The sequence below is a fragment of the Streptomyces sp. ISL-10 genome, from assembly GCF_018614575.1.
Classification (GTDB): Bacteria; Actinomycetota; Actinomycetes; order Streptomycetales; family Streptomycetaceae; genus Streptomyces.
Genome location: NZ_JAGGOJ010000008.1, coordinates 112,762 through 342,836 on the forward strand (window position 1 = coordinate 112,762; position 230,075 = coordinate 342,836).

Sequence of the window (230,075 nt, forward strand, 5' to 3'; positions counted from 1 at the left end):
TGCGGCGACGCCGGCCACGTGCGGGGAGGCCATCGACGTGCCGTTCATGTTGCCGTACTTGCCGCCCGGCAGCGTGGAGTAGACCCCGTACGCTCCGTCGCCGCCCGGGGCGGCGACGTCGATGACGCCGTTGCCGAAGTTGGAGTACGAGGCCTTGACATCGCCCCTGCCCATGGCGGCGACCGTGACGACGCCGGGCAGCTCTGTCGGGATGTCGATGCAGGCGTTCGTGATGGTGCGGGTGACCGGGGTCGAGTCGTTGGGGCTCTCGCTGTCGGTCGTCTTGTTCGCCAGGTCGTAGTTCGAGTTGCCCGCTGCGGCGACCTGGAGCGAGCCCTTGCTCTCGGCGTACTCCTGCGCGCGCCGGACGCCCTCGATGATGGCTGCCTGGTCCGCGTTGTCCGGGCAGTTGAACTGCCACGGGTCCGTGTAATAGCTGTTGTTGGTGACCTTGAACCCGTGGTCACCGGCCCACATGAAGCCGCAGATGGTGTTCTCCGCGAAGAACAGGCTGCTGGTCGGCTCCGCGATGCGTACCGAGGATATCTTCACGCCCGGAGCGACGCCGATGACGCCCTTGCCGTTCCTGGCCGCCGCTATCGTGCCGGCGACGTGCGTGCCGTGGGTGCCGACGTCCCGCCAGGCGCCCGCGCGGGTGTCGGCCTTGCCGTAGGCGCAGGAGACCGAGTCGGCCGCGTTGAAGTTGGGCGCGATGTCCTGGTGCTGGTCGTCCACGCCGGTGTCCAGGACGCCGACCTTGACCGTGGCCGATCCGGTGGTCACCGCCCAGGCCTGGTCGGCCTTGATCTGCGTCATGTCCCAGCGGCTGGACTCCGTCAGCGTGGTCGTCGACTGGGCGGGATTCGCGGGGAGCTTGGGGTTGTACGCGTCGGCCGGCACGTCCGACGTACGGGTCGCGCCGACCTGCTGGACGCCGGCGACGGCGCGCATCGCCGAGGCGAAGGAGCCGGACGCAGAGTGCGCCACGATCACGCCGATCGCGTCGTAGGACGCGAAGACCGTACCGCCGTTGGCCGTTACGGCGTTGCGGGCGGCCGTGGTGTCACCGGGCGCGGTGATCACCAGGTAGGCGCGGGTGCCCGCGGCCCAGGAGGCGGTCGCGGCCGAGGCCGCTTCGGGCGCCGCCGGGGCGGCGTGGGCGGTCTGGACGGGTCCCGCGAGGGCCGCGGCTGCTCCGACGGCGACGGCAGCGGCGGCGACGGCCGAGCGTCTCAGCCGGGTGGACATGTGGGAAAACAATGCGTCCTCCGAAGGCCCGGAGGCGCTGGTGGCGCCTGCCCCGGGCCGAGTGATGTGTGGGGTGGACGCAAGATCTCAGACTCTTGTTATGGAGGAAAGCCTTCCGTTCGACGAACCGGCGTGCGATCGCGCGCCGTTGCAGGCTGCCGCGGATCAGCCCTGTCTGCGGTACGGTCCCGGGCCATCCGGTACTCGCGCTTGAACGCCTTGGCGAACGCGAACTCCGAGGTACATCCCGTGCGCTGGGCGGCCTGCGCAGAGGGGAGTCGTCGGCCCGCAGCAGGGAACCCGCCGCCTTCATGCGCCACCACGCCGGAACGGCCGGCGGAGGCCGGCCGACCACCGCGGTGAAACGGCGGGCGAACGCGGCACGGGGCAACCCCGCGCGGGTGCCCAGCTCCTCCACCGTCCAGGCCCGGGCCGGCTCGCCGTGGACGGCCTGGAGGGCGGCGGTGACGGCTGGGTCGCGCAGGGCCGCGGCCCAGCCCCTCGGTGTTCTGCCGCTCGCCGAGCCACCAATTGCGCTGCAGGTACAACAGCAGCGTGTTCAGCAGCGCGGGGACGAGCGCGTCGGAGCCCGGCTGCGGTGACTCCAGCCCCTCCCCAGCGGATCGATTGCCGTCCGCAAAGAGGCGTACGTTCCGATGCGCGCCGGGATGTGGATGACATCCGGCAGGTCGCTGAGTAGCGGATGCGACCGCGCCCTGCTCAATTGACAGGCGCCGCACAGCAGGAGGCTCGCCGGCCGTCCGTTCGCCGGGCCGGGGCCGGGGCCGGGGCCGGGGACGGTGTCGGGCGGCCAGGTCGTCGTAGACGCGCGTCCCGGCCGCGCCGCCGGCTGACATGCAGGCAGCCGTCGTGGAGTTCGAGGTCGTCGAAGCCGAACCTCGCCCGCTCCGGCCAGACGGGCGACTACCCCGCACACGTGGTCCGGTAGCCCGCCTCCCGGAAGGCCCCGGCCGGCGTGGTGCGGTACGACGTCCACGGCACGCCGTCCTCGTACCCCGACGCGACCGTGCCGGGTCTGCCGGAGCCCGGTGTGCAGCGCCGCCCGCGCGGGCACGCACGTGGGGATCGCCGAGTACGCGCCTCTGAACCGGACGCCCTGTCCGGCGAGCTCGTCGAGGTGGGGCGTACGGACCATGGGGTGCCCGCCCTGCGGACAGGCAGTCCCCGCGCCACTGGTCGACGCAGACGAGCACGATGTCGCTGTGCGCACACGGTCACTTCCGTCCGCCGCTCTCGCAGGATCGGACCGGCTCACGAACCTCGCGATTCCGTCCGTCGCCGACCCCGGTCGAGGCGCCTGCACACAAGCCCACCGGCTCATGCGCTCCGTCCCGAGGGACCGAGGGACCGAGTGACCGAGTGACCGAGTGACCGCGGGACGGGGGACCGGGGGACGGGCGGCCTGGGACCGGCCTCGGCCCAGGCCGGCGGAGCGCCCTGAGCTGCATATCGCGGGGCACGGGGGCTACCCGTAGCGGGATGGACGAAACGGTAGATGGAGGGAGAGGGTGGCGGTGGTCTCGGAAGCGGTTTCGGAAGCGGTTGCGATTCCTGCCGACGGATCGGTGATCGCCGGTGACCTGGTGATTCCCCCGCACGCCCGGGGGATGGTGCTCTTCGCGCACGGCAGCGGCAGCTCCCGGCACAGCCCGCGCAACAGAGCCGTGGCCGCCTCCCTGCGGAACGCCGGCCTGGGGACCTTGCTGATGGACCTGCTCACCGAGGACGAGGAGCGGGTGGACGCGGTGACGGCCGAGCACCGCTTCGACATCGGCCTGCTGGCACGGCGTCTGGAGGCGGCGGTCGACTGGCTCGGCGCGCACCCGGCCGCCGCCGAGCTGCCGGTGGGTCTGTTCGGCGCCAGCACAGGGGCGGCTGCGGCGCTCGTCGCGGCGGCGGAACGGCCCGTGCGTGTGCAGTCCGTGGTCTCCCGCGGAGGCCGCCCCGACCTGGCCGGCGACGTGCTGGGCCGGGTGCAGGCACCCGTGCTGCTGATCGTGGGCGGTGATGACAGGGAGGTGCTGCGGATGAACCATGATGCGGCCGCACAACTGCGTACGCCGCACCGGCTGCATGTGGTGCCCGGGGCCACGCACCTCTTCGAGGAGCCCGGCGCACTGGAGGAAGTGGCCGATGTGTCGTGCGACTGGTTCCTCCGGCCGGGGGCCGCCGCACCCGAGGACGCGGGGCGGTGAGCCCGGGCGCGCCCGGCGGCCCGCGCGCCGGGTCCGGTCAATCCACTCGGACAGGTGCCCCGCGTGTCTGCCGTCGTGTGTCGCCAGGTGCACGAACTGATCCACGTACTCCAGAAGTCCCCGTCGCCACGCGGCGACCTGAACGGCCGGTAGTCGCCCGTCGAGGACACCCGAAGCACGCCCCGCCCCGGCGCGGAGGTCGAGGAGACTTCGCTGGTGCTTCGGCGCCTTTGTGACGGCGCTCGGTGCCACGGGGGCCGACGGGGCCGGGGCCGTCACGGCGGCTGGCAGACCGGGTGGCGGCGCCCCGGGCGTCAGGTGGCGGTGGTGCGGCGCTGTTCGTCGCTGTTCCGGCGGAGCCGGTCGGTCTGACGGGTGATCCCGTCGATCCGGGCGGCGAGGTCGGGGTGGTTGTGGCGCAGATGCGGGCGGGCGTCGGCCAGCGGTCCGACCAGGCTGGCGGCGTCATCGTCCGCCAGAGCGCTGACGAGCAGCGAGAGCGGCGTGCGTGCCTGGCGGGGGAGGTCGGTGAGGGCGGTGATCTGCCCGGCGAGCTGGCGCAGGTCCGCCGCGTTGTCCCGGGCCCAGGCGGTGACGCTGCGGTTGGCGGCGCGCCGGTCGCGGGTGGCCTTCACGCGCTCTTCGCCGGTGCTGCCCGCGGCACCGGGACGCAGACGCAGATAGCGGCGCTCGGCCGCCTGCCGGCTCGTGACGCCGAGGGGCTCGGCGAGATCGGCCCAGCTCGCGCCCGCTCGGCGGGCCGCCTCGATGAGCGCCGGTTCCCAGCCGGCGAGCCGATTGCGGACCTCGCGCAGGAGCAACAGCGTGGCGAGGGCCTGCTCCGCGCTCGTCGCGGTGGTGTCCGACGCGTCCCGGCCGTCGCCGTCCGGGGCGGCGTGGGCGGCGCGGACGGCCTGATCGATGACGCCGAGCGCGGATGCGGCGGCAAGGAAGGAAGCGGGGGCGGGCCTGTTCGGCCGGTCGACTGCTGGCACGGGGCTCTCCTCCGAGTTGTCACCCTTTCGATGACTTCTTTCTTGTCATCCTTTGGATGACATGTTACAACAGGAGAGAGGTGAAGCGCATTGGCACATTTGCCCGTCACGACTGGAGGTGTTCCACCATGTTGATGCGCACCGATCCCTTCCGTGAGCTCGACCGTCTCAGCCAGCAGCTCCTCGGCACACCCGGCACCTGGTCCAGGCCGTCGGCGATGCCCATGGACGCTTTCCGGGAGGGTGACGAGTACGTCATCGCCTTCGATCTGCCCGGTCTCTCGTCCGACGCGATCGACATCGACGTCGAGCGGCACATGCTGACGGTCAGGGCCGAGCGGCGCCCGGTCCAGAAGGCGGAGGACGTGCAGATGGAGCTGTCCGAGCGCCCGCTGGGCATCTTCTCCCGGCAGGTCATGCTCGCCGACACGCTCGACACCGAGCACATCAAGGCGGACTACGACGCCGGTGTGCTGACGCTGCGCATCCCGATCGCCGAGCGGGCCAAGCCCCGCAAGATCGCCATCGGCGGCGCGAGCGCCGACGTCAAGCAGATCAGCGACTGACGCACGCCCGTCGGCAGAGCGCGGAGGACGGGGCAAGCGATCTCCCCCTCCCCGGCCCCGCCCTCCGCTCCGCATGACGCCGCGCCGGAAAGGGGACAGCGGTGGTGCACATGCGTTGGGAGGCGTTCCTGGAATCGGTTCAGGAGCGCGGAGAATATCCTTCGAGGTCCGAGGCCGAACGGGCTGCCCGCGTGGTCCTCGCCCTGCTGGGCGCTCATCTGGTGGGCGAGGAGCGGTCCGAGCTGGCCGCCTGCCTGCCGGAGACATACGCCCTGATCCTGCTCAATCCGCTGCGGGCCGCCGAACCGCTCGATCCCGACCGGTTCGTCCGGGCCACGGCGGCATGGATCGACGGAGCCACCGAGGAGACCGCCAAGTGGGATGCCAGTGCTGTCCTCAGCGTGGTGGCAGACGCCGCCGGTGACGAGCTCATGGGCAGGTTGCTGCTCCAGCTCCCGCCGGGCTACGACCTGCTCTTCGGCCGCCCCCAGCCCACCTGAGGGCGCCGCGCAAAGGTGCGGGCCGGATCGGTCGGATCGATGGCCGAGAGGACGGCCGGACTGGAGAGACCGGCCGGCACGCGGCCCTGGAGAGGACGGGAAGAGTCATACCCGGAACGAAGGACACCGCCATGACGCACATCGTTCCCCTGCATGCGATCGTCATCGCGGACGGCACACGGACCACCGTGTCCGTGACCGGAGAGCTCGACATCGACACCGCCCCCGAGCTGCGGCAGGCCCTGGACGCGGCGCTGTCCGACGGCGCGACGCGCATCGAGGTGGACTTCAGTGGGGTGGAGTTCTGCGACTGCTCCGGCCTGAGCGTCCTCATCCAGGCACGGCGGCGGTCCCGGGAGCAGGGATGCGCTTTCCGGATCGTGGAGGTGAGGTCACCCCTGGTCCGCAGGCTTTTCCTGACCACGGGAACGCTTGCGACGCTCACCGGATCCGCCACCGGATGACCCCACTGCCGGGGCCTTTGCCGTACGCGCCGGGGCTTTGCCGTACGCGCCGGTGCGGGGTCGGCCGGCGCACCGGCGCGCACAGCGGCCTCTCGTGCGCTGAGCGCCGCCCGCGCGGACTCCGCGCGTCATCGCGCGTGCACGGACACGGCCGGAGCACGCCCGATCGGCGGGCTGACATCGCTCTTCGGTGCCGGCGGCGCCATGAGCACCGCGGTGAGGATCAGCCCGAGGAGAGCCACCGCCGCGAACACCAGCGCGGCCACCCACCGCCAGTCACGCTGCCGGGGCTCGTCCTGCGTCTCGCTTCTCACCTCGCCGAACTGCCCGTTCAGCGCGTCCATGCGCGAGACGAGCTCCGGATCGTCCTGGGCGAGCCAGCGCTCGATCTCCGCGAAGGCGCGGCGGTCGTCCATCGACGGATTCATTCCGACCACCTGGTTCTCGGGAACGGGTAGTGGGAAGACCGGCTGTGAGTCCTTCGGCCCGGTGTCCGGACCTGGACAACGGATGGTGCTCCGAATCCCGAGACTACCCGCGACAGGGCCCGCGCGCCCGCGCCGGGAGCGCCCCGACTCGGCCAGGACGGACCGGGCGACGGGCGGGAGGGACGCCTATGCTCCCGCCATGCAGCAGAGCGAGGTACTCCGGCATGTGATCGGCATTCTCACCCAGGCCTGTGAATGGCAGCGGCTGCTGGAGGAGGACGTGGCACGCGATGACATCGACAAGGAGGCGGACGTCGTCACCGCCCTCCTGAACGAGACGCTGCCCAGCGTCCGCGTGCCCTCGGATGCGAACGCCGTCGAGATCGCCCAGATCATCGGGCAGGAGCTCGGAGACGCGATCCAGCAGCTCGCCGGAGCGTTCACCGTCGCCTTCGTGACCTTGGCCGAGGTGCACGACGCGGGCCGGCAGGATGTCACCTCCGCCGACGTCCTGCGCGAGCTCGCACTGCGGGCCGAAGGGTTCGACGACACGGACGACGCATGAGACCTGGGTGCCAGGAGCCTGTCTGGGCGAGGCTGTCACCAGGCACGGCGGACGGCGCGGGCGGTGCGGCACCGCTGTGCGGACCGGCACGCCGGGACGGGCATCAGGTGCGTTTTTGAGGGCAAAGGGATTACACCGGATACGCCGCGACGAGTGCGGCGCGGCCTGGTGCCGCTCCCGGGAGGCGGGCCGAACTGCCCCGCCTGCCAGAAGGGCAGTGATCGTGCGCAGTGTCGGAGTGGAGGAGGAACTCCTGCTCGTGGACGTCGCCTCCGGTGAACCGCGAGCGCTGTCCCACGCCGTACTGGCCGCTTCACACGCGGCCGGAGGCGAGAAGGACGCCTTCATGGCGGAGCTGCAGCGTCAGCAGCTGGAATTCGCCACCCGGCCGCAGACGGACATGGGCGAACTGGCGAAGGACATCATCCGCTGGCGGGCCGAGGCCATGCGCCGCGCGGAGAACCTGGGTGCAGGCGTGGCCGCGCTGGCGACCTCCCCGCTCCCCGTCGATCCGGTCATCGCGGGCGGCGAGCGGTACCAGTGGATGGAGGAGCAGTACGGACTCACCACCCAGGAACAGCTCACCTGCGGCTGCCACGTCCATGTGTCGGTGGAGTCCGACGAGGAAGGCGTCGCCGTTCTCGACCGGATCCGTCCTTGGCTGTCCATCCTGCTCGCGCTGAGTGCCAACTCCCCGTTCTGGCAAGGGCGGGACAGCCGCTACCACAGCTATCGCAGCCGGGTCTGGGGACGGTGGCCGTCGGCCGGACCGGTGGAGATCTTCGGTTCCGCGGACCGGTACCACGAGCAGGTGCGGTCCATGATCAGCACAGGGGTGCTCCGCGACGAGGGGATGATCTACTTCGACGCGCGGCTCTCGCGCAACTACCCCACGGTCGAGGTCCGCGTCGCGGACGTCTGCCTGGACCCGGCCACGACGGTCCTCCTCGCCACGCTCGTGCGGGGCCTGGTGGAGACCGCCGCCCGCCAGTGGCGGGCCGGTGAGCCCCCTTCGTGCCACAGCGTGGGCATGCTGCGGCTGGCCGCGTGGCGCGCGGGCCGCTCCGGTCTGGAGGACCAGCTCGTCCACCCGGCCACCATGCGGCCCGCACCGGCCGAAGTGGTGGTCCGGGCACTGTTCGAGCATGTACGCGACGCCCTGGAGGACACCGGTGACCTGCCGCACGCGAAGGCGGCTCTGGCCGACGTGCTCAGGCACGGTACGGGCTCACGCGCCCAGCGGCAGATGCTGGCCCGCACGGGAAGCCTGCGGACGATGGTCGCCGAATGCGTACGCCTGACCTGTGCGTGAGGTGGCCGTCGCGGCGCGGCCCGTGACGTCACCGAAAACGGCATGGTCCGGTGGGGTGGGGGCGTCGCCCGTGCGGCGGTCCGGTGATGTCACCGTAGGGCGTGGTCCGCTGACGTGCGGGCGTCGCCGCGCGGTGTGCTCGGGCGTCACCGCACCGCACGGTTCGCGCTTTCGCCGCCGTCCACCGTCGGGACGAACGGCTGCAGGAAGTCCGAGCCCCCGCGCACCAGGCCGTAACTCGACTCGGGGACCTCGTTCCACGCGCCGGGCAGGCCGCTGAGCGGCTCGGACACCACAAGTCGTGTCTCGTCGGACATCCCCTCCAGGAACGTCAGATCGGGGTGCAGCGCCCGCAGGGTCTCCACCTCGGCGCTGTAGTACAGCGACCGTGACCGGCGCTCGCTGGAGTAGCGGAAGGCCCACAGCCGATCTCCGTCGGTCACCGCGATGGTCATCTGGAGCGGGTAGTCCACGCCGATCCGGCGGCCCAGGCTCTCCACATGCCCCGCCATCCGCGCGATGGCGGCCGGCGGGTCCTGGTCGAGGCCGAAGGTCAGCGCCAGGAAGAACATGACCTCGGAGTCGGTCGACCCCTCGATGTCGGCGAACAGCTTCGGGTCGATGAGCAGGCACAGGTCCCGTCGCAGCCGGTGGAAGTCGGTGATCGCGCCGTTGTGCATCCACAGCCAGCGCCCGTGGCGGAAGGGGTGGCAGTTCGTCTGCTGGATGGCCGAACCGGTCGACGCGCGTATGTGCGCGAAGAACAGATGGGAGCGGACGTGGGCCGATATCTCGCGCAGATTGCGGTTGTTCCACGCCGGCCCGGTTTCCCTGACGACGGCCGGGGTGTCGATGCCGGGCGTGTACCAGCCGATGCCGAAACCGTCGCCGTTGGTCGTCTCGACGCCCATCTTGGAGTGCAGGCTCTGGTCGATGAGCGAGTGCGCGGGGCGGTACAGAACGGAGTCGAGGAGCACCGGGGTTCCCGAGTAGGCAAGCCATCGGCACATCTGGGCCCTTCCCCTCTCCGCCCGCGCCGGACGCGGGACGCGCATCGCTCCGGGCGTCCGGTCCTTCGGGCAGCCGGAGTGCCGTTGCACACGCAGGTTCCATCATCACGCGTCGTCATCGGTGATCGCCATGCGGGACCGCGGCGGCACAGGCCGTGCTCAGGAGGGCCGGACCGTGACCGAGCCGTCCGGCTCGGCATGCATACGGACGCCCAGGCCGTGGCTGATCCGGCTCAGCACCTCGTGCACGGTGTGGCAGTCGGCGGCGGACGCATGCCCCAGCCGCATCCGCCGCGCCTGCAGGGGCGTGACCCGCAGCTCGTGAAGAGCGCCGGTGGCGGGATCCACCGAGGCGATGGGGAGCAGACGCAGGTCGTCCCGGTAGCGCTCGTAGCCGCCGATGCCCTCGTAGTCGTTGATCAGGTCACCGCAGCCGTAGAGGACGAGCTTGCCGCGGTACACCTCCACGGGCCGGGGATGGTGCGAGGAGTGCCCGTGCACGATGTCCGCACCGCCGTCGACGAGTGCGCGGGCGAAGCGCACCTGGTCACGGGGGAGCCGGTAGCCCCAGTTGGACCCCATGTGGAGGGACACCACCGTCACGTCGCCCGGCCGTTTCGCCTCGCACAGCCGAGCCGTCACCTCCGCCGCCACCGCGGGCGACGGCTCGGCCGCGAAGTGGACCCCGCTGCGCCGTGCGGTGGCGGCCCAGTCCGACGGGACACCGCTGGACTCCATGCCGAGGGAGACCACGAGCACCCGGCGGCCGCGGGGGAGAGGGACGCTCGCGCACCGCCGGGCGACGTCCAGGTCCCGTCCGGCGCCCGCCGTGCGCAGGCCGGCGTCCGCCAGGGCCGCGAGCGTCTCCTCCAGTCCTCGCCTGCCGTAGTCCAGGACATGGTTGTTGGCCAGGACGCAGACATCGGGGCGGGCGGCCGTCAGACAGGGCAGATTGGCCGGATGCATCCGGTACAGGACCTCCTTGCCGGACGCCTCGTCGTCGCTCACGGTGATGGAGGTCTCGACGTTCAGCAGCCGCACATCGGGTGCGGCGGCGTCGAGCACCGGCAGCGCGTCGCCCCAGGGCCAGGAGAACGGGACCGGCCGGGGGATCGTTCCGTTCACCGCTTCCGCCAGCTTCACGTAGGCGCGCGCGTCCTTGATGTACGGCTCGGACAGTGCCGGATCGCCCGGGTGCGGAAGGATCTGGTCGACACCGCGGCCGAGCATCACATCACCGCTGAGGAACAGTGTGACGAGGTCACCGCCCATGACCTCCACCGTATCGCTGCCGCCCGCCGCGGTGGCATACCGGGCGTCCCTCCTCTGCCCGGATCCGGGCAGAGGAGCCCCCAGCGGTGGATCCGGGACAGTCGGAGGCCGCCCAGGGGTGGATCCCGGCAGGCAGAGGCCGCCCAGCGGCGGTGACGCGTGGCCGGGACGAGAATGGCAAGGGGGTCGGCCGGGGCCGGACAAGGAGACCGATCGTGTTCTTCGTGGATCGTCGCGACGCCGGACGCCAACTGGCCGCCCGGCTGAAGGAGTTCGAACGGGACGAGCCGGTGGTGCTGGGCCTGCCCAGAGGCGGGATACCGGTCGCGGCGGAGGTCGCCCGGGCGCTGAATGCGCCACTGGACGTGTGCCTGGTGCGCAAGCTCGGAGTGCCGTACCAGCCGGAACTCGGCATGGGCGCGATCGGTGAGGGCGGTGTACGGGTCATCAACGATGACGTGGTGCGCGGCGCCCGGGTCGCTCCCGAGGACCTGGCGCAGGTCGAGGCGCGCGAGCAGGTGGTGCTCGAGGAGCGGGCCCGGCGCTATCGGGGGCAACGGCAACCGGTGCCGGTCGAGGGCCGCACCGTCGTGCTGGTCGACGACGGGATCGCCACGGGATCGACCGCGCGCGCCGCGTGCCGGATCGCCCGCGCCAGGGGACCGGCACGGCTGGTGGTGGCCGTCCCCGTGGCGCCGCAGGACTGGACCTCGCGGCTCGGCAAGGAGGCGGACGACCTGGTCTGCCTGGGCACCCCGCGGGAGTTCTTCGCGATCGGCCAGTTCTACGCCGACTTCGCGCAGACCGACGACAGCGAGGTCGTGGAGTGCCTTGAGCAGGCGGCACAGCGCATGACCGGCTAGGGGCTACTGCGCGACGTGCCACCGGGCGTACACGCCCGCCCGTCGCCTCAGTCCGTCCCCGGGGCCGCCGCGCGGTCCAGGGCGTCGAGCAGTTCGCGTTCGCGTGCGGCGCCGAGACCGGCGCGCCTGGTGCGGTTCAGCCCCTGCGTGCGTTCCCAGGCGAGGGTGTCGGCGAGCAGATCCCTGCGGTCGCGGTGACGCAGCCCCGCGGCCCGGGCGGCGCCGCCGCTGCGGGCCGACCACCCTTCCCAGCCCGGTTCGTCCAGCCACATCGCCAGCGACTCGGGCCCCATGTACTGGGCCACTTCCCGTGCGCGCAGCCATCCCGGAGAGGCGGCGACCACCGGTCCGGTGTGCCCGCCGACGGCACGGGACAGCTCCAGCCACCCCCCGAACGGCACGACAGGACCCACGGCGTCATACGTTCCGGTGGTCCCCGCCTCCGCCGTGTCCAGGAGCCACGACGCGAGGTCCCGCACGTCGACCACCTGCGTCGCGGACGCCGGGTCGTCGGGTACGAGCATGGGGCCCTCGGGGTCCCGCGCGGCGCGGGCCACCCAGTAGCCGGAGCGGCCGCTGGCATCGCCCGGCCCGCCGATCAGACCGGCTCGTGCGATCAGCAGCCGGTCGCCCACGGCGGTCAGCGAAGCCTGTTCGCAGGCGACCTTCGCTTCTCCGTACTGCTCACGGCCCGCCCGGCTCCCGTCCGCCGCGGCCAGCAGCTCCGTCGACTCGTCGGCGTCCCGCACGGCGTGGGACGCGTAGGCGCTGACCGACGAGACGTACGTCCAGTGACCGGCCCGGTCCCCCAGGGCCGACAGCGCCTCGCGCACGAAGCCCGGCTGCCAGGACACCTCGACGACGGCGTCCCATGCGCGGTCGCGCAGCGCTTCGTACGCCTCCGGGCCCTCGCGGTCGGCGGCGACGAGGGTCGCGCCGGGAGCCACGGGGCCGCTCTCCCCGCGGGCGAGGCACGTCACCCGGTGCCCTCGCGCCACAGCCTGCCGCGAGATCTCCCGTCCCAGCCATGCCGTACCGCCCAGAATCAAGATCTCCATTCGGCCACCCAAGCACTGCCGTCGGCCATGGGTCCTTGGAATCTGCTCACAGCAGACAGCGGCCCGGGGAGCGAGTGAGCCGAAGGGGCGCGCGAGTGTTGAGAGGGAGAACGCGCGGAGGCTGCGAGGAACGTGGGGGCACCCGCGGACGAAGTCTGGGGGAAGCCGAGCACGATCGACCGTCGACCCACGCTGAGAACGCACCGTTGGGCTGCCCCCGGCGAAGCCAGGGGGAGAACCGAGCTTCAACCGCCCGCGCGTCATGCGGGGCTGTCCGCGATCGCCGACGCCAGGGCCGCGATGGGCGGCCACGACCACTGGCCGGCGCGCGCGAGGAGGAAACTGCGGCGCAGACCCGCCACCGGGTCGAGCGGACGGAAGGCGACGTCCGTACGGTGCCGTTCGATTCCCGACCGAGCCAGCAGCGCCACCCCGAGCCCGGCTCCCACGAGAGAGTTGACCAGGCTGAGACTGTCCACGCGGTGGGCGATGCGCGGAACGAACCCGGCGATGGCGCACACGCGTTGCACCAGTTCGTCGTCGTCCGTTCCGCGGGAGTTGGCGATCCAGCCCACGGCCGCGAACTCCGCCAGTTCCGACACGGCGACCGGCCGGTCCGCGTCGGGGTGCCCGGCGGGGACGGCGAGGTACAGAGGCTGTTCCTCGAACTGCCGGACACTCAGCTCCGCCGGCACCACCCGCGGCACCAGGCTGTAGTCGTACACCACCCCCAGGTCGACGCCCCCCGAGCGCAGCAGGTGTGCCGTGTGTTCCGGCTCGTGCTCGTACACCTCCACCACGACCCGCGGATACAGCGCCCGCAGGCGGGCCAGCGCCGGCAGGACCACCGGCTCGACCGCCGTGAAGAAGCTCGCCAGGCGCACCCGGCCCACCGGGTCCGCCGTACCGCGCAGCTCGGACTGGGCCTCCTCCACGGCGGCGAGAATGCCGACGGCGTGTTCGACCAGGCGTTCACCGGCCGGTGTGAGCCGGACACGGCGGCCGTCCGGGGTCAGCAGCCGCACACCGACCTCCTGTTCCAGCACCGCCAGGTGCTTGGAGACGGCCGAGGTGCCGTAGCCGGTACCGGCCGCGACGGCGGCCATGGTGCCGAGACGGTGCAGCTCGACCAGAAGCTTCAGCCGCCCGAGGTCGGGGAGGCGCGAGGGGTCTTCCGCGGTCATCCCGCGATTGTCCACTGATCGTGGCCGTTCGGTCCACCTTCGGCCCGTGGACAGAAACAGATGGCTCCCGGTGCAATGTCCCGGTGACCGCCTCCACCGATCCCGCCTCCACCGCCACGCTCGTCGCCGACGGCACCGCTCCCGCCGCGACGGGCCCGGTGCCGGCGCCCGGCCGCCTGATGTCCGGCCCGGCCCTCGTCCTCGTCGCCATGCTGCTGCTCCACACCGGCAGCGCTCTGGCGACCGAGCTGTTCCCCTCACTCGGCCCGGCGGGCACCACCTGGCTGCGTCTCACCTTCGCGGCCGTGCTCCTGATCGCGTTCACCGGCGGGTCCCTGCGGCGCAGGCTGCGCACGATTCCCCGACGCGATCTGCTGGCCACCTGCCTCCTCGGGGTCGTCAGCGCCGGGATGATGCTCCTGTTCTCGGAGGCCGCCGCGCGCCTGCCGCTCGGCACCGCCACCGCACTGGAGTTCCTCGGCCCGCTGACCGTGGCCGTCTTCGCGTCCCACCGCACCAGGGAGCTGGCCTGGCTGGGGCTCGCCGCGGCCGGCGTCGTGCTGCTCACCTCGCCCTGGACCGGTACCACCAGTTTGATCGGCGTCCTGTTCGGCCTCGGCTCGGCCACCTGCTGGGCGCTCTACGTCGTCGGCACCGCGCACGTCGGCAGCCGCCTGTCCGCACCGCACGCGCTCGCCGTCTCGCTCGCGGTCGCCTCGGTCGCCGCGGCACCGTTCGGCGCCCCGGGCGCGCTCGGCGCACTGACCTGGCAGACGGCCGCCGCCGCGGCCGGCATCGCGGTGCTCATGCCCCTCCTGCCCTTCCTGCTGGAGATGAAGGCGCTCCAGCGGATCGGCAAGGCCACGTACGGCACGCTGGCCGGCCTGGAACCCGCCGTCAGCCTGCTGGCCGCCATGGTCCTCATCGCGCAGACTCCCGCTGTCCTGCAGATCGCCGGCACGGCACTGGTCGTCGCCGCGGGCATCGGCGCCACACGGGCCGAGTCCCGTCGCTGAACGGTCGGGCCGCGGGACCGCGCCGGCGGCACGGCGCTTCTGCGCCTCCAGCCGGTACTGCCGGGTTACGGCGGTCCGGATCGTAGGCACAGGTTGATACGGGCCGCTGGGGGGTCGGAGCGATTCGACCGCCGGGCCGCCCGGAACCGCCCCGGCCTTTGAGCATCTGTCTGACCGGGGCTGTCGAGCGTCTGACATTTGTCTGTGGTGCGGTCCGACGAGCCCTCCTACGTTCGGGAGACACACCGGACGACGCGTCAGGGCGACCCCCGCGCTCATCCTCCGCCTTGTGGCGCCTCTATCGGAGGTCGCGGCCGGCCCCGGCTCCCGGGGCCGCCCCCTCGGCGTACCGCCGCAACGCGGTCCGACGGGCCCTGCGGCGCTCTCCCCAGCGACCCGACCGGACCCATGACTTCAGCCACCGATTTCGAACCCTCCCGCACCGGCGACCGCGCGGAGGGACGCACACACCGCACGGCCGGGTCTCCGCTTCCCGAGAGCGGTGCACCCGGCCGACGCTTCGTCGTGATCGGCGGCGACGTGGCACGCAAGGTGTGCGGTTCCCTCCAAGCGGCCGGGCACGCCGTCCACCACGTCACCCAGCCCACCGACGAAGACCTCCGACTGGCCCTCGACGAGGAAGTGGCCGGTGTCGCCGTCCTGCTCGACGACGACGCCGAGTCCCTGCGCTACGCACTCGCCGTCGAACACATCCGTCCGCACGTCAAGCTGGTGGTCACCCTCTTCGACCGGACCGTCGCCGAACAGCTCGTTCGCGTGGTCCCCAACTGCGAGGTCACCTCACCGGCCGACGTCGCCGCACCGGTCCTGCTGGCCGCCTGCCTGCAGCCCGACCTGCTGGCCCTCACCCACACGGCATCGGGCCACGCCGGCGCGCGCTGGACGGGGGAGGGCGTACGCCTGGAGCCCTACCGGCCGCCGCGGTCCCTCAGACGCAGGGCCGTGCTCGGAAAGGTCCGGGGTCAACTGAGGCCTCACGACGGCAGTTCACGCATCATGCTGACCGGTCTCACCGGCCTGCTCGCCGTCCTGCTGTCGGACTGGGCCTGGCTGGTGGCGCTGCACCACCGGCCACCGGTCGAGGCGCTCTTCGAGGCGACGCGCACGGTGTCCACCGTCGGGCCCGTGTCCCTGCACGGCCCGGACGTCGGGTATGCCGTGTTCTCGATCGCCGCGATGCTCGTCACCCTGGTCTTCGCCGCCGTCTTCACCGCGGGCATGATCGACCGACTGCTCGCCCCGCGCTCCGTCGGCATCGTCGGGCCACGGGCCCTGCCCCGGGCGGGCCATGTGGTCGTCGTGGGTCTCGGACAGGTGGGGCTGCGGCTGTGCACCCGGCTGCAGGCCCTAGGGGTCGGCGTGGTCGCGGTCGAGCGGAACCCGCAGGCCCCCCACCTGCGTCTGGCCAGGGCGCTCGGGGTGCCCGTCGTCGTCGCCGACGCGAAGGACAGGTTCGTCCTGCGCCGGCTCGGCCTGCTCAAGGCACAGGCGCTGGCAGCGGTGGCCTCGGACGACCTGGACAACATCGCGGTGAGCGTGGCCGCGTTGGCGGTCGCGCCCGAACTGCGCGTCGTCATGCGGGCGGGCGACCACGAGGCGATCGCGGAGACCCGCTCGCTGTTCAAGATCGGCATCGTGCACGACCTGGGCGGCCTGAGTGCCGCGTACACGACCGCCGCCCTGACCGGGCTCCGTCCGCGATGAGTTCTCGCACACGACAAGCGGCTCCTGGTGGAACGCGGCGACGGCAGCTTCACACCATGGCCGCACGCGGACCGGTGCGACCGCCCGCAGGGCCACCGGGCCCAGTGCGCCGCCGACGACGGGCCGGAGCCGGCGCCGCAGCGCACGGGCGACGCCCAGGACTGAGCCGGGCTCGCGGCCGGGCTGCCGGTCGCGAGTGCGGACGTTCTGCCGCGCCGCCGGCAGGGAGCGCCTGAGCGCGCACATCACGCCCGTTCCCGCGCCGCACTGACCCAGTGTCACGGCGCGTCCTCCCGTGCGCCGAGGGCACCGCCGGCCACCACGGACCCGGCTGTTCACCGGTCGCCCGGCTGGATCGCCGTTTTCTGGACACCTGAACGCCACAGCGTGGCGGGTAGCCAGCCGTGACCGCATCCGGCAACCGGTCACGCACACCAGGGAGGACCAGGAGAAGGGACGCTTCGTCGCGTATGCCTTCACGCACCGTAATTCATCCGAATGCCTCGCCGTCGTGCCTCGGGCGGCGGCACCCGGCATGGTGATCGCAGGTTTCACGACCGGCCACGCGGCCGGCCCGGAACCCCCGCGCCATGGCGCTCAGCGCGCCCGGGCACGGCGACGGCCCCGGCCGCCGCCACCCATGGACACCCATGGACAGAGGAGACGGACATGGCCAACGCCTTCCCGCACACCTGGGAGCACGCCGTCGTCACGGGCGGTGCCGGGTTCGTCGGTTCGCATCTGTGCACCGGGCTGCTGGCAGCGGGCACCGCCGTCACCTGCGTGGACGACTTCAGCACCGGTCGGCCCGAGAACATATCCGAGCTTCGGGGCCGGCCCGGATTCACCCTGGTGGAGGCGAACGTCTCCGAGCCGCTCTCCGTCGACCGGCCGCCCGACCTGGTGCTGCACTTCGCGTCGCCCGCGTCCCCGGCCGACTATCTCCGACTGCCGCTGCACACGCTGGAGGCCGGCAGCCTCGGTACGCGCAACGCCCTCGCTCTCGCCCGCCGTGCCGGGGCCCGCTTCGTACTCGCCTCCACCTCCGAGGTCTACGGCGACCCTCAGCAGCACCCGCAGAACGAGCGGTACTGGGGCAACGTCAACCCGGTCGGCCCCCGCAGCGTGTACGACGAGGCCAAGCGCTTCGGCGAGGCCCTGACCACCGCCGAGAACGACGCCCACGGGATCGACACGGCGATCGTGCGGCTCTTCAACACCTACGGGCCCCGGATGCGCGGCTACGACGGGCGCGCCGTCCCGACCTTCGTCCGGCAGGCACTCACCGGCCGGCCCCTCACCGTGACCGGTGACGGACTCCAGACCCGTTCGCTGTGCTACGTCGACGACACCGTGCGAGGCATTCTGGCGGCGGCCGCCCATGGCATGCGCGGCCCGGTCAACATCGGCAACCCCGACGAGATCACCATGCTGGAACTGGCCCGCCTGGTCATCGAGCTCACGGAATCGTCCTCGGAGATCCGCTTCATCGAACGGCCGACGGACGATCCCGCCGTGCGCTGCCCCGACATCACCCTGGCCCGCGACAAGCTCCAGTGGGAGCCGCGTGTCGCCGCGGAAGAAGGTCTGCGGCGCACCATCGCCTGGTTCCGCGCCCACACGGACAGCTGATCCGGCCGAGTCCTTCCGACCGCCCCGAACAGCACGGCCGGCTCCGCCCAGATCCGCCGAAAGGCCTGGCCCACCATGCGCATTCTTGGCATCAACGCTCTCTTCCACGACCCCGCCGCCGCCCTGGTCATCGACGGCCGATGCGTGGCCGCCGCAGAGGAGGAACGGTTCTCCCGGCGCAAGCACGGCAAGCGACCCGTGCCGTTCTCGGCCTGGGAACTGCCCGAGAAGGCAGCCGCCTGGTGCCTCAAGCGGGCCGGACTGCGCCCCCAGGACCTCGACGCCGTGGCGTACTCCTTCGACCCCGCCCTCACGCGCCCCGCGGACGCCATGGGCCTGAACGACCCGTGGGACCACCTCAGGCTGACATACGCCCGCCAGGCACCGGGGTTCCTCGCGGCGGCGCTGCCCGGCCTCGACCCGCAGGCGGTGCGCTTCGTACCGCACCACATGGCACACGCCGCGTCGAGCGCCTTCGCCGCGCCCGATGCCGAGGCCTCGTCGGTCCTGGTCCTCGACGGCCGGGGCGAGCGGGCCTCCCACCTCGCCGCCCATCGGGTGGGCGACCGGCTGGAGGCCCTCCACGCGCAGGAACTGCCGCACTCGCTCGGCCTGGTCTACGAGGAGCTCACCGAGCACCTCGGATTCCTGCGTTCCTCCGACGAGTTCAAGGTGATGGCACTCGCCTCGCACGGCACTCCCCGCATGCTCGCCGAACTGCGCAAGCACGTGCACCCCACCGGCGACGGCGGGTTTCGCGCCACGGCCGTCCCCTGGTCCGAACTGTGCGCGCCGCGCGGGGCGGACGAGCCCTGGACCCAGGACCACGCGGACGTGGCGGCAAGCGCGCAGGCCGTACTGGAGGAGACCCTGCTGGACCTCGTGCGCTGGCTGCACGGAAGGACCCACGACAGCGTGCTCACCCTCGCCGGCGGCGTCGCCCTCAACTGCGTGGCGAACTCCCGCATCGCCCGCGAGGGCCCCTTCTCCCGCGTATGGGTGCAACCCGCCGCGGGGGACGCGGGCACCGCGCTGGGCAGCGCCCTGCTGCTCGCGGCCGGTGAGGGGGACGACCCGCAGCCCATGACCGGCGCGGACCTCGGCAGGGACTGGTCGGACGCGGAACTCGGCGCCTGGCTGAAGACGGCGGCCGTCCCCTTCGAACGTCCCGCGGACATCGCCGCGACCGTCGCCCAGGCCCTCGCCGACAACGCCGTCGTCGCCTGGTTCCAGGGGCGTTCGGAATACGGTCCCAGGGCTCTCGGTCACCGCTCCCTGCTGGCCCACCCCGGCCACGCGGGCAACCTGGAGCGGCTCAACGACGTCAAGGGCAGGGAGCAGTTCAGGCCGGTCGCTCCCATGGTGCTCGCCGACCGCGCCGCGGACATCTTCGACGGACCGCTGCCCAGCCCCTACATGCTCTTCGTCCACGACGTCGCGGACGCCTGGAAGGACCGGATCCCGGCCGTCGTGCACGTCGACGGCACGGCCCGCATCCAGACCGTCGACCCGGCGAGCGAACCGCTCGTCGCCCGCATGCTCGGCGAGTTCGAGAGGCTCACCGGCCTGCCCGTGGTCGTCAACACCAGTCTGAACACGGCCGGCAGGCCGATGGCCGACGACCCGCGCGACGCGCTGGAGTGCTTCGGCTCCTCCCCGGTCGACCTGCTGGCGATCGGACCGTACGCCGTCCGGCGCTCCGGACTCTTCCAGGCCTTCGACGAAGGGACCATGCGATGACCGTATTCGGGCAGTGGTCCCCCGCGACCGCCTACGCCGTTGTCGTACCGACCCTCGGACGCGCCAGCCTGAACGTGTGTCTGCAGGCGCTGGCGGACGCCGCCGGACCGAAGCCGGCACGGGTGGTCCTCGTCGACGACCGCCCCGAGGCCGGCCGTACCCCTCTCCCGGTCGAGGTCCCGGCCGCTCTGCAGCCGGTGACCACCATCGTGCCCGGCCGCGCCCGCGGCCCCGCCGCGGCCCGCAACACGGGACGTCAGGCGGCCGGTCCGGCACCCTGGATCGTCTTCCTCGACGACGATGTGGTGCCGGGCCCCACCTGGGGCGAGGACCTCACGCACGACCTCGCGGCAACGACGTACCGGACCGCGGGCGTCACGGCCCGCATCACCGTGCCGCTCCCGGCGGACCGCCGGCCCACGGACTGGGAGCGCAACACCGCGGGGCTCGCCACCGCACGGTGGATCACCGCCGACATGGCGTACCGCCGGGAGGCGCTGGAAGCCGTCGGCGGGTTCGACGAGCGGTTCCCGCGCGCCTTCCGGGAGGACGCGGATCTGGCCCTGCGGGTGCTCGGCGCCGGCTGGACGCTGACCACCGGCACGCGCAGAACCATGCACCCCGTCCGCCCGGCCGACCGCTGGATCTCCGTACGCCTCCAGGCGGGAAACGCGGACGACGTGCTGATGAACCGGCTGCACGGCCCGGACTGGTGGACCCGTGCGCACGCGCCGCGCGGGCGCCTGCCGCGCCACCTCGCCGTGACGGCGTCGGCCGTGGCCGCCCTCACGTGTGCGGTACTCGGGCGGCCCGCCGCGGCAGTGGGGTTCGCCGCCGCCTGGCTGACCGGCACCGCCGAGCTCGCCGCCGCGCGCATCGTGCCGGGCCCGCGGACGCGGGACGAGGTCGTCTCCATGGCGCTGACCAGCGTGCTCATTCCCCCCGCCGCGACATGGCACTGGCTGCGCGGCCAGTTCAGGCACCGCGGTACAGCGCCGTTCGACCCGGTGGCCACGACAAGGCCGCCACGCGCTCCGAGCGAGGCGGTCCAGCAGCGGGTGCTGCCATGACCCGTCCCTCCACGGTGGGCCATCGGCCGCCCGCGACCGGTCCCTGGCTCTTCGACGGGCCGAGGGGCACCCGCCCGGACGCCCGCCCGGCACGACAGGGCGCGGACGGCGCTCTTCCGCAGGCCGTCCTGTTCGACCGGGACGGCACGCTCGTCACCGATGTGCCCTACAACGGCGACCCGGCCCGGGTGGCACCCATGCCGTCCGCGCCGGAAGCCGTCGCCGCCGTACGCCTTCTGGGCATACCGGTGGGTGTGGTCAGCAACCAGTCGGGCGTCGCCCGGGGTCTGCTGACCCGGCATCAGGTCGAGTCCGTGCAAGACCGGATGGACGCGCTCTTCGGCCCTTTCGAGGTGTGGGCGGTCTGCCCCCACGGACGGGAGGACGGCTGCGGCTGCCGCAAACCGGCGCCGGGCCTGGTGCTCGCCGCCTGTGAGCGGCTCGGTGCCTCGCCCGAACGCACCGTCGTCATCGGCGACATCGGCTCGGACGTCGCGGCCGCCCGCGCCGCCGGGGCCCGCGGTGTACTGGTGCCGACCTCGGCGACGCGGCCCGAGGAGGTCGCGGCGGCCGACGAGACGGCCGCCGATCTGCTCCAGGCCGTGCGCCTGGTGCTCGGACTGACGCAAACGGTGGCAGCCGGGACGGTCACCGGCTGGACTGCCGCCGAGGGAGCCGCGACCGATCGAGTCCTGGAAGGCCCCGCCCGCACCGAGGGGGCCGCAACCGAGGGGGCCCTCGGGAGCCCGGCCGCCACCGGGAGAGCCCTCGGCGGCCCGGCTCCCACCGACCCGGCGGCCACGACGCCCCGTTCACCGGGAGGCCGGCGATGACGGCCCCCCGGACCCTCGTCGTCCGCCTCGACAGCGCCGGTGACGTCCTCCTCGCAGGACCGGCCGTGCGGGCCGTGGCAGCGGGCTCGTCGCACACCGCCGTGCTCTGCGGACCGCTGGGCGAGCAGGCCGCGCGGCTGCTGCCGGGCGTGGACGAGGTACTGGTGTACGACGCGCCGTGGGTCGGTCTCGAACCGGCGCCCGTCTCGGGGGAGGAGACCCGCAAGCTGCTGGCGGCGCTGTCCTGCGGCCGCTTCGACCGCGCCCTCGTCCTCGTCTCCTACCACCAGAGCCCGCTGCCCGTCGCCCTGCTGCTCAAGCTCGGTGGTGTCCGCTGGACCGCGGCCGACAGCGAGGACTACCCCGGCGCCCTGCTGGACCTGCGACACCACCGGCTCCCGGGCCGCCACGAGGCCGAGGCCGCGCTCGACCTGGCACGGGACGCCGGCTTCCCCCTGCCCCCGGCCGACCCCGGGGCACTGCGCATCTGCGACCCGCCCGTCACCACCCATCTGACCGGACCGGACCCGTACGTCGTGCTCCACCCCGGGGCGGCGGTACCGGCCCGCACCTGGAGCGCCGAGCGGGCGGCCCGGGCCGTGGCCGCCCTCACCGCCGAGGGACACCGCGTCGTCGTCACCGGCGGCGCGGGGGAGAAGGAGCTCACCGCGCGCGTCGCCGGCGAGCACGCCCTCGACCTCGGCGGCGCCACCGATCTGCACCACCTCGCGGGGGTCCTCGCCAGGGCCCGCGTCGCCGTGGTCGGCAACACCGGCCCCGCGCACCTCGCCGCCGCCGTGGGGACGCCCGTGGCCTGCCTGTTCGCGCCGGTGGTGCCGGCCGAGCGCTGGCGCCCGTACGGCGTCCCGCACGTGCTGCTCGGCGACCAGCACGCGCCGTGTGCGGGGAGCAGAGCCCGCCGCTGCCCGGTCCCGGGTCATCCCTGCCTCGACGCGGTGACCGACAGCGCGGTGCTCGCCGCCGTCGCCGCACTGGGCGGCGGCACGGACACCGAGGCGGCTCCGGCCGGGGCGGGCAGCGCGCCCGTGCTGGGCCGGGCATCGGGAACAGAACGAGGAGCGAGCGTATGAACATCCTGCTGTGGCACGTTCACGGGTCCTGGACGACCGCGTTCGTCCAGGGGCCCCACACGTACCTCGTTCCCGTCACACCACGCCGCGACGCCGACGGCCTCGGCCGCGCCCGTACCTTCTCCTGGCCGGACTCGGTCCGGGAGGTGACCCCGGAGGAGCTGAGGCGGACACCGGTCGACCTCGTCGTCCTCCAGCGCCCGCACGAACTCGGCCTGGCCGAACGCTGGCTGGGCGGGCGTCGCCCCGGCCACGATGTGCCCGCCGTCTACCTGGAGCACAACGCCCCGGACGGCGGCGTCCCCGAAACGCGGCATCCCATCGCCGACCGCGACGACCTGACCCTCGTCCATGTCACCCATTTCAACCGGCTGTTCTGGGACAACGGCTCCACCCGCACCGAGGTCATCGAACACGGCATCGTCGATCCAGGGCACCGGTACACCGGCCGGCTGGCCCGGGCGGCGGTTGTCGTCAACGAGCCGGTCCGGCGCGGCCGTTACACCGGAACGGACCTGCTGCCGGCCCTGTCGCAGGCGGCGCCGCTCGACGTCTTCGGCATGCGAACCGAGGGCCTCGCCGCACATCTCGGTCTGGCCGAGGACAGGTGCCGCACGGCCGATCTGCCGCAGCGGGACCTGCACACGGCCCTTGCGGAGCGCCGGCTGTACCTGCATCCGGTGCGCTGGACCTCCCTGGGACTGTCCCTGCTGGAGGCCATGCACCTGGGCATGCCCGTCGTGGCGCTCGCCACCACCGAGGCGGTGGAGGCGGTCCCGCCGGGCACCGGCACGCTGTCGACCCGGCCCGAGGTACTCGCCCGGGCCGCCCGCCGCTATCTGGCCGAACCGGAAGCCGCGGCCGAGGACGGCGCGCGTGCCCGCCAGGCGGCCCTCGAACGCTACGGGCTCAAACGCTTCCTGACCGACTGGGAGCGACTGATCACGGAGGTGCGCTCATGACATCCCTCGGCCCTGTCCCCGTCGGGACCCTGTCGATCGCGCTCGTCTCCGAACACGCCAGCCCCCTCGCCACGCTGGGCGGCGTCGACGCGGGCGGACAGAACGTGCATGTCGCGCGCCTCGCGGGCGCACTCGCCGACCGGGGCCACATGGTCACGGTCTACACCCGCAAGGACGCGCCCGACCTCCCACAACGCGTCAGGCTGCGCGACGGCGTCGAAGTGCACCATGTGCCCGCGGGACCGCAAGAGAGCATCCCCAAGGACGAACTCCTGCCCCATGTGCTCGCGTTCGGCCGCTACCTGGCCCGCGAGTGGCAGGCGTGCCCGCCCGACCTGGTGCACGCGCACTTCTGGATGTCCGGCCTCGCCTCCTTGGAAGCGATGGCCGAACTACGTCTGCCGCTGCTGCAGACGTTTCACGCACTCGGCACGGTCAAGCGACGCCATCAGAGGCAGGCCGACACGAGCCCGCCGGCGCGCATCGCCTGCGAGAAGGAAGTCGGCCTGGGATGCGACCGGGTCATCGCCACCTGCCGCGACGAAGTCGTCGAGCTGGGCAGGATGGGCATCCCGGCCCATCGCATCAGCGTCGTGCCGTGCGGCGTCGACACCGAGCATTTCACCCCGACCGGGCCGGTCGCCGAGCGGGGCCCGTACCGCTACCGGCTGCTGCACCTGGGCCGCCTCGTCCCCCGCAAGGGCGCGGCGGTCTCCCTCACCGCCCTGACCATGCTGCCCGACGCCGAACTCGTGGTGGTCGGCGGCCCGGCGGCGGACCGGCTCGACGACGACCCGGAGGTCCGCCGGCTGCGGCACCTCGCGGACTCGGCCGGAGTCGCCGACCGGCTCCGTTTCACCGGGGGCGTCCCTTCGCAGGACATCCCACCGCTGATACGGAGCGCCGACGTGGTGCTGTGCCCCGCGGACTACGAACCGTTCGGCATCGTGCCCCTGGAGGCGATGGCCTGCGGCAAGCCGGTCGTCGCCAGCGCGGTCGGCGGCCAGCTCGACACCGTGGCCGACCCGGCGACGGGCAGGCTGGTGCCCCCCGGCTCACCGGAGGCCCTCGCTCGAGCCGTCGCCGATCTGCTCGCCGACCCGGCGCTGCGCGAGGCGTGCGGGGCGGCCGGCCGGCGCCGCGTCCTCAGTCGCTACGGCTGGCCCAGAGTCGCCGCGGCCACCGAGACGGTGTACAGCGCGGTGCTCACCGCCCAGTACGCCGTGACAGGAGCGACCTAGCGATCTGAGACGAACGCCGTCCGAACCATCGCGCAGCACCGATGCCCGAAGGAGGTGCGGGCCCGGCCGTCACCCGTCAGACGCGCCGCTCCCGACCACGATGAGCGAACACCTTGCACTCCAGGACGCGCACAGGCACTGCCAGTCGCTGCAGGACGCGCTGGGCCGCTTCCGCCGGCACGGCATCCACCGGATCGCGGACTGGGCCGGGCACCTCGCCGAGGTCCTCCCCGCCGGCGGCCGTCTGCTGGCCGCGGGCAACGGCGGCAGCGCCGCCCAGGCCCAGCACCTGACCGCCGAGCTCGTGGGACGCTACCGGCACGAACGCCCCGCCTTCTCGGCCATCTCCCTGCACGCCGAGACGTCCAGCGTGACCGCCATCGGCAACGACTACGGGTTCGAGCAGGTCTACTCCCGGCAGGTGTCCGCGCACGGGCGCCGCGGGGACGTCCTCGTCCTGCTGTCGACATCGGGGCGCAGCGCCAACCTGATCTCCGCCGCCGTGACTGGCCGGGCGGCTGGACTGCGGGTCTGGGCGATGACCGGGCCCGGACCCAACCCGCTGGCCGAGGCCGCCCACGACGCGCTGTGCATCGACGCGTCCTCCACGGCGACCGTGCAGGAGGCCCACCTGGTCGCCGTGCACCTGCTCTGCGAATGCTTCGACGCGGCGGCGTCCGTCGCCGCGACGGTCATCGAACGGCCCGTAGCGGTGCACCGGAGCATGCCGTGACGGGGCCAAGGCCGCTCGTGGTCGTCGGAGACGTCGTGCTGGACGAGGACATCGACGGCGTCGCCACCCGACTGTCCCCGGACGCCCCCGCCCCTGTCGTCGACGTCACCGCCGACCGGCAACGGCCCGGCGGCGCGGGGCTGGCCGCCGCGCTGGCCGCCCGAGGCGGGCGCGACGTGACGCTGGTGACCGCGCTCGGCGACGATCCGGCCAGCGATGTCGTACGAAGCGCTCTGCGGGAGCGCGTCCGGCTCGTGGAACTCCCGCTGGACGGCTCCCTTCCCGTGAAGACCCGGGTTCTGGCGAGCGGTCGCCCTCTGGTGCGCATCGACCGCGGCGGCGGCACGCCCGGTGCGCCGGACGCCGCCGTACGCGAGGTGCTGGAGCAGGCCCACGCCGTTCTCGTCGCCGACTACGGACGGCACACGGTGCGTGCCCTGCGGACGGAACTGGCGGCGGCGGCGGCCCGCCGCGTGCCGCTGGTGTGGGACCCGCATCCACGCGGCGAGGCGCCGGTGCCCGGAGCGCGGATCGTCACACCCAACGCCGCGGAGACACGCGCACTCGGCGGCGACGGCGCGGGCGACTCGCTGCGTGCGCACGCCAAACGCGGATCGGACCTGGCGGACCGGTGGCGGGCCGCGGCCGTCGCCGTGACCCTGGGCGAGCGCGGCGTCATGCTGACCCTGCCGGGCGGAGGCACCCCGATGCTCGTCCCGGCCCCCTACCGGGCCGACGGCGACCCCTGCGGCGCGGGCGACTGCTTCGCCGCGACGACAGCGGCGGCACTCGCCGACGGCGCCCTGCCGGAGGAGGCCGTGCAGCGCGCCGTGGCCGAGTCCGCCGCGTTCGTGGCGGCGGGCGGTGCCGGCAATCCGGCCCTGTGGCGCACCCCGCCCCCGGCCCGGCCCGCGCGAACCCGTGAAACGGACCCTTTCTCCCTGGCCCGCGAGGTGCGTGCCCGGGGCGGCACCGTCGTCGCCACAGGCGGCTGTTTCGACCTCCTGCACGCGGGACACGTCGGGCTGCTGGAGAGCGCCCGGCGGATCGGCGACTGTCTCATCGTGTGCGTCAACTCCGACGCGTCCCTCGCCCGGCGCAAGGGCCCCGGGCGGCCGCTCAACCACCTGGCGGACCGCGTCCGGGTCCTGGCCGCCCTCGGCAGTGTGGACGCGGTCGCGGTCTTCGACGAGGACACCCCGGCGGCGCTGCTGAGCACACTGCGCCCCGATGTGTGGGTCAAGGGCGGCGACTACGCGGTCGAGGACCTGCCCGAGGCGGAGGTCCTGCGGGCCTGGGGCGGCCAGGCGGTCGTCCTGCCCTATCTCGACGGCCGGTCGACCACCCTGCTGGCCCGCCGCGCGGCGGAGGCCGCCGTACGGTCCGGCCCGTCGCCTGCCTGACGTTCCCCGTCAGCGCCTTCGCCGACCTGAGAGAGGTGTCCGTGCCGTGAGCACATCCGCCCGTACCGCCCCCCACAGCGACGGCGACGGCACGGCGGCGCCCCGGCCGCGCCTGCTGGTGCTGCGCGCACTCGGCCTCGGCGATCTGCTGACGGCGGTGCCCGCGCTGCGAGCGCTGCGCCGGCACCTGCCCGGCCACGACCTCGTTCTCGCCGCCCCCGGGAGGCTGTCGGCGGCGGCCGCCGCCACCGGCCTGGTGGACCGCTTGCTGCCGACCACGGCGGCCGGACGGGAGGTGCCCGGCGAACTGGCCTGGAGCGGACCGGAACCCGACGTCGCCGCCGACCTGCACGGCAACGGCCCACCGAGCCACCTGCTGCTCCAGCGGCTGCGCCCCGGCCGCCTGTTCGCCTACGCACACCCCGAAACGCCCGGCATCCAGGGCCCGGTGTGGCGGGAGGACGAGCACGAGCGGGCCCGGTGGTGCCGCCTGCTCGCCTGGTACGGCATCGCCGCGGACCCGGACGACGTGGCGATCCCGCCCGTCGCGGTCCCTTCCCCGGCCCCCGGCGCCGTCGTGGTGCACCCCGGTGCCGACGCGGGCGCCCGCCGCTGGCCGCCCGAGCGGTTCGCGGCGGTGGCGGGAGCGCTGCACCGCTCGGGTCATGATGTCGTGGTGACCGCGGGGGCGGGCGAGGGGCCGCTGGCACGGCGGGTGGCGTCGGAGGCGGGCCTGCCGACCGGCGCGGTGCTCGGCGGCAGGGAGGACGTCCCGTTCGAGCGGCTCGCCGCGCTCGTGGGGCAGGCGCGGTGCGTGGTGGTGGGCGACACCGGGCTCGCCCACCTCGCGACGGCGCTCGGCACGCCGTCCGTCGTCCTGTTCGGCCCGGTCTCACCCAGGCTGTGGGGGCCGCCGCCCGTGGCCCGGCACCGGGTGCTGTGGCATCCCGGCGGCGACGACTCACCCCGTCCGGGGGACGCGCACGGACCGATGCCGGACGAACGGCTGCTGAGGATCGCCGTCGACGAGGTCGTCGACGCGGTCCGCACCCTTCCGCAGCCAGCCCCGGCCCGCCCGCGCGTCCGGCCCGCCGGTTCCCGCAGGAGATGATGCGTACGGCGGACCGGAGTTGGATGGATCACCCGGTCCTTTTCCTGCGGTCAGGGGTCCACGCGATACGTCACGTAGTAGAACGAGCCTTCGACATCCGACGAGGCGACTTGGGCGACGTGCCCCCGGCCCGTGTCGTCCTTCTCGATCCTGATCGTGCCCAGCGGATCGTCGTCGTTCAGGAATGAGTCTCTCTCCCAGAGGGTCAGCGACATGGAGAAGTCGAAGGGGATCGCGATGGAGGGGTGCGCCACCTGGCCCTTGTTCAAGTCGCGAGTCTCTCCGTTGCCCGGCCACACCGAGTTGGCCAGACCGCTCGAGTCGTTGACGGTGAGGTAGACGTTGTCCGGGTCCGCCTGGACCTCGTCCAGGGCCTGCACCAGCCCGGGAATGGCCTTGACGGTTGCTGCCACCGCCTGGCCGGCCTCGTCGATGAAGATCTTCTCGAAGCCTGAGAGCAGACCTTTCACGTGCGGGGTGAGATGGCCGAAGTCCGTACCGGTGGCCGGCTTCAAGCACCAGAGCTCAACTACGTTGGTGGTGGGCATGTTGCTTCTCCTTAGTTCCCCAGGTCGTCGACAACTTCGGCGAACACCGGAGCTGTTCCTGGGTGTCGTGTCCGGACTTCGGACTGACCCTGGTCACGTACGCTGCCGCCGGTCAGACACCCAGCGCCGTGAAGCCCGACTCGGTGAGCCGAGGGCTCAACGCAGCGAGGGTGCCCGGGTCGTTGGAGGATCCGTTCTGGTCGAGTCCGTTGTCCCCTTGGAACTTGCGGACCGCGTTCTGGGTGCGCGGCCCGTCCGCGCCGTCCTGTGGTCCTGTGTCGTAACCGAGGGCGAGCAACGCGCCCTGCAGACCGAACACATCTGACAGATCGAGTGCCAATCGGTCGGCAGGAAGGCCCTGGTCCTGGACGGTCTGGGCCAGCAGGAAATGTGCCCGGTCGAGTTTGTTCCGGATCTTGATGGTTCCCTCGTCCGGAGTGAAATGGCATTCTTCGGCCGCACCGTTCCAGTTCCGAACCGACACGTGACCTTGGAGTTTCGGGAACTTGAACGCCGGTCCCAGCGCCCAGCACATGCTCAAGGTCGCGAGCTGTGCATTGGCCGGCCAGGAGGCGAAGTCGGCGAATTCAGGGCGATCCGTGAGGAACGACTCCATCTGATCCAGCTTGGCGAACACATGGCGGTTGATCTCGTCGTCCGTCAAGTGCAGCGAGGTGAAGGGAGGTCTGAAGGCGGTGTGCCCCTGACGGGCGAGATCGAGGTGCGCCTTGACCTTGTCCCACTCAGAGGCGATGAGTTCCGCCGATGCCCGGGAACCGCTGCTGTCCAGCCATCCCAACTCGTTGGCCAGGGCCAGAGAGGCGGACCGCTCTGCCGGGCTCGGAGGCGAGTTGGCCGCGGCGGTCTGATCGATCTTGTTGCCGATCCCCGTGCTCACCCATCCCTTCTGGTCGAGGTACATGAAAGTGACTCGGCCTTCGAGGGGGTCGTTGAACGCAATCCATTGGTCGCGAACGATCTGATGCATTGTCGGCCTCTCTGTACCGCAATACCTCTCTGTACCGCAATATGGGGACACCGGTGCGGCTCGAACGCCAGGCATGTGACACAGCTCCATGCGGCGACGCCATGTGAAAGAACCGGATTCCTCAACCCAACGGGCTTGGCGGTGGACATGCGCGCTTGTCCTCCCAATCAGCGTCTGGCCGTCCCGGTCGATCTGCAACTCGGGGCCGATGCCTGACTCGCAGCGGGCGGAGCCCGTGAATCAACTCCACGGCGACACGGTCAGCCGGATCTTTCGCGTCCTCGCCGAGAAGCGGCCAAGCACTCCGCGGAAGGGGGATGCCGGCCACCCCCACACGGTGGTGGTCGTATCCCTCGTCGAGGTGGAGCCGAGCAGAGGGCCTTTCGAACCGGTGGAAGCCGGGGTTGTTGTCCTCGTCACTCGCACGTGGGTGGACCTTTCGTTGAAACCGTGAAGAGGGTCCTCGACGACGCTGTTGATCCCGAAGCATCTCCGGCGAATCCACGGACGTACACGATGGGAAGCTTTCTTGTCTGGGATGTGACGGTCATGAGCTTCTCCGTGGCGCATTGCCAAGCGGTCACCGTGATTCAGTGATCCGGTGTCACGCGCGCGTTCGGATCCGGTCGACCGGGACTCTTGCCCGCAGCATGGCGGGGAGCAGGCCCCCGCGGCACGAGGACCGTCGTCCGCGAGCCGCGAACGAAAAAGCCGGCTCCACCGCGTCCGGGCGAGCAATACTCCGGTTGCATCCAACGGGAAGGAAGAACCCCGGTGCCGGGGGCTTGAGCCCGCGGCCGGGCTGCGGCGGGGATGGTGACACGGGCCTGCCGCGGTGCCGCCGCGGTGCCGCCGCGGGGACCGGGCGGATGCTGGGGCTGGGGCTGAGGCAGGCGGCCGCGTGGCCCGGGTCCCTGGGACGAGGCCGCCGCGGGCGGCAGCCGCATGGGCGGCGGGCAGCGCGGGGGCAGCGCGGTGATCAGGGGCGGCCGCTTTCCGGCCGTGGCCGGGACTGAAGCACCGGGTCGGGGCCTGCGGCGCGCCAAGGGCCCCCAGATGGGAGAGAGCCGAAGCACTGGCAGCTACCCCGGCCTCGGGGAACAGTGGTACAGCCGTTAACGCTAAGCCGGTGATCATGGGCGGTTAGCGCAGGTGATCGATCTGGCGCTGGGGTTCGGCGGAAGATCGTTGAGCGGCTGGGGGCGTCGTTAGCGTCAGGTCCATGCCAGTGGAGTTCTTGACCGACGAGCAGGCGGCTTCGTACGGGAAGTTCAACGAGGAGCCGACCCGGCCGGAGCTGGAGCGGTTCTTCTTCCTCGACGACGAGGACCGCAAGCTGATCGCGAAGCGGCGCGGTGATCACAACCGGCTCGGGTTCGCCCTTCAGATGTGCACCGTGCGCTACATCGGCCGGTTCCTGCCGGACGACCCGCTGGACGTTCCGTGGGCGGTGGTGGAGTACCTCGGGGAGCAGCTCGGCATTGAGGACGTCAGCTGCGTGAAGCATTACACCGAGCGCAAGCCGACGGCGTACGAGCACGCGTGGGAGATACGGGACGCGTACGAGTATCACGAGTACGACGATGCGGAGTGGGGGCGGAAGTTCCGTACGTTCCTGCACGGGCGGGCGTGGACGCACGCCGAGGGGCCGGTGGCGCTGTTCAACCAGGCGGTGGGCTGGTTGCGCCGGCACCGGGTGCTGCTGCCTGGGGTGTCGGTGCTGGCCCGGAAGGTGTCGGAGGTCCGGGCGGTCGCGGAGAAGCGGCTGCACACCACGGTCGCGCGAGCGGCCCGCCGCGCGGATGCGGCGCTGCCCGGGGACCTGGTGGCCATGCTGGTGACGCCGGAGGGCGCGCGGTTCTCGGAGCTGGAGCGGCTGCGCCGGCCGCCGACGCGGACGACGGGCACGGCGTTCGCCCGGTCGCTGGAGCGGGTCGATGAGATCGGGGCGTTCGGGCTGGGCCGGGTGCGGCTGTCGCAGGTCCCGCCGAACCGGCTGGCCTCGCTGGCCCGGTACGGGCTCGGGTCGAAGGCGGCGAGCCTGGAGCGCGCCGAGGAACCCAAGCGGACCGCGATGCTCACCGCGGTGATGCGCCACCTTGAGGCGAAGGCCATCGACGAGGCCCTGGACCTCTTCCAGGTCCTGATGGCAACCCGGCTGATCAGCACGGCGAAGCGGGCCACGGAGAGGGAACGCCTGTCGACGTTGCCGCAGCTGGAGAAGGCGTCACGCACGCTCAGTTTTACCTGCGTGCCGACACGATCGCCGCGGCGAACGCGATGCTCATCTAGGCGCAGTCCGAGGTGCCGATCGTGGCGTACTGGGGCGACGGGCTGCTGGCCTCGGTGGACGGGCTGCGGTTCGTGGTCCCGGTCCGCACGATCAGCGCGGCGCCCTCGCCGAAGTACTTCGGGTTCAAGCGGGGCATCACCTGGCTGAACGCCGTCAACGACCAGGTCGCGGGCATCGGGCAGATGGTCGTGCCTGGCACGCCGCGCGACTCCCTGCACATCCTGGACGCGCTGCTGAACCTGGACGGCGGCGTGAGGCCGGAGATGGTGGCCACCGACAACGCCTCGTACTCCGACATCGTGTTCGGGATCTTCAAGATCCTGGGCTACAACTTCAGTCCCCGCTTCAAGGACCTGGACGACCAGCGGTTCTGGCGGGCGGCGATGCCCGGGGTGGAGACGGGGACGTACGAAGTGCTGGAGCCGCTGGCGCGGAACCGAGTGAACCTGGAGAAGATCGAGACGTGGTGGCCGGACATGCTCCGGGTCGCGGGCTCCCTGGTCACCAACCAGGTCCGCGCCTACGACCTGCTACGGATGTTCGGCCGCGAGGGCCACCCGACCCCGCTGGGGCAGGCGTTCGCCGAGTACGGGCGGATCGGAAAGACCGAACACCTGATGCGGATGGTCGACCCCGTCGACGACACCTACCGCCGGCAGATGAACCGCCAGCTCACCGTGCAGGAGTCCCGCCACAAGCTCGCCCGGGACGTGTGCCACGGCAAGCGCGGCACCATCCATCAGGCGTACCGCGACGGCATGGAGGACCAGCTCGGCACGCTCGGTCTGGTCCTGAACGCCATCGTGCTCTGGACGACGAAGTACATCGACGCCGCCGTCGCCCAGCTCCGCGCCGAGGGCCACGAGATCCGGGACGAGGACATCGCCCGGCTCTCCCGCTCAAGCACCGCAATCTCAACGTGCTCGGCCGCTACAGCTTCACCGCCTCCACACCGGCCGGCGGCGGCCTGCGTCCGTTGCGCGACCCGGACGCGGTTGCACTCGACGACGAGGACGGCTCAGACGACTGACCAACGGTGGGTCCGGCAGACGTGCAGGCGCCGTCCTCGCTGAGGCGGTGGACGGCGTCTGTTGGCGTCGGGTAGAGGGGTGTTCAGTCCACATCCTTGAGGACGTGCTCGATGAGCCAATCGGACATTTGTTTCAGGTCCCCTTCTTGGTGGATTCGCCGCGGTCGGCGCTGTCCGTCAGTGACTCGGATGCGGTCGCCAGTGTTTGCGGTGTGAGGCACAGTGCGAACGGCATTACTTCGTAGAACTTCATCGCCTTGCCGTCGTCTGACACTTCGATGTGGCCAGAGACCAGCCCAACCGTCTGCAGCCGTTTGAGGTGCACTTGGAGCAGTGCCCTGCTGATGCCCAGGTCTCGGGCCAGTTGGCTGACATAGGTGGGGCCCGTCGCCAGAGCAGCGAGTACACGCATTGTCAACCTCGATGCCTCACAAACGGTCATTGTGAGAGGCCAGAACCAAGATCCTTCTCGGCGCCAACCGCTGCCCCGCTGTTCCCCAAGCCCGTCGTCAGGCCGCAGCAACGAAGCCGCATGCGCACCAGGCGGATGCGGCGGAGGAGTCCGCTGACGAGCCAGGCCGAGTCGGCTCTCCTGTCGATAGCCGTCTGACGACCCCGGTGTGTTCCAGCCGTCTGAACGCGATCTGGACCTCTTCGCGTTCAACCGTTTGGCCGCCCCGGTCCTGTAGTGGGCACAAAGCGTGGCGGCGAGTGCCCCGCATGCGAGTGAGGAGCAGGGCAGCATGACGGTTGAGCTGATGGGAATCCTGGCGCCCGCCGTAGTCGCCGTCGTCGGTCTGATGGTCCGATGCCGTCACGGGAGCTCCAGCCACTGGGATGTTCTGCACGAACTGGCCCGTGGCCGGGTCCGTGCGGGGCTGGAGCGTGAACGCCGGGCAACACTGCGGGTGATCCTTGACCGGATGCCTGACAGCACGCCGACAATGAGGGAAGGTGACCGGCAAGGCGAGGCAGATGCGGGCACCGGGGCGGGGGGAGGAAGTGGGCACTGGTGAGGACCTTTTCGGACGGTTCTTCGCCCGCTGGGAGCCCCAGGTGCGCAGGTATCTCATCTGGCTTGAGGGCGACGCGTCCGTGATCGACGATGCCGCTCAGGAGACCATGATCAGTGCCCATCGGTACTGGACGACGGTCTGCGGCCTCGAAAATCCCCGCGCCTGGCTGTTCAAGGTCGCAGGCCAACGCCTTGGTGATGCGCAGGCGGCGCGTCGTAAACTCGGTTTGAGTACGGATCCGCACCTGCTTCCCGACCATTCACGATTCGTGCAGCCCAGGGATCAGTTCGCAGTATGCGATGCCCGCACGGACATCCTGGAATCGGTACGCAAGCTTCCCGCGCAGCAGGCCAGGGCTGTCGCGCTCCAGGCACAGTATGACCTGCCACTTGATGAGATCGCCGCCATCATGGGCATCTCGACCGGGTCGGTGAAGACTCACCTGCACCACGCTCGCAAGGCACTCAGAGTGCTGCTCGGCGAGGACGAGGGAGGTTGATCCATGGGTATCGACGACCGACTCCGTGATGCTGCGCGTGCAGTCGACGAGATGTGGAGCGACCCCGAAGGCACCGCCGCGCGCTGCGAGCAAATGAGGGAGAGGATCAGTAATTCCCAGTACTCGTCGGGTGACTCAGCCTCTTCCGCGAGTCGTGCCACGCGTCTGATCGCCACCTGCCGTCATGCCCTGGCGCAGAGCCCGTCGACGGAGAACATCTTGACGGAGGCGTTGGAGGCGCAAGCGCTTGTCCAGGCAATCGGTGGGGCGCTGGCGGTCACCGGCCCGGCTGACCTGCGAGGCGGGGCACGTGGCCTTGCCGAGGCCGGGAGCAGGGGGTGTGGCGTCATCGACCGGGACGCGGCCGTGTGGGCCACCCGCGTACCGAGGGCTGCGATGCTAACCGGGGTCTCGGATCTTGCGCGCACTCTGGAAGCACTGGCTGGACTGCTCGGTGACGTCGGCATCGCACTCGTCGGAGTTGCGATGGTCACCGACGACGAATCCGTCTACTGGCAGTGCATCGAGGCCATCGATGCGGCCGACGAGTCTTCCGGCCTCGTGCGCGGGCTGTTGCGCAGGCTCGCGGACCTGGACCGTGAATCACTGACGTGGGGGGCTGGCGGAAGTTGAACCCCGTGAGTGACGAGGCGGCGGCGTTCGGCTTCGGCCGCTGTTCGGCCGTGGGCGGGGCCTGCGCCACTCGGCCGGGCCTGCCGCGCGGGCACAGGCCGGGCCGGCACACAGCCGCGGCCGGTGGATCAGGCCACCGCGATCAGGTCCGGCCGCTTGGCCGCCGCGACCGGTTCCTCCGTGCGCAGCACCACGGCCGGTGCCGTACGGCGGCGGTGCAGCACGAAGCCCGCTCCGATCGCGCCCGCGATGAGCAGTCCACCGCTGACCAGGGCGCCCCGCGCTCCGGCCAGTTCCATGAGCAGCCCGAGTGCCGGGGGTCCCGCCAGACCCCACAGCGTGCGGATGCTGCCCCAGACGCCGAGGACGCGGCCCCGCAGATGTGCCGGCGGGTCCGTCTGGAGGACCGTCGTGCCGGCGGTGTCGGACACCGACTCGACCACGGCCATGGGCAGGACGAGGACCAGCAGCACCGCGAGCGACGGAGACAGTCCCGCCACCACCTGGAGCAGGGCGCCCGCGGCCGCCAGTGTGCCGACGAGCCGTACGGAGGGCCGGCGCAGCCGGGCACCGAGCACGGCGCCGAGAATGCCTCCCACCGCCAGAACCGTGGAGACCGTGCCGAAGGCACCGGCTCCGCCGGCCAGCGGACCCGTGACGAGGACGGCCAGCGTCAGGCCGTAGTTGCGCCCGAACACGGCGCTGATGCCGCTGATGCCGGCGAGGGCGACCAGGCGCGGCCGGCGCAGGAAGAACGCCATGCCCTGACGCATCGTCATGTCGTCCTTGGGCTTCGCGCCTCGGGTGCCCCCGGTGTCCAGCGGCGTGCGCGCCGGGCCGCGTTGTCCACGCGGCTGTGTGATCGCCTCGTGCACCGGACGGAGGAAGGGAATGACACCGGTGACGAACAGGAACGACAGCCCGTTGGCGGCATAGGCGGCGGCCGTGCCCAGGAACGCGACCGTCACACCGGCGAGGGCGGCGCCCGCGAGCCGGCCGGCGTTGTGCACCAGCGAGCCCACGCCGATGGCGGAGGGCACGTCGTCGGTGCGGACGAGGTCGTTGCCCAGCAGCGCACACGCGGGCCCGTCGACCGTGGCGATCATGCCGGTGACGGCGGCCAGCGCCATCAGGATGCCGAGGTTGAGCTGGTCGACGGCCACGAGGACGGCCGTCAGGAACGCCACCGCGCCCAGCAGCGCCTGGCTGACGGCCGCGGTCAGCTTGCGGGGCCAGCGGTCGACGGCGGCGCCGCCCGCGAGGCCCATCAGGAGGCCGGGCGCCGCCTGCACGGACATGGACAGACCGGTCGCCGCCGCCGATCCCGTGATCTGCAGGACCAGGAGATTCTGCACCGTCAGCTGCATCCATGTGCCGGCGTTGGAGACGAAGTTCGCCACGGACCACCAGCGCATGCTGCGGTACCTGAGGGAACGCCAGGGCGAGCGGTCGTCGGGAGCGGGCGTGGGCGCGGCGGAGCGGACGGCGGAGGAGGAAGACACAGTGAGGTACCCGGAGGAGAGCCCGGAGGCTGGTGCGGCAAACGGCGGACTTCGACGGCCGGCTGCTCTGCGCGGCTGCTCCACCGGATCTGTCTGGTGCCGTGGTACCCGGGACGAATCACTCCGGGCAACGGCGTCGACCATCGTGGCAGACCGAGACCGGAAGCGACGGTCGCGGCGCCGCGCGCCGACACGGCCCAGCCCCAAATCCCTTGTGCCGCTTGGGAACGCGTACTTCTGGTGTGCTTGCTCACAGTGACGGCCGCGGCGCGGGTTTCCGCCTGACGAACGTGACGGCGGCCACTCCCGGACGCTTCGTCGGCGGCGCACCACGGCGTGCCGGAGGCGGCCGGCCGGGTCACAGTGAGAGACGGAGTGGTTTCCCGGCGCACACGGCGGTACCCGGGACGGCGCAGTCAAGGAAAGGCAGGGACATGGGCAGCGCGGTACAGGTCGATCTTCGAGGCAAGCAGGCACTGGTGACCGGTGGAGCCCGCGGACTGGGGGCTGCCATCTCGCGGAGGCTCGCCGGGGCGGGAGCGTCGGTCCTCGTGGCGGACGTGCGCAAGGAGACGGCACGCGAGCTCTGCGAGGACCTGAGCCGGTCCGGGCAGGAGGCCCGCTTCGTGGAGATGGACGTCTGCGACGCCGCGATGGTCGCGGACGTCTTCCGGGATCTGGACGCCGATGGCCAGGCCGTGGACATCCTGGTCAACAACGCCGCGGTGGACGTCTCCAAGCCGATCGAGCATCTGACGTCGGACGAGGTGACCCGCGTGGTGACCACCAATCTCCTGGGCCCGATGTATCTGTGCCTGGAGGCCTACCGCCGCATGATCGCGCGGGGCGGCGGCCACATCGTGAACATCCTCTCGACGGCGGCGAACCGCACCTGGACCGAGGCCGGCCCGTACTCGGCGGGCAAGTCCGGGCTGCGCGCGTTCACGCACACCCTTTTCAAGGAGGCCCAGCGGGACTGCCAGGGGATCGGCGTCACCGGGATCATCGCCGGGGGCATGGAGACCCCGTTCATCCTCGAACGCTTCCCGGACGCCGACGTCTCCATGCTGCAGAGCCCCGACATCGTGGCCGACACCCTGGTGTACGCCCTCTCCGTGCCGCCCGGCAGCGCCGTCTCCGAACTGGTCGTCGTGCCCCGCAGGGAACCGTCCTGGCCCTGAGCCGCCTCACCCCCCGCTCCAGTACGGATCGCGAGGGCGTGCCCTCTGCCGGATGTCCGGTTCGTATGGGTTCGTCGTGCCCGGGTACCCGGCCCCCAGCAGGCCCCCGGCCCCCAGCAGGCCCCCGGCCCCGCAGCAGGCCCCCGGGCCCGCGGAGGAAGAAGGAGGCGCCCAGGACATGAACAGCATGGAGCGAGGCAGCAACCAGGTGAGCCCGCGCGAGGACGACGAACTGAAGCACGAGCTGGAGGGCTACCTCCGGTCCGGGCAGCACACCCACGTGGAGGAGGTCCACGATCCGGAGCCCGCCGCGGACGACGACATCGCGGTGCGCCCCGGCGGACCGGTACCACCACCAGGCGAGGCCCGCGATCAGGCCGAGGCGAAGGCAGAGGCCGACGCTCTGCGCCTGGAGTTCGCACGGCACCTCGACCGTACGGCGTTCCCGGCGGACCGCAGTGCCCTGGTACGGGCCCTGGAGGAGAAGCACGCGCCCGGACCGCTGCTGGCGGAGGCGCAGAAGCTCCCCAAGGGCGGCACCTACCACAACGCGGACGAGATCGTCAGGGCCCTGGGCCGCCGGCCCACCAACTGAGGAACCACACGGGGCTGTGCCGCCCGGCGGCTGCGCCGGGCGGGCTCACCCCGAACGGGCACCCGGCCGGTCCACCCGGGTGCCCGCCCCCGCATCCGCCGACGATCGGCCGGTCGCCGGGGCCGGGGCCGCCGTTCCACGGCACGCCGCAGAATCCGGCGCAGCCCAGGTGAGCGCCGCGCCCGACGAGCGCGTGCCGGACGGCCCCGGCACGCGCCGCCGCTGCTCAGGAAAGACCGTCGGCCCCGCGCTGGGCCGGGGACGGCCGGCCTACGGGGTCCTCACCGGCGGACGATGGGCGACGGCCCGGCGGCCGGGCTGTCCCGGGTGCTCTGGTCCGCCTGGGGGCGCGACTGGACCGCCTCGTCCACTCACGGGAGGGTGCTCGCGGACGTCACGAGGACGCTGCGCGGGAGTGCGACCGTCCTTCTCCACGTCACCACGTGTAACAGCGCGGCCGGGTTCTGGCGTGTGATCCTGGCCGCGCTGCCCCTGGTGGTGGAGGCGTGCCGCTCGCGCGGGCTGACAGTCGGGCGGCTCAGCCGGCCACGCGTCGGCTGAGCCGCCGCCCCGAGAGGCTGCCCCCTAACGGCCGTCCTGCCCTGTGACTGCCGCACGGCCCGCTCACCGGGACCGGGCTTCACGTGTCTTCGAGCGGTTCTCCTTGCGAATGGCCTCCAGCAGCTCGGACCTGCTCATCCGGGACCGGCCCTCGATGTCCAGACGCTGGGCCAGGTCGTACAGGTGCTGCTTGGTGGCCTTCTCGTCGACGCCTTCACCGCTGCGGGCGGGAGCCTGCCGCGGCGTCGCCGCCCGCGGGTCCGAGGGGCCCTTGCGCCCCTGCTCCTTCCGCTCCCAGTGGTCGGCGACCTTCTCGTACTTGTGCTTGAGTGCGCTGAAGGCGACCCGGTGGGCCCGCTCGCCTTCGCCGTACTGCTCCACAGCCGAATCGTGGGCCTTGATCCACGTGCGCTGCGCGTCCTTGGGTGAACGCTCCAGCGTCGAAGGAAGCTCTTCGCGTCCCGGCATGGTTCACCTCCGTGGGATGCAGAGCGTGTGCCCCCTGTGTCCGGCACAAAACGGACCTGGCGCGGCAGCACGCCCGCTCAGCGGCGCCGCGGCGTCCCCCGGTGGCGGAGGTCGGTGGCGGAGGTCGGCCCCGCTCGGTCCCGTCCGCGTCGACGAGAGACCTCTCCCGGTGGGCACCTGCGCCCGGCCGCGCAGTCAAGGGACCGGCCGGCAGCCTGCGGGACAGTGATGCGGCGACGTCGCCGTACGACTCCGGCCGGTGCGATCGGGTCCGCCGCGGCGCCCGACAGGCCGTGATCCGCTGGGCGGGACGGTGCGCGCCGGGCCGCGCCCCGCCGCACGCGTGACACTCGCGTCGGGACGTCAGCCCAGGCAGAGAACGAGCAGGCACACCTCGGTGGGTGAGGTGGTCGCCGTCTGCGACGGGGTCGCCTCCGGCTGCCGGTCATCGACCGGTGTGTTCGAGCCACTCGTGCTCTCAGCGGTGTCGGATGCGCCCGACGGCTGCTCGGTCGAGGCGGCGGTGGGCCGCGGGGCCAGTACGTCGGACCGCTGCGTCTCCGGCTGCTGGGCCGGCTGTGACGCGGTGCGCGCCGGCGGGGGCGTGGCGGCGGTGCGGGCCATGGTGACGGCCGTGGTCCGCTGCCCCGGTACGGCGGTGGGGGAGGGGCGTGTGTCCGGCTGTCGCGTGGCGGGCCTGCTCGGCTCCGCGGACGCCGTGGCGGGTGCGTTCATCCGGCCCGCGTCCGGGGTGACGGGGTCCGGCGCCGAGACCGCGTTCGCCTTGCCCTTGGACGACTCCGAAGGAAGCGCGGCGACGGTCAGACTGCCGCCGACGAGTGCGATCGCCGTTCCGGCCACGGCCCGCCGCCGGTTCTTCTTCCAGCGGGCGAGCTGCCGCCGCCGGGCTGCACGGCCCGGGGTGCGGCTTGTCTCCGGCCCGCCGGACGGGCTGCCGTCCGCGTCCGCCGCGGCGCCGTTCGATATGGCCGCGCCCGGCGCGTACCGCGCGGACGCGGATGCCTGCGGGGCGGCGTCGCCGGGCGACGACCGGCGGGCGGGTGACCTATCCGCGAGGAACGGCTCCCGTGCCGCCTCCTCGCCACGGTGCATGGGCGGGGCGATGTCGGGCGCGTACGCGCCGCAGCCCGGGCACACCAGAGCGCCGTTGAGGTGCCGACGACAAGAGGAGCAGTAGTCCATCTGCAATCTTTCTGTGCTGCCGGAGCTGCCGGAGTCATCGGCGCCTTGTGCGCTTTCGCGCGTGGGTTCGGTCGGCCAGCAACGCTAACGGCGGTCTCCGAAGGGCCTGGGCAGTATCTGTGATGCTTTTGCAAAGATCGGCCGTCGTCCGTGACCTCACGGTCTTCTCGCCCGTCCCCGTCCCCGTCCGTGGTCCCGCTCCCGGCCGTGGTCGGTCACGTGGCATGAGTGCCATCAGCCGCAGGGGCGGCGCCCGGCCGGCTCAGTCGGTCGTGGTGGCAAGTCCCAGGAGGTGAACGTCGTCCAGCCGGGCCCCACCGACGGACATCAACCCCGCCGACGCCGCAGGCGGGCCGATGCAGCGCGATCTCGCGGCTCCCGGTGACGAACTCCGCCGCCGGTACAGCCTGGTCCGAGGCGGAGAAGTGCATGCGATCGGCGCACGAAGTAACGTACGGTCGGTCGTATTCTTTTCGCAGGGGTGTGACAGGAGGAGCGCGTGAACGAGTCGGGGAATCGCTCGGACGCCGACGCGGGGACCACCGACCGGCGCCTGCTGCGCGGCGCGCGGGCGCGCCGGGGGATCGCTCGCCACGCCGCCGACGTGGCCTCTCTGGAGGGGCTGAACGGGCTGAGTATCGGCCGCCTCGCAACCGACCTCGGGCTCAGCAAGAGCGGGATCCAGACCCTGTTCGGCACGAAGGAGAAACTGCAGACCGCCGCTGTCGAGTCCGCACGCGAGGCGTTCCTCGACGCGGTCGTCCGCCCGGCGTCGTCCGCCCCTCGGGGCGTCGCCCGGTTCCGCGCACTCACCGAGCACTGGGTGGCCTACGCCGAGGCGCCGCTGTTTCCCGGCGGCTGCTTCTGGACGGCGAACCTCGCCGACTTCGACAGCCGGCCCGGCGCGGTCCGCGACGCGCTGTTCGGCCACCACCAGGACTGGCTCGCCGCCCTCGCCGGTGAACTGCGAGAAGCCGTGCGCAACGGAGAGATCGCCGACCTGGACGCCGACCTGGCCGCCTTCCAGATCGACGCGGTTCTGGGCTCCGCGAACATCGCCCTGCGCATCGGCGACAACGAGGCGGTGCACAAGGCCCGGCGCGTGATCGACGGATTTCTCACGCCGCCGGGTCACGCGGGCGAAGATCCGGACCGAGCGGCATCCGTGCGGCAGGAATTGGCGTAGCCGTCGAAAACGGACCTGGTTCGATCTCTGTGTAACGCTTCATCCGTGGATGGCGCAGTTCCGGACAGGGGCGCGAAAGCGCCCCCTCAGGCGGTCACGGCCGGGATTTCTCCACCGCGGTGAATTCCCTCTGGGCTGTGACCGCGTTTCCGTACCGTCGAGGCGGTGTACGCGCCAGATTGGGACTCAAGTGAGCAACACCGAACCCCTGCCGGACCAGCGGCAATACGACCTCAACCAGGGCGGCGGCCACCGCTCCGCACACGACGGGGACGGGTCCGGCGCGCGTCGGGCGGCCCTGATCATCCACACGGTCGCCGACATCGCCGCCGTGTTCCTCGGGCTGTGGATCCTGCTCTACCTGCTCGAGGCGAACCAGTCGAACGTCTTCGTCGAGTTCGTGGAAGGCATGGCGGACTGGCTGGCGTGGTGGTCACAGGATATTTTCACGATGGACACGGACGGCCTTCGTGTTCTCCTCAATTACGGGCTGCCCGCGGTGATTTATCTGCTGATCGGGCACGGTGTCGCCTCACGTGTGCGCCGCCTCTGAAAGAATTCACGAGCCGTTCAGGTCTGTGAAGAAACAGCAATTGTGCGGCGGAGGGTGTGAAACCATTTCTGCCCCATTCCCGCGGCCGGGCGTAAGAGCCCGATGACGCCCGGACCGATCAGACGGGGCCGTGCCGTGCCGGGCCTCACGGCTTGCGGAGGATCCCGCCGTACTCGTAGATGCCCTTGTTGGTGTCCGAGGCACCGAGGTACGGGGCCAGTGACGCATGCACTGGAGCGAGCGGCGGCTGGGCCGGATCGGGGCGCCAGTCGACGAGGTCGACCATTCCCGGATCCAGCGGCTCCAGCCCGTCCAGGAAGCTGTCGACCTCGGCCGGGGTGCGCGTCTGCCACGGGATGCCGCCGCCCGAGATGTGCGCGGTCATCTCTGCGCCCCTGACCGGGTCGTCGGAGACGACCTGGGACAGGCCCAGGTAACTGCCCGGCGCTGCCTGGTCGATGACCGTGCGAAGGATCCGCCGGGGATCGTCGGCGTCGGTGAGGTGATGGACCACCGACAGGAACAGCACGGCCACCGGCTCGCTGAAGTCGATCAGCCGGCGCACGTCGGGATGGTCGAGGACCGATTGCTGGTCCCGCATGTCAGCGGTGATGACGGTGGTCGAGGCGTCGTCGGCCAGCAGTGCGCGGCCGTGTGCCAGCACGATCGGGTCGATGTCGACGTAGACGACCCGGGTGTCCGGGGCGAAGAGCTGGGCGACCTGGTGCACATTGTTGTCGGTCGGCAGGCCGCAGCCCATGTCGATGATCTGGCGGATGCCCTCTTCCCGTGTCAGGTGGCGCACGGCCCGGAAGAGGAACTGACGGTTCTGCCGGGCGATGTCCACGCACTCGGGGAAGTGCGGCAGCGTGGAGAGGAGAAAGGCGCGGTCGACGTCGTAGTTGTCCTTGCCTCCCAGCATCCACCCGTAGGCACGCGCCGAGGTCGGCACGTCGAAGGGTATCGAGGTCGTCTCCGACCGGCTGTCCTTGACCACAGTGCGCTCTCCGCCTCTCCCCGCACCCCTACGGTGCCCGCCTGGATCCTTCGCGGCGAGACTACTCTGCGCTCCGCCGCTCCGCCGCTCCGCCCTACGATGCGGTGCCCCAAGTCCCTTGCGCCGGAAGAAGTTTGACACCAGCCTCCGTCGACGGCACACACCTGAGCGGCCCGCCTGGGGGGCCGCTCGTGCGAGCCTCTGGGCCTGTGACAGCCGCGGTCGACGCCTCCCCGGAGCTGGGTCATCAGGCCGGCCTTCGGCGGCAACCCGACCGGAGTGTGGAATCAGCGCGAGACGATGAGGGCGGGACAGCCGGATCTCACCGGGGGAGCCACCCGAACCGTGTTCACCCACCCGACCGACCCTCCGGGGCACCTTCGGCATGACCCCGCAACCGCCCTGCTCACTGGTGACCGCGACCGGGTCGACGTGAGGATCCCACTTGGTCGACGTGAGGCTCCCGTCGCGGGCCGCCTGGCCTCTCTTCGCTGCCGGCGACATCAGGGTCTCGACGGGACCGTGCGGATGTCGACGCGGGTCAGGAAACCCGCCCGATGGCGGGCGATGTCCGGGGGGTGTTCGTCCGTTCTGGCAGTCAGCACCACGAGCCGCAGCGGTGGGCGGGTGGTGGGGCCGTCGGGCCGAGGCGTCTGCGGTGGCTGTGTGTGCGCGTAGGCGAGGAGAAGGGAGGGGTCGGCGAGCGCGTTCATGCTCAGGATGAGATCGGCCTCGGTCCCGCCGATGTCCGGGTCGATCAGATGGGAGGGGACGGGCACGAATCCGAGGCGCGACTTGAAGCCGAACAGCCCCGGATCCGCGATATGCCCGTACAGGGTGGGGTCGTTGCCCAGCGACATGCGCGACAGCCCCAGATCCCGGGCCGCCTGGAACGCGTCCATGTAGACCGCCCGCTGAAGCCTCCCTCCCCGAGCGGAGGGTTCCGCAGCGGCAAAGCGCAACTGCAACATCGCCTGGTCCGCGCGGATCTGGCACAGGCAGCCGCCGACCATGCGGGCGTTGTGGTACGCGAAGACCCCGACGTAGCAGTCGCGGTCCCGCAGGATGTCCTTCTGCTGGCGACGGGCGTAGGGGATGCCGTTGCGCATTGCGGTGATCTGCGCGTCGTACATCTCCAGGAAGGCCTCGAGAGAGGTGGCGGAAGGCCCTCGTTCCACGACTGCCTTGATGCCGTGCTCGGCGGCAAAACGCCTGCCCAGGCGAATGTTTCTGCGCTCGGAGCCGGAGAGAGCGGCGAGGAAGGCGTCCTCGGAATCGCGCAGCTCCGCTTGCCAGTTGACCCAGCCCGGCTTGGTGATGAACCCCGCCTCTTCGAGAGCGGGCCACACTTCGGGGGCGGGGTTCTCGACGCGGATGACGTCCGCGGGGGGCTCCCCCTGCCACGCCCATTCCCACCAGTTTCGGTCCAGCGCCTCGCCGACGTCGACACTGGCGATGCGCAGTCCCTCGTGTTCCCATCGCTTCACGTGTGCGCCTCTGCGGAGGTCTTGCCGGGCGGTGTCGTGCGCCAGTCGCCGATGATGCCGCGGAACAGGCCGTCCACCCCCGATTCCAGGTCTCCCCGGCGCTGCACGGTCACCGGCACCTCGGCAGGCCGGAGCGTCCCCACCTCGGCATGCGGGTCGGCCGCGGCCGCCGCCAGCAGACCGAAGAAGTCGGTGCCGAGGCGGACCGCGGTGTCCTGGGCGACGAGACGGGGGCGGTTCTCCAGTTCCAGGGCGAACTCCCCGTTGCGCCACCCCAGCGAGAAGGTGATGTCGTAACGTGCCGAGCCGGTGACCAGCTTGTTGGTGCGCAGGGACGCGTTGTCCAGGCTCCGCTGCGGCGCGGGGGTGTTCTGCAGGATGAACATGGTCTGGAAGTAGGGGGTGCGCTCGGGCTCGGTCGGCGGGTCGAACGTGTCCAGGAGAATGCCGTAGGGGACGTCCTGGTTCTCGTGGCCGCGCATCACCTTCTCGTGCGTCTCGCGGACCAGCTCGGCGACCGTCTGCTCGGGCCGGAAGCGGTAGGGCATGACGAGGGTGTTCACGAAGAAGCCGACAACGTCGTTCCACCGAGGCGAAGTGCGGCCCGCGAAGGGCGTGCCGACGGCGAAGTGGGGCGCGCCGGTCAGCCGGTGCAGCGCGAGCTGGTAGACCGCCAGACCGAGCGCGAACAGCGAGGTGCCGTGCTCGCGCGCGGTCCGCTGCGCCGCGCCCACCACGTCCTGCGGCACACCCAGCCACGCCATGTCCCCGGCCCACCACGGCGCATCGGCGTCCCGGCCCTCCTGCGGCCAGGGCAGGGACGGCGGTACGGGGGTCAGCGCAGCGCGCCAGTAGTCGACCTGGGCACCGTGGTCACCGCGTGCTCGGTACTGCCAGCGGGCGAAGTCGATGTACCGGTCGGCAGGGGCCGGTCGGGGCGTCGTGCCATGCCGTAGCGCGCGGTACTGCTCGTCCAGGTCCGCGAAGAAGACCGGGGAAGACCAGCCGTCGAAGGCGATGTGATGGAAATTGACGATCAGCACGGTCTCGGTGGCCGCCATGCACACGAAGTGCGCCCGTAGGACGGGTTCCGCCGCCAGGTCGAAGGGCCGCGCCGCCTCGGCGGCGCCGATCTCGCGCAGGCGGTCGATGCGTTGCGTCTCCGGCAGCCGGCGCAGGTCGTGCCGGTGCACGGGAATCCGCTCAGGGCCGCACAGCAGCGTCTCGAGCCCCCGGGTGTCCTCCCGGAATGAGGCACGCAAGGACTCGTGCCGCGCGGTGACGGCGCGCAGTGCCCGCTCCAGGGTGTCGAGGTCCAACTCGCCGCGCAGCAGCACCGCGACGGGGATGTTGAACGACGCCGACCGGGGGAACCTCCGCTGGTAGGCCCAATGGCGCTGCTGCCCGGGGGAGGCCCGCCAGATGGAGCCGGCACCGTGCACGAGCGTGCCGGACGCCACCTCTGCCGGGGTACTCATCCTCGCCTCACTGTCCGTTGTCACATCCCTGCTCATCGGCCCGCCCTGGCACTGATCAGCGCGCCCAGCGCCGTGGGCGCGGGCGCATCGAAGAGGTCGGCGACGCTCATCGCCACCCCGAACCGGTCCTGCAGCCTGGAGATCAGCTGCACGGCCGTCAGGGAGTCGCCGCCGATGTCGAAGAAGTCGTCGGAGGCCTGGACGGACGGCAGCCCGAGGGCCTCCGCGTAGAGCCGGGAGACTTCCGTGGTGGCATCGCCGGCCGTGGTGACGGCCGGGGCCGGGGCGGTGTCCCCGGCAGGGGTCGTGCCGGTTCCCGTGCCGCCGTCGCCGTTGCCCGCGGCTGTGAGGAGGGCGGACGGCGGTGTCGTCGGCGGCACGGTCGCCGTCGCCGTCCGGCCGACAACCGTCGGGTCACCTGCCGTTGGGGCGGTGGTCCACTCCTGTGCCGGGACGACCGCAACCTGCGCCGGCACCGCTGCCGTCAGCAGTCGCATCAGCGCGGCGGTGCCCTCGGCGGGCGTGACGCCCGTGGTCAGGCCGATCGCGGGCGCATCCCCCGCCACACGGCCGTCCACCGCCACCGGAACCGCTGCGGTCGCGTTGTCGCCGAACGTCTCTGCCTCACGCAGCGCGACCTTGGTGTAGTCGCTGACGGTGAGAACGGCTCGGCCCAGCATGTCGTAGAGCTCGGCGTCGACCGTGGAGTTGGCCTGGCGCTCGGGCCGCAGCACCATCCGGCACATCAGCGCGCCGGGGAGCTCTCCATACACGACGATGCGACGGCAGTGGAAGGGCACCCGGTCGCCGTTCACCCTCAGGGCGAGAGCCCGGTCGAGCAAGGCCGGATGCACCCGGTGAACGTCGATGTCGGCGCGCTGCGCGTCGGACAGTTCGAGTCGGCCGACGGTGGTGTCGCCCTCCCGGCGCGTCTCGCGTACACAGCCGAAGCGCGGCCCGAAGGCGAACCTGGTGGCAGCGTCCTGCACCTGCCGTTGCTCGATGACGCTCCCCATCGAGCCCAGCACCGCCAGATCCGCGTGCGGCCGTGCGGGGGCCGCCTCGGCACCGGCCGTGACGCGTGCCCGGGCGTACGTCACCGGCACCGAAGGTGCGCCGCCGCGGCCCGGCTCCTTAGGCCCCTCGTGCGTCCCTTCGCTCACTGGGGCGGCGTGCACCACCGCGTCCCAGCCGCCCCCGTCTGCCGGAGTGAGCTCCACACTCACCTCGGTCGGTGCGGTGACGAACATCGGCTTGGAGAGCGTCAGTTCCTCGATCACCACCGGCTCGAGCGGGTCGGCGTCAGCCGCTTCGCAGACGGCGCGCACCAGCAGGTCGACATAGGCGGTGGCGGGCAACAGCGCACGCCCGTCGAGGCGGTGCTCGTCGACGACCCAGTCCTCGGGCCGTATCGTCGTGCTCCAGCGCACCGCCCCCGTGGCGGTGGCCGCGCCGGCCGCAGCGTCCAGTGCGTCTTCGTTCGGCACGGCCTGCGACCGTTCCGGGGCAAGGGCGGCCATGCCGACCTCGTGCCAGGCGGGCCAGTTGACGCTGACCGTGACCGCGGGGCCCGGCGGCGCGGTGAGCGCGCACGCGTCCATGAAGGCGTTCGCCGCCGCATAGTCGGCGCTGCCCAGCAGCCCGTTGAGGGCGGCACGGCTGGACATCAGCATCAGGAAACGGACACCCGGGGTACGGGCGACAAGTTCCTGCAGCACCCTGGTCCCGGTCGTCTTGGCACGCAGCACCGCCTCCATGTCCGTACGCGCCCGGCCGCGCAGCAGTCCAGCACCGGGAAGCCCGGCCGCGTGCAGGACACCGTGAACCGCCCCGTACTGCCGACGCAGCAGAGCGAAGACCTGCTCCAGCTCGGCGGCGTCGGCGACGTCCGCAGTGTGCGTCGTCACCTCGGCGCCGGCGGCCTCCATGGCGGCGAGGCGCTCCCCGAACCTCTCCCACGCGCTGTCCGCGTTCCGGCCGAGCAGCGCCAGCCGGGGGCGCAGACCCGAGTGGGCCAGTGTTTCCGCCACGGTGAGGCCGATCGCTCCGAGCCCCCCGGTGATGACGTAGACCCCTTGTTCCTCCAGCAGGGAACCGGGCGGGCCGTCCGGTTCGATCCTGACGCGGTCCGGCAGCCAGCGGCGGTTGCGGCGCAACGCCACCACCGGCTCCGCGGCCGGCGCGGTCAGCTCCGTCGCCAGGACGGCCGGGGCTGCCTGCCAGGAGTCGATCATGCGAACCCGCCCGTGCCCGTACTCCAGCGCCGCGGAGCGGACCAGGCCCGCCAGCGCGGCCCTGGCCGGCAGGAGCGGCTCCGTGCCGGTGACGCTGACCGCCGCATGCGACACGACGGCTACCGGCACGGGACGGCCGTCCGCTCCCTGGGCGGAAGCGGCCGCCTGCAGAAGTTCGGTCAGCGACCACACGCCCTCGTCGAGCAGAACACGGTCGGAAGCGGCGGTCCCACTGTCATCGGGGCCCTGGCCGTCCGAGGGCACCTGGCCGAAGGTGCGCGCGTGCACCAGCAGGCGGGTGTCCGAAGAGCGTTCTGCGAGGTGGGCGAGGAATGACACCAGGTCTTCCGGGTGGTCCGCACGCACCGTCGCCCGGTAGTCGGTCGCCTGGTAGGCCTGTCCCGATGTGACCTGAACGGTGCGGTAGCCGGCCAGTTGTACGGCGGTGAGCACCGCACGGGCCGCAGCCGTGTCGTCGGGCAGCAGCACGACGGCGAGCCCCCTCTCCCCGGGCGTGGTGCGCCGCGCGGCCGGCACGTAGTGCGCGGGGCTCCAGCCGGGCAGCACCAGGACGGGTCCCTCGGGCGGGTGCGCAGGCGGCTGTTCCTGCGCCGCCGTGGGTTCGGTGGGTGCCTGCGTCTGCGGAGCCTGCCCAAGGGCTTGGTCATGCGGCGCGGATTCCTGTGCAGGGGCCTGGTCATGCCGCGCGGATTCCTGCGCCTTTCGCGCACTGCCCGGGCGCGCTCCCCCCGGCTGCCCGGTCCGGGGCAGCCAGAACTCCTGACGCTGATAGGGGTAGGTGGGCAGCGCCACCCGGCGCACGCCCTCCGGGCGCGGCACAGCGCCCCAGTCGAGGTCCGCGCCGTCGCACCACGCCGTGCCGAGCGCAGCCAGGAACCCCGGCCATTCGCCGTCGTCGCGGGCCTGCTCCGCGGAGCGCGGCAGACAGGCGACCATCCGGTGCCGGCCGGCCCGCATCCCGGCGTGCCGCCGGGCGAGGCTGGTGAGCGTATGACCCGGGCCCACCTCCAGCACGCAGGCCGGCTCGTCGGCGGCGAGGGTGTCGAGGGCGTTGTGGAAACGCACCGGTGCCACCAGCTGCCCGGCCCAGAAGGCCGGGTCGGTGGCCTGTGCCTCTTCGAGCACCCTGCCGGAGGCCGCGGAGATCACGGGGATGCGGGGCGCGCGCAGGGAGCACCCCGCGAGCAGCTCGGTCAGTTCCTCCACGGCCGGGGCCATCATCGGGGTGTGGAAGGCGTGCGAGGTGGCCAGGGCACGGGACTTGAGGCCGCGGTGGTCCAGGAGTTGCTGGAAGGAGTCGACGGCCTCGGCGGTGCCGCCGACCACGACCTGGCGGGCGCTGTTCACGGCGGAGACCGCGACGCCCGACGTGAGCAGGTCGCGTACCTCCTCCTCCGGGGCTGCCACGGCGAGCATCCTCCCCGGCGGCATCTCCTGCATCAGCGAGGCGCGGCGGGCCAGGAACCGGATGGCGTCGGGGAGTTCGAAGACGCCTCCGAGGGTTGCGGCCGCCACTTCGCCGACGCTCTGACCGAGCAGCGCGCTCGGCTCGAGGCCGTAGCCGCCCAGGGTGCGGGCGAGGGCGTACTCGATGGAGAACAGCAGCGGCTGGGCGTGCACGGTGCGTGCCGTCACCTCGGGGTCGGTCTCCTCCTGCCACACCCGCAGCAGGTCGACGCCCAGCTCCTCGCCGAACATCGACAGGCAGGTGCGCAGCAGCTGGTCGAACTCCGGCACCTGCGCGGCCAGGTCCACGGCGGCGCGCGGGTACTGGGAGCCCTGTCCGGGCAGCGTCAGCACCGGGTGCCGGCGCACACCGTCCGAGTGCGCGGTCAACGCGGCGTCCGGATCGGCCAGCACCTTCGCGGCCTCGGCCGGTGTGGCTGCGCACAGGGCCGCGCGGACCGGGAGCGCCCGGCGCCCCTGTCGCAGGGTGAAGGCCACGTCGGCGGTGGCCTCCGGCGGCAGCTCGCCGAGCACGGCCGCCAGATCGCCGCGCACCCGGGCCTCGGCCTCCTCATCGACGGCGGACCAGACCAGCAGCTCGTCTCGTTCCGGGCGGGGCGGTGCGGGCACGGGCAGGGGGGCTTCCTCGACGACCACATGGGCGTTGGTGCCGCCGAAGCCGAACGAACTGACGCCGGCCCGCCGCGGCTCCCGGGCGCGCCGCGGCCAGGGCATGACGGAGTCCGCGATGCGAAACGGCGTCTGCTCCAGCTTCAGTTGCGGATTGGGCGTGCGGATGTGGAGGGTCGGCGGGATCTGCTCGTGGTGCAGGGCGAGAACCGTCTTGATCAGTCCGACCACGCCGGAGGCCGGGCCGAGGTGGCCCAGGTTCGACTTCACCGAGCCGATCAGACAGCTCTGCGCCGGCAGCTCGCGGTCGGCCACCGCCTGCATCGCCTGGTGCAGGCCGTGCACCTCGATGGGGTCGCCTATCTGTGTGGCGGTGCCGTGGAGTTCGACATAGCCGACGGTGGCGGGGTCGACACCGGCGACCGCGAGTGCCTCGGCGACGGCGCGGCTCTGGCCGTCCGAGCTGGGCGCGGTGAAGCCCGGGCGGTCGGGGCCGTCGTTGTTGATCGCCGAGCCCCTGAGCACGGCGTACACCGGGTCGCCGTCCGCCAGCGCGTCGTCGAGCCGCTTGAGGACCACCACGCCGCCGCCGTTGCCGAAGACGGTGCCGCTCGCCTCGGCATCGAGCGGCCGGCAGTGGCCGTCGGCCGACTCGATGCCGCCCGCCACATGCCGGTAGCCCCGGCCGTACGGGGTTTCGATCTCGACGCCGCCCGCCAGCGCGATGTCGCAGTCGCCCAGGCGCAGCGCCTGGCAGGCCAGATGGGTGGCGACGAGGGAGGAGGAGCAGGCCGTGCGCACGGACAGGCTCGGTCCGCGCAGCCCGAGGCGGTAGGAGGTGTAGGTGGCCAGATAGTCGATGTTGTTGTTCACCACCGTCACCATCTCGCCGACCTGGGCCATCAGTTCGGGGTCGGAGCGGATGTGGTCCTCCGCGTACCGGTCGGCGGCACAGCCGCCGTAGACGCCGATCTCGGCCTCCACCGCGGACGGTTCGCAGCCGGCATGCTGAAGCGCCGTCGAGCACAGCTCGAGGAAGAGCCGGTGCTGCGGGTTGCGCAGTTCGCACTCCCGTGGGGACATGCCGAAGTACCGGTGGTCGAAGCCGGCGACGTCCTGGAGCAGGGGCCTGGCCGGCACGTAGTGGGGGTCGGCGAGCAGCACGGGGTCCTCGCCCGCGGCCAGCAGCTGTTCCTCGCTGAGGCGGTGGATGCTCTCGCGGGACGCCAGCAGATTGGCCCAGAATTCCTCTGTGTCCGCGGCGTCGGGTACCCGTAACGCCATACCGATGACGGCGACGGCTTCTTCACTGCTCACGGCTGGGTCTTCCTCTCTCGTACGGTCTCGTACGGATCTTGCGCGGTGCGGTGGTTGCCCAGGGTGCGGCGGGCCGCCCGTCGGGCGGTGCGCTCGCGGGCGACGGCGCCCGCGGCGCCCGCCGCGGGCGCACGGCGCGTCGGCGATGCGGTGGGCACGGGCCCGCCGCCCGCCGCCAGGTGTGCGGCGAGCTCCCGGGGGGTGGGGAACCGGAAGAGGTCGGCCAGGGCGAGGCGCAGCCCGTCGTCCGCGGTGAGCCGGCCGAACAGCCGCAGGAGCATGAGCGAGGTGAGCCCGGCGTCGAAGAAGCCGGTGTCGGCTCCCACTCGGTCGCCGTCCGGAGCCTGTGCGCGCGCCCTGCGCACGATCAGGTCGACCAGTGCCTCGATCTGCGGCGGTGCGGCGGGCCGGTCGCTGCCGGCAGGCCGCCCCTGCGGCTGCCGCATGAGCGCCTCGGCATCGACCTTGCCGTGCCGTGTCAGGGGGATGCTGTCGACGCGGATCCACCGTGCGGGCAGCTGCCACTGCGGCACGCGCCGCGCGAGGAGCGTGGAGAGCTCGTCATCGGGGCCGACTTCCGGGCCGGACACCCAGGCCAGGAGGATGCCGGGCGCGGCGGGGTCGACGGCGACGGCGCAGCGGCGCACGCCGGGCAGGCGGGCGATCTCGGCCTCCACACCGTCGAGTTCCACGCGGTAACCGCCCAGCGACACCTGCCGGTCGGCCCGGCCCACAACGGTGATCTCGCCGTGCCGGTCGCGGCGCGCCAGGTCACCAGTGGCATGGCTGCGTACCTCGGCACCGCTCGTGCCCGTCGCTGTCGGCTCCGCGACGTCCGGCCGTCGAGGGCTGTGTGCATCGCCCAGGTATTCCAGGGCCAGCCCTCTGCCGGTGACGACGAGTTCGCCCACCTCGCCGACCAGGGCCGGGCGGCCGCCGGGCCCGCGTACCTCGATGGAGCGGTATGCGGTGCCGCGCCCGATGGGGACGGCGGCGCGGTCACCACCCTGCGCGTCGGGTGGCGACCAGCGGTGCAGGCTGCTGGCCTGAGGGGTCTCGGTGGTGCCGTACAGATTGAACACTGCCGCGCCGGGCGCCAGGGCACGTGCCGCGGCCGCCTGGGTGTCGTGCAGGGACTCGCCGTGGAAGACGACGGCGCGCGGGGCGGACAGGCGCCGGTCTCCCGCCGCCGCGGCCAGCAGCGCGGCCTGGGAAGGCGTGGTGTGCACGACCGTCGCCGCGGCGTCGGCCAGCAGCCGCAGATGCTCCTCGGTGCGCTCCGTCTGCCCGGGCAGCGGGATGTGCACCCGAGCCCCCAGTACCAGGGGGAGAACGCATGCGCGGAACACGGGGTCGTGGGCGGGCGGGGTGGTCAGGCAGAAGACGTCGTCGGGGCCGAGCTGCAGCTGGTGCGCGTACCAGTGCATGGCCTCCGGAAGGGCGTTCGCCGGCAGCACCACGAGAGCGGGCTCGCCCGAGGTGCCGGAGGTCGCCAGGATGTGTCCGGGGGCGTCCGGGGTGAACTCCTCCGGCTGTGGGTCGGGGGCGCACTCGGCCAGGGCGGCTTCGGCAGCGCTGAGTACGTCGACTCCCGGCGGTGTGGTGACGGGGGTGGTCGGGTCGCCGTCCTTCTCGCCTGTCGTGATGACGAGGTCGGCCCGTGCGGCCGTTACCGCGCTGTGCGTCCACACCGCGGGGGCCGCGGCGTCGAGCAGCAGCACGGGACGGCCCGCGTGCCAGCAGCCGAGCAGTGCCACGGCCAGCTCGGGGTGGCGGCGGGCGAGGACCGCAACGGTCCGGCCGGGCGCGGTGCGCTCGCGTACGAGGGCGCTGATGCGGCGCAGCCGCAGCGCGAGGGTTGCGTAGTCGACGGCTTCGGTGCCGAAGACCAGGGCGGTTCGGTCGGGTCGGCGCGCGGCCTGGTCGAGTACGGCCCGAACGAGCGCCGTGCAGGTGTCGCCCGCGCGGCTGCTGTCCGGCCGTACGGCGGCGGGCGCAGGCTCCGGCTCGGCAGGGCCCGCGGAGGTTTCCCCGGGGGTGTCGAGGACCGACAGCAGCGCCTGACGGCAGGCGTCGAGGAAGTCCCTCACCGTGTCGCGGTCCCACAGGGCGGTGGGATAGGCCAGGCGCAGTTCGTATCCGCCGTCGGGGTCGCGGGACAGATAGAACCCGAGGTCGAACAGGGACCAGGTGCTGGGCGGGGTCTGGGCGCGCGCGGCGTGCGGACCGAAGCGGGCGGGCGGAGCAGCCTGCGTGAGGTCGTTGAACCACACCTGGAACAGCGGATGGCTGTGCGGAGATCGCCGCGCTCCGACGGCGTCGGCGATCTCGTCGAAGTCCGGCGTCAGGTGGTCGGCGGCCGTCAGCACCGCGTCGGCCACCGGTCGCAGCAGGTCGCGGGTGCCCGCTTCCCCGGGCACGTCGATGCGCACGGGCACGGTTCGCACGAAGAATCCGGCGGCCTCGTGCTCCTCCTGGGTGCGCCGCCCGGACATGGGCAGCCCCACCAGTACGCTGCGCTGCCCGGACCAGGCACTGAGCACGCGTGCGTAGGCGCTCAGGGCGAGCGAGGCGACGGTCACACGCTCCTTGCGGCACAGCGCGTCGAGCGCGCGGGCGGTACGGCGGTCCACCGTGCTCGTCACGGCCTCGCCGATGTGGTCGGCCAGGTCCGTGCGCGGCCTGCGGCCGGGCAGGTCGAGGTGGTGAGGTACGCCGTACAGCCAGGTGCGCCAGAACTCCACGTCGGCCTGGCGGTCGGCGGCCTCGTCCCGCTCGGCGGAGGCGAGTGCGTCGCGGTACTGGACCGGTTCCGGCAGCGCGCGCGGGTGTTGCTCCACCCGAGCCGCGTACAGGTCGGCGAGATCCTGCTGGAGGATGTCGAGCGTGTGCTGGTCGGAGGCCAAGTGATCGACCGAGAGCACCAGATACGAGGCTTTCCCCGATCCGGTGCCGCTGCCGTGCAGCACGCCCGCGGCGAGGCGCGGCAGCCGGTCCGGTGTGAACACCCGTGTGCAGACGCGCGATGCGAAGGCCTCCACTTCGGCGGGCGACGGGTCGGGGCGGGGGCTGCGCTCCTCCAGCCACCAAGGCTCGGCTTCGGCTGTGACGCGCTGGCGCGGCTCGCCGGAGGGCGCCTGTTCGTAGACCGTGCGCAGGACTTCGTGGCGGGCAGTCAGGTCGACGCACGCGGCGTGCAGTGCGCCGGGGTCGATGTCGCCCGCGATGCGGAGCAGGCCGACCACGTTGTAGGCCGAGGACTCGGCGTGGACCTGCTGCCACAGCCACAGCCGCCGCTGCTCGGGCGAGAGCGGGATGCCGGCGTCCGCGGCCGGGCGTCGGGCGCGGGAACGGCCTCGGGCGGGAAGCGCGTCGGCGGGGAGCCGGCTGCGCAGGTCGGCCAGGCAGACGTTGTCGCGCAGGAACAGCGACAGCGGCAGCCTGACTCCCCAGCCGCCGAGGATCCGTCCCGCGAGCCGAGCCGCGGCGAGGCTGTGCCCGCCCGCCTCCAGGAATCCCGTGCTCTCGTCCTGGGGGAGCGTCCCCAGTGCCTCGGCCCAGCAGGCGGACAGCGCATCGTCGGGCGCCGCCTCGGTCTCGGGTCCGGGCGTGTCGGCAGCGGCCAGGTGCCGGCGGGCCTGCGTGATCAGTTGCCGCTGGTCCTGTTTGCCGCTGCCCGTCAGCGGGATGGTGTCGGTGAGGACGAAGGCGCTCGGCACGAGTGCCTCCGGCAGCAGGGCGGTCAGCCGTTCTTTCAGTGATCGCCGCAGCTCTTCGTCCGTCGTGGCGCTCTGACCGGACCGGGCCGCCGGCACAACGAAGGCGCACAGGGTCAGGGCGCCGTCGGGGCCATCGGCCGCCACCACCGCGGCGTCCTGCACCGCCGCGTGGTCGCGCAGTGCGTCCTCGGCCTCGCGCGGCTCCACCCGCCGGCCCCGGATCTTGACCTGGCTGTCGCGACGGCCCAGGTACTCCAGTCCGCCCTTGTGCCTGCGGACAAGATCACCGGTGAGGTACAGGCGCGGCACCGGGCACCAGTCGGGGGACGGCACGAAGGCGGCAGCGGTGAGGTCGGGCCGGTGCAGATAGCCGAGGGCCAAGGGGAGTCCGCCGATGGCCAGTTGACCGGTGTCGCCCTCGGCCACGGGTCGCATCCGGTCGTCCACGACGACCAGCGTGCAGTTGTCGATGGGGTTGCCGATGAGCACTCGGTCGGGTTCGTCGCCGGGTCGGATCGGCGGGCATGGCCACGCGGTGACGTCGATCGCGGCTTCCGTCGGCCCGTACAGGTTGTGCAGGTCCGCGCCGAGCACCGACCGGAAGCGCCGTACGAGGCCCGGGGTGAGCGCCTCGCCGCTGCAGATCACGGTGCGCAGCGAGGCGCACCGGTCGGCGCCGGGCCAGCGCAGGAACTCCTCCAGCATGGACGGCACGAAGTGGATGACCGTGATCCGGTGCCTGCGGATGCAGTCCACCACTTCGCCGGGGTCGCGGTGGGCACCGGGTGCGATGAGGACCTCGGTGGCCCCGGAGATCAGGGGCCCGAAGAGTTCCCAGCCGGAGACGTCGAAGGTGGCGGGTGTCTTCTGCAGGATGCGGTCGTCGGGCGAGAAGCCGTAGGCGTCCCGCATCCACAACAGGCGGTTGCACAGGGCCAGGGAGGGCACGACCACGCCCTTGGGCTCTCCCGTCGAGCCCGAGGTGAACAGCACATACGCCGGGTCGTCGCGGTCGACCGCGGGCAGCGGCGCCCACCGCTCCGGGCCCACGGCGGCGCCGCGGGGGTCCGTGGCGGGAATGTCCACGCGCAGGACACACGGCGCCCCGTCGGCCGTGGCCGCCGTGCCGTCGGGGGCCGTGCCCATGGAGTCGGCGATGGCCTCGACGGTGCCGGCCGTCTCGCCGGTGACCAGTACGAAGCGGGCCTTGGCGCGGCGCAGCAGCGCGGCGCGCCGCTCCCGGGGGTCCTCGGGGTCCAGCGGCAGGTAGGGCATTCCCGCCTTGAGCGCGCCGAGCAGGCCGAGTACGAGATCGCAGCCGCGCGGAATGCACACGGCGGCGATGTCGCCGGGGCGTCCCCCCGCCTCGGCGAGCAGCCGGGCGATCGCGTCGGACGCCACCTCCATCTGGGCATAGGTCAGGGACCGCTCGTCGTCGACGAGGGCGATCGTGTCGGGCGAGGTGCGCGCGATCTCACGGACCAGGCCCGGGAGTCCATGGGGTGCGCAACGCTCCACCTCCGGGCCCTGCAGGATCGCGTCGCCGGGATCCGGTGTCGAGCCGTCCACACACGCTCCTTTCCGTACGTCGTCGGTGGGCAGGTGGCCCTTGTCCTTCGGGGGCGTAGGCCCTGTTTCCCGGGCTGTCGGCCGGGGCCCGCCCTGCGGGGGTCAGCCCCGGTCGTCGAGTGCCAGGCGGCGTGCCCTGCTGTCGTTGCGGCGCAGTAGCCACAGCCCCGTGCACAGCCAGAACACGCCGACGGCCGCCTCCGCCGCCGCCTGGGCCGCCCATGGATCCCCGGCTGCGAGAGCGCGCAGGGACGCCGCTCCATGGGTGAGCGGCAGTAGCTGCGCGAGCTGTTCGAGGGGTGCCGGAAGCGCCTCGACCGGGGCGACGATTCCGGTGAGCACGAGCAGCGCGTACACCACGAGATTGCTCAGGACGATCGCGGCGGGGTGCAGGGCGGTGACCGCGGCGACGCCGAGGCCGAACGCCGCGACGCTCACCGCCGTCACCGCCAGCACCGGCGCGCCGCTGAGCAGCGAGCCCATCAGCTGCCACTCGCCGAAGAACGCGCACACCCCGACGACGGCCACCAGCGCGGACACCAAGGCCTCCACGACGTACACCCAGCAACGGGTCAGATGGACGAGAGCGAGCCCCGGGCGGCTCAGCCGGAGCCGGTGCAGCGTCCCGGCGGGCTGCTCCTCGGTGAGCATGTCGGCGGCTCTGACCACGGTGGCGAGCGCCAGGACGTGCACGCAGCCGCCGGTGATGGCGAAAGCGCGGCCTTCCGCACCGCCCATGAGGAAGCCCAGATAGGCGAGGAACAGCGGTTGCAGGACGGCACGCGGAACGGTGGAGCCGACCAGAACGGCGGGTGGATAGAGGGCCAGGTAGTCGTGCCAGGCGATCCGCGCCACGACGGACAGGCCTGCCGGGTCGGGCCGTGCAGGCCGTCGGCGGACGGCCCTGTGCGCGCTGGTCGCCCCGGCCGGTTCGACCGGCTCGGCGAGCTCGGCCGGATGCTCAGGAGAGCGCAAGGGTGCCTCGCTTCCTCGCCCGGTGCAGCACCAACCGGAAGGCCAGTACGGTGGCCAGCGCGTAGCAGGCGGTGGTGGCCAGGAGCATCAGCCAGGCGCCGGTGCGCTGCGTTTCGCCGTCGGCGGCCGCGATCATCAACTCCGCGGCCCAGCGCAGGGAGATGATGTTCGGAACGCCTTGCAGCCAGCCCGGCAGGAGCGTCACCGGGATGATCATTCCGCCGAGGATCGACATCGGGTAGATCAGCGCTTCCGCGACCCGTATCGCCGCCGGAGTGAGCAGGAACAGGCAGCTGAGCAGCAGCCCGAGCACCAGCGCGGAGCTGAAGGCGGCGAGTGCGGCGAGCGTGAACGGCAGCGGGTGCGCGAGGTGCAGCGGATGGCCGGTCAGCACCCCCGCGCCAGTGACGGTCGCGGCGATCAGCACGGCGCAGCAGGCCGCGATCCCCACGGTCTTGCCGAACAGGATGAGCCCGAGGCCGCTCGGGCGCACCATCAGCCCGGGCAGCGTGCCCTGCCACAGCTCCTCGCGCAGGATCAGGCCCGTCTGCCAGATGGCGCAGCTCCACAGCGCCAACAGGCCGCAACCGAGCTGCACATGACCTGCGGTCAGCACAGAGTTCTCGCCGGCGGCGAGCAGCGTCGCGAAGCACAGCGCGCCGGGTACGACACAGCCGGGGATGACGGTGCCCAGGATGTGCTGCTGTCTGACCTGAGCCACCATGCTGTACCACAGGACAGCCATCGCCCGGGGCCGGGCGGCCGTGGCAGCGGCGGTCCGGGGCGCCGTGTCGTGCGCGGTCATGTGCGCGCCTCCGGACCGTCCTCGGTCAGTCGGCTGAACACCTGCTCAAGACCCGCGGCCCGCACCCGTACGTCGCGTACGCCGACCGAAGGCCACATGCGGGACAGTGCCGCGAGCGAGTCACCGGTCCACTCGGCGACCTCGAACTCGGTGCGCCACAGCTGGCCTTCGAAGGGAGCGCTCTGCCGCACCCGAATCCCCGATGCGTCCTCGCTGCCGGCCGCTGCGGCGGGCGGCTGGGCCGACACGACCGTGACGGTGGCCGCGTCGCCGCTCTGCTCGACCAGCTCGGCCAGCGGCATGTCATGGGTGATGCGCCCGCCCCGGAGGATGACCACGCGGGCGGCGAGACGCTCGATGTCCTGCAGATAGTGGCTGGTGAGCAGGACGCTGATGCCCTCGTCCGGCAGCTTGGCCACGGCCTCGCGGAGGCGTTCGGCCTCCAACGGATCGAGGCCGACGGTCGGTTCGTCGAGCATCACCAGGGCGGGCCGGGTCATCAGCCCGATCCCCAGGTGCAGCCGCTGCTTCATGCCCTTGCTGAACGCCCCCACCGCGCGGTCCGCCACCTCGAGCAGCCCCACCGAGGCGAGCGCCTCCCGGGCCGTGCGCTCTAGGGCCGAGGGGGCGATGCCGCTCAGGGCGCCGAACAGGGTGGCGTTGTCCAGGGCGGTCAGCCTCGGGTACAGGCCGCGGTCACCCCCGAAGACCACGGACAGGCGGGTGCGCGCCTCCTTCGGGTCCGTCTCGACATCCACGCCGTCGACCAGGACACGGCCACGCGTGGGCAGCAGGAGGGTGCTGACGATGCGCAGCAAAGTGGTCTTCCCTGCGCCGTTCTGGCCCAGCATTCCGACGACCTCGCCACGGCCGATCCGGAAGGACACGTCCGACAGGGCCGTGACCGCCACTCCTCCCGTCCGGCCGGCGCGGGATTTCCACGGCGCCCTGGACTTCTTGGACACGAACTCCCGTCCGACACCGTCGACAACGAGAGCCGGCGTACTCGTGGTACTCGCCGTGCTCCATGTACTCATCGCGGTACCTCGTATCTCCTGCGGCGAGACCACAAATGAATTGCGCCGGCAATGCGGCAGCAACTTGAATGGTGAACAGCCGGGTGCTGCTGGCGAAATCCAGCCAGCTGTCCGGAAATGCCGAAAGGTGGACTGGTGGAACAGCGTCGATTCTGCCACCGCGCAAGTGGATCGACACCGAACACGGCCACGCCGTGACAAGGGTCACTTTTGCTTGGTGAACTGGTGTGGCGGGCCTCCGGTCGGGCATTGACCCAGGGTGCTGCGGTACGCCGATTCCGGCCACGGCAGCGCCAATTCGGGCAGTGGTACGCTCGCGCCGATCTGAGAGTTCCCATCCCATTTCCCTCGGCGGAGCCATCGCATACCAAAAGGGGAATGGCGTGTTCCGAATCCTGTTGGAACCATATGAGGAGAAGGGGATCCATGAGCAGTTCCGGCACGCTGGTGTTCTACGAGGCGCTCGCGGACAATCTCCTGGAGCCTTCCCGTGCCCGACTGGAAAGCGCTCTGGGCGCTCCCGTGGAACTCCGCTCATGGCGGGACGGCCCGCCCGACGGCGCCATCCTGCTGCTCGCGCCGCACGAGCTGTCGGAGTCCGAGCGCGAGCGGGCACTGGGTGGCGCCGCGTGGTTATGGGTCCATCTCACCTCCGCGGGGGCCGACTTCGTCGATCTCGGCCGGTGGTCACACGACGCGCTGCTGACCCGGAGCTGGAACTGCTACGCCGCCCCGCTCACCGAGTACGCGGTGCACGCCGTGCTCACTCATGAGTGGCGCACGGCGGCGCCCTGGCAGGAGCGGGACATGCGCCCGCCGGCCGGCGCCGACACCCCTCCGGCACCCGCCGCTGCCGGCGGCGGGGGCGCCACCCACCGCACCGGGCTGTGGGGCGCGAAGGTGGGCATCGCCGGCTGGGGTGCGGTCGGGCAGCAACTCGCCGCCGCCTTCGGCTCGCTGGGCGCCGCGGTGACGGTGCTGCGCCGGGCCCCCGAGGAGTTGCCGGGGTCCCCCGTCCGGCAGACCTCCGTCATCGACGAGGTCCTGGACTGCGACCACCTCGTGCTGGCCCTCCCCCTGACCCCGCAAACCACAGGCCTCTTCGACCGGGCGGCCCTGCGCCGTGCCAGACCGGGCCTCCACTTGGTCAACGTCTCCCGCGCCGCCCTCATCGACCAGGACGCCCTGGCCGAACTGTGCGCCGCAGGAAGGCTTTTCGCCACACTGGACGTCACCGCCCCCGAGCCGCTGCCTCCGGACCATCCGCTGCGCCACCTGCCGTCCGTCCGGCTCTCACCGCATGTCGCCTGGCGCAGCCGCGGCAGCGACGGCGCGTTCCTCGACGACTTCACCGCCGTGTGGCGGGCGCTCGGTCTGCCGGACGGCGATGTGCCCGGCCGGGTGCCGCCCACCCGCGCCGCAGCGGCGCGAGCCGCGGTGCGCGCCACGCTCACACCGACCGGTCCACCATCAGCAGGCTCGTCGCAGCCCGGCCCGCTGCCGCCCGCACACGCCTTTGCTGACCGCCGTCAACCGCACGCCCTGGCCGATTCCTTGAACCGCACGGCCCTCCCGTCCTCCAGGACCCCAACGACAGGTGGGACATGACAACCGCTGCCGACCGTCCGCTGGCCGTCGTACTGCACTCACGCCAGCCGCTCACCACCGACGTCACCCGCGTCTTCCCCCCGCAGCACTGGGACGTGGTGGTGCTCACCGACGCCGACCCCGCACAGGCGTACCGCGAGGACGTGCCGGGGACGCGGCCCGTCGTCCGCACCGCGCCCCGCGACACGTGGGCCGCGACCCTGCGCTCGTGGTCCGAACGGCGCCCCGTCGAGATTGTCTCGAATGACGAGTACTGCCTCCTCGACTGTGCCGCGCTGCGTGCCGAGTCGGGGCTCGCCACCCGCCACCCCGAGCACCCGGTGAACTACATCGACAAGGTCCTGATGAAGGAGCGGCTCACCGCCGCCGGGGTGCGCACACCGCGCTTCCTCGCCTTCCCCCGGGTACCGGAACCAAAGCAGGCGTACGAAGAGGTCCTGGACCACATCGGACTGCCGGCGGTCGCGAAGCCGCGGCGGGAGGCCAACTCGCGCGGGGTGAGCATCCTGCGCACCCAGGACGCGCTCAGGGCCTGGCTCGCCGAGCGCCGCGGACAGGAAGGCTGGCAGCTGGAGGAGTTCCTGGACGGCACCTTCCACCACGCCAACTCCCTGGTGCGCGACGGGAAGCTGACCCCGGTGCAGGCCGGCACCTATCTCGGACCGCTGCTGGACCTGACGGCCGGGCGGCGCCTCGGCGGTTGGACCGTGCCGCACTGCGACCCGCTCGCTCACCGTGCCCACGAGCTGAACCGCCAAGTGGTCGACGCGCTCGGCGGCGGCGGGGCCTTCGTCGTGCACACGGAGTTCGCGGTGACCCGGGACGGCGAGACGGCCGTCGTCGAGGTCGCGGCCCGCGCCCCAGGTGCCCTGCTGCCCGACCTGTCCCGGCTGCACGCCGGGGTGAATCTGGAGGAGGCCCACCTCGCGCTCCAGGCCGGTCTGCCCGTCCCTGAACCGGTCCGAGTGGCCACCGAAGCCGCCTGGTTGTGGATTCCGGTACTGCCCGGCGAGCGCCACCGCACCACGCCCAGGCTCACCGGGAACCACCGCGTGGACATCCGGCAGGCCGCCCGCACGACACACCGGGGCGAGGCCGGGACGGTCGGCGTCTCGGTGCTGCTGTGGCACAACGACCCCGAGGTCCTCGCCGCCGACGTGCGGACGGCGGCCACCGCCGCGTGGTGCGGGCAGTGAGCCGAGTGCGCCGATTCCGAAGTCAGCCCGCATCCGGGGGAGGAGAGCAGCGATGAACGACCACGCCACGGCCACGCAGAAAGAAGGCGAGAGGCAAGGGGACAGGGTGAGGGACACCGGCAGCGGTGGCATACGCACGGGTCGACTGCGCGACGGCAAGGAGTACCTCGCGGGCCTGGCCGACGGCAGGCGGGTGTACCTCGCCGGACGGCTGCTCGAGGATGTCGCCCAGGACCCGGCGACCGCAGGCATGGCCGGGTTCCTCGCCGAACTCCTCGACGCGCACCAGGCGGACAGCGAGCTGACCGCAGCCGACGGCGCCCCACTGGCGTACTCCCTGGCCGCATCACCGGACGAGGTGCGCGCACGGGGCAGGGCCTTCGCCCGCATCGCCCGGCTCAGCGGCGGACTCATGGGCCGCAGCCCCGACTTCGTTGCCACGGTTCTGACCGGCTGGCGCGGCGCCGCCGGCCACTTCGGCCCGTACGCCGAGAACCTACGCCGCTACTGGGAGTCGGCCCGCGCCGCCAACCTCGTACTGACACACGCGATCAGCGACCCGCCCGCCGACCGCCACCTCGGGCCCGGCTCGCATCGAGAGGTGCAGGCCCTGCGGGCTGTTGCCGAAACCGCCGATGGAGTGGTGGTGCGCGGCGCGAAAATGCTGGCGACGCTCTCCCCGTTCGCCGACGACCTGGTGGTGTACCCCTTCCGCCCGCTGGGCGACGACGAGCCCGAGCAGGCCCTGTGTTTCGCCATCCCGGTGGGCACCCACGGACTGACGTTGTACTCCCGCCCCTCCTACGCCACCGAGCCGGCCGCCGATGCGCCGCTCGCCAGCCGCTTCGACGAGCTGGACGCCGTCTGCCACTTCGACGACGTGGTCGTCCCCTGGGAGCGGATCTTCCTCCACGGGGACGTGGCCGCCGCCAACGGGCTGCGGGCCGGCACCGGAATGACCGCATACGCCTGGCACCAGTCGGCCGTGCGCGCGTGGATCAAAGCGGAGACCGTTTTCGACCTGGCCGACGCATGCGCCCGGGTGAGCGGGCGCAGCGGCCAGCAGGCCGTGCGGCAGCAGCTGGGTGAGCTGGCCGGCATCGTCGAGACCCTCCGCGGCCTGGTCGCCTCCGCCGAGGCCGCGGCCACTCGGGATGAGCACGGTCACCACACCTGCGCCCCGGTGCCGCTGGCTGCCTCGGGGATGCTGCATGCCACGCTCTATCCGCGCGCCGTCGAACTGCTCCGGCTGATAGTCAGCAGCGGCCTGGTGATGCATCCGGTGGCGGCGGACGACGACCCGGGCTCGAGCACGCACGGCTTCCTGCAGTCCTACTTCGCAGGTGACGGCGTCGACGGTGCGGAGCACGGGCGGCTGCTGCGGCTCGCGGCCGACCTGACCATGAACCGCTTCGGCAGTCGGCAGGAACTCTACGAACGCCTCTTCCTCGGCCCCCCGGACGCCTTCCGGGCGAAGTTCTACGACCTGTTCACCGCTGACCGGACCAGCCCGTCCGACACGGTTCTGGGAGACCTCCACCGCTGACGGCTGCTGCCGCAAGCACACGGATCCGAAACGCATCCCGATGACGATTGGACTCGACTCGCATGCCCATACGTGAATCCCACCTGGTGCAGGCCCTTGAGCCGTTCCGCGGCTATGTGCTGAGCACCATGATCTTCGCTCTTCAGCAGAGCGGCCTGCAGGACGACTTGACCGAAGGCCGTACCGTCGACCAGCTGGTGAGCGAACACAAGCTCGACCGGGCCCGGCTGACCGCCATGGCGGACTACTGGGTTGCCGCCGGCCTGCTCGATCGCTCCGAGACCGGCGTCCTCACCCTGACGGACCTCGCCCGCCGCTACGAAGAGGCCCGCCCCTGGTACGAGATGATGGTCGGCGGCTACGGCGGGACCTTCCTTGCCCTCGGCGACCACCTGGCCGAGGGCACCGGCCCGGCACCCAGGCGCGGCGGCTATGTGGGCAGCGGCAGCTGCGGCATCAGCATGCACGACTCGCTTCCACTGCTGCGCAAGCTGCTCGCCAGGGACGGCCGCTCCTACCGCCGTCTCGTCGACCTGGGCTGCGGCAGCGGGGTCTACCTCACCGAACTGTGCCGTGACTACCCGGAGATGACGGCCGTCGGCATCGAGCCCGACGTCGATGGAGCCGCCGCCGCCCGCGCCTGGGTAGCCGCCCAGCCGACCGCCGACCGTGTCACCATCGAGCACACCGACGCGCTCGACTGGATCGGCAACACCTCCGAAAAGCCCGACCTCGCCGTCCTCGCCTTCGTCATCCACGAGGTACTGGGCCAGGAGGGCGAGGCGGGTGTGCGCAGGTTGCTCACCCAACTCTTCACGGAGTCCCCGGAACTCACCCTGGCCATCGTCGACATCGATCTGAAGCACTCCGACCGGGAGGCGATGGCGCAGCCGCTGGCGCAGGCCTACTACAACGCGTACCTGCTGATGCACCCCTTCACCAGCCAGCGCCTGGAGACCAAGGAGTGGTGGAACAAGCTGTTCGCCGAGTGCGGCCTGCGCGTCGAGGCGTTCGACACCACGGATCCGTCCATGGACTCCACCGGTTTCGCGGTCGGCTGGCTGCTGCGGAAGGCCCGTCGATGACCGCAGGACAGGGTCCGGCCCCGGCCCCGGACAGCGGCCATCACCGCCCGCGCGACAGCATGAGCAAACCCAGGATCGCCTCCGGTCCGCGTACGTTCATGCGCCTGCCCTGGGTGGAGGACCCGCTCGCGGAGGGAGTCGGCCGGATCGACGTCGCAGTGGTCGGCGTGCCCACCGACTCGGCGGTCTCCTACCGCTCGGGGGCGCGCTTCGGGCCGGAGGCGATCCGCTCGGCCAGCATCCTGCTGCGGGACCACAACCCCGCCACCGGCATCGACATCACCCGGACGCTGTCCATGGTCGACGCCGGTGACGCACCCGTCGTCCCCGGCTACCACGAGCTCACGCTCAGCCGGCTGGAGGACCATCTGACCCCGCTGTACGAGCGCGGCCTGCTGCCGCTGCTGCTCGGCGGCGACCACAGCCTCACCATGGCCGAATTGCGGGCCATGGCGCGGGTGCACGGGCCGGTCAGCGTCCTGCACTTCGACGCACACGGCGACGTCCTCGACGACTACTACGGCGTCAAGCACTTCCACGGCACCATGTTCCGGCGCGGTGTCGAGGAGGGTGTCATCGACCCTCACCACAGCCTCCAGGCGGGCATGCGCGGCTCCGTGCACCCCGACGACGTCGACGTGGGCAAGGCCCTCGGGTACGAGGTCATCGACTGGCCGGAGCTGGCAGCCATGGCGCCGGAAGTGTTCGGCCGCCGGGTACGTGAGCGGGTCGGCGACCGGCCCCTGCTGGTCTCCTTCGACATCGACTTCCTCGACCCGGCGTACGCGCCGGGTACCGGAACTCCCGAGGTGGGCGGCCCCACCTCCTACCAGGCGCTCCAACTCCTGCGATCCCTCGGGCCGTTGAACTACCGCAGCCTCGACATCGTCGAGGTTGCCCCGCCGTACGACCACGCGGACATCACCAGCCACGCCGCATCGGTCATCGCATTCGAACTCCTCGGCCAGGTCGCGCTGCGCACCCGCGCGGCGTCGACCGACACGTCCGAGACCGATCCAGAGGAAAGTGGGGCGAAAGCCTGATGGACGCTTCCGTTTCCGGTGCTCCGGAGGGTGCGCCCGAGTCCGTGCACCGCAATCTCACCTCGATGGAGACCAGGGCGCTGCTCGGCGGGCTCAACGTCTCCGACGGGCACCCGCGCATGCCGCTCACCGACACACAGCGCGCCATCGTGGACAGCCTGCCGGACCTGTTCGACGAGGCGGAGAAGCGCCAGTTCGAAGAGGTCGAGGCGGAGGCGCAGCGCACGTTTCTGCACGGCATCGGGCAGCACCGAGCGCCGATCGGGACAGGACGGCTCGTCAGCTGCTACTCGTCCTCCGTGGCCATGGACATCGCGGCCCGCGCGCTGGCCCGCCGCACGGACTGGGTGGCACTGGTGCACCCGACGTTCGACAACATCCCCGACCTGCTCAAGGGCCGCGGCCTGACCTTGTTCCCGGTCCCCGAGGCCGTCCTGGAGGAGGGGGAGCCGGAGCTGCCCGACGATGTCGGCGCCGTCTTCGTCACCACCCCCAACAACCCCACCGGCTGGGTGATGCCGGAGGGCGCCCTGCGCCGCCTGGCCGCGTACTGCGCCCGCACCGGCCGAGTCCTCGCCATGGACACCTGCTTTCGGGCGCAGGACAAGCGCGCCCAGTACGACACTTACCGGCTGCTCCAGGAGTCCGGCGTCGAGTGGGTGGTCATCGAGGACACCGGCAAGCTGTGGCCCACCCTCGAGCTCAAGGCGGGGTTCCTCGCCTGGGGAGAGAACACGGATCTGCCGCTCCTGGAGTACTTCAACGATGTGCTGCTGTCGGCCTCCCCGCTCGTTCTATTGATGATCAACCACTTCGCCCGGGACGCCGCCGACGGCGGCTACGACGCGCTGCACACCTTGATACGCACCAACAGGCAAGTCCTCGCCCGCCACTTGGCGGACTCCCCGCTGCGGCTCACCGACCCCGACGCCCGACTCAGCGTGGCCCGCGTCACGCTTCCGCAGGACGGCCCGGACGCGGATGCGCTCTACGAGATCCTGGCGCGGCAGCGGACCCACGTCCTGCCGTGCGGCCCCTTCCACTGGGCGCGTCCTGCCGACGGTCGGCACCAGATCCGGATCGCACTGGCCCGTGCGGAGGAGGAGGTCGCACGGGCCACGCGGACCGTGGTGGACACGGTTCGCGCCAACCTGGCCGCATAGGAGCAGAAGGCACGATGAGCAACTCCCCGACCGGACTGCGGATCGAGACGGTGCACACCTTGGAGAAGGTGGATCCAGCGGCCTGGGACACCCTGGCTGAGCCCGAGGGCTTCTACATGTCGCACGGCTGGCTCAGCTCCGTCGAGTACGAGAGCGGAGTCACGCTCTGCTATCTGCTGGCCTACCGGGGTGACCGGCTTGTCGGTGGCCTGCCGGTGTACGACGTGGAGCGGGAGAACCAGGTCCACTATTCCCGCGGGCCACGGCTTGAGCAGCTGGGGGCCGACCCGGCGGGCACCTGGACGATCGCAGGCAGCCACCGCGGCTACAGCAGCGGCATCCTGCGCGCCGCGGACTGCGAGGAAGAGGTCCTGGACGCGCTCCTGGCCGCCGAGCGGGAACTGGGCCGCCCGACGCCGCGGACGGGTTCGCTCTATCTGTTCGCCACCAGCCGCACGGCCGCCGCGCTGCACCGACGCGGCGCCGCTGTCGACTTCGAGTGCGGCGACGCGACGATTCACACCGGCGGACGGGACGTCACCGCGTACTGCGGTTCATTGCGCAGCCGGAACCGGGTGGAACTCAAACGCGAGTACGCCCGGTTCCGGGATGCCGGCTACCGCCTCGGACGGCAGCGGCTGAGCGAATGCCTCGACGAAGCCGCCCCGCTGCTCGCCAATCTGCAGACGAAGTACGGGCACTCGGTCACCGCCGAACAGTCGCGTACGGCCTTCGCCTGGCAGGCGGCGTCGCTCGACGACTGCTCGGTGGTCTTCACGGCACGGGACGGCGGAAAGCTGGTCGCCCTGTCGGTGATGTACGCGTGGCGGGGCACTCTCTACGCCCGGGCCGTCGGATTCGACTACGAGGCCCTGCGCGACGCCTTCGAGTACTACGGCGTCTGCTACTACCTGCCCATCGACTACATGAGCTCCCACGGCCTGAACGCCCTGCACCTGGGTATCGGCTCCTACGGTGCCAAGACCAACCGCGGCGCGCGCGTGGCCCCCCTGTGGACGGTCGCCCTCGCCGACGACCCGGCCGACACTCCGCGCCCCGCGCCCGCGGACGTGTCCCGGTGGCGCGCCGAGTACGGTGAGCGAGCGACTCCGCGGGAGCTGTGGGACGTGCCCTGGGCGCGGGGCTGTTGACACGGGGCCCGAAGCTACTCCCGAAGCCCTGCGTCGTCGGCGGCCAGCACCCCACGACCGGTGGGGGAGTGGACGTTGTTGCGTACGGTGTCGCCGCAGTGCTCGCAGACCACCACCGGTTCGAGGACCTCGCCGCATGTGTGCCGCCAGCGGACGGGTGGGTCGCCGGCGTTCAGATGCCGGTCGCCCCACCGCATGAGCGTCACCAGCACGTCCCCCAGCTCCATGCCGGCCGGGCTGAGGTGGTACTCGTATCTGGGCGGACGCTCGCTGTACTGCTTGCGCCAGACGATGCCGAAGGACTCCAGTTTGCGCAGCCGCGTGGTCAGGATGTCGCGGGATGTCCCGGTGTTGCGGACGATCTGGTCGAAACGGTGCACACCATGCAGAATTTCGCGGACGGCGAGCAGGGACCAGCGTTCACCCACCAGCTCAAGGGCGTCCGCGATGGAGCACTCCCGAGGGGCTGTTGACTTCGCCATGGGCCCACTTTAGGTCAGTGAATCTGCTTTTCGAACCTGAAGGGACCGGGAGCGGCGGACGGCGGCGTACGCGGTACGCCTCCCGCCCGCCTGCTCCCGGCGCGTGGACGCGTCTCAGAGGCGCTCGATGATGGTGGCGTTGGCCAGTCCGCCGGCCTCGCACATGGTCTGCAGGCCGTACCGGGCGCCCCGGTCCTCCAGATTGTGCAGCAGCGTGGTCATGATCCGGGCGCCGCTCCCGCCCAGCGGGTGGCCGATCGCGATGGAGCCGCCGCGCACATTGAGCCTGTCGATGTCGACGCCGGTCTCCCGCTGCCAGGCCAGGACCACGGAGGCGAAGGCCTCGTTGACCTCGAACAGGTCGATGTCGTCCACGGCGAGCCCTGCCTTGGCCAGTACCTTCTCGGTGGCGGGCATGATGGCCGTGAGCATCATCAGAGGGTCGTCCCCGGCCACGGCGAAGGCCCGGAAGCGGGCTCGGGGCCGCAGGCCGAGCCGCTCGGCCACGTCCGAGCCCATGATCAGCAGGGCTGCCGCGCCGTCGTTGAGGGGCGAGCTGTTCCCGGCGGAGACGCACCAGCCGATCTCGGGGAACCGCTCCTCCATGCGCGGGTCGTAATAGGCGGACTTGAGACCCGCCAGCGCCTCAACGGTGGTCGTCGGCCGTACGGTCTCGTCCCGCATGCCGCTCCAGGCGACTTCCCGCTCGAACTCGCCCCGCTCCCAGGCGGCCGCGGCGCGCTGGTGGGACAGCAGGGCGAAGGCGTCCTGCTCCTTGCGGCTGATCTTCCAGCGAGCCGCGATCAGTTCGGCGCTGATGCCCTGGCCGACCAGCCCCTCCGGGTAGCGCTCACCCAGCATCGGACCGAACGGATCGCTGCCGGGCAGCACGCTGGACCCCATCGGCACCCGGGACATCGACTCGACGCCGCAGGCAACCACCACGTCGTAGGCGCCGCTCAGCACACCCTGGGCCGCGATGTGGGCGGCCTGCTGGGACGAGCCGCACTGCCGGTCCACCGTCATCGCCGGCACGCTCTCGGGGAACCCTGCGGCCAGCACCGCGTTGCGGACGGTGTTCAACGACTGGTCCCCGACCTGGCTGACGCATCCGCCGACGACGTCGTCGATCAGGGAGGGGTCCACGCCGGTCCGCTCCACCAGGACGCCGAGCGTCCTGGCGAGCAGGTCCACGGGGTGCTCGCCGTGCAGCGCACCTCCCGGCTTGCCCTTGCCGATCGGCGTGCGAACCGCCTCGACGATCACTGCATCCCGCATGAGAACCTCCTGTGGCGAAAATGGAACAGGGAACGTGGTGAGTGGGGACCGCACCGGGCGGGCCCGCAGGGACGGAACGGCGCGGCAGCGGCGAGCCCGCCTGCGCCGGGTGTCACGACTGCCCTGGGGCGGTCCGCGGCGCCCGGCCGGCCAGACCGAGGAAGAGGCTGGCCACCGCGGCGGCCCCGGTGGCCAGCAGCGTCATCAGCCAGCCGTTGTCGAAGGCGGCCAGTGCCTCGGTGGTGTCGCGCGGTGTGCCCATGGCGGCCACGAGCAGTGCGATGCCGAGCACCGTGCCGACCTGGCGTGCCATCGTGACCACGCCCGAGCCGGTCGAAAAGCTCTGCGGCGGCAGCGCAGTGACGGCAGCGGTGATCAGGGTCGGCAGGGTCAGGCCGACGCCGACACCGGTGAGCAGCATGCCCGGCAGCATCCCGGTCACATAGTCCGCGCCGCGCTCCATCTGCACGTACCACCAGCCGATTCCGGCCGCGAACACCGCGCAGCCGGCCACCGCGATCGGGCCGGCGCCGATCCTGCGGGCGAGGGGGCCGATGCTGACGGCCAGTACGGGCGGCAGCAGGGTGCCCGGGAAGATGGCCAGGCCCGTCTTGAGCGCCGACCAGTGCCAGACGTCCTGGCACCACAGCACGGCCGACAGCAGCATGGCTGCGAAGGCCACCGCGAACAGGACGTTGGCGAGCGAGGCCGGGCTGAACGCCGGAATCTTCAGCAGGGGGAGCGGAAGCACCGGCGACCTGTGCCGTGCGGAGCGCGCCACGAACCACACCGACAGGACGACCGCGACGGCCATCGACCCGAGGAACGACGCAGAGGTCCAGCCCCAGTCCTCGCCCTTGACCAGGCCGAGCGCGAGGGCCGCGATGGCGAAGGTCAGCACGCCCGCACCCAACACGTCGGGCCGTGGCAGATCCCGGGCCGGCACCCGCGGCAGCACGCGCACGCCGACGATCAGAGCGGCCAGGCCGATCGGCACGTTCACCAGGAACACCCAGCGCCAGTTGAGCTCGGTGAGCAGGCCGCCGGCGACCGGGCCGAGGGCGCTGGCCACGCCGCTGATGGCCGTCCAGGCGCGGACGGAGGAGATCCGGCGCTCGGGCGGAGCGGTGGCCAGGAGCAGGCCGAGCGATGAGGGGATGAGCATGGCCGCGCCGATCGCCTGCACCACGCGGGCCGCCACCAGGAACCACACTCCGGGCGCCAGCGCACACAGCGCGGAGGCCACGGTGAACACCACGATGCCCGCGAGATAGGCGACCCGGGGGCTGGTGCGGTCGGCGAAGTTGCCCGCCGGCACCAGCAGCGCGGCGAAGACCACGGCGTACGCGTTGAGCACCCAGGACAGCGACGCGAGTGAAGAGCCGGAGAACTCGCGGCCGATGTCGGGGAGGGCCACGTTGACGATGAACACGTCGAGGTTGGCCATGGCCACACCCGCCGCGATGACGGCGAAGACCGGGCCGAGCCGTGGTCGCGGTCCCGTAGGGCTGGGGGCAGCGGCGGTCTGTTCGTCGGGGAGGCTCATGTTCTTCCCGTCATTGAGTTCGGAATTCCAACTGACCTGGTTGGCGAACGTAGCAACGGTCGATCGAGCGCCGCAACCGCCATGGGGTTGCGTGTGACGGAACGCTCAACTGCGCCTGATGGGCGGGGGGTTGTCAGCCGTGAATCGGCGTTGTTATGGTCGCTCCACCATGAAGGTTGGATTATCCGACCCACTCGGGGGGTGGCCGTGAGTCGCCGCGCCATGGACCTCCCGCCGATCTCCCAAAGGGCGCCTTGGCCCGCGTCTTGTACCACTCGCACGGACCCAACGGTTCGAACCGAACACCCGGAGTGAGAGTGAGTCCTACCGAAACACTGGCCGATCCGCTCGATGTGATGGGCCGTCTCCTGGCGCCCGCGGGCAAGCAGAACCCGTACCCCTTGTACGAGGAGATGCGCGCCCATGGACCGGTGGTCGACGTGAGCGGTGTCCACGTCTTCGTCACCGGCCACGCCGAGTGCGCCCGGGCCCTGCGAGACCCGCATCTGCTGTCGACCGACGCGGCCGTCCAGGACGTGAAGTTGCCCGGCTGGCGCGAGCACTCCTCGTGGTACTGGCTGACGAAGAACATGCTGTTCTCCAACGATCCGGACCACGATCGCTACCGGCGCTTCTTCAGCAGCGCCTTCTCCGCCCGGAGCGTGGCGGCATGGCAGCCGATGGTGCGGCGCCGGGCCGAGGACGCCGTGAGCAACGTCGCCGCGCTCGGCGCCGGTGGCGAAATGGTTGACCTGGTCCCCGAGTTCACGTTCCGCATGGCGACGGGCGTCATCGGTGAACTGCTCGGCATCCCCGACGAGGACCATGCGGGGCTGCGCGGCATCGTCGGCGACATCACGCTGGCCCTGGAGCCCATCGGCGACCTGGCCCAGCTGGTCCCGGGCGACGGCGCCATGGACCGTCTGGCGGAGTACTTCCACGACCTGGTCGCCCGGCGTCGCGCGGCCCCCGGCTCCGACTTGACCAGCGCCTTCGTCAAGGCCCGCGACGCCGGTGGCGAGCTGACGGAGCAGGAGCTGGTCGCCAACCTGATGCTGCTGCTCGTCGCCGCCGCCGAGGCGCCGCAGGACCTGCTCAGCAACATGGTGCGGCTCGCCCTGGAGCACCCCGTGGAGCGGGCCCGGCTGTGCGAGGACCCGCAGTCGGCCGCCGGATTCGTCGACGAGACGCTCCGCTTCGACCCGGCGGTGCAGGCGCTCAACCGGGTCGCCGCGCGGGACCTGGAGTTCTTCGGGGTGAAGGTCGCCGCCGGAGTCCCGCTCACCCTGCTCATCGCCGCGGGGAACCGCGACCCGCGACGCTTCACCGACCCCGGCGTCTTCGACCCGTCGCGGCCGGACAACCAGCCGCTCACCTTCAGCGGCGGTGCCCATTACTGCCTCGGGGCGGCGCTGGCCCGGATGTCCGCGGAGACCGCTGTGCCCAAGCTGCTGAACCGGCTGCCCGGCATGGCCCTGGTCGGCCCACCCACGTTCCGCAACCAGATCGTGCAGCGCGGACACGACCGGCTGCTCGTCACGACCGGCTGACCGGACCGTGTTCTCAACGGCCGGTCCATCCGCGGGGCACGCGCCGCTCGCGTACGCACAGCGGCAGGACCACGGCGGACCCGTCCGCCGAAACGAGAGGAATGCACGTGCCAACGAACACACCGTCCGGCGACCTGGAGCTCGCGGCTTCCCTGGACGGGGACTTCACGAGTGAACACGCCGACGTCAACGGGGTCCGGCTGCACTATGTGGCCGGTGGGCAAGGAGAGCCGTTGGTGCTGCTGCCCGGCTGGCCGGAGACGTGGTGGGAATACCGAAAGGTCATGCCGGCGCTGGCAGAGCGTTTCCGTGTAATCGCCGTCGACATACGCGGAATGGGCGGGTCCAGCAAGCCCGCCGCCGGGTACGACAAGAAGTCGATGGCCGGGGATATTCACGCCCTGGCCGGACATCTCGGTTACGACCGCATTAATATCGCCGGTCATGGGATCGGCTCCATGGTTGCATTCAGCCACGCCGTCAACCATCCGTCGGCCACCGCGAAGCTGGCGATGCTGAATACAACTCACATAGACGAGAACTATCACGAATTCCGTATCATGCCTCGGCCCACCGACCCGGGACCGCACCGCTGGTGGCTCGCCTTCAACCTGGTGCCTGATTTCCCGGAAAAGGTGCTGGCCGGCCGGTACCGCCACATGGTCGACTACATGTTCGGCCTCAGTCTGGTGAACCCGGACGCCATCACCTCCCGCGACCGCGACGTCTACGCGCATGCGTACGACTCGCCGGAGGCCATCCGCGCGAGTCAGGCCTGGTTCCAGGCGTATCAGCAGGACATCGACGACTTCCGCGGGTACGGCAAGGTGACCGTGCCCATGCTGGGGCTCGCGTACGGCGGCTTCTTCGAGTACATGCAGAAGGTGCTGCCCACTCAGGGAACCGACGTGCGTGTGGCCGAGGTCAAGGACACCCGCAACTATCTCGTGGAGGAGCAGCCCGAGGCCGTCGTATCGGAGTTCATCGAATTCTTCGGCTGACCGGGGCGCGATTCCCGTCGGTCGCGGACGACCGGCGTCGGCATGCTCCGGGAAGCATGTGAACCCGGGACATGACGACGCCGTTCGCCGGAATGTTTCATTCAGTTCATGACGGCCCACGATTCCACCATTGTGGTGCCTGTCACAGGTGGATATGCCTGCCGAATGAGCCCGGCACAGGCTACTGTTGGGTACATGCTGAGTACCCACGATGCAAGCGAACCTGGAGCATTACTGGGAAAGCCGGCCGGCGGGTGGATCGAGGCGGAAGGCCATCTGCAGGGATTCGGTGGATTTCACGGCGGACTTGCTCTCGCCCTGCTCGCCTCCGCGACGCAGTCGCATGTGCCCGGTCTTCAACTGCGGAGTATCACCGGACGCTTCGACCGGCCGATCGAGTCCGGCTTCACTGTCGCAAGTTCCCTCATCCGCTCAGGCAGGACCTCCGCCGCCGTGTCCGCCACGGCGAGGAGCGACAAAGGCCTGCACATCGAGGCATCGGCGGTCTACGGCGTGCCGGGTGAGGCCGCCTGGCAGCCCGTGGCGCCGACCGCGCCCGCGGCCCCGCGGCCGCAGGAATGCGAAGTGTTCGCCATTCCACCGGAGTTCGTGCCCATCTCCACCAGCATGGAGATCCGGCCGGTGGGGCCGGCGCGCCCCTACGCCGGCGGACCGGAGCCCGAACTCATCGCGTGGGTACGGCTCCTCGAGGACGACGATCCTCCGGACGTACTCCGCTCCGTCTTCCTCATGGACGCGCTCGCTCCCTCCTACACGGCCGTCCTCTCCCAGCTCGTCCTGGTGCCCACCGTCGAGCTGACGGTGAGGCCCGGTGCGGGGCTGGCCGGCGCATCCTCCCCGTGGATCCTCCTGCGGGCCAGGACGCTCGCCGCCTCAGCCGGTGGCTGGATCGACGAGCAAATAGACACCTGGGGTCCGGACGGAGCACACCTGGGCACCGCCCATCAGCTCCGGGTGGTCCGCGCGGGCTGAGGTGACGCGCGCACGATTCCTGAACTAACCCTGAAAGGCCGTTAGCTGTGGAACCGTTGGATCTCTCCTCGTCCAATCCCTCCTCCGGGGCATCGCTGGTGCACATCCTCGACCAGCGGGCCCGGGAAACGCCCGATCGGCTCGCCTTCCGATTCCTGCCCGACGGAACGAGCGAGCACGTCATCGACTGGACCTACCGCGATCTCGCCGACCGCGCCGAGGCGGTCGCCGCCCGGCTGCACGACAGCGGCCTCGACAGCGGGCGAGTGGTCCTGGCCCTCGACCCCGGACTCGACTATGTGGCGGGCCTGTTCGGCATACTCCGGGCCGGATGCACCGCCGTACCTTCCTTCCCGCCCTTCGGACGACGCGCCGTGGCACGCTTCTTGTCCATCGTGGAGGACTGCGCCCCCCGAGCCGTTCTGACCCACGAGCGGTTCTCCGGCCAGGTGGACCGATTCCACGAGCAGTTGTCCGGTTTTCCGGAGAGGCCGCAGTGGATCTTCCCCGAGGAGGAGTTCTACCTGATCCGGCCCAAGGGCGGCGTACCGTTACGGGCTGTCGATCCGGCCCTGCTGCAGTACAGCTCGGGTTCCACCGGGGACCCCAAGGGAATCGTCCTCACCCATGACAACCTGGTGAGCAACTGCCGGGTCCTCGAAGGCCACATGGGCTTCGAGGAGGACCGGATCGGCTGCTCCTGGCTGCCTCCGTACCACGACATGGGGCTGATGGGCACCATCATGCTGGCGGTGCACGGGGGATGGCCCCTCGTCATGATGTCCCCGGTTCATTTCGTCCAGGACCCGTACCGCTGGCTCAAGGCGATCAGCGACCACAAGGTCACCATCACCGTCGGACCGAACTTCGCCTTCGACCTGTGTGCCACGGCCATCGGCGACGACGAGCTCGCCGCACTCGACCTGAGCACCCTGCGGCAGGTCTTCTGCGGAAGCGAACCGGTGTCCGGTGCCACCCTCGAGCGATTCCGGGCGCGCTTCGAACCCGCGTGCGGCTTCGACGTCGCCTCGGTCATCCCCTGTTACGGGCTCGCAGAGGCCACCCTGTTCGTGTCCGGCAAGCCCGAGCGCAGCTCCGGGATCCGGACCGAGTGGCTGAGCAAGGAGGCGCTGGAGCGCGGTGAGGTGCGCAGGACCGGCAGCCAGGACGCCGACAAGGCGGTGGGTGTGGTCAGCTGCGGCGTGATCGCGGACGGACACGACGTCATCGTCGTCGACCCGGAGTCCGGCCGCCCGGTTTCGCCCGGCGGTGTGGGTGAACTGTGGGTCACCGGACCCAACGTGGCCACCGGCTACCTCAACCGGCCGGAGCTGACGAAGAGTACGTTCGGCGCCCGCCCGCAAGGACGTACGGACGGCCCCGAATACCTGCGTACCGGAGATCTCGGCTTCCTGCTCGACGGGGAGCTGTTCGTCACGGGACGGCTGAAGGATCTGATCGTCATCAGTGGCCGCAATCTCCATCCCCAGGACATCGAGACGTCGGTCCTGCAGTCACACGAGGCGCTGCGCAGATCGGCCGCGTTCTCCGTGCGCAGCACGGCACACGACGAGGAGGAGGTCGTGGTCGTCGCCGAGTACCGCGGTACGGGCCGCGAGTTCGCGGCCGAAATGAGCGGGCTGAGGGAGCTGGTGACCGCGGCGGTGACGACAGACCACGGCGTCCGGCCGGCCGGCATCCACTTCGGGCCGCCGGGCACGGTCCTGATGACCACCAGCGGCAAGATCCGGCGCAGAGCGACACGGGACGCCTACCTCTCGGGAACTCTCAAGACATTCCCGACGGCCCCCGTGGCCGACCAGGTGGTCGTCGCATGAGCGCCGCCGACACAGGAGCCGGCCGGGCGGTGCCCGGCCAGGACGCAGCGCAGGCGGCGGCGGGCGGTGTGGACCTGGCCGCGCGCAGGCTCGCCTGGGTCACCGTGGTGGTGCCCACCCTCGGCATGGCGGCGGCCGTCGTCTTCTCCTTGCGGTACGGCTTCACCTGGTACGACGGTCTGTTACTGGTAGTCATGTACCTGATCACCTCGTTGGGGGTCGAGGGCGGCTTCCATCGGTTCTTCTCCCACCGCTCCTTCTCCGCCGGGCCGGCCATGACCGCCTTCTGGGGAATCGCCGGCAGCATGGCTGCTCAGGGGCCGGTCGTGTTCTGGGTCGCGATCCACCGTCAGCACCACGCCTTCACCGACCGGGACGGCGATCCGCACTCGCCCCGGGCGCTCGGTCCGGGGCTGGGCGCCCGGCTGCGCGGGTTCTGGCACGGCCATGTCGGCTGGCTGTTCACCGTGCGCCGCCAGAACTGGAGCAAGCGCGCCCCGGACCTCGTGCGGGACCGGCTGGTCATGCGGCTCAACCAGTACTACCTCGTCTGGGTGCTGGCCGGACTCGCGCTTCCCGCGATGCTCGGCTGGCTGCTCGGCGGCGGCACCGTGCGCGGCGCCGTCGGCGGCCTCCTCTGGGGTGGCCTGGCCCGGATCTTCCTCCTCGACCATGTGACCTGGGGAGTGAACTCGTTCGGTCACACGCTGGGAAACCGTCCGTATCGCACAAGGGACAACAGCAGAAACGTTGCACCGCTCGCTGCACTGTCGGTGGGCGGCTCCTGGCACAACAACCACCATGCGCGTCCCGCGCTGGCACACAACCGGCACGGACTGTGGCAGATCGACCCGACGGGCGCCGTCATCCGGGCCCTGGAGGTGCTCGGTCTGGTCTCCGACGCGCGCTATCCCGACCGGATGCGCGGCGATGAGCAGCGCATACCTGCGGAAGAGAAGAGGAGCTGAGCGATGTCATCGGCCATCTCGGCCACCACCCCCAGCGCCGTCGCGAACGCCGTCGTCAGACTCGACCCCGTCAGCCTGCGGATCAAGCGGTTCTCCGCGCTGACCACCATGACGCTGCCGCTCATCGGCACCGCGGCGGCGGTCTACTTCCTGTGGAGCGGGCAGTTCACCGCGACGGACCTGTGGCTGTTCGGCGTCATGTACTTCGTCCACATGTTCGGCATCACGGTCGGATTCCACCGCTATCTCGCTCACAAGGCGTTCAAGACATCCGCCGCGTTCGAGGGCATCATGATGATCACGGGCTCCATGGGAGCCCAGGGCCCGCTGATGTTCTGGGTCACCACGCACCGCAGGCACCACCGGTTCAGCGACCAGGAGGGTGACCCGCACTCACCCAACCTGCACGGCTGGGACCTCAAAGCCCGCATGCGCGGTCTCTGGTACGCGCACATGCCGTGGATGCTCAGCCCGGAGACCACCAAGTGGACCGTCTTCGGCCCCGACGTGCTGCGCAGCCGGCGGCTGATGTACTACCACCGCACCTACCCACTGTGGGTGATCAGCGGCCTGCTGATCCCGGCCGCCATCGGTTTCGCGATCGAGCAGACGGCGATGTCCGCACTGACCGGTCTCGTCTTCGGCGGCCTGGCGCGTATCTTCGTCGCCAACCAGGCGGCGTGGTGCGTCGGATCGATCTGCCACGCCTTCGGCGGACGCCCCTTCGACAACGAGGACCGCAGCGCCAACAACTGGCCGGTCGCCATCCTCACCTTCGGTGAAGGGCTGCAGAACAACCACCACGCCTTCCCCGGTTCCTACCGGCACGGCGTCAGGTGGTGGGAGCCCGACCTGAGCGGGTGGCTGCTCGCAGGCCTCGGCAAACTCCGCGTCGTGTGGAGCCTGCGCGAACCCGACAAGACGACCATCGCCAAACGCAAGGAACAGGCACGGGCGGCGGCTTGAGGAAGCCGCGCCCACTCGGCACCAACGAGACAGGAGCGTGCAGGTGTTCAAGAGGAAGAAGGCGGTTCCGCAGCCCCAGGGGCCCCTGACGGAGGAGTCACTCAAGCAGTGGCTCACCGACTATCTGGCGGTCCACGCCGAGATCCCGCGGGACACCATCGACACCCAGAAGACGTTCGAGTCCTACGGACTCGACTCACGGGTGGCGGTTCAAGTGTCCGGGGCCCTCGAGAAGATCGTCGAGCGCCGGCTCTCGCCCGGCCTGCTCTACGAGTACCAGTCCATCGACGCCCTGAGCCAGTACCTGGCCAAGGAGCTCAGACTCACCCCCTAGGCCTTAGGGCCTTCCTTGGACCACTGGCATCGACCGTTGTCACAAAGGAGACGACATGGGTGCATTCGACTTCCCTTCGGCACCGGACGAACACTTCCAGACGTTTCTTGCCCAGGCGGAGCAGATCGAGGGCGAACGCCTCGCGAGCGCGATACCGAAGGAGTACTTCGAGCCGCGCGTGGGCCGTGGCATGGTCGGCTTCACCGTCAGCTGGCTGCTGTACGCGGGCGCGATCGTGGGCGTGGCGTGGGCTCCGCACTGGGCGCTCTGGTTACCCCTGTGGGTCGTGGCCGGCCTCGGCGGGTGGGGACTGCACTGCATCGCGCACGACTGCGGGCACGGTTCCTTCTCACGTTCCCGCAAGCTCAATTACGCGATCGGGCATATCTCACTGCTGCCGCTGATCTATCCGTTCCACGCCTGGCGGCATGTACACAATATGCATCACACCAGTACCAACCATCTTGAACTCGACACCGACTGGCGCCCCCTTCCGGCGGGCATGTTCGACCGGATGTCCCTGTGGGGCAAGGCGGTGTACATCTCGACCCGCACCTGGGCGTTCTGGGGCGGCACGATCAACTACTGGGTGGAGTCCGGGTTCCGGCCCGGATTCTTCCCGAAGGCGGGCCAGCGGCGCGAGGTGCGGCGCTCGATGGCGTTCGTCGCCGCCGTTGCCGTGCCGTACTGCGCGGCGCTGGTGTACTTCGCCGGTGTCCAGGGGCTGCTGCTCTACTTCGTCGCGCCCTGGCTCGCCACCCACGCCTGGTTCAGCGCGACCACGCTCATGCACCACAGTGCCAGCGACGTGCCGTACCTGACGGCCGAGCACTGGACGCGCAACGCCAGTCGGCTGCTGGTCACCACGGACTACGTCTACCCCAGGTGGCTGCTGTTCCTCACGCACAACATCTCGATCCATACGGCGCATCACGTGGCCCCGGTGGTGCCGCACTACAACTTGCCCAAGGCCCAGGAGATGCTCAAGCAGCAGTATCCGGGCCTGGTGCGAGAACGCAGATTCACCTTCGGGCAGATGTGGCGCATCGTGCGCCATCTGCACTTCTACGACACGGAGTCCGGGTTCTACTCCGACCTGGCCAGGAGCAAGGTGACACCGGAGACGCCCGCGTCCGTGGGCGCCGAGGGAACCCGGTGACGGCACGGCTGCTGCGCAGGTTCGCCCACACCGCTCTCGGGGCCCTGGCCCCGAGAGCGGGTGTGCGGTGGGCGACCGATGTGTTCAGCAGCACGCGCACCCTCGGCCTGCACCCGGACAACGTGCTGCCCCTCGGGGCCGACCGGTTCACCGTCGCCGGCAACGCCGACGTACCGAGCGGATTTCTGTGGGGCGGCGGCGAGGACGCGGCCGAGGGTACCGCGCTGCTGGTGCACGGCTGGGCCGCGGACAGCAGCAGCATGCATTCGCTCGTCCCTCCGCTGCGCGACCTCGGCTTCCGGGTGGCGGCCTTCGACGGTCCCGCCCATGGGGTGCGCGACGGGGACCAGGCGACCATGACGCAGTACACCCGGGCCGTCGGCGCCGTACTGGACACGCTCGGCGACGTACGCGTCGTCGTGGCGCACTCGCTGGGCAGCGTCGCGGCGATCGGTGCGGCCGTGGAGCGGACTGGAAAGCCGCTCGACTGCGCCGTCCTCGTTGCCCCGGCCGCCACGCTGGGCGGGGTCCTGGACCGGTGGGACGGTGCGGGCCTGCGGTTGACGCCCGCTGTGGTGGAAGGCATCCACGGCGAGCTGCACCGCCGCAACGGCGTGCCTGTCAGCCACTGGGACGTGGTCGGGCTCGGCGCCTCATTCGACCGGCCGGTGCTGGTCATGCACGACCCCGACGACCCGATGGTGCCGTACTCCGACGCGGTCGCCATCGCCGCCGGACTGAAGGACGCAACGCTGGTGAGCAAGCCGGGGACCGGGCACATGGGCATCCTCATGTCGAAGGACGTGAGCGCCACCGTCTCCGCGTTCGTCGCCAGGCACATGAACAGGGACAGAGAAGGAATCGTATGAGCGACCGGTCCGGCAAGCGGGCGTGGATGTGTCTCCTCTGCGGCTGGGTCTACTACGAGGAACTGGGGCTTCCCGAGGAGGGATTCCCGCCCGGCACCCGGTGGGAGGACATCCCCGACGACTGGGAGTGCCCCGACTGTGGCGCGGCCAAGGCCGACTTCGTCATGGAGGAGCTGTGACCGGGCGCGTCCCCGTGCCCGTTGCCGGCCGGTTCGCCCGCTCGGTTCCTGTGACTCGGCGTCGTGCCCTTGCTCACACGGCGTGGCCCTGACGTTACTGATGGGTATCTTCGGCAAGGTCGATGAAATCAGCCTCCACAACCCTCGACTCGGAGGAAAACATGGCACGTTCGGTGATTCTGGGGGGAGCAAGGACCCCCATGGGGAAGCTGCTCGGCTCCCTGAAGGACTTCTCGGCAGCCCAGCTGGGCGCCGTGGCGATCCGCGCGGCTCTGGAGCGGTCGGGTGTGCGGTCGGACCAGGTGCAGTACACGATCATGGGCCAGGTGATCACCGCCGGCGCCGGTCAGAACCCCGCCCGGCAGGCGGCGGTGGCGGCAGGCATCCCGATGGGAGTGCCCGCACTGACCGTCAACAAGGTCTGCCTCTCCGGGCTGGAGGCGGTGGCCCTCGCCGATCAGCTCATCCGCGCCGGTGAGTTCGACATCGTCGTCGCCGGCGGACAGGAGTCGATGACGCAGGCCCCGCACGTCCTGCCGAAGGCACGCGCCGGCTTCAAGTACGGCGAGACGCCGCTGGCCGACAGCATGGAGGTGGACGGTCTGTTCTGCTCCTTCGACGACGTCGTGATGGGCAGCGCGACCGACCGGTACAACACCCGCTACGGCGTCACCCGCGAGGAGCAGGATGCCTTCGCCGCCGCCTCGCACCGCAAGGCGGCCGCCGCGGTGAACGCGGGCGCCCTGGCCGAGGAGATCGTTCCGGTGTCCGTCCCGCGCCGGAAAGGCGATCCGGTGCTCTTCGAGCACGACGAGTCGCTGCGTCCCGACACCACGGAGGAGGTCCTCGGCAAGTTGCGCCCGTCCTTCAGCCCCTCCGGCACCATCACCGCCGGCACCTCGTCGCCCCTGTCCGACGGTGCGGCGGCGGTCGTGGTGTGCAGCAGGCGCAAGGCCGAGGAACTCGGCCTGGAGTGGATCGCCGAAGTCGGCGCGCACGGCACGGTCGCCGGCCCCGACCCGAGCCTGCACGAGCAGCCGGCCAACGCCATCAGCGCCGCCCTCGCCAAGGAGGGCATCGGCGTCGGCGACCTCGACCTTGTGGAGATCAACGAGGCCTTCGCCTCGGTCGGCGTCGTCTCCACGGCCAAGCTCGAACTCCCCGAGGACATCGTCAACGCCGACGGCGGGGCGATCGCGCTGGGCCACCCGCTGGCCGCGTCCGGAGCCAGGCTGGTGCTCCATCTCGCTCATGCGCTGCGGCGCCGGGGCGGCGGTACGGCGGTCGCCTCGATGTGCGGTGGCGGCGGACAGGGCAGTGCGCTGCTGATCCACTCGCCGGCTTCCTGAACGTCTGTCGGCCCGGCTCTCTTCCGCATGGCGACCCCCTGCCCTACGGAGGAGAGCGGCCCGCCGATTCACCCTCGCTCGTTCCTCTCCCTTGTCCCGGACAGTGGAAGGCCCAGCAGTGATCGTCGTACGTCCCGAGGTCCTGGCCCCGTACCCCGTGGGTGGCAAGCACTTCACCGTCATCGCCGAAAAGCCCTTGGCCCGCAGTGTCCGGATCGCGGGGCGCGGCCCCGGCGGCGTGGAGCCGTCCCTGATCCCCGCGGAGCCGTCCGCCTCGCTGGCCGCGCTGCTCGCCACCGAGGTGCCTGCGGAGTCCGACGTACTGGTCCTCGCCACCCGGGACAACCTGCTGTCCGCCCCGCCCGAAGCCATCGGGCCGTCCCGAGTCGTGGTGGGCGCACGGCTCTGCGAGGGTCCACTCGCCCAGGAACGGCTGCGCCGCCTGTTGACGGCCATGGAGCGCACCCGTCCGGACGCGACGGCGCACCAAGGCCGCCGGCTGCTCTCGGCGTTGCGGAACCCGGGCGGGCTGACCCTGCACGAACCGCTCACGGGCTCGGTGGCGGCACTGGACGGGCACGGCGCACCGCAGTCCGCCCCGGACGGGGCCATGGAAGCGGGCGGTGTGCAGATGGCTCCGATCGGCCGGATGCCGGTCCGCTCCACCGCCGGGGGCACACCGCTGACCGGTACGGTCACCGTCAAGGGGCGTCCCGTGGTCGGCGGTGCTCCGCGCGGACGGCAGCGCCTGTACGAACGGCTGACCCCGCTGGTCTCCTATCCCATGGTGCTCACCATCGAAGCGGGCAAGGTACTCGGGCTGAAGTCCGTCGAGAGCGGTTCGACCGGGGCGGCGGCAGCGCTGGCGGAGCTGTTCCGGGAGAACGAGGCGTACCGCGCGGTGACCGGTGTGGTGTTCGGCCTGAACACGGAGCTGGCGCCACTGCCGTACAACACGGAAGCCACCACGGCGAGCGCCGACGGGTCCACCGCCTCATTCCATGTGGAACTGGGCGGCGATGCCACGCCGTACCGGATCACCCTGGCCTGCGCCACCACCGGCATCTACGCCACCGACGGTGGCGAATGGCTGGCGGGCGCGGCGCCCCGGACGTCGGGCCGTCCCATGTTCCGCCTCGGCCGGCGGTGATCGGCCCGCGCTCGGCCACGCAGAGCTCGGCGAGGGACGCTGACCCGCGGTTTTGATGGCTTCCGGGCTACATGGTTTTCGGGGACAACAATCGATCTGCTCGCGTGCCTGATCGCACCTTCCGGCAGGTTAAAGAACAAGCTGAGGTTGGAAAACGCTCACTGATCTCGTGCTTTCACGAGTGTGGGTACAGAACAAAACCTCCTGAGCTGGGGCATCCTTCTCGGCACTGTTCCTGGTGGCCTGTGGTGGTCTGGTCGTTCGGGTGGTATCCGCTGGTGGCTTGCCACCGGGGGTCTGCAGCCCCCCGGCAGTGTGAGCCGTCGGTCAGCTCAGCCGTGCGTCGGCGTAGACGGCCATCGCGTCGCGCTGGTAGACGGCCAGTCCGTCGGTGATCCTGTCGAAGTTCGTACGGAACTGAGGGTCGTGGACGTAGGTCTGGCCCAGTCCCTCGTACGCGGCCGCGCACGGGGTCCAGAACCGGCACACGCCCTGGTAGTGGGCGTCCACCTCGGCCTGCACCGCCGGATCGGCGACGGGTGTGCCGGCCACCATGAACGCCGCCATGCGGATCATCTGCGCCGTCACCTCACGCTGCCACTGTTCCATATCCTCGGCGGTCATCCCCGAGATGGCTCGCTGGGACTGCTCCCACACGCGTTGACGGCCGCCGTGCGGACCCGTACCAGCACCTCATGGTCGGCGACCACCGGCGTGTCGACCTCCCCGAGCTCCAGCACGTCCGGCGAGCCGTACCGGTCCTGAACGATCGCGTTCATAGAGTCTCCGTAGCGCGCGGTCGATGCGACTTGGGCGGCCGGCCCGACGGCCGGCACTGCTCAAGAGGTCAGGCGCGCAACCTCGGTGCGGGAATCGGGGACGTTCCCTAGGTGACGTACGCTCCGCAGGCCCGACACCGGTTCCGCGACGACGTGTGGCTCATGGCCGACCTCGGTCACACCGTTCCGGCCCTTGACGGCCCGGGGACCCCGCGACTGGCGTCCAGGGCCCTCATGGTTGTCCAGCCTGACGAACAACAACCAACCCACCGGTCCGGTGTCGGAAGGGACTGCACGATGCCGCCGCACGGCAGCACCTTCATGCGCGTGCCGCCGCTGGCCGCGTCCAGCGGTGCACCTTGGTGCCGTCGGGCAGCCTGCCGAACGGTTCCTTCACGGGCCCACGACCCCCGCCGTGCCCGAGGAGGCGTACGAGGAGGCGTGCGCGGGACCCGCTGCTGCCGCGGTGAGTCCCGCGGCCGCGGCCGCCGTCAGCACGGTGCGCCGGCTCGTTTCCATGTCCAGACTCCTGAAAGAGGTGGAGAGAAGGGAAGGGAGGGGCTATCGGCCGACCTTGCGCTTGTTCCACACGTCGAAACCGACCGCCGCGAGGAGTACGAGGCCCTTGATCACCTGCTGGTAGTCCGTGCCGATGCCGACGAGGGACATACCGTTGTTGAGGACGCCGAGCACGAGGCCACCGATCACGGCGCCCATGACCGTGCCGACACCGCCGCTCATCGAGGCGCCGCCGATGAACGAGGCGGCGATCGCCTCGAGTTCGAAGTTGAGGCCGGCCTGCGGGGTACCGGCGTTCAGGCGTGCGGCGTACACACAGCCCGCGAGCGCCGCGAGGACACCCATGTTGACGAAGACGAGGAAGGTGACGCGCTTGTCCTTGACACCCGACAGCTTCGCGGCCGCCTTGTTGCCGCCCAGCGCGTAGACGTGCCGGCCGATGACCGCGTTGCGCATCACATAGCCCAGCCCGATGAGCAGCGCGCACATGATGAGCATGACGACAGGCACGCCGTGGAAGCTGGCGAGCGTCAGTGTGAAGGCCACCACGGCGGCCGTCATCGCCACGCACTTGGCCACCCACAGGCCCGTCGGCAGCACATCGAGTTCGTAGGCGAGCTGGCGCCTGCGGTCCCGCCATTCGCGCACCAGCAGGAGGACGATGGTCACCAGACCGAGGAAGAGCGTCGGATTGTGATACTGGGTGTAGGGCCCCATCTCGGGGATGAAGCCCTTGGCGATGTTCTGGAAGCCGTCCGGGAACGGCGCGAGGGACTGGCCCTCCAGGACGATCTGCGTCAGACCGCGGAAGAGCAGCATTCCGGCCAGTGTCACGATGAACGACGGGATGCCGATGTACGCGATGAAGAAGCCCTGCCAGGCTCCCGCGACCGCGCCGATCAGGAGTGACAGCACCAGGGCCAGGACCCAGGGCATGTCGTGTTTGACCATCATCACCGCCGAGATGGCACCGACGAAGGCGACCAGTGAGCCGACGGACAGGTCGATGTGGCCCGAGATGATGACGATCATCATGCCGATGGCCAGGATGAGGATGTAGCCGTTCTGCTGGATCAGGTTGGAGACGTTGTTCGGCAGCAGCAGGGTGCCGTCGGTCCAGATCTGGAAGAGCACGACGATGAAGGCGAGCGCGATGAGCATGCCGTACTGGCGCATGTTGGCACGCATGGAACGCAGGAGGAGCGCACCGGCCGTCGGCCGGTCCGACGGCGCGGCGGGCGCGTCCTTGGGCGGAGTGGTCGTGGTGGTCATGGCGGGGCCTCAGCTTCTGTTCATGGTCATGTGACGCATCAGCACTTCCTGGGTGGCCTCCGCGCGGGTGACCTCACCGGTCAGCCGCCCCTCGGCCATCGTGTAGATCCGGTCGCACATCCCCAGCAGCTCCGGAAGTTCGGAGGAGATGAACAGAACCGCCTTGCCCTGGGCGGCGAGCTTGTCGATGACCGTGTAGATCTCGTACTTGGCACCGACATCGATCCCGCGGGTCGGCTCGTCGAGGATCAACACCTCGGGGTCGGCATGGATCCACTTGCTCAGCACGACTTTCTGCTGGTTGCCGCCGGAAAGGCGCCCCACCTGCTCGAAGACCGTGGGGGCCTTGATGTTCATCGATTTCCGGTAGCGCTCGGCGACGGATCGCTCGTGGTGCTCGTCGACCACACCGCGGCGCCGCATTTTCGGCAGCGAGGCCAGGGAGATGTTGCGGTTGATGCTGTCGATGAGGTTCAGCCCGTACTGCTTGCGGTCCTCGGTGACGTAGGCGATCCCGGCGGCGACGGCGTGGGGCACGGTCCTGGTGGTGACGTCGCGCCCGCCCACCGAGACCTTTCCGCCCGTGCAGCGGCCGTAGGAGCGGCCGAACACGGACATCGCGAGCTCGGTGCGGCCCGCGCCCATCAGGCCCGCGATGCCGACGATCTCGCCTCGGCGCACGGTCAGCGACACATCGTCGACGACCGTACGGTGATGGTCGACCGGATGCCGGACGCTCCAGCCGTCGACGGCGAACGCGATCTCGCCGGCGTCCTCGCCCGCGTACGGTGTGCGGTCGGGGAAACGGTGGTCAAGATCGCGGCCGACCATGCCGCGGATGATCCGGTCCTCGGACAGCTGCGGCTCGGACCCGGGGTTCTCACGGACGGTGAGGGTCTCGATCGTCCTGCCGTCGCGCAGGATCGTCACCGAGTCGGCGATGGTGCGGATCTCGCCCAGCTTGTGGGAGATGATGATGCAGGCGATGCCCTGGTCGCGCAGCTCCAGGATGAGATCGAGCAGCTTCCCGCTGTCCTCGTCGTTGAGCGCGGCCGTCGGCTCGTCCAGGATGAGCAGCTTCACCTCCTTGGCCAGGGCCTTGGCGATCTCCACCAACTGCTGCTTGCCCACGCCGAGGTCGGCGACCGGCGTCTGCGGCTTCTCGTGCAGTCCCACGCGCTTCAGCAGCTTGCTCGCCCTGTGGAGGGTGGCGTTCCAGTCGATGAGGCCGTGCGAGGTCTGCTCGTTGCCGAGGAAGATGTTCTCGGCGATGGACAGGTACGGGATGAGAGCAAGCTCCTGATGGATGATCACGATGCCGCGCCGCTCGCTGGCACGGATGTCCTTGAAGGCCACCGGCTCGCCCTCGAAGTGGATCTCGCCCTCGTAGCTGCCGTGCTCGTGCACCCCGCTGAGCACCTTCATCAGCGTCGACTTGCCGGCGCCGTTCTCGCCGCAGACGGCGTGGATCTCCCCGGCCCGGACGGACAGGTTCACGTCGCTGAGCGCCGTGACACCGGGGAACGTCTTGGTGATGTTCCGCATCTGAAGCACAGGCCGCGTCATGTGAGCTGTCCCGCCGTGAAGTACCCCTCGTCGACGAGGAGTGAGGTGTTGGTCCGGTCGATGCTGACCGGCTTCAGCAGGTAGGACGGCACCGTCTTCTTGCCGTTGTTGTAGTCGGAGGTGTTGTTGACCTGGGGCTTCTTGCCGTTCAGTACCGCATCGCCCATGCGCACGGTCTGCGCGGCCAGCTTGCGGGTGTCCTTGAAGACGGTCTGCGTCTGCTCGCCGCGGATGATGGACTTCACCGAGGCGAGCTCCGCGTCCTGCCCTGTGACGACCGGCAGCGGCTGGTCCTTGGTGCCGTAACCGGCGCTCTTGAGCGCGGAGATGATGCCGATCGAGATGCCGTCGTAGGGCGACAGGACCGCGTCGACGCGCTCCTCGGCGTAACTCTTGCTGATCAGGTCGTCCATCCGCTTCTGCGCGGTGCCGCCGTCCCAGCGCAGTGTGGTGGCCTGGCTCATCTTCGTCTGTCTGCTGCGGACGACGAGCTGTCCGCTCGCGAGGTACGGCCGGAGCACCTTCATGGCGCCGTTCCAGAAGTACTTGGTGTTGTTGTCGTCGGGCGAGCCGGCGAACAGCTCGATGGTGTGCCTCTCGTTCGAGCCCTTGCCGGGTTCGCCCAGGTTCAGGCGGTCGACGATGTACCCGGCCTGGAGCTCGCCGACCCGCTCGTTGTCGAACGACGCGTAGTAGTCGACGTTCTCGGTGCCCATGATGAGGCGGTCGTAGGAGATGACGGGGATGCCCGCGTCGTGGGCGCGCTGGAGGACCTCGGTGAGCGCGGAGCCGTCGATGGCGGCGACCACGAGGAGCCGGCGCCCCTTGGTGATCATGTTCTCGATCTGGGCGATCTGGTTCTCGACCTTGTCGTCGCCGTACTGCAGATCGGTCTTGTAGCCGGCCTTCTGGAACTGCTCGGCCATGTTCCGTCCGTCGGCGATCCAGCGCTCCGAGGACTTGGTCGGCATCGCCAGGCCGATCGTGCCGCCCTTGCCGTCGTCGGGCCGGTAGCGGCTGCCGCCCCTGGCCTCCTGGCCGCACGCGGTGAGCGAGACGGTGAGCAGTGCGGCCAGCGCGGCAATGGCGGCGGCGCGCGGACCGCGAAGGGGTGTACGGGTGCGGGTGCGGTGGGTCATGGAATCAGTCCCCTTCCGGGACGGGGAAGCGGCGGAGGTCGCCCGGCACTCTGGCGCCCAGCGGGGACATCCCGCCGTCCGCGCCGAGCCTGGCCAGCAGGTCGAGCACGAGCCGGCCGCGCCGGACCCGCTCACGGGCGGTGGCCAGGGTGTGCTCGCGCAGCTGGGCACCGTAGGGGTAGATGCCGGGGGACCGGCTCAGGCCGAACTTGAGGTAGATCGGGGCGCCGCGCCGGATGAGCTCGGCGGCCTCGTACATCCGGATGTGGCCGCCCAGGTCGTCGGGTGACTCGACGTACATGTCCATCGGGGCGCGGCTGACCCGGCGGATCTCGGTCAGATGGTCCAGGGTCAGATCGGACGGCACATTGAGCGAGTCCGCGCCGAGCCGTTCGTACACCGCGTACGACGCCGGGTTGACCGGGCCCGTCAGCGCGGACAGCTTGAAAGTGGTGTCCGCCGGCAGCCGGCCCGCGGCGCGCAGCCGGTGCAGCGTCCACAGCACGCCCTCGTCCGCGACGAGGAGACAGCGCACCCCCAACCCGGCAGCCCGCAGGGCGTCTTCGACGCATCCGGCGAGCGCGTCGTGCCCGCGGGCGCGCAGTCCCGCGCCGCCGGACTCGGTGCGGGTGCCGGCACCGATGTCCCAGGTGCCGCGCGGCCCGGTGAACAGGCACAGCTCGATGCTGCGCTCGGTGCAGGACTCCACCATGCCGGTGATCTCGTCGTCGGTGAGCATCCACACGCCGCTGCCCTGGCTGATGCGGTGGACGGGCACCTCCAGGCGGGCGCTCTCCTTGAGGACGACGGCCAGGGCCTCTGGGCCCTCCACCGACGGGATCTCGGTGCGCCACGTCCCGCCGTCCGGGAAGGCGTGCGGTGAGGCGTCGGCCGGGTCGACGGCGGGGACGGGATGGCCGATTCGGGCGAGGGCTTCGCCACCGGGGCGGCGGGGTGGAGAGGGGGCGGTCACAGGACTCCCTGTCGATGTGTGGTTGTCGGTGTGCCGGAGGAAGAGCGGATCGGGCGTGCGCCGTACGGAGCGGGGACCGGCCAACGAGCCGCCTCTCACGTCCGGCGCGGCATTTCCGGGCCGGGCAGGCGCTGCGGGCGCAGCAGCACCTTTCCGGTCTTCGGGTCGCCGCCGCCGACCAGGGCTATGGCCTCGTCGAACCGCTCCAGCGGGTACTCGTGCGTGATGAGCGCGGCCGGGTCGATCAGCCCGAGACCGAAGGCCCGCACCGCGTCCGACCAGGCGGACGACGGCGCGCCGAAGACGCTGCGGATCTCCAGCTGGCTCAGGGACAGATGCACCGGGTCGATGCCGGTCGCGCCCGGCGTGAACATCCCGGTGAGCATCACCCGGCCGCCCCTGCGGGCCAGCAGGCAGGACGAGGCCGCCGCGGACGGTGCTCCGGCGGTCTCCACAACCAGGTCGAAGCGGCCGCACACGGACGCGGCCTCTTCGGGGTGCAGCGCCCGGCTCGCGCCGAATCGCAGCGCCTGCTCGCCGCGTGCGGTACGCGGGTCGATCACGGTCAGCTCGCCGGGCGACGACGCGGCGAGGAACTGCACCGCGAGCAGACCGAGCGTGCCCGCGCCGACCACGGCGATCCGCTCCCCGGGGCAAGGCCGCCCGGCCCGGACCGCGGCGGCGACCACCGCGGCCGGCTCCAGCAGGGCGGCCGCCCTCAGATCCGCGTCGTCGCGCAGCGGATGCAGCAGCCGCGCCGGCAGCACCACATGGTCGGCGAACGCGCCCGGCTCGGTGAACCCCGTCTCGGCGTACTCGCCGTCGCACAGGCTCGTCTCAGCGCACCGGCAGCGTTCGCAGGCACCGCACGCCCTGAACCCCTCGGCGACGGCCGGGCGTCCGGTGAGTGCGGGATCCACGCCCTCGCCAACCGCCTGCACGGTCCCGGACCACTCGTGCCCGGGGACCACCGGGTAGCGGACGAACGCCGCGTCGCGGCGACCGTCGTACACCTCGCGGTCGCTCATGCAGATCCCGGCCGCGGCGACGCGGACCAGGACCTCACCGGGGCCCGGCACCGGAACCTCCCGGTGCACTAGGCGGTGGGTGCCGGGCCGCTCGACGACCAGACTGCGGCTCACCTCGGCGCCCTCTGTTCCCATCCCTCGGCCCAGAGGTCGAAGCGGGCCTTCTGCTGCGGGAATTCGGCTGCGGCGGCCACATCCAGCTCGACCCCCAGACCCGGGGCGTGCGACACCTCGAAGCACCCGGTCTCGGGGTCGACCTGCGGCGCGCCCTTGACCACCTTCTTGATGTCCGCGTCGGCGAAGTCGTTGAAGTGCTCCAGGACCTTGAAGTTCGGGGTGCAGGCGGCGAGCTGGAGCGAGGCGGCGGTGAGCACCGAGCCGCCCACGTTGTGCGGAGCGACCAGCATGCAGTGCGTCTCGGCGGTCGCCGCCAGCTTGCGAGTCTCCAGGATGCCGCCGATGTGCCCGAGGTCCGGCTGGATGATGTCGGCCGCCTGCGACTCGAACAGCTCGCGGAATTCGATCCGGTCGTGGATCCGCTCACCCGTGGCGATCGGCAGGTCCACCTTCTTTGCGACCTTGGCGAGCGCCTTGAGGTTCTCCGGAGGCACCGGCTCCTCCAGCCAGGCGGGCTGGAAGGGCGCCATCTCGCGGGCCAGCCGCACCGCAGTGGCCGGACTGAACCGGCCGTGCATCTCCAGCATGAGCTCGACGTCCGGGCCGATGGCGTCGCGCACGGCCTCGATCAACGACACGGCGTACCGCGTCCGTTCGTGGTCCAGCTCGAAGTGTCCCGTGCCGAACGGGTCGATCTTCAGCGCGCGGTAGCCGCGTGCGACGACCTCGCCGGCGGCCTTGTGATACGCCTCGGGGGTGCGCTCCGCGGTGTACCAGCCGTTGGCGTACGCCTTGACCCGGTCGGTCACCCTGCCGCCGAGCAACTGCCAGATGGGCACGCCCAGCGCCTTGCCCTTGATGTCCCAGCAGGCCATCTCGACCACCGCGACGCCGGACATGACGATTTCACCCGCCCGGCCGTAGTCGCCGTACTTCATCCGCCGCACGAGGTCCTCGACCGCGAAGGGGTCGGACCCGGCGACGTGGTTCGCCTCCGCCTCGCGGAGGTACCCGATCAGCGCGTCGGTGTGACCGAGCATGCGGGTCTCGCCGACGCCGGTGAGCCCCTCGTCGGTGTGGACCAGTGCATAGGTGAGGTTGCGCCAGGGAGTCCCGACGACATGAGTGCTGATTCCCGTGATGCGCACGGTGGTTGCCCCTCGAGTCGTTCGATATTTCGTCATGCGTTCGAAATGGTGGCGTGACCGTAATCAGCATGTCCGTGGGGTGTCAATGGGTTGCGAGGCGACTGCCTCGGGCCGGGCCATTGCCTCGTCAACGAAGCTGTGGCTAGCCTACGTTCGTCATATCGGCCAATGGTCGGAGTTTCGAACGGAGAGTGGGTGACGCCATGGGACGTCTTGTCCCCGCGGTGACGAGGGCCTTCGACATACTCGAGCTGTTCCTCGAGGGCGACGCAACCCTCTCGGCACCGGATGTCACGCGCAAGCTCCAACTGCCCCGCACCACGGTCCACGAGCTGCTCACCACACTCGTCGCTCGCTCGTACCTCGCCACCGTGCCCGAGCAGCCCGGCCGCTACCGCCTCGGCGTACGTGCCTATCAGCTGGGCAGTCGTTACGCCGAACAGCTCGACCTGGCGGCGGAGGGCGGACGGGTCGCCCGCGAGGTCGCCGAGACCTGCGACGAGACCGTCCACGTCGCGATTCTCGAGGGCACGGACGTCATCTACATCGCCAAGGTGGACTCCACCCACGCCGTCCGCATGGTCTCCGCCGCCGGCCGCCGCCTCCCCGCACACTGCACGTCCGTCGGCAAGATGCTGCTCGCCTCACTCCCGGCCGACGAGCTCGACACCCGCATCACGGGCCGCGACCTGGTCGCGATGACCCCGGACAGCCTGACCGATCCCGACGAGCTGCGAGCGGCGCTCGCCGAGATCCGGGGACGCGGCATCGCCGTCGAGCACCGCGAGTCCAACCCGGACGTCAGTTGTGTCGCCGCACCGGTGTGCGACAGCGCGGGCCGGGTCGTCGCCGCCCTGTCCATCTCCGTCCCCATGATCCGGTGGAGCGAGGAGCGCGAGGCCGAGCTCGCCGAGCTCGCCGCCAAGGGCGCCCGGGACCTGTCCGTACGCCTCGGCCACCGGGGCGGGCGGTGAGAGTCGACGTCGCGGTACGGGAGTGCGCCGCTCTCGGCGAAGGCCCCACCTGGGACGCCTCCAACCGGCGGCTGATCTGGGTGGACATCCTGGCCTCCCGGATCCACACCTACGAGCCGGCGAACGGCCGCCGCACGGTGATGGGCACCGGACAGCACGTCGGGGCGGCGAAACCGCGGGCCCGCGGGGGACTGGTGGTCAACCTCCGGGACGGCATCGGCCTGTACGACACCGACGGCGCCTTCACCTGGCTGCTGCGCGACCCGCTGCCCGGCCGGCGCGGCAACGATGCGGCCGTCGCCCCGGACGGGGCGCTGTGGGCGGGCACCATGCGTGACGACGAGGCGCCCGGCGGCGGAAGCCTCTCCCGCGTGACACCCGACGGGACCGTGACCGAGGTGTTCGGTGGCGTGGCCGTGAGCAATGGCACCGGGTGGAGCCCGGACGGCACCCTCATGTACTACATCGACAGCCCGACCCGGCGGATCGACGTCTGCCGCATGTCGGGCGAACACATCGTCGACCGGCGGGCGTTCGCCACCGTCGAACCGGGCGCCGGCTTCCCCGACGGTCTCACCGTCGATGCCGCCGGCTGCGTCTGGGTCGCGCTCTGGGACGGCGGCCAGGTGCGCAGATACACCCCCGACGGGCGCCTGGACCGCACCCTCGCACTGCCGGTACGCCGTCCCACCGCGTGCGCCTTCGGCGGCCCCGGGCTGCGCGATCTGTACGTCACCACGGCCCGTACCGGTCTCGGCCGCCACCCGCATCCGCTCTCGGGTTCGCTGCTGGTGGTGCCGGACGCGGGGGAGGGGACGGCGCCGCCCGCGTTCAGGGGCTGAGCGTCGCGGACACGCGGCCCCCCGAACGTGTCCGCGGCGCAGGGCCGGTGGGCGGCGGGTACGCGGCCGGTACACCGCCGCCGCGGGGCGGTCAGCCGGTGGGCGCCTGATAGAGGCCGCGGCCGGCCCGGTGGGCACGGGAGGTGGCGACAAGGCGATCGAGTGTGCTGCGCACGGTGTTGATGGCACCCGCGCTCTCGTCCCGGCCGAGAGCTGCGGCAACGTCCCGGGCCCGCAGCGGTGTGTCCGCCCGCTTGGACAGGACGGCGATGACCTGCTCGGTCAGACCGCCCGTGTCCTGGACGGCCGCCTCAGCCTTCTTACGCGGTGCGGCGGCCTGCTTGCTCTGCCCGGTCTTCGTGGAGCGCTTCTTGGCCGGGCGGCGCGTGGACGCCTGCGGGGTGGCGGCCTTGGGCGCGGCCTTCTTCCTCGCACGGCCAGTCGCCTTGCGGGGCTTGGGCGGAGTGCCCTGTGCCACCTCGGCGTCCGGCACGGCCGCAGCGGCGGACCCGGCCACCGGCGCGGATTCCTCGGCGGGCGCCGGCGCGGGTGCCTGAGCGGGCTCCTGCACCTCGGAAGTGCCGGGTGCCGCGGCGGTCTCGACCGTCAGGGCATCGCCCTGCGGCTCGGCGGCACGCGGCCGCGGCAGGCTGGTGGCGGCCAGCGCGCTGAGCGCGGACAGGGCGCTGCGCACGGATTCCACCCGCTCGGACACCACGGCCAGTTCCTTCTGGAGCGCCTGCTGATGCTCTTCGAGGCGAGGAAGTTCCGCCTGGAGCAGCGCGGTTGTTGCTTCGATGCTGTCCGTGCCGGACGTTGTTGTCATGGGTGCGCTCCTGAGGGGCCGGGGGGCGAGCGGTCGGTTGTTGTGATGCAGGGTACGGCCGATGCACGGCGACGGTCACCTCTCCGCGACCGGATCACACCTCACACCGGGCGACCGCACACCTGCACCACCGCCTCAATCGCGGCTCGCCGAACCCCGCTTCACCACCGATTCCGCACCGCCGACACGAGCTGCACACACTCCCTCGGTGGCACCACTGCCTGCGCCGAGATGACTCTCCCTTCACCCGTAAGCGTGGACCGAGACAGCCGGAATCGACCCGACGCAGGGGAGTTCGCCGGGTCGACGCCGTCCGACGTGTCGTGCTTCGGTCGTGGGGAAATGCGCGGAGCGGTGACTCAGCTGGTCGCGTAGACGTTGGTCGCGAACTCCGCGATCTGCTCGTCGCTGAGATTCTTCGCGACATCATGCTCCGAGATCATGCCCACCAGACGGTGGCCGCCCGCGACGTCGATGACCGGCAGGCGCTTGATGTGATGCGTCTCCATGACGTTCAGGACCTCGTTGACGTCCGCCGCGGCGTCGATCCAGTGCAGGGTCCCGCCGAGCGATCCGGCCTGGACGGTCGCCGGGTCGATTCCCTCGGCGCAGCATGTGACCACGATGTCGCGGTCGGTCACCAGGCCGATGAGCCTGTTGTTGTCACCGCAGATGGGCAGGCATCCGACGTTCAGATCCCGCATCATCCTCGCCGCGTTGTGCAGCGATTCGTGTGCACCTACACATTGCACACCGCCCGTCATGATGTCGCGGGCTCGCAGCTGGTCGGCCATGATTCCTCCCGGTTCTGTCAGCGGGGTGGGCCCATACTTAGATGACACCATGTCCGGCCCGCACGTGCTGGACGAGCCCGTTGCCGAGGTCGCCGGGGCGCACTTGACTTGGCTTCGCTCGCGGCTTACGCAGGAATCACCGACAGGTTGGGTCTCCGAGGAGGCTGCGATGACACGAGCAGTGGGCATCGACTTGGGAACGACGAATTCCGTGGTCTGCGTGCTGGAAGGCGGTGAGCCGACGGTCGTCACCAACACCGAGGGTGCCAGGACCACCCCGTCGGTGGTGGCGTTCGCCAAGAACGGCGACGTGCTGGTCGGTGAGCTGGCCAAGCGGCAGGCCGTGACCAACGTGGAACGCACCGCGAGGTCCGTCAAACGGCACATGGGCGAGAGCGACTGGCGCTTCCCGCAGTCCGGCGACATCGACGGCAAGCGGTACACCGCCCAGGAGATCTCGGCACGCGTGCTGCAAAAGCTCAAGCGGGATGCCGAGGCGTATCTCGGGGAGGACGTCACCGACGCGGTGATCACCGTTCCGGCGTACTTCAACGACTCGCAGCGCACCGCCACGAAGGAGGCGGGGCAGATCGCGGGCCTGAACGTCCTGCGGATCATCAACGAACCGACATCCGCCGCACTCGCCTACGGCCTGGACAAGGAGAACGACCAGACGATCCTCGTCTTCGACCTCGGTGGCGGAACCTTCGACGTCTCGCTGTTGGAGATCGGAGAGGGCCTGGTCGAGGTGAAGGCCACCAACGGCGACACACACCTCGGTGGCGACGACTGGGACGAGCGGATCGTCGACCACCTGGTGAAGCAGTTCAAGAACGGCTACGGCGTGGACCTGTCCAAGGACAAGATGGCGCTGCAACGGCTCCGTGAGTCGGCCGAGCGGGCCAAGATCGAGCTGTCGTCCTCGACCGAGACGACGATCAACCTGCCCTACATCACGGCTTCCGCCGAGGGCCCGCTGCACCTGGACGAGAAGCTCACACGCGCCCAGTTCCAGCAGCTGACCGCGGATCTGCTGGAGCGCTGCAAGGGGCCCTTCCACAACGCGGTCAAGGATGCCGGGATCAAACTCTCGGACATCCACCATGTGATCCTCGTCGGCGGCTCGACGCGCATGCCGGCGGTGACGGCCCTGGTCAAGGAGCTGACCGGAAAGGACCCGCACAAGGGGGTGAACCCGGACGAGGTCGTCGCCATCGGCGCCTCGCTCCAGGCGGGTGTCCTCAAGGGTGAGGTCAAGGACGTCCTGCTCCTCGACGTGACCCCGCTGTCCCTGGGCATCGAGACCAAGGGCGGCATCATGACCAAGCTGATCGAGCGCAACACCACGATCCCGACCAAGCGGTCCGAGATCTTCACCACGGCCGAGGACAACCAGTCGTCGGTGCAGATCCAGGTCTACCAGGGCGAGCGCGAGATCGCGGCGTACAACAAGAAGCTCGGGATGTTCGAGCTGACCGGTCTGCCGCCGGCCCCGCGCGGTGTCCCGCAGATCGAGGTCTCCTTCGACATCGACGCCAACGGCATCATGCACGTGACCGCGAAGGACCTGGGCACGGGCAGGGAACAGAAGATGACCGTCACCGGCGGCTCCTCGCTGCCCAAGCAGGACATCGACCGCATGGTCCGCGATGCCGAGCAGTACGCGGACGAGGACCACCGCCGCCGCGAGGCCGCCGAGACCCGCAACCAGGCCGAGAGCGTCGTCTACCAGACCGAGAAGCTCCTCACGGACAATCGCGACAAGATCCCCGAGGACGTACGGTCCGAGACGGAAGCCGCTCTGGCGGACGTCAAGGAATCGCTCAAGGGCGAGGACACCGCGGCGATCCGGACGGCGACCGACAAGGCCACCACGGTCGCGCAGAAGATCGGCAGCGCCCTCTACGCACAGGCACAGGCACAGGGCGACGGTGGCGGCGCGGGCGCGGCCGGCACCGGTACGGCCGGAGCCGAGTCCGCCCAGGGCGGGGAGGACGACGTCGTCGATGCGGAGATCGTCGACGACGAGGCGAAGGGAGGCACCGGATGAACCGGGAGCCCCGCTTCGGGACCGGCCCGGACAGGCGGCCGCCGGTGATCGTCCACGACAGGCGCAGGATCAACCCGTTGACCCTCCAGTCGCGCCGCCCCCAAGCCGAGGACCGTGGCGAGTCCGCTCCCCACGGTCCGGCGGCAGGACAGCCGCACCCGCAGAGCGACGCCGGCTCCCCGACGGAGGCCGCGCAGTTGCGGGCCATGGTCGCGGCGTTGACCGCCGATCTCCAGCGGGTGAAGGCGGAATACGACAACTATCGCAAGCGGGTGCAGCGCGACCGGCTGGCGATACGGGAGATAGCCGTGGCCAATGTCCTCGCTGCCCTGCTCCCGGTGCTCGACGCCGTCGAAGCGGCACGCGGGCAGCGGGACGGCGACGGTGCGGAAGCGGTTGCCGACCTGCTCGGCGACCGGTTGGCCGGGCTGGGCCTGCGGACGATCGGCGCGGTGGGGGAGCCCTTCGACCCCAGGGCGCACGAAGCGCTCACATACACCCCGTCCGATGACGCGGCTCAGGCCGTCTGCACGGCGGTGCTGCGCCACGGCTACCGGGTCGGTGACCAGCTCCTGCGCCCGGCCCAGGTGTCCGTCACCGGCCCGCCCGCGGGCGAGGAGAGGGCCGGGGCCGTCGGGTGACGCCACCGAGAAGAGCACGAGTGCGCGGTCCGGAGGCGCGGGTGTCGGCGGAGCCGTGGGGGTGGGCTCGGCCGGAGGCCGCCTTCCCCCGGGGGGCGTGCGACGGAAGCCGGTGCTTTCACCGGCTTCCGTCGCCCCGGGTGCCGGGCCGGTCCGCCCGGTGCCTCGTACCAGGCAACAGTTCCTGCACCTTGGCCTTGAAACCCTGCCTGAGCACGGCGGCGCGGTCGCTGTCGCCGTGCAGGATCGCCGACGCGGCGGCCTCGATCTGGTCGAGCGAGGCGTGTGGCGGGACGGGCGGTACGGCAGGGTCGGTGAGGAAGTCGATGACGAACGGCCGGTCGGCGGCGAGGGCCTGCTGCCACGCCCCCTCGACCTGCTCGGGCTTCTCGACCCGTACGCCGTCGAGGCCGATGCGCCGCGCGATCTCGGCGTAGGGCAGGTCGGGGATGTGCTGGGACTCCTCGAACTGCGGCGCCCCGGACATGGCCCGCATCTCCCAGGTCACCTGATTGAGATCCTGGTTGTTGAGAACGGCCACGACCAGCCGCGGATCCGACCACGCGTGCCGGTACTTGGCCGCGGTGACCATCTCCATCATGCCGTTCATCTGCATCGCCCCGTCGCCGACCAGCGCGATCGCCGGGCGGTCCGGATGGGCGAACTTCGCGCCGATCGCGTACGGGACACCCGGTCCCATGGTGGCGAGCGTGCCGGACAGGGATCCGCGCATCCGGCCGCGCAGCCGCAGATGGCGCGCGTACCAGTTGGCGGCGGAACCCGAGTCCGCGGTGACAATGGCGTCGTCGGGCAGCAGCCCGTCCAGGGCGTGCACCACGTATTCGGGGTTGACCGGGTCGGCGTCGACGGCCGCCCTGCGCTGCATGACCTCCCACCAGCGGGCGACGTTCATCTCGACCTCGTCCCGCCACGCGCGGCTTTCCTTGCGGTGCAGACGGGGCAGCAGTCGCCGCAGCGTCTCGCGTGCGTCGCCGACGAGGTTCACCTCGAACGGGTAGCGCAGCCCGATCATGTGGGGGTCGATGTCGATCTGCACCGCACGCGCCTGGTCCAGCTCGGGCATGAACTGCGTGTAGGGAAAGCTGGATCCGATCATCAGCAGCGTGTCGCAGTCCCGCATCAGCTCGTAGGACGGGCGGGTGCCGAGCAGCCCGATCGCACCGGTGACGTACGGCAGGTCGTCGGGCAGGGCGTCCTTGCCGAGCAGCGCCTTGGCGACCCCCGCGCCGAGCACGTCGGCCAGCCGCTCCACCTCGGCGCGCGCCGCACGCGCACCCTGGCCGATGAGAACGGCCACCTTCTCACCGGAGTTGAGGACCTCCGCCGCCCGCTCGAGGTCCTCGTCCACCGGTACGGGCGCGTAGCGGCCGATGCCCATGCTGGAGGGGACCGTCTTGAAGGCGTGCCCCGGCGGGGTGTGGTCGAGCTGCTGCACGTCGGCGGGCACGATGACCGCGGTCACGGTGCGCCGGGCGTAGGCCGTGCGGATGGCCCGGTCGATGACATTGGGCAGCTGCTCCGGCACGGTGACCGTCTCGCAGAAGTCGGACGCGACGTCCTTGTACAGGCCGGCCAGATCGACCTCCTGCTGGTAGGAGCCGCCCATGGCGCTGCGGTCGGTCTGCCCGACGATCGCGACCACCGGCACATGGTCGAGCTTGGCGTCGTAGAGCCCGTTGAGCAGATGGATCGGGCCCGGGCCGGAGGTCGCCGCACAGACGCCGACCCTGCCGGAGAACTTCGCGTACCCGACGGCCTGGAGGGCGGACATCTCCTCGTGGCGTGACTGGATGAACCGGGGGTTGTTGTCCGCGCGGCCCCAGGCGGCGAGCAGGCCGTTGATGCCGTCACCGGCGTACGCGAAGACGTGGGTCACGTCCCATGCGCGCAGCCTCTGCAGGATGTGGTCGGAGACCTTGGTGGTCACGTCGGTGCCTTTCTCGCCGCTGCGGGTGGGCTTGTTCCTCGGTCGTGCGCGTCGCGTCCGCGCCGGACGCGCCTCGGGTACCACTGCGCACGCCCGTGAAACCGACCGGGCGAGTGGAGGCCGGGTCATGTCCTGCCGTCGCGGCGGGAGTTGAGCGAACGCTGCGCACGGCTGAGCAGCCCGTGCGGCGACCACGCCCGCAGCGCGGCACGGGCGGCGTTGGCACCCGGCGCGCCGTGCACGCCGCCGCCCGGATGCGCCGAGGCGGAGGCGAGGTAGAGGTTCCTGACCGGTGTCTCGGGGCGTCCGGTGCCCGGAACGGGCCGGAAGACGAGCTGCTGGTGCACGGCGGCCGTACCGCCGTTGATGGCGCCGCCGTGCAGATTGGCGTCCAGTGCCTCGAGCGTTGGCGGCGCCAGCAGGCGGCGGGCGCGGATCGTGTTGCGGAAGCCCGGCGCGTAGCGCTCGACCTGCGCCTCGACGCGGTCGGCCATCGCCTCCTGCTCCCTGCGGTCCCAGGCACCCGTGATCCCGTCGCCGCCCGCGTCACCACGGATGCCGTGCGGTACGTGGGTGTATCCCCAGGCCGATTCCGTACCCGCCGGGGAGCGGCCGGCGTCGGCCGTCGTCATCTGGCCGAAGAGGACGAAGGGCTCGTCGGGCACCTGCCCCGCGGCGAGTTGGGCGGCGAACCGCGTCAGACCGTCGACACCGTCGGCCAGGTGCACGGTCCCCGCCGTCGCCGCCTTGCGCGCGGTCCACGGCACCGGCCGGTCCAGCGCCCAGTCCACCTTGAACGTGGCGAAGTCCCACTGGAATCTGCGCAGCCCCTCCAGCAGACGCCACGGCAGATGCCGGGAGCCGACCAGCCGGCCGTACAGCGCGGGTGCCGAGACGTCCGCGAGCACGGCCCGCCGCGCCGGCACGACCTCTCCGCCGGCCGTCCGTACGGCCACGGCCCGGCCCCCGCGCACGACGACCTCGACGACCTCCTCCCCGCAGCGCACCGTGCCGCCGAGCCGCTCCAGCCGGGCCACCAGCGCCGTGGGCAGGGCGGAGGCACCGCCCGCGGGGACCGGGAAGCCGACATGCTGGCCGAGCATGGACATGAGCCAGCCGAAGCCGCCGCTGCCGGCCGCCTCCGGGGCGAGGTCCGCGTGCAGCGCGTTGCCTGCGAGAAGGAGCCGGCCGCCTTCCCCGCCGAACTCCTCCTCGCCCAGCCGGCGCACCGGCAGCATCATCGTCCGCGCCAGCCGCAGGCCGCCCGCAGCCCGCACCCGCAGGCCGAGCCGGGCGGCGGCACGCACCGGCGGGAACGGCGTGAACAGTGCGTCGACGATGTCGGCCCCAAGCCGTTGCCACACCCCGCACAGCCGCGTCCACGCCTCACCGTCACCCGCCGCGAAGGCGTCGAGAGACCGGGCGGTGTCCGCGGTGCGGCGTTCCAGCACCGCGCAGCGCCCGTCGGGCAGCGGGTGGGCCAGGACGCTCGGCGCATGAGACCAGCGCAGGCCCTCACGCTCCAGTTCGAGGGCCGCGACGACCGGGGAGGCGGCCGCCAGCGGATAGAAGGCGCTGAACACGTCGTGGACGTAACCGGGGAGGACACCGCTGTCACTGCGTACGGCCCCACCGGGATACGGCTGGGCCTCCAGCACCTCCACGCTCCATCCGGCGTCCGCCAGCACGTTCGCCGCGACCAGTCCGTTGGGGCCCGCACCGATCACCACGGCGTCCGGCATGACTGCGCCTCTCTGGGCGGCTCGGGCACCGGCCGCCCGCGTCGGGCACTGCTCAGTGCGCGACCGAGGGAACGGAGTGTTCGACCGCCTCCGCGAACCGTTTGAGCATCCTGCGGTGCCTCAACTGCTGGACCGCGTCGAACGCCGCGTTGTGCAGCCGCCCGCCCGCCCCGCGCAACGGGTGCTCGTCGAGGATCACCAGTGTGTCCTCGCCCCACGGCTTCACCTCGATCGCGATTCTCGCGGTGCCGAGCGGGCCGCTGTACGCCTCCAGTTCGAGCCGGTGCGGTGGTTCGCTGTAGCGCACGACCGTCCGGCCCTTGCCCTCCCACGGCCCAAGCCGTACGGCATACGCGATGCAGGCGCCCTCGTCCGGCCAGTTGCCGTCCTGCTGCGACGACCGCGACGGCCCGATCACCCAGTCTCCGTAGCGGTCGCCGTCGGACAGGACGGTCCACACCTCTTGCGGAGTGCGGTGGATCAGTTGGTGTCGTACCGCCATATGCCCTCCAGGAGCTTGTCCCGTCGTGTCACGGCCACACCTGTTCAGCCTAGGCCGGGGCCGCGCCGGCGGCCTGTTCACGGCGGCCCGCAGAACCTCGCCCGCCATCGCAGCACCTCGCCCGTGATTGCTGTGGCGAGGTCGCCACTACGGTGGAGACCGGGCTCCACCTCGCGCCTCGGCTCCCACCCACCGCCCTCCCACCCCGCAGGAGGCAGGCGATGCACCGGCAGTCCCCCCTCGACGGCCGCACCGTCGTCGTCACCGGAGCGGCCCGTGGCCTGGGCGAGGCCATGGCGCGGGCCCTGGTCCGGCGCGGCGCGCGCGTCGCCCTCCTGGGGCTCGAAGAGGACCGGCTCGGCCGCCTCGCGGCGCAGCTCGGGGACCGCGCGCACTCCTGGCAGGTGGACGTCGGCGACGACGAGGCGATGTCGTTCACCGCCGGGCTCGTGCGCGAGCGACTCGGCCCGCTGTCCGCGGTCGTCGCCAACGCGGGTGTCGCGGCGGCCGGACCCTTCGAGGACACACCGCCGGCGACCTGGCGCCGGGTCGTCGAGATCAACCTCGTGGGCAGCGCGAACACCGCCCGTGCCTTCCTTCCCGACCTGATCGCCAGCAGGGGCTACTACCTTCAGATCACCTCCCTCGCGGCCCTCGGACCGGCGCCGATGATGTCCGCCTACTGCGCCTCCAAGGCCGGAGCCGAAGCCTTCGCCCACACCCTCCGCGCCGAGGTCGCCCACCGCGGTGTGGGGGTCGGTGTGGCCTACCTCAGCTGGACGGACACGGAGATGATCCGTGAGGACGCGCCGCCCCCCACCCCGCTGACGGAGCTGCGCGCGTGGCTGCCCTGGCCCGCTTCGAGAACACACGGCGTGGAGCCGTCGGCCGAACGCCTCGTCCGGGGCGTGGAGCGGCGAAGCCCTGCCGTCTACGTCCAGCCGTGGCTGCGGGGCGTGCGGTTCGCACGTTCCGCGCTCCCCGGAGCCGTCGGCAGGCTCGCCGGCGCCCCGGTGCGCCGGTTCGCCGCCGAGGAGCACCCGGCCGACGAGGGCCTGCTGGGCGCGGGTGGCCGCGCCGCCGAGACACGGCCGAACGGACCGACCGCACCTGACCCGTACCGTCAGCCGGGGCCCTGACCGGACAGGGTGGTCGGGTTGCGCAGCGTGGAGACGACCTCGTCGTCGGAGATCTGGGCGAACTCTTCGTACCACTCACCGACCGCCAGGAACGACGGCGGCTGGTGCAGGCACACGATGTCGTCGGCGTCCTGGCGGACCGTCTCGGCGGCGTCGGGGGCGCAGACCGGCACGGCCAGGATCAGGCGGTCGGGGTTCTTGGACCGCAGATGGCGCAGGGCAGCGCGCGCGGTGACGCCGGTGGCGAGGCCGTCGTCGACCAGGACCACCGTCCGGCCCTCGACGGCGAGTGCGGGGCGGCCGCGGCGGTACAGCTCCTCACGGCGGTGCAACTCGGCCCGTTCCCTGGCGACATCCGCGGTGAGATCGTCCTCCGCGAGGCCGAGCATCTCCAGGGCCCACCGGTCGTACACCGGAGGATCCTCGCCCGCGATCGCCCCGATGCCCGTCTCCGGATTGCCGGGTGCGCCGATCTTGCGGGCCACGACCACGTCCAGTGGCGCCTTGAGGGCCCGGGCGACCTCCGCCGCGACGGGCACACCTCCGCGCGGCAGCGCGAGAACGACTGGATCGGTGAGATTGCCGTCGGCCGCCCATTCGAGAAGTCTCAGCGCGAGTTCCTGGCCTGCGTGCCGATGGTCATGGAAGCGCATCGGTCTTCCTCCGTCCGCCTGTTGCTGGAGCTCGTGTGTCCGGTCGTCACACACCGGTCGGCCGGCAGTCGCTTTTGTCCTCTCCCAAACAGACGACGGCCGTAGGCCGCCCGCCGGTGGGCCCGGGCAAGGCACCGCCTCAGGGGACGCCGTCACGGAGCAGTGCGGCGCGTGGCAGTCGGGCCAGTCGCCCTCCATGGCCACGAAGGAGAAGCCCTCCTCCTCCACCAGCCGGCGGGTCGGCACCTCATGCGAGCGGTAGAACTCGGACGTACCGTGCGACGCCTCGCCCAGCAGGACCTGCCGGGCGTCGCCGGTCCGTGCCGGCAGCAGGTCCAGCGCATCGCCGCCGGTCAGGGGCTGGGCGGCGTCAACGATCGGGTCGACGGGTGTGCGTGCCCCCGCGGCCGTGGACGTCATGGCCACTCCTTCTCGCGGTGCCCGTTCTGCCGACGGCCGCCGTCTGCCGGGCAGCCCGCGGACGGTCGTTCGCCTGCGGGCTGCCGGGGCACGTGGCCTTCAGGGCGGCCGGGGTGGTCGGCTCCGGGGCTGCCCGGCTCGGCCTGCTCGCCGCAGCCGGGTGCGGCTAGTCGGTCGACAGCGCCTCGACGAGGTCGCCGACCTTGGGGTCGGGCAGGCTGCGCGCCACATCGGCCTGGGCGACCATGCCGACCAGCTGGTGCCCTTCCAGGACGGGCAGCCGACGCACCTTGTGCCGGCTCATCGTGCGCAGCACCTCGTCGGCGTCGGCGTCCGCGCTGATGGTCACCACCTCGCCCTGGGCCAGCTCTCCGGCCTTGCACTGGGCGGGGTCCTTTCCGGCGCCGAGAACCTTCACCACGATGTCGCGGTCGGTCAGCATGCCCTTGAGCTTGTTGTCGGTGCCGCAGATGGGCAGGGCCCCGACGCCGAGCTCGGTCATCTTCTGCGCGGCCAGCAGCACGGTTTCCTCGGCGCCGATGCACTCGGCACCGCCCGTCATGATCTCTCGTGCGGTTGTCATGTTCCGTTCCTCCTTTTCGCGCCGAGCCCGCGGGGGACCGGCAGCCGGTCTGTCGGGGTGACGCGTCACGGGTGCCCGGGGCGGCGGGCCTCGTAACGCGCCGGCCGGGTGCGCGCGTCGTCCGCGCGTCCGGCCGGTGCTCGGGGCGCTCTGTCGCCGACGTCTCAGGTGTCCTGGCCCCGCCCGGACAGCGCGTCGCGCATCCGGTCCACGAGGCCGACTCCGGGCGCGAGCAGCTTGTTGGCCGGCGGCTTGTCCGGCGCGGACGGGTGCGGACGGGTCGGCGCCGACTTCTTGGCCTGCCGGACCTTGTCCCCCAGATCGTTCAGCATCTCGGTGGAGCAGGCTTCGCGCAGCCGGGGAAAGAGCTTGGTCTCCTCGTCCGTGACATGCGTCCTGATCTCGGACATCAGCTTGGCGATCTGCATGTCGAATGCGGAGTCGTCCGCCTGGCAGCCCTCCAGATCCTTCATGATCCGCTCGGCCGCGGCATGGTCGGCCAGCTCCCGGTCTGCCAGGTCTCCACCACCGGGAACGTGCTTGCGCACCGCCGGGTAGAGGTACGCCTCCTCCGCCACCGAATGCCGGACCAATTCCATGGTGACCCGGTCCGCGTACCGCTTCCGCCGGCTGTCGCCGGACGGCAGCTCCTCGATCTTGGTGAAAAGCTCCTCCACTTCGCGGTGGTCCGAGACCAGTTCCGCGACGACGTCCTGCCCGTGTGTCATGTCGTTGCTCCTCTGCAGTGGCTTGCTGTTCTGCCGGCTTCCGAAGCATTTCGTCCGGCTCGCGGTCGGCCGCCGATGTGTCGTAGGCCACGCCGGAGTCGTGACTTGGGCCATGTGCACGAGAAGGCCCGAAAGATAGCGTTCGAGTGCACTTTCCCCACGTCTCCCAGCGATTCGGACGGCCCGGCCAGTGCCCGCAGCTCTCTCCCCGCTCATCGCGGCGACCGCCCAGTGGCTGACGCGCGCCTATCCGCCGGCCGGCGGCGCGATGGACACGGCTCTGGCCGAGGTCCAGGCGCGGCAGGCCGTCACGGTGGCCGCCTGGCTGCGGTATCCGACGTCGATGGACGCCGCGCTCGTCGCGGTGGCGGGGCCCGGTGGCTCCGACCGGCTCGACTGGATCACGGGCGCGGACGCGGGCGGCCCGGCGGCCGACACCGCCGACGGGTATGCGTGGCGCACATGGGTGGACGAGGTCGTGGCGAGCTGGGCGGCATGCCTGCTGAGCACGCCCGCACTGACCGGCCCGGCAGTGGCGGCACTCGCCGAGTGCGAACACACCGACGGCCTCCCGATCGAATTCCGGCGCCTGGTCGCGCCCGATGAAAGCGACCGCCGGGCCGCAGCACTCCTGCGTCATCCCGACCTGCTCGCGCCCATAGCCGGACTCCACCGAGCTCAGCTCATGGACCGCCTTGAGCCGCGATCCGCGTCCACCGCCTGAGGCGAAACGCTGCTTTCTCGGGACGCTGCTCTCGGGCGGTCAGGCGCGGAATCGTCCACCGGTCGCGCCGGTACTGTCTGCGGTTCGGGTCAGGATCCCTTTCCCACCTCTTTGGTGATGGCTGCCGGGGAGTCGTACTCCTTGTCCGGCAGGGAAGAGAGCGCCTTCTTGATTTCCTTGCCGGCGCCGTGGCTCTTTGCCGTTTCGACGATGTCCCTCTTGGAGGCGGGGTAATGCACACCGCCGAGGGCTTTCTGCATTTCGATGGGGTTCACGTTCATACGCCCGCGGGTACCCCCGGCCTCCTCGGCCGAACATGCCCGCGCCGGCGCATGTGGAAAGAGGGAGATCCCTCGGGTCTTGCCGATTCGACCTGTCCCGTCCGGTGAACAGGCGAGCAGGCGCGCGGCGGCTGCGGTCCGTCGAGAAGGGATGCGTGCCGCATCCCTTCGACGCCGGCCACGGTCCGGGAGAAGGGGAATCAGGACCCGGCGAGTCGCGTCAGCGACTCGCTCTCAGCGGCCGCCGACCTCGGCCCCGGGCTCGTAGTTGGTCAGCACGCAGCCCTCGACGCTCGCCCTCTCCACGCGGTAGCCGGCCGGGGCGGAGAAGCCGGGCTCGCAGTTCAGGTACAGGAACTGAAGCTGGTACAGGCCGTTGCGGACGCTCGGGTCATTGGTCTCCACCGCGACGTTCTCGCCGACGAGCAGCCTGCTCGCGGTGGCCTTCAGGCGGTTGTCGTCCTTCAGGTCCTCCTGCTGGGCGGCCTTCGCCCGAGTCTGCAGGAGTTCCATGTCGCTCACCATGTCGAGCCAGTTGAGGTTGTGCGCGCGCTGCGCTCCACCGGGCTCGCCGCAGATCGCCCGGTCCTCGACGCCCCAGTGGCGGTGGTCGCCGGTGATCACCGGCTGGTAGTCGATCGACTCGACGGCGAGGGCGGCAGGGTCGGTCGAGTAGCTGGTGCAGTCGACTGTGTGCGGGTGCACCAACTGCTTCAACTCGGCGAGGCTCCCCGCGCGCGGCAGGCCGAGGCTTCCCGCCGGGGGCCGGCCCGGCTCCTTGGACTCGCCCTCCGCGGCCGGGTCCTGCGGGGTCTCGAAGTTGGGGCTGCCCTCCCCGTCGTTGCTCGCCACGAAGTCGCTCAGGACGCAGCCCTCGACCAGGCTCTTCTCCCGCTTGTAGCCCTCGGGCACGCCGGCCGTCGGGTTGCAGGTCAGGACGCGCAGGTCCGAGCGGGAGAGCTTGAGCGCCGTCTTGGTCTCGGTGGGCGTGACGGCAAAGTTCTTCCCCACGAGCACGCGGCTGAACAGGCCGTAGTCGGAGTCGCCGGAGGCGATCTTCGCCAGCACGCGCTGCTTGTAGCCCTCCTGGAACGCCTTCATGTCGGAGAACATGTAGAAAATGATCTCGCCGCGCTCGACGCGGTCGGTGCACACCCCGCGCTCGGTCACCGACCACTTGCCGACGGCGGTGAACTCGGTGAGCGGCAGTCTGCTGTCCATCGGGTCCGTGCTCATCCGCTCGCACGAGGCGTACCGCTGGACGTAGCCCTGCGCCTGCTCGAGCGTGTCGGCACCGGTGCCGCTGTCCGCGGTGGGGCCGGTCACGGCGGTCGTGCGGTCGGCGTCGGCGTCCTCGCAGGCCGTGATCAGGGAGAGGGAAGCAAAGGTCGCGGTCGCAGCGATTATCCGCTTGAGATGCATGGTTCGCTTTCGTCGAGGCGGTTTGACGCCCGGTCAATGGCGTGAACATGCTAGGCGGGGATGATCTTTGTGAGCCAACCCAGTGCTGCAATTGCGGTCGGTGTGACGAGGTCGCCGGTCTTATGGGCTGTGGCCTCGTTGTTTGCGGTGGTTTGCCCGTGCTGGGTGTTGCTGTCGACGGCGCCGGATCGACCAGCTCAGGACGTGTGCGGTGGTGATGTGCCGGTGTCGGCCGTCATACGACGGACTTCGTAGTCGTCCAGGCCGCACTCCTGCGTCGGGCTCTGGAAGCACTCCTCGATCGCCCACCGCTTCCCGGCCACCTTGATCAGCTCGTTGAGCATGGCCCCGGCCGGCGCACGGGCGATGCAGTGAGCGATCTCGTGGCGCCGGGTCACGTGGCGGCGGGCCAGGAGCCGGACAAGTCCTAGCCGCCGTCGCGCCGCAGCGGGCCCCAGCCGCCTGCCTGCCGGGCGACCTCCTCGGCCGCCTCCTCGATCACCCCCGCGTCGATCCAGCCGATCGGCTCGACGTCCTGGACCAGCGGCTCGTTGTCGGGACCCCGGCCCGCCTCCTGCCCGCGCAGCGCCCACGGTTGCACGCCGGGCCCCTTGTCACGCGGCAGATGCGCGTAGTCGTACAGGCGTCGGGCCACCCACACCTTCACGGGGCGGTTCTCCCACCACGGCTCGATGTCGAGGGAATTGGCGGACAGACCGGGCAGGGGGACGCCGGTGAGGTCGTCGGTGCTCGACAGGGACTTGAGGTCGGCAGCGGGTCCGCGGGACCAGCGCACATACATGTTCCGGCGACGCTCGACGAGAACGGTCAGTTCCTCGAGCGTACGCAGGACGGGCAATTCGTCGGGGGAGCTCATATGAGGTGGTCACTCCTTGAAGCCGTCCCTTTTACCGCCCGTGGCGTCCGGCACAACAGCGCTTTCTACCGCTCGACGGCCGGGCGCTTGTAACAGGTACCCATCGGCGCGAAACGGAATCGGTCATCGCAGACGAGGGATGCCCGGCGGTGTGCGGAGAACAGGGTCTTGGAGAGTCGCGCCGGGTGGCACCCGAACGGCGGGCCGTGGTTTTCTCCTGGTGTCAGCCGGGAACCCGGCACGCGTTCTTACGTTCCTGGGGAGCAAGGAGGCGGACTGTGGCGGTGTCACCACAGGTGAGCACGGAGCTGTGGGACGAGTTCCACAGGGCCGTGAATATGACATCCCGCGAATTGCGGGAGTGGTTGAACGTCGATGCCGCGGGTGAGGAGACGGAAGAACTGCCCGACAAGAGCGGTCGCCCGGCAAGCCGACGCGTCCTCGATGTCCTGAGCAAGCGCCGCACCGACCTCACTGAGGACGACGTACAGGTCATGCAGCGGGTCTGCGACATAGTCCGGTCCCAGCGGGCCGCGGAACTGGACCCGAAGGCGGGCGGTGCGGAGTGGCGTCGCAGTCTGATGAGCATCGGTCACGACCCGCTCAAGCCCACCTGACGGCCACGGACGTCCCAGGGGCGTGCCGTCCTGTCAGCGGCCGCCCCCGGACGCCACCTCAGCGCGCTGTGCCGCGCCCGGTCAGCATGTCGCGCACGCGGTCGACCATGCCCACGCCCGGCGCAAGGATCTTGTTGGTCGGCGGAGTGTCCGGTGCGGAGGGATGCGGGCGGGTCGGTGCGCTCTCCTTCGCCGAGCGCACCCTTTGGCCCAGCTCCTGAAGGGCCTCGGCGGAGCAGACCTCCTCCAACAGGGGGAAGAGCTGGTTCTCCTCGTCCGAGATGTGTGCGGTCACCGACGACTTCACCTGCGCGATCAGCGCGTCGAAACGTGCCTCACCCGGCTTGCAGTCCTCCAGCTCCTTCAGCAGACGCTCGACCTCCGCGTGGTCGGCGATCTCCTTGTCCGCGAGGTCGTCACCACCGTCGACGTAGCGGCGCACCGTCGGATACAGGTGCTGTTCCTCGGCGATCGAATGACGGACCAGCTCGATCGTCAGCTGGTCCACCAGGTCGCGTCGCTGCTGGTCGGCCGTCGTGTGGGCCTCGATCTGTGCGAACAGGGAGCGCACTTCGCTGTGGTCCGCCGTCAACTCCTGAATCACATTGCCGCCATGTCCCACTTCGGGCTCTCCTTCCAATCGTCTGCGCCTGATGACTCGGGTCGGCCCGTGGTCCCTGCGGCACGCCGTGTGTGTGCGGCGCACCGGAGCCGTGAGCGGGATGCTTCGGCGGCGAGCAGGACCGAATGCGCCGCGGCCGCCTCACCGACCGGGCGGCCACCGCCATGACGAGCACGCGCTCCGTGACGAAACGTCGTGACGAGCACGCCGTGACCTCCCCGTCGTGACCAACCGGTGTCAGGCACGGACGCCTACGCCGACGCCCAGCGGCAATCCCTTCCACCACCCCGCCCGGCCATCCCGGGCTGCGCCTCGCGCCACTCGAACGGACGCCGGGACGAGTACGGGCACGACGACCGTTCCCGTAGTCGTCCCCCCGTCGTCCCCGCCCGTCCGAGGCGGGACGGCTCGCCGCCGCACAGCCCTCTGCGCGAGCGGCCCGGGCCGGTGGAGTGTGATCGTTGTGTCTGGGTGGCCGGGGGTCAGCGCAGACGCAGCGGGAGGTGGTGGCCGTGGCCCGTCCCCTGTGGTCCGGGTCCGGTCCTTCGGTCTGGTGAGCGTGCCGGTGGGGCGCTACACGGCGACCGACAGTCACACGATCCACTTCCACCAGCTCCAGCGCGCACCTCGGACCGGATCGGGAACCGGGGCGAGAACGTCGAGAAGGCCGAGTTGCCGGCGAAGTCCACCGACGTGGCCGACCGGGTGGACGCGCTCCGTGCCGGCGTCGAGCGCGCCCGCGGTCCCCGGGGCAGCAAGAGGAAGGCTGCCGCCCGGCGCTGCGCGTTCCACCGTGCGGAAGAAGCCGTCGGCGAAGAAGCGCGGCCGGCCCACCCCAGGGCGTCACGAGCCGCACCTCGCCGGCTTGGATGCGGGGCCGCAGCACGTTCGCGATGGCCGGCTGGAGCGGTGCCGTGGCTGCGTGGATCCGCGTCGAAGGGGCCGGGCGCCGTCGAAGCGGCGCCCGGCCCCAATTCGCCGTCTCGCACGACGACGACGGTGGCGGCGGCCTTCTCACGCGAACGGAAGGGATGCGCGAAGGCCGCCGCCGACCGGGCCTGTGGCCGGCTCACATCATGGGGTCGAGATCCCTCGGACTCCGGTCGTCGCGCTCGCCGATCTGCTCACGCACTCGGCGCGCCTTGTCCTGCAGGCGCTGACGCTCCTGCGGATCGGTCGCACGCTCGGCGGCCTGTTCGATCTCCTGCACCTGGCGGCGCAGCTGCTGCTCACGGCCACGGGACTTGTCTGCAGCGCTCATGATCACTCCTTTGTGAACGGGAAGAGCGGGCGGCACCAGCGAAACAGCGGACGGGTGGCATCGCACCTCGAACGGTCACGGACCGCCATGAGCGCAGGTCACGGCCGGTTGTCTCTCGGTGCAGCGTCACCCTCCGTGACGCGCTCGCTGGGGTGGGCGCGCTCACGGTGCTGCCTCGTCCGCCCGGGGGCGTGGGGAACAGCCACGGCAGCCACGAAATCCACCGCGGTACGCCGCAGCAGCCCCAGCGGCGCAAGAGCCACCGCACTGAACACGCCTGCGGCGAAGAGGACTTCACCGGCCGGGTGCCTCTGCCGTGTCGGCTTCCGGCCGTGAAGTGCCGCTCGGCGGGCCGGAGTCGGTCTCGGGAGTGTCGGGCTCGCGCAGCGGGCGCAGGAGAAGCACACCCACGAGCGGCAGGGCGATCAGCGGTGTCAGCGCGATCCGTAGGGACGTGGCGTCGCCGGTGGCGGGCCGGCGATGCTGACGGCCAGGCCCAGCGTGACGCCGCTCGCGGTGCCTACGCGTCGGGGCAGACAATCCTGGCCGAGCGTGATGTGCAGGGAGAACGGCACGTAGAGGCAGACCGAGGTGAGAGCGACGCACACATGAAGGAGCGGGCCGGGCACGAGGACGACACCGGCGACGGCGGGGACTGTCAGGGCGTGGGACCAGCGCAGAACGGCGATGCGGCGGAAACGGGAGGCGAGCGCCCCGCCGACCGCGGTGCCCACCGCGCGTACGGACACCTGGAGCTGCATCTGCTGGGCACGCACGCAGCCTGGCAGCCCTGGGAGTTGAGGCGGGAGCCGGTGAACGCACCCCTGAGCCGCCTCTTCCGCCGTGAACTCGGCATGACCTTCCCGCTGGGCGTACCCAGCTGCGCCTCTACCACGCCCTGCGGATGCCGGCCGACGATGTGCCCGTGACGACGGTCGCGCATCGCTGCGGCTGGTCCTCGACCAGCGCCTTCATCGATGTGCTCCGCCGTGCCTTCGGCTCCACCCCTGGGAGTCACCACCGGCGGCCGTGACCGGCATGTGACCCGCCCATGGGGCGCGTGGGCGGGACGCAGGCGCTCGTTCCCGGCCCCGTGGCGGGGCCGGGAACGGTGTGCCGGCCGTCGGGCTCAGCGGGCGTACGGGTCGCCTCCGCCTCGCTGCCCGGGGAGCGGGCCCCCGAAACCGCCTGCACCGAGCTGCTCGAAACGCTCCTGGACGTTGGCCGCGAACACCTGCTGCTCGGCGCCCGGATAGGGCTGCTGGGCGTTCATCGCCACCGTCAGCACCCCGCTGATCGGCGCGTGGGGCGACGTGCGCACCGGGGTGCACAGGAAACTGAAGTCCTGGGGCGCGGGGGAGTCGTAGGTGGTGATGGACGCCCGGGGGAGTGTGGTGGTCCGGCCCGTGCGGAAGGCGTCGTCCATCGCGTTGAAGACGCCGACGGCGTCGAGTCCGGTCAGGACGTGGCGTCCCGGACTGAACTGGGGGACCATGCCGAAAGCCGCGCCCTGCTTGCCGTTGGCGTAGCGCAGCAGGTGGTCCGGTCCTTCCGTGAGCATGATCGGGAAGGGCGCGCCGTCGAACACGGCGAACAGCTCCTGCTGCTGCGCGAGCAGGCTGTCGCGCAGCTTGAACTCCGACAGCAGGGTCTCGGTGAGTTCCTGCATTCCCTCCTTGAGCTTGCGGTCCCAGTTCCGGGCCACCACGTCGGCCACGCACACGGTGCCGAGGATCACCCCCGTGTGGTCCCGCAGCGGGGTGCCGAGGTAGGAGCGCACTCCCATGTCGTTGACCAGGGGATTGCCCCGGAAGCGCGGGTAGTCGAACACGTCGTCCAGCGCCAGTTGGGACCCCTGCGCCACCACGTGGGGGCAGAAGCCGTAGTCGTTGGGCGCTTCGCGGGCTATGTCGCTCAGGTCGAAGACGATGCCGCGGCTGTCGGCGGCCGCATGGTCGTCGGGGGAGGCCGGCGGGACATACATGCCGCGGAACATCTGCCGCTCGTCGTTGACGAAGTTGACCATGGCAAGGGGTGATTGGGTGAAGCTGGCGGCAAGTCGGGCCACACGGTCGAACGTTGCCTCTGCCTCGACGCTGTTGAGGCCGAGAACCTGCAGCCGAAGCGTGCGCTGCTCGGCCGCGCGTCCGGTCTGATCGGGTGTCAGGGGATCCATGCGCCAGATGTAATCAGATCCTGGCCCAGCGTATCGCCACACCGGAATCAATTCGGTATCACTTGCGGACCCCGGCGCAGCTCCACAGCCGCGTGTACACCTACGGGCCTGGCCGGGCCCCCCGGCCCAGGCCCGAACACGAATTCTGTTCAAACCGGGCACGGTATCCGTCATGGACGATCACTTCCCGCCAATCCAGGAAGCGGAACGAGCCGAAGCTGTCTGACATATGACAATCATGCGGTGGGTAGGCATGCGGCCGGGCGGATCGGGTGACCGCAGGGAGGGGAAGAGTGCGGTGGGTCTAGTGCGGTTCGGGCTGCGGGCTCACTGCCGCCCCGGGCAGGGGCGAGCGCACCCGGTCGGCCATGCTGCTGTGCACGAGGCCAAGCCACCGCATGCGGCGGCCGAACCGGCGCCACGACGTGGAGCCGGCGTCCTTCCCAGCCCCTCGCACGCGCCGTGTGCGGCGCGGCAGTTCGCCGTGACGCGGCACCCGGGCCGAACGGCACCGGCTTCGCCTGCCGCACCGGCTTCGCCGAGTACGGCGGATCGAGCCGCGTGCCCGGCGTGTTCCTCGCCGCCCGCAGGCGGCGGCTGTGCATGCCCGTGAGACACCGCGACGGGCGAGACGCCGGGGCCGGGAACGCCCCGGCCCCACGATGTCAGGGTCCCCTTCACCGCGTGACCCGGCCTCACCGACCGGGACCCCGGGCCTTACCCGGCGCGGCGGCACGGCAGCGCATACGCCCACGGCCGCCCTCGAGAACATCTCGGTACGACGTGAACCACCCCCTCCCGCAAAGACATCGGGAAGCATCGAAGGAGTGTTGTGATGAACAGGCCGGACGCAGACGCACGGTCGATAGCGGTGATCGGCATGGCCTGCCGGCTGCCCGGCGCGTCAGGGACCGATGCGCTGTGGGACCTGCTGCGAGATGGGGTGGACGCCACCGGCGAGACACCACCTGAACGTTACGACGCCGACGCGCTCTACTCCCTCCGTCCGGCGCCGGGCTCGATCGGCAGCCGCCGCGCGGGTTACATCGAGCAAGCCGCCGAATTCGACGCGGAGTTCTTCGGAATGTCCGCCACCGAGGCGGTGGATCTCGATCCGCAGCAACGGCTCCTGATGATGACGGCCTGGGACGCCCTGGAAGACGCGGGCCGGTGCCCCGAGGAGCTGGCGGGCAGCCGGACCGGCGTGTTCGTCGGCAACGCCCGCGCCGACTACCTGGAGCTCCGGTTCCGAGAGGGCCTTGAGGCCGCGACCGCCTCGCAGTTCAACAACTACCGCTCGCTGCTGCCGGCCCGCCTGTCCTACGTCTTCGACCTCCGCGGCCCCAGCGTGGTGGTGGACACGGCCTGCTCCTCCTCCCTGGCGGCCGTGCACAGCGCGGTGCAGAGCCTGCGCGCGGGTGAGAGCCCCCTCGCACTCGCAGCGGGGGTCAACCTCGCGCTCCGCCCCGATGAGAGCGTGATGATGACGCAGGCCGGTGCGCTCGCCGCGGACGGCCGGAGCAAGTTCGGCGATGCGAGCGCCGACGGCCACGCGCCGAGCGACGGAGTGGGAGTCGTCGTGCTCAAGCCTCTCGCCGACGCCCTGGCCGACGGCGACCGCATACGGGCCGTCATCCAGGGCACCGCCATCGGCAACGACGGGCGCACCAGCGACTCGCTGCTGACCCCTTCCCGGACCGGGCAGGTCGAGGTGCTCCGCTGGGCGTACGAGGACGCAGGGGTGAACCCGGCCGACGTCGACTACGTCGAGGCGCACGGGGCCGGCTCGCCCGCACTGGACCCGCTGGAGATCAGCGCACTGGGCGAGGTCCTCGGCGAGGGGCGGCCGGCGGACCGGCCGCTGCTCGTCGGCTCGGTCAAGACGAACATCGGCCACGCGGAGGCCGCCGGCGGCATGGCCGGGCTGATCAAGGCCGTGCTGTGCCTGGAGCACCGCCAGGTCCCGGCCAGCCTGCACCTCGACATCGCCAATCCCGTCGTGCCCTGGGACGAACTGCCGGTGGTGATACCGCAGAAGCTCCACGATCTGCCCGACCGCGGCCGGCCCGCCGTCATGGGAATCTCCGGCCAGGGCTCCTCGGCCCTCAACGCGCACGTGGTGATCCGGCAGGCCGATCCCCGCCCCGCCGAACCGGCGGCCGAGGCAGACGGCACGCCGTACGTGCTGGTGCTGTCCGCCCGTACCCCCGAGGCCCTCGACGCCCTGACGCATGCCTACACCGCCTACCTCGGCCCCGACGGCCCGGGAGGCGCCTTCCCCCTTCGCGACATCTGCTACAGCGCGGCCACCCGCCGTCAGCACCACGAACACCGCCGTGCGGTCATCGGCGCCTCGCACGAGGAGATGGCCGCCGCGCTCGGCGGCGCCCGAGGAAAGCCGCGGGCGGCCCGAGCGCGCAAGGCCATGGCCGCGACCGCCGACCGCTACCTGGGCGGTGAAACGGTGGACTGGGACGAGGTGTTCGGGAAGGAGGGCCGCTTCGTCACGTTGCCCGGCTACCCCTGGCAGACCAGGCGCTACTGGCCCGGAGAGGAGCGGGACGAGGACGACGGCGACCTCGCCGCCTGGGTGCTGCGCGAGCACGCCCGCATCCCCTTCGACGACGACTCCGTGCTCGCCGACATCGGCATCGACTCGCTGGCCAAACTGCGGCTCATCGTCGAACTGTCCAAGAAGACGGGCCGTGACGTCGACCCCGAGGACTTCGCCCGGCTGCGTACGGTGGGCGCGCTGCGCGAGTGGATGCACGCCCTGGAGGCACGCACCGCATGAGCGATCCCCAGACCGTGTACGAGTGGTTCGCCCGCTCGGCGGCGATCTTCGGCCAGGACTGCGTGGCCCTGGAAGTGGACGAGGAACACCTGACCTACGACGACCTGCGTGACCTGGCGGAACGGCTCGCGGCCCGGCTGGTCGCAGTCAACGGCGGCGACGCCCCCCGGCGCGTCGGCCTGCTGGCCGGCCGCTCGGTGACCGCGTACGCCGGCTACCTCGCCATCCTGCGGACCGGCGCGGCCGTCGTGCCCCTCAACCCCGGGCACCCGCCCGCCCGCACCGCCGACATCGTCAAGGCCGCGGGCCTGGACATGGCCCTGGCCGACGCCGCGGGGGCCGGGGCCGCCGACCCCGGGACACCGCTGCTGGTGATCGGCCCGGAGGAGCTGGCTGCCCTGAGGGCCGGGCCGCTGCCCGAGCCGGCACACCGCGCAGTGGACCCGGACGACGTCGCCTACATCATCTTCACTTCCGGGTCGACGGGCACACCCAAGGGCGTGCCGATCCTGCACCGCAACCTTGCTGCCTACCTCGGCCACGTGGCGACCCGGTACGACGTCGGCCCGGGCAGCCGGCTCTCGCAGACCTTCGACCTCACTTTCGACGGCTCGGTCCACGACCTGTTCGTCGCATGGGCGTCCGGGGGCACGCTCGTGGTGCCCCGGCGCAGCCAACTCATGTCTCCGGTGAAGACGATCAACGACCAACGGCTCACGCACTGGTTCTCCGTACCGTCCCTGATCACCTTCGCGTCCCGCCTGGGCACACTGAAGCCCGGCGCCATGCCCACGCTGCGCTGGAGCGTCTTCGGCGGTGAGCCGCTGCACCGGGCGGCGGCGGAGGAATGGCAGGCCGCGGCGCCCGGCAGCACCCTGGAGGTTCTCTACGGCCCGACCGAGCTCACCGTCTCCTGCACCGCCTACCGGCTGCCGCGCAGCGCCGCCGACTGGCCGGACACGGCCAACGGGACGCTGCCGATCGGGACCGCCTACCCGACGCTGGACCTCCTGCTGCTGGACGAGAACGGCAGGCCGGCCGACACCGGTGAGCTGTGCGTCCGCGGCCCTCAGCGGTTCCCCGGATATCTGGAACCGGCCAACAACGCCGGCCGCTTCCTGCCCTTCGGGCACGGTGAACCCGTGCCGACGGCCACCGCCACCGGGACGACAGCCGCCACCGAGACGGCCACCGCCACCGGGACGACAGCCGCCACCGCGCCGCCGACCCCGTACTGGTATCGCACCGGAGACCGCGCGACCATGCACGACGGCCACCTCGTGCACCTGGGCCGGACGGACCACCAGGTCAAGATCCGCGGCCACCGGATCGAACTCGGGGAGATCGAGGCGATGCTGAGGGAGCAGCCGGGCGTACGCGACGCGGTCGTGCTGGCCGTCCAGGCCCCGGACGGGGAGCCGGAGTTGAAGGCCGCGGTCAGCGGCGACGACTGCGCTCCCCGGCGGCTGTACTCGGCCCTGGGCGACCGGCTGCCGCCGTACATGCTGCCGAGCCGGATCGCCGTCCTCGATCAACTGCCGCTCAATCCGAACGGCAAGATCGACCGGCATGCCCTGCTCGCCGAACTCGGGCGCGGTCACTGACCTTTCGGCCGCCGCCGGCTCCGTTCCCGTCCCCGCCCCTCGTCCGCACACGTGAGGGCACCTTCCGTCCCCCCGTCCGGTGAGTGCCCGGGTCCGCCCTCCGAGGCGGTCCCGCAGCACCGCCGGTCCCGATGTCTGTGAGGCATGCATATGTTCGACGCCATTGTGGTAGGAGCGCGCTGCGCCGGAGCGCCCACGGCCATGCTGCTCGCGCGCGCCGGGTACCGGGTGCTCATGCTCGACCGGGCGGAATTCCCCTCCGACACCCTCTCCACCCACCTCATCCACCAGCCCGGAATCGCGGCACTCGCCCGCTGGGGCCTTCTGGAGACCGTCCGGGCCACGGGGTGCCCGCCGCTGGACCACGCGGTCTACGAGGTGGCCGACATCCGCCTCGAAGGGTGCGCGCGAGGCGTGGACGGGCAGCGTGCCGGTTACGCGCCCCGCCGCCATGTTCTCGACGCCATCCTGGTGGACGCGGCCGTCGCCGCGGGCGTCGACTTCCGCGACCGGTGTTCCGTGACCCGCCTCCTGCACGACGAGACGGGACGAGTCATCGGCGTGGAGGGCAGGCACCGCGGGCGCTCCTTCACGGAGCGAGCCCGTCTCGTGATCGGCGCGGACGGCATGCGCTCCACGGTCGCGCGGCTCGGCCGGGCGCGTTACACCGTGCAGGACCAGCGACTGACCTGTGCCTACTACGGATACTGGCAGGACGTTCCGGCCACCCTGGAGCTCTACGAGAATCCCGAGAGCTGGGTGGCCGCCGTGCCCACCAACGACGATGCGACGCTCGTCCTCGCCTACTTCCCGCAGTCCCGGTTCGAGGAGGTCCGCACCGACGCCCGCAGCGCCTACCTGGAACAGATACGCGCCACCGCCCCGGCCCTGTACGACCGGCTCCACGGCAAGCGGCGCGTCGAGCGCCTGCGCGGCACCGGCGACCAGCAAAACTTCTTCCGGCAGGCCACCGGACCCGGCTGGGCGCTGGTGGGCGACGCCGGGCACCACAAGGACTCCATCACCGCACGCGGCATCAGCGACGCGTTCCTCCAGGCGGAAACCCTGGTACGGCACGTGGGCGACCTGCTCGGCGGCGACCCGCTCCGACTCGACCGGGCACTGGGGTCCTACGCCGAGGACCGGGACGCCGCGCTCACTCCGGGCTATGAGTCCACGCTGGCGGTGGCACAACTGGCCCCGCACGAGCAGCGCTTGGCACTGCTGCGCGCGGTGGAACGGGACAAGGACCTCACCGCGATCTATTTCGACATGGTCGCCGGCATTGAGACCGTCAGCGCCCTTTACACCCCAAAGCTGCTGGCCCTGTTGTGACCGGTGCGTTGCGACAAACTCTCCACTGCGACTCCCGTGTGACGGTGCGCCATGATCCTGGTACGGTTCAACGGCCCGCCGACCCGGCTGAACAAAATGTCAAGTCGGCGCGCCTAAGGGGTACTTGCATTTTGGGACGGTCCCTTACTGCCATCAGTGTTTCGCTGCCGTACGAGGAATCAGATGCCAGGCACCCGCGACCGGCGGACCAGTCACAGGTCGGCCCCTCGTAGATCCATCCGACTTCCGTTCGCCCTGTCCCTTGCCGTTCCGGCGGTCCTGCTCACGGGAGTGTGGGGCTACACGGCGACCGGACTCGTCGATGAGCAGATCGAACTGCGCGACGAGGCGGAGCGCATCACCTCGGCGGGGCAGCCCGCGCACGACGTGCTGTCCCGTCTGCAGGACGAGCGCCGCCTCACCGCCGCGTGGCAGGCCGCACGCACCAGTGCCGCCCGCGCCGCCCTCGACAGCGCCCGCAGCAGAACCGACATTGCTGTCGAGGAATTCCGCCGGACCTCACCCGCGGGGCTTGACACCACGCCCTTGAAGAACCGGGCCGGCGAACTGAACAAGGCGCTGGACACACTGTCGGAGCGCCGCACGGCGATCGACGATCGCACCATCGGCGGCGACGACGCCTTCGCCTACTTCACGGACACCGTCGCCGACGCCACCGAGCTGATCACGGCCACCACCCGGACCGACGACGGGAGCGCCGCACACGCCGTTGCCGCCACAGTGTCGCTGGTGCACCTGACGGAGATGCTCTCGCGCGAGGACGCGACTCTCACCGGCGCTCTCCCGTCCGGCCGCGTGGACGATGCGGCCCGCGCCCGGTTCGGCCAGTACCTCGCCGTTCAGCGAGCGGTCGGCGCGCACCTGAGCACCGGTGACCTGCCCACGAGCCAGGCCGCCGCCTACGCGCGCCTCACCGACAGCGCGCGCTGGACCTCCCTGGCGTCGATCGAGGACGCCGTGGCAGGCAACCGCGGCACACAGCTGCCGAAGTCGGCCGCAGCGTGGCCGGAGGCGGCCGACACTGTCGTCGACGGCCTGCAGAAACTGAACTCCGACTCTCTCGCCCATGTGGCCGGCACCGGCACGGAACAGGCCGACGACCTCGTGCTCGGCCTCGTCCTCGGCAGCCTCGGCACGCTGGCCGGCCTGGCGATCGCCGCGATACCCGCCTGGCGCGTCCGGCGATCGGTGATCGACCGGCTCGCCCGGCTCCACGAGAAGACCGAGGACCTGGCCGGCACCCGGCTGCCCGAGCTCCTCTCCCGGCTGGAGCGAGGCGAGCGGGTCGACACCGCCGAGTTCCTTCCCCACGGACCCCGTGCCGCCGACGAGCTGGGACGGCTCGAAGCGGCGATCGAGCAGATGGCACGCGTCGCCGTGGAGACCGTCGCCCACCAGTCCCTCGGGCGCGAGGGAACGGAAAAGGTCTTCGCCCAGCTCATCCGCCGCACCCAGATCCTGATCCACCGCCTCATCTCCCTCCTGGACGATCTGGAGCGCAAGCACGAGGACTCGGATCTGCTGAAGGACATCTTCAAGGTCGACCACCTCGCCACCCGTGTGCGGCGCCATTCGGAGAACCTTGTGATCCTCGGCGGGTCCCCGCCCACCCGTCGGATGACCGCTCCCGTCTCCATCACCGATGTGATGCGCAGCGCCGTGGCGGAGACGGAGCAGTACACCCGGGTCAAGGTGAAGAACCTTGCGCCGGGCCGGCAGGTGTCCCTCGCCGGCCGGGCCGTTGCCGACGTCACCCACCTGCTCGCCGAGCTCATCGAGAACGGCACGAGCTTCTCCCCGCCGGACACCCAGGTGTTCGTCAGCGCGACAAAGGTCGCCAGGGGTCTGGCACTCCACGTCGAGGACCACGGCCTCGGGATGCCGGAGGAGCACCGCGCCCGCGCCAACCACCTGCTCGCCCACCCGCCCAAGCTCGACATGATGACGCTGGGCGAGGACCCGCGCCTGGGACACTTCGTCGTCGCCCGGCTCGCGGAGCGGCACAGGATCAAGGTGGAACTGCGCGAGTCCGTCTACGGCGGCACCATGGCCATCGTGCTCGTACCGACGGCACTGCTGGAGGAGCACGACTCCCCCGTCCTCCAGCAGCTCAAGACAGCGGCATCGGCGGTCGAGCGGAGCTCGTTCGCGCCGCCGGCCGTCGAACCGGCAACGTTCCCGTCGACCGCCGGCGAGCCCGGTGCGTTCGAGCCGGCCGCGGCCGAGACGGCTCCGGCCGGCATGGCGGGTGGCGCCACGGGCACCCCGCAGCCCCAGCCGCAGTCGCCGCTCCGTATCGATCAGCACGGGTATCCCGAGTACGGAGGTGCAGGTCTGTTGCCCCCCACATCGGCCCACTCGGCGGCGCAGTCCCCGATGCCGACGCCATGGTCGCCCCCACAGGAGCATCCCGACCCCGAAGCGGGGCAGTCCCTGGCAGCCGCGTACGAGGAGTCCGGGGCAGCCGGGGACGAGCGCGCACCGGATCAGCCCCGCACTCTGACGACCCCTCGGATCCTGCCCCAGAGGACCAAGGGAGCGAGCCTCGCACAGCAGCTGCGCAAGGAAGCGGCGCAGGCGCAGGCCGAGGAGCGGGACGACGAGGAGGAGACCGGCGGTCTCTCGCCGGGTGAATCGGCCCGCACCATGATGGCCATCCAGCAAGGGATGAAGCGGGCCCGGATCACCGAGACGGACAAGTCGGCTGGTGCGGACGGTCAGGCGGATTCGTATGACCGTGGCGCCAACTAACTGTGAGGGAACATTCAGCAATGACTGAGCAGGTACAAGCCGCTCCCCAGCTGGACTGGCTTCTGGACAGCCTCGTGGACCAGATTCCGGAGATCCGCTGCGCCATCGTGCTTTCCGGGGACGGGCTCCTTATCGGCAAGTCGAAGGACCTCGGCAGGGACGACGCCGAGCACCTGTCCGCGGTCGGATCGGGCATGCACAGCCTCGCCCGCGGTGCCGCCCGTCACTTCCACGGCGGCGAGGTCCAGCAGACGGTCATCCAGATGGACAGGGCGTTCCTCTTCGTCACCGCCGCGGGCCGCGGCGCGCGGCTGGCGGCCATCGCCTCCGAGGAAGTCGACGTCGGCATGATGGCGTTCGAGATGGGCACGCTCGTCAAGAAGGTCGGCAAGTACCTCAGCGCCGCGCCCCGCGTGCAGAGCTCCTTCCACGGTCATATCCAGGATGCCTGAGGCGCGGTGGTCCGATGAAGGGGAGGCCGGACGCCACGTCCGGCCCTACGCGATCACCGGTGGGCGCACCAGCCACAGTCAGCACAGCTTCGCGCTGATCACGCTGGTCGTCACACGCTCCCCGCACGACATCGGTCATGAGCCGGTGGAGCCGGAGGCGGCCGAGATCCTGGTGCTCTGCCGGGATCGCGCCGTGGCGATCGCCGAGATCGCCGCCCACCTCGACCTGCCGGTGAGCGTGGTGAAGGTCCTCTGCGGGGACCTGCTCAACGCCTCGCTGATCCTGGTCCAGGCCCCGCCGTCGGAGGCGGACAAACCGAGCGTGGAACTCATCGAAAGGGTCATGGATGCTATCCGTCAGCTCTGAGCCGATCATGCCGACGGCACTGAAGATCCTGATCGCGGGCGGCTTCGGCGTGGGCAAGACCACCATGGTGGGCTCCGTGAGCGAGGTGCCCCCGCTGGAGACCGAGGAACGCATCACCGAGGTCAGCCGCGGGATCGACGACCTGTCCGGGGTGGAGGGCAAGTACGCGACCACCGTGGCCATGGACTTCGGACGGATCACCGTCTCTCCGGAGCTGGTGCTCTACCTGTTCGGCACACCCGGCCAGGACCGCTTCTGGTTCATGTGGGACGACCTGGCCCTCGGCGCGCTGGGCGCCGTGGTCCTCGCCGACACCCGGCGTCTCGATGCCTCCTTCGCCTCGGTGGACTTCTTCGAGGAACGCAACATCCCCTTCGCGGTCGGGGTCAACTGCTTCGACGGCAGGCGGGAATGCACGAGCCGGCAGGTGCGCGAGGCCCTGGCCCTCGAACCCACCACACCGGTCATCCTGTGCGACGTCCGCGATCGCGCCTCCAGCAAGGCGGTGCTCCTCGCCCTGCTGGAGGCGGCGAAGGCGCAGGCGTCCGCTCGCCTGGTGCCGATGGCCGGCTTCTGACCATCGGCAGGTCCCTCGTACCCGGCCCGTGGCGGACTTCAGCCCTTGGCAGGGGCAGAGGAGGCGGACTCCTGGCCGAACTCCCAGGAGTCCCGCTTGAACTCGCGGAGGAAGTCCGGGTGATCCTCCCAGTTCCTGGCGATGCGCTGCAGCACGTCCCAGCTGTGGGCGAGTGCCTGGTCCGCGATGCGCCGCACCTCCGCATCGGCCGCCCCGCGCTGCTCGATGACTCCCTCCACCGCCGAGGCGGCCAACGCGGTTGCGCGGAGCGCCCGCAGGGCACGGGAGGTGTCGTCCATCCCGAAGCCGTGCGTGCTGCCGGTCGCGGCGTCGAAGAGCGGCGTGAGCCGCGCCTCGACGAAGGCCGTGATCCGCTGGAAGTGGTGGAGGTCCATCAAGGCTCCTTCTCCCGCCGCGCCGCCGCCGGGCCCGGCATCTGGTGTGCGTTCGTGGGCGAGCCGTCCTTCTCGGACGGCATCGGCGCAGGATAGTCGCCGTTGCCCGGTGGCTCCTGACCGGGCCCGGTCGGGCAGAAGTTGCCTGCCCCGGTTCCGCGGAGCCCGCGCGGGACCGTCTCCGCTGCCGATTCCGGCCCGGACCGCTTCGCCCATTGAAATGGGGGTACTCAGGCTGCTTCCGGGCGCCTGCCGCAGAAGAATCGGCTGGGCCAGGTATCGCCTCGGTACCGCCTGCGGCGGCGGTGAAGTGCCGGCGTCCGGTGACCGCACCCGTGGAGGAGACATGAACCGGAACACCTCCGGCCCCGCCGGCGAGATCCCGGGAAGGCCCGCCCCTGAGCCCCCGACCCTGGAGGAGCCGACCGGACCGCGCGAGCCACTGCCGCCCAAGCCGGACCAGAGCGGCCCCGCGACGGTCGGCCCCACGGGGCAGGAGACCGGTGCCGACCCGACGGCCCTCGCGCAGGGCGGCGCGTATCTGACCACGGCTCAGGGCGCGAGGCTGTACGACACCGATCACTCCCTCAAGGCGGGAAGCCGCGGACCGGTACTCCTCCAGGACCACCATCTGCGCGAGAAGATCACCCACTTCGACCACGAGCGCATCCCGGAGCGTGTCGTGCACGCGCGCGGTGCCGCCGCACACGGAGTGTTCAGGGGCTACGGCACCGCCGTTCGGGTGACGAAGGCGGCGTTCCTCGGCAAGGACGTGGAGACGCCGGTGTTCGTCCGCTTCTCGACCGTGCTCGGCTCGCGCGGCTCGGCGGACACGGTGCGGGACACCCGCGGCTTCGCGACCAAGTTCTACACGAGTGAGGGCACCTTCGACCTCGTCGGGAACAACATCCCCGTGTTCTTCATCCAGGACGCGATCAAGTTCCCCGACATCATCCACGCGGCAAAGCCGCACCCGGACCGGGAGATCCCGCAGGCGCAGAGCGCGCACGACACGTTCTGGGACTTCGTCACCCTGCACACCGAGGCCACCCATCACACGTTGTGGAACATGTCCGACCGTGGCATCCCGCGTTCCTTTCGCATGATGGAGGGCTTCGGCGTCCACACCTTCCGGCTGGTCAACGCCGAAGGGGCGACCACGCTGGTCAAGTTCCACTGGAAGCCGAAGCTGGGCGTGCACTCCATGGTCTGGGAGGAAGCCCAGATCACCAGCGGCATGGACCCCGACTTCCACCGCCGCGACCTCGCCGACGCCATCGAGGCGGGCGCCCAACCCCAATGGGAGCTGGGCATCCAGACGTTCCCCGACACAGCGGAGCAGACCTTCGAGGGCATCGACCTCCTCGACCCGACGAACATCGTGCCCGAGGAAATGGCGCCGGTGCAGCCGATCGGCCTGCTGACCCTGGACGCCAACCCGTCCAACTTCTTCGCGGAGACCGAGCAGGTGGCCTTCCACCCGGGCCACGTCGTCCCGGGTATCGACATCACGGACGACCCGTTGCTGTCCGGTCGGCTCTTCTCCTACCTCGACACCCAGCTCAGCCGTCTCGGCGGACCGAACTTCGCCCAGATCCCCGTCAACCGCACCCACGCGCCGGTCAACGACATGCTGCGCGACGGCATGCACCAGAGCGCCGTGCACCGGGGCGTCGCGCCCTACCGGCCGAACTCGCTCGACGGCGGCTGCCCCTTCCAGGCGGGGGCGGACACGGCCGCGTACATCGAGGTGCCCCGGGAGGTGCCGGCGGCGACGAAGGTCCGCGAGGCGCCCGCCTCGTTCGCCGACCACTTCAGCCAGCCCCGGCGATTCTGGCTGAGCATGTCCCCGCCGGAGCGCGAGCACATCATCGCCGCCTACTCCTTCGAACTGGGCAAGTGCTACGAACAGGCCATCAAGGAGCGGGGCCTGCAGGTCCTCGCGAACATCGACCCGGAGCTGTGCGAGGGCGTCGCCGCGGCCCTGGGACTGCCGGCCCCCAAGCCGGCCGAACCCCTCGCGTCCGTCGATCCGAGCCCGGCGCTGTCGCAGATCGGGCAGACCTGGCCGGTGGACGGCCGCGTCATCGGGATCGTCGCCGACGCCGAGTGCGACCTCGACGGCGTGCGGGCCGTACGCCGGGCCCTGCTCGATGCGGGCATGGTCCCGCTGGTGGTCGGGCCGAACGGCGGCGAACTGGGCACGGACGGCGAGCCGGTCGCGGTCCAGCGCACCTTCGCGACCGCCCGGTCGATCGAGTTCGACGCGCTTGTGCTGGCTGGAGCACCGGGCCCGGCCGGAGATGCCTTCGGCGCGCGCGACGCAAAGGCGGGGGACGCCGTCGCGCGGCAGAACGTCGCCTCCGACCCGCGGGTGCTGCTGATGGTCTCCGAGGCCTACCGTCACGGCAAGGCCATCGGCGGCTGGGCCGGAGCCGGCAGCGTGCTGGAAGCGGCGGGCGTCCCGGCCGACGCGCCCGGCGTGGTCACAGCGGACAGCGGGGACGGCACGCTCAGGGAGATCACCCGCCTCCTCGGCCGCCACCGCGTCTGGGAACGCTTCGACAGGACCTGACCCCGTCCGCCGGCGGGGACGGCGATGACGTCGAAGGACTCGTGGTCTGTCGCGTAGACCACATGACCGGCCCGTCGGCGTACCGGCTGCATGCGGCGAGCGGGACGGCCGAGGGTGCGGTGGTCCCATCGGTTGACCTCGACGGCGCCATCCAGACGGGGGCATGTGCCGGGTGGGCCAGTCCAGGAGCGGCGGCCTGCCGACGCGCCTCCCGCGGCCAGGACGCCCGTGGCCCGGCGGTGGAGTCGGCGACCATGCGGAAGGCGACCCGGCGCACGTCGTCAACTCCCGTGTACGGCAGGGCACATGCCGACCACATACGGTCCAGCGGGCCCCGGACTCGCTCTCCTCCCCGATCTGCGGGAGTGTCGGAGGTGTTCAGCACGAGAGCCCCTCCGGCGCTCAGCAGCCCGGCCGGCTCGCCCTCCGCGGAGGTGAGCCTGTACGCGATGCCGGGCGCGAGGACGCGCTGCACCCAGCCTGTGATAACGGCCGGTGGCGTGCCCACCAGTTCGGATGCGCAAGGACCAGGGCATCGAGCATGTCCCCCTCCGCCCGGTGCCGAGCTGCCTGCGGATCGAGGGCGGAGGGGACCGATCCAACCGTCCCGGTCTCGTCCGCGACGAGCGCGGGCGAGAACCCCTCGGCGTACAGGCGTGCGCGAGCACCTGGCAGCCGTGGCCGCGCAGTCCTCCACCACGGCGTCGAACACGGCGTGGTCGAAGCTGTCGGACCGAGGCGCGCGGGACAGACCCCTGGCGTGGTTCACCTGCCACAGACATGCGTTGTCACCGGTCGATGCCACGCGGCCACGCGGCCGCGCGCGACGGAGCGTTCATGCACCCCTGTGGAGCGAGCGGACCTTCGCCGGCCGGTCGTTCGGTGGTCGTAAGCCGGTCGTAAGCGGGTCGTAAGCGGGTCGTGAGCCGGGCGTGAGCCGGTCGTCCGGGCTCACCCGTGCCGTGCGAGCGAGCACGCAGTGCGCCGTCGGCCCCGGCAGCACGAACCTACCGCTGTGCGGGCCGGAACCGCGCGTCGACCGACCAGGCTCGTACCGTCGCCCGCCGTGCTTTACCACACCCGCCGGGCGGTGACGGGGAAACGGTGTCGCGACGACCGGAATGCGCGTCAGGAAGCGGGTTTCGGCCAATTATGTGCCCGCGCGTCACTCGGCAGACAACCGACGGCCCCTCACCTCCCTCTCACAGCACGTACACAGCTTCGCGACCCCGACCACTTCGCCCCCGACCGGGATGCCGCCCGCGGCCGGCCCGGGGAGCGGGGCGCGGACGTGCTGTGCGCCCGTCACCGTCTCCGATGCACTCCGAGAACGAGGAATGATGACCCGAATTCACCAGGCGCGCTTCAGGCGTCCGGCGATCGCCGGTGCCGCGGCGGTCGCCGTCGTCGCCGGCGTCGTCGCGGCCGCGCCCGACGGCAAGCAGGCCAAGGCCACGCCGCAGCTCAGTCTCATCGCCGCGGCCACGTCCGTGACCCTCGACTCGTACAAGGAGGAGCCCGGCGTCTACCTCGACCTGGGCACCTACGTCACCGCCGAGAACGGCCCCCTCGAGCTCAAGGTGACCCGCAAGTCCTACAAGGATCCGGTCGTCGCCAAGCAGATCATCCGCGACGGAAGCACGACCCGGACCAAGACCCTTCCCGCAGGTCTGGTGAAGGACTTCTCCGGGCTGCCGGGCTTCGCCGAGATCACCGTCACCGACACGGAGGGCAAGACCGTGCTGAAGAAGGCGGAAGCCTTCTGCCCGAACAACGCCTCCGGTCGGGTACGCCCCGACGCACCGGCCAGGTCGCACTACCCCCAGAGCTGCCCGGTCAACCCGTTCACGCTCGGCTCGGTGTGGGGAGTGGAGAACGGCTGGGCGTCCAACACCTACTCCGGTTACTACTCCGACAAGGTGGACCTGCCGGCCGGCAAGTACACCGCGAAGGTGTCCATCGCGAAGCGCTACCGTGATGCCTTCGGCATCGCCGACAAGCCCCAGACGATCAAGCTCACGATACGCGAACGCAGCTGGGACGAGGGCGGGCGTACGGCGGCCGCCCGACAGCACGCGTCCCACGGGACGGGGCATGCCCACCACAAGGGGGCGGCCATGTCGCCGCCGGCACCTGCGACCAGCGGCGCCGGCCCCTCGTACAACGTGGGCCACGGTCCGTACCCGCCGGCCCCTCCCGCGCTTCCCTGGGCGCTGAAGAAGGCCGGAATCGCCGCCGCGAAGGTGGGCGACGGCACGGGGAAGACCGACGGCTCGCGCCGTGCTCCGGCGCTGAAGCCCAACGCCCAGCGGCCCATGGGACGCGCCGCCGTCCCCGACGTCCCCAAGCCCGACCTGCGGTCCCTGCCCGCCTACGGCATCACCATCAGCGAGGGCGAGGGCGACGCTCCCGGCAAGGACTACCTCGCCTTCAGCGCCAACGTCTGGAACGCCGGCCCCGCCCAGCTGGTCGTGGACGGCTTCCGTGCTCCCGGCAAGAAGCTGATGGACGCCTACCAGTACTTCTACGACGCCGACGGCAAGCAGGTCGGCTACACGCCGACCGGCACCATGGAGTGGGACCCGCGTCCGGGCCACGAGCACTGGCACTTCACCGACTTCGCCAGCTACCGCCTCCTCAAGGCGGACCAGAAGGAGGCGGTGCGCAGCGGCAAGGAGGCGTTCTGCCTGGCCAACACGGACGCCGTGGACTACACGGTGAAGAACGCCAACTGGCACCCGGACAACACCGACCTCTCCACCGCGTGCGGCCAGGAGAACTCGATCTCCGTCCGTGAGGTCCTCGACGTCGGCTCCGGCGACACCTACACCCAGGATCTGCCCGGCCAGTCGTTCGACATCACCGGCCTGCCGAACGGCACGTACTACATCCAGGTGCTGGCCAACCCGGAGAAGCGGCTCAAGGAGACCGACCTCACCAACAACAGCGCTCTGCGCAAGGTCGTTCTGGGCGGTGTGCCCGGCGCCCGCACCGTGAAGGTGCCCCCGCACCACCGGGTCGACGCCAACTGACCCACCGTCACAAGGCCCCGACCGCCGCACGGTGGTCGGGGCCTTCGCGCGCGTGTGGAGCCGGCATGACGCACAGCAGGCGCAAGTGACGGCAGGGCCCGAATAATCGGATGCCCCGGCCCGTTCGGACTTCCTACACTCGCTTCGCGCGCTGCCACGACAGCGCAACACGCATTGTCGACCAGCAGGACCGATGAGGGGAGACCGGCCGTGTGTCACAGCACCGCTGTCGCCGTTCCCCGTTCACGGTACGACGTGATCCCGGTGTCTTCGTGCGCCCGGTGCCGGCTGCGCGGCCGCCACCGGATGTCCGTGACGAACTCCTGACCCGGTCCTGTTCATCGAGCCGACCGGTACGGCTTCATCGAGCCGACCAGTACGGGCGCGGCCCGACGCGGTGTGCTGCGTCAGGAGCTCCCGCCAGGTCTGCAGCCAGGCCCGTTCGTCCGGAAATCGCGCTGTCCTGTTGTGAAGCTCTGATCACCTCGAAAGGCACTGCGCCGTGCGTACCACCCTGCAACGCCAGGCGGGCAATCCGCCGACCGCCGTCCGGAATCTGGGCATCCTCGCCCACGTCGACGCGGGCAAGACCACCGTCACCGAACGGATCCTGTATCTCACCGGTGCCACCCACAAACGCGGTGAGGTCCACGACGGAACCACCGTCACCGACTTCGACCCGCAGGAGCGCGATCGTGGCATCACGATCTTCGCCGCTGCCGTGAGCTGCGTCTGGGACGGCCACCGCATCAACCTGATCGACACGCCGGGCCATGTCGACTTCTCCGACGAGGTCGAACGCTCGCTGCGGGTGCTCGACGGTGCGATCGCGGTGTTCGACGCGGTCGCCGGAGTCGAGCCGCAGAGCGAGTCGGTGTGGCGGCAGGCCGACCGGCACGCCGTGCCGCGGATCGCCTTCGTCAACAAGCTGGACCGTGCGGGCGCCGACCTCGACACCGCGGTCGAGTCCATTCGGGAGCGGCTGCACATCGTCCCGCTCGTGGTCCAGCTGCCGATCGGGCAGGAGGACGGGTTCAGCGGCGTCGTGGACCTGCTGCGCATGCGCTCACTGGTGTGGGGCACGGGCAGCGACACATACGAGGAGGGCCCGGTGCCCGACGACCTGCGGGAGGAGGCACTGCGACGCCGCGGTCTTCTGGAAGAGGCGGTGGCGGAGCTGCATCCGGTGGCGCTGGAGGAGTTCTGCGGGGAGGGGACTCTGTCGGCGGCGACACTCATGGCGGCACTGCGCGATCTGACGCTCGGCGGTGAAGCCGTGGTGGTGCTGTGCGGTTCGGCCTACCGCAACTGCGGTATCGAGCCGCTGCTGGAGGCCGCCGTCGCCTACCTGCCGTCGCCGCAGGACGTTCCGGCGGTACGGGGCACCCACGACGGCACCGTCCAGCAGCGGGCCGCCGACCCGGACGAGCCGTTCGCCGCACTGGTCTTCAAGGTGACCTCGACCGCCACGGGACGCCTGACCTACCTGCGGGTGTATGCGGGAACCCTGAGGAAGGGAGACATTGTGCTCGACCCGGGCGCGCGCCGCAGCGAGCGGATCGGCCGCATCCTGAGGGTGCAGGCCGACCGGCACGCCGAGGTGGACCACGCGGTGGCCGGGGACATCGTCGCGGTGATCGGGATGAAGACCGCCCGCGCCGGGGCCACCCTGTGCGCCCCCGGGGCGCCGTTGGTCCTCGAACCGCCCACGGTGGCCGATCCGGTCGTCTCCGTGGCGGTGGAGGCCCGCAGCAGCCTCGACACCGACCGGTTGGCGGCCGCGCTGGCGAGGCTGGCCGAAGAGGACCCGTCGCTGGTCGTGCGGACCGATCCCGAGACCGGCCAGACGCTGCTGTCGGGGATGGGCGAGCTGCATCTGGAGGTCGCGGTGGAGAAGGTCCGCCGTGCCTACGGCCTGGCGGTCGGCGTCGGCCGGCCGCAGGTCGCCTATCGGGAGACCGTCGCCCGCGGAGTGTCCGGACTGGTGCACCGGCACGTCAAGCAGGACGGAGGCGCAGGTCAGTTCGCCCATGTCGTCCTCGACGTGGCGGCGCTGGATCCGTCCGCCGAGCCGGCGGGCGGAAACGCCGCGGGGGCGGGGGACTTTGTGTTCCGGTCGACGGTCACCGGCGGACGGGTACCGCAGGAGTACATCCGCGCGGTGGAGGCCGGCTGCCGGGACGCTCTCGCCGAGGGCCCACTCGGCGGCCATCCGGTGACCGGGCTGCGGGTCACCCTGACGGATGGAGCCACCCATCCCAAGGACTCCTCGGAGATGGCTTTCCGGACGGCGGGCCGGTTCGCGCTCCGCGAAGCACTGCGCGCGAGCGAGATGGCCCTGCTGGAACCGGTGGTCGAGGTCACGGCCACCGTGCCCGACGACGCCGTGGGCGGCGTGCTCGGCGACCTGGCGGCGCGGCGCGGGCGCGTCTCGGGCCAGGTGGCCCGGGCCGGCACAGCGGTGCTCACCGCGACCGTGCCGCTCGCCGAACTGTTCGGCTACGCGTCCCGGCTGCGCAGCCGCACCCAGGGCCGGGGGACCTTCACCACCCGGGCCACCGGATACGCCGCCGTGCCGACGGCGGTGTCCGAGCAGGTGTCGGCGGGCTAGATCCCCAACTCCTCGCAGCCGGGACGCGCAGAAGGGCCGCCGGGCGTGCCCTGCCCCGTACGGGGCAGGGCACGCCCGGCTGAGCCGGCTCAGCGGCTCTGCAGTACGGAGAGGATGTTCCCCGCAGGATCCTTGAACCAGGCGATGTGCGGGCCGTCCTGGCGCATGATGCCCTTCTCGTCCGCCTCGAAGCCCGGGTACCGCTCGAAGGTCACCCCGCGCCGGCCGAGTTCGTCGACAGCGGCGTCGATGTCGTCGACCTCGAAGTTGAGGATCGTGAAGTCGGCCGGCTTGTGGTTGTCCTTCGGATAGACGAGTACGCGCGCCCCGCCGCCGAGGGTGAGGAAGAGCATGTCCATGCCCTCTCCACCGGACTCATCGACCTCCAGCCCGAGCGTGTCGCCGTAGAACTGCCGGGCCTTGCCGATGTCGTTCACCGAGAAGCCGCTGAACGCCTTGGTGTCCCTGAACATGACCGCGCATCCCTTCCGCCGTGCCGGTTGCCTGACGCGTGCCAGGTCACACCACGGGCGGGACCCCACGGCCAGTCCGCCACGCGGAAGCGGCTGGACGGGTCGCCACGGATCACCCTCCCGGACCGCCCGCGGGCGACCCGCCGTACTCCCGGCTTCCCCCGACGCTCGGTACGCGTGGTCCACCGCGAGCGCGTCGGACGACGCACGGGCGGGGCTTAGACTCGGCGAATGGCGAAGTATTTCGATGTGCATCCCGAAAATCCCCAGCGGCGCATCATCAGCACGGTGGCCGACAGCATTCGTTCCGGCGCGCTCGTCGCGTATCCGACGGACTCCTGCTACGCGTTGGGGTGCCAGCTGGGCAGCCGTGACGGCATCGGGCGGATCCGGTCGATCCGGAACCTCGACGACCGGCACCACTTCACGCTCGTCTGCCAGAACTTCGCGCAGCTGGGCCAGTTCGTGCACATCGACAACGACGTGTTCCGCGCGATCAAGGCGGCGACGCCCGGCAGTTACACCTTCATCCTGCCTGCGACGAAGGAAGTGCCGCGCCAGCTCCTGCACCCGAAGAAGAAGACGGTCGGAGTCCGCATTCCCGATCATGCCGTGACGCAGGCGCTGCTCGCCGACCTCGGTGAGCCGCTGCTCTCCAGCACCCTGCTCCTGCCCGACGAGGAAGAGCCGCTGACACAGGGCTGGGAGATCAAGGAACGTCTCGACCACGTGGTGGACGCGGTGGTCGACTCGGGCGACTGCGGTACGGAGCCGACCACGGTCATCGACTTCTCCGGCGGGGAGGCCGAGATCGTACGCCGAGGGGCGGGCGACACCGCGCGCTTCGAGTAGCCGCGACGACGGCCGCTCCCCAGGGGCCGGCCGCTCCCGTCATGGCGATGCGGGGACGCGGGTCAGGGGGCGCCCGTACGACGGCTTCGCCGGCGGGCCGGGTTCCCTCTGCACTCGCGCGGTGACGAGGAGGCAGGCCTGTTCCAGCAGGCCGGCGATGCGTCCAGGGGCAGGAAGCAGGACGCGTACGACACCGGGTGTACGCCTGCGTGGGCCGCCGCACACTCTCGTCCCCGACGTGTCCTCCCAGCAGCAGGTGACCACCGGGCGCGCGCGACGGAACTCCGAACACCACCGGCAGGTGCTCCGGCAATGTGTGGTGGGTGGAGCACCAGGCGAGAATGCCGCCGAGCGTGCCGTTTCCGAAGCCCGTGGTGGTCATGGAGCCCGCGGCGAACGGCAGATGGGGGTGGCCGTCGCGGGCCGGCCGGATCATCTTCGGCGACAGATCGACGCCGATCATGGGAACCCCGCGGCCATGTACGCCGTCACCATTCCCGGCCCGCACCCCAGATCCGCGACAGGCCCCGGGCTCGTGGGCCGCCACCTGTTCGGCGAAGGCGGCCGGCATCACTCGGTCCAGGGGCCCCATTTCGGCCGGGGGCTTGGCGAGTTGGAGGCAGTCGGCGGCGGCGTCGTACGAATCCCGTGCGTCGGCAAGGCGGTAAGGCTCGGTCACGCGGGACACCCTGCGGCTGCCGAACCGCGGCACGCGGGCGAAGCGGCGCGGACTGCGGGGCTGCGGCACCGGGTGGCCGTACGGCTGAGGCCCGGTCATCGTGAGCCCGGCGCGGCCGGGGCGCGCGTGCCGGACGGGCACAGCGGGCCCACCGGGGCCGACAGACTCAGCGCGCCCGCGCCCCCGCGCCCCCGCGAGAGCAGGTCCGCCGGCGGCAGCGTCGCCGCTCCCACGGTCACCGCGTCCGGTCCCAGCCGCCCCAGCTCGGTCGTTGTCCGCGAGGATGCGAAATGCGTTCATATTGGTCGGCACGGCACCGCTGTGAGCCGCCGATACGCCTCGCCCGGGGACGCGGCCGAGGGCCTGCCGATGCCCTCCTCGACATCGGCAAGCCGCGGCACCGCGCACATCACCGGTCGAACGCCGCGCGGTCCGCAGAAGCTCCGTGGCGGATGTGCGTTCGACCGGCCGGTGGCACAGAACCTAACGCTCGATCGGGAACGCACCTATACGGGTACCGGGGCCTACGGATACCTGATTAACCTCTGCCCTTGCGCCGTTCCATCCCTTTCATGGCGGTTTGCGTCGCATCGGGGGTGTGGGTCATCGCCCGATGCACCGCGAGATCCTGCCGGGAGAGCGTGCCGATCTTGCGCATGGCGCGGGCGATGTGCTGTTCCACGGTCCGGTGGGAGAGATGCAGCGTCGTCGCGATCTCCCGGTTCGTCAGTCCGGTCGCCGCGAGCTCGGCCACCTCGCGCTCGCGGGGCGAGAGTTGGTCTCCGTACGAGGGCCGGCCGGGCGGACGCCCCTCCTTGGCGGGCTGATACGTGCGGAGCACCGCCCGGGCCCGCGCGGCGTCCCAGACTGCGCCGAGGTCGGTGAACTGCTGTGTGCAGGCCGTCAGCTCGGCGACCGCGCGGGCCTTCTCGTCACCCTCCCCGTCCTCGCCCCCGGCCGCTGCCCCGGTGGCGACGGCCTGGCCCGCACCCGCGCCCGCGCCCGCATCCGCTCCGGCGCCCGGCCTGGGCGCATACGCCTCCAGCACACAACGTGCCGCGCTCTCCGTGGTAAGGGCCTGGGCGTACGGCCGGGGCAGCGCCGCATACGCCGCCGCGGCCTCCCGGTACAGCGGTACGGCCTCGTGGCGCCTGCCCTCCACCTCTGCCAGCGCGGCCCGGCTCCAGGCGAGCGCGGCCCGCGCGGTGGGCGAGTCCCGCCCTTCGAGTCCCGCGGCGAAACCGTTCACCATGGCCCGCGCCTCCTCCACCTCGCCCGCACGGGCCGTCGCCTCCACGGCCCACGGCGCGAGTTCCGCCGCCCACACCCACACGCCCTTCGCCACCATGTTCGCCCAGCCCGTGCGGGCCTCCCCGGCCGCAGCGGACAGCTCCTGGCGGGCCAGTGCGAGACGGATCAGCGCACCGGACGTGGCCGCGGCCAGCGGCGCCGCCGCGTGATCCGCCGAGGCGGCGTCGGTGCCTGACAGCCAGGACAGCGCCTGCCCCCACTCGCCGTGCGCGAGGGCGAGCAGGCCACGCACCATGCGGGCGTCGGCGCAGATGACGGGCATGTCGGCGGTCGCGGCGACGAATTTCTCGCACCGCTCGGCCAGTCCCGCCCACCGCCCGGTCACCCACTCCAGCAGCAGCCGCGCCCCCAGCGCGGTCTGCTCGGTGTAGGGCGCGCCGCTCTGCGCGGACAGTTCGAGGCCCTCGGTCAGCAGTTCATCCGCCCGCGCGTGGTAGCCGAGCCAGACCGCCGAGTCGGCGGCGTTGCACAGGCCGCGCGCCGCGTGCTGGCGGCAACCGGGGTCCGGGCTGTCCGTGGGCAGCATCGTCACCAGCTCCCACGCCAGCGGGTCGCCGCAGCTCATGGCGAGACCGACGTGATTCGCGGCGACGGCGGTGCGCACCACCTCGTCCCCGCTGTCGGCCGCGGCGGCCGTGGCGTCCTCCAGCCACATCCGGTGCACCTCGATCGAGGGGCCCGGCCAGTACGGCATGGCGAGCGCCGACATCGCCCGGGCGGACAGACCGGGCCGGACGTCGCGCAGTTCGGCGGCGGCGCGCTCCAGTTCCTGCCAGCCCTTTCCGCTCATGCCGACCTGGTTGCACAGCAACAGCCCCAGATCCAGCCGGAGTTCGCCGCGCACCGCAGCGGGCAGGGCCGCGTCCTGGACGATCTGCGTCAGCACCTCGACGGTCTGGTCCGAGCGCAGGCCGACGACGGCGCTGCGCGCCAGCAGCGGCGCCAGCCGGGCACGGGCCTGCGGCGGAACCGAGGGAGAGGCCAGAGTCCGCTCCAGCAGACAGATGGCGTCCTGGTGCCGTCCCGAATCGGCGGCCATCCGGGCGGCCTTCTCCACGGCGCGCAGCCAGCCGCGCACCCGGCCGCCGGCCTTGTGGTGACTGGCCAGGGCCGCCCAGGGCACGGGGTGTCTGCGGGCCAGCGCATCGGCCGCCCGCGCATGCAGCTCCTGGCGGACCGGGCCGGGTACGGACGCGTGCACGGCAAGGGCGGCAAGCGGCACGGCCAGTCCGTAGCGGCCCTCCTCCGACTCCGCCAGCGCCGCGCCCGCGAGCGCGGCCAGCAGGGCCTCTCTGCCCCGCGACGGCCCGAGCCCCGACACGGCGATCAGCTCGTCGCGGCTCACCGGATCGCCCAGCACGGCGGCCGCCCAGACGATCGGCCGGTGCGCCGCGGGCAGGGCGGATGTCCGGCCCAGGCTCAGTTCGGCCAGCCGTACCGGCACGCCGGCGGCGTCCACGTCCGCTGCCGTGCACCGCTGCCGGGTGCGCCCCCGCATCACGGTGAGCAGGTCGACCACCACCTGGGGCACCCCGCCGGAACGTTCGTGCAGCCTGGCCACCGCCTCGTCGGTGCAGCCCTTGCCGAGGGCCTCCACAGCGGCCCGACGGACCCGGTCCGCACTCCACGGCTCGAGCCGGTGCCGTACGACGGCCAGCTCGGGCGGATAGCCGGCCGGCGGCGCGCCCAGCGGCAGGCCGGGGACCGCCAGTTCCTCCGGCCGGTAGGCGACCACCGCCGCGAGCCCCGGCCAGGGACTCTCCAGCACGCGGCGGAGCCGGTCCCTCCCTGCCGCGTCCGCGCGGTGCACGTCGTCCACCAGGAGCAGTACCGGTCCCTCCGGCGACATCGGCTCCGGCTGCGCCCAGGCCCCACCGCGCCTCCACACAAGGCGGGTCGCGTCCGCGGCCTCAGGGAGGACGGACAGTTCCTCGAGGAGGTGACTCTTGCCCGTGCCGGCGGCCCCCTCCACCAGGACGAGCAGCGGCCCGGAACCCTCATCGGTGAGGGTCCGCCGCAGCCGGGGCTCCCAGAAACATTCGTGTGCCGTGACCACGCCGCCGTCCCATGAATCTCGTTCGCCTGTTCCCTGACGCTCCGTGCCTTCTCGGGGAACGCACAGGAACTCACAGGTACGGCACGAAAGGCCCTCAAGGCAAGGTTTCCGGCTGATCGGGACGACCGGGATCCGGGGTCGGAGCGTACCGGGCGCGCACGGCGGTTCCGTGTCACGCCCCGCGTGCCGCATGCTTCGAGCGTCGCCATGCGGGCACCCGTCGGGAGGTGCGCCGGGCAGGTGGCCCGGCGCTCGACACGGTATGGGAGACCGACGATGGCCCACGACAAGACACACCGGGACCAGAGGCCGCGCACGGCAGCCGACGAGATCCTGCACGAGTTCGAGGACGCCGGGACCCGGCTTCACGACGACGACAGCGGCGACCGCGAGGCGGCGGACGCACTGCGGCCGGGGGAGCGGGTCCAGGAATCCGTTCAGAAACCCGATCGCAGGCGGCACCGCTGAGCGCCCCTCGGCCGGTTCGGCCGGTTCGGCCGGTTCGATCGGTTCGATCGGCATACCGACCCCCCCGGGCCAGTCCCATTTGCGGGTGTTTGTGGTGGTCTGGAGGGTAGGCGGGTGACACCACCGCCGCAGCCGAGCAGAAGGAGGCCCCCGTGCGCGAGGAGAACCCTGCCAGCCGGGATCCCGGATCCCGGTACCCCCAGCCGGAATTCCCGCAGCAGGACCAGGAACACCCGGGGTGGACCGGGCCGATGGACCCGCCGCCCGATCACGGTGAGGAGAGCTACCGGGGCAGCGGCCTCCTGCGCGACCTGAAAGCGGTCCTCACCGGCGGCGACTCGGGCATCGGCCGAGCTGTCGCCCTCGCCTTCGCGCGTGAGGGCGCGGACGTGCTCTTCACCCATCTGCCCGAGGAGGAGGACGAGGCCCGGCAGACACGAGCCCTGGTCGAGGACGCCGGACGCAAGGCGATCCCGGTGGCGTGCGACATCCGCGAGGAGGAGCAGTGCCGCCGGCTCGTCGGACGCGCGGTGGAGGAGTTCGGACGGATCGACATCCTGGTGAACAACGCCGCCTACCAGATGTCCCAGCCGGACGGCATCAGCGCCATCTCCACGGAACAGTTCGACCGCGTCGTGCGCACCAACCTGTACGGCATGTTCTGGCTGTCGAAGATGGCCCTGCCCCACATGCCGCGGGGCGGTTGCATCATCAACTCCACGTCCGTCCAGGCGTACAAGCCGAGCCCTCACCTGCTGGACTACGCCATGACGAAGGGCGCGATCGTCACCTTCACCCAGGGGCTGGCGCAGATGGTGGCGCCGGACGGCATCCGGGTCAACGCCGTCGCACCGGGGCCGGTGTGGACGCCGCTGATCCCGGCGACGATGCCGGACACGGTCGAGTTCGGCAAAAAGTCACCGCTGGGGCGGCCCGCGCAGCCGGCCGAGATGGCGCCCGCGTACGTCTTCCTCGCCTCACCGCAGGCGACCTACATCACGGCGGAGATCGTGAACGCCACGGGCGGTACGCCCCTGCCATGAGCCTGCATGGTCGCGCCCGGCCCGGGCTCCCCCTCCGGTGCCCCGAGCCCTTTTACGTCCCGTCCGGCGAGGGCTTCACCCCGGCCGGGCTCGGGCCCGGTCCGGCCGTACGTGCCGACGCAGGCCTCGTTGCCCTCGGGATCGGCCACCACCCAGTGCGACAGCACATACCCATCGGACACCACTCGGCCGCCTGCGGCGATCGCCGCGGCGATCCGCTCCTCGGGCCCGGTCCTCCTTCGCGTGCGCTCGGCCCGGCAGCCGACAACGACTTTGCCGACCGTTTCCCCGCGCTGGTAGAAAGCGCGAGTCACACCACAGGACAACGGCGTTCGTGGAAGTCACGCCCCGCAGGCGCCGGATCCCGCGTCGTGCGCATGCCGGGCCGCGCACAGATCGTGAGACCGAGATGCCCCTCGACGCCCCTGCCCGTCCCGCCTTCCTGTTGCTCCACGGCTGGGAGCACCACCGCCCGGACGGGCACTGGCTGCGCCGGCTCGACGCACAGCTCACCGACGCCGGTCACGACGCGTACTACCCCCAGCTACCGGACCCCGATCAGCCGGACCTCCAGGCGTGGCTCGACGTACTCGACGAGCGGCTCGCCGCCCTACGGGGCAGGGACGTCGTGGTGATCTGCCACAGCCTCGGCTGTCTGCTGTGGCTGCATGCCGTGGCCCGCCGTCCCGGCCAGGTCCTGGCCGCGCGCGTACTGCTGGTGGCTCCTCCGGCCTCGGAGAAGGTGGCCGGCTTTCCGGAGATCACCGCGTTCGCCCATCCGGGAGCGACTGCCGAGCACGTCGCGGCGGCGGCGCCCGCGGGGTCCCGGGTGGTGGCCTCCGACAATGATCCCTACTGCCCGCAGGGCGCGAGGGAAGCCTTCGCGACGCCGCTGGGCCTGGACACCGACATCTTGCCCGGCGGTGCCCATCTGGACCTCGAGGCCGGTTACGGCCCCTGGCCCGCCGTACTGCAGTGGTGCCTGGACCCGACGGTGCGCATCGTCGCGGCCGCTCCCGCGTCCCGGGCGGACTGCGTCGCAGCCGACTGAGCACCGCGCGCGTACGTGCCGGGAGCGCCACGGCTCGGCGCGAGGCTCCGCGGGCCTTCCCGCGGAGCCTCGCACGGCGCGTAGGTCGGTCCTCACGCGCCGGTCGAACCTTTCAGCGTGGTGGCCTGTAGTGCCGTGCTGAAGGCGGTCATGCAGGAGGCGCAGTAGCGTTCGACGGCCGCCTCCAGCTCTGGTGCCACGGCGTGCAGATCCCGGCGGACTCCGCACAGGGGGCTGGCAGGCGTGCCCTTGGTGATGACATGCCAGATGAGTTCGCCTCGGTCGGCTGTGGCCTCGGCCCGCATCTCGTACATCGGCGTGCCTTTCTGTCGTGGTCCGGCAAGCGACCCGCTCCCTATGGGAGCCCCCCTCGACTGAACGGACCAACGGGGATAGGCCGAACGGCGGAAAGGCGGCCGGAGTGGTTTAACGGAGACCACGGTGACCAGGCAGGACGGCCGGTCGTGCGTCGTTGCGCGGCGCGGGCGGTTCGGGCCCTGCGCAGCACGGGACCGATGTGGGGCGCACATTGATCCCGTACGCCTGTTCGCACACCCTTCGCGGCTCTCTCCCTTCAGTTGACCCGGTGCGGTGCTGTGCTGTCCAGGCAGCAGCGGACGAAGTCGTGAACGACGGTGTCGGCGTCGGCAGCGTGGGCCCAGGCGACGGCACCTGTGATCCGGGGGGTGGGCCTGGGCGAGCGGCACCGGGGGAGCGGGCGCGGGCAGGCGCCCCGGCGGACAGGCCGGCGAAGGTGCTGGAGGGCACGGGGCCGCCATCGACCCGACGAGTGGCAGTTTCACGCGCCGGCCTCGTCGATCCCGACGGTGCGGGCCCTGACCACGTACGGCCGGGAGACGACGGTGACCGCGACGGAGACCGCGGCGACGGCAGCCATCGCGGCGCCGGGAGCGAGGAACTGGGCGATGCCGCCCGCGATCGCGGCGCCGATGCCCTGCCACGTCATCCGGCCCGCGGACTCCACGCCCTGGACCTGGCCGCGGACCGGGCCGGCCGTCACCTCGAGAAGCTGCTCCTGCAAAGGCAGGGCGGCCGCGAACCCGACACTCGCCGCGAACACCGCCGCCGCCGCGACAAGAACGGGCGGGTGGACGGCGAACAGCAGGAAGGGGACGGCCAGCAGCAGCCGCAGGGCGAACGCGCAGCGGCGTCGCCGGTCGGCGGTGAGCAGCCGGCCGACGGTCACGTCCCCGAGCAGCATGCCCGCCGAACCGGCGGCCAGCAAGGGCCCCGCGTTCCCCGGGTCGTAGGAGACGAACAGGGCCTCGCAGCCGACGATCAGACCATTGGGGACCCACAGATTCAGCAGCAGCGCCCGCGGCCCGGAGCGGGAGAAGAGCGCGACGTTCGTTCTCCAGGTCTGACGCAGTCCGGGGCGAGGCGTGAGGCGGACCGAGTGTTCCCGGACGGTCGCAGCCCCTACGACCAGTTCGACTCCGGTCACAACGGCGGCCACGGCGAAGACACCTTGGGGGCTCACGTATTGCAGCAGTACGGCACCGGCGGCGTAGCCGAGGATCGCCATGCCACCGGAAGTGATGTTCATCAGCGACCGTGCCGACGCATAGGCATGGTTCGCCACCACCTCGGCGAGCAACCCCATCCGCGCGCCTGTCCCCAACGACTGGAAGAACCCCAGCATCAGCAGCAGTCCGAAACGGGCGGTCAACGGCAGGCCAGGGATCGCCTGTGCGGCAACGCCGACCACGGAGGCGAACTGGAGGGAGACGATGGTCCGGCGAGGCCGGCGCCCGTCCGCAACCGACATCAGTGTCAACGCACCGAGCACCGTGGCGAATGTGGCGCCGTACATGCTCAGGGCCGTCAGGAACGGGGAGTGGGTCTGATGGTCGACCAGTGTGGCGAGCGCGAAGCCCGACAAGGTGCTCCCGGTGGCCGACAGGGTGAAGCCGGCGTACAGGCCGGTGAACTCCCTGTTGCGGAGCAGGTCCCGATAACCGGAGGTGGTGGGCGCCTTGGGCGCGGAGGTGTCTGAAGGCATGAAAAAAGCCTCCGGATGCACGCACGGGGCACGCCGAAGGCCGATGCGCTCATTCTAGCGGCCGGCCCCGTGCCCCGCCGCGCGCGGTGTTCCCACCTCACCCCGAATTGCCCTCGCCTCCAGGGGTGTTCAGGCCCTGTGCCCGGGTCGTCGGGGGAGAGGACGCCACGCATCCCTCGGACACGGTGCAGATGACCTGCTGGCCGGTCGGGCCCTGGCGCTAGGGCGGCCGTCGTGCCCGCCACCGGCAGGCCGCCGTCCCCCCCGGCAGGTAAAGGCGGCCTGGGACGGCGACTGCGCCTGGACCGAGTCCTCGCCACCGGCCAAGCGTCAGCCGCCCTACCCCTCACAAGGTGGGCACCGAACGCGGGCGAACCGGTTGAGAGACAAGTTCAGGGGCAGTTGCCGGCCACGGCCATGTTCTCGACCGCGGACAACGGGATGTCCACCGGACGGGAGCGGCCCCTCACCGAGACGCGCAGGCGGCCGCCGTCCGCCGAGAGCAGGGTTCCGCAGGTCGTCCTTTCGCCATGGGTGACCTGCACGGACGCGGGCCGGGGACCCGGCGCCCACCAGGTGAGAACCGTACCTGCGAACAGGAAGGCGAGCGCACAGGCAACCGTGCGGCGGGCGAGGGTGAGCCGCCGCGCCGCCCGCATCGCCGTGGCGACCTCGAAGCCGTCCACCGATCCATGGTCACGATGGATGTCGGCCAGGGTGACGGCCAGCGGCCGCGTCCCCGCCTGGGCGGCCAGGGCGTGCCACAGTCCCACCACGGCGAGGGCGAGCCCTCCCCCGACGAGGAGTGTGACGGCCAGCCGCCAATCGGCCGGCAGTTCAGCGGTGGTGGCCCTGCCCTTGATCACGACGGCCGTGCCGAGAAGGGCGATGAAGGCGGCGAGGCCGTTGCGCCACGCCTCCGCGCTGGCGCGGACGGCGGGGAGCGAGTCCCGTACGAGCACTTGGAAGCGGTCCCGTTCGGCTAGGTCCGTCTGCGTGGGCGGCCGGCCGGGCATGCGGGGACGGAGGTTCACGAAGTGTCCAGCTCTATACGGAAGCTGGCTCCGCACCCCGTCACGCCCTCGGGTGCGTCCTGGTGTGCGGTTCCGCAACCACAGGTGACGTCCAGCACCACCACGTCCAGCACAGCGCCGTTCACCTGGCGCTGAGCGCCCGTCAGGCCGGTGAGCGCGACGGAGACCTGCCGGTCGACGAGATGGTGCTCGCACCGCGGGCACGGTCCGGCCACCACGAACGCCGGTACGCCGCCCGCGTCGTGGGCCGCGACGGTGAGTCGCCGGTCCTCCAGGGACCGGAAGGCGCGCTCGGTCCACTCGATGTCGGTGGTGGCGCGAAACGCAGGGGATGCTCCCTCGGACATGGCGACACTCTAGTGAGCGGCCGCCCGCCCTGGGATGCTGTTCGCACCATCTTCGGGGGCGGGGGACGCATGACGGTGGGCGGAAGTCAGGAACACCAGGGGCTGCGGTGGGCCGAGTACGGTGCGGAACTGGACCGCCACGGCCGCACGGCGGAGGCCGAACGCGCCTTCCTCGCCTCCGTGGAGCACGGCGACTTCAACGGGATGTACAACCTGGGGCTGCTGGCCGAGCGGGCAGGACGCACCGCCGACGCCCGCTGCTGGTACGTGCGCGCGCACAGGGCCGGGCATCCGGAGGCCGCGAACAACCTCGGCGTACTGCTCCACAATGCCGGTGACCCGGAGGCCGGGGCCTGGTTCCGGATCGCGGCAGGGCAGGGCCACCCCCAAGCCGCGGCCAACCTGCGGCTGCTGACCGCCTCGCGGCCCCCCACGGGGACGCCGGAGCCGGCGGTGCTGCACGCGGAAGCGGAGACGGCGTACAGGCTCTTCATGGCCACCGGCAACGACGCCGCCCTCGTGCGGGCCGTCAACCTGAACCGCGAAGCCGCGCGGCTGGCGCCGGCCGAGCACCCGCGGCGGACGGAGATGCAGGCCGACCTCCGCGACATCCTGCGCTGCAGATACGACCTGAGAGGCCACCTCGCCGACCTGGACGAGGCCGTCGCCGTGGCCCAGGACGTGCTGTCGGCACTGCCGCCCGGCGCCCCGGAGCGCCTGAGCGCCACACAGGCCGCGATCGCCCTGCTCCGCATCCGCTCCGAGGCCACGGGCGACGTCGACCCGTTGCGTTCGGCAGTGGACATCGGCCGGCAGGCGCTGTCGCAGTCCGGTGGTCCGGCGCACGCGAGGGCGGCGCTCGAGTCGAGTCTCTCCGCAGCCCTGTGCTCCCTGGCCTTCCACACCGACACGGAAGTCGACCTGGACGAAACGGTCGCACTGGGGCGCGCCGCAGCCGAGCGCTCCGGCGACGTGGTGTCCTGCATCAACCTGGGGACGGCCCTCAAACTGCGCGGCGCCCGGCGGGGATCACCGGACGACCTGGACGGGGCCGTCACCGCACTGCGCGCCGCCGTGACCGCGGCCGACAGCCCGGAGCATCGCGCGCTGGCCGCCACGAACCTCGCGGCGGCACTGCGCAACCGGGCCGGACTCACCGGCACGTCCGAGGATCGGCGCGAGGCCCACGTCGCGGCCGAAAAAGCCCACGACGCGTTACGGGCCGCGCCCGCAGACCACCCTCAGACGCTGATCCAGGCCGTGTACGCCACCGGCCCCGCTGATGTCGACGCCACCCGGCGTGCGGTGGCGGCGGTGCCGCCGGCGCATGCCGCGCGCCCCGTCCTGCTGATCCACCTGGCCGTCGCCCTGCGAGAGGCGGGCCAGCACGACGACGCCATCGAGGCGGCACGGGAGGCGGCCGCCACCGCTGTGAGCGGTGCGGTGAAGGTCGAGGCACAGCGCACGCTCGGCCGGTTGCTCCTCGCCGTCGACGACAACGACGCGCGCGCGGACGCCGCGGTGACCGAGGCGGTGGACGCCTTCACGGCGGCCGCCGCGGCATGCGAAGAGACCGATGTGGTCTACGCCGAGGTGATGACCGGGCTGGGGGGAGCGCTGATCGTCCGCTCCCTGCGCGATGCGGCCGACGCCGACCGTGCCGCGGGACTGGCGGCGGTACGAGCCGCGGCGCACGCGGCCGGGTCGTCGGCCAAGGACCGCCTCCTCGCGACGCAGATCTGGGCCGGTGTGGCGTGGGAGGCCGGCGACACGGCCGACGCCCTGGAAGGAGCGCGCGTCGCGGTGTCTTTGCTGCGGGACATGGGCTGGACCGGCCTCGACCGTGCCGACCAGGAGAAGCGGCTTCAAGGCGGCGCGGCGATGCCGAGGGACGCGGCGGCCCTGGCGATCGCGGCCGGGCAGCCCGAGCTGGCCGTGGAACTGCTGGAACAAGGCCGCTCGGTGCTGTGGCGCTCCACGCTGCATCTGCGCGGCGACCTTGAGTCCCTCGCCGTGCGGGAACCCGCGCTGGCGGAGGAGTTGGAGGAGGTCCGCGCCACCCTGAACGACGGCCGCGGGCTCGACGCGGAGACGCGCATGCGCCTGGCCCGCCGGTGGACGCGGCTGCTCGACCGGGTCCGCGGCATGCCCGGTCTCGCGACGTTCCTCGCCCCCGCCCCGTTCGACGCACTCGCCGCCGCGGCCGCGGAGGGCCCGGTGGTCATCGTCAACATCAGCACGATCCGATGCGACGCGATTCTCGTGCTGCCGGGCGGGCGGGTCGACGTCGTACCGCTGCCCGGCGTGGACGTCCCGCGTATGGACGCGGTCACCAACACCTACCTGGCCCGCCTGGCCGAGGCGACGGCACCCGGAGCCACGGGCCTGACCAGGGAACGTGCACGGCACACCGTGCACGACACACTGGAGTGGCTGTGGGAACACATCGCCCGCCCCGTCCTCGACCGGCTGGCGTGGCCGCCCGAGTCCACGAAGCCGCCACGCCTGTGGTGGTGCCCCACGGCCTCACTCGTGCCGTTGCCCCTGCACGCGGCAGGACGCTACCCGCGCACCGGTACGGACCCGACGAAACCGTCCGGACTGCCGTACGCGGTGGTGTCGTCCTACACCACCACCCTTTCGGCACTCGTCGACGCCCGACGACGGCAGGCGGACCCCCGTCCCCGGCTGCTGGCCGTCGCGCTGACGGACACCCAACGCGGCCACGCCCCGCTGCCCGGCGTGGCCGAGGAACTCCGGGCACTGCAGGACGCCCTCGGCCGCAAGCGGCTGACGGTGCTGGCCGACGACGCCGCGACCGTGGCCGCGGTGCGAAAGCGGCTGCCCGCCCACGCCTGGGTGCACTTCGCCTGCCACGGCAGTCTCGACATGGTGTCCCCGGCCACCTCGGGCCTGTGTCTGCGGGACGGTGACCTGAACGTGCTCGACTTCAAGGACCTGCGCCTGGACCGGGCGGACTTGGCGTTCCTCTCCGCCTGCCACACCCGCCTGGGCAGCGGAGCGCTCCCCGACGAGGCCATCCACACCGCGGCCGCCCTCCGGATGGCCGGTTTCCGCCATGTCGTGGCCACGCTGTGGGCGGTCTCCGACCGGGCCGCTCCCGCCGTCGCCGCCGACTTCTACCGGCATCTCGGCGCCTTGGGCGGCAGGGACTCGGCAGACGCTGCCGTGGCCCTGCACCACGCGGTCGCCGCGCTCCGGGACGCCCATCCGACCGACCCGACGCTCTGGGCGCCTTTCGTGCACGACGGCCCGTAGGGCCCGCTTCCAGCGGCGGCGCGCCAGGGGCACCTGTCCGGGGCAGCCGGTCGGCATGCTCAGCGCTGGTACATGCCGACGATCGTGCCGCTGGCCAGCTGGGCCTTGTCCACCGCACGGTGCACGTCGTCGGCGGTGGCGTTGTCGGGGAGAGTCACGGGCTCGGGCAGGGCGTAGAGGCGGAAGAAGTAGCGGTGGGCCTTGTCTCCGACGGGTGGTTGCGGACCGCCCCAGCCCGTTTCGCCGTAGCCGTTGGTGCGGGGGGTCCCACCGGCGGGAGATTCGCCGGCGTCCACGGCGCCGTCGGCCGGGCTGATGCCCGTGACGAGCCAGTGCAGGAAGGTGCCGGAGGGCGCGTCGGGGTCCTCGCAGAGCAGCAGCAGTTCCGCGGTGCCGTCGGGCACGCCGGACCAGGTGAGCGGCGGAGAGGTGTTCTCGCCGTCGCGTGCGTAGCGTTGCGGGATCAACGCATGGTCGTTGAACGCAGCACTGAGAAGTTCGATTCCAGCCATGTAGCCAGCTGTACCGCCGGTCGGCACCGCCGACGAGCGTGGAGGGCCAAGTGGGGGTTCCGTTCCTCCTGGACCGGTCCGGGCACTCGTACGTTCCGTGCGGACGCGACGCTCTCGAAGGAGGAGGTGGCCCCGACGCTCGGGAATGCGAGGCCGCTGGATGTCGCGGTGCTCGTCGGACTGCAGGCCGCCGGCAAGTCGACCTTCTACCGGCGCTGCCTCGCCGACGCGTACGCACTGGTGAGCAAGGACCTGTTCCCTCGCTCTGCGCGGAACAAGCAGCAGCGGCAGATGCGCCTCGTGGCCCAGGCACTCTCGGCGGGTACGCCGGTGGCCGTGGACAACGCCAACCCGTCGCCGGACGAATGGCAGCCGCTGATCGCCCTGGCCCACGCCCGAGGGGCGACGGCGACCGCGTACTGGTTCCCCCCGGACGTCGAAGGCTCCCTGCTGCGCAACGCCGTCCGGGAGGGCGGGGAACGGGTGCCGGACGTCGGCGTCCGCGCCACACTCCGGCGGCTGCGCAGACCGGCCCTCACCGACGGGTTCGACGCTGTGCACGAAGTGCGGTTCGACGGTGCTGGCGGGTTCCGTGTGCGGATGGCAGAGCACCGCACCGAGCAGCCCGGCCGGGACTGACGCCTGATCGACCGCCATATGACAAGGGGCGCACGGGGTTCGGCGTCGCTCCTTTGGCATCGTACGGTTTGCGCTGGTAAGGGAGTAGTTGTCCGATGAGCGGGTAACTGCTTTCACACGATCGGCCGGGTGGGCGGGACCTGCCCCAACCGCTGCGGGAGGCAGGATGCCAGGACGGTGGTACGGGCCCGGGGTCGCAGCGGTGGCCGTTGTTGTCACAGCGAGTGCGTGCGGAACGCTTCCCGAGCGGCGTGATGCGGTAACGGCGGAGGTCATCCGGTTCGAGCGCGCGCTGGGGGCGGGAGAGCATGCGCGGCTCTGCAACGCGCTTGCGCCCGCCACCCGCGAGGAGCTGGAGCAGTCGGCCGGAAGCCGGTGCGAGCGGGCGATCGGCGAGGAAGACGTTTCCCCGGCCGGCGACGTGCGGCACGTGGACGTATACGGCGACCAGGCCAGGGTGGTGCTGGAGCACGACACCGTCTTCCTGGCGCATTTCCCCACCGGGTGGAGGGTGACCGCCGCCGGATGCCTGCCGCGTCATGAGAGGCCCTACCAGTGTGAGATCAAGGGCGGGTGACGCCATGAGGACGCTGTTCATCGGAACGCTGCTGCTGATCGCCGGCGGGTTGGCGTACTTCGCGGTGTTGGGACTGATGCACCGATGAGCAGCACACCTGCGCGGGGGAAGAACACCGGACGGGACGAGCACGGTGTCCGGCGGTTCCTGCGCCACAACAGCCTGACCCTGACGTTCCTCACCGGCTTTCTGCTCGCCTTGGCGGGACAGGCGCTAGCCGGCCACGCCGAGTTCAACAACCAGTTGGTCGCCGACGGGTTCGCACCCGTCAGCTTCGCCGCTTACCTGGCGTCGTCCGACTTCGCGGTGGACGTCACCGAGAACTGGCAGTCGGAGTACCTGCAGTTCTTCCTCTTCATCTTCGCCACCGTCTGGCTGGTGCAGCGCGGTTCGCCGGAGTCCAAGGAGCTGGGCAGGGAAGGCACCGAGTCCGACAAGGACCAGATGGTCGGAGAGCACGCCAAGAAGGAATCCCCTCGATGGGCCGCGGCCAAGGACTGGCGCGGTCTCGTCTATTCGCGCTCTCTGGGGTTGGTCATGGGCGGTGTTTTCCTGCTGTCGTGGCTGGTTCAGTCCGTTACCGGCGTGGCCGCCTACAACGAGCAGCAACTGCGCCGGCTGCAGGCCCCGACAGGCTGGGACGAATATCTGTCCTCCGCGGACTTCTGGAGTCGCACCCTGCAGAACTGGCAGTCCGAACTGCTGGCCGTCGCCTCGATGGCCGTCCTCTCGATCTATTTGCGGCAACGCGGCTCACCCGAGTCCAAGCCGGTGGGCGCAGCGGACACGGCGACGGGCGTCGAGGGCTAGGGACTGGGGACGTACATCGATGTGTACGAACCCAGGAGCGCCCCGGGGTGCACACCTCCTTCGCGCCCCTCGGGCACGGCTCAGTCGCCGTCTGACGACAGTTCCCAGGAGTCGCTGTCGTCGCTGTCGTCGTTGTCCGAGCCGTCTTCTCCATCGGTCCGTGACGGCGTGGTGCGGTCGGGCTGAGGTGCGTCGTCGGTCTCCTCGGGCCGCTCGCGTCCGGATTGTGGAGGAGCCCGGGGAACGAGGTTCGGCCATGCCTGCTGACCCTTCGGACCGCGGCACACCATCGCGCGGCAAACAGGGAAACAGACGCGGGCCGGGTAAGGCATCCGCCGTACCGGGCCTGTCGGAGATTCAGGTGCGCCGGTGCACTCCGCCGGCTCCCACGCGCCGGTGTTTCCGGCGGTGTTACGGGAGGATGCCGACAGAGCATCTAGCAGGGACGGGGGCGACGGCGATGTCCGAAGTCGGCGGCGTGGCTGTGGGCGTGGTCTGCGGTGTGGGGGAACGTGGGGTTCGGCGTGGGCCGTCTGCACGGTGAGCAGCGTCCATCCGGGTGAGCGCACCCGTGGCGGCACCGCGCCGCCGCCGCACGGGGTGCCACAGTGGCAGGGTTAACTCCAAGCGCTCCCATTGGAGTGGCTGAGCGAAACCCCCGGTTTATTGCAGCCGCGTGCCGGGGGCTTTCGCTTGCCCGGGCTCATGCCCCCGCTCGGGCCCCCTCATACGCTCCCGCTTTCGTCACGAGCGGAGAGATGACCGTGCCCAGCAAAGTGGCCGTGGCGATCGCGCCCAACGCGATGCCCCAGGCCACCGGCCCCAGCGGCGTACAGCCGAAGAACTGGCTGATGCCCGGCGTCTGGATGACGGCGGCCAGCACCGCCGCGGAGCCCAAACTCGCGGCCAGGACGTGGCGATCCAGGCCGCCGGTGGCGAGCGTCTGCGCCAGCTGCGTGCCGACGACCGCGGCGAGCGCCACCGTACTGGCGCGGCGGCCCCTGCCCGTCAGACGCGCCCCGCCCCAGGCCAGACCCGCTCCGGTGGCGGTGATGACTCCGCGCAGCAGCATCTCGTTGGTCAGCGCGGTCCCGAGGGAGCGGTGCGGGCCCTCCTCCAGGAGCCGTTCGCCGGTCTGTCCGGTCGGCTCGCGCACGGCGATGGCCAGGGACGGCGCCAGGTCGGTCAGCAGGTTCACCAGCATGATCTGGCGGGCGTTGAGCGGCGTGCTGCCGGTGAGCGCGGAGATGATCACGCTGAAGGTCACCTCGCCCAGATTGCCGCCGATGAGAATGCCGAGCGCGGTCCTCACCGACGCCCACATGGCCCGGCCCTCCATCAGCGCCGAGACGATCGTCTCCAGTCGGTCGTCGCTGACCACCAGGTCGGCGGCGGCGGTGGCGGCCGGGGTGCCGCGGCGGCCCAGGGCGATGCCGATGTCCGCGAGCCGGATGGCCGGTGCGTCATTGGCGCCGTCGCCGGTCATCGCCACGACCCGGCCGACGCGTTGGTACGCCTGGACGATACGGACCTTGTGATGCGGGCTGCACCGGGCGATCACGTCCACCGTCGGCAGCAGCGCGTCGAGTCCGGCGTCGTCGAGCTCGTCCAGCTCGGCGCCGGTGCAGACCTTCGGATCCGTGACGTCGCTGATCGTGGAGGCGATGGCGTCGGCGGTGGCCGGGTGGTCGCCGGTCAGCATCACCGTGTGCACGCCCGCCTCCCGCAGCCGCGCGGTAGCGGGCGCGGCGCCCGCCCGGACCGGATCGGCCAGCGTGATGAAGCCCAGGAACACCAGGTCCCGCACGCTCTCGTCGGTCAGGTCCTCATCCGCGTCCATACGGCGCTCGGCCACGGCCAGCACCCGGCGCCCGGCGCCCGCAAGCCGTTCCGCCTCGGCGGTCAGCCGGGTGAGCGCACCGTCGTCCAGCGCGGTGTCCTTGCCGCCGGTCTCCCTGTGCTCGGCGCACCGTTCCAGTACGTTCTCCGGGGCTCCCTTCACACTCAGCAGCAGGCCGTGCGCGTCGTGCCCGGACGTCGCGTGGTACGCCCGCGACGGCTCGAAGGGCAAGGTTTCCAGGCGCCGCCAGCGCGCGGCGCCGTGCCGGGCGCCGACCTTCGCGCTGCGCGCGCCTGCCGTCACGGCGCGGTCGGTCTGGTGCGCCATGGGCTCCGCCTGCCGGGCCGGCGGCGTGGCCCGCAGCGCGGCGGCGAGCACGTGCTTGCGCGAGGTGTCGAGCCGGTCCAGCGGCAGGGCGCCGCCCTCGCTTCCGGCCTCGTCGTCCCCGCTCGCCGCGTTGTCGCCTCCGTCAGTGCCGTCGCTCACCGCTGCGAGCTGGAGTCTGCCCTCCGTGAGCGTGCCGGTCTTGTCGAAGCAGAGGACATCGGCGCGGCCGAGCGCCTCGATGGTGCGCGGGTTGCGGACGAGAGCTCCGAGGTCGGCCAGGCGCCGCGCGGCGGCCAGTTGGGCCGCGTTGACCAGGAACGGCAGCCCTTCCGGCACGGAGGCGACGGCCAGGTTGACCGCCGATGCGAGGTTGTCGGCCAGTGAGCGCCCGTGCAGCAGACCGGACGCCGCCACCGCACCGGCCGACCCGATCGCCAGGGGCAGGCTGGCCCGGGTGAGCGACGCGAGCCGGGCCTCCACACCGGTTTCGGGCGCGGCCTGCCGTGCGGTGGCGAGACTGCGCCCCACTTCGGTGTTCGATCCGGTCGCCACCACCACGGCCACAGCCCGCCCGGCCGAGATCGTGGTGCCCTCGTACACCATCGAACGGCGGCCGGTGAGGTCCGTGGCGACCACCGGTGCCGTGGCCTTGCCGACGGCGAGCGATTCCCCGGTCAGCGACGACTCGTCGACCTCCAGCCCCTCGGTCTCCAGTAGTCGGCAGTCCGCGGGAACGACGTCCTCCGGCCGCAGCAGGATGATGTCGCCCTCCACCAGTTCGCCCGCCGTGACCAGCCGCTCGCGGCCTCCCCGGCGTACGCGTGCGCCGATCGCGGAGCGCGCGAACAGCTCGGCGAGAGCCCGCTCCGTGCGGACCCGCTGAATACCGCCGATGAGCGCGGAGCTGCCGGTGATGGCAGCCACCAGCCCGGCGTCGGTGCGCGAGCCCACGGCGGTCGCCAGGGCTGCGCCGCCGGCCAGGACGGGGGTCAGGGGGTTGGCCAGTTCCTCGATGAAGGCGGACGGGAGCGTGAGGCGGGTCGGCTCGTTCCCGCTGCTCCCGCCCGGACCGGCGCCGCCACGAGCTGCCGCCTCTTCTGCGGTCAGGCCGTCGGCGGTGGTACGCAGCCGCTCCAGCACCCGGTCGGTGGGCATCAGGTGCCAGGGAACCCGCGTCACGGGCGGAGCGAGGGGGCGGGCGAGCAACTGCCGGGCCCGCCAGTTCCCCAGACAGAAGGCCAGGCTCCCGGCGGTGGTCCCCACCGCCATCGCCCGCGCGGTCGCCTGCGGGGGACGGGCACGCAGCGCGGCCACCGCGCCGACGCCGCTGCCACCCGCTGCGAGTACGGCACTGTCCCGGTCGACCCGGGCCGCCATGCCGACGGCGTCCACGATCAGCCCCGCCGATTCGAGGTCGGAGCCGACGATCAAGTGCGCGCCCCAGGCCGGGGGTTCGTCCTCCTGGTGGACGCCGACGCCGCAGTCCGCAGCGCCCAGCGCCCGGCGGTTGCCGGAGACGAGCAGGACGACCGCGCCGTCGGCCTGAAGGCCGCGCACCGAGGCGACGAGGCGGCCGCCCGCGGGTACCACCGCGTCGGCGAACGAGAATGTCGGAGAGCTACGGTCGGTGGCCAGCACCACCCGTGCCCCGGCACGGCGGGCCGCAGCGGTGACGGCCTCCGCGCCGGGTGCCGTCTGCGTGGCGAGTCCCGCCACGGCCTGGAGCCGGCGGCCCTTGGCCAGGCCGAGCACCCGCTCGCTGCCACGGCGGCGCAGCCGCCCCTCGGCCTGGCGGCCGGTGCGGCCGGTCAGGTCCAACTCGTCGAGGGGGCCCAGCACCCAGCCGTCGTCGTCGCGCACGACACCCAGCGGCGCGTCCGCGTCGAAGAGGCCGAAGAGCCGCTCCGCGGTGCGTTCGGGATCGGCGCCGCTGAGGAGTTCCAGGTCCACGGGCTCGTACTGGTCGCTGCGCAGCGCGTCCTCGTCCAGGACCACGGTGTCCACCTGCCCGAGGCGGCGGAGTGCGCCCCGGTCCATGGTCACGACGCCCCGCATCGCCAGGGACCTGCCGAGATGGGTGGCGAAGCCCTCCCGGCCGGCATCCGGAGCCTTCGGTACGGCGGAGAGGGCGACGGCCAGTGCCCGGCGGGGCCCGGCGAAGGGCGCCGCGAGGGCGCCCACCGCCAGGCCCGCGGCCGCGGCGCGCTCGGCGTACCGGTCCGTCGTGTCCATAGGAGACGGACCGGCCCGGTCGATCACGATCGGCTCGGCCGAGGCATCGGCCGGTCCGCGCACGAGCCGGGGTTCCGCCTCCTCCCACGCCTTGCCCTCGGCGGTGGCTTCCCGCCACTGGGCTACACGTTCGAGTACGTCGAGGGCGAGTCCACCACCGCGCGTGGCGACCCCCTGGGTCAGCGCGCTGATCACCGGCAGCACCGATTCGGCCTGCTCGGCGCTGCTGACCGCGGTGACCAGATGCCGAAGCCGCGGGTGGTACTGGAGGGCGCCGGTGAGCGCCGCCAGCTCCGGCGGCAGCCTGAACCACGGAGCGACCTGCCTCATGGCGGAGATGCCGAGGCCGACCGTGTCGGCGGCCAGCGCGGGCACCGACTGGCGGGTCTTCGGGCCCTCGCACGGATGATGCGGCTCGGGGCACCACTCGTCGAACTCGTCGGCCTGCGGCGCGATCTCACCCTCCGCGCGCTCGACGAGCGCGACCAGTTCGCGCTCGGGCGGAGGCGGCGAGGCGACGGCCACCACGACGCGCTCCGACGGCGCGTTCACCCGCGCCCACAGCACTCCCGGATGCCCTTCCAAGGCCCGCTCCACGCGCCGGGAGACCCGCTCGCCGCCCGCACCGTGGACCCCGTGGACCTCTACGTAACAGCGCCCGGGCCGCCACCAAACGCCGCGCCGCGGCAGCCCCATCAACTGACTGGCCACATCGGCGGCGCCCCGCACACCGGCCGCGACGCCGTACGTCACGCCGGACGCGATGGGCCCGAGCAGGGAGGGCGCCCACAGGCGCAGACCTGGCAGCGGTGACATGGGCAGACGCCTCCGGTCCGTCGTCGCGGCGCGAACTCGGCCCGAGTAGCCGCTCCCAGCCGGTTCAACCGTCCCGGAACGGATACTCTGAACTATAGACAATCCGCCCATGTCGCATCCTTGGATGTGAGATCCGTGGCCACCTCCGCAACACCTCGCAAGCGCACCTCGAAATCCGGTACGGCCCCGAAGTCCGGTACGGCCCCGAAGTCCGGTACGGCTACGAAGTCGAGTACGGCGAAGAGAGCGGGTTCGCGCAGCAAGAACGCGGCCGGCTCCGCCAAGACGTCCGCCAAGGAACCACCGGGGACGACGGCGAAGGAAGCCGCCAGGCATCCGGGCCCCCTGACGCAGTCGAAGAGCGGCGATCAGCGCACGATCACGGTCACCGTCCCCTCCCTCGACCGTGTCGCGAGCGGCGCGGCGAACGCGGCGCTGCTACCGGTGGCGGTCGCCCGCCAGGTCCTCCCAAAGAAGGGCGGCCTGCCGCTCTACGTCGGCCTCGGCGTCCTGGGTGCCGTGGACGTCATCGAATGGCCGGTGGCGATCGGCATCGGCGTCGGCTACGCCGTGCTCCGCCGCGGCGGAGCGATGGCCCCCGCGCAGGACCGCGCCAGGGCATAGCCCTGCCCCGTACCCGGACTGCCCGTACAAAGCGATGGGCAAGGTCCTCGAATGCGCCTGCCTATATGATTCATTTAATGCTTTTGTGCAGATTTGGCAGTGGGTGAGAGTGCGATGTCTCCGGAGCGACAGGCCCACGGACACCACCCCGACGACGACCCGCGCGAAGAGCGCCGGCGCGAGGCTCGCCGCGACGAAGGCCAGGGGTCCCGTCAACGACTGTCCGCTCCGAAGGCGATGCGTTCCGCTGCGGGCCAGTTGAAGGAGCTGCTGGGCAGAGTGCCGGAGTCCATTTCGGCCCTCCGGCCCACCGACGAGGGGTGGGAGGCCGAGGTGGAGGTCCTGGAGCTCGAAAGGATCCCCGACACGACCAGCGTGCTGGCCAGCTACCGCGTGACACTGGACGCGGACGGCGAGCTGTTGGAGTACGAGCGGATCCGTCGCTATACGCGGGGGCAGATCGACCCACGTACCTGAAGCCTCCGCACCGAACGGACAGACCGGGGCCGGGCGTCCAAGCGTCGCGGTCCCCCGAGAGGAGGCACCATGACGGTGGTGCCACAAGGCGGGGGAGGCGGCGTCGCACGTGGCGGCGGCGGCTCCTCGTCGCTTTACGACGTGCTGGAACTGATCCTGGACCGCGGACTGGTCATCGACGTCTTCGCCCGCGTGTCCCTCGTGGGCATAGAGATCCTCAAGGTGGACGCCCGCGTCGTGGTGGCAAGCGTGGACACGTATCTGCGCTTCGCGGAGGCCTGCAACCGCCTCGACCTGGAAACGGGACGCAAGGCACCGGCGCAGCTGCCCGACCTGGTCGGCGAGATCACGGAGGACGGAGCCCGCGGCAAGAGCAAGGGAGCCCTCACCGGGGCGGTCGAGGCCTTCTCGGAGTCCTTCCGCAAGGGCCGCGACGACGAGCGCGAGGAAGAGCCGGAACCGGTCGAGGAACGCGAGCGTACACGGCCGCCGCGACGGCCCCCCAAGCACCGGGAAGAGTGAGCCATGTCCGTCTACGTCTACGCGATCACGGCGGCGACCCACCCACTGCGCCTCGACGGCGTCACCGGCGTCGGAGATCCACCGCAACCGCTGCGGATCGTCAAGGGCACGTCACTGGCCGCCGTGATCAGTGACGCACCGGACGAACTGCGCGCCAAGCGCCGCGACGTACTGGCACACGTGGCTGCCCTGGAGAACCTGATGGAGCAGGGGACCGTGCTGCCCCTGCGTTTCGGCGCCCTGGCACCGGACGAGGAGACAGTCCGGGACACGATGGAGGAACGCACCGACGCCTACCAGGAGCGGCTCAAGGCCGTGGAAGGCTGCACCGAGTTCCATCTGAAGGTGTCCTGCGACGAGGAAGCGCTCCTGCGCGAAGTGCTGCGGCAGTCCGACGACGCGCGCCGCATGAACGAGGAGATCCGTGCGGGCCGCGGCGGCCAGGATCTGAAGGTGGCGCTGGGAGAGCTGGTCGCCGACGAGGTCAGGGTCCGCCACGAGACCTACGCATCCGGGATCATCGAGGCCCTGCGTCCCTCGGCACGGGAGATCCAGCAGTCGGTGGCATCCGGTGACGACTTCCTCAGCGTCTCCTTCCTCGTCGAGCAGGAACGCACGGAGGAGTTCGTCGCCAGGGAGACCGGACTGGCCGAGCAGCACGGCGAGGACTTCGACTTCAGACTTCGCGGCCCGCTTCCGCCGTACAGCTTCGTCTAGACAGCCGTGAGGGAGCCATCCGGTCATGGGCGTACTGAGTCAGCTGCTCACCCTGCCCCTCGCCCCGGTACGGGGCGTCGGCTGGGTGGTGCGGCGCGTCACCGAGGTCGCGGAACGCGAGTACTACGACGAAGGACCGGTCATCCGGGCACTCGGGGAGCTGGAGCAGGATCTCCTCGCCGGCCGCATCGATCAGGAGACCTTCGACAGACGCGAGGACGAGCTGCTGGACCGGCTCGACGAGATCCGGAGCTTTTGGGAAGGCCGTCAGCCATAGGTGTTCAGCCATGAGGTGTGAGGAGGACTTCCAACGATGACGAAGACGATGACGGGCGCGGCACTGCTCAGCGGGTATGTGCTCGGACGGACCAGGAAAGGCAAGGTCGCCATCGCCCTGGCGACGTGGACGCTCAGGAAGAAGATCGACCCCAAGAAGGTCTCGGCCCTGGTCATGGGCTCGCCCGCCGTGGGCGAGCTCAGGGACCAGATCCGGGACGAGCTGCTGACCGCCGGCAAGGAAGCCGCCGCCACAGCCGTGGCGGCCCGGGCGGACCGGCTGGCGGATTCGTTGCATGAGCGCACCCTCGGCATGCGCCAGGAGACCTCGGAGGGGGAGAAGGAGAAGCGGGGGAGGCGGAGGCAGGACGTCTCGGACGAGCCGAGGACGGACGGCGGAGAGAACGGGGACGAGGACGAGCCGGAGAGCCGCCCTGCCCCTCGCACCGGCAAGCGGCAGCCCGCGCAAGCCCGCTCGGACAGGCCCGCAAAGTCCGCATCGCGTCCCAAGTCCGGCGAATCCGCAGCCCGGGCCGACCGGCCGCGGCGCTCCGCCGCGGAGCGTGACCGGGAGCGGACGCGGGGCAGCCGGAGCGAGACGGGTGGCACACGCGAGAAGAGGAGGTCCGAGGCATGACCGGCAGCGGACGTACCGGCGTGGCCGGCGATGCCGGCACCCGGCTCAAGGAGGAACTGCAGCGATACCTGGAGGCCAGGGCCGAGAAGGCCGTCACCGGCCTGGGAGAGCGCCTCGGAGAGGCGACCCGGCAGCTGGGCGACCCCGGCAACTCCCTCGGCAGCGCTCTCGGCATGCTGTCCAAGGGGGGCCAGGCGCTCGGCGAGGGGAAATCGCCCCGGGGCGCCGCGGTCTCGGCGGCCCTGTCCCACCTGGCGGGGGGCGTGAAGGATCAGGTGTCCGGCCTGCTCGGCAAGGTCGGCAAGGGCGGCGGCAAGGGGGAGACCAGAGGGAAGAGCGTCGTCATCGTCGAGGACGTCGACGTAGGGGTGCCCGTACGGCAGACATACGACCAGTGGACCCAGTTCCAGCAGTTCAGCCGCTTCTCCAAAGGCGTCGTCAACGTCGAACAGTCCGATGAGACGACGACGAACTGGCAGGTGAAAGTCGCCAAGGCCAATCGCAGCTGGAAGGCGAAAATCGTCGAGCAGATTCCGGACGAGCGGATCGTCTGGACGTCGGAGGGCGCCAAGGGCACCACCAAGGGCGTGGTCACCTTCCATCCGCTGGGCGACAACCTGACCAAGGTGCTCCTGGTGCTGGAGTACTTCCCGAAGGGGCTCGTGGAGAAGACGGGGAACCTGGTACGCGCCCAGGGCAGGCGTGCCCGGCTGGACCTCAAGCTGTTCCGCAAGTTCGTCACCTTCCAGGACGAGCCGGCCGAAGGATGGCGCGGTGAGATCCGTGACGGCGAGGTGGTGCGCGGCGGCGACGAGGGCGAGGAAGAGGACGAGAAGGTCCGGGACCGGCGCGAAGCGGAAGAAGGCGAGGAGGCGGAGGGGGACTGGGCCGACGAGGACGAGGACGACGAAGGGGCCGCGGAGGAGCACGAGCCCCACGACCGGCGTGATCCGTACGACACGGACGAGGACAGGGCCTACGAGGACGAGGAGGAGCCGTACGAGGAGCCGCACGAGGACGAACGCCCGAGCCGCCGAGCCGCGGCCCGGCGCTGAGCCCCCGCGAAGGGAGGTCGACCGGCCGTGACGGAACCCGTCTCCAGCAACCTCGGCTCGTTCCCCTCACGAGCCACACCGCCGTACGGGCAGGGCTCATCGGCCAACCTGGCCGACATCCTGGAGCGTGTACTGGACAAAGGCATCGTCATCGTGGGGGACATCCGCATCAACCTCCTCGACATCGAGCTCCTGACCATCAAACTGCGGCTGTTGGTGGCCTCGGTCGACAAGGCCAAGGAAATGGGCATCGACTGGTGGGAGCACGACCCGGCACTGTCCTCCCGCGCCGTTGACCGGCCCGGACTTGCAGAGGAGAACCGGCGGCTGCGGGAGGAGATCGCCGTATTGCGCGACACGCAGGCGCTCGCGGCGTCCGAACGCCTCGACGAAGAGGCCCCCGAACCACGACCACGCGCGGCCCGCCCGGAGGAGCCGCGCGCGCGTCGGCCACGGGGAGAGGAACCATGAGCGAGACGGTCGGCTATCTGTACGGTGTCGCCGCTGCGACGACAGAGCTGCATGACGCGGTGGCCGGCCTGCGAGGCGTCTACGACGCGGCCGTCCGCGTCGTGACGGACCAGGACGTGGCCGCGGTGGTCAGCGACGTGCCGTCAGCCGATTTCGAAGAGGCGCCCCTGGCCGCCCACTTGGAGGACCTCGCGTGGCTGGAGTCCGTGGCCCGCGCTCATCACGGCGTCGTCGACGCCGTGACCGCGCGGACCACCGTGCTCCCCTTGCGGCTCGGCACGATCTACCGCGACGACGAGGGAATCCGCACCATGCTGGCGGCGGGCCGGGCCGCCTTCCTGCCCCGACTGGCCCGGCTCGGCCGCCACGTGGAGTGGGGCGTCAAGGTCTTCTTCGTCCCTCCCGCGACCGGTGGTCCGGGCGGCGCCCCGGACGAGCCCGCCACGGAGCTGAGCCCTGGCCGGGCCTACCTGCGCGGCCGCCGGCACGAACAGCACACCCGGGACCGCGCGTACCAGGAGGCTCTGGAGGCGGCGCAGCGCATCCATGCCGCGGCCGCGGCCCGCGCCGTCGAGCACACCCGTCACCGTGTGCAGCAGGGGGCACTGGCGGAGGGGCTGCTCGAGAACATCGCCAACGACGCCTACCTCGTGGCCACCGACATGTCCGACGCCTTCCTCGCGGCCGTACGGCAGGCGGACGAGGGCGCGGAGCTGGTCCGGACGGAGATCACCGGACCATGGGCGCCGTACTCCTTCGCGGCTGCAGCGCCCGACGAGACGGGCGCCGGCAGTGGCCTGGGGGATCAGGAGGACACGGAGGCGACGACCGGATGACGAGCGAGGGGGCCCACCCGCCCACCACCGGGAGTCCCGCTCCTCTCCCCGGTCGGCAGATCGCCCTGATCGACCTGCTGGACCGCCTGCTCACCAGCGGCGTCGTGGTCACCGGCGACATCACACTGTCCATCGCGGACATCGACCTGGTCCGTATCTCTCTGCGTGCCCTGATCGTGTCCATCAGCGCCGAGAACCCCTCCCCCTGGGACCGCCGTCCGCTTCCTCTCCCGCCTTCGTCTCCGCCTCCGGACCGCCATGCCCGCTGACCCGCTCCGCCGCCCTGCCGACCGGTACCAGGAACTCGCCGACGCCGCGGCCCGGGCCTTCCGCGTCCTGCCCGCCGCCCCGCGCGAGTTCCCGCCGACGGGCAGCCCGCGCCCCTCGGTGCCCACCCACCGCATCAATACGGACCCCGACACGGTGGAACGTGACCTGATGAAGCTGGTCCTCACACTCGTCGAGCTCCTGCGCCAGCTCATGGAGCGTCAGGCACTGCACCGGGTGGACGCCGGTGATCTCGCCGAGGAGGAGGAAGAACGCCTCGGAACGACCCTCATGGTCCTGCACGACCGGATGATCCAGCTCTGCTCCCGCTACGGCCTCACGATGGACGAGCTGAACCTCGACCTCGGCCCCCTCGGCAGCCTGCTCCCGCCGCCGGAGGCACGGGGATGACGGCACGGTGACCCGGATTGCGTCGCCACAACCGGCTGGGGCGACTGCGTCGCTCCCGAGCCGTCGCGGCAACGGCGGAATCATGCTCTGGGCCGCAGGCGTACGCAGCACCGGCCGGGAGCGGGGTCCAGGCACGCTTCGAGCTCGGTCTCGTCCAGCCCTTCCAGGACGCCGCGCAGCAGGTGGAGGTTCATGCCGCTGACGGTTTCGGTGTGTTCGCGTGCCAGTGCGTGGAAGGGCAGTTGCCGAGGACCATGGCATCGTCCTCGTTCCTCGGCTCGAATCCGTGGCGCTCCAGCATGTCGACGATCCCGGTGGCGCCCTGTTCGGCCAGCCGCTTGCCGTGATCGTGGGCTCGGCGGTGCAGCGCGGCCCGGACCGGCTCGCCGGTGGCCTCGGCTTCCTCAACGGCCTGGGCGAGGAGCCGTCCGGCCAGTTCGTACTGCCGCTCGGGCAGGCTCACGGCGACTTGCTTCGTGGATCGGCGGTAGAGCTTGGCCGGCCGCCCCGCACCCGGTCCTGAGCGTCCGCTGCGCCGCTCGTAGACCACGTCGAGCAGTGACGCGTCGGCGAGACGGTCCAGATGGAATGCCGCGGTCGGCCGCGGCAGGCCGAGGGCCGCGGCCGACCGCGTCGCGGCTGACCGGGCCCGACTGGTGCACGACGTGGTCGTAGAGCCTCCTGCGGGTCGGCTCCTCGAGGGCGGCGACGGCGGAGACGTCGGCGTGGGATGCGTCCTTGGGGTGGTCCACGTACACCAGTGTAAAACCAACATCCATTGACTAAAGAGCCGAGGCGCGCTTCTATCGATAGTGAAAGTTGTTGATAGAGGGAGGCGTCATGTCATCCACATCCAGCACAAGGTCCGCCGTCGCTCGGCGGGCCGTGTTCACCGACCCCGGCTATCAAGCCTTCGTCATCCTGCGCACCGGGTTCACCGTGGCGCCGATCCTGTTCGGGCTGGACAAGTTCGCCAACCTGCTTGTCGACTGGCCGACTTACCTCGCCCCCTGGATCGACGACATCGTTCCGGGCAGCGCTCAGGCCGCGATGTACGCCGTGGGCGTCATCGAGATCGTGGCAGGCCTCGTCGTCGCCCTGGCGCCGCGGTTCGGCGGCTGGCTGGTGGCCGGATGGCTCGCCGGAATCATCGTCAACCTGCTGACCATCCCCGGGCACTACGACATCGCGCTGCGTGACTTCGGACTGCTCCTCGGCGCCGTCGCCCTCGCCAGGCTCGCCGAGCGCTACCACGGCAATCGTCAGTCCCGCTGAACGTCAGGACAGGCGGTCGGTGCCTCAGGGCAGCGGCCGCCTTTGAACGCCATGGCGACCCCGCCGTCGGCCCCGGAAGCCGGGCCGGCCTAATAGGTCAGAGGACAACAGTCGCCTCCCCGCCCAAACGGCTTCCCGGCCGCTGCCCGGGCGCACGGGGGCGCGCGCCCGTGACGCGGACGCAGACCGGGCCAGGCGAGGCAGGCCGAGGCGGGTCGGCTCGTGCTCCGCGGCGAGCACACGCTGTACCGCATCACCCTCGACGACTCAGACGCGCCACGTCCCCCCACTGACGCGGTGCCGTTGCCGGCGGCGGGGAGGCGAATGAGGTCACGAGCCCGTGGCAGCAGCTGAGCGTCAGGAAACGCGACGGCCGCCGTCCGGATCACCCGGGTGGCGGCCGTCGCGTCGGTGGGGGCTGTCGGTCAGTGGCTGCCGGTGAGTTCGCCGCTGAGCGTCTTGTGAAGGTCGGCGCTCGGCTCGTTCAGCCCGATGATCTCCACGCTCTTGCCGCGCTGGGCGTACTTGGTCTCGATGGCGTCCAGGGCGGCGACGGAGGAGGCGTCCCAGATGTGGGCCGCCGACAGGTCGATGACGACCCTGCCGGGGTCGCCGGCGTAGTCGAACCGGCCGACCAGGTCGTTGGAGGACGCGAAGAACAGTTCACCCGTCACCCGGTAGACCACGCTCGTGCCGTCGGGGTCGGTGACAGCCGTGACGTCGGCGAGGCGGGCGACGCGCTTGGCGAAGACCACCATCGCGGTGAGCGCGCCGACGACGACTCCGATCGCGAGATTGTGCGTGGCCACGACGCAGGCGACGGTGACGACCATGACGGTGATCTCACCCGCGGGCATCCGCTTGAGGGTCTTGGGGGAGACGGAGTGCCAGTCGAAGGTCGCGAACGACACCATGACCATGACGGCGACCAGTGCGGCCATGGGGATGTCGGAGACGATCGGCCCGAAGACGATGCACAGCACCATCAGGAACGCACCGGCCAGGAAGGTGGACAGGCGCGTACGGGCGCCGGACACCTTCACGTTGATCATCGTCTGGCCGATCATCGCGCAGCCGCCCATGCCGCCGAAGAACCCCGTGACGATGTTGGCGATGCCCTGGCCGATGGACTCGCGGGTCTTGCTGGAGTGGCTGTCGGTGATGTCGTCGACGAGCTTCGCGGTCATCAGCGACTCCATCAGGCCGACCAGCGCCATGGCGAAGGCGTAGGGGGCGATGGTGGCCAGGGTGTCGAGCGTGAACGGCACGTCGGGAAGGCCCGGCACCGGCAGCGAGGAGGGCAGGGCGCCCTTGTCGCCGACGGTCGGCACCGCGATCCCCGCGCCCACCGTGATGACGGTGAGGATGACGATGGAGACCAGCGGGGCCGGGACGACGGTGGTGATCCTCGGGAAGAACACCATCATCGCCAGGCCGCCGATGATCAGCGGATAGACCGCCCAGGGCACGTTCCGCATCTCGGGGATCTGCGCCATGAAGATGAGGACGGCGAGGGCGTTGACGAAGCCGACCATCACCGAGCGGGGGACGAAGCGCATCAGCTTCGCCACCCCGAGCGCGCCGAGGGCGATCTGGAAGACGCCGGCCAGGATGACGGCGGCGATCAGGTAGCCCAGCCCGTGCTCACGGTTCAGCGGCGCGATCACGAGTGCGACGGCGCCGGTCGCGGCGGAGATCATCGCCCGTCGTCCGCCCACGACGGAGATCACCACGGCCATGGTGAAGCTGGCGAACAGGCCGATGGCCGGGTCGACTCCGGCGATGATCGAGAAGGAGATCGCTTCCGGGACCAGCGCGAGTGCGACCACCAGGCCGGCCAGCACCTCGGTGCGCCACACTCTCGGATCCGTGAGCCAGACGGGGCGCAGGCTGCGCAGCCGCGCGGCGGGAGACAGAACGGGGGAGGACAACGAAGCAGTTACCTGTCGTGCTCGGGCACACCGCGGGCGGGCGTGCGGAGAGAGACGCATGGGGCCGGACGGCCCGTGCGGGCCCGCGCGAAGCAGTACGGGCAGGAGGTCTTGGAGGGCGGCACAGCGGGCCCCGGGGGCAGTCGGCCCGCGGAGGTGCTGGTCAGGTGCGGCGGATCACGGCGGGCAGGCAGCGGCGGCAGGCACCATGGACATGCGCGCGCTCCTACGGGCTCGGTGGTCTTCGCCGGGGGCGTCGTCGGCCCCGACACGGCTGACGGTGCGGGATGCGGGCCCGCACCGGGACAAAGGAGGGCGCCGGGCCCTCGACCCTTCTTTACTCTACCCTAACGTTAGGGTAGAGATGGCAGGCGGCCGTCACTGGCGGCGCCGCACCGCGAGAGGGCGCACCAGGTGAGCAGTGAGCACATGCAGATCGGCGAGGTCGCCGCGCGGACCGAGCTCTCTCTACGCACCATCCGCCACTACGAAGAGACCGGCCTGGTCATCCCCTCGGCCCGCTCGCAGGGCGGCTTCCGTCTCTACACCGAGTCCGACGTGGCCCGTCTCATGGTGGTCCGCCGGATGAAGCCGCTGGGCTTCACCCTCGACCAGATGCGCGACCTGCTCCAGGCGATCGACTGTCTCGACGCCGCCGAGCCCCCGGCCCCGGAGGAGAGTGAGGAGCTGTTGGAGCGGGTGCGTGCATACGAGCGTGCCGCCACGGCGCGTGTCGCGGACCTGCGCGTTCAGCTGGAGCGCGCCGAGGACTTCGCCGCCACGCTGCGCGGGCGCCTGGAGCGGAGCGCCCCTGCCGCGACCTGACGGACGGCAAGGCCTTCACCGGAGAAACGCGGCAGTTCGTCACCTGCTGGACCGGCGGACATGCAGCTCCAGCAGGATGGACACCTGACCCCGCGGCCCCGGAAGGCCCGGCCGGGCCGGGCCTTCCGGCCATCACGCTTCCGCAGACCTCCCGGAGTCCATGAGTCGACCACGCCGGCGTCGACGTCGACTGAGGGGCCCTCAGCCCCGGTCGTGCCTCCGCCACGGGCCCCTTCTGCGGGGTGTCAGCTGCCCAGTCGCGTACGCAGCAAAGCTTTGCCCATCTCGGCGCCCTTACGGCTGTCGGCCTGGGCCTTGCGGAACAACTCCATGATCTCGGTGTCGTTGTCGCGTTCCGCGTCCTGGATGTAGGTCTCCATCCGCAGCGCGTTGCTCAGGCACGCCTCGATGTACCAGATCAAGTTGTAGTCCTTGTCCTTGGTGCCGGTGACCTGGCCGGTCTCGCTGCTGCTCATGGTTGCCTTCCTCTCGGTCCACTGACGGGAAAGCCAGACCGTAACCAGCCGTCGGCGGCCCTGCGCCGTAGCCGCCACGGCGAAGACCGCGGTTCACACCAACGGCCGTGTCGGCCGCTGATCGCCTATCAGCGGAGTCAGCATCATGAACAGGCGGTTGAGCGGTCGCCTCTCGGCCCGGGAACTTCGCGGTGGTCGCCACGCAAGAGCCGGGGTCGTCCAGCCACGGGAAGTGCCCCGCTCCGTGCTGGACAACGAGTTGGCGTTCGGGAACAGCCCGGCGAACTCGGCCGTCGTCCGCGCCGGAGCCCCCAGGTCGAACTCCCCGGCGAGCAGGGGCACTGGAGGCGCGAGCCGGGCGAGCGCGGTGCGGTTGCCGGCCGGGTCGTAAGCCCTTCGGCACCGGAGGCAGCCACCACCTCGCGGTTCGCCTGTTCCCCCCTCGGCCGCCTGGTGAATCCCGGGTCGCAACATCCCAAGGGCCGTAGGAGAACGGTGCGATGGCCTGTCGGCTGCGCCCGGTGGCCCTTTCGGACACGACCGCCTCCACGACCGCGAACGCCGCCGGGAACCATGGCTCGTCCCGGCGGAGCAGAGCGGTCTCGAGCCGTAGGTCTCCGGGGCTCGTCAGGACGACGGCTCTGACGCTCGGCGTGATCAGCGCGAGCCTGCCCACGCGTTCCGGATGCCGGTGCGCATACAGGCGCGGCCAGATTCGCGCCGGCGCAGTGCGCGAGCAGGTCCATCCGGTCGAGGCCGAGGTGCTCGCGCAGGGCCTCCACGTCGTCGACGAGCCGGTCGCAGCGGCAGGAGGCGATGTCCTGCGGCATCGCCGACTGCCCGGTGCCCCGGAGGTCCACCCGGATCAACCGCCGGTGCGCGGACAGGCCGCCCAGGTTCCCGAGGTAGGCGGAATCCTGAGGTCCCCCGGCAGGCAGACCACCGGAGGGCCCTCTCCGAAGACCTGATACGCGAGCTGGGTTCCGGCCTGCGCGGAGAAGGCAGGCACCGCCGACACCCTGCCAACGGTGTTCGTGCAGAGCAACCGAGTTCTTCGCCCATGCGTGCTACGACCGCGACGCCGCTTGCTCGTTCAGCGCGAGCACCGCGCACGCCAGAGGCCGGCCCCGTTCGACGGCGTCCGGCACAGGGGCGATGACGGCGCAGACCCGGCCGGTCAGGGCGGCGGAGAAACGATGACCGACGTGCGGTTCGTTTTCCCCACCTCGACCTGAACCTCAGCGTGAGAGTTCGGCCTGCGAGGCGCCTTCGTCCGAACGCGCTCAGCTGGGGCGTAAAGCCTGGTGAACCGGGTACAGCCAATGACCGCGACGACAAGAAGGGCTGTCCGTATGCGGTCGGAGCACAACGGGACACAGGCATACCGTCGTGCGGCGGACTACATCGCCGCCGCGCTGATCTTCCTCCAGGGCAACGTCCTGCTGCGGGAGCCGCTGCGCCGGGAGCACCTCAAACCGAGGCTGCTCGGCCACTGGGGGTCCTGTCCCGGCATCACCATGGTGTATGCGGCACTCAACACCCTGGTCAAGGAGAGCGACGCCGATGTGCTCCTGGTGACCGGACCGGGACACGGCGCCCCGGCCAACCACGCCAACCTGTGGCTGGAGGGCACCCATGAGCACTACGACCCGGCCCTGGCCCGCACCGAGCAGGGCCTGCGCGAACTCGCCCGCAGGTATTGCGCACCCGACGGCTTTCCCAGCCACCTCTCTCCCGCACTGCCCGGCACCCTCCACGAGGGCGGTGAACTCGGCTACGCACTGTCCACCGCGTTCGGAGCGGCCCTGGACGCCCCCGACCGCCTGGTGGCCTGCATCGTCGGAGACGGCGAGGCCGAGACCGGGCCGACCGCGGCGGCGTGGCACTCCACCAAGTTCCTCGACCCCGCAACCAGCGGTGCTGTCCTGCCCTTCCTGCACCTGAACGGCTACAAGATCTCCTCGCCCACGCTGTTCTCCACCATGTCCGACGACGAACTGATCGCGCTGTTCCGCGGCTACGGCTGGGCCCCCCGCATCGTCGACGTCACGGCGGGCCCCGAGGGCGAACCCGTCGCCGAAGCGGTCCGCGACGCCCACGCCGCCGTCCGGGACCTCCAGCGCCGTGCCCGGTCGGGCGACATGCCCGAACGTCCGGCCTGGCCGATGATCGTCCTGCGCAGCCTCAAGGGACAGGGCGCGCCTGCGGAGGTGCGGGGCAAGCCCATCGAAGGCACCTTCCACGCCCACCAAGTGCCCCTGGAAGGCGTCCACGACGACCCGCAACAACTGCAGGCCCTGGAAGCGTGGCTGAAGTCGTACGCACCACAGGAACTGTTCGACGACCAGGGGCGGCCCCAGCCGGAGGTCCTGCAGTGCTGCCCCGAGGGCGAGCGACGCCTCGGCATGCAGCCCGCGGCCGACGGCGGCCGGCTGCGCCGCCCACTGGACCTGCCACCACTGGAGCCGTACGCCGTCGACGTGACGGACGGGCCCGGCGCGGCCTCCGCGAGCCCGAACCGGGTGCTCGCCGACTGGCTCACCGACATCATGCGCAGGACGGAGGCGACCCGGGACTTCCGCATCATGTCCCCGGACGAACTCGCCTCCAACAAGCTCGACGCCGTCCTCGACGCCAGCGGCCGCTCCTACGTCTGGCCCGTCGACCAGTACGCGGAAAACCTCTCCCGAGACGGTCGGATCATGGAGGTGCTCTCCGAACACAACTGTCAGGGCTGGCTCCAGGGATACCTCCTGACAGGCCGCCACGGCCTCTTCCCGACGTACGAGGCCTTCGCCTCCATCGTCGACAGCATGCTCAACCAGTACGCCAAGTGGCTGAAGATGTCGGGCGAAGTGCCGTGGCGCGCACCCGTCAGCAGCCTCACGTACCTGCTGACCAGCGAAGGCTGGCGGCAGGAACACAACGGCTACAGCCACCAGGGCCCCGGATTCATCAACAACCTGCTCACCAAGAAGGCCACGGTCACCGGCGTCCATCTGCCGCCCGATGCGAACACACTGCTTGTGACCATGGAACGCCTGATGGCCGACACCGGTCGCATCAACCTGGTCGTGGCGGGCAAGCACACCGCAGCGCAATGGCTCGACCTCGACAGCGCCCGCCGGCACTGCGAGGCCGGAGCCTCGATCTGGCAATGGGCCTCCACCCACGACGGCGAGGACCCCGAACTGGTCCTGGCCTGCGCGGGCGGCATCCCCACCGTCGAAACCCTCGCCGCCGCCGAACTGCTGCGCCGCGACCTGCCCGACGCACGCGTCCGCGTCGTCAACGTCGTCGACCTGTGCACCCTCGCCGCACCCGGACGGCATCCGCACGGCATGCCGGACCCGGAGTTCCGCGCGCTCTTCGGCACGGGGACGCCCGTGGTCTTCAACTTCCACGGCTACCCGTCGGCCGTTCACCAACTGCTCCACGGCCGGCCGCAGCCGGATCGCTTCCACGTCCGCGGATACGTGGAGGAGGGCACGACCACCACCCCGTACGACCTGCTCGCGAGCAACGGCACCTCGCGGCACGATCTGGCCATCACCGCGCTGGGCCATCTACGCGGACGGTCCGCTACCGCCGGCGACCTCGCCGCCTCCTACGCACGGCACCGCGACCGGCTGCGCGAGGAACTGAGGCGTACCGGTGTCGACCCCGCCGAGATCACCGAATGGAGGTGGCAGTCATGAACGACGCTGACCTGATCGCCGACTTCCTGCGCGAGGTGCCGCCCCCTCGTCACACGCCCCCGACTGCGGCCGCGAAGGGTTCGGCGCCGGCACGCGCCGACATCGTCGGCGTGATCGGTTCCTCGCCGGAAGGGGTCGGGCCGGCCCGACCCGGGCGCACCGGATCGTCCGCTCCATAGATGATCAGAACTGGCTCGCGCCACTGGGTTCGACCGCCGCATTCCCCGCGGCAGTCGGCCGACGACCGAGGCCGCTCCCGCCGGCCGTTCCGGACGCTGCGCGGCCACCCCCAGGGCCATCGAGCCCCGTTGGAGAATCCCACGGCGTACAGCCGGTCGGGATCGGCCTGCCGGGTGCGTACCAAGTCGTCGACCAGCGCATCGACCCAGCGGATGTCTGCGTCCGGGTCCGGCCGCACGGTGACGGCGGTACCGGCTCCCCTCACTCGCCCGACGACGACCGCGGTGTCCCCGATTCGGGGTCGATGTCGCGTGCCCGTGCTGCCTCCAGTGAGGCGGACCCTCACATGTGTCCACCGGCGACCCATGGCCGCAGGGGCCTCTGATGGGACACGCAGGCGCTCACGCGGTGGACCGGCGGCGGCCCGCGCCGGAGCGGGCCGACGGTGGCGCCGCCGCCGACCGCCCCACGCGGGGGCGGCCGGCCGCCGAAGCAGGGGAGTGCGGCCGGGCGGGTTCCCGGCGTCTGCGTCCGGGACGGAGTCTGCCGTCTGCGGCCGTGTACCGGGTTCTGCGATGGGTACCGGGGCAGGACAATCTCTTTCCTTCGGGAGGCTTGATGATCACTCACGCGGATCTCACCCAAGCTGTGGCCCGGCGGGCGGGCCTCGCGGACGCCGACGAAGCCGTCCGTGTGACCAGGGTCGTCCTGGGCACGCTGGCGCACCGGCTTCCGATGCCTCAGCGGCGGAGGCTGCGTGCGGCGCTGCCGGGCCCGGAACAGGATGCGGCCTATGCCACGGTTCCCGCCGCGGCCGACGACGTCACCGGTCTGCTGGCCGAGGCGGGGCGCCATCTAGACACACCGCCCGAGCGGGCTCTCCTCTTGGCCCGGGCGGTCGTGTCGCAGATCGCGGAGGCCGAGCCCGGGCTGGCCGGGAGCTGCGGGAGCACCTTCCGGATGATTACGCGGCGCTGTTCTCGCCGCCGCCGGAGCACCCCGAGCGCATGCATGCGGCGACCGACGCACGCGCGCCGCTGACGCCGGACGAAGTGGCCGGCGAGCTGCCCGGACGACCGCAGTGAAGCGGTGACGCGGCTCGGCCGCCCCGCGCGGTGGACCTGCCGGAGGACCGGCTTCCTCCGCTGCTCAGGGCAGTGGAGCGGGCCGCCGAGGACGCGCGTCCTGGTTCCCGCACCCCGGCCCGGGGCGGCGAGCCGCAGCCTTGACCGTGGGGTGTGCCGCTTCGGGAAGCTCGCGCGGGAGGCCCAGGGGCTCGGCAGGTGTTCGTACAGATGCACTGCGAGCGTCCCAACGGGACGTCTGGCCCTGCGGATTACCTCTTCCGCGAGCCGGCCGGCAGCGTGCGAGCGCCGAACGGGTGGACTTTCGGAGCGTCGGTGTGAGCCTTCTGCTTGCCTGCTCGCGGCCGGCGGTGCGGTGCCTGTGGGCTCGTTGGCCGGGTGCGCGGGCGTGAGTGGCTGCTGCCGGTGAGGATCCGCCCGCACAGGTCGTGCGGCCGGCGGGGTATAAGCCCGCTAAATTGCCTCTGCGTGCCTTTGGGTGAATTCGCGGCCTGCCCAGAGAATGCGTCGGGTTCATGTGGAGGCCGCCCGTTGAGTGGAGTGCGTGTGGCGTCAGGGTCCGGGCATGAGGCGCTGTCCGAGTACGAGGATGCGTACGAGAACGAGCTGCCGGTACGGCGCAGGCAGCCCGGCAACGTCGTCGTGCGGTGGATGACGACCACCGACCACAAGACGATCGGCACGCTGTATCTGATCACCTCGTTCCTGTTCTTCTGCATCGGCGGTGTGATGGCGCTCGTCATGCGCGCCGAACTGGCCCGTCCCGGCACGCAGATCATGTCGAACGAGCAGTTCAACCAGGCGTTCACGATGCACGGCACGGTCATGCTGCTGATGTTCGCGACGCCGCTGTTCGCCGGATTCGCGAACTGGATCATGCCGCTGCAGATCGGCGCGCCCGACGTGGCGTTCCCGCGGCTGAACATGTTCGCGTACTGGCTCTACCTCTTCGGCTCGCTCATCGCGGTCGCCGGCTTCCTCACCCCACAAGGTGCGGCCGATTTCGGCTGGTTCGCCTACTCGCCCCTCAACAGCATCGAGCGCACCCCGGGTGTCGGCGCCGACATGTGGATCATGGGTCTGGCCTTCTCCGGCTTCGGCACGATCCTCGGGTCGGTCAACTTCATCACCACGATCATCTGCATGCGCGCTCCCGGCATGACGATGTTCCGGATGCCGATCTTCACCTGGAACGTGCTGCTGACCGGTGTGCTGGTCCTGCTCGCCTTCCCGGTCCTGGCCGCCGCGCTGTTCGCCCTGGAGGCGGACCGCAAGTTCGGTGCCCATGTCTTCGACGCCTCCAACGGCGGCGCGTTGCTGTGGCAGCACCTGTTCTGGTTCTTCGGCCATCCAGAGGTGTACATCATCGCCCTGCCGTTCTTCGGCATCGCTACCGAGATCATCCCGGTGTTCGCCCGCAAGCCGATCTTCGGTTACATCGGTCTGGTGGGTGCGACCATCGCGATCGCCGGTCTGTCGGCAACGGTGTGGGCGCACCACATGTTTGTCACGGGGGGCGTGCTGTTGCCGTTCTTCGCGTTCATGACCTTCCTCATCGCGGTACCGACCGGTGTGAAGTTCTTCAACTGGATCGGCACGATGTGGAAGGGCGCGCTGTCCTTCGAGACACCGATGCTCTGGACGACAGGCTTCCTGGTGACGTTCCTCTTCGGTGGTCTGACCGGAATCATCCTGGCCTCGCCGCCGATGGACTTCCACGTGTCCGACTCGTACTTCGTCGTCGCGCATTTCCACTACGTCGTCTTCGGAACGGTCGTGTTCGCGATGTTCGCCGGCTTCCACTTCTGGTGGCCGAAGTTCACGGGCAAGATGCTGGACGAGCGGCTCGGCAAGATCACGTTCTGGACGCTGTTCATCGGCTTCCACGGCACCTTCCTGGTGCAGCACTGGCTCGGCGCCGAGGGCATGCCGCGCCGCTACGCGGACTACCTCGCGGCCGACGGCTTCACCGCGCTGAACACGATCTCCACGATCAGCTCGTTCCTGCTCGGTCTGTCGATCCTGCCCTTCGTCTACAACGTCTGGAAGACGGAGAAGTACGGCAAGCAGATCGAGGTCGACGACCCCTGGGGCTACGGCCGTTCGCTGGAGTGGGCCACGTCCTGCCCGCCGCCGCGGCACAACTTCCTCACCCTGCCCCGCATCCGCAGCGAATCTCCCGCGTTCGACCTGCACCACCCCGAGGTCTCCCTCCTCGACCAGGCGGAGAACCCGGGCCGCCGGGACGTCGTCGAGCCCGGGAAGGGCATCGCGGCCCCGCTGGGAGACGACAAGGGCCGCTCATGACCGACAGGGCGCCGCAGCAGTCGCACGACGTCGCGGCAGGCATCGCCCGGCTCGAGGGTTATCTGCTGGCCCAGAGCCGGTTGACACAAGCACAGGAACACGCCGATGAGTTCGCGGACCTGATGCCATGGCTGACCACTTCGCAACGCGAAGAAGTGGTCCGTCTCTACACCCAGGACCACATCGCCGTCTCACGGCGTGCGCTGGAATTCGTCAGCGCACGCGCCGCGGAACTGCGGGTGGAGTACACCGCGCGCTACGAGACGCTCAGGAGACGGCTGCTGTGCCGCAGCGTCGCCGCGCTCGTCACTGCGGCGCTGCTCTGCACGTGCGCGGCGCTGCTCACTGCCTACCGCTGACCTCGCGCCGGCTCTGCTCAGCTCTGCGGAACCAGCTCAGTGCCCGACCTCGCCGGGCTCTGCGGGCCGGGGAGTGTGCCAGGAGCCAGGAGCCAGGAGCCGGACGGCCCGGAGCCCGGAGCCGGGCGGACCGTGCTGGGGGCAGTGTCGGTGTGTCAGCCGATGTAGCGGCCCGCCCGTGGAGCGTCCCTGTTCCTGTTCGAGGGCCGCGAGGCGGCACTCGATCGAAGGAGGGACGACCTGCCGCTCGCGCAGGACCCAGCCGAGTCCGGCAAGGACGCTGCCGAAGGCCTGGAGTGATGCGCGATCGTGCGGGACGGTGCCGGTCAGGCACAGCGTCCGGCGGAGCGCGGGCAGGAGCGGGCGGCGCTTTCGTGCCGTGCGGCAACTGTCAGCGCGCGGGTGTGGCGCAGCGCGACCGGCAGTGGGCGGCGCAGCCGCTCCGTGGCAAAGACAAGCGGGCGCGGGCTCCCGTGGGCGGGTCGGAGCCATGCTCGAACGGGTGACCGCGCACGTGTCGCGCCGGGCTTGCGCCGCCCGGCGGCAGAGAACTGCCGGAGCGATCAGAGCCGGGGCTTGGTTTTGTAGCGGGGACCGAGGCCGGGGACGTCGGACCGGGGGAGTTCGGTGACGAGACGGTGCGTGACCATGAGGTCGTGCATGAGCGGCCGGACCTCCTGCACGCTCAGCCCCGCGGCGCAAGCGATCTCCTCCAGACGGACGTCCTCGCCGCCGCCCTTCGTCGTTGCGGCGTGCCCCTGGGGCCGGGGCCGTCCGGAACGCGCCGGGCCCGGCGGCGGCCGGCTCAGGCGGTGTCTTCCTCCTCGTCCCTCTCCACGCCCTCCAAGGGCTCACCACTGCTCGTTCCGCCGCGGCTGTAGCCCTCGGCGGCGCTCGCGGTTCCGGGAACGGTTCGCTGTCCGGGCTGCCGTTCCTGCCCGGAATGTGCGCCGGGGCCGCGGTCCTTGGGAACGCCCCGCTCTTCTTCGTGCGCCGACCGGTGTGTTCCGGTCCTGCGTTCAGGGTCTTGACCCGTCTCGCGATCTCGTGCAGTCATGACACGCCACCTTCCCGGACGTAACGTCGCCCGCACCGGGTCACCCGGCGGCAGGCGGATAAACCGGCCGTCCGGCGTCGGTCCGGCCCGGGCGCTGACAGCCCGCCCGGACGGCCGGACGAACGCCGCGTCCTGGGGCGTGCGCGCAGGCCCCCGGCGCCCGTACTCGTGGACGGCGCGGCTTCCCGGTGCGGGCGAAGGCCGCACGCGCCGACCGCAGGCCCCGTCAGGCGGCCGCGAGCTCGGCAGCGCCGAAGGACACGTCGAAACGGTCGCACCAGATGGTCACGCTGCTGTAGCGGTCCAGATCGATCCCCTCGGGCAGTGCGTAGTTCTGGTCGCCCTTGTTGCCCTTGAGCTTGCCGAGGCTCTGGTACTTCCCGTCGTCGAAGACGTGCCAGCCGGCCTTCCCCTCCTGCACGGGGGCGTCGGTGAGCCACACCCGCAGATCCGGCCCGTTGCTGGTGTCCAGTCCCTCCAGGCGCAGCGTCTGGGTGCCGTCGGGCAGACGGATGATCTTCACCGTTCCCGAGGTCGGGTGCTCGTGGGTGATGAACGAACCGGTGGCAAGTGTCCTCGGTGCAGCCGGTGTTGCCGCGGGCGACGACGCTCCTGACCCCGGGCTCACGGACGCGTCCTTCGACGGGCCCGTCGTCGCGGTCTCTCCCGCGACGACGGGGAATTCCTCGCGTACGGTCTCGTCCTGCCACAGCTTCCACGGCTGGAACCAGTAGAGCCCCGCCCCCATGGCCACCAGTGCCGTCGCCGCCGCCGTCATGACCACCGGTCTGCTCCGCAGCCGTCGCCCACGCCCCATTGTTTCCTCCTGAACACGCTTGATGTGTCCTGCTATTCAACGTGACCCGGGGCCTGGAGTCCGCCGTGACCGGATGACGAATTCCTTACGGCCGGACGACTCGGCCGAGCGCATCGCCGGCCCGGCTCGACCACACCGTCCGCGCCATCTCGCCGTTGCGGGCCACGCGCCTTGCGGGACATGCGTGTCCCGGCTCCTGCCTCCCTGAAGCCGGTGCGGGCCCTGCGGCCGTCTGCCGCGTTCCGTCGGCTGCCCTTCTTGCAGGGCGGGTCCGACCGTTCAGGTGATGTCGAAGAGCGGGCCGGTGAGCGTCAGACCGAGGTCATGGCCTGCGCAGGCGAGAAGGCGAGCAGCATCAGGCACGCGCCGCCCAGGGCGGTGTCCCTGAGGAACTGCGCCGTTTTCCTTTGCCTGGACTCGGGGCCGGACTCCTTCCGGAACGCGTGCATGATGACCGCGGTCGGGAAGAGGAACACGGCCAGGAGCAGTGCTCCCAGATCGGCCCAGATGCCCAGGACCACCATCACCGCGCCTACCAGGAGTAGCAGGCCGCCTTGCCACCCTGGCGACCGGCCGAGACGGAGGGCGGGACGCCGCGGCTTGTGGCGTAGGCGGCCATGGCCTTGTTGTGGGTGAGGCGGTTGACGGCCGAGTCCGCGAAAAGCAGCGCGCAGAGAATGCGGCCGATGAGTACCAGGACGTCCGTGGTGACCTCCGTGATGGAGACAGCCGAACGATTGAAAGCGGAAGCACCCGGTTCAGGATGCGCCGCGGAGGGCCCGGGGACGGGTCGGGACGAGGTGGCACCGGTGCCACTACCGCGTGAGTCTGTCCGCCGACACCGACACCGACACCGACACAGATGCCTAGCAGATCAGTGCCGAAACTGGCCGATGGCATCCTCACCCTGCACGTCGCCAAGGCCGACAACGTCAGGCCGCGCCGCATCGAGATCCAGATCCGCTGACCGGTTCGCGCCGGCGTACGCCGTCGTACGTGCCGGGAGGCGGCGCCCACCGGGCTCCCGCCGCGCCGGGGCGTACGCATCAGGTGTGGTCGCCTGCGTTCGGCGTCCGGGCACGGGCAGGGTCCGCACAGCAGCCGCTCCCGCTCCTGCTCAGGAGCTCACCGGTGGCCACGGGAGCGGCGACCGGCCGGGGCGCCAGCCCAGTTTCCCCGCAGGCGGGTCGGGCACGTGTCCGGGATCGGTACCCACGGCGTCGGTACCCGCGTCGGCGGCGTCCGCGCTTCGCCGACGGCTCAGCGCCGTCCGTACGTCGGCTGCGGTCGTTCGGGGGACGCGGTCCGAGACGGCGATACGGGCAAACGGTGCGGACGCGGGGTGCAGATCGACGCACGCCACCGATCCCTGCCGGGGATGGATGGCGACGAAGTCCCGTACCCCCGCCCGCTCCCGCACACCAAGACACAGGACATCCGGAATCCAGGCCCCCCGGCCCGGACTGCCGCGCAGAACCCGCCACCACGACGCCTCGACGGTCACCTTCTCCACCGCTGCCAGCGGCACCCTGACATCCCCGCGCCGAGCGGCGATCTTCTCCCACCAGGCCAGTTCGACGATCAGCTCCTCTCCCCGGATGGCAAGCCGGGCCATGACCGATCCACCTCCCTCACGCCGTGTTCAGGTCCTCGCGCCAGTCGTCACGGACCGCAGCCTCCCTGCCGTCTGCCTCCTCCAGCGGTTCGAAAGCCTCCAGCGGATCGAGCGCTTCCGGCTGTACGTGCGAGGCTGCGCCGAGCAGAGGCGCGCCGTGCCGCTCAGGACGGTGCCCCGGACGATCGGTGATCCTCAGCCGGGGAGTGTGGTCGGCTCCGGGCGGTGCCGGGACAGGCCTGCGGGCCAGGATGCGACCCACCCAGCGGCGCCCGCACAGCGGACACGGTGGCGCGCCTGCCGGTGTGTACGGGGAGGGCACCGCGATGCCGTCCCGGGAGAAGTACTCCCAGAGGTCACCTTCCGCGTCGCGGTACTGCTGCGCGTCGTAGTCGGCGCTCCACTGGTGCCAACACCGGCCACAGGTGAACTCCACGCGCTCGACCGCCAGCTCGGTGATCACTGTGTCCACCTCCATCCACACATCCACACATCCACACATCCACGCACCGACACGACAGCCGATACCGCGGACGGCTGCCCGGCCAGACATGGACGCACCTGGCGCCGCTCGCAGCACGTCACTCCACTTATTAACCCAAACAAGACATCTTGACAATCGCCGGCTCATGTTCTACGCAGATGACGGACGGAGCCTGTGAGGCGTTTCCGCGCCGCCTGCCGATGAGGGAGGTGGAAAGATGTCCCGGCCGCATACCGACCACTACGCCGTGCTCGGGGTGGAGCCGTCCGCGTCCGACCGCCGGATCACCACGGCCTACCGCCGACTGGTCCGCAGCCTGCATCCGGACACCGCCACCGACGACGCGGCCGGGCAGGACGCCCTTGCCGCAGTGGTGGCCGCCTACGCGATCCTCCGCGACCCCCAACGGCGCGCCGCCTATGACGCCGCCCGCGAACAGGGGCCGCCCAGAGCGACAAGCGGGCCGGTGCCGGTACGCGTCACCTGTGTCGTCGGCCCCTCCGCCACCGCCACGGGACCACACGGCGCACCTCTGCGCGCCGGCCCCGTCCGTGTGGGCGTGCCCGTCCGAGAGGCACCGGCCGCCATTCCTGTCGATCTGTTGCGGTGGGTCTGGGGTATGGACCCACGGTGGTGACAGCGGCCCTTGTCACGAGGCGTTGACCGGAGGGCCGGCGGTGCGCCCGTTCGGAGCGAGCGACCGTGCGGCGGGGCCGTGACACCCCGGCGGCCGGGGTCGATACTTGCCGCATGAACGTGTCCGGCCCGGTGGTACTCGACCTGCGGCAACGTCTCGCAGCCGGGATCTTCCGCCGCGTCGCCGGCCCGGCGGGTCCTCGGAACAGGGACCGGATCCACAACACGCCGGGGCCACGGTGGTTCGGACCTGAGCGGCCTGTGCGCAGAGTGCACAGCGATGCCTCCATGTTCGTCGGCGGTCTGCGCGCCCTCCTCATGCAGTCGCTGCATCCCCTGGCGATGGCCGCCGTGGCCGCGCACTCCGGTTACCGCGGCGATCCATGGGGGCGCCTGCAGCGGACAAGCACCTTTCTCGCCGTGACGACGTTCGGCACCGCGGACGACGCGCAGGAGGCCGTGGACCGCGTCCGGGCAGTGCACGGGCGCACGCACGGCACGGCGCCCGACGGACGGCGGTACCACGCGGCTGATCCCCATCTGCTGGGCTGGGTCCATGTGGCCGAGGTCGACAGCTTCCTCCGCGCCCATCAGCGCTTCGGCGCCCATCCCCTGGACGGGGCCGGCTGCGATGCGTACATCGCCGACATGGCACAGGTGGCGGCGGCACTCGGCGTCGTGGATCCACCTCGCGACCGGCGTGAACTCGCGGACCGGCTGAGGGCCTACCGCCCCGAGCTGCGCGGCACGGCGGAGGCTCGGGATGCGGCACGATTCATCCTGCTCCACCCACCGCTGCCGCTGATCGCGCGGGGACCGTACGCCCTCCTGGCCGCGAACGCGGTCGCCGCGCTGCCCCCGTGGGCCCGTGCGGAACTCGGTCTGCCGAGGCTGCCGACCGCAGCGGAGGCCGTCGTACACATCACGGGGCACGCGCTGACGCGGGCCATCAGATGGGCCTTGGGCCCTGCCGGTGCCGGTGCCGCTCACCGCACGCCGCATGCCGTCGGCGTCGGCCGGGAGTGCCCACCGCGCGGTCGGCGACCGGCCGTGCCGCTGCGACGCCGTACGTCCCCTCGCCCGCGGCTGCCGTGACCGAGGGGGCGGAGTCGGTCGGGCGTGCGTCCCCTGCCCAAGGGGGGAAGATGGAGAGGAAGGGGAGGAACACCTGGTGGGCCCCAGGAAAGGGACGGCGGCCGTGGACCTCGTACTGCGCCAGGGCACTGCGGAAGACGCCGCGGAGTGCGGCAGGATCTGCTTCGACGCCTTTGCCGAGATCGCTCGTGAGCACGCGTTTCCGCCCGAGGTACCCAGTCCCCAGGTGAGTGTCGCGCTGATCGAAGGGGCCCTGACCCACCCGGGGTTCTACGGTGTGGTCGCCGAGCTCGACGGGCGGATCGTGGGGAGCAACTTTCTCGACGAGCGCTCGTCCGTCGTCGGGGTCGGGCCCGTCACCATCGATCCGGCCGTGCAGAACCGGGGTGTGGGCCGCCGGCTGATGCGGGACGTGATGGACCGGGCCGTCGAGCGCAGGGTCCCGGGGATCCGGCTGCTGCAAAGCGCCTATCACAACAGATCGTTCTCGCTGTACGCGAGCCTGGGGTTCGCGTTCAGGGACACGATGGCATGCATGCAAGGGCCGGCAATTCTGCGTGTGGTGCCCGGGCACGCCGTCCGGGAGGCGACGGACGCGGACCTCGCCGCCTGCAACGATCTGTGCCGACGCGTCCACGGCGTCGACCGCGGCGGCGAGGTCGCCGACGCGGTCGACAAACAAGGCACCGCCCGTGTCGTCGAGCACGAGGGGCGCGTCACCGGTTACGCCACGGACCTGGCGTACTTCGCGCACGCGGTCGCCGAGACCACCACCGATCTCCAGGCGCTGATCGCCTCCGCTCCCGCCTTCGGCGGGCCCGGCATCCTCGTGCCCGCGAGCAACAGTCTTCTGCTGCAATGGGGCCTCGCGAACGGCCTCAAGGTGGTCCAGCTCATGAGCCTGATGACCATCGGGCTCTACAACGAGCCTGCTGGGGCGTACCTGCCTTCGATCCTCTACTGAACGAGCAGTGCTCAGCCGTAGTGGTTGAAGATCGCCTGGAGATACTCCTCCAAGCGCCGGGCGAGAACGGTCGGCGTCGGATCAACTCGTCCGAGTTCCCGCCAGGGCCCGGCGACCTTCTCCGCGTCCGGCGCGAAAGCAAGTGCATCCAGGAGACGCCGGTACAAGTGATCGGCGGGATCGTCGCTCAGCCTGCCGCCTGCCGCCTGCCGCCTGCCGCCTGCCGCCTGCCGCCTGCCGCCTGCCGCCTGCCGCCTGCGGCCTGCCGCCTGCCGCCAGGTAGTGGTCCGCCAACCGCATCCCGGCGTGCACACCGTGCAGCAGAGCAACGGCGCTGGAGCAGTGAGCCACGTCCAGGTCGGCGGGCCCCCAGGAGGTTTCCACCCAGTCCACAACCTCGGTGATCACCAGCTCAGCGCCATGTCCGGTGAAGGGGACGTTGCCGGGATGGAAGTCACGGTGCAGGAAACAGGGCCGTGGGCCGGAGGCTCACGACGGATGACATCCACGGCGCGCTGCCGCAACTCCGGTCGCTCCGTGCCCTCGGGAATCCGCAGCCGCTCGGGACTTGTCCACGCCTCGTACCGACGTGGTCGGTCCCGTTCCGGCACGATCAGCCGGTGAATGGCAACCAACTGGCGGGTGAGGAGCTGGGTCCTTCGCTCGACGTCGTCCTCGTCCAGCCGCACGCTTCCCGGCAGCAGCGACATCAACAGTGAAGGATGGTCGCAGTGCTCCGCCGCAGCATGGACCCCGTGAAGGCGTGCCGCCGGAACACCTGTGTCCCTGAGCAGATGAAGAATGCCGGCTTCGCGCCTGAGCAGCCCGAGCGCATGCTTCACATGGAACGGTTTGACGAAGGACCGCAGCACGAGTGCATACGGCTCCTCCTGACCCTCGATGTCGAGGCAGCGCATGTGCGAGGTCCACCCGCCCCGCAACGCCGTAACAGCGTGAATGCGGTCCCCGGGGTGCAGACTCCGCTCCACCCACGCACGGGTGTTGACCCAGCCTTGGTCCTCGATGCAGCTGTTCATCAACCGCCGCGCCCCCTCGCCCTCAGCCCAGGGAACACTTTATTGATCGCACGGGTCTGGGGAGGAACCTCGAAGAACCAGCCACCGAGACGCCAGTGGTGCGGCGCTTCCGGGTGGAGCCATGTTCGTGGTTCCCCTGGCGGAGGATCGGTTGATGCGGCAGACAGCGCCGACCCGCGCCCGCCAGGGCGCGGCCACTTGGCGCATTTTCGGCCTCGCCGACTCCGATTCCCGGCGCTACCCGTCTGGCTGGTCATACCCTCGCCCGTCTCGGGTACCCCTTCGAAGGAGATGAGGAGGCGATCGTGCCCGGGAATCTGCTCGAACGACGCGTCAGTCTGGACACCACCGCTCATCCGCACGATACGGACGGCGGTGCGCCGGCACACGCCCGCCGTATGACGCTGGACTTCCTGGCAGACGCTGCGCCCGCCACGGTGTGGCCGAGGCAGTACGCCGTCATGGCCGACGCGGCGCTGCTCGTGGTCAGCGAGCTGGTCACGAACGCGGTCCGGCACGCCCCGGGGCCGTGCGTACTGTCCCTGGCTGTGCGGGAGGGTTGTATCGACATCGAGGTGAGCGACTCCAGCTCCCTCGCCCCTCGGTTTCGCGAGCCCGACCTCACCGCGGGCAGCGGCGGCTGGGGGTGGAGACTGGTGCACATGCTGTGCAGCGAGGTACATGTGATGCCAGAAGGTCCATGCGGCGGAAAGACCGTCCATGCCCGCGTGAGGCGCTGACGAGCTCTCAGAGACACAATGCCTTGGTCGACAGTGTGCTGTGGACCGCGATGGACCATCCCGTTGAGTCGCGCCCGAGCAGCCAGGGGCCTGCCCTGGAAGCGCTCGTCGTCACCACGCTGCTGCCCATCGGCGCCCACCGCCGGTGCCGGGATGGCGGGGACGGCGCCGGGCGGGGGAGTTCGGCAGGGACGGCGCCACCTGGGCGCCCTCATGCCGAACCCTGTGACACCGGCGCCGATCGCCGCGGTACCTGTCAGGAGACAACGGTCGTCGCCCACCGGCCGATCGGGTGGGCGAGCGGCCGTACGAGACGGAGCTCGGCCACGGACGTGATCAGGCCGAGCCCGGCGTTGCTCAGCTGCGCCACCTGACATCCCCGACTCCGGGCGCTGTGACATCGCCGAACCGGCGTAGGACTCCGGCGGTGCGGGGAAGCCCGGCATGCCCAGTTGTTCCTTCAGCGCCAGGTCCGCCTTGCTCGATCCAGGCGAGCGCGCCGGCCCATGCGGTGATCGCGGCGACCCGCCGCCTCTTCGGCGGGAGGTTTACGGCGTCGGCCTTCCGGCAGACGCAGTGCGGGGCGGCATCCAGTGCTGAACGGTGAAGTCACCTGTCTCCAGGGTCTCGAAGGGGGCGGATCCGAGGCACTTGGGCACGCTGTTCTTCGGCAGGCCGTCCATGGCCCAGCTGTAGCCCAGCCGGTCCTTCTTGCCCTTGTCCAGCACGGTGAAGCCGAACCGCTTGCCCTTCAGATCCCCGATCTGCGGCAGACCCGGTGCGTCCTTGAAGTGCGATTCGGTCACGATGCCGGTGGCCACGGCGACCGGGCCACCCGTCAACAGGCAGTCGATACGGCCCTTGAAGTAGCCACCCCAGGTGTCACCGAAGTGATGGCTCACGTAGAACGTGCCATGTGCAGCGTCGGCGAATCCACGCGCGTCGAAGGCGAAGTGGACGTTGTCACCGGGAAGGCGTTCGAGCTTGGCGGAACCCTTGAGAGAGGGCGCGTGCACTGCCTGCGCGGCGGCCGGACGCGCACCTTCCGTGGCCGTGGCCGACCCCGTCGAGCCCAGGGTCAGGGCGGCGGCCGTACAAGCGGTGAGGGCCGCGGCAGCCACGACGAAGGGACGGCGTATCCGGGACATTCTTCCTCCAGCGAACGACGTGAGAGTTGGGACAGTGCGACAGGAGGGCGATTCCCTCCGATCTCCACGGTCTCCTGCACCGCCACGCCGTTCATCGCCCCACAGGCGGACGGCCCTCCGCCGAGCGGCGGAACATCCCTCCATCTGAGGTGAGTACGACCCCTGGGCATGCGAAGCGCTGATCCCGCAGCGGGCGCGAAGAGTTGCCGATGTGATGGGGGAGCGGATTCCACCGCCGGACCCTGTGCTGGTGCGAACCTGGCCCAAGACGGCCCGGCGACCGGTCAGGAGGCGCGCCACCATCGAACCGATCGGAGCCGTGACACGCACGGCGCGGCCCGAAGTCCCCGTGCCCGGGGACTCCACTGCCCATAATCGCCCTGTTGAGACCGATTTCCCTGTACGAGGCAGCGCCCGGACACGATCAAAGGTGAAGGACAGCGATGAGGTACGACGAGTTCCTGGCCCAGGTGCGCGAGCGCGGCGAGTACACCAACCAGGAGGAGGCCGCCACGGTCGCGGCAGCGGTGCTGAACGTCCTCGCTGCCCGGATCACCCCTGGGGAGGCGGCGGACCTGGCCGCACAACTGCCCGAACCTCTGCGGGAACCGCTGCTCGCTGACAAGGAGCAGCCGACCGAGCGCTTCGGCATCGAGGAGTTCTACCGCCGCGTCGCCGCGCGCACCGGCGCCCGCCCCCGCACCGCCCAGTGGGACGCCGGCGCGGTACTGACCACCCTTGACGACTCCATCTCCGGCGGAGAGCTCAACCAGATCATCAGCCAACTGCCTTCCGGTTACGCCGTCCTGTTCGGCAAGGCCGACCTGGCCGACTGAGCCGCGAGCAGCCGTCCGGTACGCCCGGCGAGTCAATCGCCACGCCGGCCCGCTCGTCGGCCCGCCGGTCCCCTCTCATCCGTTCGGGTGGCCGGCGGGCCCGGTCGCAGGCCGGGCCCACCGCAAGTCTCCCGGCTTGGTCCGCGCCGTCCCCGAACGGCTCACGGAGCGGCAGGAGAGGACCCGATGTCGACCACCCGTGCCCACGCGGGCGGCGAGTCCGCAACGTAATAGGGATTGTCCTCGTCCCACGACCGGGACGCATGCTGCCGAGGGAACAGACCCACCACCGTCCGGCACGGTGGTCGCGTGTCCGGCCAGGGCGTCTGGCCGTCGGTCAGGACCACGATGACATCGGGGCGCGGCTGCGCTCGGAGCGCCTTGGCGAAGCCCGTGCGCAGATCCGTACCCCCTCCGCCCACCAGCGGTATTCCCTCGGCCCGGCACAGCGGGTGCACGGCCCGGGCCGCTGCGTCGCACGGCACTACCGTGATCAGGTCCCGACGGCCGCCCACGGCACGCGAGATCGCGGCAACCTCGAGGAGCGCGCTGCCCAGTTCGGTGTCACTGACCGAGCCGGATGTGTCGATGACCACGCAGACCCGAGGCGGCCTGCGCCGCAGGCTCGGCAGAACAGCGCCGGGCACCCCGGCCGAGCGGCGCACTCGCCACGGTCGGCCGCAGTTCCCGCGCACATGGGCGAGGCAAGGGCGCGACCGGGCAAGGGCGTTGGTCTCCGGCAACAGCAGTTCGGCAGACTCACCGACCGCAAGGATCCCCGTTGTTCTCGGTCCGTCCTCGGCCCGCCGGCACTACCCGGCGCCGGTGGGCGGGGTTCATGAGTGGTAGGTCAAGGTGGTCATCATGCCGGATTCCGAGTGGTAGATGTTGTGACAATGGAGCATCCACTGGCCGGGGTTGTCGGCGTCGAAGTCGGCGACGAGTTTGTTGTGGGGCAGGACGGTGGCGGTGTCCTTGCGGGCGCCGAGGGCGTCGATGCCGTTGAGGGCGTAGGTGTGGCCGTGGAGATGGACAGGGTGCCACATGTCGGTGGCGTTGATGACGACGAGTCGTACGCGCTCGCCGTGTTCGATGCGCTGGACTCGGTCAGGTGCGTAGGGGGCGTGGTTCGTGCCCCAGTCGTAGTCCTGAATGCCGCCGGTCAAGGTGAGTTTGAGGATCCGGTCGGGTCGGCGCCGGTCGAGTTCGACGGATTCGTGGGGCCTGAGCCGGCGGGCTGAGGGAAGGACGTCCCGTCGCAGCTCGGCGGGACGGGCGGTGGGGGCGGGGAGCGCGCCGCTCGCTGTGCGCAGGACGGCCATGGCGGCGCCGTCCTTGCCTTCGGCGAGTGCGGTGAGCGGGAAGACGCCGTCTTTCGCGGTGATCAGTGCGTCGTACCGTTCGCCCATGCCGAGGAGCAGGGAGTCGGTCCGGTGGTGGCGTACGGGGAAGCCGTCGCTGTGGGTGATCGTCATCCGGTGGCCGCCGAGTGCCACGCGGAACGGCGTCTCGGCGCCCGCGTTGATGATGCGCAGCCGGATCCGGTCGCCGGGTTTGGCTCTGAACTGGGTCGGGTCGTCGGGCGTGCGTCCGTTGATGAGGTAGTGCGGGTAGGCGATGTCGCCCGCGTGGCCGCCGAGCAGGGGGCTCCTGGCGCCCGTCATCAGCCGGCGGGGTCCTCTCCCCTTCTGCGGTGAGGGCGACGCGTCGTCCCGCTCCGGGGCGCGGGCTCCCGGCGGCCCGTAGCCGGCGTCGATTCCGCCGGAAGGTCTGGACGGTACGGGCCGGGCGCCGCGGTCGTGCCCGCGCTTGTGCGCCGAGCCGTGACCCATGGCGGGCTTGCCCTTGCGGAGCTGGTCGAAGACGTCTTCGGGACTGGAGCCGCCGATCCCGTCGATCCAGTCGTCCAGCAGGACGATCCATTCCGCGTCGTAGGCAAGAGGCTCGTTGGGGTCGTCCACGATCAGCGGTGCGTACATCCCGCGGTCGATCTGCAGGCCCAGGTGCGGGTGGAACCAGTACGTGCCGGGGTGCGGCGCCTGGAAACGGTAAGTGAACGATCGGCCCGGTTCGATGGGCGGCTGTGTCACCTCGGGCACGCCGTCCATGTCGTTGCGCAGGGCAATGCCGTGCCAATGCACCGTAGTGGGGTCGGGCAGATGGTTGGCGAGCGTCAGCTGCAGCGTGTCGCCGGCGGTGATCCGCACCGCTTCGCCGGGCAGGTCGCCGTTGTACGTCGCCGTCCTGACGGTGCGTCCGCCGCCGATCTCGACCGTGGCCGGGGTGGCCGTGAAGGTGAGACCGCGGACCTTCCCCTCGGGGCTGGGCGTCCATGTGGGCCGGACCTTTTTGCCGTCCGCGGATACGGAGCCGCCGGGGCGGGGGACCGCGGCCCCCTTTCCGGCGCCGCCTGCGTGGTCCGCACCGCTGCCCGAGCAGCCGGTGAACAGTGCGGATCCCGCCGCGGCGATCCCGGCGGCGAGTACCGCACGCCGGGTGGGAGAGGTGGGACGGGTGTGATCCTGCCTGTACATGGTCCTCCGGTCGGGTCGCACCTGCGCGCATCCCGCCCCGGGCGAGGGGACGACGCCCCGGGCGGGGCCTGACGCGGCACGATCCAGCATGGAGCACAATGCCGGAAAGATCCCGTAAGTCCATGGCTGTCTTGTCTGTCGTGCCGAGGGAACGTGGCCCGGTGCGGCGGGTGCGCACCACGGCGCAGGCCGCCGCCGGCGCGTAACGCGCCGATGCGGCCGTGGCGTGCGGCACGGGCGGGTCCGGCCGCAGCCACGGGCAACCGCCTCAAGACCACCGCAGCTTGAGCAGCGCGACCTTACCAGGAGACCTCCCGGTCCCGCCGAGCATCATCGTGCGCGGGGGACCGGCGTGCGTGCGGTGCGGGTACCGGAAGGGAGTCGACGACCACGCGGGCGGGTGGCACGGCGGCCCTCTTCGAGCTGGACAGGGACGGCGGATCGTCCGGGACACCCGCTCCTACGCGAGTCCGTTCCCACCTGATCCGTCCCGCGCGGCGCCGGCCGAACCATGCGAATGACGGTCGGCCGTCCGCGGTGTGAGCCGGCCCGGGGGCACGGAGTCACACCGCGGACGGCCCGCTGACACGGGCTGCCGTCACGGCTCGGGGTCGAGCACGACAGGCAGTTCCGCGAGGCCGCGGAAGGCAGGGAAGGGAACCTCCATCCACTTCGGCCCACCTGCTGGGTCGGCCAGAGCGATCCCCGGGAACCGGCTGAAGAGGGTGGTGAGGGCCAGCTGCATCTCCAGCCGCGCCAGAGGTGCGCCCAGGCAGTAGTGGCTGCCGTGGCCGAACCCCAGATGGCCGCTCTGCGCGTTTCCCGGCCGTCTCACGTCGAACTCGTCCGGGGACTCGAACTTCCGCGGGTCGCGATTCGCGGACAGGAGCGAGATCTGCACCAGGGCGCCCTTCGGGATCCGCGTGCCGCCGATCTCCACGTCCTCGGTCGCGAACCGGAACGTCGCGCTCTCCACCGAGCCGTCGTAGCGCACCAGCTCTTCCACCGCGAGGCCGACCAGCTCCGGGTTCTCCTGCACGGCACGCAGTTGTGCGGGGCTGGCCAGGAAGTGGTACACGGCATTGCCGATGAGGTACGCGGTCGTCTTGTGACCGGCGAACATCAGCAGGAACGCCGTCGAGACCAGCTCGTTCTCCGTGAGGCCGCCGTCCTTGTCCCCGGCCTCGGTGAGCGCGCTGAGCAGGTCCTCGCCGGGGTGCTCACGCTTACGCGCGATGAGCTCCGTGAAATAGGCGTGGAGGTCCTCCTCCGCCTTCTGCTGGGCCTGCTTGGACTCCTTGCTGAATCCCGTCTGCGCCACCGTGGTGGACAGCCGCTGCATGTGGGACCGCTCCTCGGGCGGCACGCCGAGCAGTTCGCAGATCACGATGATCGGCAGCGGGAACGCGAACGCGGGCAGCAGATCCATCGGCTCCCGGGTCGGGCACCCGTCGAGCAGCTTCTCGACGACGTCCTGGATCTTCGGCCGCAGCGCCTCCACGCGGCGCGGGGTGAATGCGGAGTTGACGAGCTTGCGCAGCCGGGTGTGCTTGGGCGCGTCGGAGTTGAGCATGTTGTCGTCCAGCGAGACGGACGAGTCACCGAAGATCCTCCGGTAGGCGTCCATGGCCCCGTACATGTCCTTGCTCAGCCGGGGGTCGGACAGAGCGGCCCGGGCGTCCTCGTACCGTGTGATCAGGTACGTATCGACGCCGTGCGGCGGCTTCATCGGGCAGACGGGCGCCGTGTCCCGGAGGGAGGCGTACACCGGGTACGGGTTCCGCCGGAAATCGGCGGTACATTGCTCGGCTGCGGTCACGGGGTCTTGCGTCGTGGTCACGGACGGCTCCTGAGGTCGAAGAGTGCCTCGGCGTTGCCGCCGAGGATGAGCTGCTGGGACGCCTTGTCCACGGGCAGCTTCTCGATCATGCGGATGAGGTCCTCCAACGGCGCGGACAACGGTGGTGAGTCGCTGCCGAACAGCATCCGTTCGGGTCCGAGGACCTCCGCGTTGAGGCTCAGGTGCGCCGGGCTGAACGGGCTGGTGTCGACGTACATCCGCTGCAGGGCCGCGGCCGGGTCGGCCGACGGCACGAGGGCCGCCGGCCGGTCGGACGCTGGCCGGTCTGACGCCGGCGGATCTGACGCCGACGGGGCGGAGGGCGGCGCTCCGCCGCCCCAGTGGCGGGGGCGCGCCGCCGTCTGGAGGCGTTCCGGCAGCAGCGCCATCGCGCCGCCGCCGGTCGCGCCGATCAGCCGCAGGCCGGGGTACTTGTCCAGCCACCCCGCGAACGCGATCATGGCCATGCCCAGGGTGACGTCGCCGAACCGGCCGATCTGCTCGACGAAGCCGATGGTGTCCACACCCTCCGTGCCGATCGGTTCGGCCGGTGCGTGCACCAGGACCGGGACTTTTGCCTCCGCGGCCAGCGCGAAGAAGGAGTCCGCCCGCGGCGAGCCGAGCAGCTCGCCGTGGACGCTGGAAGTGGTGATCAGGCCGACGAAGGCGGGGTCCGCCAAGGTCTCCCGCACCCCTTCCAGATGATCGTCGTCGCCGAACGGGTTGGCGTATACGTACCCGCGCAACTGGTCCGGGAACGAGGAGATCAGACCCGACATCCAGGTGTGGAAACCACGCAGCCGGTCGCGCGGCTGCTTGTAGTTGTCGACGCCGGGGACCCGCGCCATCGCGCCGGCGCCCACCGGGCTGCCGATGATGGTGAGGTCGATCCCGGCCCGTGCGCGGGCCGCGAGCATTCCGTCGACGTCGGTCAGGCTCGGAGGCATGGGGAAGCGTTTGGCTGCCTCCGGTGGGGACAGATGTCCGTGGATGTCGATGATCATGTGTGGGTTCCCGGTTCCGGTGTGACTGCTCGGGCGACCGCGGCGCAGTCCTCGTCACCGAACCCCTGCTCGGTGGCGCGGGCGTGGGTCTCCGCGGCTGCGGCGGTGAGCGGAAGGCGCAGGCCTGCCGCCGCCGCCTGCTCCGTAGCGAGCATGAGGTCCTTCGCCATCAGGCGCAGCCGGAAGTCCGGCTCGTCGAAACGTCCGGCGGCCAGGCGCCGCGACTTGAACGCCATGACCGGCGAGGCGAAGCCGCTGCCCGCGATCGTTGTGAGCACGAGCTGCTGGTCGAGGCCGGAGACGGCTGCCAGTTCGGCTGCCTCGGCCATGGCCTGCACCTCTATCCCCATGAGGAGATTGAGGAGCAGCTTCATCCGCATGCCGGAACCGAGTGCGCCCAGATGGACGACCTCCTTGCCCAGCATCTCCAGCAGCGGTCGGCCGGCGGTGAAGACGCGCTCCTCGCCGCCGACGAACAGCCGCAGTTCGCCGTCGCGGGCGTGGTCGCGATTGCCGAGCATGCCGACGTCCATGACGGAGGGTACGTCCCCAGCGAGACGGACGACCTCCTCGGGGGCGACGGTGCTGGCGCAGATCAGGGCGCCGGGGTAGGTCCCTCTGGCCAGGACGCCGTCCGGGCCGCGCAGCACGGCATCGAGGGCTTCGGCGTCGGCGACTGTACAGATGGCGGCGCTCGTGCCCTCGACGGCTTCGCTCGGGCAGTCGGCGGCGACGGCGCCGGCCCTGGCGAGCGGCTCGGTCCGCTCCGCGGTGCGGTTCCAGACCCGCACCCGTATGCCTTGCGCGATGAGGCGCGTGGCCAGGCCGGTGCCCATCGTGCCGAGACCGAGGACGGCGACGGGGCCCTGGGCGGTGCGCGTCATGACTTCTCCTCCACGGTCTCCTTGACGACCCGGAATCGCAGCGACTGCGTCGAGTCGACCCACTTGCGGAGCGGAGCCACCAGTGCTCGATGGTCCTCACTCTGCTGCCAGGCGAAGAAGTGTTCGGGCGTCTCCCATTCGCTGGTGATCACCCACAGACGGGAGTCGTCCACCGGTTCCCCCAGCCTTTCGACGAGGTGTCCGGGGGTACGGGCGACGGATTTCCGCATCTGCTCGTACATCTCCAGGAATCCCTGCTCGCCGCCCTCGATCACACGAACCGCGAAAACCACCGACAGCTTTTCGGCCGTTCGGCCGTTCTGCACAGTGCCCATGTCTCCTCCTCATGGTGAGATCCAGCAGGACACGCTTTCCAAGGACTCATGGCCTCCGGGGCGGCGCAACTCCCCTGCGCGCGCCGCCCAGTGGGGAGAAGGGCTTTGCTCCGCTTTTTAGCCCGTCCGGGTGACTCCGGAAGGGGCACCTCGCCGGGGCTGATTTGAGCACGTCGCCGGGGCTGATTCGAGCGCCTCGCCCAAAACGCGCCTACGAATGCAGGAACGGCAAACGGACGCTTTCTCTCGAATGCGGAACACAGGCGCATGGGCCGGCGGTCCGGCGGCCTGCGCCTCTCGCGAAGAGACCCGCTGCGCCATCCGCCGATGACCCACTGGCCGACGTGAGCGCGCTCAGGCCCGGCACACAGCTCGGCCCACCGCGCGGCTACCGCGCGGTGGGCCATGGCCAGGTGGGGACGTGCTCCCAGAAGGGCCGTCGCCTGTGATGCCGACGGCCCTCGTGGCTGCTTTGTTACGGCGCCATCTCGTACGCTCCGGACAGTGCCTCGACACGCTCCCAGACGCGCGCCGAACGCGCTTCGTCCACCACGGGGCGCCGGACCGCGCCGAGTGCCCAATGCTGCTGTTGCGCGGTGGCGGAGTCCTTGCCGTGCAGTTCGACGGCGTGCGCCGAGAAGTCGCGTACGAGGACGGAGAACAGTTCGTCGAGCACGTCTTCGTCCAAGCCCGTCAGGCGGGCCTGCTCCAGAATCAGCTGTCCGTGCACCACCAGCGCGAACAGCTGGCCGACGGAGAGAAGGAGATCGAGATCGCGGCTCTGCTCCTCGTCAGGGGCGGCGGTGGTGACGAAATCGCACAGGAGGTCGGCCTGTTCGCGGAAGCGGGCGACATTGGGCACCTCCGCGTACGCGTCATAGGCGGTGCGCCAGTCGTGGAAGCGCACGGAACCAAGGCCGCGGGCCGGTCCCTGCCGGAAGAGGAACGTGTCGTCGGCCGCGTCGAGGCGGGTCGGTACAGGCGCGTACTCGGCCGGGTCCAGCAGGTGGTTGCGCATGAACTTGAGGATCAGCGCGAGGTTCACGTGGACCGTGCCCTCGAGCTTGGGCAGCCCTCGGATCTCGACGGCGGCCTGGGCGAAGTAGGTGTCCTTCTCGAAGCCCTTGGCGGCGATGACGTCCCACAGGAGGTCGATGACCTTCTCGCCCTCCGTGGTCACCTTCATCTTCGTCATCGGGTTGAACAGCAGGTAGCGGCGGTCGTCGGGGCCGGCCGAGCGGAAGTAGTCGACGGCGCGGTCGCTGAACAGCTTCATCCCGACGAGTCGCACGTACGCGTCGGCCAGTTCGCGGCGAACATGCGGGAAGGCGGTGACGGGGCGTCCGTAGAGGATGCGGTTGTGCGCGTGGGTGACGGCCTCGTACATCGCGTGCTCGCAGATGCCGATCGAGGCGGTGCAGAGATTGAACTTGCCGACGTTGACGGTGTTGAGGGCGGCGTCGAAGGCGGCGCGGCCGGTGTGCAGGACGTCGTCGGGACCGACCGGGTAGTCATCGAGGCGGAACTCGCTGACGTACTTGGAGGAGTCGACGACGTTCTTCACGAGGTGGTACGCGGGGTGGCGGCTGTCGGCGGCGAAGAAGACGTAGCCGTCCGGGCCCTCGATGTCGGTGCGGCGGCCGAAGACGGAGACGAGTCCGGCAGCGTTGCCATTGCCGATGTAGTACTTGGAACCACTGGCCCGGAAGCCACCGTCGCCGTCGGGTTCCAGCAGCATGTCGGTGGAGTAGATGTCGGCGCCGTGGCTCTTCTCGGACAGTCCGAAGGCGAACACCTCGCCCTGGGAGAGAAGCTCCGCCGCGCGGGTACGGGCGGCAAAGTTGTCGCTCTGCCAGACCGGGCCGAGACCGAGGATGGTCACCTGCCACGCGTACCAGTAGTCCAGGCCGTAGAACCCGAAGATCTCGTTGAGTGCGGCGATCCGGGCGGTGTCCCAGCGCTGATCCTCCCGTCCGGCGGCGGAGGACGGGGTGAGGAAGGTGGCGAACAGCCCTTCCTTGGCGGCGAAGTCGAGGAAATCGCCCAGCCAGGCGCGGCTGCGGTAGTCCTCGATCAGCCGGCGCTTGCCGCGGTCCTCGAACCATTCCACCGTGGCACGCAGGAGCCTGCGGGTCGCGGGGTCGAAGTGCGCCGGGTCGTAGGTGCGCGGATTGAACAGCAGCGGGTCGGCCATGAAGGTTCGCCTTTCCGGGGGATTGAGAGGTGAAAGGTGCAGTCTGCGGGTGGAGAGGTGGGCGTTCAGGCCCGCGGGAGGGATGCGCCGAGCCTGTGGAGGGTGGCGAGGACGTCGTCGAGCCAGGCGATCGTCATCCGCTCGTACGCGATGCCGCCGCGCAGCACGACATGCTGCAGTTCCTGACCGGCGTCGGGCCGGGCAGGGGCATCGGGACCGGTGAAGTCCCGCGATTCACCGGCGAGATAGTGCGCGAGGCGGTCGCTGTGCACCTGCCGATGCCGCTCGACCTCGCGGAGCAGGGCGGCCGGGTCGTCGAAGGCCGCGCCGCGGATCTTCACGGCCAGGTCGTGACGGAGGCTCTCCGGTTCGATCGGCTCGTGCAGCCACTGGGAGAGTGCGGCGCGGCCGAGGCCGGCGACGGAGTACTCCTTCTTGTCCGGCCGGCCCTGCTGCGGCACCTCGCGGAGATCGAGCAGGCCGTCGCTCTCCATGCGCTTGAGAACGCGATAGATCTGCTGATGGGTGGCGGTCCAGAAGTATCCGATGGACCGGTCGAACCTCCGGGCCAGCTCATAGCCGGAGCCCGGCCGCTCCAGCAGAGAGACGAGGATCGCGTGTTCGAGCGCCATGCCGCAATCGTTCTATGCAACTCGTTGCATAGACAAGGGGTCGTGCCCGGGTGAGACGCGGCTCACTCGGAGCAGCCGGCCCAGCTGTCGCGGCACATAGGGGGATAGCTCTGCGCCGTGAGCGCGAGGCAGCCGGCGAAGCCGGCCGCCGGCCTTCGACTGCGCCGCCCACCGACCGCGCAGCACGGTCGAACGCCGCATCGACAAGATCACGCAATAGCGCGGCAGGGGGCTCGCCCCGGACCCACAGCAGAGCGATCCTCGCGATCGGCCCCGGAGGCTGTCCACCGCCGATCCTCGGTCACTGCCGCTTGATCGTCTTTTGGGTCTCGGCACTCGACCAATGGGCGACAGGAACGATTCGCCGCGGCTCGGCACCGCCTCAAAGGATGCCGCATGCTCTTCTTACCAGTTCAAGGGCGCTATGTCGTCGGCATACAGAGGCTGTCGTTATTTCAGGTGAAGCCCGACGTCATCATGCGGCTCGGGCGATGGGTCGTTCTACCCTCTTATCGCACTCGAGCAGTTCCGGACATTTGTGTCCTCCCCCTTTTTCAACTTTCATCACCGAACCGAGGGGTTCGCATGCTGCATATGGCAGGGGTGGGCAAGGCCCTGTGCGTGGGCTCTGCGGCCGCCGTGGCCGTGGGAGGGGGTACGGCGGCTGCGTTCCTTGGGGCCGGCATAGGGGTGCCGGCTGCACACGGGCTCGCTGCTGTTTCCCTCCTTGCACGTGCACGAACGGTCTCCGGCAGGGTGCGTCTTCGCCTGCTGCTGCTTGCCGTTTCGGTGGCAGCAGGCGGTCTTCACCACCTGTTGACAGGCCAGCTTCTTTCAGGGACCGGCCGCTCTGGTGGTGTCCTGCGCCTCGTGGTGCAACTGCTGACGGTCACCGGCATCACCACGTGTCTGGCGCTGGGTGTGACCGGATTGGTGGTGGCTGCCGCGGACAGCGGCACACCGCTGATCTGGTTACGCCGGCTCCTGGACAGCTGGATGATCGCAGCGTCGCTGCTCACGCTGTGCTGGGTGCTTCTGTTGCATCGCGCTGATCAAGGCGGCGACATGTTCGGATCCTTGGAGGATCTCGCACGGGTGGTCACGGACATCCTTGTACTGGGCCTTCTGATCGCTTTGCATTTCTGCCTCAAACCCGGGGAGCGCACAGCAGTCATCACGGCGGCCATTGCCCTCGTCATCCTGACGGCGAGCGACATGATGCGCATCCTCTTGCCGGTGCCGGGCATCTGGGGCGGGATTCCTCTCGCCGCGATCTGCTCGATCACCGGATTGTTCCTCGTCACCGCCACGCCGTGGATGCCTGGCGGCGCCACCGCCATAGGAGTCGACAAGCGGGAGATGCCTGTCGTCGCCGTAGTGGCGGCCTTCGTGCCTGTGGTCGTCTGCGCCCTCGTCATGGCGGCCCACACTCTTGCCGGTGGCCGTACCGACGTGGTGACAGTGGTGCTGGCGGGTTCTGTGCTTCTTGGACTCGGTGCCCGACAAGGCATCGCTCACGCCGACCATCTGCGTATCACACGAGAGGCCGCCGCCCGTGAGGCCCATTACCGGACAATGGTCGACGGCTCGTGCGACGTGATCACCATCGTCAGCCTGGATGGTCGCGTCCTCTACGTCAGCCCGGCCGCCCGCGATGTTTTCGGGTACCACCCCCAGGATCTGGTAGGTGCCCGCCTTCCCCTGTACTGCCATCCCGAGGACCGGGCACCGCTGATGCAGGCCGTGGAGATCCTCCGGCAGGAGGCCGAGTCCGGCATCCGCGGCCCCGGCCGCTGTGTGTCCTGCCGGGTGCGGGCATCCGACGGGCAGTGGCGCCACGTCGAATCCATGATCAGCCACCACGCCAACGGACTGATCTTCAACAGCCGCGACGTGACCGAACGGATCGCCCTGCAGGCACAGCTGGAACACCTCGCCTTCCACGACGGTTTGACCGGCCTGCCCAACCGCGCACTGTTCAGTGACAGAGTCACCCACGCGCTGCAGAAGCGGACCGTCGCTACGGCCCCGCCCGCGGTGCTCTACGTGGACCTGGACGGCTTCAAAGCCGTCAACGACTCGGCCGGACACGCGACAGGCGACGCTCTGCTCTTCCAGGCTGCCCGCAGACTCCAGTCATCTGTACGAGCCGCAGACACCGTCGCCCGTCTCGGCGGCGACGAGTTCGCCGCGCTCCTGGAAACAAACGCCGGAACATGTCCTTCCCACACCAGGGAAGTAGCGGAGCGGATCTTATCCGCACTGTCGAAGCCGTACCGCCTCGGTGACGTCGATGCGGTGGTCTCGGCTTCCATGGGCATCGCGGTAGCCACTCCAGGGATCACACCAGAGCAACTCCTGCACCACGCAGACCTCGCGATGTACGAGGCCAAAGCCGCAGGAAAAGGCTGCATCCGCACGTACCGGCCGCAGCCGGAGACCATCTGGAGCACCACGCTGCACCGCTGAACTCGCGCGCCGGTTGACTGCGCCCAGGCCCTGGCGGTGGTTGCTGCGGGGGACGTGACGTGGCGGGCTGACCGTGGGCGCAGCTCGTCACCGCCCCTTGACGGATCCCGGGAACGTCCCGGCCGGCCGATGAGCGGCCGACCGGGACATCGGACTCAGGCCAGGTCGAACCGATCGAGGTTCATCACCTTGTCCCACGCTGCCACGAAGTCGCGCACGAACTTCTCTCCCGCGTCCTCGGACGCGTAGACCTCCGAGACGGCTCGGAGCTGGGAGTGCGAACCGAAGATGAGGTCGACGGCGGTGGCGGTCCACTTGACCTCGCCTGTGGCGCGATCCCGACCTTCGAATACGTTTTCAGCCGATGCCGACGCCTTCCACTCCGTGCCCATGTCGAGGAGGTTGACGAAGAAGTCATTGGTCAGTGTCTCCGGCCGCTGGGTGAAGACGCCGTGTGAGGATCGCTTGAAGCCGGTGTTCAGGGCCCTCATCCCGCCGATCAGAACCGTCATTTCGGGAGCGGTCAGTGTCAACAGGTTGGCGCGGTCCAGCAGGAGAGTCTCCGGTGACAACTTCTCTCCCGCCCGGAGGTAGTTGCGGAACGCATCCGCCCTGGGTTCGAGCACGGCGAACGACTCCACGTCGGTCTGCTCCTGCGAGGCGTCCGTGCGCCCCGGTGCGAACGGGACGGTGATGTCGTGCCCGGCGTTCCTCGCGGCTTGCTCGACGGCCGCGCACCCGCCCAGGACGATCAGGTCAGCGAGTGAAACCTTCGTTCCGCCGGCCTGCGAGCGGTTGAAGTCCTGGCGGACCTGCTCGAGGGTCTGCAACACCTCGGCCACCTCTGGCAGGTCATTGACCTCCCAGTCCCTTTGCGGCGCGAGTCGAATCCGTGCCCCATTTGCCCCGCCACGCTTGTCGGTGCCGCGGAAGCTTGCCGCCGACGCCCAAGCGGTGGTGACCAGCTGCGAGATGGACAGTCCCGAGGCGAGGATCCTGCCCTTGAGGGCAGCGATGTCCTCGTCCGCGATCAGCTCGTGATCAACCGCGGGGACGGGGTCCTGCCACAGCTGCGGCTCGGCAGTCCACGGGCCGAGGTAACGCGAGAGGGGTCCCATGTCGCGGTGCAACAGCTTGTACCACGCCTTGGCGAATGCTTCCGAGAGCTTGTCCGGGTCCTCGTGGAAGCTCTTCACGATCGGCCCGTAGATCGGATCCAACTTCAGCGAGAGATCCGTCGTCAGCATCATGGGAGCGTGCCTCTTGGACGGATCATGAGCATCGGGCACAGTGCCCTTGGCCGAGGGATCCGTGGGAGTCCACTGCTTTGCACCGGCGGGGCTCGTCGTCAGCTCCCAGTCGTACCTGAACAGGTTGTCCAGGTACCCGTTGTCCCACCTCGTCGGCTCCGTGGTCCATGCGCCCTCGAGCCCACTGGTGAGCGCGTCGGCACCCTTGCCGCTGCCGGAGGCGTTGCGCCAGCCGAGGCCCTGCTGCTCGATGGGGGCGGCCTCGGGTTCCGGGCCGATGTACGAGGGATCGACCGCACCATGACACTTGCCGAACGTGTGGCCGCCTACGATGAGCGCAACCGTCTCCTCGTCGTTCATCGCCATACGCCCGAACGTCTCGCGAATGTCCCGGGCGGCAGCCATCGGATCCGCGTTGCCGTTGGGTCCCTCCGGATTGACGTAGATCAGTCCCATCTGCACGGCAGCGAAAGGACCGGAGAGTTCCCTGTCGCCGCTGTAGCGCTCATCTCCGAGCCATGTGTCCTCGGGCCCCCAGAAGATTTCCTCGGGTTCCCAGATGTCCTCTCGCCCGAAGCCGAACCCGAACGTCTTGAACCCCATCGATTCCATGGCACAGTTGCCGGCGAATACCAGAAGGTCGGCCCAGGAGATTTTTCGGCCGTACTTCTGCTTGACCGGCCAGAGCAAACGGCGCGCCTTGTCGAGGCTCGCGTTGTCCGGCCAACTGTTGAGGGGGGCAAAGCGCTGAGCGCCGCTGCCGCCACCGCCCCGGCCATCGGCGATGCGGTACGTTCCCGCGGCGTGCCAACTCATCCGGATGAAGAGCGGCCCGTAGTGGCCGTAGTCCGCAGGCCACCAGTCCTGCGACGTCGTCATCACCTCGAAGACGTCCTGCTTCAGCGCGTCGAGGTCGAGGGTCGCGAACTCTTCTGCGTAGTTGAAGTCCTCGCCCATCGGATTGGACCGAGGCGAGTGCTGGTGGAGAACCTGAAGGTCCAGCTGATTCGGCCACCAGTCCCGGTTCGTCTTGGGTGGAGTCGGTGTGGGGGTCGGGGAGGGGATTACCGGGTTCTCGCTTTCGCTGCCGGACACGTCCGTCCTTCTTCCTGTCTCGGTGTTTCCTTCTGCTGGCTGCTGGTTCTTGACGTTGGTTGCTTTGCTGGTGCCGATTACTGCGACCCGCGCCCGTAGCGCGCCATGGCGTCCGCCGGATGGAAACGCCTGACCAGACCCGCGGCAGTCAAAGCGGGGCTGGCGGCCGGCGGGTACCTTTCCTCACGCACGACGCCGGTGATCGAGCCTGTGTCGGCGTCCGTATGGTCGCGCACCGCAGTTCGCACCGCTACGAGAACACGCAGAGCACCCCGCGTAACAGGCACTCAAAGTCCGAAGTCGTTGGAGGCCCGGCTCAATGGTTGACGACTTTCCCGGCCTCTGAGACATGTGAGAAAGGGCGACTTTTTCTGATCATCATGATCACCCGCTGACGTGAGAAGCGGAAACGGACAATTATATGCCGAACCTGGTGACGCCGGAGGGGAAGCGAGCCATGGTCCAGCAACCGCACGCGCACGGGACCGGTCACCAAGCGTGATCGCTCAGCTACCGCACCACCGGCGATCCGCGTCCACCAAGCCGGACGCAGGCGCCGCGTTGCTCGGCGCCGCTGTCGGCTCTGTCGCCACCCCTGGGGCCGTGATCGTGAACGGCCGGAGCGGGCACGGGCGCAGCATGATCAATAGCGCTGCCAGGTCCTTTCCTGCGGATCACCGCGCACGCTGGTCGAGTCGACCCCGACGATCCCGTCCGGTTCGCCTTCGGCGTCGGCCTGGGCGAGCCGAGCGGTGAAGATCCGTTCCCCAGGTGCCGACCGTCGCCCACATCCGCAGCCGGTTGAGCGCCCTTCCACGAGCCGTACTCAGCCGGAAGGTCCGTCCCGGGCGAGCCTGTGCGGTACTTCCACGCAATCGCGTCGATCACCCGCTTGATCGCGCCACAGCCCACCCCTCCTCGGCATCCGATCGGTAACAGCGGCTCGATCCGCGCCCATTGGGGATCAGCAGGCGACACCACCGGACCGCGCCAATGCCGGCAGCCCACAGTCGTCCCGACTCCCGCCTTCGACGGCCGGGAGCGGGCCAACCGAAGCAGTGGCGCGCCGGGGCCGGCGCATGCAGGGCTTGGGGAGTCGATTGGCTTAGAAAGGAGCGTAGAGGCCGCGGGACTGAGGAGTGTGATGGATCGTCATGGCAGTACGTGCGGGGCGGTAGGCCCGCAGTTCCCCGAGCGCAGGCGGGTGCTGGGACTTGCGGCTGCCGTGTTTCTCTCGACAAGCCGATGGCCGGAACACGTGTCGGCGGTGGCGCAGGCTGTGGGCGGCTGCGGTGGGTTTTCCGGTGCCGCGCCGCAGAAGTGCGCGTTCGATGTGCGGGCAGAGAACCTCCGGCCGGGAAGTTCGGACTGGCGGATCGTTCGTGCAGGCGCGCCCCGTGCGATCGAGGGGTTCGCCGAGCGCGTCAGTGTGCGTCCGGGTGAGTCTGTCGCCCTGCGGGTCTCCACGACGGCTGCGGTCTACACCGTTTCGGCGTACAGGATGGGCTGGTACGGCGGAGCGATGGCTCGTCTCGTCTGGCGCTCGGGCCGGCTCCCGGGCAAGGCCCAGCCCGCCGCGCTGATCGAGGCCGGGACGAGAACGATGTACTGCGACTGGCAGCGGACGGTGGAGGTGGACACTTCCGGCTGGCCGGAAGGCTGCTACCTGCTGCGGCTCGACGCCGGGGACGCAGAGGGGCAGCGCTATGTCCCGCTGACCCTCCGGTCCTCCTCGACGACAGGCCGGATGGTGGTGGTCAACTCGGTGGCCACCTGGCAGGCGTACAACCGGTGGGGCGGCATCGACCTCTACAAGGGCACGGACGGCAAGAAGAGCTCACGCTCACTCGCGGTGTCATTCGACCGCCCGTACGCCAATGCGCAGGGTGCCGGCCAGTACCTCGTCTACGAGGCGCCGCTCGTTTCCCTGGCGGAACGTCTGGGCCTCCCTCTCGCCTATGTCACCGGCGTCGACGTGGCCTGTGAGCCGCGGCTGCTCGATGGTGCCGTGGCCATGCTGTCGCTCGGGCACGACGAGTACTGGAGCCCGGAGCAGCGGCGGCACGTGACGTCGGCGCGCGATCGCGGGATGAATCTGGCTGTCTTCGGCGCCAACTGCTGCTACCGCCGGATCCGTTACGAGCCATCCGCGCTGGGCCCGGACCGGACCGTGGTCTGCTACAAGGACGACTACGCCCAGGACCCCGGCTTCCAGCGCGGGTTGCCCCCGACCAACGACTATCGGCGCCGTCCCATGCCCGACCCGGAGAGTTCCCTGCTCGGGGTTCTCTACGACGGCTATCCCGTGGACGCACCGCTCGTGGTCTCCCGCCCGGAGCACTGGGCCCTCAAGGGCACCGGTGCGCGGCTGGGTGATTCCTTCCCCCATCTGGTCGGAGTCGAGTTCGACCGGGTGAACCCGGCGCGCCCGACACCTCGACCGGTCGAGATCCTGGCGCACTCTCCCGTGGTACGCAAAGGGAAGCCGTCGCATGCGGACATGACCTACTGCTCGTTGCCGGGCGGGGCGGGCGTCTTCGCCACAGGCACCATGCGGTGGGTCGAGGCGCTGAAGGCGACCGGACCGGGGCGGGGCACGGTGAACCACGGGCTGGGCGGGCGCGCGGGGCACTTCACCCGCACCGTGACTGCGAACGTCCTGCGGGCGTTCGCAGAAGGACCAGTCGGCGGTCCGAGGCCCGCGCTGGACAACGTGGGTGACTACTACAGACAGGACGGCGTGCCGATCGCTCGAAGCACACGTCGCCCACCAGTCCCCGTTACCGTCCCACGTGTTCCCTACGTCTCTCTCGGGGGTGTGTGATGCGCCGACTCACTGTGGGGCTGGCCCTGCTGGCCTCCCTGGTCTCCTGGCCCTGGCTCGCGGGACACGCCGACTCCGCCCTGGGCGCACCGGCAGCCCGGGCCACCGACCGCGGCACGAACATCCTGATCGTGGGGATCGACAGCCGCTCCGGCCTGTCTGCTGCCGAGAAGCGGCGCCTGCACGTCGGCGGCGAGGGCTGCGACTGCACTGACGTGATGATGCTCGTGCACCTTTCCGGTGACCGACGTCGTGCAAGCATCGTCTCCATCCCCCGGGACAGTTACGTCGAGTACGCCACACCGGAAGACGCCACCGCTCCGGTCCGCCGGGGCAAGATCAACGGCGCCTTCAAAATCGGCCGGGGCCCCCTAGCCGTACGCACCGTCGAGAAGGTCACCGGGCTGCACATCGACCACTATCTCGAGACCGGCTTCACCGGCTTCGAACAGGCTGTCAACAACCTGGGTGGCGCGACCGTGTGCACGGACAAGCCGCTCAAGGACGAGAACTCCGGCCTCGACATCACCGCGGGAAGCCATCACGTCGACGGAAACGGAGCACTGCGCTACGCCCGGGCCCGGCACATCAACCGGCCAGGAGACCTCGGCCGTGTCCGCCGCCAGCAGCGGCTGCTCGCCGACATGCTGGCGGGCCTGACGGTCCGAGGCGCGCTGGCCGACCCCGGGAGCGCCGCGAGCACGGCCCACAAGCTGCTCACGTCCGTACGCACGGACGAGCGGACGGGCCTGGACGATCTTGTGCGCATCGGCTGGTCCCTGGGGCGGCTGTCGGCGGACCGGACGGAGTTCGCCACCGTGCCGATCTCCCACTTCGACCACCGGGTGCCCGGCGTCGGTTCCACGCTCCTCTGGCACAAAGTCCGCTCCCAGGCGCTGTGGGACGCCCTGCGCGCCGACCGTCCCATCACCGGCGACACACGCATCCTGCCCGTGCCCGAAACACGCGCCGAGACCAATCCCGCCGGAATCCACGTACGGGTCGACGACGCCACCGTGGCCGAGGCTCTTCGGCGCAACAAGTTCGTCGTGACGGACACCTCGGCGTCCGCTCCGGCGGTACGCCCCACAGGCCCCGCTGTCATCACCTACCCCGTCGGGCGTGAAGCGGACGCGTCCACACTGGCCGCAGCCCTACCCGAGGCACACCTTCGGGCAACGTCGCGGACCGATGGCGTCTTCGAGGTCGCCATCGGTACCGAGCCCGTCGCGGTCAGAACCGTCACCTACGACCGCAACGTCGCAGAAGGCGCCCCCGTCACGGCGGACCACCTACGCTGCACCAACCCCACCAGGGCGTATTGACAACACCACTGACGGCCGGCGCCAGGGAACCGCTGGGCCCGTCGAACAGACACCGGGGCGCGCCGGGCGAATGGCAGGCGCTCAGCGCGCCGGGTCACCTGCTCCGGTGAGCGGCCTCGTCCGTACGAACTCGGCGCGCCGACATATCTCCTCGCGCCGGCGCCCGCATTTGCCGCATTGCCTCTACTGCCACCGTAGGCAGCACGGGCATCCCGCGCCATTCCGCCACGGACTGCCGCGCACGGCCACCCTCCAGGAGGGTCGAGCTGCGGCTGACGGTGCGGCCGAGCAGACCTTGCCGGGCGGCGATATCGCAGCTGGGCCTGGTCCTGTCAGCCCGTCTCGACGCGCTCCGAGGGCGAAACCAGGCGGGCTCTCACACCAGCCACAGGATCACACGAGAGACGTCGCGCGGGCGATGTGCACGCACATGTGCAGCTCCCCTGATCGAGTTGCCGCACCCCGAGGAATTTTGAAGAATTGCCCATACAGGTGGCTTCCGCCGGAAGCCCTGACAGTGGGGCGCACTTACCCAGGGCCACAGGTGCGCACTTACCCAGGGCCACAGGCTCTGTTCCATGCCGAGTTCCTCGATGGCCCCGCAATCCTGGCCACTGGCCTGGCGGCGAATCCAAGCCCGGGACGGCGCAGCGAACAGCCCTGCGCCGATGCAGGAACTCCTTCAGGATGGAGTACCGCGATGGCAGACCGTGAACAGGTGGGCCAGACCAATGGGTTGGGTCTCGCGGATATGGTCACTGGGCTGCGCCGTGAGTTGGAAGATGCCCAGCAGCGAGCTCTGGGAGAGAAACTGCAGTTCAGCATCGACGACGTCGAATTGGAGGCCACTGTCCAGATCACCCGGAACGCCGCAGGCAAGGCCGGCGTTCAGTTCTGGGTGGTGCAGGCCGGTGGCGAGATCGCGCGCGGTGATGCCACGACTCACCGGATAAAGCTGGCCCTCAAGCTGCCCCGCATCACTCTCATCGCCGATGAGGGAGAAGGCGCAGAATGACTGGACTGGACGCCGAGTGCTTGGTCTCGCTCAGCGCGGAGGGCAAACGAGGCTCGGGGTATCTGCTGACGCCGGATCTCATCCTCACGGCCGGTCACTGCGTCGGCCCGAAGGATTCCTCAGCCACGGTCCGCAAATACTCGCGACACGAGGGGAGTTACGAACTCTCCGACGAGCGGACCTTCCGCGTCGCGGTCAATGGAGCCGAGGAGTTCGATTTCGCGCTCCTGGAATCCAGTACCGACGACCCGTTCCAGATGGGTCAGGGCGGCCGGTGTGGCGAAGTGCGGTTGGGCCGTCTCGTCGGCGAGGACGCCGTTTCGGCACAGGCGCTGGGCTTTCCGAGGTCGGCAGTGGAGCAGGCCGGCTCGAAGCGGTTGATGAACGTGGAGGACGTTCGGGGATCCGTCCTGCCGCTCACGGGGTCGAGGCGCGAAGTCAGGCGGGTGAACTTCCAGATCCATACGGGATCGTCACCGGCCGACGGAGGCGCGTCATTGTGGAGCGGTATGTCGGGCGCGGCTCTGTTCAGCGAGGACCACCTGGTGGGTGTGGTCACGGAGGATCGCGCCACGATCGAGGGGCGGCTGACGGCACTGCCGGTCAGCAGGGTCTTCGGTGACGAGGGCCTGGCCGAGGCGAACGCGTGTCTGCTGAGGACCAGGAGGGAGACGGCGCCTGCGCGTGTTTCGCTGGACCCCGTATGGGCGGGTGGCGACATACTCAAGCCTGCATACAGCCCTCTGCCACCACGCGATCAGTGGTCCGAGGCGGACCTGCTCGAGTCCCGCTATGGAGTCGTGCCGTTCCGAGGTCGCACAGAGCAGCTCAACGCACTGGTCGATTGGTGTGAACTCGGTGACGGACAGCGCATTCGCCTGCTCTCGGGGGGCAGTACCGTCGGGAAGTCCCGGCTCGCCCGTGAGCTCTGCCGCAAGATGGCCAGGAGGGGTTGGGTCACCGGTGTCGTCGACCCGCTGCACGTGGAATTCTCCAGTGTCTGCAACTTGAAGGAGAGACGACTGCTCGTCATTGACGACGCTGATGCCCATGCCGGTCAGTTGGACGTTCTCCTCAGCGAATCCGCCGAGCGCCACACCCACCACCCTCTGCGTATCCTGGCCGTCGCCCACAGCAGCGGACTGTGGTGGCAGGCGATCAAGCGGCGGTACGAATCACTCGTCGACGAAGAGGATCCCCCGCCGCTTCTGCCGCTGCATGAATCCGACCGTGAAGACGTCTACCGCGCAGCGTTTGCCGCCTTCAGGAGCTGGTACGAGCAGAGCGAGAGTCCCCCCGCACCGACGGTCGACCCGAGCGTGCCCAGCCTCGATGGGCCTGATTTCGGCAGCTACTTGCTCATCCTGATCCAGGCGCTGGTCGACGCACGCACCGGCATCGGCAAGATGCCCTCGGCTGCAGTGGGTCCGCCCTCACGCTCACGGGCCAATGCGTTGCTGGACTACGCCATCGACGTGGAACGCGAAGGGTGGGAGGCGTCTGCCGAGAGACAGAAACTCCCGCACGACCCGGTCCTGCTCGAGCGGATCGTCGCCGTCTCCAGCCTGGCGGTGGCCGACGGCGAGACGGACGGAGAGCAGGAAACCGAAGCTGCACGTCGGCTCCGGCTCGTCCCCGACCTCGCGGACGAGCCGGAATGGCTGACGCGCGCGTTTGCCCGCTGGCAGCATGCGGAGTTCACCGGAGATGGCTACCTGCGTTCGCTGCAACCGCTGAGGCTTGCCGAGCGGCTCGGAGCCAAGGTGATCGCGACCTTTCCCGATCTGGCCCCGAGATTGCTCGATGTCGGTGGAGGAGGGCCGGGGATTCCCAAGGCCGCGACCGACCAAGCGCGCCAGATACTCAATGTGCTCCAAGTCCTGCAGCTCACGGCAGGATCCGACGGCTCGCGGTCCGATGACCCGAGGACATCGGCGAACGGCATGGACGAGCCGTCGGCTCAGCAAAGGGCCCGCGAGGCGCTGGAGCAGGCACTGCGGGACCACGCCCGCCCGGTCATCAGGCTGGTCAAGCAGGTCGCCGCGGCCGATCAGGACCAGTTCGCGAGCGCCATTGGTACCTCGCTGGCCGCCGCACTGAACTCCACACTGCGCAAGGAGTCGGCGCAGGAGGTCGCCGCCCAGGTCCTGCGGGAACTCGACGTGTCCTGCCCCGACGCCCTGCTGGAGTTGGCCACGGCCGTCGCGGAACACGCAGCGCAGTACTACCGGCGCGCCGATGGACCGCCGACTCAGGAGAGCCGCAGAGGACTGGCTCATGCCCTGCAACGGTGGTCGCTGTACCTGGCCAGTTCAGGTCTGCGCATTCGGGCACACGAGGTCGCCGGGCAATCCGTCGACACCTACCATGCGCTGCAACAACTCTTTCCGTCCGAAGAACACGAGTTCTGCCTGGCCGATGCCCTCAAAAACCTGGCTGACCGGCTTGTCGACGTCGGGCGATTCGAGGATGCCGACAACTGCGCCCGTGACGCCATACGGCGCCTGGAACCGTTGTTCCAGCACAGCCCCACCCGGAGGCACGCTTTCGGCCTGGTGAAGGCTTTGTGCACCCTGGCCACGGCAGCCCATCGCATCGGCCGCCAGCGCGAGGCTCAGCAAGCAGCGGCCGAGGCGTGTGAACTGATCGAGCAGTTGCCGGAGGAACGCGAAGACGACGAGTACGAGCCTGACGAGATCCAGGGCATGAAGGCGTTCGCGCTGCGCGGCCTGGCCTGGCAACTCGGCGCAAGCGGACGCGTCGATCAAGCAGTGGCGAGGGCCACCGAGAGCGTCGAGACATACGAAGCCCTGCGCAAGAGGCGTCCCGGCCTCTGGAAGCGGGACATCGCCGAAGCCCTCTCCGTCCTCGGCGTCCAGCACGCCGCGAGGGAAGAGTGGGACGCAAGCATCGCCAGGCACAGCGAAGCGGTGGGCGGCCATTACAACGCCCTGGAGCGGGAGTACCGCGAAGCCGTACGGCCGCAACACGCCCTCGCGCTGGGCCGGCTGGCGGACGCGCACCTGGGCAGAGCGCGTTCCCGGCCGGCCGAGAACCGGCAAGAAGACCTGCGGCAGGCGTTGGATCATGTCGAGCAGGCGTTGGAACAGTACGAGAGGATGCGCCCAGAGGACAGATGGGCCAATCGCGTCCATGAGGCATGGACGAGCTGCCTGGAAGCGGAAGTAGTGCTCGCGCTGGATGCCACGGCCCCGCCCTACCGCGTCACTCCCGCCACACGGCAGACCTTCGGACGGGCCGAGGCCGCTGCCCGGCGGGCGCTGTCCCTGTACGACGAGATGGATGTACGCGCCTGGAAGCTCAGGTTCCACAGAGCACATGCGCAAGCGGTGCTGGCCGAGTCGTTCGGGGGCAGAGGCCGCCCCCGGAGCAAGGTCCTGCGCGCGCACGAACAGGCCAAGCAATCGTTCGCCCGGCTCGACGCCGAGGAGCCGGGGCGGGCCGAGGACGCGTTGCGCAAGATCGAGAACGCCATTGAGAGCCTCAGGCAAGCAGGTCCTCCTGTCCAGCCCCGTGCGCAGGCTGCGGTGAACCGGTCGGGCAAGCGCCGCAAGCGTCACCAGCCGAAGCACCGCCTGGGGAGCCGTCAGAGTGCACGTGTGCGGCGTCGAAAGCACCGGTGACACAGCACCCGGGCTCGAGCGACGACCACACGCACGACCCCGCGGGAAAGTTTGCCGCAGCGTGGACGCCGAATTCAGGCCGACCCGGGCTTGGGCTATTGCTTCCTCAGCCGTTCGGCCTGCTCGGATCCCACCTGGGTGGCGCGACGCAGGTACCGCTCGACCACTTCGAGATCCTCGTCGGTGAAGTCGTCGAGCACTTCCGCGAAGGCGCTGCCGGGCGCGTCCCAAGCGGCCTCGGCCTCCGGGGAACGCTGAGCGGTCAGTGAGACCCGGGTTCTCCTGCGGTCGTGCGGGTCCGGCCGCCTGTGGACCAGCCCGGCCCGCTCCAGCCGGTCGACGAGCCGGGTGGCCGAACCCGAGGTCAGGCCGGTCAACTTTGCGATCTCACCCGTGGTGAGAGGTTCGGGCTCAAGGCCGAGCAGGCTGACGCACTGCAGGTCCGTCGGATGCAGCCCGAGTTGGTCCGCCATGGCCTGGTTGAACAGGGCGTACGCGGCATGCTGCCGCCGGGCGGCCACGGTGACGGCAGCGAGCAGGTCCGCACGATTCCGGTTTGACACGGCCCGGCATCCACCTTTCAATTACCTGCGTCACGCAGATGATGTGTGACGCAGATTGTACTCGTTGACGGGAGAGCATTGTGAACACCCTGCCTGCTGACCGGATGCGCGAGCTGTACGGCCGCTGGTCCGATTTGTGGCGCGGCGACTTCAGCCATGCACATGAGATCCTCGCCCCCGACTTCGTCGTGCATCAGGCTCGGCCGGACGGCAGCGACTCGGGGGCGATCAGGGGCCCCGCCCGGATGCTTCCCGAGATCGAGCAGACCATGGCGGCCTTTGGCGACATCGCCATCACCGTGGATGTCGGGCCGATCGTCGAGGGTGACCTGATCGCGGCGCGGTGGACGATGCGTGCTCGCTACACCGGCGGTCTTGACGAGGCCACGGCGCCGGTCGGCACCGCAATCGTCTTCAGCGGCCACGACATCCTGCGCGTCTGCGGCGGCATGTTCGTCGAGTACTGGACCTGCACCGACGTGCTGGCCGGTCTCACCCAGCTCGGCGCCGTCTCCGGCCCCAATGGCCCGGCCCGGCGATGACGCCGGCAGCCGGCTGCATCGCAAGGTTCTCCGACTCTGAGCAGGATCCGGTCGACCACGAAATCCCACGCGACTGGATCCAAGCCCCAACGCCTGCACACCGGCAAGGCCTACGACACCCCCCGCGGAACCGGCCATGGGGCAAACACATCGGCGTCCGGATCGCACGCAACGGGATCAAGACCAGCGAACGACTCGGACGCCGAAAGGTGGGTCATCGCTCGGCGTGGAAGCCGAGATCGGCTTCCGTCCGCTGCGGTGACGCGGTGTACACGCTGCTCCGGGAGCCGCAGAGGGCGCGGGCGTCTCTTCCTCCCGCCGGCAGCAACTGACCTGCCCTCGGCAACGGCAGGATCTACGACTGGAGTACCAGGCGACCGTCCGCGTAGGGGAGGGCCTTGGCGCGAGGCAGATGCACCAGGAACTCCTCCATCGCCGGAATGCCTTCCTCCCGCGGCACCTTCGCCCGGAGGAGCTGGCTCGCCACCTCCATCTCGAGCACGCGCTGCGGCCCGTGATCCCGGACGCCCCGAAGTCTGGCGGGAAACGTATTGGGCCCGGGTTCCGTGACGACTTTGACGTACTCGGGCCGGATGCCCACCTGGTCGTCGGTGGTGCTCTGCGGAAAGTCCCATGCCATGGCCAGGGCCCGGCCCCCCAGGGTGACGTTCCCGTGTGTCCGGTCCACGGTCAGGAAGTTCATTGCCGGTGATCCGATGAAGTAGCCGACGTACGTTGACGAGGGGGCCTCGAAAAGCTGCTCCGGGGTGCCCTGCTGCATGGCCCGGCCGTCCTTCATGACCAGCACTTCCTGCGCAATGCTCATTGCTTCGTACTGGTCGTGGGTGACGTAGATGACTGTGGGCCGGAACTGCTCCGTGATCTCACGGATCTTGCGCCGCAGCGAGTGCTTCAGCTGTGGATCGATGACGGTCAGCGGCTCGTCCATCAGCACGGCGGCCACATCGTCACGGACAAGACCACGGCCGAGCGAGATGAGCTGCTTGTCGTCGGCGGTGAGCTGCCGGGCGGGCTGTCTGAGCCGGTCGTCCAGGTCCAGCGCCTCGGCGACCTGATGGACCTTGGCATCGATCCTCGCCTTGTCCCACCGGCGGCACTGCAGGGGGAAGGCGAGGTTCTCGTACACCGTCATCGACTGGTAGATGACGGGAAACTGGAAAACCTGGGCGATGTTGCGCGCCTTGGTGGGCAGCGCAGTGACGTCCGCACCGTCGAAGAGGACCTGGCCCTGTGACGGCCTGACCAGCCCGGACAGGATGTTCAGCAGCGTGGTCTTGCCGCAGCCCGACGGCCCGACCAGTGCGTAGGTCTTGCCGGCCTCGAAGGTCAGCCCGAGTGGCTTGAGAGCCCACTGCTCCTCTTCGGCCCCGTGCGTGTAGCTGTGCCCGACGTCGACGATGTCCAACTGCGTCATGTCAACGCCCTTCCACTGAAGTGAGATCGTATGAAGGTGTCCGCACGAGCGTTCCCTGCTCGTCGAAGGCGAACAAACGCTCGGGACGCAGTCGCAGTTTCACGAGATCACCCAGAGCGACGTCATGGATGCCCTCGATCTGTATGACGAACGGGGTCTCGCCGACGGCCGCATGGACAAACGTCTCCGATCCGGAGATCTCGACGAAGGTGACCTCGCCCTCGACGCCGGCGGACGCCAGGCCGACGTCCGTCGCGCGCAGGCCGAACTGGTAGGCGCCGTCGGGCAGATCGGCGAGATGCGCGGACACGTGCGTGGCCTGGAAGCCGGCCACCGTGACCTGACCGCTCTCGATGCGGCCCGTGAAGATGTTCATGGGCGGGTCGTTGATGATGGACGCCACCGTGGTCGTCGCCGGGCGCTCGAAGACCTCCTGCGGAGGACCGATCTGGAGGATCCGTCCCTCGTGCATGACCAGCACCACGTCACCGAGCATCATCGCCTCGGCGGGCTCGGTGGTCGTGTAGATCACAATGGTGTCGCCCTGGTCCGAGAAGAGGGTCTTGAACTCGTCTCGCAACTGTTCACGCAACTTGTAGTCCAGATTGGCCAGCGGCTCGTCGAGCAGGAGGATGCCCGTGGAGCGGGCGAGCGCCCGAGCCAGCGCAACTCGCTGCTGCTGGCCGCCGGAGAGCTGAGACGGCTTGCGCCGCTCGAAGTCGGCAAGGCCGACACGTGCCAGGCTCTCCCTGACACGCCGCCGGATCTCGTCTCGTGACAGTCCCGCCCGCTTGAGCGGGAAGGCGACGTTGTCGAACACATTGAGATGTGGGTAGTTGATGAACTGCTGGTAGACCATGGCGGTGTCGCGTCGCCAGACCGGCGTCTTCAGGAAGTCGGCTCCCTCCCTGGTCAGGGAGCCGGAGTCGACCGCCTGGAGACCGGCCAGTGCCCGCAGCAGCGTGGTCTTTCCCGCCATCGTCCGGCCGATGACGGTGTGGAGCCGTCCCGGCAGAAAGACCGCGGTCACCTCCTTGAGATGATCGACGCCGTCGACGGTCAGGCACAGATCGGTGGCGCTCAGATCAGTGGTGCTCAGCTTCATCGGACCGCTCCCGAGAGGTTGCCTTTGGACAGATAGCGTTCGACCCGGAGCGCGAGAAGAACCAGCGGCGTCACGCCGAACAGGGCGGCGGCGGACAGCGTCCACCAGGGCGGGATGGACGAGTTGAGGGCGACGACCGCCTGGGGCAGGGTCTGGACCTCGGTGAAGGTCAGCCGGAAGGCGAAGAAGAAGTCGTTCCAGCCGAACACGACACAGAACATCGCGGCCACGGTCAGCCCGGGCAGGGAATTCGGCAGGATCGCACGCACGAAGGTCTGGAACGGGCCGCAGCCGTCGAGCATGGCCATTTCGTCGATCTCACGCGGAATGCCGTTGAAGAAGTCGACCATCACCCAGACCGCGATCGGCAGCAGCAGGGCGACCGTCACGATGACCAGGCCGAGGATGGTGTCCAGCAGGCCCGTCCACTGGAGCAGGTAGAAGAACGGGATCACCAGGACGACGGGCGGCATGATCCGCTGTGACACGAAGAAGAAGATGATGTCGCTGTTCTTGACGAAGCCGAACTTGAAGCGGTACCGGGACAACGCGTAGGCGGCCAGGGAGCCGAGGACGAGACTGATGGCCGAGGCGGCGATGGTGACGATGGCGCTGTTGACGAAGGGCTGCATCACATCGACACCCCCGGCTCCGCCGAAGATGTTGCGCCACCCGGTGACGGTGGGTTCGTACTGCAGCCATGGCAGGTAAGTGGCACCACCCTGGACGCCGTTGACGTCCTTGAAACTGGTCGTCATGGCCCAGAGGAACGGCCCCGCGACGAAGCAGGCCCAGAGGGCGATCACGGTGTACTTGAATACGGGATAAAGGCGCGACCTCATGAGTCCCCCTTCAGCTTGAAGGCCCTGGCGAGTAGGGCGGCGACAACCGTGAGCGTGACGATCATCAGGACCAGGTAGGTCAGGGACATCGCCCCGCTGTACCCGGTCTGCTGATCCCTGAGCCCTTGGATGTAGAGGTAGTAACCCGGCGTCTCCGTGGCGGAGCCCGGCCCCCCGGAGGTCAGCACGTAGACGCTGTCGGAAAGCTTGGACGCCTCGATCAGCCGGATGATGATCGCCGCGACCGACACCGGCGCCATGAGCGGGAAGGTCACCTTCCGGAAGGTGCGCCAAGCGTCCGCCCCGTCGATGGCCGCGGCCATGAACGGTTCCTTGGGGAGACTCAACAGGCCGGCCAGCAGCAGCAGGAACATGAACGGGGTCCACTGCCATACCTCGACGGTCATCAGCGCAACCAGCGCCGGACCGGACTCGGTGAGCCACGGAACCTTGGTCAGCCCGAGCATCCCGAGCAGATCGTTCACCGGCCCCAGCGACTCGTGGAAGATCATCTGCCAGATGGCGGCCATCACCACGGGAGTGGTCATCATGGGAACGAGGAACAGCACCCGCCACAGACGGCGGCCGCGTGTCTCACGCCAGACGAGCAGGGCCATCCCGAACCCGATCACGTACTGGATCAGGACTGTGCCGCCCGCCAGCAGGCCCAGGCGCATGATCGAGGCCCAGAATCGGCTGTCCTGCAGCATCGTGGCGTAGTTGGCACCTCCGATGAAGTCCATCTGGGGGTTGCTCACGTTCCAGCCGGAAAAGCTGACACGGATGGTGAACAGAAGCGGAAAGATGATGATGAGTGCGAGCGTGAGCAGTCCTGGGAGGAGGAACATGCTCTTGTGCCGGCGCAGAGCTTCCATGGTTGTCCTTGCGGAAGTGGGTGGGCGCCCCCGGGTGGCCGACCGGCTCGGCCGGCCACCCGGGGCGTCCCGCGATCAGGTCAGTTGTCCTCGAGTGCGACCACGTGTCGATAGGCGCTCTGGACCTTGTCCTTGCCGATCTGGCCGGTGATGGTGTCCCACTCCGCGGCCACGTCGTCCAGCGCGCGCTGCGGAGACTTCTGTCCCGCCAGAGCCGCGGCGACGCCGTCTGCCAGTGCGGACATGTACCCGTTGACACCCGGTACGCGCAGGTCGAAGACGCGGTTGATGCTCGACTCCATGCCGGAGAGCGTCTCGACGTACGACTCGGCGACGTCCCTGTCCCAGCCCTGCTGCTCCCAGAATTCCGCGCTGAAGTGCGCGTTGCGGTAGGGGTTGACACCGAAACGACCGATGGTCAGGTCGAGAGCGGTGTTGGCCTCGTTGCTGAAGAAGCACAGATAGTCGAAGGCCATGTCCTGGTTGCGCGCGCCCTTGGCCACCGCCGAGGTCCAGCCCCAGGTGAAGTAGGGAGCCTGGTTGGGCTTCTTGTCCCACTTCTTCGTGGTGCGGTTGTAGACCTCCTCGGAGCCCGGCAACTCCGCCGCCTTGATCTTGTTGCGGATCTTGCCATCCGGCTGCTGACCTTGGATGAAGGCGTCGTCCCACGAGTAGGACATCACGCTCTGGCCACCGCCGAAGGACAGGATTTCGTCCCCCAGACCGAAGTTGGCGCCGCCCGGTGCCCAGGTCGACTTGGCCTTCACCATGTCCTCGAGGGCGCGTACGAAACCGGGCGTGTTGATCAGCGGTTTCATGGTGTCGACGTCGAAGAAGAGGCCACCCTCGACATCCGGGTGCCTGACGTACGGCGCCGCACGGCTGATGAACGCCGAGAACGTCAGGTCGTCACGCTTGGTCACCTCGGCACTGCCGAAGTTCGGCTTGCCGTCACCGTCGACGTCCTTGCCGCTGAAGAACGCGGCCACGTCCTGGTATTCGGCCCACGTCCTGGGAGTCCGGAGGTCCTTGCCCGTGGCCGCCTTGTACGCCGCCTGCTGCTTCGGGTCCTCGAGGACATCCGTGCGGACCTTGAGATAGTGCCTGTCGCCGTCCACGGGGTACTGCACGACCTGCCCGTCCCAGGTCGCCACGTCCATGTAGGCCTTGGTGACGTCCTTCATGCCGGGAGTGTCCAGATACTTCTTCGGCACCGGGGCCAGATAGGGGGCCATGTCACCGATCCACAAGGAGGGGTAGAACATGACGTCGTACGCCGGCTGGCCCGCTTGCAGGGGCGTGAGGATCTTCTGGTGCAGCTCCCCGAAGGGGACGTTGACCACCTGCACCTTCGCCCCGGTGATCTCCTCGAACTGCCGGGCGTGCAGCTGGGTCGGCTCGCCGATGACGGGGACGGCATGGCTGATGATCTTCAGAGTCTGTCCGGAGTAGTCCTTACGGCTGATCGACTCATAGCTGCACGGCCCCGGGACGTCCTTGACCTTCGTCGCGGGGTACGCCTTGCTGTACGCCTTGTAGCTGATCTCCGACCCCGGCTTGAACATCGCGGGCTTGTCGGGCTTGTTCTCCACCGGACCCTGCCCGGTGCAGGCGGTGGCGGAGAGGGCCACGGCGATCGCGGCGGCGACCACGCCCTTGTACGAACTCTTGCGCATGGGAGTGCTCCTTCGACCGTCAGGGAATCAAGATCGCTCTGCCGCGTACGGCACCGGCGGACAAGTCGTCGAGGGCGTCCTGGAAGGACGCCAGGGGGTACCGCTGGGTGTGCAGGCCGACCTTGCCCTGGGCTGCCAGCACCATCAGTTCGGACAGGTCGTTGTAGGACCCCACGAGGTTGCCGATGAAGTTGATCTCGGTGGAGATGACATCGATCGTCGGAACGTCGAGCCGGCCGCCGTAACCGATCACGTAGTAGTTGCCGTTACGGCGCAGGCAGGCCACGCCCGTCTCGACGGCACCCCCCTCGCCGACGAAGTCCAGAACCGCCTCCGCCCCGTGCCCTCCGGTGAGCTCCCGTACGCGCTCGGTCTCACTGCCGTCGGCGACCAGCGTGTGTTCGGCCCCGAGCTCCTTGGCGAGGGCGAGGGCATCCGCGCTCCGGTCGATCACGATGATCTCGACCGGAGAGAGAGCCCGGAGCACCTGAATACCGATGTGCCCGAGACCTCCGGCGCCGATCACCACGGCCCGGTCACCCGGTCGCAGGATCCGGGCCGCCTTGGCGACGGCGTGGTACGCCGTGAGCCCGGCATCGGCCAGAGCCGCCACCGAGGCCGGCTCGAGGGACGGGTCGAGTGCCACGACCGAGCGGGCGGTGGTCTTCAGGTACTCGGCATACCCGCCGTCGGCGTCGATCCCCGGGAAGGCCGAGCTCATGCAGTGCACGTCGTCGCCGGCCCGGCAGGCCCGGCACAGACCGCAGGTCACGAGCGGGTGCAGGATGACCGGGTCGCCGACCTTGACGTTGGTGACGGCCTGCCCCACCTCCTGTACCCAGCCGGCGTTCTCATGGCCGATGGTGTAGGGCAGGACAACGCCGCTCTTGGCGGCCCACTGTCCTTCGAGAATATGGAGATCGGTGCGGCAGACCCCCGCACCTCCCACCTTCACGATCACATCCAGCGGACCGGTGATCTGCGGGTCCGGCACATCCACGAGCACTGGCGGCTCGTCGTACTCGGTGACCTGCACGGCTTTCATGGCGCTCCCTGCGAATCGGCGGTGGATGGTGCGCCGATTACACAGGCCGCTGCTCGCAGGCCGATGTCTCAGAAAGGGTCCCCGGATGTCTCAATGTGATACACGGCATAGGCGCGGTGTCATCGAGCTGTTCCAATCAGTCCATCGAGGGATGACGCGCGTGATACGGAAGTGTTAAATGCCCCGACGCCCACCTGGCAGCTCGCTGACAGCGGCCAGAGAGCTGTATCTGGAAGTCACCAAGGATCACAGTGCCCGCCCGCTCGTGGTCGCTTCGTGGCAGCGCTCGATCGAGTACGAGGTGAAGTCGAGCTGCATCGAGGCTCCGTACCTCGAGAATCCCAATCTGGACAGCCCGCTCGCCAAGGCGGCGCTGCCGATCGTGAACAGGCTGCACGAGCAGCTTGCCGACGACCCGGTGTCCACGATGATCACGGACCGGGACGGCGTGGTGCTGTCCCGCAAGCTCTCCCACGAGGGTCTGACGACGCGGCTCAACCGAGTGCAATTGGCCCCGGGCCACGTGTTCGCCGAGCGCTACGTGGGCACAAACGGCATCGGGACCGCGTTGGCCAGCGGCCGTCCGGTCATGATCGCCGGCAGCCAGCACTACGTCGAGGAGCTGCGGGACTTCCACTGCGCGGCCGTGCCGATCCTGCATCCTGTCCGGCGCACGCTGCTGGGAGCCTTCAACCTGACCACGCTCCGTCAGGGCTCCGCCGGGATGCTCATGGCCCTGGCCCGCTCTGTCGCGGGCCAGATCGAAGGTGAGATCGCCGCCATCAGCTCGCGACGGGAACGGGCCCTGTTCCAGGACTACATGGACGCCTGCTCCTCGGTGCGCCCGGGTCCTGTCCTGGCCCTCAATCGTGAAGTCGTCATGATGAACGAGCAGTTCAGATCAGCCGTGACAGGTCCGGATCACTACGCGCTGCTCGACCACGCACGAGAGATCGCCGGCGATGCCCGGTTCGAAGGGACACGGAGCATTGCCCTCCCCTCCGGACGAGTCGCCGAACTCCGGGTCAGCCGAAGCCGGCGCGAGGACAGCGACGCGGGCGCCATCTTCCGGGTCCGGATCATCGGACGTCCCCAGCCCGGACCCGTCCTTTCCGCCGGCCCCGGACGATCGGGCCTGGGGTTGGTGGGCTCCTCCCCGCAATGGCTGCGCGCGGTCGCCGAGACCGAGGCGGCGTTCGTCGCCGGATCCTGGCTCCATCTCGTGGGCGAAGCCGGTGCCGGCAAGCGGACGCTGGTCCATGCCGTCCACCGAGCCCACAGTGCCGGGCGCCGGCTCGAGATGGTGGACGCGCCGCTGTCGGAGTCACCGCACGCCACCGAGCACTGGCTTCGCGATGTCCGCGAGTTGCGTGCCAGGCCGTCGACCGTGGTCGTGCTGCGCGACGTCCACCTGCTGGGCGATCAGCTGCGCCGGCAGCTGACAAGCCTGCTGGCGCACCCCGACGGGACCGCCGCCGGGCAACTGATCATGACCAGCCAACCGTCCATGGTCACGACCGACGACGAGCTCGACCGTCTGTGCGGCGCCTCGGTGGAGGTGCCGCCCCTGCGTCATCGCTATGGCGACATCGAGCACCTGGTTCGGTTCTTCCTGCTCAAATATCGGCCAAGCGGAGAGAGCAGCTGCTCCCCGGATGCGCTGGCGATGCTGGAGCGCTGCCCCTGGCCGGAAAATGTCCGGCAGCTGGAGTCGGTGATCCGCGGCCTCGCACGGCGCCCGTTGGGCGGGACAATCCAAGTGGACGATCTCCCACCGGAATGCCGGGTGTCGTCCCACAAGGTCCTGACCGCCATCGAAGCGCTGGAACGGGACGCCATTCTGCGTGGGCTGATGGACCGCAACTCCAACGTCCAGCGCACCGCACAGGACCTCGGCATCTCCCGCGCCACCATGTACCGCAAGATGCGCCGTTACGGGATCGTCCCGTCGAGCCTCACCTAGTGCCGCATCAGACCGACGTTCGCCCTGCCGACGACGGCGCGTAGACGCCGGTCGTCGCCGGTGAACGTCACGTCGGCGATCCTCGCAGCGGGCATGGGGCCTGCCGCGCGCGTCAGGCCAGGACCTGCCGCAGCCAGGACTGTTCCGCGCGGCTGGTGGCACGAGCGATGGTGAGCATGCCGCGGCGGTAGGGGTCGTCGGTGTCCTCGGCTCCCAGTGGGCGGTCACCGTCGTGGAAGAAGCTCGCGGGCTGTTCCAGGAATGCCAGCCGCCGACGCAGTACCGCGTGCCGGTCGGCGGTGTCGGGAAGCTGGGAGAGGAAGGCCAGGACCGTGAAGTACCGGGTGCTGTCGCTGATGTCCAGGCCGTCGGCATTCCGCAGCCGGCGCAGCAGCTCGCAGCGGCCGACGTCGGTCAGGTTCAGGGTGTGCCGCTGGGCGGCCGAGGCGCCCGGTTCGGTTCGCCGGTCCAGCAGCCCGGCGTTGACCAGCCGGTTGATCGCCGGGTAGAGGCTGCCGTCGCTGACCGGCCGGGCATGGCCGGACAAATGCGCTATCCGGTGGCGCAGTTGGTAGCCGTGCAGCGGTCCCTCGGCAAGGAATCCCAGGATCGCGAGTTCGAGCATGCTGCTACTCTCGCACATCGAAACGAGGTACCTCGAATCGATGCAGGGGGCGGGGATGGCATACACCGAGGAATGGGTGACCGCGCGGGCGCGCAACGCCTACGAGCACGGCCGCGCATCGTTCGGCATACGGCCCGAACGGACGGCGCTGCTGGTCATCGACATGCAGGACGAATTCCTCCGGCCCGGCTGGAGCCCCTACTGGGTGCCCGCGGCAACCCGGATGGCGCCCCGGCTCCGGCAGCTGGTCGAAGGGTGCCGGGCCGCCTCCATCCCCGTGATCTGGACCGTCTTCGACGACACCCATCTCGGACTGGACCGGCCGCACGCCCTTCGGTTCCTCCCGCACGCCGACACCGACTGGCGCCGGCCCGGCCCCGCCGAGGTAGGGGACCAGATGGGCCGCCGCCCCGACGAGGCCCTGATCCGCAAGCCCTCCTACGGCGCGTTCTACGACACCCCGCTCGACACAATGCTGCGCAACCTCGGCCGGGACACGGTCATCGTCACAGGGACGCTCACCAACTACTGCTGCGGCACCACGGCCCGGCAGGCGTACGAACGCGGCTACAAGGTCGTCTTCGGATCTGATGTCACGGCCACCGACGACGAATCCCGGCAGGAAGCGGAACTCGCTGTCCTGCGCAAGGGCTTCGCGCTCGTACTGACCGCCGAAGAGATCACCGACCGACTGGCCGCAGCCGTCCCGGCGCCAGAGGACGGGTGACCGGGCGAACGTGGTTCGATGCGCACTGGCTGCTGCTGCGGGGCGCGTGATCAGGTGATCACGTCGAGGTGAGGAGGCGGGCTGCTGTCGCTCTGAGAGCGCGACGCGCATGCGGCTTCAGGGGCACCCGAGATACAGCCGTGCGACAACGGCACCGACCGCGGACGGTCCGCCTCCAGGCCGATGGAGTGCACCTCCGTGATCGTGAGCTCGACGAGGCGACGGCATGTCGGGCGAGGCGGGGGGTAGGCGGGAGGCAACCCCCGTCCGCAGCAGCCTTGCCTGAAGGAGGCTCTCCCCGTGCTGATGGCTCACCCTGTCATTCTGCGCAATCTGATCGAACAGTACGACGCACTGCGTGTGCTGCGCGCTGAGGAGGGGTCGTCGCAGGCGCGACAGCGCATGGACGATCTGGCGTACACGCTATGCGTCTCGACCGGCACGAGCGACGTCGCCGCCGCTCTCGTGGCAGCCCGTCACCGGCTCCCCGGGGCCCGCCCCGAGGACGACTCCGTACTCGGCACTGACCGTCCCTGCTGACCCCGGCCGGCCACTGCGTGGCGAGATCGAAAGGCCCCGGACACAAGACACCACATGCCCGAGGAGATTCGGTGAGCGAGAAGAACATCTTCGTGATCGGTCTGGACGACGCCAACCTGAACACCCTGCTGAGCGTGCCGGATGCTCGGGAGTACCGCTTCCACCCGCTCTTGACCACGCAGGAGCTGCAGGTCGGCGAGGTGTCCGTGCCCGGGCTTCTGGAGAAGGCGGAGGGCGTATTGAACGCTTTCGACGGAAGCATCGACGCGATCGTCGGTTACTGGGACTTCCCGGTGAGCACACTCGTGCCCATCCTGAGTGAGCGGTACGGCACGCGCAGCACCACTTTGGAGTCGGTCGTCAAGTGCGAGCACAAGTACTGGAGCCGCCTGGAGCAGCAGAAGGTCGTGGAGGAGCACCCGCGCTTCGGCCGGGTCGATCTGGAGGCCCGGGACCCGCGCCCGCCCGAGGGCGTCCGTTACCCGATGTGGCTCAAGCCCGCCCTGTCGTACTCGTCGGAGCTGGCCTTCGGCGTGAAGAACGAGGAGGAGTTCCGCGCGGCGGTAGAGGAGATCCGCGAGGGGGTCGGCCGCGTCGGTCGCCCGTTCCAGTACATCCTCGACCAGCTGGACCTGCCGCCGGAGATGGAGGGCATCGGAGGCCAGGTGTGTCTGGCGGAGGAAGCGCTGTCCGGAATCCAGGTCGCGGTCGAGGGGTACGTCCACCACGGCGAGGTCACCGTCTACGGTGCACTGGACTCCATCAACTATCCCGACAGCTCGTCCTTTCTGCGCCACGAGTACCCCTCCACGCTCCCCGAGCCCGTGGTGCGGCGCCTGCACGATGTCTCCGAGCGCGTGATACGCCGGATAGGGATGGACTCGGCGACCTTCAGCATCGAGTACTTCTACGATCCACGGACCGACGCGATCAACCTGCTGGAGATCAATCCCCGGCACTCCCAGTCGCACGCCGAACTGTTCGAGTACGTCGATGGCGTGCCCAACCACCACTGCATGATCAGCCTCGCTCTCGGCAAGGACCCGCGCCTGCCCGAGGGCGCCGGTCGCTACAAGATGGCCGCCAAGTGGTACTACCGCTGGTTCGCCGACGGTGTGGTGCACGATGTGCCTTCCCGGGAGGACCTGAGGCGCATCGAGCGGGAGATCCCCGGTGTGCGGGTCGACATGGTGCCCGGGGAGGGCCAGCGGCTGTCGCAGATGCCCGAGCAGGACAGTTACAGCTTTGAGCTGGCCCACGTCTTCACCGGAGGGGACAGCGAAGAGGATCTGCGGGAGAAGTACGACCGCTGCGTGGCCGCCTTGAATCTCACCTTCAACCGGCCCACGCCGGAAGGCCGGGACGGGACGAACACCTGAGGCAGGACGGCCCGGTCCGACCGGTGTGCCGAACAGGGTCCGCGGCAGCCGCCCAGCCGCCCAGCCGCCCAGCCGCCCAGCCGAGCAAAGACAAGGAGAGAGCCGACCGTATGCGCTTTGTGAGCAACCTGCCCTACGCGACAACGGAAGAGGAGCACATCGCCGTCCCCATGTCCGATGGCATCTGCCTGTCGGCCCGGATCTGGCGTCCCGTCTCCTCGGACGCGGAACCCGTGCCGGCCGTGCTGGAGTACATCCCCTACCGCAAGCGCGACCTGTCCTCGGTACGCGACTCCATCCACCACCCCTACATCGCCGGTCACGGCTACGCCTGTGTCCGCGTCGATCTGCGGGGCACGGGGGAGTCGGAGGGTGTGCTGGCGGACGAGTACCTGGAGCAGGAACAGCGCGACGCGGAGGAGACCTTGGCCTGGCTGGCCGAGCAGCCCTGGTGCGACGGCAACACCGGCATGATGGGTATCTCCTGGGGCGCGTTCGCCGCCCTTCAGGTCGCCGCACGGCAACCGCCGAGCCTACGAGCTGTCGTCATCGCCTCCTTCACCGACGACCGGTACGCCGACGACATGCACTACATGGGCGGAGCCCTGCTGTCGGACAACCTGGCCGAAGCCGGCACCATGTTCGCCTACGCCACGTGCCCGCCGGACCCCTCCGTGGTAGGCGCGCGATGGCGCGAGATGTGGCACGAACGCCTGGAGAACACCCGCCCGTGGGCGCTGGACTGGCTGCGTCACCAGCGCCGCGACGCATACTGGCAACACGCCTCGGTCTGCGAGAACTACCGGGACGTGCGCTGCCCCGTCCTCGCCTCGAGCGGCTGGGCAGACGGCTACTCCAACGCGGTGACCCGTCTGCTGGAGAACCTGGACGTACCACGCAAGGGACTGATCGGCCCGTGGTCGCACAAGTATCCCCACCTCGGCGAACCGGGCCCCGCCATCGGTTATCTGCAAGAGGTCGTCGCCTGGTGGGATCACTGGCTCAAGGGCGTCGACAACGGGATCATGGACGGGCCGATGCTGCAGATGTGGATGCAGGACAGCGTGCCGCCCTCCACCCGCTACGAGGACCGGCCCGGCCGCTGGGTGGGCGAACCGCACTGGCCCTCACCGCATGTCGAGCCGACCGCCCACCCCCTCAGCAGGCACCGCATCGGCACCCCTGGTGAGACGACGTCGAGCAAGGATGTCCTGACCGTTCAGTCGCCCCTGTCCGTCGGCCAGTTCGCCGGCAAGTGGGCCTCGTACAACGCGCCACCCGACCTGCCCTACGACCAGCGGGAGGAGGACGGCGGCTCATTGGTCTTCCAGACGGACCGACTCACCGAGCCCGTGGAGATCCTCGGCTCTCCCAGCGTCGAACTGGACCTCTCGGTCAGCGAACCGGTGGCCATGGTCGCCGCCCGGCTGTCCGACGTGGCCCCCGACGGTAGCGCCACCCGCGTCACTTACGGCCTGCTCAATCTCACCCACCGCAATGAGACGGGAACCCCGGAGCCGCTGGAACCCGGCACTCGCTACCGGGCGACCGTCCACCTCAACGGCGTGGCCCAGGCCTTCCCACCCGGACACCGCATCCGGCTGTCGCTGTCCACCTCCTACTGGCCGCTCGCCTGGCCCCCGCCCCGGCCAGTGCTGTTGAGCGTTTACGAGGGCACGAGCAGCCTGATACTGCCGCTGCGCCCAGCGGGTGAGCGCGACCACCTTCCCCAGCGTCCGTTCGGCGAGCCCGAGGGCACAGCACCCCTCGCCACCACCCAGCTGACCCCTCCGGAACAACGCTGGGAGGTCAAACGAGACCTGGTCGGCTACAACTCCGAACTGGAGATCGTCAAGGATCGCGGCATGGTGCGCTACGACGACATCGACCTCGACGTCGGCCTGCGGGCCTACGAGAAGTACAGCGCCGTCGCCGACGACTTCACCTCGGTCAGCGGAGAGGCGACCTGGACCATGCGATTTTGTCGGGACGACTGGGACGTGCGGGTGGAGACCCGAACCACGCTGAGGTCCAGCGAGACCGAGTTCTTCGTCGACGCCACTCTGGACGGCTTCGAAAACGACCGCCGGGTCTTCTCCCGTACCTGGAACGAGACACTGCCTCGCGACCACATGTAGGGGCAGCGGGGTGGTACCAGCCGGCGCTCGACCGTGCGGTGGGACCCGCTGCTCCGGGAGGCCGGCGAGCCGACCAGGCGGCCTCGACTCGTAGCGCCATGCCACCGAGGGACGAGCCGGGCGCAAATCACCCGTCCTACCCCCTGTGCGGTGGTTCTCATGGTGAAGAGGTGAAGGGCGGTGTAGCGTCAGTGCCAGCTGTCATGGTTCCGAAGTACCGGTCGCCCGTGAGCGCGAGTTCACGGGCGCTTTGCTGTTCAAAGCCTCTGAGGACCAGGGCGATCACCTCCGGGTCCCGCGCGGTGCGGGAACCGATTTCCAGTCCCCTTGGAGGGCAAAATGGCCAGCGGAACAGTCAAGTGGTTCAACTCGGAAAAGGGCTTCGGCTTCATCGAGCAGGACGGCGGAGGCCCGGATGTCTTCGCCCACTACTCGAACATCGCCAGCTCGGGCTTCCGTGAGCTCCAGGAAGGCCAGAAGGTGAACTTCGACGTCGTCCAGGGCCAGAAGGGCCCGCAGGCGGAGAACATCACCCCCGCCTGAGCCACCTCGGTGTGACGCCCGCCCCGGCCTGCCGGGGCGGGCGTTCGCGTCTCCCCGCCCACGTGGGGTGATCGGGCGAGTGACCGGCCAGGGGCCAGGACCTTTCATGCACGGGCAAGAGATCGGCGCTCTGCCTGTGGAGCCGTCTCAGAGTGCTCCTCATGGTGGGGGTGGAGTCCAGAGCACGAAGAGATGTGGGCTACATCGCGGAACGGCGGATGAGACAAGGCCGCGCGGGATGCGTATCGCCTCACGACGAAACAGTGAAGCCCGGCCCGTGCGGCCGGCTCCCGCAAGGGTGCCGTCCTCGCGATCACAACTCAGGATGCCGGTACCCAACCGCTCACGAAAGACGCGCTGGTCTGTCTCCGACAGGTCATCCAGCCGTCGGTTGAGGAGGACAGCCGGTGGGACTCAACGACACCGAGCCGCAGGGAGCGCCCGGTTCAACTCAAGATCTCGCGCAGGAGATACAAGACTCCTTTCAAGCCGTGCTGGACGCCTTGGACGCCGCACGCGCCGACCTCTACGCGTCCGACGGGCATGAGGGGTGGGCGGCCGAGGGCGCGCCACCCTCCTGGTCACAACGCATCGAACCGGCCGGGAGATCCGGCTTCACCCATCCGGCCTCATCCCTGTCCGCGACCCCGTCTCCTCCGCCCCTACCCCTACGGACACAAGCGGCTGGGCAGGCTGGGGGAGACGGGGGCGTGGATGTGGGTCGAAGTCGGAATGGTGTACCGCCCGCTGCCGTGAAGCCGCCGCGGAACAGTGGCGTACGCAGGGCCGGTACTCCGCAGCATGTCGCGGTGGAGCCGCTGTGGTTGCGCGGCGCGCGTCTGGATCACGTTCCTCCCCCGTCGCCGGGAAAGCCGCGGACGGCCAGTGGCGCAGGTCCGGCGCATGCCGCGCCGCCGTTGGTCTTCCCGCCCCGGGTCGCCCCGCAGGAGGGTACGTACCGCAGGACCGGCCCGCCCCCGGAGACCATCCTGCCGGTGACCCCCCAGCGCCCGGTCCCGCCCTCGGACCAACTCCTCGACCCGTGCCCCGAGGCGCCGACACCGCTCGCCCGCGCAGGCGGGAGACACAGCAGTCGCGCATGGCGGCGTTTCACCTCCCGGCGGTCCACTCGTGCCGCCGGAGCCTTCGGGGCGGGCGCCGTGAGCGGACTGATCCTCGCCTCTTGGCTGCTGGTCACCGACGACCCCCCACTGGCGGTTCCCTCTCCGCCCTCCGCGCAACCGGACCGGCCGCTGCCAGACACCCCCGCTCCCTCTCCCCCCGACATCCCTGCTACCTCGCTCCCCGAGATTCCGGGTACGGGTGTGCTGCGCGAGGGCGACAGGGGCCATGGGGTGTACGAGTTGCAGGTACGTCTGCTCCAGGTACCGAATGTCTACGACGGCGGCGCGATCGATGGCCGCTACGGCACGGAGGTCCGGGCGGCGGTGGCAAGGTTCCAGGAGTGGTACGGCATCCGCGGCGACGAAACCGGTGTCTACGGCGACCGCACTCGCCACGCTCTCATGCTGCGAACCAAGTAGTCGACAAGCCACGGGACGAAGACGTCTGGGGATGACCCGCCCCGCCGCCCTCGGCGTTCCCTTTCCGGGGCGCCCGGGACCGGTGCTCCCTTAGAGTCGGCGGTATGACGCAGGCACCGGCCCAGCACCGCGGCACGCGGTCCCGTGACGCGATTCTCGACACCGCCGGCGACTTGATGTCGCGGCACGGCTACGCGGCCACGTCCATCTCGATGATCTCCGCCGCGTGCGGTCTGCCGGTGAGTTCCCTCTACTGGCACTTCGGCAGCAAGGACGGGATCTACGTCGCGGTGCTGCAGCGCGCCAGGACCGCTCTGCTGGCGGCCCTGCCCGCCGTCGAGGTGCCGGGCGCCGACGTCGCGCAGCGTCTGGACACCTTCCTCGACGAGGTCAGGGACGCGTTTCAGCGTCATCCGCACGGGCTGAAGCTGCTGCTAGGGCTGGGCATGGTGCAGCAGGATGCCAGTGCGGCGGCGGTGGCGGAGGTGCACCACTACCGCGACGCGCTGTTGGCCTGGGCCACGAGTTCGGTGAGCTGCGTCTTCGGCCTGCGTGACCGCCCGGAGGTCTCGGACGAACTGGCGCGCTTCACGCTCAGGGTGGCGAGCGGAGCTGCCGTTGCGCGCTGGTTCGAACCGACCGCCGCCTTGGAGACCGGGCCGCTGCGTGTCGCGTTGCTGGCGCTGGCGGCGCACCACGGTGTTCCGCCGCGCGGCACGCGGCCCGAGGGTCCTTCGGGGGGCCTCAGGGGCAGGGGATGACCACGCGGTACTTGCCTCCTGGAGACTGTTCGGGCGGTTCTTGGGCGCGTTCGATCCTCACCTGGTCCGTCTGGTGGTCGGTGAGCAGGGTGGCCAGCCCCGTCCGCACCGCGTTCCACAGTCGGCCCTGATCGGCTCCGGCGGCCGGCCGGATACGCACCCGCAGGGTGGTGGGAGTGGTCTGCACGATCTGGAACAGGTCGATGTCCGCAACGCTCTCCAGGAGGGTCTCGAAGGCCATGGGCACGATACGGACCGTCCCGCCGTCGCGTCGTGGGAAGAACAGCAGGTCGGCGGCGCGACCACGGACTTTGACCGCGGGCAGCGGGTCTCCGCACGGGCACGGGTCCGGACGCGACAGGAGGCTGTCGCCGAGGTCGTAGCGCAGGATCGGCTGCGCCCATCGGCCCAGGCTGGTCAGCAGCACGGTGAAGGACTCCTGACCGGGCGGGACCGGCCGGTGGTCGGCGTCGACTGGCTCCAGGATCAGCCAGTCGCTGTGGGTGTGCAGCCATCCGAGCGGGCAGCTGTATCCCAGGGCGAGGCTCTCGTTGCAGGCGTAGGTGTCGACGACATGTGCGCCGAAGGCGGAGCGGACGCGCTGGTGCTCACGGTCGCCGAGGCCTTCGGCGACCAGTGACACGACGGCCGGGGCGATGTGCAGGCGGCCGGCCAGTTGCTCGCCGGCAAGCAGTGCGATGACGGTGGCGTAGCCGCCCAGGAGCACCGGGCGGTAGCGGTTGAGCTCGTCCACCAGTTCGGGCAGCGGGCTGTGCACCGACAGGACCCGGCTGCCCCGGGCGTGCAGGTGGCCGGCTGCACGCGAGCGGGCGATGACGGCGTATGCGGCCAGATGGCCGCTGGTGGCGACGACCTGAGCCGACCGCATCCGGTGCACGAGCATCCGCGCCGTCCGGGAAGGGGTGAGGGTGCGGCGGGCGGCCCGCAGTGACAGTGCCCTGACCACCGCCGCGGCCCGGTCGTCGAGCAGGAAGACACCGCGGTGACCGGTGGTTCCGGAGGTGGTGGAGACCAGGTACCTGCCGAGGAAGCGTTCGCCGACCCGTTCGGGGTCGGCGATGAAGTCCCGTACGCGGTCGAGGGTCGCCTCCGGATCGGTGACCCAGTCGTCGAAGCGGGCCATCAAGGTCTCCTTGCGGGTCACCGGCAGCAGGGCCGGGTCCTCCACGCGTTCCGGCAGCGTCCGGTACAGCTCGCGGTAGTACGGGGAGCGGGCGCGGGCGAAGTCGACCATTGCGGCCAGGCGCTGCCGCTGCCGGTGCGCCAGGGCGGCCGGGCCCTGCCGTACAGCCCGGCGCCCGTCTTGGACCAGGGCGAACGTCGATGTCATCGCACGGCTCCTCGGGAGGCGGGGGAGGGCTGCCAGAACGGACAGTGGTGGTCGGTGGCGAATCCGGTGGTGGGGGCGACGCGGTCCGGTGCCAGCACCTGGATGCGGTCCCCGTCGGGGGTGTAGCGCGGCCAGGCCGGGGTGCCGGGCCTGTTGGGGTTTCCGGTGGCGGCGAACCGGGTCCAGTAGTCGGTCATCGTGGCGGACAGCCGCCGCTGGGCGGGCGTCAGCGGCGGCTTGGAGTCCATGGGGAAGAGATAGGCGAGTTCGGAGGCGTGGAACGCGCCTTGCGGGGTGTGCGGCGCCGGGATGAACGGCGGTGCCTGGGGGTCGTGGAACTCGTAGGCGTAGACGGGTGCCCGGCCGCTGTAGAGGCGGCTGTCGGCCCGTGCCGGGCAGGCGAACCGCTGGTCCGTGCCCACGGCGGAATAGGCCAGGTTGGGGGAGGGATGGGCCGAGGCCGGATAGGTGTCGAGGACCGCGGTGGCCCGGTCGCCGTGCTGGAGCCTGATCAGGGCGGCGTACGAGGCGGGGGTCAGCGGGCCGCCGCCGAGGACATCCACGTACAGGGCGGTGAAGTAGCGGTATTCGTCGTGGGTGCTGCCGCTCAGCGTCGGGACCGCGTTCACCCGCCCCTCGGCCCACGCCGTGTGGGGAGGGCGCGGAAGCACGCGCGGCCCGGTGTTCGGTGACCACAAGGAAGCGGCACCCGTCCCGGTGGTGCGGATGAGCTCGGTGGTGGGTAGGGCGCGCAGACAGGCTGCCGCGGTGGGCGGGTCGGCGCAGCCGACCGAGGCGGCGAATCCGCTCCCATTCCGCTCGGCCGCGCTGAGGGTGAGCGGTGCCAGGCCACCGTCCGAGGCGCAGCTTCCGCTCTGCTGGATGGCCCGGTGGAACAGGCCCTTCGCCGTCGGCGAGGCGATGTGGAGACAGGTGTCCGCGGACCCGGCGGACTGGCCGGCGAGTGTGACGCGGTTGCTGTCGCCGCCGAATGCGCCGATGTTGTGCCGTATCCAGCGCAGGGCGGCCTGCTGGTCCATCAGGCCGTAGTCGCCGGAGGCGTGGTCCGCGCTCTCGGCCGACAGGGCGGAGTGGGCGAGGAACCCCAGTGCTCCGAGGCGGTAGTTGACGGTCACCACCACCATGCCGCGTGCGGCCAGCGCCGCGCCGTTGTAGTCGCTGCCCGCCCCGTAGGCATTGCCGCCGCCGTGCAGCCACACCAGCACCGGGAGGGACCGGCCGCCGGTGCGGGCGGGCGTCCACACATTGAGGTACAGGCAGTCCTCCGTGGTGCTGCCGGTCCGGTTGGATTCCCCGGGCAGCACGGGGCCGCCGTCCGGCAGGAGTGTCAGGGGGAGTTGCGGGCAGGGGTGGGCCGGTGCGGTGGTGTTCCGTATGCCGGACCACCGCGCGGGGGGCTGGGGCGGACGCCAGCGCCGCTCGCCGGTCGGCGGTGCGGCGAAGGGAAGGCCCTGAAAGACCCGGCCGCCGTCGCGGCCCGCCGCGCCGCGCACCCAGCCCTGGGAGGTGCGCACGATCAGGGGGTCGTGGCCGGTGTCGGCCCAAGCCGGTGGCGGCGGTGCGGTGAGTGCCAGCAGCAGGACCGCGGCGGCAGTAAGGGTGCGGACCAGGGCGCGGCGCAGGCTGGTGGATCTCATCGATTCACTCCTGGTGCTGGTGCCGATGCAGGTGGCGGTGGTCATGACGTGTGCTCATAGGCGCCGATGTCGCAGGCGGTGCCCTGGGGGCGGGCGACACCGCGCTGATCGGTGGCCGGGCAGTCGTCGGCGGCATCGAGGGCGGGGCTGCCCGGCAGCAGCGCGGCGGTGTCCGTGGGGCCGCCGTTGTCGGCGAGCGGTCCCAGCAGCGGGGTACGGCTGGGCAGATCGCCCGCGGCGGTGAGTCGGCAACTGCCGTCGCCGTCGATGTTGTGACCTTGCGACGCGATGGTGGCGAAGGCCTTCTTGCAGTCGGCTGACGTGCCGTTGACGGTGTTGTTCGCGACGAGGGAGTTGCGCAGGGTCAGACGGCCCAGGGGCAGATCGAGGAGGTCGGGGATCGGCCTGGGCAGGCTGTCGAGGTAGGCGGGGGCGATGTTGATTCCGCCACCGCCGTCGCTGGAACGGTTGCCGGTAATGGTGGAGTTGACAATCTCCACCGGTCCCAGGCCGCGGATGTCGATGCCGCCGCCGTAGCCGCCGAGGCTGCCGGGACGGTCACCGGGGTCCGTCACCCGGTTGTCGGCGATCGTCGAGTTGGTCACGGTGCCGCTGTCGTCGAACCTGATGCCGCCGGCCTCTCCGGCGACGTTCCCGCTGACGGTGCTGTCGATCAGATCCAGGTGGGAGTCGGGGACGTTGAAGATGCCGCCGCCGTAACCGGCGGAGTTCCCGGTCACAGCGACTCGTCGCAGCGTCATGTGCTGTGCGTTGGCGATGGCGCCGCCACCGGTGTCGGTGAAGGGCAGTTCGCGCTGCTTGGCCGATCCTCCGGTGATGGTCAGATCGGACAGCCGGGTGTCCGCCCGCATGCGGAAGGCACGGTCCAGTCGGTTGGCGTCGATGACGGCGCTCCGCGCGCCGGAGCCCTGGATCGTGGTGGGCGCGTTG

At 70.6% G+C, this 230,075-nt stretch carries 194 protein-coding genes and 10 pseudogenes (2 of these 204 only partly in view); 110 read left to right on the plus strand and 94 right to left on the minus strand.

Features of this window, described 5'->3' with window-relative positions; all coding sequences use genetic code 11:
• Positions 1–1,248, minus strand: partial view of a S8 family serine peptidase gene (locus J7E88_RS09385; protein WP_215179166.1) — the 5' portion only. It extends 528 nt beyond the left edge of the window; the window shows 1,248 of its 1,776 coding nt (coding positions 1–1,248); it begins with the start codon at positions 1,246–1,248; the stop codon falls past the left edge of the window.
• A 559-nt stretch (positions 1,249–1,807) separates the two neighbouring features.
• Complete coding sequence (locus tag J7E88_RS35680; RefSeq protein WP_308307435.1) at positions 1,808–2,590, minus strand: cupin domain-containing protein; 783 nt, start codon at positions 2,588–2,590, stop codon at positions 1,808–1,810.
• A 187-nt stretch (positions 2,591–2,777) separates the two neighbouring features.
• On the opposite strand from J7E88_RS35680, the gene J7E88_RS09395 reads away from it, so the two are divergent.
• Positions 2,778–3,464 carry a dienelactone hydrolase family protein gene (locus tag J7E88_RS09395; RefSeq protein WP_308307436.1) on the plus strand — a complete coding sequence of 229 codons (687 nt, stop codon included), beginning with the start codon at positions 2,778–2,780 and terminating at the stop codon, positions 3,462–3,464.
• A gap of 314 nt (positions 3,465–3,778) precedes the next feature.
• On the opposite strand, the gene J7E88_RS09400 is transcribed toward J7E88_RS09395, so the two are convergent.
• Complete coding sequence (locus J7E88_RS09400) at positions 3,779–4,459, minus strand: type III effector protein (protein ID WP_215179168.1); 681 nt, start codon at positions 4,457–4,459, stop codon at positions 3,779–3,781.
• A gap of 128 nt (positions 4,460–4,587) precedes the next feature.
• Here J7E88_RS09400 and J7E88_RS09405 point away from each other — a divergent pair, with 128 nt between their 5' ends.
• The 3 genes from J7E88_RS09405 (at position 4,588) to J7E88_RS09415 (ending at position 5,989) form a co-directional block, all read left to right on the plus strand.
• Positions 4,588–5,025: an Hsp20/alpha crystallin family protein gene (locus tag J7E88_RS09405; protein ID WP_215179170.1), complete on the plus strand. Its 438-nt coding sequence runs from the start codon at positions 4,588–4,590 to the stop codon at positions 5,023–5,025.
• A gap of 110 nt (positions 5,026–5,135) precedes the next feature.
• Positions 5,136–5,525 carry a DUF2267 domain-containing protein gene (locus J7E88_RS09410; RefSeq protein ID WP_215179476.1) on the plus strand — a complete coding sequence of 130 codons (390 nt, stop codon included), beginning with the start codon at positions 5,136–5,138 and terminating at the stop codon, positions 5,523–5,525.
• A gap of 131 nt (positions 5,526–5,656) precedes the next feature.
• Positions 5,657–5,989 carry an STAS domain-containing protein gene (locus J7E88_RS09415; RefSeq protein ID WP_215179172.1) on the plus strand — a complete coding sequence of 111 codons (333 nt, stop codon included), beginning with the start codon at positions 5,657–5,659 and terminating at the stop codon, positions 5,987–5,989.
• Positions 5,990–6,117: 128 nt separating this feature from the next.
• Here the strand turns inward: J7E88_RS09415 and J7E88_RS09420 are convergent, their stop codons facing one another.
• Positions 6,118–6,417, minus strand: a complete 300-nt coding sequence (locus tag J7E88_RS09420) for a DUF3040 domain-containing protein (protein WP_215179174.1) — start codon at positions 6,415–6,417, stop codon at positions 6,118–6,120.
• 199 nt (positions 6,418–6,616) lie between these two features.
• On the opposite strand from J7E88_RS09420, the gene J7E88_RS09425 reads away from it, so the two are divergent.
• Both J7E88_RS09425 and J7E88_RS09430 read left to right on the plus strand, forming a co-directional pair.
• Positions 6,617–6,982 (plus strand): hypothetical protein, encoded by a 366-nt coding sequence (locus J7E88_RS09425; protein ID WP_215179176.1) that lies wholly within the window; start codon positions 6,617–6,619, stop codon positions 6,980–6,982.
• A gap of 223 nt (positions 6,983–7,205) precedes the next feature.
• Positions 7,206–8,294 (plus strand): glutamate--cysteine ligase, encoded by a 1,089-nt coding sequence (locus J7E88_RS09430; RefSeq protein WP_308307437.1) that lies wholly within the window; start codon positions 7,206–7,208, stop codon positions 8,292–8,294.
• Between the two features lie 146 nt (positions 8,295–8,440).
• Here the strand turns inward: J7E88_RS09430 and J7E88_RS09435 are convergent, their stop codons facing one another.
• Together J7E88_RS09435 and J7E88_RS09440 are read right to left on the minus strand one after the other, a co-directional pair.
• Positions 8,441–9,304, minus strand: coding sequence for a class II glutamine amidotransferase (locus J7E88_RS09435; RefSeq protein WP_215179180.1), 864 nt, complete (start codon positions 9,302–9,304; stop codon positions 8,441–8,443).
• Positions 9,305–9,463: 159 nt separating this feature from the next.
• On the minus strand, positions 9,464–10,576 hold the full coding sequence (locus tag J7E88_RS09440; RefSeq protein ID WP_215179182.1) for a CapA family protein: 1,113 nt from the start codon (positions 10,574–10,576) through the stop codon (positions 9,464–9,466).
• 215 nt (positions 10,577–10,791) lie between these two features.
• Between J7E88_RS09440 and J7E88_RS09445 the strand changes: the two genes are divergently transcribed.
• Positions 10,792–11,439, plus strand: coding sequence for a phosphoribosyltransferase (locus J7E88_RS09445; protein WP_215179184.1), 648 nt, complete (start codon positions 10,792–10,794; stop codon positions 11,437–11,439).
• 47 nt (positions 11,440–11,486) lie between these two features.
• Here J7E88_RS09445 and J7E88_RS09450 read toward each other — a convergent pair whose 3' ends face one another.
• Together J7E88_RS09450 and J7E88_RS09455 are read right to left on the minus strand one after the other, a co-directional pair.
• On the minus strand, positions 11,487–12,497 hold the full coding sequence (locus J7E88_RS09450) for an oxidoreductase (protein WP_215179186.1): 1,011 nt from the start codon (positions 12,495–12,497) through the stop codon (positions 11,487–11,489).
• A 260-nt stretch (positions 12,498–12,757) separates the two neighbouring features.
• Positions 12,758–13,681, minus strand: coding sequence for a LysR family transcriptional regulator (locus J7E88_RS09455; RefSeq protein ID WP_215179189.1), 924 nt, complete (start codon positions 13,679–13,681; stop codon positions 12,758–12,760).
• A gap of 83 nt (positions 13,682–13,764) precedes the next feature.
• On the opposite strand from J7E88_RS09455, the gene J7E88_RS09460 reads away from it, so the two are divergent.
• The 12 genes from J7E88_RS09460 (at position 13,765) to J7E88_RS09515 (ending at position 28,238) form a co-directional block, all read left to right on the plus strand.
• Positions 13,765–14,697 (plus strand): EamA family transporter, encoded by a 933-nt coding sequence (locus J7E88_RS09460; protein ID WP_308307438.1) that lies wholly within the window; start codon positions 13,765–13,767, stop codon positions 14,695–14,697.
• Between the two features lie 408 nt (positions 14,698–15,105).
• On the plus strand, positions 15,106–16,422 hold the full coding sequence (locus J7E88_RS09465) for an NAD-binding protein (RefSeq protein ID WP_251022365.1): 1,317 nt from the start codon (positions 15,106–15,108) through the stop codon (positions 16,420–16,422).
• A gap of 669 nt (positions 16,423–17,091) precedes the next feature.
• Entirely contained in the window at positions 17,092–18,054 is a 963-nt protein-coding gene (locus J7E88_RS09470; protein WP_215179191.1) for an NAD-dependent epimerase/dehydratase family protein, read from the plus strand.
• Between the two features lie 75 nt (positions 18,055–18,129).
• Positions 18,130–19,794: a carbamoyltransferase C-terminal domain-containing protein gene (locus J7E88_RS09475; protein WP_215179193.1), complete on the plus strand. Its 1,665-nt coding sequence runs from the start codon at positions 18,130–18,132 to the stop codon at positions 19,792–19,794.
• Positions 19,791–20,864: a glycosyltransferase family 2 protein gene (locus J7E88_RS09480; protein ID WP_215179195.1), complete on the plus strand. Its 1,074-nt coding sequence runs from the start codon at positions 19,791–19,793 to the stop codon at positions 20,862–20,864. The genes J7E88_RS09475 and J7E88_RS09480 overlap by 4 nt, the downstream gene beginning before the upstream one ends.
• Positions 20,861–21,697, plus strand: coding sequence for a D-glycero-alpha-D-manno-heptose-1,7-bisphosphate 7-phosphatase (locus J7E88_RS09485; protein ID WP_374196257.1), 837 nt, complete (start codon positions 20,861–20,863; stop codon positions 21,695–21,697). The genes J7E88_RS09480 and J7E88_RS09485 overlap by 4 nt, the downstream gene beginning before the upstream one ends.
• Positions 21,694–22,788 carry a glycosyltransferase family 9 protein gene (locus tag J7E88_RS09490; RefSeq protein ID WP_215179197.1) on the plus strand — a complete coding sequence of 365 codons (1,095 nt, stop codon included), beginning with the start codon at positions 21,694–21,696 and terminating at the stop codon, positions 22,786–22,788. The genes J7E88_RS09485 and J7E88_RS09490 overlap by 4 nt, the downstream gene beginning before the upstream one ends.
• On the plus strand, positions 22,785–23,750 hold the full coding sequence (locus tag J7E88_RS09495) for a glycosyltransferase (protein WP_215179199.1): 966 nt from the start codon (positions 22,785–22,787) through the stop codon (positions 23,748–23,750). The genes J7E88_RS09490 and J7E88_RS09495 overlap by 4 nt, the downstream gene beginning before the upstream one ends.
• Positions 23,747–24,991 carry a glycosyltransferase gene (locus tag J7E88_RS09500; RefSeq protein ID WP_215179201.1) on the plus strand — a complete coding sequence of 415 codons (1,245 nt, stop codon included), beginning with the start codon at positions 23,747–23,749 and terminating at the stop codon, positions 24,989–24,991. The genes J7E88_RS09495 and J7E88_RS09500 overlap by 4 nt, the downstream gene beginning before the upstream one ends.
• A gap of 100 nt (positions 24,992–25,091) precedes the next feature.
• A complete protein-coding gene (locus tag J7E88_RS09505; RefSeq protein WP_215179203.1) occupies positions 25,092–25,724 on the plus strand; it encodes an SIS domain-containing protein in 633 nt (210 codons plus the stop codon).
• Positions 25,721–27,127 carry a D-glycero-beta-D-manno-heptose 1-phosphate adenylyltransferase gene (gene rfaE2, locus J7E88_RS09510; protein WP_215179204.1) on the plus strand — a complete coding sequence of 469 codons (1,407 nt, stop codon included), beginning with the start codon at positions 25,721–25,723 and terminating at the stop codon, positions 27,125–27,127. Before J7E88_RS09505 ends, rfaE2 begins: the two co-directional genes overlap by 4 nt.
• A gap of 46 nt (positions 27,128–27,173) precedes the next feature.
• A complete protein-coding gene (locus J7E88_RS09515; protein ID WP_308307439.1) occupies positions 27,174–28,238 on the plus strand; it encodes a glycosyltransferase family 9 protein in 1,065 nt (354 codons plus the stop codon).
• 50 nt (positions 28,239–28,288) lie between these two features.
• Here the strand turns inward: J7E88_RS09515 and J7E88_RS09520 are convergent, their stop codons facing one another.
• Both J7E88_RS09520 and J7E88_RS09525 read right to left on the minus strand, forming a co-directional pair.
• On the minus strand, positions 28,289–28,786 hold the full coding sequence (locus tag J7E88_RS09520; protein ID WP_215179205.1) for a hypothetical protein: 498 nt from the start codon (positions 28,784–28,786) through the stop codon (positions 28,289–28,291).
• Between the two features lie 112 nt (positions 28,787–28,898).
• Positions 28,899–29,774 (minus strand): peptidoglycan-binding protein, encoded by an 876-nt coding sequence (locus J7E88_RS09525; protein WP_215179206.1) that lies wholly within the window; start codon positions 29,772–29,774, stop codon positions 28,899–28,901.
• Between the two features lie 1,222 nt (positions 29,775–30,996).
• Here J7E88_RS09525 and J7E88_RS09530 point away from each other — a divergent pair.
• Positions 30,997–33,097, plus strand: a pseudogene (locus tag J7E88_RS09530) (Tn3 family transposase).
• A gap of 133 nt (positions 33,098–33,230) precedes the next feature.
• Here the strand turns inward: J7E88_RS09530 and J7E88_RS09535 are convergent.
• On the minus strand, positions 33,231–33,509 hold the full coding sequence (locus J7E88_RS09535; protein ID WP_251022366.1) for a winged helix-turn-helix domain-containing protein: 279 nt from the start codon (positions 33,507–33,509) through the stop codon (positions 33,231–33,233).
• A 542-nt stretch (positions 33,510–34,051) separates the two neighbouring features.
• On the opposite strand from J7E88_RS09535, the gene J7E88_RS09540 reads away from it, so the two are divergent.
• A complete protein-coding gene (locus J7E88_RS09540; RefSeq protein ID WP_215179209.1) occupies positions 34,052–34,612 on the plus strand; it encodes an RNA polymerase sigma factor in 561 nt (186 codons plus the stop codon).
• A 3-nt stretch (positions 34,613–34,615) separates the two neighbouring features.
• Positions 34,616–35,245, plus strand: coding sequence for a DUF6099 family protein (locus tag J7E88_RS09545; protein WP_308307440.1), 630 nt, complete (start codon positions 34,616–34,618; stop codon positions 35,243–35,245).
• Between the two features lie 128 nt (positions 35,246–35,373).
• Here the strand turns inward: J7E88_RS09545 and J7E88_RS09550 are convergent, their stop codons facing one another.
• Positions 35,374–36,660 carry an MFS transporter gene (locus tag J7E88_RS09550; protein WP_215179211.1) on the minus strand — a complete coding sequence of 429 codons (1,287 nt, stop codon included), beginning with the start codon at positions 36,658–36,660 and terminating at the stop codon, positions 35,374–35,376.
• A gap of 521 nt (positions 36,661–37,181) precedes the next feature.
• On the opposite strand from J7E88_RS09550, the gene J7E88_RS09555 reads away from it, so the two are divergent.
• The 3 genes from J7E88_RS09555 (at position 37,182) to J7E88_RS09565 (ending at position 39,084) form a co-directional block, all read left to right on the plus strand.
• Entirely contained in the window at positions 37,182–37,928 is a 747-nt protein-coding gene (locus J7E88_RS09555) for an SDR family oxidoreductase (protein WP_215179213.1), read from the plus strand.
• Positions 37,929–38,106: 178 nt separating this feature from the next.
• The gene (locus tag J7E88_RS09560; RefSeq protein WP_215179215.1) at positions 38,107–38,523 is read left to right on the plus strand and encodes a DUF2795 domain-containing protein; all 417 of its coding nucleotides are present in this window, start codon (positions 38,107–38,109) and stop codon (positions 38,521–38,523) included.
• A 294-nt stretch (positions 38,524–38,817) separates the two neighbouring features.
• A complete protein-coding gene (locus J7E88_RS09565) occupies positions 38,818–39,084 on the plus strand; it encodes a hypothetical protein (RefSeq protein ID WP_215179217.1) in 267 nt (88 codons plus the stop codon).
• Between the two features lie 63 nt (positions 39,085–39,147).
• Here J7E88_RS09565 and J7E88_RS09570 read toward each other — a convergent pair whose 3' ends face one another.
• Both J7E88_RS09570 and J7E88_RS09575 read right to left on the minus strand, forming a co-directional pair.
• Positions 39,148–39,552 (minus strand): ChaB family protein, encoded by a 405-nt coding sequence (locus tag J7E88_RS09570; RefSeq protein WP_215179219.1) that lies wholly within the window; start codon positions 39,550–39,552, stop codon positions 39,148–39,150.
• A 363-nt stretch (positions 39,553–39,915) separates the two neighbouring features.
• On the minus strand, positions 39,916–40,755 hold the full coding sequence (locus J7E88_RS09575; RefSeq protein WP_215179221.1) for a hypothetical protein: 840 nt from the start codon (positions 40,753–40,755) through the stop codon (positions 39,916–39,918).
• A gap of 499 nt (positions 40,756–41,254) precedes the next feature.
• Between J7E88_RS09575 and J7E88_RS09580 the strand changes: the two genes are divergently transcribed.
• Positions 41,255–41,941, plus strand: a complete 687-nt coding sequence (locus J7E88_RS09580; protein WP_215179223.1) for a TetR/AcrR family transcriptional regulator — start codon at positions 41,255–41,257, stop codon at positions 41,939–41,941.
• 190 nt (positions 41,942–42,131) lie between these two features.
• Complete coding sequence (locus J7E88_RS09585) at positions 42,132–42,494, plus strand: hypothetical protein (protein ID WP_215179225.1); 363 nt, start codon at positions 42,132–42,134, stop codon at positions 42,492–42,494.
• A gap of 145 nt (positions 42,495–42,639) precedes the next feature.
• On the opposite strand, the gene J7E88_RS09590 is transcribed toward J7E88_RS09585, so the two are convergent.
• The 8 genes from J7E88_RS09590 to J7E88_RS09625 all read right to left on the minus strand — a co-directional run bounded on the left by J7E88_RS09590 (position 42,640) and on the right by J7E88_RS09625 (position 60,209).
• The gene (locus tag J7E88_RS09590) at positions 42,640–43,491 is read right to left on the minus strand and encodes an SAM-dependent methyltransferase (protein ID WP_308307442.1); all 852 of its coding nucleotides are present in this window, start codon (positions 43,489–43,491) and stop codon (positions 42,640–42,642) included.
• 503 nt (positions 43,492–43,994) lie between these two features.
• Complete coding sequence (locus J7E88_RS09595) at positions 43,995–44,978, minus strand: peptidogalycan biosysnthesis protein (RefSeq protein WP_215179229.1); 984 nt, start codon at positions 44,976–44,978, stop codon at positions 43,995–43,997.
• On the minus strand, positions 44,975–46,456 hold the full coding sequence (locus J7E88_RS09600; protein WP_215179231.1) for a condensation domain-containing protein: 1,482 nt from the start codon (positions 46,454–46,456) through the stop codon (positions 44,975–44,977). Before J7E88_RS09600 ends, J7E88_RS09595 begins: the two co-directional genes overlap by 4 nt.
• Before the next feature lie 32 nt (positions 46,457–46,488).
• Complete coding sequence (locus J7E88_RS36995) at positions 46,489–52,104, minus strand: SDR family NAD(P)-dependent oxidoreductase (RefSeq protein WP_215179234.1); 5,616 nt, start codon at positions 52,102–52,104, stop codon at positions 46,489–46,491.
• Complete coding sequence (locus J7E88_RS09610; protein WP_215179235.1) at positions 52,101–57,392, minus strand: non-ribosomal peptide synthetase; 5,292 nt, start codon at positions 57,390–57,392, stop codon at positions 52,101–52,103. The genes J7E88_RS36995 and J7E88_RS09610 overlap by 4 nt, the downstream gene beginning before the upstream one ends.
• Before the next feature lie 102 nt (positions 57,393–57,494).
• On the minus strand, positions 57,495–58,367 hold the full coding sequence (locus J7E88_RS09615; protein WP_215179236.1) for an ABC transporter permease: 873 nt from the start codon (positions 58,365–58,367) through the stop codon (positions 57,495–57,497).
• On the minus strand, positions 58,354–59,172 hold the full coding sequence (locus J7E88_RS09620; RefSeq protein ID WP_215179237.1) for an ABC transporter permease: 819 nt from the start codon (positions 59,170–59,172) through the stop codon (positions 58,354–58,356). The genes J7E88_RS09615 and J7E88_RS09620 overlap by 14 nt, the downstream gene beginning before the upstream one ends.
• On the minus strand, positions 59,169–60,209 hold the full coding sequence (locus J7E88_RS09625; protein WP_215179238.1) for an ABC transporter ATP-binding protein: 1,041 nt from the start codon (positions 60,207–60,209) through the stop codon (positions 59,169–59,171). The genes J7E88_RS09620 and J7E88_RS09625 overlap by 4 nt, the downstream gene beginning before the upstream one ends.
• A gap of 426 nt (positions 60,210–60,635) precedes the next feature.
• Here J7E88_RS09625 and J7E88_RS09630 point away from each other — a divergent pair, with 426 nt between their 5' ends.
• The 7 genes from J7E88_RS09630 to J7E88_RS09660 all read left to right on the plus strand — a co-directional run bounded on the left by J7E88_RS09630 (position 60,636) and on the right by J7E88_RS09660 (position 69,001).
• The gene (locus tag J7E88_RS09630) at positions 60,636–61,817 is read left to right on the plus strand and encodes an NAD(P)-dependent oxidoreductase (protein ID WP_215179239.1); all 1,182 of its coding nucleotides are present in this window, start codon (positions 60,636–60,638) and stop codon (positions 61,815–61,817) included.
• On the plus strand, positions 61,814–63,013 hold the full coding sequence (locus J7E88_RS09635; RefSeq protein WP_215179241.1) for an acetyl-CoA carboxylase biotin carboxylase subunit family protein: 1,200 nt from the start codon (positions 61,814–61,816) through the stop codon (positions 63,011–63,013). Before J7E88_RS09630 ends, J7E88_RS09635 begins: the two co-directional genes overlap by 4 nt.
• A 52-nt stretch (positions 63,014–63,065) precedes the next feature.
• Complete coding sequence (locus J7E88_RS09640; protein WP_215179242.1) at positions 63,066–64,559, plus strand: 4-hydroxyphenylacetate 3-hydroxylase N-terminal domain-containing protein; 1,494 nt, start codon at positions 63,066–63,068, stop codon at positions 64,557–64,559.
• 62 nt (positions 64,560–64,621) lie between these two features.
• Positions 64,622–65,644, plus strand: coding sequence for a methyltransferase domain-containing protein (locus J7E88_RS09645; protein WP_215179243.1), 1,023 nt, complete (start codon positions 64,622–64,624; stop codon positions 65,642–65,644).
• Entirely contained in the window at positions 65,641–66,687 is a 1,047-nt protein-coding gene (speB, locus tag J7E88_RS09650; RefSeq protein ID WP_215179244.1) for an agmatinase, read from the plus strand. The genes J7E88_RS09645 and speB overlap by 4 nt, the downstream gene beginning before the upstream one ends.
• Positions 66,687–67,850 carry an aminotransferase class I/II-fold pyridoxal phosphate-dependent enzyme gene (locus J7E88_RS09655; RefSeq protein ID WP_215179245.1) on the plus strand — a complete coding sequence of 388 codons (1,164 nt, stop codon included), beginning with the start codon at positions 66,687–66,689 and terminating at the stop codon, positions 67,848–67,850. Before speB ends, J7E88_RS09655 begins: the two co-directional genes overlap by 1 nt.
• A gap of 14 nt (positions 67,851–67,864) precedes the next feature.
• Positions 67,865–69,001, plus strand: a complete 1,137-nt coding sequence (locus tag J7E88_RS09660) for a GNAT family N-acetyltransferase (protein ID WP_215179246.1) — start codon at positions 67,865–67,867, stop codon at positions 68,999–69,001.
• Positions 69,002–69,015: 14 nt separating this feature from the next.
• On the opposite strand, the gene J7E88_RS09665 is transcribed toward J7E88_RS09660, so the two are convergent.
• The 3 genes from J7E88_RS09665 to J7E88_RS09675 form a co-directional block, all read right to left on the minus strand.
• On the minus strand, positions 69,016–69,483 hold the full coding sequence (locus tag J7E88_RS09665; protein WP_215179248.1) for a helix-turn-helix domain-containing protein: 468 nt from the start codon (positions 69,481–69,483) through the stop codon (positions 69,016–69,018).
• A gap of 114 nt (positions 69,484–69,597) precedes the next feature.
• Complete coding sequence (locus J7E88_RS09670) at positions 69,598–70,761, minus strand: thiolase family protein (protein ID WP_215179250.1); 1,164 nt, start codon at positions 70,759–70,761, stop codon at positions 69,598–69,600.
• 112 nt (positions 70,762–70,873) lie between these two features.
• Positions 70,874–72,307 (minus strand): DHA2 family efflux MFS transporter permease subunit, encoded by a 1,434-nt coding sequence (locus J7E88_RS09675; protein WP_215179254.1) that lies wholly within the window; start codon positions 72,305–72,307, stop codon positions 70,874–70,876.
• A gap of 317 nt (positions 72,308–72,624) precedes the next feature.
• Between J7E88_RS09675 and J7E88_RS09680 the strand changes: the two genes are divergently transcribed.
• The 12 genes from J7E88_RS09680 (at position 72,625) to J7E88_RS09735 (ending at position 84,663) form a co-directional block, all read left to right on the plus strand.
• Positions 72,625–73,857 (plus strand): cytochrome P450, encoded by a 1,233-nt coding sequence (locus tag J7E88_RS09680; RefSeq protein ID WP_215179256.1) that lies wholly within the window; start codon positions 72,625–72,627, stop codon positions 73,855–73,857.
• 101 nt (positions 73,858–73,958) lie between these two features.
• On the plus strand, positions 73,959–74,858 hold the full coding sequence (locus J7E88_RS09685) for an alpha/beta fold hydrolase (protein ID WP_251022367.1): 900 nt from the start codon (positions 73,959–73,961) through the stop codon (positions 74,856–74,858).
• A 195-nt stretch (positions 74,859–75,053) separates the two neighbouring features.
• The gene (locus J7E88_RS09690) at positions 75,054–75,851 is read left to right on the plus strand and encodes a thioesterase family protein (RefSeq protein WP_251022368.1); all 798 of its coding nucleotides are present in this window, start codon (positions 75,054–75,056) and stop codon (positions 75,849–75,851) included.
• Between the two features lie 47 nt (positions 75,852–75,898).
• Positions 75,899–77,689, plus strand: a complete 1,791-nt coding sequence (locus J7E88_RS09695) for a fatty acyl-AMP ligase (protein WP_308307443.1) — start codon at positions 75,899–75,901, stop codon at positions 77,687–77,689.
• On the plus strand, positions 77,686–78,657 hold the full coding sequence (locus J7E88_RS09700) for a fatty acid desaturase (RefSeq protein ID WP_215179258.1): 972 nt from the start codon (positions 77,686–77,688) through the stop codon (positions 78,655–78,657). The genes J7E88_RS09695 and J7E88_RS09700 overlap by 4 nt, the downstream gene beginning before the upstream one ends.
• Positions 78,658–78,660: 3 nt before the next feature.
• Positions 78,661–79,623 (plus strand): acyl-CoA desaturase, encoded by a 963-nt coding sequence (locus J7E88_RS09705; protein ID WP_215179259.1) that lies wholly within the window; start codon positions 78,661–78,663, stop codon positions 79,621–79,623.
• A gap of 43 nt (positions 79,624–79,666) precedes the next feature.
• Positions 79,667–79,957 carry an acyl carrier protein gene (locus J7E88_RS09710; protein WP_215179260.1) on the plus strand — a complete coding sequence of 97 codons (291 nt, stop codon included), beginning with the start codon at positions 79,667–79,669 and terminating at the stop codon, positions 79,955–79,957.
• Between the two features lie 55 nt (positions 79,958–80,012).
• Entirely contained in the window at positions 80,013–81,116 is a 1,104-nt protein-coding gene (locus J7E88_RS09715; protein ID WP_215179261.1) for a fatty acid desaturase, read from the plus strand.
• Positions 81,113–81,985, plus strand: coding sequence for an alpha/beta fold hydrolase (locus J7E88_RS09720; protein ID WP_215179262.1), 873 nt, complete (start codon positions 81,113–81,115; stop codon positions 81,983–81,985). The genes J7E88_RS09715 and J7E88_RS09720 overlap by 4 nt, the downstream gene beginning before the upstream one ends.
• A complete protein-coding gene (locus J7E88_RS09725) occupies positions 81,982–82,164 on the plus strand; it encodes a rubredoxin (RefSeq protein ID WP_251022369.1) in 183 nt (60 codons plus the stop codon). The genes J7E88_RS09720 and J7E88_RS09725 overlap by 4 nt, the downstream gene beginning before the upstream one ends.
• Before the next feature lie 161 nt (positions 82,165–82,325).
• Complete coding sequence (locus tag J7E88_RS09730) at positions 82,326–83,513, plus strand: acetyl-CoA C-acetyltransferase (RefSeq protein ID WP_215179264.1); 1,188 nt, start codon at positions 82,326–82,328, stop codon at positions 83,511–83,513.
• Between the two features lie 118 nt (positions 83,514–83,631).
• Positions 83,632–84,663 carry a hypothetical protein gene (locus J7E88_RS09735; protein ID WP_215179266.1) on the plus strand — a complete coding sequence of 344 codons (1,032 nt, stop codon included), beginning with the start codon at positions 83,632–83,634 and terminating at the stop codon, positions 84,661–84,663.
• Between the two features lie 327 nt (positions 84,664–84,990).
• On the opposite strand, the gene J7E88_RS09740 is transcribed toward J7E88_RS09735, so the two are convergent.
• The 9 genes from J7E88_RS09740 to J7E88_RS09780 form a co-directional block, all read right to left on the minus strand.
• Entirely contained in the window at positions 84,991–85,287 is a 297-nt protein-coding gene (locus J7E88_RS09740; protein ID WP_215179269.1) for a TipAS antibiotic-recognition domain-containing protein, read from the minus strand.
• Complete coding sequence (locus J7E88_RS09745; protein ID WP_215179271.1) at positions 85,284–85,442, minus strand: hypothetical protein; 159 nt, start codon at positions 85,440–85,442, stop codon at positions 85,284–85,286. Before J7E88_RS09745 ends, J7E88_RS09740 begins: the two co-directional genes overlap by 4 nt.
• Before the next feature lie 393 nt (positions 85,443–85,835).
• Positions 85,836–85,961: a twin-arginine translocation signal domain-containing protein gene (locus tag J7E88_RS37000; protein ID WP_215179273.1), complete on the minus strand. Its 126-nt coding sequence runs from the start codon at positions 85,959–85,961 to the stop codon at positions 85,836–85,838.
• 42 nt (positions 85,962–86,003) lie between these two features.
• Positions 86,004–87,233, minus strand: a complete 1,230-nt coding sequence (gene mmsB / locus J7E88_RS09755) for a multiple monosaccharide ABC transporter permease (RefSeq protein WP_285427522.1) — start codon at positions 87,231–87,233, stop codon at positions 86,004–86,006.
• A gap of 9 nt (positions 87,234–87,242) precedes the next feature.
• Positions 87,243–88,799: a multiple monosaccharide ABC transporter ATP-binding protein gene (mmsA, locus tag J7E88_RS09760; protein ID WP_215179274.1), complete on the minus strand. Its 1,557-nt coding sequence runs from the start codon at positions 88,797–88,799 to the stop codon at positions 87,243–87,245.
• On the minus strand, positions 88,796–89,938 hold the full coding sequence (gene chvE / locus J7E88_RS09765; RefSeq protein ID WP_215179275.1) for a multiple monosaccharide ABC transporter substrate-binding protein: 1,143 nt from the start codon (positions 89,936–89,938) through the stop codon (positions 88,796–88,798). Before chvE ends, mmsA begins: the two co-directional genes overlap by 4 nt.
• Positions 89,939–89,942: 4 nt before the next feature.
• Positions 89,943–90,911 (minus strand): hypothetical protein, encoded by a 969-nt coding sequence (locus J7E88_RS09770; protein WP_215179276.1) that lies wholly within the window; start codon positions 90,909–90,911, stop codon positions 89,943–89,945.
• Positions 90,912–91,006: 95 nt separating this feature from the next.
• Positions 91,007–92,074, minus strand: a complete 1,068-nt coding sequence (locus J7E88_RS09775; RefSeq protein WP_215179277.1) for a zinc-binding dehydrogenase — start codon at positions 92,072–92,074, stop codon at positions 91,007–91,009.
• A complete protein-coding gene (locus tag J7E88_RS09780; RefSeq protein WP_215179278.1) occupies positions 92,050–93,204 on the minus strand; it encodes a mandelate racemase/muconate lactonizing enzyme family protein in 1,155 nt (384 codons plus the stop codon). Before J7E88_RS09780 ends, J7E88_RS09775 begins: the two co-directional genes overlap by 25 nt.
• Positions 93,205–93,407: 203 nt before the next feature.
• On the opposite strand from J7E88_RS09780, the gene J7E88_RS09785 reads away from it, so the two are divergent.
• The gene (locus tag J7E88_RS09785) at positions 93,408–94,178 is read left to right on the plus strand and encodes an IclR family transcriptional regulator (protein ID WP_215179280.1); all 771 of its coding nucleotides are present in this window, start codon (positions 93,408–93,410) and stop codon (positions 94,176–94,178) included.
• Positions 94,175–95,020 (plus strand): SMP-30/gluconolactonase/LRE family protein, encoded by an 846-nt coding sequence (locus J7E88_RS09790; protein WP_215179282.1) that lies wholly within the window; start codon positions 94,175–94,177, stop codon positions 95,018–95,020. Before J7E88_RS09785 ends, J7E88_RS09790 begins: the two co-directional genes overlap by 4 nt.
• Positions 95,021–95,111: 91 nt before the next feature.
• Here the strand turns inward: J7E88_RS09790 and J7E88_RS09795 are convergent, their stop codons facing one another.
• Positions 95,112–95,846 (minus strand): hypothetical protein, encoded by a 735-nt coding sequence (locus tag J7E88_RS09795; RefSeq protein ID WP_215179284.1) that lies wholly within the window; start codon positions 95,844–95,846, stop codon positions 95,112–95,114.
• 359 nt (positions 95,847–96,205) lie between these two features.
• Positions 96,206–96,640, minus strand: a complete 435-nt coding sequence (locus J7E88_RS09800; RefSeq protein ID WP_215179286.1) for a CBS domain-containing protein — start codon at positions 96,638–96,640, stop codon at positions 96,206–96,208.
• Between the two features lie 169 nt (positions 96,641–96,809).
• On the opposite strand from J7E88_RS09800, the gene dnaK reads away from it, so the two are divergent.
• Both dnaK and grpE read left to right on the plus strand, forming a co-directional pair.
• Positions 96,810–98,690, plus strand: coding sequence for a molecular chaperone DnaK (dnaK, locus tag J7E88_RS09805; RefSeq protein ID WP_215179288.1), 1,881 nt, complete (start codon positions 96,810–96,812; stop codon positions 98,688–98,690).
• Entirely contained in the window at positions 98,687–99,331 is a 645-nt protein-coding gene (gene grpE / locus J7E88_RS09810; protein ID WP_215179290.1) for a nucleotide exchange factor GrpE, read from the plus strand. The genes dnaK and grpE overlap by 4 nt, the downstream gene beginning before the upstream one ends.
• Before the next feature lie 118 nt (positions 99,332–99,449).
• Here grpE and J7E88_RS09815 read toward each other — a convergent pair whose 3' ends face one another.
• The 3 genes from J7E88_RS09815 to J7E88_RS09825 all read right to left on the minus strand — a co-directional run bounded on the left by J7E88_RS09815 (position 99,450) and on the right by J7E88_RS09825 (position 103,523).
• Positions 99,450–101,279: a thiamine pyrophosphate-requiring protein gene (locus J7E88_RS09815; RefSeq protein ID WP_308307444.1), complete on the minus strand. Its 1,830-nt coding sequence runs from the start codon at positions 101,277–101,279 to the stop codon at positions 99,450–99,452.
• A gap of 125 nt (positions 101,280–101,404) precedes the next feature.
• Entirely contained in the window at positions 101,405–103,021 is a 1,617-nt protein-coding gene (locus J7E88_RS09820) for an NAD(P)/FAD-dependent oxidoreductase (RefSeq protein ID WP_215179294.1), read from the minus strand.
• A 52-nt stretch (positions 103,022–103,073) separates the two neighbouring features.
• A complete protein-coding gene (locus J7E88_RS09825; protein WP_215179296.1) occupies positions 103,074–103,523 on the minus strand; it encodes an SRPBCC family protein in 450 nt (149 codons plus the stop codon).
• Between the two features lie 221 nt (positions 103,524–103,744).
• On the opposite strand from J7E88_RS09825, the gene J7E88_RS09830 reads away from it, so the two are divergent.
• On the plus strand, positions 103,745–104,662 hold the full coding sequence (locus tag J7E88_RS09830) for an SDR family oxidoreductase (protein WP_215179298.1): 918 nt from the start codon (positions 103,745–103,747) through the stop codon (positions 104,660–104,662).
• On the opposite strand, the gene J7E88_RS09835 is transcribed toward J7E88_RS09830, so the two are convergent.
• The 3 genes from J7E88_RS09835 to J7E88_RS09845 form a co-directional block, all read right to left on the minus strand.
• Positions 104,647–105,315 carry a phosphoribosyltransferase gene (locus tag J7E88_RS09835; RefSeq protein WP_215179487.1) on the minus strand — a complete coding sequence of 223 codons (669 nt, stop codon included), beginning with the start codon at positions 105,313–105,315 and terminating at the stop codon, positions 104,647–104,649. The two genes, J7E88_RS09830 and J7E88_RS09835, sit on opposite strands and share 16 nt — an antisense overlap.
• Positions 105,316–105,901: 586 nt before the next feature.
• Complete coding sequence (locus J7E88_RS09840; RefSeq protein ID WP_215179300.1) at positions 105,902–106,318, minus strand: CBS domain-containing protein; 417 nt, start codon at positions 106,316–106,318, stop codon at positions 105,902–105,904.
• A 164-nt stretch (positions 106,319–106,482) separates the two neighbouring features.
• On the minus strand, positions 106,483–107,046 hold the full coding sequence (locus tag J7E88_RS09845) for a hemerythrin domain-containing protein (RefSeq protein ID WP_215179302.1): 564 nt from the start codon (positions 107,044–107,046) through the stop codon (positions 106,483–106,485).
• A 190-nt stretch (positions 107,047–107,236) separates the two neighbouring features.
• Here J7E88_RS09845 and J7E88_RS09850 point away from each other — a divergent pair, with 190 nt between their 5' ends.
• Positions 107,237–107,770, plus strand: coding sequence for a hypothetical protein (locus tag J7E88_RS09850; RefSeq protein WP_215179304.1), 534 nt, complete (start codon positions 107,237–107,239; stop codon positions 107,768–107,770).
• An 89-nt stretch (positions 107,771–107,859) separates the two neighbouring features.
• On the opposite strand, the gene J7E88_RS09855 is transcribed toward J7E88_RS09850, so the two are convergent.
• The 4 genes and pseudogenes from J7E88_RS09855 to J7E88_RS09870 form a co-directional block, all read right to left on the minus strand.
• A complete protein-coding gene (locus J7E88_RS09855; RefSeq protein WP_215179306.1) occupies positions 107,860–108,051 on the minus strand; it encodes a DUF2795 domain-containing protein in 192 nt (63 codons plus the stop codon).
• Positions 108,052–108,285: 234 nt separating this feature from the next.
• Positions 108,286–109,473 carry a hypothetical protein gene (locus J7E88_RS09860; protein ID WP_215179308.1) on the minus strand — a complete coding sequence of 396 codons (1,188 nt, stop codon included), beginning with the start codon at positions 109,471–109,473 and terminating at the stop codon, positions 108,286–108,288.
• A 207-nt stretch (positions 109,474–109,680) separates the two neighbouring features.
• Positions 109,681–109,889, minus strand: a pseudogene (locus J7E88_RS09865) (IS701 family transposase); the annotation flags it as partial.
• An 11-nt stretch (positions 109,890–109,900) separates the two neighbouring features.
• Entirely contained in the window at positions 109,901–110,350 is a 450-nt protein-coding gene (locus tag J7E88_RS09870; RefSeq protein ID WP_215179312.1) for a DUF6098 family protein, read from the minus strand.
• Between the two features lie 278 nt (positions 110,351–110,628).
• Here J7E88_RS09870 and J7E88_RS09875 point away from each other — a divergent pair, with 278 nt between their 5' ends.
• Entirely contained in the window at positions 110,629–110,967 is a 339-nt protein-coding gene (locus J7E88_RS09875) for a DUF3140 domain-containing protein (protein ID WP_215179314.1), read from the plus strand.
• A gap of 58 nt (positions 110,968–111,025) precedes the next feature.
• On the opposite strand, the gene J7E88_RS09880 is transcribed toward J7E88_RS09875, so the two are convergent.
• From J7E88_RS09880 to J7E88_RS09895, 4 genes and pseudogenes are all read right to left on the minus strand, one after another.
• Positions 111,026–111,589, minus strand: coding sequence for a hemerythrin domain-containing protein (locus tag J7E88_RS09880; protein ID WP_215179316.1), 564 nt, complete (start codon positions 111,587–111,589; stop codon positions 111,026–111,028).
• A 591-nt stretch (positions 111,590–112,180) separates the two neighbouring features.
• Positions 112,181–112,423: a hypothetical protein gene (locus J7E88_RS09885; protein ID WP_215179318.1), complete on the minus strand. Its 243-nt coding sequence runs from the start codon at positions 112,421–112,423 to the stop codon at positions 112,181–112,183.
• A gap of 235 nt (positions 112,424–112,658) precedes the next feature.
• Positions 112,659–112,850: a DUF6381 family protein gene (locus J7E88_RS09890; RefSeq protein ID WP_215179320.1), complete on the minus strand. Its 192-nt coding sequence runs from the start codon at positions 112,848–112,850 to the stop codon at positions 112,659–112,661.
• Positions 112,851–113,144: 294 nt separating this feature from the next.
• Positions 113,145–113,587: pseudogene (locus tag J7E88_RS09895) on the minus strand (MFS transporter); the annotation flags it as partial.
• A gap of 38 nt (positions 113,588–113,625) precedes the next feature.
• On the opposite strand from J7E88_RS09895, the pseudogene J7E88_RS09900 reads away from it, so the two are divergent.
• A pseudogene (locus J7E88_RS09900) lies at positions 113,626–113,883 on the plus strand (helix-turn-helix transcriptional regulator); the annotation flags it as partial.
• A gap of 96 nt (positions 113,884–113,979) precedes the next feature.
• On the opposite strand, the gene J7E88_RS09905 reads toward J7E88_RS09900, so the two are convergent.
• The gene (locus tag J7E88_RS09905) at positions 113,980–115,026 is read right to left on the minus strand and encodes a GAF domain-containing protein (protein WP_215179322.1); all 1,047 of its coding nucleotides are present in this window, start codon (positions 115,024–115,026) and stop codon (positions 113,980–113,982) included.
• Between the two features lie 835 nt (positions 115,027–115,861).
• Here J7E88_RS09905 and J7E88_RS09910 point away from each other — a divergent pair.
• The 7 genes from J7E88_RS09910 to J7E88_RS09940 all read left to right on the plus strand — a co-directional run bounded on the left by J7E88_RS09910 (position 115,862) and on the right by J7E88_RS09940 (position 124,927).
• Positions 115,862–117,820: a beta-ketoacyl synthase N-terminal-like domain-containing protein gene (locus J7E88_RS09910; RefSeq protein ID WP_215179324.1), complete on the plus strand. Its 1,959-nt coding sequence runs from the start codon at positions 115,862–115,864 to the stop codon at positions 117,818–117,820.
• Positions 117,817–119,424 (plus strand): amino acid adenylation domain-containing protein, encoded by a 1,608-nt coding sequence (locus tag J7E88_RS09915; protein ID WP_215179326.1) that lies wholly within the window; start codon positions 117,817–117,819, stop codon positions 119,422–119,424. Before J7E88_RS09910 ends, J7E88_RS09915 begins: the two co-directional genes overlap by 4 nt.
• 150 nt (positions 119,425–119,574) lie before the next feature.
• Entirely contained in the window at positions 119,575–120,759 is a 1,185-nt protein-coding gene (locus tag J7E88_RS09920; protein WP_215179328.1) for an NAD(P)/FAD-dependent oxidoreductase, read from the plus strand.
• Positions 120,760–121,050: 291 nt separating this feature from the next.
• Positions 121,051–123,531, plus strand: a complete 2,481-nt coding sequence (locus J7E88_RS09925; protein WP_215179330.1) for a nitrate- and nitrite sensing domain-containing protein — start codon at positions 121,051–121,053, stop codon at positions 123,529–123,531.
• Between the two features lie 20 nt (positions 123,532–123,551).
• A complete protein-coding gene (locus tag J7E88_RS09930; protein ID WP_215179332.1) occupies positions 123,552–123,983 on the plus strand; it encodes a roadblock/LC7 domain-containing protein in 432 nt (143 codons plus the stop codon).
• Positions 123,976–124,350 (plus strand): DUF742 domain-containing protein, encoded by a 375-nt coding sequence (locus tag J7E88_RS09935; protein ID WP_215179334.1) that lies wholly within the window; start codon positions 123,976–123,978, stop codon positions 124,348–124,350. Before J7E88_RS09930 ends, J7E88_RS09935 begins: the two co-directional genes overlap by 8 nt.
• On the plus strand, positions 124,331–124,927 hold the full coding sequence (locus tag J7E88_RS09940) for an ATP/GTP-binding protein (protein ID WP_215179336.1): 597 nt from the start codon (positions 124,331–124,333) through the stop codon (positions 124,925–124,927). The genes J7E88_RS09935 and J7E88_RS09940 overlap by 20 nt, the downstream gene beginning before the upstream one ends.
• 38 nt (positions 124,928–124,965) lie before the next feature.
• Here the strand turns inward: J7E88_RS09940 and J7E88_RS09945 are convergent, their stop codons facing one another.
• Complete coding sequence (locus tag J7E88_RS09945; RefSeq protein WP_215179338.1) at positions 124,966–125,322, minus strand: hypothetical protein; 357 nt, start codon at positions 125,320–125,322, stop codon at positions 124,966–124,968.
• A 346-nt stretch (positions 125,323–125,668) separates the two neighbouring features.
• On the opposite strand from J7E88_RS09945, the gene J7E88_RS09950 reads away from it, so the two are divergent.
• From J7E88_RS09950 to fusA, 3 genes are all read left to right on the plus strand, one after another.
• Positions 125,669–127,897: a catalase gene (locus J7E88_RS09950; RefSeq protein WP_215179340.1), complete on the plus strand. Its 2,229-nt coding sequence runs from the start codon at positions 125,669–125,671 to the stop codon at positions 127,895–127,897.
• A 1,337-nt stretch (positions 127,898–129,234) separates the two neighbouring features.
• Positions 129,235–130,929: a lysyl oxidase family protein gene (locus tag J7E88_RS09960; RefSeq protein ID WP_215179342.1), complete on the plus strand. Its 1,695-nt coding sequence runs from the start codon at positions 129,235–129,237 to the stop codon at positions 130,927–130,929.
• Between the two features lie 502 nt (positions 130,930–131,431).
• Positions 131,432–133,540, plus strand: coding sequence for an elongation factor G (fusA, locus tag J7E88_RS09965; protein WP_215179344.1), 2,109 nt, complete (start codon positions 131,432–131,434; stop codon positions 133,538–133,540).
• Positions 133,541–133,629: 89 nt separating this feature from the next.
• On the opposite strand, the gene J7E88_RS09970 is transcribed toward fusA, so the two are convergent.
• On the minus strand, positions 133,630–134,013 hold the full coding sequence (locus J7E88_RS09970; protein WP_215179346.1) for a VOC family protein: 384 nt from the start codon (positions 134,011–134,013) through the stop codon (positions 133,630–133,632).
• Between the two features lie 231 nt (positions 134,014–134,244).
• Here J7E88_RS09970 and J7E88_RS09975 point away from each other — a divergent pair, with 231 nt between their 5' ends.
• Positions 134,245–134,865 (plus strand): L-threonylcarbamoyladenylate synthase, encoded by a 621-nt coding sequence (locus tag J7E88_RS09975; RefSeq protein ID WP_215179348.1) that lies wholly within the window; start codon positions 134,245–134,247, stop codon positions 134,863–134,865.
• 774 nt (positions 134,866–135,639) lie between these two features.
• Here J7E88_RS09975 and J7E88_RS35690 read toward each other — a convergent pair.
• Positions 135,640–135,831: pseudogene (locus tag J7E88_RS35690) on the minus strand (hypothetical protein); the annotation flags it as partial.
• A gap of 251 nt (positions 135,832–136,082) precedes the next feature.
• Complete coding sequence (locus J7E88_RS09980) at positions 136,083–138,911, minus strand: LuxR C-terminal-related transcriptional regulator (RefSeq protein ID WP_308307445.1); 2,829 nt, start codon at positions 138,909–138,911, stop codon at positions 136,083–136,085.
• A gap of 276 nt (positions 138,912–139,187) precedes the next feature.
• On the opposite strand from J7E88_RS09980, the gene J7E88_RS09985 reads away from it, so the two are divergent.
• Together J7E88_RS09985 and J7E88_RS09990 are read left to right on the plus strand one after the other, a co-directional pair.
• Positions 139,188–139,379 (plus strand): hypothetical protein, encoded by a 192-nt coding sequence (locus tag J7E88_RS09985; RefSeq protein ID WP_215179352.1) that lies wholly within the window; start codon positions 139,188–139,190, stop codon positions 139,377–139,379.
• 152 nt (positions 139,380–139,531) lie between these two features.
• Entirely contained in the window at positions 139,532–140,422 is an 891-nt protein-coding gene (locus J7E88_RS09990; RefSeq protein ID WP_215179354.1) for an SDR family oxidoreductase, read from the plus strand.
• Here J7E88_RS09990 and J7E88_RS09995 read toward each other — a convergent pair.
• Positions 140,371–140,736 (minus strand): VOC family protein, encoded by a 366-nt coding sequence (locus J7E88_RS09995; RefSeq protein WP_308307446.1) that lies wholly within the window; start codon positions 140,734–140,736, stop codon positions 140,371–140,373. The genes J7E88_RS09990 and J7E88_RS09995 overlap by 52 nt on opposite strands.
• Before the next feature lie 95 nt (positions 140,737–140,831).
• On the opposite strand from J7E88_RS09995, the gene J7E88_RS10000 reads away from it, so the two are divergent.
• Positions 140,832–141,473 carry an alpha/beta hydrolase gene (locus J7E88_RS10000; protein ID WP_215179358.1) on the plus strand — a complete coding sequence of 214 codons (642 nt, stop codon included), beginning with the start codon at positions 140,832–140,834 and terminating at the stop codon, positions 141,471–141,473.
• Between the two features lie 92 nt (positions 141,474–141,565).
• On the opposite strand, the gene J7E88_RS10005 is transcribed toward J7E88_RS10000, so the two are convergent.
• From J7E88_RS10005 to J7E88_RS10020, 4 genes are all read right to left on the minus strand, one after another.
• Positions 141,566–141,787 carry a hypothetical protein gene (locus J7E88_RS10005; protein ID WP_215179360.1) on the minus strand — a complete coding sequence of 74 codons (222 nt, stop codon included), beginning with the start codon at positions 141,785–141,787 and terminating at the stop codon, positions 141,566–141,568.
• A 485-nt stretch (positions 141,788–142,272) separates the two neighbouring features.
• The gene (locus J7E88_RS10010; protein ID WP_215179361.1) at positions 142,273–143,496 is read right to left on the minus strand and encodes an MFS transporter; all 1,224 of its coding nucleotides are present in this window, start codon (positions 143,494–143,496) and stop codon (positions 142,273–142,275) included.
• A 392-nt stretch (positions 143,497–143,888) separates the two neighbouring features.
• Positions 143,889–144,530: a hypothetical protein gene (locus tag J7E88_RS10015; protein ID WP_215179363.1), complete on the minus strand. Its 642-nt coding sequence runs from the start codon at positions 144,528–144,530 to the stop codon at positions 143,889–143,891.
• Positions 144,527–144,877 (minus strand): hypothetical protein, encoded by a 351-nt coding sequence (locus tag J7E88_RS10020; protein ID WP_215179365.1) that lies wholly within the window; start codon positions 144,875–144,877, stop codon positions 144,527–144,529. Before J7E88_RS10020 ends, J7E88_RS10015 begins: the two co-directional genes overlap by 4 nt.
• Before the next feature lie 75 nt (positions 144,878–144,952).
• Between J7E88_RS10020 and J7E88_RS37005 the strand changes: the two genes are divergently transcribed.
• The gene (locus J7E88_RS37005) at positions 144,953–148,156 is read left to right on the plus strand and encodes a CHAT domain-containing protein (RefSeq protein WP_215179367.1); all 3,204 of its coding nucleotides are present in this window, start codon (positions 144,953–144,955) and stop codon (positions 148,154–148,156) included.
• A 59-nt stretch (positions 148,157–148,215) separates the two neighbouring features.
• Here the strand turns inward: J7E88_RS37005 and J7E88_RS10030 are convergent, their stop codons facing one another.
• Positions 148,216–148,668, minus strand: coding sequence for a YbhB/YbcL family Raf kinase inhibitor-like protein (locus J7E88_RS10030; protein WP_215179369.1), 453 nt, complete (start codon positions 148,666–148,668; stop codon positions 148,216–148,218).
• 126 nt (positions 148,669–148,794) lie between these two features.
• On the opposite strand from J7E88_RS10030, the gene J7E88_RS10035 reads away from it, so the two are divergent.
• The 3 genes from J7E88_RS10035 (at position 148,795) to J7E88_RS10045 (ending at position 150,694) form a co-directional block, all read left to right on the plus strand.
• A complete protein-coding gene (locus tag J7E88_RS10035; protein ID WP_308307447.1) occupies positions 148,795–149,307 on the plus strand; it encodes an AAA family ATPase in 513 nt (170 codons plus the stop codon).
• 202 nt (positions 149,308–149,509) lie between these two features.
• Positions 149,510–149,884, plus strand: a complete 375-nt coding sequence (locus J7E88_RS10040) for a hypothetical protein (RefSeq protein WP_308307448.1) — start codon at positions 149,510–149,512, stop codon at positions 149,882–149,884.
• 84 nt (positions 149,885–149,968) lie between these two features.
• Positions 149,969–150,694 (plus strand): DUF6766 family protein, encoded by a 726-nt coding sequence (locus J7E88_RS10045; protein ID WP_215179375.1) that lies wholly within the window; start codon positions 149,969–149,971, stop codon positions 150,692–150,694.
• A 703-nt stretch (positions 150,695–151,397) separates the two neighbouring features.
• Here J7E88_RS10045 and J7E88_RS10050 read toward each other — a convergent pair.
• A complete protein-coding gene (locus tag J7E88_RS10050; RefSeq protein WP_215179377.1) occupies positions 151,398–155,909 on the minus strand; it encodes an HAD-IC family P-type ATPase in 4,512 nt (1,503 codons plus the stop codon).
• Positions 155,910–156,044: 135 nt separating this feature from the next.
• Here J7E88_RS10050 and J7E88_RS10055 point away from each other — a divergent pair, with 135 nt between their 5' ends.
• The 11 genes from J7E88_RS10055 (at position 156,045) to J7E88_RS10105 (ending at position 162,202) form a co-directional block, all read left to right on the plus strand.
• A complete protein-coding gene (locus J7E88_RS10055; protein ID WP_215179379.1) occupies positions 156,045–156,533 on the plus strand; it encodes a hypothetical protein in 489 nt (162 codons plus the stop codon).
• 114 nt (positions 156,534–156,647) lie between these two features.
• Positions 156,648–157,010, plus strand: coding sequence for a gas vesicle protein (locus tag J7E88_RS10060; RefSeq protein WP_215179380.1), 363 nt, complete (start codon positions 156,648–156,650; stop codon positions 157,008–157,010).
• Positions 157,011–157,079: 69 nt separating this feature from the next.
• Positions 157,080–157,532, plus strand: coding sequence for a gas vesicle structural protein GvpA (locus J7E88_RS10065; RefSeq protein WP_215179381.1), 453 nt, complete (start codon positions 157,080–157,082; stop codon positions 157,530–157,532).
• Between the two features lie 3 nt (positions 157,533–157,535).
• Complete coding sequence (locus J7E88_RS10070; RefSeq protein ID WP_215179382.1) at positions 157,536–158,249, plus strand: GvpL/GvpF family gas vesicle protein; 714 nt, start codon at positions 157,536–157,538, stop codon at positions 158,247–158,249.
• A gap of 25 nt (positions 158,250–158,274) precedes the next feature.
• Positions 158,275–158,526, plus strand: coding sequence for a gas vesicle protein GvpG (locus tag J7E88_RS10075; RefSeq protein WP_215179383.1), 252 nt, complete (start codon positions 158,275–158,277; stop codon positions 158,524–158,526).
• 36 nt (positions 158,527–158,562) lie between these two features.
• A complete protein-coding gene (locus J7E88_RS10080) occupies positions 158,563–159,162 on the plus strand; it encodes a hypothetical protein (RefSeq protein ID WP_215179384.1) in 600 nt (199 codons plus the stop codon).
• Positions 159,159–160,217 (plus strand): SRPBCC family protein, encoded by a 1,059-nt coding sequence (locus tag J7E88_RS10085; RefSeq protein WP_215179385.1) that lies wholly within the window; start codon positions 159,159–159,161, stop codon positions 160,215–160,217. Before J7E88_RS10080 ends, J7E88_RS10085 begins: the two co-directional genes overlap by 4 nt.
• A gap of 27 nt (positions 160,218–160,244) precedes the next feature.
• Entirely contained in the window at positions 160,245–160,688 is a 444-nt protein-coding gene (locus tag J7E88_RS10090; RefSeq protein WP_215179387.1) for a gas vesicle protein, read from the plus strand.
• Positions 160,685–161,524, plus strand: a complete 840-nt coding sequence (locus tag J7E88_RS10095) for a GvpL/GvpF family gas vesicle protein (protein WP_215179389.1) — start codon at positions 160,685–160,687, stop codon at positions 161,522–161,524. The genes J7E88_RS10090 and J7E88_RS10095 overlap by 4 nt, the downstream gene beginning before the upstream one ends.
• Positions 161,521–161,793 (plus strand): gas vesicle protein, encoded by a 273-nt coding sequence (locus J7E88_RS10100; protein WP_215179391.1) that lies wholly within the window; start codon positions 161,521–161,523, stop codon positions 161,791–161,793. The genes J7E88_RS10095 and J7E88_RS10100 overlap by 4 nt, the downstream gene beginning before the upstream one ends.
• A complete protein-coding gene (locus J7E88_RS10105; RefSeq protein WP_215179393.1) occupies positions 161,783–162,202 on the plus strand; it encodes a gas vesicle protein K in 420 nt (139 codons plus the stop codon). Before J7E88_RS10100 ends, J7E88_RS10105 begins: the two co-directional genes overlap by 11 nt.
• Before the next feature lie 80 nt (positions 162,203–162,282).
• On the opposite strand, the pseudogene J7E88_RS10110 reads toward J7E88_RS10105, so the two are convergent.
• Positions 162,283–162,981: pseudogene (locus J7E88_RS10110) on the minus strand (helix-turn-helix transcriptional regulator).
• A gap of 61 nt (positions 162,982–163,042) precedes the next feature.
• On the opposite strand from J7E88_RS10110, the gene J7E88_RS10115 reads away from it, so the two are divergent.
• Complete coding sequence (locus J7E88_RS10115) at positions 163,043–163,477, plus strand: hypothetical protein (protein ID WP_215179395.1); 435 nt, start codon at positions 163,043–163,045, stop codon at positions 163,475–163,477.
• A 425-nt stretch (positions 163,478–163,902) separates the two neighbouring features.
• On the opposite strand, the gene J7E88_RS10120 is transcribed toward J7E88_RS10115, so the two are convergent.
• Positions 163,903–165,408, minus strand: a complete 1,506-nt coding sequence (locus J7E88_RS10120; RefSeq protein WP_251022372.1) for a SulP family inorganic anion transporter — start codon at positions 165,406–165,408, stop codon at positions 163,903–163,905.
• A gap of 414 nt (positions 165,409–165,822) precedes the next feature.
• On the opposite strand from J7E88_RS10120, the gene J7E88_RS10125 reads away from it, so the two are divergent.
• Positions 165,823–166,233, plus strand: coding sequence for a MerR family transcriptional regulator (locus J7E88_RS10125; protein WP_308307449.1), 411 nt, complete (start codon positions 165,823–165,825; stop codon positions 166,231–166,233).
• Between the two features lie 245 nt (positions 166,234–166,478).
• On the opposite strand, the gene J7E88_RS10130 is transcribed toward J7E88_RS10125, so the two are convergent.
• Entirely contained in the window at positions 166,479–166,709 is a 231-nt protein-coding gene (locus tag J7E88_RS10130) for a hypothetical protein (protein ID WP_215179399.1), read from the minus strand.
• A gap of 175 nt (positions 166,710–166,884) precedes the next feature.
• A pseudogene (locus J7E88_RS35700) lies at positions 166,885–167,718 on the minus strand (alpha/beta fold hydrolase); the annotation flags it as partial.
• A gap of 343 nt (positions 167,719–168,061) precedes the next feature.
• Here J7E88_RS35700 and J7E88_RS10135 point away from each other — a divergent pair.
• From J7E88_RS10135 to J7E88_RS10155, 5 genes are all read left to right on the plus strand, one after another.
• Complete coding sequence (locus J7E88_RS10135) at positions 168,062–170,407, plus strand: phosphoketolase family protein (protein ID WP_215179401.1); 2,346 nt, start codon at positions 168,062–168,064, stop codon at positions 170,405–170,407.
• The gene (locus tag J7E88_RS10140; RefSeq protein WP_215179403.1) at positions 170,404–170,586 is read left to right on the plus strand and encodes a hypothetical protein; all 183 of its coding nucleotides are present in this window, start codon (positions 170,404–170,406) and stop codon (positions 170,584–170,586) included. The genes J7E88_RS10135 and J7E88_RS10140 overlap by 4 nt, the downstream gene beginning before the upstream one ends.
• A 619-nt stretch (positions 170,587–171,205) precedes the next feature.
• Positions 171,206–171,628: a DUF2267 domain-containing protein gene (locus J7E88_RS10145; RefSeq protein ID WP_215179405.1), complete on the plus strand. Its 423-nt coding sequence runs from the start codon at positions 171,206–171,208 to the stop codon at positions 171,626–171,628.
• 590 nt (positions 171,629–172,218) lie between these two features.
• On the plus strand, positions 172,219–173,979 hold the full coding sequence (gene ctaD / locus J7E88_RS10150; protein WP_215179407.1) for a cytochrome c oxidase subunit I: 1,761 nt from the start codon (positions 172,219–172,221) through the stop codon (positions 173,977–173,979).
• Positions 173,976–174,338 (plus strand): hypothetical protein, encoded by a 363-nt coding sequence (locus J7E88_RS10155; protein ID WP_215179408.1) that lies wholly within the window; start codon positions 173,976–173,978, stop codon positions 174,336–174,338. The genes ctaD and J7E88_RS10155 overlap by 4 nt, the downstream gene beginning before the upstream one ends.
• Before the next feature lie 805 nt (positions 174,339–175,143).
• On the opposite strand, the gene J7E88_RS10160 is transcribed toward J7E88_RS10155, so the two are convergent.
• The 5 genes from J7E88_RS10160 to J7E88_RS10180 form a co-directional block, all read right to left on the minus strand.
• Entirely contained in the window at positions 175,144–175,395 is a 252-nt protein-coding gene (locus J7E88_RS10160) for a hypothetical protein (RefSeq protein WP_215179502.1), read from the minus strand.
• A 226-nt stretch (positions 175,396–175,621) separates the two neighbouring features.
• Entirely contained in the window at positions 175,622–176,212 is a 591-nt protein-coding gene (locus J7E88_RS10165; protein WP_215179409.1) for a DM13 domain-containing protein, read from the minus strand.
• A 311-nt stretch (positions 176,213–176,523) separates the two neighbouring features.
• Positions 176,524–176,736 (minus strand): hypothetical protein, encoded by a 213-nt coding sequence (locus J7E88_RS35705; RefSeq protein WP_251022373.1) that lies wholly within the window; start codon positions 176,734–176,736, stop codon positions 176,524–176,526.
• A gap of 593 nt (positions 176,737–177,329) precedes the next feature.
• A complete protein-coding gene (locus tag J7E88_RS10175; RefSeq protein WP_215179410.1) occupies positions 177,330–177,827 on the minus strand; it encodes a hypothetical protein in 498 nt (165 codons plus the stop codon).
• A gap of 16 nt (positions 177,828–177,843) precedes the next feature.
• A complete protein-coding gene (locus J7E88_RS10180) occupies positions 177,844–178,305 on the minus strand; it encodes a hypothetical protein (protein WP_251022374.1) in 462 nt (153 codons plus the stop codon).
• Positions 178,306–178,528: 223 nt separating this feature from the next.
• Between J7E88_RS10180 and J7E88_RS10185 the strand changes: the two genes are divergently transcribed.
• The 3 genes from J7E88_RS10185 to J7E88_RS10195 all read left to right on the plus strand — a co-directional run bounded on the left by J7E88_RS10185 (position 178,529) and on the right by J7E88_RS10195 (position 181,006).
• Complete coding sequence (locus J7E88_RS10185; protein ID WP_215179411.1) at positions 178,529–178,948, plus strand: J domain-containing protein; 420 nt, start codon at positions 178,529–178,531, stop codon at positions 178,946–178,948.
• A 113-nt stretch (positions 178,949–179,061) separates the two neighbouring features.
• Positions 179,062–180,042 (plus strand): oxygenase MpaB family protein, encoded by a 981-nt coding sequence (locus tag J7E88_RS10190; protein WP_215179412.1) that lies wholly within the window; start codon positions 179,062–179,064, stop codon positions 180,040–180,042.
• Positions 180,043–180,118: 76 nt separating this feature from the next.
• Entirely contained in the window at positions 180,119–181,006 is an 888-nt protein-coding gene (locus J7E88_RS10195; RefSeq protein WP_308307450.1) for a GNAT family N-acetyltransferase, read from the plus strand.
• A gap of 11 nt (positions 181,007–181,017) precedes the next feature.
• On the opposite strand, the pseudogene J7E88_RS10200 reads toward J7E88_RS10195, so the two are convergent.
• Positions 181,018–182,043, minus strand: a pseudogene (locus J7E88_RS10200) (phosphotransferase family protein).
• Between the two features lie 305 nt (positions 182,044–182,348).
• Here J7E88_RS10200 and J7E88_RS37010 point away from each other — a divergent pair.
• Complete coding sequence (locus tag J7E88_RS37010) at positions 182,349–182,783, plus strand: ATP-binding protein (RefSeq protein ID WP_215179413.1); 435 nt, start codon at positions 182,349–182,351, stop codon at positions 182,781–182,783.
• A 548-nt stretch (positions 182,784–183,331) separates the two neighbouring features.
• On the opposite strand, the gene J7E88_RS10210 is transcribed toward J7E88_RS37010, so the two are convergent.
• Positions 183,332–183,931 (minus strand): hypothetical protein, encoded by a 600-nt coding sequence (locus J7E88_RS10210; protein ID WP_215179414.1) that lies wholly within the window; start codon positions 183,929–183,931, stop codon positions 183,332–183,334.
• A 443-nt stretch (positions 183,932–184,374) separates the two neighbouring features.
• Here J7E88_RS10210 and J7E88_RS10215 point away from each other — a divergent pair, with 443 nt between their 5' ends.
• Positions 184,375–184,767: a DUF2267 domain-containing protein gene (locus J7E88_RS10215; RefSeq protein ID WP_215179415.1), complete on the plus strand. Its 393-nt coding sequence runs from the start codon at positions 184,375–184,377 to the stop codon at positions 184,765–184,767.
• A gap of 161 nt (positions 184,768–184,928) precedes the next feature.
• Here J7E88_RS10215 and J7E88_RS10220 read toward each other — a convergent pair.
• The 8 genes and pseudogenes from J7E88_RS10220 to J7E88_RS10255 all read right to left on the minus strand — a co-directional run.
• A pseudogene (locus tag J7E88_RS10220) lies at positions 184,929–185,447 on the minus strand (VWA-like domain-containing protein); the annotation flags it as partial.
• A gap of 156 nt (positions 185,448–185,603) precedes the next feature.
• Positions 185,604–187,301 carry a multicopper oxidase family protein gene (locus tag J7E88_RS10225; protein WP_215179416.1) on the minus strand — a complete coding sequence of 566 codons (1,698 nt, stop codon included), beginning with the start codon at positions 187,299–187,301 and terminating at the stop codon, positions 185,604–185,606.
• Positions 187,302–187,899: 598 nt separating this feature from the next.
• A complete protein-coding gene (locus tag J7E88_RS10230) occupies positions 187,900–189,141 on the minus strand; it encodes a cytochrome P450 (RefSeq protein WP_215179417.1) in 1,242 nt (413 codons plus the stop codon).
• On the minus strand, positions 189,138–190,145 hold the full coding sequence (locus J7E88_RS10235; RefSeq protein ID WP_215179418.1) for an amidohydrolase family protein: 1,008 nt from the start codon (positions 190,143–190,145) through the stop codon (positions 189,138–189,140). Before J7E88_RS10235 ends, J7E88_RS10230 begins: the two co-directional genes overlap by 4 nt.
• Complete coding sequence (locus tag J7E88_RS10240; protein WP_215179419.1) at positions 190,142–191,029, minus strand: NAD(P)-dependent oxidoreductase; 888 nt, start codon at positions 191,027–191,029, stop codon at positions 190,142–190,144. Before J7E88_RS10240 ends, J7E88_RS10235 begins: the two co-directional genes overlap by 4 nt.
• Entirely contained in the window at positions 191,026–191,364 is a 339-nt protein-coding gene (locus tag J7E88_RS10245; protein WP_215179421.1) for an antibiotic biosynthesis monooxygenase, read from the minus strand. Before J7E88_RS10245 ends, J7E88_RS10240 begins: the two co-directional genes overlap by 4 nt.
• Positions 191,365–191,839: 475 nt before the next feature.
• A complete protein-coding gene (locus J7E88_RS10250; protein ID WP_215179423.1) occupies positions 191,840–193,558 on the minus strand; it encodes an acyl-CoA dehydrogenase family protein in 1,719 nt (572 codons plus the stop codon).
• A 65-nt stretch (positions 193,559–193,623) separates the two neighbouring features.
• Positions 193,624–194,190: a PadR family transcriptional regulator gene (locus tag J7E88_RS10255; RefSeq protein ID WP_215179425.1), complete on the minus strand. Its 567-nt coding sequence runs from the start codon at positions 194,188–194,190 to the stop codon at positions 193,624–193,626.
• Between the two features lie 756 nt (positions 194,191–194,946).
• Here J7E88_RS10255 and J7E88_RS37015 point away from each other — a divergent pair.
• Entirely contained in the window at positions 194,947–196,659 is a 1,713-nt protein-coding gene (locus J7E88_RS37015) for a diguanylate cyclase domain-containing protein (RefSeq protein WP_215179427.1), read from the plus strand.
• Positions 196,660–196,814: 155 nt separating this feature from the next.
• Here J7E88_RS37015 and katG read toward each other — a convergent pair whose 3' ends face one another.
• On the minus strand, positions 196,815–199,004 hold the full coding sequence (katG, locus tag J7E88_RS10265) for a catalase/peroxidase HPI (protein ID WP_215179428.1): 2,190 nt from the start codon (positions 199,002–199,004) through the stop codon (positions 196,815–196,817).
• Positions 199,005–199,514: 510 nt separating this feature from the next.
• Positions 199,515–200,012 carry a transposase gene (locus J7E88_RS37370; RefSeq protein ID WP_374196258.1) on the minus strand — a complete coding sequence of 166 codons (498 nt, stop codon included), beginning with the start codon at positions 200,010–200,012 and terminating at the stop codon, positions 199,515–199,517.
• Positions 200,013–200,526: 514 nt separating this feature from the next.
• On the opposite strand from J7E88_RS37370, the gene J7E88_RS10275 reads away from it, so the two are divergent.
• From J7E88_RS10275 to J7E88_RS10290, 4 genes are all read left to right on the plus strand, one after another.
• Positions 200,527–201,828: a N,N-dimethylformamidase beta subunit family domain-containing protein gene (locus J7E88_RS10275; RefSeq protein WP_215179431.1), complete on the plus strand. Its 1,302-nt coding sequence runs from the start codon at positions 200,527–200,529 to the stop codon at positions 201,826–201,828.
• The gene (locus J7E88_RS10280; protein ID WP_215179433.1) at positions 201,828–203,153 is read left to right on the plus strand and encodes an LCP family protein; all 1,326 of its coding nucleotides are present in this window, start codon (positions 201,828–201,830) and stop codon (positions 203,151–203,153) included. Before J7E88_RS10275 ends, J7E88_RS10280 begins: the two co-directional genes overlap by 1 nt.
• Positions 203,154–203,853: 700 nt before the next feature.
• On the plus strand, positions 203,854–204,168 hold the full coding sequence (locus tag J7E88_RS10285; RefSeq protein ID WP_251022376.1) for a trypco2 family protein: 315 nt from the start codon (positions 203,854–203,856) through the stop codon (positions 204,166–204,168).
• On the plus strand, positions 204,165–207,812 hold the full coding sequence (locus tag J7E88_RS10290; protein ID WP_215179434.1) for a trypsin-like peptidase domain-containing protein: 3,648 nt from the start codon (positions 204,165–204,167) through the stop codon (positions 207,810–207,812). The genes J7E88_RS10285 and J7E88_RS10290 overlap by 4 nt, the downstream gene beginning before the upstream one ends.
• 95 nt (positions 207,813–207,907) lie before the next feature.
• On the opposite strand, the gene J7E88_RS10295 is transcribed toward J7E88_RS10290, so the two are convergent.
• On the minus strand, positions 207,908–208,375 hold the full coding sequence (locus tag J7E88_RS10295) for a MarR family winged helix-turn-helix transcriptional regulator (protein WP_215179435.1): 468 nt from the start codon (positions 208,373–208,375) through the stop codon (positions 207,908–207,910).
• A gap of 80 nt (positions 208,376–208,455) precedes the next feature.
• On the opposite strand from J7E88_RS10295, the gene J7E88_RS10300 reads away from it, so the two are divergent.
• A complete protein-coding gene (locus J7E88_RS10300) occupies positions 208,456–208,917 on the plus strand; it encodes an ester cyclase (protein ID WP_308307451.1) in 462 nt (153 codons plus the stop codon).
• A gap of 81 nt (positions 208,918–208,998) precedes the next feature.
• Positions 208,999–209,142, plus strand: a pseudogene (locus tag J7E88_RS10305) (IS5/IS1182 family transposase); the annotation flags it as partial.
• 130 nt (positions 209,143–209,272) lie between these two features.
• On the opposite strand, the gene J7E88_RS10310 reads toward J7E88_RS10305, so the two are convergent.
• From J7E88_RS10310 to J7E88_RS10335, 6 genes are all read right to left on the minus strand, one after another.
• Positions 209,273–210,352: an ABC transporter ATP-binding protein gene (locus tag J7E88_RS10310; protein ID WP_215179436.1), complete on the minus strand. Its 1,080-nt coding sequence runs from the start codon at positions 210,350–210,352 to the stop codon at positions 209,273–209,275.
• 1 nt (position 210,353) lies between these two features.
• On the minus strand, positions 210,354–211,457 hold the full coding sequence (locus tag J7E88_RS10315; protein WP_215179437.1) for an ABC transporter ATP-binding protein: 1,104 nt from the start codon (positions 211,455–211,457) through the stop codon (positions 210,354–210,356).
• Positions 211,454–212,299, minus strand: a complete 846-nt coding sequence (locus tag J7E88_RS10320; protein ID WP_215179438.1) for a carbohydrate ABC transporter permease — start codon at positions 212,297–212,299, stop codon at positions 211,454–211,456. The genes J7E88_RS10315 and J7E88_RS10320 overlap by 4 nt, the downstream gene beginning before the upstream one ends.
• Positions 212,296–213,174: a carbohydrate ABC transporter permease gene (locus J7E88_RS10325; RefSeq protein WP_215179439.1), complete on the minus strand. Its 879-nt coding sequence runs from the start codon at positions 213,172–213,174 to the stop codon at positions 212,296–212,298. Before J7E88_RS10325 ends, J7E88_RS10320 begins: the two co-directional genes overlap by 4 nt.
• A gap of 80 nt (positions 213,175–213,254) precedes the next feature.
• Positions 213,255–214,850, minus strand: coding sequence for an extracellular solute-binding protein (locus J7E88_RS10330; protein ID WP_215179440.1), 1,596 nt, complete (start codon positions 214,848–214,850; stop codon positions 213,255–213,257).
• Between the two features lie 19 nt (positions 214,851–214,869).
• The gene (locus J7E88_RS10335) at positions 214,870–215,895 is read right to left on the minus strand and encodes an NAD(P)-dependent alcohol dehydrogenase (RefSeq protein WP_215179442.1); all 1,026 of its coding nucleotides are present in this window, start codon (positions 215,893–215,895) and stop codon (positions 214,870–214,872) included.
• A 178-nt stretch (positions 215,896–216,073) separates the two neighbouring features.
• Here J7E88_RS10335 and J7E88_RS10340 point away from each other — a divergent pair, with 178 nt between their 5' ends.
• A complete protein-coding gene (locus tag J7E88_RS10340; protein WP_215179444.1) occupies positions 216,074–217,858 on the plus strand; it encodes a sigma-54-dependent Fis family transcriptional regulator in 1,785 nt (594 codons plus the stop codon).
• 112 nt (positions 217,859–217,970) lie between these two features.
• Here the strand turns inward: J7E88_RS10340 and J7E88_RS10345 are convergent, their stop codons facing one another.
• Entirely contained in the window at positions 217,971–218,483 is a 513-nt protein-coding gene (locus tag J7E88_RS10345; protein ID WP_215179446.1) for a PadR family transcriptional regulator, read from the minus strand.
• Between the two features lie 55 nt (positions 218,484–218,538).
• Between J7E88_RS10345 and J7E88_RS10350 the strand changes: the two genes are divergently transcribed.
• The 7 genes from J7E88_RS10350 (at position 218,539) to J7E88_RS10380 (ending at position 226,115) form a co-directional block, all read left to right on the plus strand.
• Positions 218,539–219,210 carry a cysteine hydrolase family protein gene (locus J7E88_RS10350; protein ID WP_215179448.1) on the plus strand — a complete coding sequence of 224 codons (672 nt, stop codon included), beginning with the start codon at positions 218,539–218,541 and terminating at the stop codon, positions 219,208–219,210.
• 300 nt (positions 219,211–219,510) lie between these two features.
• Positions 219,511–219,750 carry a DUF5133 domain-containing protein gene (locus J7E88_RS10355; protein ID WP_215179450.1) on the plus strand — a complete coding sequence of 80 codons (240 nt, stop codon included), beginning with the start codon at positions 219,511–219,513 and terminating at the stop codon, positions 219,748–219,750.
• A 71-nt stretch (positions 219,751–219,821) separates the two neighbouring features.
• Positions 219,822–221,129, plus strand: a complete 1,308-nt coding sequence (locus J7E88_RS10360; RefSeq protein WP_215179451.1) for an ATP-grasp domain-containing protein — start codon at positions 219,822–219,824, stop codon at positions 221,127–221,129.
• 110 nt (positions 221,130–221,239) lie between these two features.
• Positions 221,240–223,267 (plus strand): CocE/NonD family hydrolase, encoded by a 2,028-nt coding sequence (locus J7E88_RS10365; protein WP_215179453.1) that lies wholly within the window; start codon positions 221,240–221,242, stop codon positions 223,265–223,267.
• Positions 223,268–223,606: 339 nt separating this feature from the next.
• Positions 223,607–223,810, plus strand: coding sequence for a cold-shock protein (locus tag J7E88_RS10370; RefSeq protein WP_100105551.1), 204 nt, complete (start codon positions 223,607–223,609; stop codon positions 223,808–223,810).
• A 1,160-nt stretch (positions 223,811–224,970) separates the two neighbouring features.
• Entirely contained in the window at positions 224,971–225,354 is a 384-nt protein-coding gene (locus tag J7E88_RS10375; protein ID WP_308307452.1) for a peptidoglycan-binding domain-containing protein, read from the plus strand.
• Between the two features lie 104 nt (positions 225,355–225,458).
• Positions 225,459–226,115 carry a TetR/AcrR family transcriptional regulator gene (locus J7E88_RS10380; protein ID WP_215179455.1) on the plus strand — a complete coding sequence of 219 codons (657 nt, stop codon included), beginning with the start codon at positions 225,459–225,461 and terminating at the stop codon, positions 226,113–226,115.
• Here J7E88_RS10380 and J7E88_RS10385 read toward each other — a convergent pair.
• The 3 genes in view from J7E88_RS10385 to J7E88_RS10395 are tightly spaced (at most 41 nt apart) and all read right to left on the minus strand, a layout consistent with a single transcriptional unit that may run on beyond the window.
• Complete coding sequence (locus J7E88_RS10385) at positions 226,099–227,466, minus strand: phenylacetate--CoA ligase family protein (RefSeq protein WP_215179457.1); 1,368 nt, start codon at positions 227,464–227,466, stop codon at positions 226,099–226,101. The genes J7E88_RS10380 and J7E88_RS10385 overlap by 17 nt on opposite strands.
• A complete protein-coding gene (locus J7E88_RS10390; RefSeq protein WP_215179459.1) occupies positions 227,463–229,124 on the minus strand; it encodes a carboxylesterase/lipase family protein in 1,662 nt (553 codons plus the stop codon). The genes J7E88_RS10385 and J7E88_RS10390 overlap by 4 nt, the downstream gene beginning before the upstream one ends.
• Before the next feature lie 41 nt (positions 229,125–229,165).
• A protein-coding gene (locus J7E88_RS10395; protein WP_215179461.1) for a choice-of-anchor Q domain-containing protein crosses the window boundary here: on the minus strand, positions 229,166–230,075 show its 3' portion. It continues 338 nt past the right edge of the window; the window shows 910 of its 1,248 coding nt (coding positions 339–1,248); its start codon lies beyond the right edge, outside the window — the gene reads right to left on this strand; the stop codon is at positions 229,166–229,168.

What these genes read in the sequence shown, in the direction of transcription:
- J7E88_RS10365 (WP_215179453.1), top strand. Translation starts at nt 221,240, where the DNA reads ATGCGCTTTGTGAGCAACCTGCCCTACGCGACAACGGAAGAGGAGCAC.
- J7E88_RS10085 (WP_215179385.1), top strand. Translation starts at nt 159,159, where the DNA reads ATGACCGGCAGCGGACGTACCGGCGTGGCCGGCGATGCCGGCACCCGG.
- J7E88_RS09550 (WP_215179211.1), bottom strand. Translation starts at nt 36,660, where the DNA reads ATGCGCTGGTGGTCCGTGGCGAACTTCGTCTCCAACGCCGGCACATGG.
- J7E88_RS09555 (WP_215179213.1), top strand. Translation starts at nt 37,182, where the DNA reads ATGGGCAGCGCGGTACAGGTCGATCTTCGAGGCAAGCAGGCACTGGTG.
- J7E88_RS10050 (WP_215179377.1), bottom strand. Translation starts at nt 155,909, where the DNA reads ATGTCACCGCTGCCAGGTCTGCGCCTGTGGGCGCCCTCCCTGCTCGGG.
- J7E88_RS10345 (WP_215179446.1), bottom strand. Translation starts at nt 218,483, where the DNA reads ATGCTCGAACTCGCGATCCTGGGATTCCTTGCCGAGGGACCGCTGCAC.
- J7E88_RS10370 (WP_100105551.1), top strand. Translation starts at nt 223,607, where the DNA reads ATGGCCAGCGGAACAGTCAAGTGGTTCAACTCGGAAAAGGGCTTCGGC.
- J7E88_RS09470 (WP_215179191.1), top strand. Translation starts at nt 17,092, where the DNA reads ATGGCCAACGCCTTCCCGCACACCTGGGAGCACGCCGTCGTCACGGGC.
- J7E88_RS09960 (WP_215179342.1), top strand. Translation starts at nt 129,235, where the DNA reads ATGATGACCCGAATTCACCAGGCGCGCTTCAGGCGTCCGGCGATCGCC.
- J7E88_RS09890 (WP_215179320.1), bottom strand. Translation starts at nt 112,850, where the DNA reads ATGAGCGCTGCAGACAAGTCCCGTGGCCGTGAGCAGCAGCTGCGCCGC.
- J7E88_RS10285 (WP_251022376.1), top strand. Translation starts at nt 203,854, where the DNA reads ATGGCAGACCGTGAACAGGTGGGCCAGACCAATGGGTTGGGTCTCGCG.
- J7E88_RS09570 (WP_215179219.1), bottom strand. Translation starts at nt 39,552, where the DNA reads ATGCCGGGACGCGAAGAGCTTCCTTCGACGCTGGAGCGTTCACCCAAG.
- J7E88_RS09485 (WP_374196257.1), top strand. Translation starts at nt 20,861, where the DNA reads ATGACCCGTCCCTCCACGGTGGGCCATCGGCCGCCCGCGACCGGTCCC.
- J7E88_RS09700 (WP_215179258.1), top strand. Translation starts at nt 77,686, where the DNA reads ATGAGCGCCGCCGACACAGGAGCCGGCCGGGCGGTGCCCGGCCAGGAC.
- J7E88_RS09665 (WP_215179248.1), bottom strand. Translation starts at nt 69,483, where the DNA reads ATGGCGAAGTCAACAGCCCCTCGGGAGTGCTCCATCGCGGACGCCCTT.
- J7E88_RS10105 (WP_215179393.1), top strand. Translation starts at nt 161,783, where the DNA reads ATGCCCGCTGACCCGCTCCGCCGCCCTGCCGACCGGTACCAGGAACTC.
- J7E88_RS09455 (WP_215179189.1), bottom strand. Translation starts at nt 13,681, where the DNA reads ATGACCGCGGAAGACCCCTCGCGCCTCCCCGACCTCGGGCGGCTGAAG.
- J7E88_RS10180 (WP_251022374.1), bottom strand. Translation starts at nt 178,305, where the DNA reads ATGGAGGTGGACACAGTGATCACCGAGCTGGCGGTCGAGCGCGTGGAG.
- J7E88_RS09835 (WP_215179487.1), bottom strand. Translation starts at nt 105,315, where the DNA reads ATGCGCTTCCATGACCATCGGCACGCAGGCCAGGAACTCGCGCTGAGA.
- J7E88_RS09480 (WP_215179195.1), top strand. Translation starts at nt 19,791, where the DNA reads ATGACCGTATTCGGGCAGTGGTCCCCCGCGACCGCCTACGCCGTTGTC.
- J7E88_RS10100 (WP_215179391.1), top strand. Translation starts at nt 161,521, where the DNA reads ATGACGAGCGAGGGGGCCCACCCGCCCACCACCGGGAGTCCCGCTCCT.
- J7E88_RS10280 (WP_215179433.1), top strand. Translation starts at nt 201,828, where the DNA reads ATGCGCCGACTCACTGTGGGGCTGGCCCTGCTGGCCTCCCTGGTCTCC.
- grpE (WP_215179290.1), top strand. Translation starts at nt 98,687, where the DNA reads ATGAACCGGGAGCCCCGCTTCGGGACCGGCCCGGACAGGCGGCCGCCG.
- mmsA (WP_215179274.1), bottom strand. Translation starts at nt 88,799, where the DNA reads ATGACGCGGCCTGTGCTTCAGATGCGGAACATCACCAAGACGTTCCCC.
- J7E88_RS09725 (WP_251022369.1), top strand. Translation starts at nt 81,982, where the DNA reads ATGAGCGACCGGTCCGGCAAGCGGGCGTGGATGTGTCTCCTCTGCGGC.
- J7E88_RS10185 (WP_215179411.1), top strand. Translation starts at nt 178,529, where the DNA reads ATGTCCCGGCCGCATACCGACCACTACGCCGTGCTCGGGGTGGAGCCG.
- J7E88_RS09505 (WP_215179203.1), top strand. Translation starts at nt 25,092, where the DNA reads ATGAGCGAACACCTTGCACTCCAGGACGCGCACAGGCACTGCCAGTCG.
- J7E88_RS10095 (WP_215179389.1), top strand. Translation starts at nt 160,685, where the DNA reads ATGAGCGAGACGGTCGGCTATCTGTACGGTGTCGCCGCTGCGACGACA.
- J7E88_RS10390 (WP_215179459.1), bottom strand. Translation starts at nt 229,124, where the DNA reads ATGAGATCCACCAGCCTGCGCCGCGCCCTGGTCCGCACCCTTACTGCC.
- J7E88_RS10325 (WP_215179439.1), bottom strand. Translation starts at nt 213,174, where the DNA reads ATGGAAGCTCTGCGCCGGCACAAGAGCATGTTCCTCCTCCCAGGACTG.
- J7E88_RS09855 (WP_215179306.1), bottom strand. Translation starts at nt 108,051, where the DNA reads ATGAACGTGAACCCCATCGAAATGCAGAAAGCCCTCGGCGGTGTGCAT.
- J7E88_RS09930 (WP_215179332.1), top strand. Translation starts at nt 123,552, where the DNA reads ATGACTGAGCAGGTACAAGCCGCTCCCCAGCTGGACTGGCTTCTGGAC.
- J7E88_RS09820 (WP_215179294.1), bottom strand. Translation starts at nt 103,021, where the DNA reads ATGCCGGACGCCGTGGTGATCGGTGCGGGCCCCAACGGACTGGTCGCG.
- J7E88_RS10060 (WP_215179380.1), top strand. Translation starts at nt 156,648, where the DNA reads ATGTCTCCGGAGCGACAGGCCCACGGACACCACCCCGACGACGACCCG.
- J7E88_RS09600 (WP_215179231.1), bottom strand. Translation starts at nt 46,456, where the DNA reads ATGAGTACCCCGGCAGAGGTGGCGTCCGGCACGCTCGTGCACGGTGCC.
- J7E88_RS09405 (WP_215179170.1), top strand. Translation starts at nt 4,588, where the DNA reads ATGTTGATGCGCACCGATCCCTTCCGTGAGCTCGACCGTCTCAGCCAG.
- mmsB (WP_285427522.1), bottom strand. Translation starts at nt 87,233, where the DNA reads ATGACCACCACGACCACTCCGCCCAAGGACGCGCCCGCCGCGCCGTCG.
- J7E88_RS10275 (WP_215179431.1), top strand. Translation starts at nt 200,527, where the DNA reads ATGGCTCGTCTCGTCTGGCGCTCGGGCCGGCTCCCGGGCAAGGCCCAG.
- J7E88_RS09870 (WP_215179312.1), bottom strand. Translation starts at nt 110,350, where the DNA reads ATGAGCTCCCCCGACGAATTGCCCGTCCTGCGTACGCTCGAGGAACTG.
- J7E88_RS10000 (WP_215179358.1), top strand. Translation starts at nt 140,832, where the DNA reads ATGCCCCTCGACGCCCCTGCCCGTCCCGCCTTCCTGTTGCTCCACGGC.
- J7E88_RS09620 (WP_215179237.1), bottom strand. Translation starts at nt 59,172, where the DNA reads ATGACCGCGCACGACACGGCGCCCCGGACCGCCGCTGCCACGGCCGCC.
- J7E88_RS09410 (WP_215179476.1), top strand. Translation starts at nt 5,136, where the DNA reads ATGCGTTGGGAGGCGTTCCTGGAATCGGTTCAGGAGCGCGGAGAATAT.
- J7E88_RS09830 (WP_215179298.1), top strand. Translation starts at nt 103,745, where the DNA reads ATGCACCGGCAGTCCCCCCTCGACGGCCGCACCGTCGTCGTCACCGGA.
- J7E88_RS09910 (WP_215179324.1), top strand. Translation starts at nt 115,862, where the DNA reads ATGAACAGGCCGGACGCAGACGCACGGTCGATAGCGGTGATCGGCATG.
- J7E88_RS09840 (WP_215179300.1), bottom strand. Translation starts at nt 106,318, where the DNA reads ATGACAACCGCACGAGAGATCATGACGGGCGGTGCCGAGTGCATCGGC.
- J7E88_RS10020 (WP_215179365.1), bottom strand. Translation starts at nt 144,877, where the DNA reads ATGTCCGAGGGAGCATCCCCTGCGTTTCGCGCCACCACCGACATCGAG.
- J7E88_RS09860 (WP_215179308.1), bottom strand. Translation starts at nt 109,473, where the DNA reads ATGCATCTCAAGCGGATAATCGCTGCGACCGCGACCTTTGCTTCCCTC.
- J7E88_RS09685 (WP_251022367.1), top strand. Translation starts at nt 73,959, where the DNA reads ATGCACGTGCCAACGAACACACCGTCCGGCGACCTGGAGCTCGCGGCT.
- J7E88_RS09465 (WP_251022365.1), top strand. Translation starts at nt 15,106, where the DNA reads ATGACTTCAGCCACCGATTTCGAACCCTCCCGCACCGGCGACCGCGCG.
- J7E88_RS09545 (WP_308307440.1), top strand. Translation starts at nt 34,616, where the DNA reads ATGGGTATCGACGACCGACTCCGTGATGCTGCGCGTGCAGTCGACGAG.
- J7E88_RS10320 (WP_215179438.1), bottom strand. Translation starts at nt 212,299, where the DNA reads ATGAGGTCGCGCCTTTATCCCGTATTCAAGTACACCGTGATCGCCCTC.
- J7E88_RS10350 (WP_215179448.1), top strand. Translation starts at nt 218,539, where the DNA reads ATGGCATACACCGAGGAATGGGTGACCGCGCGGGCGCGCAACGCCTAC.
- J7E88_RS09520 (WP_215179205.1), bottom strand. Translation starts at nt 28,786, where the DNA reads ATGCCCACCACCAACGTAGTTGAGCTCTGGTGCTTGAAGCCGGCCACC.
- chvE (WP_215179275.1), bottom strand. Translation starts at nt 89,938, where the DNA reads ATGACCCACCGCACCCGCACCCGTACACCCCTTCGCGGTCCGCGCGCC.
- J7E88_RS09475 (WP_215179193.1), top strand. Translation starts at nt 18,130, where the DNA reads ATGCGCATTCTTGGCATCAACGCTCTCTTCCACGACCCCGCCGCCGCC.
- J7E88_RS10380 (WP_215179455.1), top strand. Translation starts at nt 225,459, where the DNA reads ATGACGCAGGCACCGGCCCAGCACCGCGGCACGCGGTCCCGTGACGCG.
- J7E88_RS10030 (WP_215179369.1), bottom strand. Translation starts at nt 148,668, where the DNA reads ATGGCTGGAATCGAACTTCTCAGTGCTGCGTTCAACGACCATGCGTTG.
- J7E88_RS09490 (WP_215179197.1), top strand. Translation starts at nt 21,694, where the DNA reads ATGACGGCCCCCCGGACCCTCGTCGTCCGCCTCGACAGCGCCGGTGAC.
- J7E88_RS09625 (WP_215179238.1), bottom strand. Translation starts at nt 60,209, where the DNA reads ATGAGTACATGGAGCACGGCGAGTACCACGAGTACGCCGGCTCTCGTT.
- J7E88_RS09660 (WP_215179246.1), top strand. Translation starts at nt 67,865, where the DNA reads ATGAGCAACTCCCCGACCGGACTGCGGATCGAGACGGTGCACACCTTG.
- J7E88_RS10135 (WP_215179401.1), top strand. Translation starts at nt 168,062, where the DNA reads ATGCGGTCGGAGCACAACGGGACACAGGCATACCGTCGTGCGGCGGAC.
- J7E88_RS09655 (WP_215179245.1), top strand. Translation starts at nt 66,687, where the DNA reads ATGGACGCTTCCGTTTCCGGTGCTCCGGAGGGTGCGCCCGAGTCCGTG.
- J7E88_RS09785 (WP_215179280.1), top strand. Translation starts at nt 93,408, where the DNA reads ATGGGACGTCTTGTCCCCGCGGTGACGAGGGCCTTCGACATACTCGAG.
- dnaK (WP_215179288.1), top strand. Translation starts at nt 96,810, where the DNA reads ATGACACGAGCAGTGGGCATCGACTTGGGAACGACGAATTCCGTGGTC.
- J7E88_RS09845 (WP_215179302.1), bottom strand. Translation starts at nt 107,046, where the DNA reads ATGACACACGGGCAGGACGTCGTCGCGGAACTGGTCTCGGACCACCGC.
- J7E88_RS09950 (WP_215179340.1), top strand. Translation starts at nt 125,669, where the DNA reads ATGAACCGGAACACCTCCGGCCCCGCCGGCGAGATCCCGGGAAGGCCC.
- J7E88_RS35705 (WP_251022373.1), bottom strand. Translation starts at nt 176,736, where the DNA reads ATGGTGGTCCTGGGCATCTGGGCCGATCTGGGAGCACTGCTCCTGGCC.
- J7E88_RS37000 (WP_215179273.1), bottom strand. Translation starts at nt 85,961, where the DNA reads ATGGAAACGAGCCGGCGCACCGTGCTGACGGCGGCCGCGGCCGCGGGA.
- J7E88_RS10010 (WP_215179361.1), bottom strand. Translation starts at nt 143,496, where the DNA reads ATGCCTTCAGACACCTCCGCGCCCAAGGCGCCCACCACCTCCGGTTAT.
- J7E88_RS09535 (WP_251022366.1), bottom strand. Translation starts at nt 33,509, where the DNA reads ATGCGTGTACTCGCTGCTCTGGCGACGGGCCCCACCTATGTCAGCCAA.
- speB (WP_215179244.1), top strand. Translation starts at nt 65,641, where the DNA reads ATGACCGCAGGACAGGGTCCGGCCCCGGCCCCGGACAGCGGCCATCAC.
- J7E88_RS10160 (WP_215179502.1), bottom strand. Translation starts at nt 175,395, where the DNA reads ATGACTGCACGAGATCGCGAGACGGGTCAAGACCCTGAACGCAGGACC.
- J7E88_RS09635 (WP_215179241.1), top strand. Translation starts at nt 61,814, where the DNA reads ATGACAACCGCTGCCGACCGTCCGCTGGCCGTCGTACTGCACTCACGC.
- J7E88_RS09745 (WP_215179271.1), bottom strand. Translation starts at nt 85,442, where the DNA reads ATGAACGCGATCGTTCAGGACCGGTACGGCTCGCCGGACGTGCTGGAG.
- J7E88_RS09775 (WP_215179277.1), bottom strand. Translation starts at nt 92,074, where the DNA reads ATGGGAACAGAGGGCGCCGAGGTGAGCCGCAGTCTGGTCGTCGAGCGG.
- J7E88_RS09935 (WP_215179334.1), top strand. Translation starts at nt 123,976, where the DNA reads ATGCCTGAGGCGCGGTGGTCCGATGAAGGGGAGGCCGGACGCCACGTC.
- J7E88_RS35680 (WP_308307435.1), bottom strand. Translation starts at nt 2,590, where the DNA reads ATGAGCCGGTGGGCTTGTGTGCAGGCGCCTCGACCGGGGTCGGCGACG.
- J7E88_RS10045 (WP_215179375.1), top strand. Translation starts at nt 149,969, where the DNA reads ATGAGCAGCACACCTGCGCGGGGGAAGAACACCGGACGGGACGAGCAC.
- J7E88_RS09675 (WP_215179254.1), bottom strand. Translation starts at nt 72,307, where the DNA reads ATGAGCCTCCCCGACGAACAGACCGCCGCTGCCCCCAGCCCTACGGGA.
- J7E88_RS10235 (WP_215179418.1), bottom strand. Translation starts at nt 190,145, where the DNA reads ATGATCATCGACATCCACGGACATCTGTCCCCACCGGAGGCAGCCAAA.
- J7E88_RS10385 (WP_215179457.1), bottom strand. Translation starts at nt 227,466, where the DNA reads ATGACATCGACGTTCGCCCTGGTCCAAGACGGGCGCCGGGCTGTACGG.
- J7E88_RS10250 (WP_215179423.1), bottom strand. Translation starts at nt 193,558, where the DNA reads ATGGCCGACCCGCTGCTGTTCAATCCGCGCACCTACGACCCGGCGCAC.
- J7E88_RS10340 (WP_215179444.1), top strand. Translation starts at nt 216,074, where the DNA reads ATGCCCCGACGCCCACCTGGCAGCTCGCTGACAGCGGCCAGAGAGCTG.
- J7E88_RS10175 (WP_215179410.1), bottom strand. Translation starts at nt 177,827, where the DNA reads ATGGCCCGGCTTGCCATCCGGGGAGAGGAGCTGATCGTCGAACTGGCC.
- J7E88_RS09645 (WP_215179243.1), top strand. Translation starts at nt 64,622, where the DNA reads ATGCCCATACGTGAATCCCACCTGGTGCAGGCCCTTGAGCCGTTCCGC.
- J7E88_RS09425 (WP_215179176.1), top strand. Translation starts at nt 6,617, where the DNA reads ATGCAGCAGAGCGAGGTACTCCGGCATGTGATCGGCATTCTCACCCAG.
- J7E88_RS09450 (WP_215179186.1), bottom strand. Translation starts at nt 12,497, where the DNA reads ATGGAGATCTTGATTCTGGGCGGTACGGCATGGCTGGGACGGGAGATC.
- J7E88_RS09825 (WP_215179296.1), bottom strand. Translation starts at nt 103,523, where the DNA reads ATGGCGGTACGACACCAACTGATCCACCGCACTCCGCAAGAGGTGTGG.
- J7E88_RS09435 (WP_215179180.1), bottom strand. Translation starts at nt 9,304, where the DNA reads ATGTGCCGATGGCTTGCCTACTCGGGAACCCCGGTGCTCCTCGACTCC.
- J7E88_RS10215 (WP_215179415.1), top strand. Translation starts at nt 184,375, where the DNA reads ATGAGGTACGACGAGTTCCTGGCCCAGGTGCGCGAGCGCGGCGAGTAC.
- J7E88_RS09670 (WP_215179250.1), bottom strand. Translation starts at nt 70,761, where the DNA reads ATGCGGGATGCAGTGATCGTCGAGGCGGTTCGCACGCCGATCGGCAAG.
- J7E88_RS10005 (WP_215179360.1), bottom strand. Translation starts at nt 141,787, where the DNA reads ATGTACGAGATGCGGGCCGAGGCCACAGCCGACCGAGGCGAACTCATC.
- J7E88_RS10155 (WP_215179408.1), top strand. Translation starts at nt 173,976, where the DNA reads ATGACCGACAGGGCGCCGCAGCAGTCGCACGACGTCGCGGCAGGCATC.
- J7E88_RS10145 (WP_215179405.1), top strand. Translation starts at nt 171,206, where the DNA reads ATGATCACTCACGCGGATCTCACCCAAGCTGTGGCCCGGCGGGCGGGC.
- J7E88_RS09415 (WP_215179172.1), top strand. Translation starts at nt 5,657, where the DNA reads ATGACGCACATCGTTCCCCTGCATGCGATCGTCATCGCGGACGGCACA.
- J7E88_RS09715 (WP_215179261.1), top strand. Translation starts at nt 80,013, where the DNA reads ATGGGTGCATTCGACTTCCCTTCGGCACCGGACGAACACTTCCAGACG.
- J7E88_RS10225 (WP_215179416.1), bottom strand. Translation starts at nt 187,301, where the DNA reads ATGTACAGGCAGGATCACACCCGTCCCACCTCTCCCACCCGGCGTGCG.
- J7E88_RS10115 (WP_215179395.1), top strand. Translation starts at nt 163,043, where the DNA reads ATGTCATCCACATCCAGCACAAGGTCCGCCGTCGCTCGGCGGGCCGTG.
- J7E88_RS09940 (WP_215179336.1), top strand. Translation starts at nt 124,331, where the DNA reads ATGCTATCCGTCAGCTCTGAGCCGATCATGCCGACGGCACTGAAGATC.
- J7E88_RS09630 (WP_215179239.1), top strand. Translation starts at nt 60,636, where the DNA reads ATGAGCAGTTCCGGCACGCTGGTGTTCTACGAGGCGCTCGCGGACAAT.
- J7E88_RS09420 (WP_215179174.1), bottom strand. Translation starts at nt 6,417, where the DNA reads ATGAATCCGTCGATGGACGACCGCCGCGCCTTCGCGGAGATCGAGCGC.
- J7E88_RS09705 (WP_215179259.1), top strand. Translation starts at nt 78,661, where the DNA reads ATGTCATCGGCCATCTCGGCCACCACCCCCAGCGCCGTCGCGAACGCC.
- J7E88_RS09560 (WP_215179215.1), top strand. Translation starts at nt 38,107, where the DNA reads ATGAACAGCATGGAGCGAGGCAGCAACCAGGTGAGCCCGCGCGAGGAC.
- J7E88_RS10165 (WP_215179409.1), bottom strand. Translation starts at nt 176,212, where the DNA reads ATGGGGCGTGGGCGACGGCTGCGGAGCAGACCGGTGGTCATGACGGCG.
- J7E88_RS10330 (WP_215179440.1), bottom strand. Translation starts at nt 214,850, where the DNA reads ATGCGCAAGAGTTCGTACAAGGGCGTGGTCGCCGCCGCGATCGCCGTG.
- J7E88_RS10130 (WP_215179399.1), bottom strand. Translation starts at nt 166,709, where the DNA reads ATGAGCAGCAGCGAGACCGGCCAGGTCACCGGCACCAAGGACAAGGAC.
- J7E88_RS09495 (WP_215179199.1), top strand. Translation starts at nt 22,785, where the DNA reads ATGAACATCCTGCTGTGGCACGTTCACGGGTCCTGGACGACCGCGTTC.
- J7E88_RS10290 (WP_215179434.1), top strand. Translation starts at nt 204,165, where the DNA reads ATGACTGGACTGGACGCCGAGTGCTTGGTCTCGCTCAGCGCGGAGGGC.
- J7E88_RS10245 (WP_215179421.1), bottom strand. Translation starts at nt 191,364, where the DNA reads ATGGGCACTGTGCAGAACGGCCGAACGGCCGAAAAGCTGTCGGTGGTT.
- J7E88_RS10255 (WP_215179425.1), bottom strand. Translation starts at nt 194,190, where the DNA reads ATGGCGCTCGAACACGCGATCCTCGTCTCTCTGCTGGAGCGGCCGGGC.
- J7E88_RS10315 (WP_215179437.1), bottom strand. Translation starts at nt 211,457, where the DNA reads ATGAAGCTGAGCACCACTGATCTGAGCGCCACCGATCTGTGCCTGACC.
- J7E88_RS09500 (WP_215179201.1), top strand. Translation starts at nt 23,747, where the DNA reads ATGACATCCCTCGGCCCTGTCCCCGTCGGGACCCTGTCGATCGCGCTC.
- J7E88_RS09440 (WP_215179182.1), bottom strand. Translation starts at nt 10,576, where the DNA reads ATGGGCGGTGACCTCGTCACACTGTTCCTCAGCGGTGATGTGATGCTC.
- J7E88_RS09905 (WP_215179322.1), bottom strand. Translation starts at nt 115,026, where the DNA reads ATGGATCCCCTGACACCCGATCAGACCGGACGCGCGGCCGAGCAGCGC.
- J7E88_RS10190 (WP_215179412.1), top strand. Translation starts at nt 179,062, where the DNA reads ATGAACGTGTCCGGCCCGGTGGTACTCGACCTGCGGCAACGTCTCGCA.
- J7E88_RS10075 (WP_215179383.1), top strand. Translation starts at nt 158,275, where the DNA reads ATGGGCGTACTGAGTCAGCTGCTCACCCTGCCCCTCGCCCCGGTACGG.
- J7E88_RS10310 (WP_215179436.1), bottom strand. Translation starts at nt 210,352, where the DNA reads ATGACGCAGTTGGACATCGTCGACGTCGGGCACAGCTACACGCACGGG.
- J7E88_RS09575 (WP_215179221.1), bottom strand. Translation starts at nt 40,755, where the DNA reads ATGGACTACTGCTCCTCTTGTCGTCGGCACCTCAACGGCGCTCTGGTG.
- J7E88_RS10240 (WP_215179419.1), bottom strand. Translation starts at nt 191,029, where the DNA reads ATGACGCGCACCGCCCAGGGCCCCGTCGCCGTCCTCGGTCTCGGCACG.
- J7E88_RS09945 (WP_215179338.1), bottom strand. Translation starts at nt 125,322, where the DNA reads ATGGACCTCCACCACTTCCAGCGGATCACGGCCTTCGTCGAGGCGCGG.
- J7E88_RS09970 (WP_215179346.1), bottom strand. Translation starts at nt 134,013, where the DNA reads ATGTTCAGGGACACCAAGGCGTTCAGCGGCTTCTCGGTGAACGACATC.
- J7E88_RS10080 (WP_215179384.1), top strand. Translation starts at nt 158,563, where the DNA reads ATGACGAAGACGATGACGGGCGCGGCACTGCTCAGCGGGTATGTGCTC.
- J7E88_RS09975 (WP_215179348.1), top strand. Translation starts at nt 134,245, where the DNA reads ATGGCGAAGTATTTCGATGTGCATCCCGAAAATCCCCAGCGGCGCATC.
- J7E88_RS10070 (WP_215179382.1), top strand. Translation starts at nt 157,536, where the DNA reads ATGTCCGTCTACGTCTACGCGATCACGGCGGCGACCCACCCACTGCGC.
- J7E88_RS09640 (WP_215179242.1), top strand. Translation starts at nt 63,066, where the DNA reads ATGAACGACCACGCCACGGCCACGCAGAAAGAAGGCGAGAGGCAAGGG.
- J7E88_RS09985 (WP_215179352.1), top strand. Translation starts at nt 139,188, where the DNA reads ATGGCCCACGACAAGACACACCGGGACCAGAGGCCGCGCACGGCAGCC.
- J7E88_RS09690 (WP_251022368.1), top strand. Translation starts at nt 75,054, where the DNA reads ATGCTGAGTACCCACGATGCAAGCGAACCTGGAGCATTACTGGGAAAG.
- J7E88_RS09915 (WP_215179326.1), top strand. Translation starts at nt 117,817, where the DNA reads ATGAGCGATCCCCAGACCGTGTACGAGTGGTTCGCCCGCTCGGCGGCG.
- J7E88_RS10140 (WP_215179403.1), top strand. Translation starts at nt 170,404, where the DNA reads ATGAACGACGCTGACCTGATCGCCGACTTCCTGCGCGAGGTGCCGCCC.
- J7E88_RS09795 (WP_215179284.1), bottom strand. Translation starts at nt 95,846, where the DNA reads ATGACAACAACGTCCGGCACGGACAGCATCGAAGCAACAACCGCGCTG.
- J7E88_RS10210 (WP_215179414.1), bottom strand. Translation starts at nt 183,931, where the DNA reads ATGTCCCGGATACGCCGTCCCTTCGTCGTGGCTGCCGCGGCCCTCACC.
- J7E88_RS09740 (WP_215179269.1), bottom strand. Translation starts at nt 85,287, where the DNA reads ATGACCGCCGAGGATATGGAACAGTGGCAGCGTGAGGTGACGGCGCAG.
- J7E88_RS09920 (WP_215179328.1), top strand. Translation starts at nt 119,575, where the DNA reads ATGTTCGACGCCATTGTGGTAGGAGCGCGCTGCGCCGGAGCGCCCACG.
- J7E88_RS10065 (WP_215179381.1), top strand. Translation starts at nt 157,080, where the DNA reads ATGACGGTGGTGCCACAAGGCGGGGGAGGCGGCGTCGCACGTGGCGGC.
- J7E88_RS09800 (WP_215179286.1), bottom strand. Translation starts at nt 96,640, where the DNA reads ATGGCCGACCAGCTGCGAGCCCGCGACATCATGACGGGCGGTGTGCAA.
- J7E88_RS10335 (WP_215179442.1), bottom strand. Translation starts at nt 215,895, where the DNA reads ATGAAAGCCGTGCAGGTCACCGAGTACGACGAGCCGCCAGTGCTCGTG.
- J7E88_RS09730 (WP_215179264.1), top strand. Translation starts at nt 82,326, where the DNA reads ATGGCACGTTCGGTGATTCTGGGGGGAGCAAGGACCCCCATGGGGAAG.
- J7E88_RS09525 (WP_215179206.1), bottom strand. Translation starts at nt 29,774, where the DNA reads ATGCATCAGATCGTTCGCGACCAATGGATTGCGTTCAACGACCCCCTC.
- J7E88_RS09565 (WP_215179217.1), top strand. Translation starts at nt 38,818, where the DNA reads ATGGGCGACGGCCCGGCGGCCGGGCTGTCCCGGGTGCTCTGGTCCGCC.